This is a genomic window from Pseudomonas sp. MPR-R2A5 (assembly GCF_058793055.1).
In genome coordinates, this window is the sequence record NZ_JBXAFK010000007.1 from 1 (window position 1) to 199,549 (window position 199,549).

Annotated in this window: 168 protein-coding genes, 1 tRNA gene, 3 pseudogenes and 1 riboswitch; of the genes and pseudogenes, 70 read left to right on the top strand and 102 right to left on the bottom strand. The window is 61.6% G+C overall.

The annotated features are described in order from the left end of the window. Positions 1–113: 113 nt before the first annotated feature. Entirely contained in the window at positions 114–1,019 is a 906-nt protein-coding gene (locus AC1Q6I_RS07435) for a LysR family transcriptional regulator (RefSeq protein ID WP_102625726.1), read from the bottom strand. Between the two features lie 227 nt (positions 1,020–1,246). Between AC1Q6I_RS07435 and AC1Q6I_RS07440 the strand changes: the two genes are divergently transcribed. The 6 genes from AC1Q6I_RS07440 (at position 1,247) to AC1Q6I_RS07465 (ending at position 8,162) form a co-directional block, all read left to right on the top strand. Continuing rightward, positions 1,247–1,858: a cysteine dioxygenase family protein gene (locus AC1Q6I_RS07440; protein ID WP_102625725.1), complete on the top strand. Its 612-nt coding sequence runs from the start codon at positions 1,247–1,249 to the stop codon at positions 1,856–1,858. Then, on the top strand, positions 1,855–3,438 hold the full coding sequence (locus AC1Q6I_RS07445; protein ID WP_102625724.1) for a rhodanese-related sulfurtransferase: 1,584 nt from the start codon (positions 1,855–1,857) through the stop codon (positions 3,436–3,438). Before AC1Q6I_RS07440 ends, AC1Q6I_RS07445 begins: the two co-directional genes overlap by 4 nt. Before the next feature lie 272 nt (positions 3,439–3,710). Further along, complete coding sequence (locus AC1Q6I_RS07450) at positions 3,711–4,685, top strand: ABC transporter substrate-binding protein (protein ID WP_102625723.1); 975 nt, start codon at positions 3,711–3,713, stop codon at positions 4,683–4,685. Positions 4,686–4,697: 12 nt separating this feature from the next. Further along, complete coding sequence (locus AC1Q6I_RS07455) at positions 4,698–6,038, top strand: LLM class flavin-dependent oxidoreductase (protein ID WP_024074884.1); 1,341 nt, start codon at positions 4,698–4,700, stop codon at positions 6,036–6,038. A gap of 10 nt (positions 6,039–6,048) precedes the next feature. Continuing rightward, positions 6,049–7,218: an acyl-CoA dehydrogenase family protein gene (locus AC1Q6I_RS07460; RefSeq protein WP_102625722.1), complete on the top strand. Its 1,170-nt coding sequence runs from the start codon at positions 6,049–6,051 to the stop codon at positions 7,216–7,218. Then, complete coding sequence (locus AC1Q6I_RS07465; protein WP_069076430.1) at positions 7,215–8,162, top strand: D-isomer specific 2-hydroxyacid dehydrogenase family protein; 948 nt, start codon at positions 7,215–7,217, stop codon at positions 8,160–8,162. The genes AC1Q6I_RS07460 and AC1Q6I_RS07465 overlap by 4 nt, the downstream gene beginning before the upstream one ends. A 304-nt stretch (positions 8,163–8,466) precedes the next feature. On the opposite strand, the gene AC1Q6I_RS07470 is transcribed toward AC1Q6I_RS07465, so the two are convergent. The 3 genes from AC1Q6I_RS07470 to AC1Q6I_RS07480 form a co-directional block, all read right to left on the bottom strand. Continuing rightward, positions 8,467–9,480 carry an AI-2E family transporter gene (locus AC1Q6I_RS07470; protein WP_024073128.1) on the bottom strand — a complete coding sequence of 338 codons (1,014 nt, stop codon included), beginning with the start codon at positions 9,478–9,480 and terminating at the stop codon, positions 8,467–8,469. A gap of 176 nt (positions 9,481–9,656) precedes the next feature. Beyond that, a complete protein-coding gene (locus AC1Q6I_RS07475; RefSeq protein ID WP_024073127.1) occupies positions 9,657–9,956 on the bottom strand; it encodes a PsiF family protein in 300 nt (99 codons plus the stop codon). 71 nt (positions 9,957–10,027) lie between these two features. After that, the gene (locus AC1Q6I_RS07480; RefSeq protein WP_024073126.1) at positions 10,028–10,816 is read right to left on the bottom strand and encodes an AraC family transcriptional regulator; all 789 of its coding nucleotides are present in this window, start codon (positions 10,814–10,816) and stop codon (positions 10,028–10,030) included. Between the two features lie 97 nt (positions 10,817–10,913). Between AC1Q6I_RS07480 and AC1Q6I_RS07485 the strand changes: the two genes are divergently transcribed. After that, positions 10,914–11,801, top strand: a complete 888-nt coding sequence (locus tag AC1Q6I_RS07485) for a DMT family transporter (RefSeq protein ID WP_102625707.1) — start codon at positions 10,914–10,916, stop codon at positions 11,799–11,801. A 24-nt stretch (positions 11,802–11,825) separates the two neighbouring features. On the opposite strand, the gene AC1Q6I_RS07490 is transcribed toward AC1Q6I_RS07485, so the two are convergent. After that, positions 11,826–12,716, bottom strand: a complete 891-nt coding sequence (locus AC1Q6I_RS07490; protein WP_024073124.1) for an esterase/lipase family protein — start codon at positions 12,714–12,716, stop codon at positions 11,826–11,828. 176 nt (positions 12,717–12,892) lie between these two features. Between AC1Q6I_RS07490 and AC1Q6I_RS07495 the strand changes: the two genes are divergently transcribed. Then, entirely contained in the window at positions 12,893–13,423 is a 531-nt protein-coding gene (locus AC1Q6I_RS07495) for a ferritin-like domain-containing protein (protein WP_024073123.1), read from the top strand. Between the two features lie 227 nt (positions 13,424–13,650). On the opposite strand, the gene AC1Q6I_RS07500 is transcribed toward AC1Q6I_RS07495, so the two are convergent. Next, positions 13,651–15,720, bottom strand: a complete 2,070-nt coding sequence (locus AC1Q6I_RS07500; protein WP_102625706.1) for an AsmA family protein — start codon at positions 15,718–15,720, stop codon at positions 13,651–13,653. A gap of 358 nt (positions 15,721–16,078) precedes the next feature. On the opposite strand from AC1Q6I_RS07500, the gene AC1Q6I_RS07505 reads away from it, so the two are divergent. Beyond that, positions 16,079–16,522, top strand: coding sequence for a hypothetical protein (locus AC1Q6I_RS07505; RefSeq protein ID WP_024073121.1), 444 nt, complete (start codon positions 16,079–16,081; stop codon positions 16,520–16,522). Positions 16,523–16,684: 162 nt separating this feature from the next. After that, positions 16,685–17,317: a TetR family transcriptional regulator gene (locus AC1Q6I_RS07510; RefSeq protein ID WP_024073120.1), complete on the top strand. Its 633-nt coding sequence runs from the start codon at positions 16,685–16,687 to the stop codon at positions 17,315–17,317. A 5-nt stretch (positions 17,318–17,322) separates the two neighbouring features. On the opposite strand, the gene AC1Q6I_RS07515 is transcribed toward AC1Q6I_RS07510, so the two are convergent. After that, positions 17,323–17,844 carry a C40 family peptidase gene (locus AC1Q6I_RS07515; protein ID WP_024073119.1) on the bottom strand — a complete coding sequence of 174 codons (522 nt, stop codon included), beginning with the start codon at positions 17,842–17,844 and terminating at the stop codon, positions 17,323–17,325. Between the two features lie 337 nt (positions 17,845–18,181). Between AC1Q6I_RS07515 and ureE the strand changes: the two genes are divergently transcribed. From ureE to AC1Q6I_RS07540, 5 genes are all read left to right on the top strand, one after another. Next, positions 18,182–18,682: an urease accessory protein UreE gene (gene ureE, locus AC1Q6I_RS07520; RefSeq protein ID WP_024073118.1), complete on the top strand. Its 501-nt coding sequence runs from the start codon at positions 18,182–18,184 to the stop codon at positions 18,680–18,682. After that, positions 18,679–19,353 (top strand): urease accessory protein UreF, encoded by a 675-nt coding sequence (locus AC1Q6I_RS07525; RefSeq protein ID WP_069075156.1) that lies wholly within the window; start codon positions 18,679–18,681, stop codon positions 19,351–19,353. Before ureE ends, AC1Q6I_RS07525 begins: the two co-directional genes overlap by 4 nt. Before the next feature lie 39 nt (positions 19,354–19,392). Then, positions 19,393–20,007, top strand: coding sequence for an urease accessory protein UreG (gene ureG / locus AC1Q6I_RS07530; RefSeq protein ID WP_012721947.1), 615 nt, complete (start codon positions 19,393–19,395; stop codon positions 20,005–20,007). A 21-nt stretch (positions 20,008–20,028) separates the two neighbouring features. Continuing rightward, positions 20,029–20,601 (top strand): HupE/UreJ family protein, encoded by a 573-nt coding sequence (locus tag AC1Q6I_RS07535; protein ID WP_024073116.1) that lies wholly within the window; start codon positions 20,029–20,031, stop codon positions 20,599–20,601. A 171-nt stretch (positions 20,602–20,772) separates the two neighbouring features. After that, positions 20,773–21,894: an AGE family epimerase/isomerase gene (locus AC1Q6I_RS07540; RefSeq protein ID WP_024073115.1), complete on the top strand. Its 1,122-nt coding sequence runs from the start codon at positions 20,773–20,775 to the stop codon at positions 21,892–21,894. Between the two features lie 58 nt (positions 21,895–21,952). Here the strand turns inward: AC1Q6I_RS07540 and AC1Q6I_RS07545 are convergent, their stop codons facing one another. The 9 genes from AC1Q6I_RS07545 to amaB form a co-directional block, all read right to left on the bottom strand. After that, positions 21,953–22,858: a cation diffusion facilitator family transporter gene (locus tag AC1Q6I_RS07545; protein WP_102625422.1), complete on the bottom strand. Its 906-nt coding sequence runs from the start codon at positions 22,856–22,858 to the stop codon at positions 21,953–21,955. Between the two features lie 217 nt (positions 22,859–23,075). After that, entirely contained in the window at positions 23,076–23,843 is a 768-nt protein-coding gene (locus AC1Q6I_RS07550; protein ID WP_024073113.1) for an SDR family oxidoreductase, read from the bottom strand. An 804-nt stretch (positions 23,844–24,647) separates the two neighbouring features. Next, on the bottom strand, positions 24,648–25,364 hold the full coding sequence (locus tag AC1Q6I_RS07555; protein WP_024073112.1) for an ABC transporter ATP-binding protein: 717 nt from the start codon (positions 25,362–25,364) through the stop codon (positions 24,648–24,650). Further along, positions 25,361–26,236, bottom strand: coding sequence for an ABC transporter ATP-binding protein (locus AC1Q6I_RS07560; RefSeq protein WP_024073111.1), 876 nt, complete (start codon positions 26,234–26,236; stop codon positions 25,361–25,363). The genes AC1Q6I_RS07555 and AC1Q6I_RS07560 overlap by 4 nt, the downstream gene beginning before the upstream one ends. Further along, positions 26,233–27,510: a high-affinity branched-chain amino acid ABC transporter permease LivM gene (gene livM, locus AC1Q6I_RS07565; RefSeq protein ID WP_024073110.1), complete on the bottom strand. Its 1,278-nt coding sequence runs from the start codon at positions 27,508–27,510 to the stop codon at positions 26,233–26,235. Before livM ends, AC1Q6I_RS07560 begins: the two co-directional genes overlap by 4 nt. A gap of 2 nt (positions 27,511–27,512) precedes the next feature. Beyond that, a complete protein-coding gene (locus tag AC1Q6I_RS07570) occupies positions 27,513–28,427 on the bottom strand; it encodes an ABC transporter permease subunit (RefSeq protein WP_024073109.1) in 915 nt (304 codons plus the stop codon). Between the two features lie 201 nt (positions 28,428–28,628). Continuing rightward, a complete protein-coding gene (locus AC1Q6I_RS07575) occupies positions 28,629–29,765 on the bottom strand; it encodes a branched-chain amino acid ABC transporter substrate-binding protein (protein WP_024073108.1) in 1,137 nt (378 codons plus the stop codon). 374 nt (positions 29,766–30,139) lie between these two features. Further along, positions 30,140–31,423, bottom strand: a complete 1,284-nt coding sequence (gene amaA, locus AC1Q6I_RS07580; RefSeq protein ID WP_102625423.1) for an L-pipecolate oxidase — start codon at positions 31,421–31,423, stop codon at positions 30,140–30,142. A 157-nt stretch (positions 31,424–31,580) separates the two neighbouring features. Beyond that, positions 31,581–33,071 carry an L-piperidine-6-carboxylate dehydrogenase gene (amaB, locus tag AC1Q6I_RS07585; RefSeq protein ID WP_102625425.1) on the bottom strand — a complete coding sequence of 497 codons (1,491 nt, stop codon included), beginning with the start codon at positions 33,069–33,071 and terminating at the stop codon, positions 31,581–31,583. 154 nt (positions 33,072–33,225) lie between these two features. Here amaB and AC1Q6I_RS07590 point away from each other — a divergent pair, with 154 nt between their 5' ends. The 3 genes from AC1Q6I_RS07590 to nadE all read left to right on the top strand — a co-directional run bounded on the left by AC1Q6I_RS07590 (position 33,226) and on the right by nadE (position 36,367). Beyond that, the gene (locus tag AC1Q6I_RS07590) at positions 33,226–34,116 is read left to right on the top strand and encodes a LysR family transcriptional regulator (RefSeq protein WP_024073105.1); all 891 of its coding nucleotides are present in this window, start codon (positions 33,226–33,228) and stop codon (positions 34,114–34,116) included. Positions 34,117–34,321: 205 nt separating this feature from the next. Beyond that, positions 34,322–35,536, top strand: a complete 1,215-nt coding sequence (gene pncB / locus AC1Q6I_RS07595; RefSeq protein ID WP_024073104.1) for a nicotinate phosphoribosyltransferase — start codon at positions 34,322–34,324, stop codon at positions 35,534–35,536. 3 nt (positions 35,537–35,539) lie between these two features. Beyond that, on the top strand, positions 35,540–36,367 hold the full coding sequence (gene nadE, locus AC1Q6I_RS07600) for an NAD(+) synthase (RefSeq protein ID WP_024073103.1): 828 nt from the start codon (positions 35,540–35,542) through the stop codon (positions 36,365–36,367). A gap of 124 nt (positions 36,368–36,491) precedes the next feature. Here the strand turns inward: nadE and azu are convergent, their stop codons facing one another. Then, on the bottom strand, positions 36,492–36,938 hold the full coding sequence (gene azu, locus AC1Q6I_RS07605; protein WP_069075154.1) for an azurin: 447 nt from the start codon (positions 36,936–36,938) through the stop codon (positions 36,492–36,494). Positions 36,939–37,272: 334 nt separating this feature from the next. On the opposite strand from azu, the gene AC1Q6I_RS07610 reads away from it, so the two are divergent. Further along, positions 37,273–37,455 carry a hypothetical protein gene (locus AC1Q6I_RS07610; RefSeq protein ID WP_024073099.1) on the top strand — a complete coding sequence of 61 codons (183 nt, stop codon included), beginning with the start codon at positions 37,273–37,275 and terminating at the stop codon, positions 37,453–37,455. 246 nt (positions 37,456–37,701) lie between these two features. On the opposite strand, the gene AC1Q6I_RS07615 is transcribed toward AC1Q6I_RS07610, so the two are convergent. The 14 genes from AC1Q6I_RS07615 to rnr form a co-directional block, all read right to left on the bottom strand. Next, positions 37,702–38,592 (bottom strand): transglutaminase family protein, encoded by an 891-nt coding sequence (locus tag AC1Q6I_RS07615; RefSeq protein ID WP_024073098.1) that lies wholly within the window; start codon positions 38,590–38,592, stop codon positions 37,702–37,704. Then, on the bottom strand, positions 38,592–41,078 hold the full coding sequence (locus tag AC1Q6I_RS07620; RefSeq protein WP_024073097.1) for a circularly permuted type 2 ATP-grasp protein: 2,487 nt from the start codon (positions 41,076–41,078) through the stop codon (positions 38,592–38,594). The genes AC1Q6I_RS07615 and AC1Q6I_RS07620 overlap by 1 nt, the downstream gene beginning before the upstream one ends. 159 nt (positions 41,079–41,237) lie before the next feature. Next, positions 41,238–44,528 (bottom strand): transglutaminase family protein, encoded by a 3,291-nt coding sequence (locus AC1Q6I_RS07625; RefSeq protein ID WP_024073096.1) that lies wholly within the window; start codon positions 44,526–44,528, stop codon positions 41,238–41,240. A gap of 187 nt (positions 44,529–44,715) precedes the next feature. Next, positions 44,716–45,012 carry a hypothetical protein gene (locus AC1Q6I_RS07630; protein ID WP_024073095.1) on the bottom strand — a complete coding sequence of 99 codons (297 nt, stop codon included), beginning with the start codon at positions 45,010–45,012 and terminating at the stop codon, positions 44,716–44,718. Beyond that, positions 45,009–45,467 (bottom strand): hypothetical protein, encoded by a 459-nt coding sequence (locus AC1Q6I_RS07635; RefSeq protein WP_024073094.1) that lies wholly within the window; start codon positions 45,465–45,467, stop codon positions 45,009–45,011. The genes AC1Q6I_RS07630 and AC1Q6I_RS07635 overlap by 4 nt, the downstream gene beginning before the upstream one ends. Further along, the gene (gene ssp4, locus AC1Q6I_RS07640) at positions 45,464–46,384 is read right to left on the bottom strand and encodes an Ssp4 family T6SS effector (protein WP_024073093.1); all 921 of its coding nucleotides are present in this window, start codon (positions 46,382–46,384) and stop codon (positions 45,464–45,466) included. The genes AC1Q6I_RS07635 and ssp4 overlap by 4 nt, the downstream gene beginning before the upstream one ends. 211 nt (positions 46,385–46,595) lie before the next feature. After that, the gene (locus AC1Q6I_RS07645) at positions 46,596–48,899 is read right to left on the bottom strand and encodes a YgiQ family radical SAM protein (RefSeq protein ID WP_024073092.1); all 2,304 of its coding nucleotides are present in this window, start codon (positions 48,897–48,899) and stop codon (positions 46,596–46,598) included. A gap of 96 nt (positions 48,900–48,995) precedes the next feature. Next, complete coding sequence (dnaB, locus tag AC1Q6I_RS07650) at positions 48,996–50,393, bottom strand: replicative DNA helicase (RefSeq protein WP_024073091.1); 1,398 nt, start codon at positions 50,391–50,393, stop codon at positions 48,996–48,998. A gap of 110 nt (positions 50,394–50,503) precedes the next feature. After that, positions 50,504–50,950, bottom strand: a complete 447-nt coding sequence (rplI, locus tag AC1Q6I_RS07655; protein ID WP_010563337.1) for a 50S ribosomal protein L9 — start codon at positions 50,948–50,950, stop codon at positions 50,504–50,506. 18 nt (positions 50,951–50,968) lie between these two features. After that, positions 50,969–51,862 carry a YybS family protein gene (locus AC1Q6I_RS07660; RefSeq protein ID WP_024073090.1) on the bottom strand — a complete coding sequence of 298 codons (894 nt, stop codon included), beginning with the start codon at positions 51,860–51,862 and terminating at the stop codon, positions 50,969–50,971. Between the two features lie 36 nt (positions 51,863–51,898). Continuing rightward, on the bottom strand, positions 51,899–52,129 hold the full coding sequence (rpsR, locus tag AC1Q6I_RS07665) for a 30S ribosomal protein S18 (RefSeq protein ID WP_002551829.1): 231 nt from the start codon (positions 52,127–52,129) through the stop codon (positions 51,899–51,901). Positions 52,130–52,157: 28 nt separating this feature from the next. Continuing rightward, entirely contained in the window at positions 52,158–52,574 is a 417-nt protein-coding gene (gene rpsF / locus AC1Q6I_RS07670; RefSeq protein WP_005784250.1) for a 30S ribosomal protein S6, read from the bottom strand. Positions 52,575–52,883: 309 nt separating this feature from the next. Further along, positions 52,884–53,639 carry a 23S rRNA (guanosine(2251)-2'-O)-methyltransferase RlmB gene (gene rlmB, locus AC1Q6I_RS07675; RefSeq protein ID WP_024073089.1) on the bottom strand — a complete coding sequence of 252 codons (756 nt, stop codon included), beginning with the start codon at positions 53,637–53,639 and terminating at the stop codon, positions 52,884–52,886. Then, complete coding sequence (gene rnr / locus AC1Q6I_RS07680) at positions 53,636–56,272, bottom strand: ribonuclease R (RefSeq protein WP_024073088.1); 2,637 nt, start codon at positions 56,270–56,272, stop codon at positions 53,636–53,638. The genes rlmB and rnr overlap by 4 nt, the downstream gene beginning before the upstream one ends. Before the next feature lie 225 nt (positions 56,273–56,497). On the opposite strand from rnr, the gene AC1Q6I_RS07685 reads away from it, so the two are divergent. From AC1Q6I_RS07685 to AC1Q6I_RS07695, 3 genes are all read left to right on the top strand, one after another. Next, a tRNA-Leu gene (locus AC1Q6I_RS07685) sits at positions 56,498–56,584 on the top strand. 144 nt (positions 56,585–56,728) lie between these two features. Then, a complete protein-coding gene (locus tag AC1Q6I_RS07690) occupies positions 56,729–57,754 on the top strand; it encodes an iron ABC transporter substrate-binding protein (protein WP_102624983.1) in 1,026 nt (341 codons plus the stop codon). Beyond that, a complete protein-coding gene (locus AC1Q6I_RS07695) occupies positions 57,754–59,319 on the top strand; it encodes an ABC transporter permease (protein WP_102624984.1) in 1,566 nt (521 codons plus the stop codon). The genes AC1Q6I_RS07690 and AC1Q6I_RS07695 overlap by 1 nt, the downstream gene beginning before the upstream one ends. 75 nt (positions 59,320–59,394) lie before the next feature. Here the strand turns inward: AC1Q6I_RS07695 and AC1Q6I_RS07700 are convergent, their stop codons facing one another. From AC1Q6I_RS07700 to AC1Q6I_RS07755, 12 genes are all read right to left on the bottom strand, one after another. Continuing rightward, complete coding sequence (locus AC1Q6I_RS07700) at positions 59,395–61,329, bottom strand: methyl-accepting chemotaxis protein (RefSeq protein WP_024073085.1); 1,935 nt, start codon at positions 61,327–61,329, stop codon at positions 59,395–59,397. A gap of 139 nt (positions 61,330–61,468) precedes the next feature. Continuing rightward, positions 61,469–62,758, bottom strand: a complete 1,290-nt coding sequence (locus AC1Q6I_RS07705; RefSeq protein WP_024073084.1) for an adenylosuccinate synthase — start codon at positions 62,756–62,758, stop codon at positions 61,469–61,471. A 54-nt stretch (positions 62,759–62,812) separates the two neighbouring features. After that, positions 62,813–64,000, bottom strand: a complete 1,188-nt coding sequence (locus AC1Q6I_RS07710) for an ATP phosphoribosyltransferase regulatory subunit (RefSeq protein WP_024073083.1) — start codon at positions 63,998–64,000, stop codon at positions 62,813–62,815. 294 nt (positions 64,001–64,294) lie between these two features. Beyond that, positions 64,295–65,161, bottom strand: a complete 867-nt coding sequence (hflC, locus tag AC1Q6I_RS07715; protein ID WP_010213607.1) for a protease modulator HflC — start codon at positions 65,159–65,161, stop codon at positions 64,295–64,297. Continuing rightward, positions 65,161–66,333: an FtsH protease activity modulator HflK gene (gene hflK / locus AC1Q6I_RS07720; RefSeq protein ID WP_102624985.1), complete on the bottom strand. Its 1,173-nt coding sequence runs from the start codon at positions 66,331–66,333 to the stop codon at positions 65,161–65,163. The genes hflC and hflK overlap by 1 nt, the downstream gene beginning before the upstream one ends. 96 nt (positions 66,334–66,429) lie before the next feature. Then, complete coding sequence (hflX, locus tag AC1Q6I_RS07725; protein ID WP_024073081.1) at positions 66,430–67,731, bottom strand: ribosome rescue GTPase HflX; 1,302 nt, start codon at positions 67,729–67,731, stop codon at positions 66,430–66,432. Between the two features lie 12 nt (positions 67,732–67,743). After that, positions 67,744–68,004, bottom strand: coding sequence for an RNA chaperone Hfq (gene hfq / locus AC1Q6I_RS07730; protein ID WP_003171355.1), 261 nt, complete (start codon positions 68,002–68,004; stop codon positions 67,744–67,746). Between the two features lie 94 nt (positions 68,005–68,098). Beyond that, positions 68,099–69,070 (bottom strand): tRNA (adenosine(37)-N6)-dimethylallyltransferase MiaA, encoded by a 972-nt coding sequence (gene miaA, locus AC1Q6I_RS07735; protein WP_069075151.1) that lies wholly within the window; start codon positions 69,068–69,070, stop codon positions 68,099–68,101. Then, entirely contained in the window at positions 69,070–70,983 is a 1,914-nt protein-coding gene (mutL, locus tag AC1Q6I_RS07740) for a DNA mismatch repair endonuclease MutL (RefSeq protein WP_024073079.1), read from the bottom strand. The genes miaA and mutL overlap by 1 nt, the downstream gene beginning before the upstream one ends. Further along, entirely contained in the window at positions 70,983–72,404 is a 1,422-nt protein-coding gene (locus AC1Q6I_RS07745; protein ID WP_034105712.1) for an N-acetylmuramoyl-L-alanine amidase, read from the bottom strand. The genes mutL and AC1Q6I_RS07745 overlap by 1 nt, the downstream gene beginning before the upstream one ends. A 15-nt stretch (positions 72,405–72,419) precedes the next feature. Beyond that, positions 72,420–72,890 carry a tRNA (adenosine(37)-N6)-threonylcarbamoyltransferase complex ATPase subunit type 1 TsaE gene (tsaE, locus tag AC1Q6I_RS07750; RefSeq protein WP_102624986.1) on the bottom strand — a complete coding sequence of 157 codons (471 nt, stop codon included), beginning with the start codon at positions 72,888–72,890 and terminating at the stop codon, positions 72,420–72,422. Further along, on the bottom strand, positions 72,878–73,738 hold the full coding sequence (locus AC1Q6I_RS07755) for an NAD(P)H-hydrate dehydratase (RefSeq protein WP_024073076.1): 861 nt from the start codon (positions 73,736–73,738) through the stop codon (positions 72,878–72,880). The genes tsaE and AC1Q6I_RS07755 overlap by 13 nt, the downstream gene beginning before the upstream one ends. Before the next feature lie 63 nt (positions 73,739–73,801). On the opposite strand from AC1Q6I_RS07755, the gene queG reads away from it, so the two are divergent. Then, positions 73,802–74,884 carry a tRNA epoxyqueuosine(34) reductase QueG gene (queG, locus tag AC1Q6I_RS07760; protein ID WP_024073075.1) on the top strand — a complete coding sequence of 361 codons (1,083 nt, stop codon included), beginning with the start codon at positions 73,802–73,804 and terminating at the stop codon, positions 74,882–74,884. Here the strand turns inward: queG and AC1Q6I_RS07765 are convergent. After that, positions 74,863–75,477: a trimeric intracellular cation channel family protein gene (locus AC1Q6I_RS07765; protein ID WP_012721908.1), complete on the bottom strand. Its 615-nt coding sequence runs from the start codon at positions 75,475–75,477 to the stop codon at positions 74,863–74,865. The two genes, queG and AC1Q6I_RS07765, sit on opposite strands and share 22 nt — an antisense overlap. Before the next feature lie 183 nt (positions 75,478–75,660). After that, a complete protein-coding gene (orn, locus tag AC1Q6I_RS07770) occupies positions 75,661–76,203 on the bottom strand; it encodes an oligoribonuclease (protein WP_024073074.1) in 543 nt (180 codons plus the stop codon). 108 nt (positions 76,204–76,311) lie between these two features. Between orn and rsgA the strand changes: the two genes are divergently transcribed. Beyond that, positions 76,312–77,343 (top strand): small ribosomal subunit biogenesis GTPase RsgA, encoded by a 1,032-nt coding sequence (gene rsgA, locus AC1Q6I_RS07775; RefSeq protein WP_024073073.1) that lies wholly within the window; start codon positions 76,312–76,314, stop codon positions 77,341–77,343. 277 nt (positions 77,344–77,620) lie between these two features. Here rsgA and motB read toward each other — a convergent pair whose 3' ends face one another. After that, positions 77,621–78,637, bottom strand: coding sequence for a flagellar motor protein MotB (gene motB / locus AC1Q6I_RS07780; RefSeq protein ID WP_024073072.1), 1,017 nt, complete (start codon positions 78,635–78,637; stop codon positions 77,621–77,623). Between the two features lie 3 nt (positions 78,638–78,640). Next, a complete protein-coding gene (motA, locus tag AC1Q6I_RS07785) occupies positions 78,641–79,492 on the bottom strand; it encodes a flagellar motor stator protein MotA (protein ID WP_024073071.1) in 852 nt (283 codons plus the stop codon). A gap of 167 nt (positions 79,493–79,659) precedes the next feature. On the opposite strand from motA, the gene AC1Q6I_RS07790 reads away from it, so the two are divergent. The 3 genes from AC1Q6I_RS07790 to asd are packed head-to-tail and all read left to right on the top strand — an operon-like array spanning position 79,660 to position 82,945. Then, entirely contained in the window at positions 79,660–81,195 is a 1,536-nt protein-coding gene (locus tag AC1Q6I_RS07790) for an HDOD domain-containing protein (protein WP_024073070.1), read from the top strand. Positions 81,196–81,252: 57 nt separating this feature from the next. Continuing rightward, positions 81,253–82,068 (top strand): rhodanese-like domain-containing protein, encoded by an 816-nt coding sequence (locus tag AC1Q6I_RS07795; protein ID WP_024073069.1) that lies wholly within the window; start codon positions 81,253–81,255, stop codon positions 82,066–82,068. Positions 82,069–82,084: 16 nt separating this feature from the next. After that, complete coding sequence (gene asd / locus AC1Q6I_RS07800) at positions 82,085–82,945, top strand: archaetidylserine decarboxylase (RefSeq protein WP_102623807.1); 861 nt, start codon at positions 82,085–82,087, stop codon at positions 82,943–82,945. Between the two features lie 141 nt (positions 82,946–83,086). Here asd and serB read toward each other — a convergent pair whose 3' ends face one another. Further along, on the bottom strand, positions 83,087–84,301 hold the full coding sequence (gene serB, locus AC1Q6I_RS07805; protein WP_069075145.1) for a phosphoserine phosphatase SerB: 1,215 nt from the start codon (positions 84,299–84,301) through the stop codon (positions 83,087–83,089). Positions 84,302–84,434: 133 nt separating this feature from the next. Here serB and AC1Q6I_RS07810 point away from each other — a divergent pair, with 133 nt between their 5' ends. Beyond that, entirely contained in the window at positions 84,435–85,931 is a 1,497-nt protein-coding gene (locus tag AC1Q6I_RS07810) for an AhpA/YtjB family protein (protein ID WP_102623808.1), read from the top strand. A 371-nt stretch (positions 85,932–86,302) separates the two neighbouring features. Here the strand turns inward: AC1Q6I_RS07810 and AC1Q6I_RS07815 are convergent, their stop codons facing one another. The 8 genes from AC1Q6I_RS07815 to AC1Q6I_RS07850 form a co-directional block, all read right to left on the bottom strand. Then, a complete protein-coding gene (locus AC1Q6I_RS07815) occupies positions 86,303–87,010 on the bottom strand; it encodes a PqiC family protein (protein WP_024073065.1) in 708 nt (235 codons plus the stop codon). Positions 87,011–87,315: 305 nt separating this feature from the next. Further along, positions 87,316–89,580, bottom strand: a complete 2,265-nt coding sequence (gene parC, locus AC1Q6I_RS07820; RefSeq protein ID WP_024073064.1) for a DNA topoisomerase IV subunit A — start codon at positions 89,578–89,580, stop codon at positions 87,316–87,318. A gap of 73 nt (positions 89,581–89,653) precedes the next feature. Next, a complete protein-coding gene (locus AC1Q6I_RS07825) occupies positions 89,654–90,649 on the bottom strand; it encodes an esterase-like activity of phytase family protein (protein WP_024073063.1) in 996 nt (331 codons plus the stop codon). Beyond that, on the bottom strand, positions 90,649–92,553 hold the full coding sequence (parE, locus tag AC1Q6I_RS07830) for a DNA topoisomerase IV subunit B (RefSeq protein WP_024073062.1): 1,905 nt from the start codon (positions 92,551–92,553) through the stop codon (positions 90,649–90,651). Before parE ends, AC1Q6I_RS07825 begins: the two co-directional genes overlap by 1 nt. A gap of 54 nt (positions 92,554–92,607) precedes the next feature. After that, a complete protein-coding gene (locus AC1Q6I_RS07835) occupies positions 92,608–93,216 on the bottom strand; it encodes a YqiA/YcfP family alpha/beta fold hydrolase (protein WP_024073061.1) in 609 nt (202 codons plus the stop codon). A 111-nt stretch (positions 93,217–93,327) separates the two neighbouring features. Then, positions 93,328–94,143: a 3',5'-cyclic-AMP phosphodiesterase gene (gene cpdA, locus AC1Q6I_RS07840; protein ID WP_069075142.1), complete on the bottom strand. Its 816-nt coding sequence runs from the start codon at positions 94,141–94,143 to the stop codon at positions 93,328–93,330. Positions 94,144–94,241: 98 nt separating this feature from the next. Next, entirely contained in the window at positions 94,242–94,691 is a 450-nt protein-coding gene (locus AC1Q6I_RS07845) for a DUF1249 domain-containing protein (RefSeq protein WP_024073059.1), read from the bottom strand. Continuing rightward, positions 94,682–95,299: an NUDIX domain-containing protein gene (locus tag AC1Q6I_RS07850; RefSeq protein WP_024073058.1), complete on the bottom strand. Its 618-nt coding sequence runs from the start codon at positions 95,297–95,299 to the stop codon at positions 94,682–94,684. Before AC1Q6I_RS07850 ends, AC1Q6I_RS07845 begins: the two co-directional genes overlap by 10 nt. Positions 95,300–95,492: 193 nt before the next feature. On the opposite strand from AC1Q6I_RS07850, the gene AC1Q6I_RS07855 reads away from it, so the two are divergent. Further along, complete coding sequence (locus AC1Q6I_RS07855; protein WP_102623809.1) at positions 95,493–96,239, top strand: RsiV family protein; 747 nt, start codon at positions 95,493–95,495, stop codon at positions 96,237–96,239. Here the strand turns inward: AC1Q6I_RS07855 and cytX are convergent. Continuing rightward, positions 96,208–97,497 carry a putative hydroxymethylpyrimidine transporter CytX gene (gene cytX, locus AC1Q6I_RS07860; protein WP_069075141.1) on the bottom strand — a complete coding sequence of 430 codons (1,290 nt, stop codon included), beginning with the start codon at positions 97,495–97,497 and terminating at the stop codon, positions 96,208–96,210. The two genes, AC1Q6I_RS07855 and cytX, sit on opposite strands and share 32 nt — an antisense overlap. Positions 97,498–97,677: 180 nt before the next feature. Then, positions 97,678–99,582 (bottom strand): phosphomethylpyrimidine synthase ThiC, encoded by a 1,905-nt coding sequence (gene thiC / locus AC1Q6I_RS07865; protein ID WP_024073055.1) that lies wholly within the window; start codon positions 99,580–99,582, stop codon positions 97,678–97,680. Between the two features lie 148 nt (positions 99,583–99,730). Beyond that, positions 99,731–99,836: riboswitch (TPP riboswitch) on the bottom strand. Between the two features lie 196 nt (positions 99,837–100,032). On the opposite strand from thiC, the gene AC1Q6I_RS07870 reads away from it, so the two are divergent. Next, entirely contained in the window at positions 100,033–101,472 is a 1,440-nt protein-coding gene (locus tag AC1Q6I_RS07870; protein ID WP_024073054.1) for a TolC family outer membrane protein, read from the top strand. Positions 101,473–101,599: 127 nt separating this feature from the next. On the opposite strand, the gene waaA is transcribed toward AC1Q6I_RS07870, so the two are convergent. Together waaA and AC1Q6I_RS07880 are read right to left on the bottom strand one after the other, a co-directional pair. Then, positions 101,600–102,877, bottom strand: a complete 1,278-nt coding sequence (gene waaA / locus AC1Q6I_RS07875) for a lipid IV(A) 3-deoxy-D-manno-octulosonic acid transferase (protein ID WP_102623810.1) — start codon at positions 102,875–102,877, stop codon at positions 101,600–101,602. 23 nt (positions 102,878–102,900) lie between these two features. Continuing rightward, positions 102,901–103,791, bottom strand: a complete 891-nt coding sequence (locus AC1Q6I_RS07880) for a LysR family transcriptional regulator (protein WP_024073052.1) — start codon at positions 103,789–103,791, stop codon at positions 102,901–102,903. A 103-nt stretch (positions 103,792–103,894) separates the two neighbouring features. Between AC1Q6I_RS07880 and AC1Q6I_RS07885 the strand changes: the two genes are divergently transcribed. From AC1Q6I_RS07885 to AC1Q6I_RS07900, 4 genes are all read left to right on the top strand, one after another. Then, positions 103,895–104,230: a DMT family transporter gene (locus tag AC1Q6I_RS07885; protein ID WP_024073051.1), complete on the top strand. Its 336-nt coding sequence runs from the start codon at positions 103,895–103,897 to the stop codon at positions 104,228–104,230. A gap of 86 nt (positions 104,231–104,316) precedes the next feature. After that, entirely contained in the window at positions 104,317–105,492 is a 1,176-nt protein-coding gene (locus tag AC1Q6I_RS07890; RefSeq protein ID WP_069075138.1) for an NAD(P)/FAD-dependent oxidoreductase, read from the top strand. Next, positions 105,489–106,301 carry an aldo/keto reductase gene (locus AC1Q6I_RS07895; RefSeq protein WP_024073049.1) on the top strand — a complete coding sequence of 271 codons (813 nt, stop codon included), beginning with the start codon at positions 105,489–105,491 and terminating at the stop codon, positions 106,299–106,301. The genes AC1Q6I_RS07890 and AC1Q6I_RS07895 overlap by 4 nt, the downstream gene beginning before the upstream one ends. A gap of 41 nt (positions 106,302–106,342) precedes the next feature. Next, a complete protein-coding gene (locus tag AC1Q6I_RS07900) occupies positions 106,343–107,311 on the top strand; it encodes a hypothetical protein (protein ID WP_024073048.1) in 969 nt (322 codons plus the stop codon). A 73-nt stretch (positions 107,312–107,384) separates the two neighbouring features. Here AC1Q6I_RS07900 and AC1Q6I_RS07905 read toward each other — a convergent pair whose 3' ends face one another. The 3 genes from AC1Q6I_RS07905 to msbA form a co-directional block, all read right to left on the bottom strand. Continuing rightward, positions 107,385–108,320, bottom strand: a complete 936-nt coding sequence (locus AC1Q6I_RS07905; protein ID WP_069075137.1) for an NAD-dependent epimerase/dehydratase family protein — start codon at positions 108,318–108,320, stop codon at positions 107,385–107,387. Beyond that, entirely contained in the window at positions 108,313–109,737 is a 1,425-nt protein-coding gene (gene hldE, locus AC1Q6I_RS07910; RefSeq protein ID WP_024073046.1) for a bifunctional D-glycero-beta-D-manno-heptose-7-phosphate kinase/D-glycero-beta-D-manno-heptose 1-phosphate adenylyltransferase HldE, read from the bottom strand. The genes AC1Q6I_RS07905 and hldE overlap by 8 nt, the downstream gene beginning before the upstream one ends. A gap of 117 nt (positions 109,738–109,854) precedes the next feature. Further along, positions 109,855–111,660 carry a lipid A export permease/ATP-binding protein MsbA gene (msbA, locus tag AC1Q6I_RS07915; RefSeq protein WP_102623812.1) on the bottom strand — a complete coding sequence of 602 codons (1,806 nt, stop codon included), beginning with the start codon at positions 111,658–111,660 and terminating at the stop codon, positions 109,855–109,857. Between the two features lie 157 nt (positions 111,661–111,817). On the opposite strand from msbA, the gene AC1Q6I_RS07920 reads away from it, so the two are divergent. Continuing rightward, positions 111,818–113,674 (top strand): bifunctional O-antigen ligase/aminoglycoside phosphotransferase family protein, encoded by a 1,857-nt coding sequence (locus AC1Q6I_RS07920; RefSeq protein WP_069075135.1) that lies wholly within the window; start codon positions 111,818–111,820, stop codon positions 113,672–113,674. Positions 113,675–113,729: 55 nt separating this feature from the next. Here the strand turns inward: AC1Q6I_RS07920 and AC1Q6I_RS07925 are convergent, their stop codons facing one another. The 14 genes from AC1Q6I_RS07925 to glnE form a co-directional block, all read right to left on the bottom strand. After that, positions 113,730–114,611: a glycosyltransferase gene (locus AC1Q6I_RS07925; RefSeq protein ID WP_069075134.1), complete on the bottom strand. Its 882-nt coding sequence runs from the start codon at positions 114,609–114,611 to the stop codon at positions 113,730–113,732. After that, positions 114,608–115,756 carry a glycosyltransferase gene (locus tag AC1Q6I_RS07930; RefSeq protein WP_069075133.1) on the bottom strand — a complete coding sequence of 383 codons (1,149 nt, stop codon included), beginning with the start codon at positions 115,754–115,756 and terminating at the stop codon, positions 114,608–114,610. The genes AC1Q6I_RS07925 and AC1Q6I_RS07930 overlap by 4 nt, the downstream gene beginning before the upstream one ends. 54 nt (positions 115,757–115,810) lie before the next feature. Next, on the bottom strand, positions 115,811–117,217 hold the full coding sequence (locus tag AC1Q6I_RS07935) for a PIG-L deacetylase family protein (protein ID WP_024073041.1): 1,407 nt from the start codon (positions 117,215–117,217) through the stop codon (positions 115,811–115,813). Then, positions 117,214–118,110, bottom strand: coding sequence for an antimicrobial resistance protein Mig-14 (locus tag AC1Q6I_RS07940; protein ID WP_069075132.1), 897 nt, complete (start codon positions 118,108–118,110; stop codon positions 117,214–117,216). The genes AC1Q6I_RS07935 and AC1Q6I_RS07940 overlap by 4 nt, the downstream gene beginning before the upstream one ends. Beyond that, positions 118,111–119,868 carry a carbamoyltransferase family protein gene (locus tag AC1Q6I_RS07945; protein WP_024073039.1) on the bottom strand — a complete coding sequence of 586 codons (1,758 nt, stop codon included), beginning with the start codon at positions 119,866–119,868 and terminating at the stop codon, positions 118,111–118,113. It lies immediately after the preceding gene. A 153-nt stretch (positions 119,869–120,021) separates the two neighbouring features. Further along, positions 120,022–120,378 carry a YceK/YidQ family lipoprotein gene (locus AC1Q6I_RS07950; protein ID WP_173903811.1) on the bottom strand — a complete coding sequence of 119 codons (357 nt, stop codon included), beginning with the start codon at positions 120,376–120,378 and terminating at the stop codon, positions 120,022–120,024. A gap of 1,097 nt (positions 120,379–121,475) precedes the next feature. Further along, entirely contained in the window at positions 121,476–122,933 is a 1,458-nt protein-coding gene (locus tag AC1Q6I_RS07955; RefSeq protein WP_102623813.1) for a lipopolysaccharide kinase InaA family protein, read from the bottom strand. Continuing rightward, positions 122,933–123,685 carry a lipopolysaccharide kinase InaA family protein gene (locus tag AC1Q6I_RS07960; RefSeq protein WP_102623814.1) on the bottom strand — a complete coding sequence of 251 codons (753 nt, stop codon included), beginning with the start codon at positions 123,683–123,685 and terminating at the stop codon, positions 122,933–122,935. The genes AC1Q6I_RS07955 and AC1Q6I_RS07960 overlap by 1 nt, the downstream gene beginning before the upstream one ends. Then, complete coding sequence (locus AC1Q6I_RS07965; RefSeq protein ID WP_024073033.1) at positions 123,682–124,416, bottom strand: lipopolysaccharide kinase InaA family protein; 735 nt, start codon at positions 124,414–124,416, stop codon at positions 123,682–123,684. Before AC1Q6I_RS07965 ends, AC1Q6I_RS07960 begins: the two co-directional genes overlap by 4 nt. Beyond that, a complete protein-coding gene (gene rfaP / locus AC1Q6I_RS07970) occupies positions 124,416–125,222 on the bottom strand; it encodes a lipopolysaccharide core heptose(I) kinase RfaP (protein ID WP_024073032.1) in 807 nt (268 codons plus the stop codon). The genes AC1Q6I_RS07965 and rfaP overlap by 1 nt, the downstream gene beginning before the upstream one ends. Continuing rightward, positions 125,219–126,343, bottom strand: a complete 1,125-nt coding sequence (locus tag AC1Q6I_RS07975) for a glycosyltransferase family 4 protein (protein WP_102623815.1) — start codon at positions 126,341–126,343, stop codon at positions 125,219–125,221. Before AC1Q6I_RS07975 ends, rfaP begins: the two co-directional genes overlap by 4 nt. Then, positions 126,343–127,404, bottom strand: coding sequence for a lipopolysaccharide heptosyltransferase I (gene waaC / locus AC1Q6I_RS07980; RefSeq protein ID WP_024073030.1), 1,062 nt, complete (start codon positions 127,402–127,404; stop codon positions 126,343–126,345). The genes AC1Q6I_RS07975 and waaC overlap by 1 nt, the downstream gene beginning before the upstream one ends. A gap of 1 nt (position 127,405) precedes the next feature. Beyond that, the gene (gene waaF, locus AC1Q6I_RS07985) at positions 127,406–128,440 is read right to left on the bottom strand and encodes a lipopolysaccharide heptosyltransferase II (RefSeq protein ID WP_102623816.1); all 1,035 of its coding nucleotides are present in this window, start codon (positions 128,438–128,440) and stop codon (positions 127,406–127,408) included. Between the two features lie 54 nt (positions 128,441–128,494). Continuing rightward, on the bottom strand, positions 128,495–131,434 hold the full coding sequence (gene glnE, locus AC1Q6I_RS07990) for a bifunctional [glutamate--ammonia ligase]-adenylyl-L-tyrosine phosphorylase/[glutamate--ammonia-ligase] adenylyltransferase (protein WP_102623817.1): 2,940 nt from the start codon (positions 131,432–131,434) through the stop codon (positions 128,495–128,497). A gap of 383 nt (positions 131,435–131,817) precedes the next feature. Between glnE and aceE the strand changes: the two genes are divergently transcribed. The 4 genes from aceE (at position 131,818) to msrA (ending at position 139,860) form a co-directional block, all read left to right on the top strand. Then, positions 131,818–134,463: a pyruvate dehydrogenase (acetyl-transferring), homodimeric type gene (gene aceE / locus AC1Q6I_RS07995; RefSeq protein WP_024073027.1), complete on the top strand. Its 2,646-nt coding sequence runs from the start codon at positions 131,818–131,820 to the stop codon at positions 134,461–134,463. Between the two features lie 11 nt (positions 134,464–134,474). After that, entirely contained in the window at positions 134,475–136,139 is a 1,665-nt protein-coding gene (gene aceF, locus AC1Q6I_RS08000; protein WP_102623818.1) for a dihydrolipoyllysine-residue acetyltransferase, read from the top strand. 307 nt (positions 136,140–136,446) lie between these two features. Next, a complete protein-coding gene (locus AC1Q6I_RS08005) occupies positions 136,447–139,140 on the top strand; it encodes a putative bifunctional diguanylate cyclase/phosphodiesterase (protein ID WP_024073025.1) in 2,694 nt (897 codons plus the stop codon). A gap of 72 nt (positions 139,141–139,212) precedes the next feature. Continuing rightward, positions 139,213–139,860, top strand: a complete 648-nt coding sequence (gene msrA / locus AC1Q6I_RS08010; protein ID WP_024073024.1) for a peptide-methionine (S)-S-oxide reductase MsrA — start codon at positions 139,213–139,215, stop codon at positions 139,858–139,860. A gap of 128 nt (positions 139,861–139,988) precedes the next feature. Here msrA and AC1Q6I_RS08015 read toward each other — a convergent pair whose 3' ends face one another. Further along, positions 139,989–140,825 carry a 23S rRNA (adenine(2030)-N(6))-methyltransferase RlmJ gene (locus AC1Q6I_RS08015; protein ID WP_024073023.1) on the bottom strand — a complete coding sequence of 279 codons (837 nt, stop codon included), beginning with the start codon at positions 140,823–140,825 and terminating at the stop codon, positions 139,989–139,991. Positions 140,826–141,055: 230 nt separating this feature from the next. Here AC1Q6I_RS08015 and AC1Q6I_RS08020 point away from each other — a divergent pair, with 230 nt between their 5' ends. Next, entirely contained in the window at positions 141,056–142,333 is a 1,278-nt protein-coding gene (locus AC1Q6I_RS08020; protein ID WP_024073022.1) for an O-acetylhomoserine aminocarboxypropyltransferase/cysteine synthase family protein, read from the top strand. Here AC1Q6I_RS08020 and AC1Q6I_RS08025 read toward each other — a convergent pair. The 3 genes from AC1Q6I_RS08025 to putP form a co-directional block, all read right to left on the bottom strand. Continuing rightward, complete coding sequence (locus AC1Q6I_RS08025) at positions 142,319–143,032, bottom strand: DUF4123 domain-containing protein (protein ID WP_256581195.1); 714 nt, start codon at positions 143,030–143,032, stop codon at positions 142,319–142,321. The two genes, AC1Q6I_RS08020 and AC1Q6I_RS08025, sit on opposite strands and share 15 nt — an antisense overlap. Continuing rightward, entirely contained in the window at positions 143,029–144,861 is a 1,833-nt protein-coding gene (locus AC1Q6I_RS08030; protein WP_024073020.1) for a type VI secretion system Vgr family protein, read from the bottom strand. The genes AC1Q6I_RS08025 and AC1Q6I_RS08030 overlap by 4 nt, the downstream gene beginning before the upstream one ends. A 202-nt stretch (positions 144,862–145,063) precedes the next feature. After that, positions 145,064–146,548 (bottom strand): sodium/proline symporter PutP, encoded by a 1,485-nt coding sequence (gene putP, locus AC1Q6I_RS08035; protein WP_024073019.1) that lies wholly within the window; start codon positions 146,546–146,548, stop codon positions 145,064–145,066. 461 nt (positions 146,549–147,009) lie between these two features. On the opposite strand from putP, the gene putA reads away from it, so the two are divergent. The 3 genes from putA (at position 147,010) to AC1Q6I_RS08050 (ending at position 153,558) form a co-directional block, all read left to right on the top strand. Next, the gene (gene putA / locus AC1Q6I_RS08040) at positions 147,010–150,963 is read left to right on the top strand and encodes a trifunctional transcriptional regulator/proline dehydrogenase/L-glutamate gamma-semialdehyde dehydrogenase (protein ID WP_102623820.1); all 3,954 of its coding nucleotides are present in this window, start codon (positions 147,010–147,012) and stop codon (positions 150,961–150,963) included. A 229-nt stretch (positions 150,964–151,192) separates the two neighbouring features. Continuing rightward, positions 151,193–152,995 (top strand): acyl-CoA dehydrogenase, encoded by a 1,803-nt coding sequence (locus AC1Q6I_RS08045; RefSeq protein ID WP_102623821.1) that lies wholly within the window; start codon positions 151,193–151,195, stop codon positions 152,993–152,995. A 131-nt stretch (positions 152,996–153,126) separates the two neighbouring features. Beyond that, positions 153,127–153,558 carry a hypothetical protein gene (locus tag AC1Q6I_RS08050; RefSeq protein ID WP_024073016.1) on the top strand — a complete coding sequence of 144 codons (432 nt, stop codon included), beginning with the start codon at positions 153,127–153,129 and terminating at the stop codon, positions 153,556–153,558. 123 nt (positions 153,559–153,681) lie between these two features. Here AC1Q6I_RS08050 and AC1Q6I_RS08055 read toward each other — a convergent pair whose 3' ends face one another. Both AC1Q6I_RS08055 and AC1Q6I_RS08060 read right to left on the bottom strand, forming a co-directional pair. Then, the gene (locus AC1Q6I_RS08055) at positions 153,682–153,975 is read right to left on the bottom strand and encodes a cell division protein ZapA (protein WP_024073015.1); all 294 of its coding nucleotides are present in this window, start codon (positions 153,973–153,975) and stop codon (positions 153,682–153,684) included. Further along, positions 153,972–154,202, bottom strand: a complete 231-nt coding sequence (locus tag AC1Q6I_RS08060) for a hypothetical protein (RefSeq protein ID WP_024073014.1) — start codon at positions 154,200–154,202, stop codon at positions 153,972–153,974. The genes AC1Q6I_RS08055 and AC1Q6I_RS08060 overlap by 4 nt, the downstream gene beginning before the upstream one ends. 292 nt (positions 154,203–154,494) lie before the next feature. On the opposite strand from AC1Q6I_RS08060, the pseudogene AC1Q6I_RS08065 reads away from it, so the two are divergent. The 5 genes and pseudogenes from AC1Q6I_RS08065 to selO form a co-directional block, all read left to right on the top strand. Continuing rightward, a pseudogene (locus tag AC1Q6I_RS08065) lies at positions 154,495–155,250 on the top strand (MCP four helix bundle domain-containing protein); the annotation flags it as partial. Further along, positions 155,242–156,105: a methyl-accepting chemotaxis protein gene (locus tag AC1Q6I_RS08070; protein ID WP_404940809.1), complete on the top strand. Its 864-nt coding sequence runs from the start codon at positions 155,242–155,244 to the stop codon at positions 156,103–156,105. The pseudogene AC1Q6I_RS08065 and the gene AC1Q6I_RS08070, both read left to right, overlap by 9 nt. A gap of 232 nt (positions 156,106–156,337) precedes the next feature. Further along, positions 156,338–158,080 (top strand): potassium/proton antiporter, encoded by a 1,743-nt coding sequence (locus AC1Q6I_RS08075; RefSeq protein WP_024073011.1) that lies wholly within the window; start codon positions 156,338–156,340, stop codon positions 158,078–158,080. A 50-nt stretch (positions 158,081–158,130) separates the two neighbouring features. Then, complete coding sequence (gene mscK / locus AC1Q6I_RS08080; protein ID WP_024073010.1) at positions 158,131–161,514, top strand: mechanosensitive channel MscK; 3,384 nt, start codon at positions 158,131–158,133, stop codon at positions 161,512–161,514. A gap of 48 nt (positions 161,515–161,562) precedes the next feature. Beyond that, positions 161,563–163,026 (top strand): protein adenylyltransferase SelO, encoded by a 1,464-nt coding sequence (gene selO / locus AC1Q6I_RS08085; protein ID WP_069075112.1) that lies wholly within the window; start codon positions 161,563–161,565, stop codon positions 163,024–163,026. 18 nt (positions 163,027–163,044) lie between these two features. On the opposite strand, the gene AC1Q6I_RS08090 is transcribed toward selO, so the two are convergent. Together AC1Q6I_RS08090 and AC1Q6I_RS08095 are read right to left on the bottom strand one after the other, a co-directional pair. Then, a complete protein-coding gene (locus AC1Q6I_RS08090; protein ID WP_024073008.1) occupies positions 163,045–163,446 on the bottom strand; it encodes a helix-turn-helix domain-containing protein in 402 nt (133 codons plus the stop codon). Between the two features lie 6 nt (positions 163,447–163,452). Continuing rightward, positions 163,453–163,739 (bottom strand): annotated as a pseudogene (locus AC1Q6I_RS08095) (type II toxin-antitoxin system HigB family toxin). 236 nt (positions 163,740–163,975) lie between these two features. Between AC1Q6I_RS08095 and trxC the strand changes: the two are divergent. Beyond that, positions 163,976–164,410 (top strand): thioredoxin TrxC, encoded by a 435-nt coding sequence (trxC, locus tag AC1Q6I_RS08100; RefSeq protein ID WP_024073006.1) that lies wholly within the window; start codon positions 163,976–163,978, stop codon positions 164,408–164,410. Between the two features lie 230 nt (positions 164,411–164,640). Here trxC and AC1Q6I_RS08105 read toward each other — a convergent pair whose 3' ends face one another. After that, positions 164,641–165,411: a ParA family protein gene (locus AC1Q6I_RS08105; protein WP_024073005.1), complete on the bottom strand. Its 771-nt coding sequence runs from the start codon at positions 165,409–165,411 to the stop codon at positions 164,641–164,643. 337 nt (positions 165,412–165,748) lie between these two features. Here AC1Q6I_RS08105 and AC1Q6I_RS08110 point away from each other — a divergent pair, with 337 nt between their 5' ends. The 20 genes from AC1Q6I_RS08110 to AC1Q6I_RS08205 all read left to right on the top strand — a co-directional run bounded on the left by AC1Q6I_RS08110 (position 165,749) and on the right by AC1Q6I_RS08205 (position 183,277). Continuing rightward, positions 165,749–166,468, top strand: a complete 720-nt coding sequence (locus AC1Q6I_RS08110) for a beta-ketoacyl synthase chain length factor (RefSeq protein ID WP_024073004.1) — start codon at positions 165,749–165,751, stop codon at positions 166,466–166,468. Further along, positions 166,444–167,256: a lysophospholipid acyltransferase family protein gene (locus tag AC1Q6I_RS08115; RefSeq protein WP_024073003.1), complete on the top strand. Its 813-nt coding sequence runs from the start codon at positions 166,444–166,446 to the stop codon at positions 167,254–167,256. Before AC1Q6I_RS08110 ends, AC1Q6I_RS08115 begins: the two co-directional genes overlap by 25 nt. Further along, complete coding sequence (locus AC1Q6I_RS08120) at positions 167,234–167,503, top strand: phosphopantetheine-binding protein (RefSeq protein ID WP_024073002.1); 270 nt, start codon at positions 167,234–167,236, stop codon at positions 167,501–167,503. Before AC1Q6I_RS08115 ends, AC1Q6I_RS08120 begins: the two co-directional genes overlap by 23 nt. 9 nt (positions 167,504–167,512) lie before the next feature. After that, positions 167,513–167,767 carry an acyl carrier protein gene (locus tag AC1Q6I_RS08125; RefSeq protein WP_003187949.1) on the top strand — a complete coding sequence of 85 codons (255 nt, stop codon included), beginning with the start codon at positions 167,513–167,515 and terminating at the stop codon, positions 167,765–167,767. After that, the gene (locus tag AC1Q6I_RS08130; RefSeq protein WP_024073001.1) at positions 167,764–168,309 is read left to right on the top strand and encodes a COG4648 family protein; all 546 of its coding nucleotides are present in this window, start codon (positions 167,764–167,766) and stop codon (positions 168,307–168,309) included. The genes AC1Q6I_RS08125 and AC1Q6I_RS08130 overlap by 4 nt, the downstream gene beginning before the upstream one ends. Next, positions 168,306–169,976 (top strand): ApeI family dehydratase, encoded by a 1,671-nt coding sequence (locus tag AC1Q6I_RS08135; RefSeq protein ID WP_024073000.1) that lies wholly within the window; start codon positions 168,306–168,308, stop codon positions 169,974–169,976. Before AC1Q6I_RS08130 ends, AC1Q6I_RS08135 begins: the two co-directional genes overlap by 4 nt. Before the next feature lie 203 nt (positions 169,977–170,179). Next, entirely contained in the window at positions 170,180–170,914 is a 735-nt protein-coding gene (locus AC1Q6I_RS08140; protein ID WP_102623822.1) for a glycosyltransferase family 2 protein, read from the top strand. Then, the gene (locus tag AC1Q6I_RS08145; protein ID WP_024072998.1) at positions 170,911–171,846 is read left to right on the top strand and encodes a lysophospholipid acyltransferase family protein; all 936 of its coding nucleotides are present in this window, start codon (positions 170,911–170,913) and stop codon (positions 171,844–171,846) included. Before AC1Q6I_RS08140 ends, AC1Q6I_RS08145 begins: the two co-directional genes overlap by 4 nt. Continuing rightward, on the top strand, positions 171,830–173,371 hold the full coding sequence (locus tag AC1Q6I_RS08150; RefSeq protein ID WP_024072997.1) for an HAL/PAL/TAL family ammonia-lyase: 1,542 nt from the start codon (positions 171,830–171,832) through the stop codon (positions 173,369–173,371). The genes AC1Q6I_RS08145 and AC1Q6I_RS08150 overlap by 17 nt, the downstream gene beginning before the upstream one ends. Then, complete coding sequence (locus AC1Q6I_RS08155) at positions 173,364–173,789, top strand: acyl-CoA thioesterase (RefSeq protein WP_024072996.1); 426 nt, start codon at positions 173,364–173,366, stop codon at positions 173,787–173,789. Before AC1Q6I_RS08150 ends, AC1Q6I_RS08155 begins: the two co-directional genes overlap by 8 nt. Then, entirely contained in the window at positions 173,786–174,469 is a 684-nt protein-coding gene (locus AC1Q6I_RS08160; protein WP_371858341.1) for an outer membrane lipoprotein carrier protein LolA, read from the top strand. Before AC1Q6I_RS08155 ends, AC1Q6I_RS08160 begins: the two co-directional genes overlap by 4 nt. Next, positions 174,459–176,771 (top strand): MMPL family transporter, encoded by a 2,313-nt coding sequence (locus AC1Q6I_RS08165; protein ID WP_102623824.1) that lies wholly within the window; start codon positions 174,459–174,461, stop codon positions 176,769–176,771. Before AC1Q6I_RS08160 ends, AC1Q6I_RS08165 begins: the two co-directional genes overlap by 11 nt. 33 nt (positions 176,772–176,804) lie before the next feature. Continuing rightward, complete coding sequence (locus tag AC1Q6I_RS08170) at positions 176,805–178,052, top strand: NAD(P)/FAD-dependent oxidoreductase (RefSeq protein WP_024072993.1); 1,248 nt, start codon at positions 176,805–176,807, stop codon at positions 178,050–178,052. Next, positions 178,049–178,783, top strand: a complete 735-nt coding sequence (locus AC1Q6I_RS08175) for a class I SAM-dependent methyltransferase (protein ID WP_024072992.1) — start codon at positions 178,049–178,051, stop codon at positions 178,781–178,783. The genes AC1Q6I_RS08170 and AC1Q6I_RS08175 overlap by 4 nt, the downstream gene beginning before the upstream one ends. After that, positions 178,780–179,262: a DUF3261 domain-containing protein gene (locus AC1Q6I_RS08180; protein WP_102623825.1), complete on the top strand. Its 483-nt coding sequence runs from the start codon at positions 178,780–178,782 to the stop codon at positions 179,260–179,262. The genes AC1Q6I_RS08175 and AC1Q6I_RS08180 overlap by 4 nt, the downstream gene beginning before the upstream one ends. Continuing rightward, complete coding sequence (locus tag AC1Q6I_RS08185; RefSeq protein ID WP_069075106.1) at positions 179,259–180,425, top strand: beta-ketoacyl-[acyl-carrier-protein] synthase family protein; 1,167 nt, start codon at positions 179,259–179,261, stop codon at positions 180,423–180,425. The genes AC1Q6I_RS08180 and AC1Q6I_RS08185 overlap by 4 nt, the downstream gene beginning before the upstream one ends. Further along, positions 180,422–180,883: a hotdog family protein gene (locus AC1Q6I_RS08190; RefSeq protein WP_024072989.1), complete on the top strand. Its 462-nt coding sequence runs from the start codon at positions 180,422–180,424 to the stop codon at positions 180,881–180,883. The genes AC1Q6I_RS08185 and AC1Q6I_RS08190 overlap by 4 nt, the downstream gene beginning before the upstream one ends. Then, positions 180,880–181,608, top strand: coding sequence for a 3-oxoacyl-ACP reductase FabG (gene fabG / locus AC1Q6I_RS08195; protein ID WP_024072988.1), 729 nt, complete (start codon positions 180,880–180,882; stop codon positions 181,606–181,608). The genes AC1Q6I_RS08190 and fabG overlap by 4 nt, the downstream gene beginning before the upstream one ends. Further along, positions 181,608–182,834 carry a beta-ketoacyl-ACP synthase gene (locus tag AC1Q6I_RS08200; RefSeq protein ID WP_024072987.1) on the top strand — a complete coding sequence of 409 codons (1,227 nt, stop codon included), beginning with the start codon at positions 181,608–181,610 and terminating at the stop codon, positions 182,832–182,834. Before fabG ends, AC1Q6I_RS08200 begins: the two co-directional genes overlap by 1 nt. A 26-nt stretch (positions 182,835–182,860) precedes the next feature. Then, on the top strand, positions 182,861–183,277 hold the full coding sequence (locus AC1Q6I_RS08205; protein WP_102623826.1) for a hypothetical protein: 417 nt from the start codon (positions 182,861–182,863) through the stop codon (positions 183,275–183,277). A 247-nt stretch (positions 183,278–183,524) separates the two neighbouring features. Here AC1Q6I_RS08205 and AC1Q6I_RS08210 read toward each other — a convergent pair whose 3' ends face one another. Continuing rightward, positions 183,525–184,418 (bottom strand): LysR family transcriptional regulator, encoded by an 894-nt coding sequence (locus AC1Q6I_RS08210; protein WP_102624880.1) that lies wholly within the window; start codon positions 184,416–184,418, stop codon positions 183,525–183,527. 172 nt (positions 184,419–184,590) lie between these two features. Between AC1Q6I_RS08210 and AC1Q6I_RS08215 the strand changes: the two genes are divergently transcribed. Continuing rightward, positions 184,591–185,811 carry an MFS transporter gene (locus tag AC1Q6I_RS08215; RefSeq protein ID WP_411741563.1) on the top strand — a complete coding sequence of 407 codons (1,221 nt, stop codon included), beginning with the start codon at positions 184,591–184,593 and terminating at the stop codon, positions 185,809–185,811. 32 nt (positions 185,812–185,843) lie between these two features. Here AC1Q6I_RS08215 and AC1Q6I_RS08220 read toward each other — a convergent pair. From AC1Q6I_RS08220 to hemE, 15 genes and pseudogenes are all read right to left on the bottom strand, one after another. Beyond that, positions 185,844–186,332 (bottom strand): annotated as a pseudogene (locus tag AC1Q6I_RS08220) (cytochrome b/b6 domain-containing protein); the annotation flags it as partial. A gap of 192 nt (positions 186,333–186,524) precedes the next feature. Then, positions 186,525–186,956 (bottom strand): type II secretion system protein M, encoded by a 432-nt coding sequence (locus AC1Q6I_RS08225; protein ID WP_102624881.1) that lies wholly within the window; start codon positions 186,954–186,956, stop codon positions 186,525–186,527. Next, positions 186,953–188,053 (bottom strand): type II secretion system protein GspL, encoded by a 1,101-nt coding sequence (gene gspL / locus AC1Q6I_RS08230; protein ID WP_102624882.1) that lies wholly within the window; start codon positions 188,051–188,053, stop codon positions 186,953–186,955. Before gspL ends, AC1Q6I_RS08225 begins: the two co-directional genes overlap by 4 nt. Positions 188,054–188,055: 2 nt before the next feature. Then, positions 188,056–188,910, bottom strand: a complete 855-nt coding sequence (locus AC1Q6I_RS08235) for a type II secretion system minor pseudopilin (RefSeq protein ID WP_024072980.1) — start codon at positions 188,908–188,910, stop codon at positions 188,056–188,058. Further along, a complete protein-coding gene (locus tag AC1Q6I_RS08240) occupies positions 188,907–189,455 on the bottom strand; it encodes a type II secretion system protein GspJ (RefSeq protein ID WP_024072979.1) in 549 nt (182 codons plus the stop codon). Before AC1Q6I_RS08240 ends, AC1Q6I_RS08235 begins: the two co-directional genes overlap by 4 nt. Next, the gene (gene gspI, locus AC1Q6I_RS08245) at positions 189,448–189,849 is read right to left on the bottom strand and encodes a type II secretion system minor pseudopilin GspI (protein ID WP_024072978.1); all 402 of its coding nucleotides are present in this window, start codon (positions 189,847–189,849) and stop codon (positions 189,448–189,450) included. Before gspI ends, AC1Q6I_RS08240 begins: the two co-directional genes overlap by 8 nt. Next, on the bottom strand, positions 189,839–190,300 hold the full coding sequence (gene gspH, locus AC1Q6I_RS08250) for a type II secretion system minor pseudopilin GspH (protein WP_024072977.1): 462 nt from the start codon (positions 190,298–190,300) through the stop codon (positions 189,839–189,841). Before gspH ends, gspI begins: the two co-directional genes overlap by 11 nt. Before the next feature lie 4 nt (positions 190,301–190,304). Continuing rightward, the gene (gene gspG, locus AC1Q6I_RS08255; RefSeq protein ID WP_024072976.1) at positions 190,305–190,748 is read right to left on the bottom strand and encodes a type II secretion system major pseudopilin GspG; all 444 of its coding nucleotides are present in this window, start codon (positions 190,746–190,748) and stop codon (positions 190,305–190,307) included. After that, entirely contained in the window at positions 190,749–191,954 is a 1,206-nt protein-coding gene (gene gspF, locus AC1Q6I_RS08260; protein ID WP_102624883.1) for a type II secretion system inner membrane protein GspF, read from the bottom strand. A gap of 2 nt (positions 191,955–191,956) precedes the next feature. Beyond that, a complete protein-coding gene (gene gspE / locus AC1Q6I_RS08265) occupies positions 191,957–193,405 on the bottom strand; it encodes a type II secretion system ATPase GspE (protein ID WP_102624884.1) in 1,449 nt (482 codons plus the stop codon). After that, positions 193,402–195,303, bottom strand: a complete 1,902-nt coding sequence (gene gspD, locus AC1Q6I_RS08270; RefSeq protein WP_102624885.1) for a type II secretion system secretin GspD — start codon at positions 195,301–195,303, stop codon at positions 193,402–193,404. The genes gspE and gspD overlap by 4 nt, the downstream gene beginning before the upstream one ends. A gap of 4 nt (positions 195,304–195,307) precedes the next feature. Continuing rightward, positions 195,308–195,781: a type II secretion system protein N gene (locus AC1Q6I_RS08275; protein ID WP_256581035.1), complete on the bottom strand. Its 474-nt coding sequence runs from the start codon at positions 195,779–195,781 to the stop codon at positions 195,308–195,310. Positions 195,782–195,821: 40 nt separating this feature from the next. Next, positions 195,822–196,346: a cytochrome b gene (locus AC1Q6I_RS08280; protein ID WP_069075055.1), complete on the bottom strand. Its 525-nt coding sequence runs from the start codon at positions 196,344–196,346 to the stop codon at positions 195,822–195,824. A 103-nt stretch (positions 196,347–196,449) separates the two neighbouring features. After that, positions 196,450–197,910: an N-acetylglucosamine-binding protein GbpA gene (gene gbpA / locus AC1Q6I_RS08285; RefSeq protein ID WP_102624886.1), complete on the bottom strand. Its 1,461-nt coding sequence runs from the start codon at positions 197,908–197,910 to the stop codon at positions 196,450–196,452. Positions 197,911–198,222: 312 nt separating this feature from the next. Continuing rightward, on the bottom strand, positions 198,223–199,290 hold the full coding sequence (gene hemE / locus AC1Q6I_RS08290; protein ID WP_069075057.1) for a uroporphyrinogen decarboxylase: 1,068 nt from the start codon (positions 199,288–199,290) through the stop codon (positions 198,223–198,225). Between the last annotated feature and the right edge of the window lie 259 nt (positions 199,291–199,549).

Sequence of the window (199,549 nt, forward strand, 5' to 3'; positions counted from 1 at the left end):
GACTGAGCCCTGTAGCGTACAGGACCCGGTCCGCTGTAGCCTAACCAACAGCTGTCCAGCTTTTGGGGCGCACTTCAACACCGCAATCAGGGGCAAGCCCCCTCCCACATGGATCAGGCTGCGTTGCGGATCTTATGCAGGGACGCCGCCACCAGTTTGCCAAATGCGTCCACCGGCCCCTGCAAGTTACCGAGGAAGTGCGGGTAGATCAGCCACAAATCCATCACCGGCTTGAAATCCTTGAGCGGCATCACCGCCAGTTGCTCGCGGTGGGCACTGCGCTCCAGCAAAGGCCGCGGCACCAGGCCCAGGCCCAAGCCGTCGGCCACCAGGCCCAGTTGCAGCTCGGTGCCGAACGTCTCCAGGTTGACCCGCAGGGCCAGGCCTTGATCGGACAAGGTGCGCTGCAAACCGGCGCGGAAACCGCAGCCATCCGGGTTGAGGATCCAACCGTTCTGGTACACGTCCGCCAGCTTGCAGGGCTTCTTCGGCGGTTGGGCCTTGGCGCAGACCACCACCAGTTCCATCTTGCCGATGGACTCGCCGACCACGTTGTCGGGGAAAACCTTGCCCGCCGGAAACAGGGCCGCCGCCGCGTCCAACTCACCGCGCTCGATCTTGCCCACCAGTTGGCTGCCCCAGCCAGTGGCGACCTGGGCGCGCAAGTCGGGGTATTCGCTGCGCAGGTGCTTGAGTGCATCGAGCAGCACCACGTCACCAATGGTCTGCGGCACGCCCAGGCGTAACAGGCCGGTGGGCGGTGCGTCGGTGGCGACCAATTCGCGCAGGGCGTCCATCTCGCGCAGGATCAACCGGCACTGTTCATAGACGCGGGTGCCGATCAACGTAGGCTTGAGCGGCTTGGTGTTGCGGTCGAACAACTCCACGCCCAGCGCCTGCTCGAAGTTCTGCACGCGGCGGGTGATGGCCGGCTGGGTCAGTTGCAACGACTCGGCGGCATGGCTGATGGACTGGCAACGAATCACTTCGACAAAGGCATCGATATCGTCAATTTTCATTTGGGCCGCACATAGAGAACAGTCATTAAGATGTGTGCAAAGCATAGTTGCAGGACGATTATCTGGATAGCCCAGCGTGTGATCGATAACGTCTAACGCTATTCAGACCGGTTCTAAATTACCTGCAGCTATAAGCTAATCATTAAAAAATAGCATATTAACTATAAACATTATGCTTATATAAACCCATCAACCCATTCCTATCAAACGTATCCGATGGAATTGTCATGACCCAAGCCAAGCACCCCGAGAGACTCAGAGCCTTCATAGGCGCCCTGGCGGAATTGATCGACGGCAATCCACGTGAAGGCGACCTGTTGCACCGTGGCGGCAAGCTGCTGGCGCAACTGGTCAGCCATGACGACTGGCTCCCCGATGAGTTCGCCCAACCCGACCCCGAGCGCTATCAGCAATTTTTGCTGCACGCCGATTCGCGCCAGCGGTTCAGCATCGTCAGTTTTGTGTGGGGGCCGGGGCAAAGCACGCCGATTCATGACCATCGGGTGTGGGGGCTGATCGGCATGTTGCGCGGTGCGGAGTTTTCCCAGGGCTTCGAGCGCGCGCCCGACGGGCGCCTGGTCGCCGAAGGCAAGCCGGTCCAGTTGGTGCCGGGCCAGGTCGAGGCGGTATCGCCCAAGATCGGCGACATCCATCAAGTCAGCAATGCCCACAGCGACCAAGTGTCGATCAGCATTCATGTGTACGGCGCCAATATCGGTGCCGTGCGCCGCGCGGTGTACCAGCCCGACGGCAGCGAGAAACTGTTTATCTCCGGCTATTCCAATGCCTTCCTCCCGAATATCTGGGATTTGTCCAAAGAAAAGAGCCCCGCCCTATGAGCACCGTATCCACCCGCAGCTACGCCCAGATTCGCCAGGCCCTGTTGGACCGTGAAGAAGTCGCCCTGGTAGACGTGCGCGAAGAAGCACCGTTTGCCGAATCCCACCCCCTGTTCGCCGCGAATATCCCGCTGTCGAAGCTGGAGCTTGAGGTGTACTCGCGCATTCCGCGCCGGGATACCCAGGTCACCGTCTACGACAACGGTGAAGGGCTGGCCGCCCGCGCGGCCGAACGTTTGCTCGCGCTGGGCTATACCCAGGTCAGCCTGCTCGAGGGTGGGCTCGACGGCTGGCGCAAGGCCGGTGGCGAGCTGTTTATCGACGTCAACGTGCCGAGCAAGGCGTTTGGCGAACTGGTCGAAAGTGAGCGTCACACGCCGTCCCTGGCCGCTGAAGACGTGCAGGCGCTGCTCGACAGCCAAGCCGATGTGGTGGTGCTCGACGCGCGCCGTTTTGATGAATACCAGACCATGAGCATCCCCACCGGCATCAGCGTGCCGGGTGCCGAACTGGTGTTGCGCGTCCGTGAGCTGGCGCCGGACCCGGCCACCCGCATCATCGTCAACTGCGCCGGACGCACCCGCAGCATTATCGGCACGCAGTCACTGATCAACGCCGGCGTGGCCAACCCGGTCTCGGCCCTGCGCAACGGCACCATCGGCTGGACGTTGGCCGGGCAGAAGCTCGCCTATGGTCAGTCGCGACGCTTTGCCCCGACCTCGGAAGCCCACCGCCAGGTCGCCGCCGCGGATGCGCGGCGTGTCGCTGATAAGGCCCGCGTCGGCCGCGCCACCCTCGCCGACCTGCAGCGCTGGCAACAGCAGGCGTCCCGTACCACCTACCTGTTCGATGTGCGCACCCCGGAGGAATTCGAAGCCGGCCACCTGCGCGGCGCGCGCTCGACCCCGGGTGGGCAGTTGGTGCAGGAAACCGATCACGTTGCCAGCGTGCGCGGTGCACGCCTGGTACTGGTCGATGATGACGGTGTGCGCGCCAATATGTCGGCTTCATGGCTGGCCCAACTGGGCTGGGAAGTGCATGTGCTGGACGGCCTGCAAGCCGCAGATTTCAGCGAGCATGGCGCCTGGGTCGCGCCGGTGCCCGCACCGCCCCAGGCCGAACTGATCAGCCCGCACACCCTCGCCGAGTGGCTGGCCCATGGCGACACAGCGGTACTGGATTTCACCGCCAGCGCCAACTACGTCAAACGCCATATCCCTGGTGCCTGGTGGGCCTTGCGCGCGCAACTGCCCCAGGCGCTGGCCAAGGTGCCGGCCGCCCAGCGCTACGTGCTGACCTGCGGCAGCAGCCAACTGGCGCGCCTGGCCGTGGCCGAAGTCGAAGCCATCACCGGCAAGCAAGTGTTCCTGCTGCAAGACGGCACCGCTGGCTGGATCAACGCGCAACTGCCGCTGGAAGAAGGTGAAACCCACCTGGCCTCACCGCGTATCGACCGCTACCGCCGCCCTTACGAAGGCACGGACAACCCCAAGGAAGCCATGCAGGCCTACCTGGACTGGGAGTTCGGTTTAGTCGACCAACTGGCCCGCGACGGCACCCATGGGTTCTATGTGATCTGATCACTTTTCCATACCCGGCACAGATCCCTGTGGGAGGAAGCAAGTCGAATCGTCGCACCGCCTCTCCCACATGGACCGCATCCACCTCAGGGCTAATCCATGCAATTTTAGAATAATCAATAAACACATAATCAGTTATTTTAATAATTAACATATAACCAAAAAGAACTTCACAGTATGTTTTTATGAGCATAACGTGAACTCCTCACCGACCCCTTCTCCAGGCGGAGGTAGCCAAACCTTTTTTCTGATCTGCCTGGAGCCTGCATCCCATGGTCTTTACTACCCCATTCAAGCGCCTGCTCCTGAGCACCGCCCTGGCCCTTGGCCTGGCCACCAGCGCCCACGCCGCCGACCTGCAACCGCTGCGGGTGGCCAACCAGAAATCGACGATCAAGACGCTGCTGGAAGTCTCGGGCGAGGCGAAAAACGTGCCTTATGAAATCCAGTGGTCGGAGTTCCCGTCCGCTTCGCCCCTGGGCGAAGCCTTGAATGCCGGGGCCGTGGATATCGGCGCCTTGGGTGACGCACCCTACGTGTTTGCCTTGGGGGCCGGAGCGTCGCTCAAGGTGGTCAGCATCATCCACGCCGAAGGGCGTAACACCACCGCCCTGCTGGTGCCCAAGGATTCGCCGATCAAGACGGTGGCCGACCTCAAGGGCAAGAAAATCGTGACCGGACGCGGGTCCATCGGCCACTACCTGGTGATCAAGGCCCTGGCCACGGCCGGCCTGACCACCAAGGATGTGCAGTTCATTTTCCTGTTGCCCAGCGAGTCGCGCCTGGTGCTGGATAACGGCACCGTCGACGCCTGGTCGACCTGGGACCCTTACACCACGGTGGTCACCTCACAAAGCCAGGCGCGGATCGTGGCCAGCGGCAACACGCTGTTGAGCAACCACCTGTACCTTGCCGCCACCAGCCAGGCCATCGCCGACAAGCGCACGCAGTTGGACGACTTTGTCGCCCGCGTCGACCGCGCCTACGCCTGGGCCAATACCCACCCCAACGAGTACGCCGCCGCCCAGGCCAAAATCACCGGGCTGCCGCTGGCCGTGCATGTGGCCGTGGCCAAGGAGACCCGCCTGAGCCCGGTGCTGATTGACGACAGCGTGATCAGTGGCCTGCAAGCCACCGCCGACACCTACCAACAAGAAGGCCTGCTGACCAGGCACATCGACGTGTCCCAGGGCTTCGACAAGAGCTTTAACGCCACGCGTGCCCCCAACAATCAAGCCTCACGCTAAGGAGCAGAAAACATGAGCAAGCCACGTCAATTGAAATTGGGGGCCATGGTCCACGGTGTCGGCCACGGTTGGGGCGAATGGCGCCACCCGCAGGCGCAACCCAACGCCAGCACGAATTTCGGCTTCTACAAGCAGCAGACCGAGCTCGCCGAAGCGGCCAAGTTCGACTTCGTGTTCATCGCCGACAGCCTTCACATCCACGCCAAGTCCAGCCCGCATTACCTCAACCGTTTCGAGCCGCTGACCATCCTCTCGGCCCTCGCGGCACTGACCACGCACATCGGCCTGGTCGCCACCGTGACCGTCAGCTACACCGAGCCCTATCAGGTCGCGCGCCAGTTCGCGTCGCTGGACCATATCAGCGGCGGTCGTGCCGGTTGGAACGTGGTCACCTCGTGGCTCAGCGGCACCGCCGACAACTTCGGCAAGGTCGAGCACCCGCCGCACGCCGTGCGCTATCGCATCGCCAAGGAACACCTCAACGTGGTCAAGGGCCTGTGGGATTCCTGGGAAGACGACGCCTTTGCCTACAACAAGCAAAGCGGCGAATTCTTTACGCCGAGCAAGCTGCATGCGCTGAACCACAAGGGCGAGTTTTTCTCGGTAAAAGGCCCGCTGAACATTGCGCGCTCGCGCCAGGGCCAACCGGTGATTTTCCAGGCGGGCACGTCCGAAGATGGGCGTAACTTTGCGGCGCAGAACGCCGACGCCATCTTTGTGCACGTGGAGAGCATCGAAGAAGGCCTGGCCTACACCCAGGACCTCAAACGCCGCGCCAAAGGCTTTGGCCGCGACGCCGACAGCCTGTCTATCCTGCCGGGCATCCGCCCGATTGTCGGCCGCGACGAGGCCGAAGTGGAAAGCCGCTATCAGCAGGCCGTGGACCTGGTCACCGTGGAAGATGCGATCGTCGCCCTGGGCCGCCCGTTCAATGACCATGACTTCAGCCAGTACCCCCTGGACGCCCCCTTCCCGGAACTCGGCGACCTGGGCTCCAACAGCCAGAAAGGCGGCTCGGACCGCATCAAGCAACTGGCCAGGGACGAAGGGTTGACCCTGCGCGAAGTGGCCCTGCGGTTCTCACGGCCCAAGCGTGATTTCGTCGGCACCCCGGAGCAGGTCGCCGATGCGATCCAGACCTGGTTCGAGACTGGCGCCAGCGATGGTTTTATCGTCAATTCGGTACTGCCGGATGGCTTGCAGTACTTCACCGAGCTGGTGGTGCCGGTGCTCCAACAGCGCGGCCTGTTCCGCACCGAGTACAGCGGCCAGACCCTGCGCGACAATCTCGGCCTGGACGTACCGGCCAACCGCTACAGCGTGATCGACGCCCCCGAAAAGGCCCTGGCCTGAGTACATTCTTATGACCCAACCGTCTCTACGCTCCGTGGAAGTCGCCCACTTCGATGCCCTGCTCGAACGCCTCGGCGCCGAGCTGGCCAGCACCGCGCACCTGTACGACGAAAGCGGTGCCTTCCCCCACGACAATTTCACGTTGCTGCATGAACACGGCCTGCTCGCCCTCACCGTGCCCAAGGCCCTCGGTGGCGGCGGAGCCAGCCTGCCCCAGGCGCGCAAGGCGATCAGCGCGATTGCCAAGGGTGAACCGTCCACTGCACTGATCCTCGTCATGCAGTACCTGCAACACACCCGCCTGCAAGACAGCAAGACCTGGCCCCGGCACCTGCGCGTGCGAGTCGCCGAAGAGGCGGTACGCAACGGCGCGCTGATCAATGCCCTGCGCGTCGAACCCGACCTCGGCACCCCGGCCCGCGGGGGCCTGCCGGCGACCACCGCGGTGCGCACCGTTGATGGCTGGCGCATCAGCGGGCGCAAGATCTACTCCACCGGCAGCCATGGCCTGAGCTGGTTCAGCGTATGGGCACGCAGCGATGACCCAGACCCACTGGTGGGCATCTGGCTGGTGCCCAAGGACAGCCCCGGCGTGAGCATCATCGACACCTGGGACCACCTGGGCATGCGCGCCACTTGCAGCCATGAAGTGGTGCTCGACAACGTGCTGGTGCCGCTGGATCACGCCGTCAGCGTCAGCCCCTGGAGCGCGCCAAAGCCCGAGCTGGATAGCGAGGATTTCCTATGGATGTCGGTGTTGTTGTCCTCGGTGTATGACGCCGTGGCCCAGGCCGCGCGGGACTGGCTGGTGAATTGGCTGGAAGAACGCACGCCGTCCAACCTCGGCGCGGCGCTGTCCACCCTGCCGCGTTTCCAGGAAACCGTTGGGCATATCGACACCCTGTTGTTTGCCAACCGCAGCCTGTTGGACGCTGCCGCCGAAGGCCACACCCCGGCAGCCAATGCGGCTCAATTGAAGTACCTGGTGACCGGTAACGCCATCCGTGCGGTGGAACTGGCCATTGAGGCGTCCGGCAACCCCGGCCTGTCGCGACACAACCCACTGCAACGGCATTACCGCGACGTGCTGTGCAGCCGCGTGCATACCCCACAGAACGACGCCGTGCTGCAAGGCGTCGGCAAAGCCGTCTTCGCCCAACGCCAGAAGGAACGCACATGAGTCAGGTGATTATTGCCAGCCAACTGGGCGAAGACTACAACGACGTGATCCGCGCGCGCGTCACTGCGATCCACCCTCAAGCCCAGGTGATCGGCGTGCCGGTGGGCGTGCCAGGCGACCTGCCGCCCCAGGCGAATATCCTGCTGCTGCGCCCGATCAACGTGCACGGCTACACGGCCCCGGACACCCCACCGCCGGGCTGGCCCTATGGTGCGCAATGGGTGCACCTGGTCTCATCGGGTATCGACTTCTACCCGCAATGGCTGTTCAACGGCCCGCCGGTGACCACCTCCCGGGGCAGCGCCGCCGACAACCTGGCCGAGTTCGCCCTGGCGGCGATCTTTGCCGCCTCCAAGCATTTGCCGGACATCTGGGTGAAGGACTCGCAATGGAACTTCACCGCCCTGCGTCCGCTCAAGGGCACCACCCTGGGCATCCTCGGCTTCGGCGCAATTGGCCAAAGCCTGGCGCACAAAGCCCTGGGCCTGGGCATCAAGGTGGTCGCGTTGCGCCACCGTTCGACGCCGTTGGGTGTTGACGGTGTGCAGGCGGCGGCGGATATCCATGACCTGTTCGCCCGCGCCGACCACTTGGTGGTGGCAGCGCCGCTGACGGAGGCCACGCGGCATATCATCAACCGTGATGTGCTGGGCAGCGCCAAGCCGGGGCTGCACCTGATCAACATCGCACGCGGTGGGTTGCTGGATCAGGAGGCGTTGTTGGAGGCGTTGGATAACGGCCAGGTCGGCCTGGCATCGCTTGACGTGACCGAGCCGGAGCCGCTGCCGGATGGGCACCCGCTGTACAGCCACCCACGGGTGCGGTTATCGCCGCATACCTCGGCGATCTCGACCAATAGCCGCAACGAGATTGCCGATACGTTCCTGGCGAATCTGGAACGCTACGTTTCAGGTATCGAACTATCGAATCTAGCTAACGCCTGACGCCGTTCAACCATGTGGGAGAGGGCTTGCCGTGGCGAGCGGGCTTACTGTGGTGATCGGGCTTGTTGTGGCGAGCGGGCTTGCCCCGCGTTGGGGCGCGAAGCGGCCCCATCACAGGCGATGTGTTTTTAACTGACACACCGCGCTGCCTGGTTTTGGGGCCGCTTCGCAGCCCAACGCGGGGCAAGCCCGCTCGCCACAACAAGCCCGCTCACCACAACAAGCCCGCTCGCCACAGCAAGCCCGCGCGCCACAGGCCAGCCTGCTCGCAACAGTCACAGTGTTGCCCCTTCCCCTCCCACCTTCAAACCATCCCGCCGAGCTTCAATTCGCTCTTCAAATACGCGTAGTAAATCGGTCCTGCCACCACGCCCGGCAAACCGAACGCGGCTTCAAACACCAGCATCGCCAACAACAACTCCCACGACTTGGCACTGATCTGCCCGCCGACGATACGCGCGTTGAGGAAGTACTCGACCTTGTGGATCACGATCAAATACCCCAGCGCCGCTACCGCCACCCAGATCGACAGCGACAGCGCGACGATGGTGATCAGGGTGTTGGACATCAGGTTGCCGATCACCGGCAGCAGGCCGAGCAGGAAGGTCAGCACGATCAGGGTCTTGGTCAGCGGCAGGTGGATGCCACACAGGGGCAGCACCACGGCCAGGAACACCGCGGTGAACACGGTGTTCAGCGCGGCGATCTTGATCTGCGCGAAGACGATATTGCGAAACGCCTGGACCAACAGGTGCAGACGGTCGAACAGCACGGCGGCCAGGGGTTTGCGTTTGGTCACGTCGGGCACGCGCTGCAGCGCGATGATCGCGCCGAGCACCATGCCGATCAACAGGGTGACGAACATGTGGGCGGCGTCTTTGCCGACCAGTTGCAGTTCGCTCAGGTGCTTGCTCAACCAATCGCCAATCGCCACGCGGAATTCAGCCGCGCTGGCAGGCAGGTAGGCATCGAGAAACGGCGGCAACTGGCCGCGCGCGCGATCGACCACACCCATGAATTTATCGAGGGAGGCCCCAGGGTTTTCCGCCTCGTGGAGCAGGAAGCTGATAGCGCCGGCGAAAATCAGGGCCAGCACGCTGACAATCAGGGTGCCGAGCAACGCCACCGCCAGCCAGCGCGCGCGCCGGCCTTCGATCAGCCGTTGCAGTTGGGGGGTGAGCATATTGACCAGTTCAAAGACCAACAGGCCGGCCAGCAGGCTGGGCAACAACTTCAGCGGCAATACCAGCAACAACCCGCCGAAAATGATGATGTAGCTGGCCAGCAATAACACGTGACGCTGAGAAAACGTTGGCATACAGCCTCAAAACGAACTGCGTTAAAGGATGTTGTAGGAGCGAGCTTGCTCGCGAAGGTCGCCAACGATAACGCGTTTACTCTGAATAAACGCGGGGCCATTGCGTTCTTCGCGAGCAAGCTCGCTCCTACAGGGGGCTGTGTGCGAGTGTCGCAGCCTTCTATGGCCTGGGGCTATTATTTCTTCAGGCAGGTGCTCATAAAGGTTTTGCGCGCATCACCGGTCAAGGCTTTGGTCTTGGCGTCCGCATTGCAATCCTTCATCTTCTGCTGCTGCGGCGTAAGCGTCTTCGCGTCATTGGCCGCCGGCGCCGACAGGCAGGTTTTCATGAACGCCTTGCGCTCGTCGCCCTTGAGCGTCTTGGTGGTGGCTTCGGCATTGCAGGTGGTCATCTTGTTTTGCTGGGCGGTAGCAGCGAAGCCCTGGGAACACAGCAGCAGGCCCATCATCAACAACGGAATACGCAGCATCTTCATGGAGTTTTCTCCCTGTTACCGTGCCGGGAGGCACGGCCTACCCAGCAGTGTAGCCAAACCTTGTTACATCTTCATCGGCTGCGGATATTCGTCCGCCGGTACTGCTCTGGCGTGCAGCCGGCCTGGCGTTGGAACATCGCGATAAACGCCGAGGCGCTGCTGTAGCCCAGGTCAAACGCCACGTGTTGCACGCTGCGCTGGCTGTCGAGGGCTTCGATGGCGGCGAGGTAACGCAGGCGCTGGCGCCATTCGCCAAAGCTCATGCCCAACTCGCGCACGAACTGGCGCGCCAGGGTGCGTTCGCTCACATGCACCTGCTCGGCCCATTGCGCCAGGGGGCGGTTGTCGCCGGGTTCCGCCTGCATGCCTTCGAGCACGCCAAGCAGCCCTGGGTGGCGCGCGTAGGGCAGGAAGCAATCGTGGATCGGCGCCTGCTTGAGCTGGTCGACCAGCACCTGGGCCAGGCGGATATCCGCCTCGCTGCGGGGGATGTTGACGTCTCGCAGGGCGAAGTCACTGAGGATGGCCTTGAGTATCTCGCTGATCGCCAGGGTGCAAGGCTGCTTGGGCAGTTGCTCGCAGAGTTGTGGGGCCAGGCCCACCGAGCGATAGACAATCGCCTGGGCATTGTAGGAGCTGTGTTCGGTATTCGGTGGTATCCACACGGCGTATTGCGGCGGCGACATAAAGCGGTTGCCGGCCACCTCCATCCGCATCACCCCGCTGGCCGAGTAATCCAGCGAGCCCCAGGAATGCCGGTGCGGCGTGCATTCAGTATCGGGGGCGAAATCGGAGTAGCGGAAGTACACCGGGCTCGGCAGCCGGGGGAAATCCGCAAGGCGTACGGTATGTCTGGGCATATTGTCTGGATACAAAGGTCGGTTGTCTGGATCGCAGTATAGGCTTCGATCCAGACAGGGGATAATCCTGCCTCATCAACCCACCTGGTTTCTTTCGATGCAATACGCGTATCCCCTGCTGGCCATTTTTATCTGGGCCGGCAACACCGTGGTCAATAAATTGGCCGTGGGTTCGATCTTCCCGGCTGAAATCGGCTTTTACCGCTGGTTGCTGGCGGCCGTGCTCTTCACGCCGTTCATGCTCAAGCCGGTGCTTGCCCAGTGGCCGATCATCCGCCGCAACCTGGGCAAGGTCTTCATCCTCGGTGTGCTGGGCATGGCCGTGTACCAAAGCCTGGCCTATTACGCCGCCACCCTGACCTCGGCCACCAACATGGGCATCATCCTGTCCCTGATGCCGTTGATGGCGCTGACCGCCGCGATCATCAGCCTGGGCCAGCGCCTGACCTTCGGCGCACTCACCGGTGCGCTGCTGTCGTTCGCCGGCGTAGTGGTGGTGGTATCGGCCGGCAGCCTGGGGGCGCTGCTGCAACACGGGGTCAACCTGGGCGACGGCATGATGCTGGTGGCGACCCTGGCCTACGCGGTCTACAGCACCTTGCTGAAAAAGTGGCAACTGCGCCTGCCGCCGTTGGTGTTGCTGTACTTGCAGGTACTGGTGGCGGTGCTGGTGCTGTTTCCGCTGTTCCTGTTCTCGGCCAAAGCCGGCCTGGGCTGGGCGAATATTCCGCTGGTGCTGTATGCGTGTTTGCTGGCTTCGATGCTCGCGCCGCTGGCATGGATGCATTCGGTGAAGACCCTGGGGCCGAGCCGCACGACGCTGTTTTTCAACCTGCTGCCGTTGATCACCGCGCTGATCGCAGCGCTGGTGTTGAAAGAAGCGCTGGCGCTGTATCACCTGGTGGGCGGTTTGCTGACCCTGGGCGGGGTGATTTTGTCGGAGCGCTGGACCACGCCGGTCGGGCGTCAACGCGCTGCAGCCTGAGCGATGGTTCTCGCGGCGCACCTGCTACACCCCGGCCGCCTTGAGCCTCTGCGCATGCTCGACGAACAGCCGGATCGGCTCCGCCCCCTTGCCCACCAGCCCCAGGGACTGGTTGACGATATCGAAATGATCCAACGCATAGTCATCGCCGATCACCACGCCCAGGTGTGAGCTGTAGCGCCCGACCATGCCGTCGCACTGGCCCTTTTCGCGCACGAAGCTGCGGGCGAACAGGCGGCAGCTGCGATTCGTCCCGTCCAGCAGGTTGCGCCCGCGGTCGGTCTTGCCCGGCTGCAAGGTGCCGGACCACGAGTAATAGCGCACGCCATTGACCTCGGCAGCCCCCTGCCCGCCCCACGTTGCTGGCAAGCCCTGGGGGTACGCACGGTTGAACGCGGCCACGCCGACGCTGGTGAGCGAATGGTGCGAGGCGTGCAAGTCAGCCTTGAAGCGCGGCCCGCGATAGCCGGTTTCCAGCACACCCATCACCCAGGCGACCCAATGAAACAGGGCACTCATGATCCGACCCCTGACGCTCTCCGCCGGGTAATGGGTGTGGATATGGTCAGCCAGTTCCGAACCATGGTTGGGCCCGGCCACCGAGGTGACCGACGCCACCCACTCCGGCACCCTGGCCGCCGCGTAGCGCGCGGTCAGCGCCCCCTGGCTGTGGCCGATCAGGTTGACCTTATCGGCCCCGGTCTCGCGGCGAATCCGCTCGATGTGCGCCAGCAACTGCTCACCCCGCACCTCGCTGGAATCCAGCGGCGCGACCTGCACCGCAAACACCTGCGCCCCACCCGCCCGCAGCGCCGGGACGATGCCATACCAGTAGGGAAACCACCCCAGGCGCACGAACCCGAGCATGCCGGGCACCAACACCAAGGGGTAACGCGTGGCTAACGACTGCGGCATGGGGCGAACGTCCTTGATCGATACAGGATAGGCGCAGGCTAGCCCAATCCAGCGACGAGCAGATGACACCGCCCAGTAAATCCAATAAAACTTTTTGCGTTGCGCGGCACTCACAACTGGGAGCGATCACGCCAGCAGAGCGTGGAGCAAAACCGGATTAGCACCAGGAGATTGAGATGACTGAAGCAAACCTGACTGACGTTGCGACCCTGCGCAGCCGCGCCCGCCAGAACGTCGAAAACGGCGCCGTGACCGAGGGCTACGACGCCGACCGCGAAGAGATCATTCGCCTGCTCAATGCCTCGCTGGCCACTGAACTGGTCTGCGTGCTGCGCTACAAGCGCCACTACTTCATGGCCAGCGGCGTCAAGGCCCAGATCGCCGCCGAGGAGTTCCTCGAACACGCCACCCAGGAAGCCGAACACGCAGACAAACTCGCCGAGCGCATCGTGCAGTTGGGCGGCGAACCGGAGTTCAACCCGGACCTGCTGTCGAAAAACTCCCACGCGCAGTACGTGGCCGGCAATACGCTGAAGGAAATGGTCTACGAAGACCTGGTCGCCGAGCGGATTGCGGTGGACAGCTACCGCGAGATCATCCAGTACATCGGTGACAAAGACCCAACCACGCGCCGCCTGTTCGAAGAAATCCTGGCTCAGGAAGAAGAGCATGCCGATGACATGGCCGACATCCTGGAAAGCCTGTAACCCCTGTGGCGAGCCCTAATGCCATTTAGTTAATGGCTTTTTTGTAGGAGCGAGCTTGCTCGCGAAGAACTCTCAGGCGCCGCGTTCATTCAGGAGACACGCGTTATCGTTGACGTTCTTCGCGAGCAAGAACTAGGCGTCCCCCTCGCTCCTACAGAAGGCGATATACGCTTAACTGAACGGCATCAGGGGCCCCCCTCCCCCATTTTTGTTCGCGGTTTGGTCTGTCAGCCTTTCACCGTCTTTGGTGCCTTGCCTTCCCGCATCTGTTGCAGCAACGGCGCACACTGGTTCGGCGCATCGCCACTCGGCGCCACCAGCGCCAGCAAGCCGGCGGCCGGGCCGGCGATCACGCCCAGTGCGACCATGCCTGCGCCACGCAGGGCCAGGGGGATGGCTTTGACGCCGGCATTCGGCTTGATGAACGGGCCATTGACGTACAGCGGGGAACGCAACGAGAACAGGCGGAACCCTTTGGACTCCGGCGTGATGGTGAGGTCCAACTGCTCGGTGGCCATGTTCGCAGTGCCATCGACGTAGATAATGGCGTTCTCGGTATCGAACACAAACAACCGGGTCGTCGCCAGGCCGGTCTTGATGCCAAAGTCCGCCGCCGCGCAGTTGATCTTGACTTCCTTGTCGCCAAACAGGCGGCCCACCACGTAGTTACCGACGTTGAGCCCGGCTATTTCCATCAGGCCACGGCTGATGGCGCCGTCGTTGATCAACATTTTCAGGTCGCCGTTGGAAGTGCCCAACAGCGCCGCCACGGAGTTGCCGCGCCCGGAAATATCCGCATCACCGTTGAGTTCGCCGAAGCTGGTTTTCATCGGTTCGAAAGTCGGGAACAGTTGCTTGAGCTTGAAGTTACGCGCGGTCAGTTTGGCCCGGCCTTCCATGGGCACCGTGCGGCCGTTCAAGCGGATCTGCGCATCCAGCTTGCCACCGGCCACCCCGAAGCGCAGGGGTTCCATGCTCAGCTCGCCGTCGTTGAGGACCAGGTGGGTATAGAGGTCGGTGAACGGCAAGTCGGCGCTGTGCACAATGCGTTTGCCGGTGAATTCGACATCGGCATCCATCACACGCCAGCGCTCGGTGCGGAACTCTTCCACCGGCAGCACTTTGTTCGCCGGTTGCTTGCTCATCCCACCACGGGCCTTTTGCTTGGCGTTGGAGTCGGCGCCGATCAAGGGCGCGAGGTCCGTCATCAGCAGTTGGTTGGAGACCAACGTGCCGCTGAGCTTGGGGCGTGGCTGGCTGGCGACATAGGCCAGGTCGCCGTGGATGTCACTGTTGCCGATCTTGCCGTTGAAGTTTTCGTAGCGGAACGACGCGCCATTGGCCTCGTGCAGCTTGGCGATCAGATGTCCGTCTGTGGAGTAGGCCGGTGAATCCGGCAAGGTGACGCCGGTCAATGGGTACAGGTTGCCCAGGCTGCTGCCGGCAAGTTTCAGGCGCAGGTCGAGGGCGCCCAGGTTGAGTGGGTCGGTCAGGGTGCCGGCCAGGGCGATACGGGTGTCGGCGATGTCCACCTGGGCCTGTAGAGGGAACGGCTTGGCCGCGTCCTGCAAGGCAAGCAGGCCGCCGATCTTGCCGGTGCCGTCGAGTTTCTGGCCGTGGTACTGGCCTTTGACCTTGAGGCCAAACGCGTAGTCCTGGGGGGCCGCGCCTTTTTCCAGGGCCTTCCTGGCATCGGCGTCACCGACGATTTCAGCAAACGGAATGGGCTGGCCCAGCGGGTCGATGATCACATCGAGTTGGGTCTTGAGGGTTTGATCGTCAAGGGTCACATGGCCTTTGTCGAAACCGATAGTGCCGATGTCCACCACCCAGCTGGAAGGTTCGGCGCCGGGGTCCTTGGGGTCGAACGTGAAGGTCCAGTTGGCACGGCCATCGGCGAGGCGCTGCAACTCGGCGCTCGGCTCAGTGAGGTCGATGCGCGGGATCACCACACGCTGGGCCAGCAAGGCCAGGAGAGAGATACGCAGTTCAACGCGCTTGAGCGTGACCATCTGCGGTTTTTTCGACCAGTCAGGGTTACCCAGGGTCAGGTCTTCGGCAATCACATGGGGCCACGGCACCCAGGCACGCCAGCCGCCTTCGTCTGGCTCACGCTGCCACACCACCGCGAGGTTGCCATTGATGGCGAACGGACGATGCAGCTCTTCGGAGACCTTGGCATTGAGCGGGGGTTTGATGCGATTCCAGTCAAAGAACACCAGGACCAGAGCCACGATGGCAATTAATAGAACGAAGCTGGCGCAGCTCCAAGCGACGATTTTACGAGTGCGCGTCATTGCACAGGACTCCTGAATACGACTGGCTGAGCTACCCCTATAGAGCAGCCTATAAAACTACGACTGGTAAACCACACGGGGGTTTAACCCGATGCACGATTTAACCCGCGGACACCGGCTTTCCTGACCGACCAGGCAAATTTGATCTTCAACGGCGCACCATTGTTACCCAGGTTCGTGTCGAAAATACCCACACCGGTGCAAAACCGCGGGCTTGAGAGGCTCGTTCTAGAGCCTCCGCCGAGAACAATCAATTCTGTTGATTATTACCATTGTGTTTATGAACTTTTATATCGACTTATCGAGAGTAGCATTAGCCCCGTACCCACTTTATCGCCCTCCCAAGGAGCAACCCATCATGAAACGCCAAGTCCTTGCTACCGTCCTGATGTCTGTCCTGGCTTCCAGTGCCTTTGCCCTGCCAGCTGCGGAACAGGCCACCCCACAGAATAAAGCCCAAGCCGTTCAATCCAGCCAAACCCTGGCTCGCAGCGGTTCGCAAGAAGATGAAAACCGCGACTACGCCAAAGGCGCCGTTGCTGAGAATGGTCGTAATCGCCTGGAAGAGAAAGGCCTGGTAGAGGGCGGCGCTGAACAAGCCAACGACCGTGCCTACACCCAAGGCGTCGCTGAAAATGGCCGTAATCGCCTGGAAGAGAAAGGCCTGGTTGAAGGTGGTGCTGACCGTCTGCAGGAACGCAACACCGTAGCCGAAGGCGGCGCTGACCGTCTGCTAGAACGCAACACCGTTGCCGAAGGCGGTGCTGACCGTCTGCAAGAACTGCATCAAGCACAGAGCTAAGCCTGTGATGGCCCAGAAAAAAGCCCGATCAGCCGATCGGGCTTTTGACTTTATGTAGCCTGCGTAACATCTCCCCCTGCACACCTCGCCGTCAAGTTCGACGTCAACGAAGTTGTTTTGCTAGAGTGCGTCGCTGTACTTGCCGACAAAGCCCGCCCCAACATGCTGCCCCGCGCCGAACAGAAGCAACAGACCCGCCTCGCCTTGATGGACGCAGCCCGCCATCTGATGGAGTGTGGCCGTGGGTTTGGCAGCCTGAGCCTGCGCGAAGTGGCCAAGACGGCCGGAATTGTACCGACCGGGTTCTATCGACATTTTGCCGATATGGATCAGCTGGGCCTGGTGCTGGTCAGCGAAGTCGGCCAGACCTTCCGCGCCACCATTCGCCTGGTGCGCCATAACGAATTCGTGATGGGCGGCATCATCGATGCGTCCGTGCGGATCTTCCTCGATGTGGTCTCGGCCAACCGTTCGCAGTTTTTGTTCCTCGCCCGCGAACAGTATGGCGGCTGCCTGGCGGTGCGCCAGGCCATCGGTGCCCTGCGCGAAGACATCACCCGCGACCTCGCGGCGGACCTCACCCACATGCCCAAGCTCCAGCACCTGGATGCCGACGGTTTGCACGTGATGGCCGACCTGATCGTCAAGAGCGTGTTCGCCACCCTACCCGACATCATCGACCCTCCCGCCCAGGCCCTCCCGGCCCACCTCACGCCCCAGGCGAAAATCACCCAGCAACTGCGCTTTATCTTTATCGGCCTCAAGCATTGGCAGGGCCTGGGCAGCACGGAGTAAGTCCCTCAGCCCGCGGCGTGGAAACGCTTGGCGGTGGTGAAATTACGGTCCCAGTAACGGTTGCTCAGCGAGTCGATACGCACGGTTTTGCCCGCCCGTGGCGAATGGATAAATTTGCCCTCGCCTATGTAGAGGCCGACATGGCTCACCCGCCCGCGCCCGTTACCTTTGAAAAATACCGCGTCGCCAGGCTTCAAGGCGTTGCGCTTGATCGTGGCGGCCTTCGAACCATGCATCGCCGCCGTGGTACGCGGCAGGTGGATATTGGCCTGGGTCTTGAACAGGTACACCAGGAAGCTGCTGCAATCGAAGCCCTGCTCGACTGAATTCCCACCCCATTTATAGGGTGTACCGAGTAACTCATGAGCGCGATCGATCACATCGTCGATGGACGGTTTGCGTGACAGGGCTGGCAGGGCAGTGTCGACCTTGAGAGGGGCGACAGCGCGCTTCTGGATATTGGCCGATGAAGACGTGGTGACCAGGAAAAGGCCGAAAATGAATACACACACAATTGATTTGAACATGGTGGAACCCGTCGTGGATTGAGCACGGCGCAAATCCTAATCAACGATCAGGTAATCCGATGAACTCCTATTCCTGTGAGCACGTAGGACAAATCCGAAAAAAATTCAGCGATAAAAAAGATGAAAGAGATTTCCTGCAGCCCCCGTCCGCCCCAAGGAGAAGCGCACATATTTGGTGCCATAAACATGTTGACGCACCAATTTGAAACATTGGCGAAGTTTTCTGACGCCCTATTCGGCAGCACTGCCACGCACCTACAGGCAATTCCTACTCCACGGCATGATTGGCAAGGCCCTTGCTCTAGCTCTTGCATCGCTCATAGCCGGAAGTTTCCTGATGCTGGTGATCCACCGCCGAATCGCCCCGCAGGCCCTCTGGGCCGCTGAATTGCTGCTGAATTTCGAAGCGCGCAGCAAAAGCCGCCTGCGCTGTTTCAGTGCCGACGGCGAAGATGTCGGCCTGTTTCTGGAGCGTGGCCAACCGCCGCTGCACGATGGCGAATTCCTACAAGCTGAAGACGGACGTGTCGTACGCGTCTGCGCACGTCCTGAACAACTGCTGCATGTCACCTGTAGCAGCGCGTTTGAACTGACCCGTGCCGCCTATCACCTGGGCAATCGCCATGTCGCCCTGCAGGTCGGCGATGGCTGGTTGCGCTTGTTGGACGACTACGTGCTCAAGGCGATGCTCGATCAACTGGGTGCCACCACGCAAACCATCGAAGCGCCCTTCCAGCCGGAACATGGCGCCTATGGCGGCGGCCATCATCATTCGCGCCATGGCGACGAAGATTTCAACTACCCGCCCAAGCTGCACCAGTTCGGCGTACGGTTATGAACCCAGCCTGGGCGCTGTTGCGTCTGGCCAGTCCGCAACTGCCGATTGGCGGCTACAGCTATTCACAGGGGCTGGAAATGGCCGTGGAAAATGGCCGCGTGAGTGATGCCGACAGCGCCCGACGCTGGATCAGCGACCAGTTGCTGCTCAACCTTGCACGCTTCGAAGCCCCGCTGCTGCTTGCCCATTGCCGTGCTGCCGCGGACGAGGATTGGCCGCAGTTGGCGCAGTTGTGCGCAGAACACCGCGCCAGTCGTGAGACGCGCGAGCTGTATCAGGAAAGCCGGCAGATGGGCTACTCCCTGCAACAACTGCTCAACGGCTTGCCCGAGCTCGACGCTGACGCTCGCGAAGTGCTCGATCAACACACCGAACCCCACCTGGCCCTCGGTTGGGCCCTGGCCGCCCGCGCCTGGCGCATCAGCCCCGACGATGCCCTGGCTGCCTGGCTGTGGAGCTGGCTGGAAAACCAATTGGCGGTGTTGATGAAAACCCTGCCCCTCGGCCAGCAAGCCGCCCAGCGCCTGACCAGCGAACTGCTGCCGCTGCTGCAACAGGCCCAACAGGACGCCGGTCGCATCGACCCCAACCATTTTGGCAGTGCCGCCTTCGGCCTGTCCTTGGCATGCATGGCCCATGAGCGCCAGTACAGCCGCCTGTTCCGTTCATAGGTCCTTTTACGTCGGAGGCCTTTTATTTTGGAGAAGCACATGAACACACAACCTCTGCGCGTCGGCATCGGCGGTCCGGTGGGCTCCGGCAAGACCGCCCTGACCCTGGCCCTGTGCCTGGCGCTGCGTGATCGCTACAACCTGGCGGTGGTCACCAATGACATCTATACCCGCGAAGACGCCGACTTCCTGGTGCGCAACCAGGCCCTGGCGCCCGAGCGCATCATCGGCGTGGAAACCGGTGGCTGCCCGCACACGGCGATCCGCGAAGACGCCTCGATCAACCTGGAAGCGGTGGACCAGCTCAACCGCCGCTTCCCTGGCCTGGACCTGATTCTGGTGGAGTCTGGCGGCGACAACCTGTCGGCCACCTTCAGCCCGGAGCTGTCGGACCTGACCATCTACGTGATCGATGTGTCGGCCGGCGACAAGCTGCCCCGCAAGGGTGGGCCCGGTATTTGCAAATCCGACCTGCTGGTGATCAACAAGATCGACCTGGCACCGCTGGTCGGCGCCTCGCTGGAACTGATGAACAGCGACACCCAGCGCATGCGCAACGGCAAACCCTTCGTGTTCAGCAATCAGAAAACCGGTGTCGGCCTGGAAGAAATCGTCGCCTTTATCGAACGCCAAGGTCTGTTGACCGCGGCCTGATCAACCCTAAGGAACCTGTCCATGAGCCTGAAAAAACTCTTCGGCGCCGCCGCCCTGCTGCTCACCCCTGCCCTGGCCTTCGCTCACCCCGGCCATGGCGACAACGGCCTGGTGGCCGGTATCAGCCATCCATTGGGCGGTATCGACCACCTGCTGGCCATGGTGGCGGTAGGCCTGTGGGCCGCGCAGCAAAAAGGCGCGGCGCGTTGGGCCCTGCCTTGCACGTTTGTGGGCACCATGCTGATAGGCGGCGTGCTGGGTTTTGAGGGCCTGGGGTTGCCGGCACTGGAAAGCGGGATTGCCGCGTCGGTGCTGGCACTGGGCCTGGCGGTGGCGCTGGCAGTGCGTCCGCCGTTGTTCGTGGCGGTGGCGGCGACGGCGGTGTTTGCCTTGTTCCACGGGGTTGCCCATGGCCTTGAGCTGCCAGACATGTCGAGCCCTTGGGCGTATGCCGCAGGGTTTGTCGGCGCGACCGCTGCACTGCACGCCGCCGGGTATGCGCTGGTGCGCTGGCTGCCGGCTGCGGCGGCGCCGTTGGTGCGGGTTGCCGGGGCGGCTTCGGCGGCGACTGGGGTGTGGTTGCTGGCGGGCTGATTTGCGCCGTTTGTAAGGGCCTCATCGGGGGCAAGCCCCCTCCCACATTTGACTGTGTTCACAAATCCAAATGTGGGAGGGAGCTTGCTCCCGATAGCGGTGGCGCAGACACCACTGATCCCAAGCCTGCTACCATGCGCGCCTACACCCCTGCCGTGACGACGCCAGCCGATGCCCACCGTTCCAAGCTCCACCCCCCAGTCTTCCTTGAATGCCGTGCTCTCGCACTTCCATGACGTGATCGTGCCGCTCTGGCAGGGCCCGGGCTGGAATGCCGAGCTGACGTTACCCTATGAGGCGCTGGACGCCGATCACCGGCCCTTGCCCCCGCAACGCTACCGCGCCATGGCTTGCGCACGGCAGTTGTATCTGTTCGCCAGCCTGATCGGCGTACCCGGTGCAGCCTTTGCCGAAGAACGCGCAGCGGCGCTGTTCCGCTCCCTGCAACGGCATTTCCACGATGCCGAACATGGCGGCTGGTTCTACAGCATCGACCCTGCCGGCCAGCCACTGGACAAACGCAAGGACCTCTACACCCACGCCTTCATCATCTTTGCCTGCGCCCATTACTGGGCCAAGGTGCGTGAGCCGCTGGTGGAGTCGGTATTGAATGCCGCCCTGGAAGTGGTGGCCGAGCGCTTCGCCAACGGCGATGGCCTGTACGAGGCGGTGCTGGAGCGCAACTGGTCATCACTCAAGTCCGGCCCGCTGCAAAACCCGCTGATGCACCTGGCCGAAGGCTTCCTCGCCACCCTGGCGGTGCGTGAGGATACCGGCGTGCAAGCGGCCCTGCTGAGCCTGGCGACGGCCATGCAGCAGCGCTTTATCGAACGCCAGCATGGCGTGATGATGGAAAAACCGCTGGGCGCTGTGGATAACTGGTTTGAGCCGGGGCACCAGTTCGAGTGGTTCTTTTTGCTGGAATCGTCGCCCGTGCTGCGCGGCACTCCACTGCATGGGTCACTGACGCGGGCGTTTGCCTACGCAGAGCACAAGGGTGTGGATAGCGCGACCGGGGCGGTCAGCGGCATGCTGGCACTCGACGGTACGGTGCGCGACGGCACCCAGCGTATCTGGGCCCAGGCGGAATACCTGCGGGCACTGACCTTGCGGCCTGGCAGCGAGGCCGTGCTGCAGCGCCAATTACTCGCGCTGCAGCAGCATTTCCTGCATGAAAAAGGCTGGCATGAATGCCTGGATGCCAAGGGCGACGTGAGCCGGCGGGATATGCCGTCGACCACGCCTTATCATTTGGCAACCTGTTATCAGGGTTTGATCCAGCATCTCGGGTGACCTTCAGGGCCTCATCGGGGGCAAGCCCCCGATGCAGACGACTCGGTCTAACTGACCATCAAGCAATCCACTTGCGATCCCCGGTAAAGCTGATCGTCAACCAGCGCGCCGCATCCGGTGTGCCCAGCCCTGTGGATATCTCTTCGCGCAGCCCGTCGAGGGTCGCGACGCTATCCACCGGGTAGTCCGCCGGCAACACCACATGAATCTCGATAAACCGCGCCCGCCCGTGCTTTTGCACGTAGGACACGTAGTCTTCGAAACCATGCCTGGCCTGGGAGGCGTCCATCACTTCACGCACCTTGTCGTCCAAGTGGTCCGGGGCAATCCCCAACACCTCGCGCAAGGCCGGGCGCAGGATCTTGAAGGCCGGCGCCAGCATGCTCAGGGCCAGCAGGATCAGGATCAACGGGTCGACATACACCGCCCACTCGCCATAGCCCTGGGACTTAAGCAACAGCGCGGCGAGAAAGCTGACCAGCAAGCCCACCGAAAGCATCGCGTCCACCAGCCAACTGATGTTGTCGAACTGGATCAGCGATGACTTGAGCCTGCGGTTGCGGTAGCGCACATAGAAGAAATAGGCGAACTCGACGACGGTAAATACCGCGGCATAGATAATCACCAGGCCCAACTCGATCTCGCGCCCGCCATTGATAATGCCGAACACACCGTTAAGCAACGCATAGATGGCGATCAGCAGCAGGAAGCTGCCTTCGATCAGCAATACCATCGGCTCCAAGTGCCAGTAGCCGAACTGGAAACGCTCATTGCTTTTCTTGGCGATCAGCTTGGCCGTGATCAGCATCAACACCTTGATGGCGGTGGCGATCAGCGAGAAAAAGCCGTCGAATAAAATGGATTGGGCGCCAGAAACCACACCCGTGACAATCCCGGCGATCGCGACAGCGAACATCAGGATCGTCGATTGTTTGAGCAGCGACTGCTCACCTCGGTTACTCACAATTCCTCCCGTCAAAACCTTTGAACCGCTGGATGCGGTGGGGTTTTCAGGAGTGGAGTGTACCTTATGGCCTGTTTTGACCGATTTGCCGCCATTTATTGTAGGAGCGAGCTTGCTCGCGAAAAACCCGAGGGCGCCACGTGCAGTCAGAATGCACGCGTCATCGTTGACGTTTTTCGCGAGCAAGCTCGCTCCTACAGTGTATGGCGTAAGCGGCTTAGGCCTTAGCTCCACGCTCAATCGCAAACCCAGCCCAGGTCTGGCTCACCGGCATCAGCTCCAACCGGTTGATGTTGACGTGCGCAGGGGTGTTCAGCACCCAGAAGATGGTGTCGGCAATGTCCTGCGGCTGGATGGGCTCGGCGCCGGCGTAGGTGGCGTCGTAGCGCGCCTGGTCACCACCGAAGCGCACCAGGGAGAACTCACTCTCGCACAAGCCCGGCTCGATATTGGTCACGCGCACGCCTGTGCCTTGCAGGTCGCAACGCAGGTTCAGCGAGAACTGCTTCACGAACGCCTTGGAGCCGCCATACACGTGGCTGCCTGGATACGGGTAGCTGCCGGCAATGGAGCCCAGGTTGATGATCCCGGCACCACGACCATGGGCGATCAGGCGCGGCAGCAGCAGGCTGGTGGTGGTCAGCAGGCCCTTGATATTGGTGTCGACCATGGTTTCCCAGTCGTCGAGGTTGCACTTGGGTGCAGGGTCAGTGCCCACGGCCAGCCCGGCGTTGTTGATCAAGCCGCGCAGCGTGGCGAACGATGGTGGCAGGTTGGCGATGGCATCCTCCATGCCCTTGCGGTCACGGACGTCCACCACCAGGCCATGCACTTCGGTCTGCTTGGAAAGCTCTTCGACCAACGCGTTCAAACGCTCGGCACGACGACCGGTGAGCACCAGTTTCCAGCCGGCTTCGGCAAACCGACGGGCGCAGGCTTCGCCGAAACCTGAGGTGGCGCCAGTAATAAACAGCGTGTTGGACATGGTGTTCTCCTTGCGGGCATCGGGGAAAAAAATCAGCCAGCAGAATGCCTTTACGCCGCGGTTGCGGCAACCGCTATGCACATCACCTCACTCACGCCTGGTCATTTTTTAACCATAACGAGCAAAGCCTTATGAGCCGTGGCTTGCAGCCATATGCACGCAGGTTATCCACAGCTGCGCCCACAGTCTTTGGGGGCAAGTGCAAAACGCTTCAGGCCGCTGTGTACAAGGCTTTCAGGCGATTTTAGAAAGTTTTTTGCTTGACCTGAGCGCAGGCGTATGTAGCCCCATAGGCAGCGGGGAAAATCGAACGATGGCTCCAGGCCAGTCATTCCGGCCTCTGCGGCAGTCTTTCCAGAGTTTAATCACAGACTTATCCACAGGCTGGCGGGACATATTTCAGTCATATACCTGTGTCTTTAAACAGGTTGACAAACCCCTCGATCGGCCGCGAAAAAGCCACTGATCAAAAAACAACCACACAGCTGGAAGCCACGGTTTTAAAGGCGTTCAGCCAGCTACTCCCACGTTACCCACAGCCGGTTCCACAGTGAATGGGGACAAGTCAAAACTGTGACAAAACAGGGATTTGCGGCGGCTATATGTCGCGCTTTGGAGGGAGGCTGGATTTGTTTTCCACAATTTGGGATCGCCCTTGTGGGCACCATAAAACCAAATGTGGGAGGGGCGGTGCGACGATTCGACTTGCCCCCGATAGCGGTGGGTCAGTATCAGATGTGCCGACTGATACACCGCCATCGGGGGCAAGCCCCCTCCCACAGGGGGACTGCATTGTTATTTGGATCAGTGGCCGCCGAGGTAGGCGTTGCGCACTTCCTCGTTCACCAGCAGCTCCTTGCCGGTGCCTGTGAGGCGAATCTCGCCGTTCACCATCACATACGCCCGGTCCGACAAACGCAGTGCATGGTTGGCGTTCTGCTCCACCAGGAAGATGGTCATCCCGGTGGAGGCCAGTTCGCGCAGGGTGGAAAAGATCTGCTTCACCACAATCGGCGCCAGGCCCAGGCTCGGTTCATCCAGCAACAGCAACTTGGGACGGCTCATCAGCGCGCGGGCAATGGCGAGCATTTGCTGCTCGCCACCGGACATGGTCATGGCCCTCTGGTTACGCCGCTCCTTGAGCCGCGGGAACAGCTCGAACATGCGCTGCATGTCTTCCTGGGCGAACTTGTCACCGATAGGGATGGTACCCATCAGCAGGTTTTCCTCGACGGTCATGTCGGGGAACACCCGCCGCCCTTCCGGCGACTGCGCAATACCGTTGGAGGCGATGTAGTGGGACGACTTGTGGGTAATGTCGACACCGTTATAGAGAATCTGCCCCGACTCCGCCCGTGGCTGGCCGAAGATCGACATCAGCAGCGTGGATTTACCCGCGCCGTTGGAGCCGATCAGGCTGACGGTCTCGCCTTCGTTGATGTGCAGCGAGACTTTCTTCAGGGCCTGGATCGGGCCGTAGAACACATCCAGGTCCTTCATTTCGAGGATAGGCGCACTCATACCAGCTCCTCTTCGTCAGCACCCAGGTAGGCGGCAATCACTTTCGGGTCGTTGCGGATCGCTTCCGGCCCACCTTCGGCGATCACGTTGCCGTGGTCGAGCACCACGATGTGGTCGGAAATACTCATCACCATGCCCATGTCGTGTTCGATCAGCACCACCGTGAGGTCGTGTTCGTCGCGCAGCAGGCGAATCATCGCGCTGAGGGCTTCGGTTTCCTGGGGGTTGAGGCCCGCCGCGGGCTCGTCGAGGCAGATGATCTGCGGTCGCGTGCACATGGCGCGGGCGATTTCCAGACGGCGCTGCTGGCCATAGGAAAGTTCGCCGGCGAGGCGGTTGGCGCAGTCCACCAGGTCGACTACTTCGAGCCAGTAGAACGCGTGGTCGAGTGCATCGCTTTCGGCCTTGCGGTAGCCCTTGGTGTTGAGGATGCCCGCCAGCATGTTGCGGTTGACCCACATGTGCTGGGCCACCAGCAGGTTTTCCAGCACCGACATTTCCTTGAACAGGCGGATGTTCTGGAACGTGCGGGCCAGGCCGGCACGGTTGACCAGGTGAGTACCGCCGAACATCTTGTAGAACACCCGGCTGAAGAAGCTTTTCGGCGAGACGAAGTCAACGGCCTTGAAGCGCTCGCCGAGCAACTGGATCACGTTGGTCTGCTTGCCGCGTACGTTGAGCTCGATCTTGCCACCGCTGGCTTTGTAGAAGCCGGTGAGGCAGTTGAACACGGTGGTCTTGCCCGCGCCGTTGGGGCCGATCAGGGCGAAGATCGAGTTGCGTTCGACCTTGAGGCTCACATCGCTCAAGGCCTTGATGCCACCGAAGTGCATCATCAGGTGTTCCACGCTGAGGACGATTTCCTTGCTCATGGCGCCACTCCTTTACGTGGGGTCACGCCGGTACGGCTGATGCGGATCAGCCCACGCGGTCGCCAGATCATCATCACCACCATCAACACGCCAAACAGCAGCACGCGGTATTCGGAGAAGCTGCGCAGCAGTTCCGGGGCGACGGTCAATACAAATGCCGCAATCACCACGCCAACCGTCGAGCCCATGCCGCCCAGTACGACGATGGCCAGGATCAGCGCCGACTCGAAGAAGGTGAACGACGACGGGTTGACGAAGCCCTGGTAGCTGGCAAAGAACACCCCGGCCAGGCCGGCAGTGGAAGCGCCAATGGTGAACGCCGAGAGCTTGACCAATACATGGTTCAGGCCCATGGAACGGCAGGCGATCTCATCTTCGCGCAAGGCCTCCCAGGCACGGCCTACAGGCATGCGGGTCAGGCGGTGCTTGATGTACAGCACAGCCAGCACCACCAGGAACAGCACGATGTAGATGAACATGAACTTGATGTTGGGGTTGTAATCGATGCCGAAGAACTCATGGAACGGAATCCCGCCATCCTTCGCCTTGCGCCCGAACTCCAGGCCGAGGAAGGTTGGCGAAGGCACCGGCATACCGTTCGGGCCGCCGGTAAATGACAGCCAGTTGTTCAGCACCAACCGAATGATTTCACCAAAGCCCAGGGTCACAATGGCCAGGTAGTCACCGTGCATTCGCAACACCGGGAATCCGAGTATGCACCCCGCCAGCGCCGCACAGATGGCTGCCAGGGGCAGCACCGTCCAGAAGCCCAGGCCGAGGTACTGGTAGCCCAGCGCCAGGCCGTAGGCACCGATGGCGTAGAACGCCACGTAACCCAGGTCGAGCAAGCCGGCCAGGCCGACCACGATGTTCAGGCCCAGGCCCAGCAACACGTAGATCAACCCGAGGATCACCACGGTCAGCAGGTATTTGTTGGCGAAGATCGGGAACACGATGGCGATCACGATCAACACCGGGATGATCCAGCGCAGCCGCGACTTGTAGTCCGGTGGCAGTACGTGCACGCCGGAGCCACTGCTTTCGAAGCCTTGCAGAATCTTCAGGCCCTTGGGGGTTTGCAGGAACAGGCTGAGGGCAAAGCGGCCGGCCATCACGATGGCGACCAAGGTGGCCACGCGCGCAGGTTCCAGGTTGAAGCTGTAGCCGTCGAGGACCACGCCGACGATCGGACCGAATACGATCAGCGAAATAAGCCCGGCAAGGATCGTATCGACCACACTTTTCTTGATATCGATAGGTTTGGCAGCAGACATGTTTACACCTTCGCCACGAGTGGGCGACCAAGCAGGCCCTGAGGACGGAAAATCAGAATCACCACCAACAGGGAGAAACTGAACACGTCTTTGTAGTCAGAGTTGATCAACCCCGAGAACAACGACTCGGAAATACCCAGGATGATCCCGCCGAGCATGGCCCCAGGCAGGGAACCGATGCCGCCGAGTACCGCTGCGGTAAACGCCTTGATGCCGATGATGAAGCCGGCGTAGAAGTCGAACGTGCCGTAGTTGAGGGTGATCAGCACGCCGGCCAGGGCCGCCATGGCAGCACCGATGATAAACACGTAGGAGATCACGCGGTCGGTGTTGATCCCCAGGATCGAGGCCATCTTGCGGTCTTGCTGGGTGGCGCGGCACATGCGGCCGAGCTTGGTGTACTTGATGATGTAGGTGAGCAACGCCATGCCGGCAAACGCCGCCACGAGGATGAAGATCTTGGTGTACGTGAGCTGGACGAACCCACTGCCGATGTCGACGCGCCAGGCGCCGGCCAGCAGGGTTGGAATGCCTTGTTGTTTCGCACCCTGGGCGATCTGCGCGTAGTTCTGCAGGATCAGGGAGATCCCGATGGCGCTGATCAGCGGTGCCAGTCGGGTGGAGTTGCGCAGCGGTTTGTAGGCGACACGTTCAATGACCCAACCGTAAACGCCAGTGACGACCACGGTGAAGATCAGGGTGCCGAGAATGAGCAGTGGGAAGGATTCGATGCCGAAGTAAGCCAGCAGTGCCAGACTGATCGCCGCGAGGTAAGCGGAAATCATATAAACCTCGCCATGGGCGAAGTTGATCATGCCAATGATGCCATAGACCATTGTGTAGCCGATGGCGATCAGGCCATAGACCGACCCGAGGGTCAGGCCGTTGACCAGTTGCTGCAGGAAAATACCATCCATAACGCAATCTCACGCGGTGAGCACCTGCACACCAGTAGGTGTGCGGCGCTTCTGGAGGAAAAGACAGATCTCGATCAGAACACGGTCCCCCTGTGGGAGGGGGCTTGCCCCCGATTGCGGAGCGTCAGCTGTACATCGGGGGGCTGACACACCGTCATCGGGGGCAAGCCCCCTCCCACATTCGGACGTCGGAGCTATGCCTTACTTCTGCTTTTCCAGCTGGTGGTATTTGCCGTCTTTATCCCACTGGTAAACCACGTAGTCGGAGACTTTCAAGTCGCCCTTCGCGTCCCAGGTCTTCTCGCCCATCACGGTTTTGACCGGGTGCGCTTTCAGCCATTTGGCGGCGTCTTCGCCCTTGTTGGACTTGGCGCCGTTGAAACCGGCGGCCAGGGCCTGCAGCGAGGCGTAGGCGTACAGGGTGTAGCCTTCTGGCTCATAACCGGCCTTGCGGAACTCTTCCACGACGGCCTTGCTGTCTGGCAGCAGGCGCGGGTCGGCACCAAAGGTCATGTACACGCCATCGACGTATTGCGCGCCGCCAGCGGTGGCCACCAGTTCATCGGTCACCACGCCGTCATCGGACATGAACTTGACGTCTTTGAGGCCCGCTTCACGAATCTGGCGGACCAGCGGACCGGCTTCCGGGTGCAGGCCACCGAAGTACACGACGTCGGCGCCCAGGGAGCGGATTTTGGTGACCAGGGCGCTGAAGTCTTTCTCGCCACGGGTCAGGCCCTCTTCCAGCACCGGCTTGACGCCGCGCTTGGTCAACTGGGCGGAGGTGGCGTCGGCCAGGCCTTTGCCGTAGGTGTCCTTGTCGTTGATGACCGCGACTTTCTTGCCCTTGAGCACGTCGACGATGTAATCGCCGGCGACGATGCCTTGCTGGTCGTCACGGCCGCACATACGGAACATGGCGCCCAGGCCGCGTTCGGTCACTTGTGGGTTGGTAGAGCCAGGGGTGATCGCGATGATGCCCGCTTCGTCGTAAACCTCGGAGGCCGGGATGGTGTTCGACGAGCAGAAGTGCCCGACCACGCCAATCACTTTGTCCTGGTCCGCCAGGCGGTTGGCCACGGCCACAGCCTGCTTCGGCTCACACGCATCGTCACCGGCAACCAGCACGACCTTCTCGCCGTTGATACCGCCGGCCTTGTTGATCACCTCGGCTGCCGCCTGGGCACCTTTCATGTACTGCTCACCGAACGACGCGTTGGCGCCGGTCATGGGCCCCGCTACGCCGATCTTCACATCAGCTTGAACAAACGTAGAAACACCCAGTGCCGCTGCAACGGCGAGGGCCAGAAAACCTTTCTTGTAAAACGTCTGGGACATGAGTGGTGCTCCGATATTTTTGATTTTTGGCACGACAACTTGCGTTCAAACCTTTCACTGAAAGCCCTGAGCAAGCCTCGTGCCATTACGTTTTTATTCTTCAAAAAGACACGGTGTCATTGTTATTTCAGATGTTTCGACTCCGCTCGCCAGGACGTGCAACCCTCTAGTATCAAGAGGTGCAACCCTACAGCCAAAAAAGTACAACCCTGGCGGGTCGCACCTGCAACCAAAGCGATAAACGACAGTTCCTACAGCTGTAACCGACTGCGTAACGGAACTGCACATTTACAGTGCGCGACTGCTACGACTTGCACCAATACAGATTAGTAGCCTACTCAGAAAACGCAGGCTTCTGAGCGGTATCTCGCTGATCAGATCACGATCCTCAAGCATTGCCCTGCGTGATACAGCGAGAATCCGGCCTCATAAAGGCAGCTGCGCAGGCCCACCGCGGCCAGTGGTTGCATTGGCGTAAACGGAATCGGCAGGGCCTGGGGATTCTGGTGACACAAATAGTCGGCGAATGCCTTGCCCACCACGCTGCCGGTGGTCACGCCACGCCCGTTGTAGCCCGTTACCGCGACCAGGCCGGGGGCAGGTTCGAACAGGCGCATCAAGTGATCGGGCGTGAACGCGATGCAACCGGTCCAGGTGTATTCCCATTGCACCGATTTGAGGTACGGGAAGTAATGCTGCTGCACCCGATCGGCCCACGCCTTGAGGAACCACGTCGGTTTCTGGTTGCCGTTGCCCAGGCTGCCGAGCAACAGGCGGCCATCGGCATCGCGGCGAATGCTGCTCAAGACCTGGCGTGTGTCCCACGAACCTTGGCCACCGGGGAGGATTTGCTGGGCCGCGGCGTCGGTCAATGGGGCGGAAGCCACCTGATAGTAGTAACCGGGGAAGAAATTGCGCCGCAACTCGGTCCATTCGCCTTCGGTGTAGGCATTGGAGGCGATCACGACTTGTGCAGCCTGCACCGCACCGCTGGCCGTCTGCACCGACCAGTGCGAACCCTGGCGTTCCAGCTGGGTCACCGGGGAATGGTCGAACAATTGCCCGCCCAGCCCGACCGCCGCATTCGCCAAACCACTGGTGTAAGCCATCGGGTTCAAGGTGCCCGCGCGCCGGTCCAGCAAGGCTGCGGCGATTTTTTGGGTGCCGGTGGCCTGCTCGCAGGCCTGGCCGGTGAGCAGCTCGACCGGCGCGCCACGGCGCTTCCATTGTTCTTCACGACTGCGCAGATCCGCTTCGCCACGGGCGTTGTGCGCCATGTGCAAGGTGCCTTCGCGGCGTAATTGGCAATCGATGTTGTATTTGTCGACCAGGCTGAACACCAGGGACGGTGCCGCACCCAGCATGCGGTTGAGCTGGCTGCCCACCGCCTCGCCGAAACCGGCTTCGATCTCGTCCGGGGGAATCCACAGGCCGGCATTGACCAACCCGACGTTGCGCCCCGAACCGCCATGACCGGTGCGATGGGCTTCCAGCACGGCGACGCTTTTACCCTGTTCCAACAAGTGAATGGCCGCGGACAAACCGGTGATCCCGGCACCGATCACGCACACATCCACCTTGACCTCGCCCTTGAGCGCGGCGCGATCCGGCCGGCCGGGGGTGAGGTGTTCCCACAAACATGTTTCGCGCAGTGCCATTGCCAGACTCCGATGAGACCTAACAAACAATTTTTCTTGTTCAACACCATCACTGTAGGAGCGAGCTTGCTCGCGAAAAACGCAAGGACATCGCGCTCACTCAGGTTGCCCGCCTGATCGTTGACGATCTTCGCGAGCAAGCTCGCTCCTACAGAAATCAGTCGAAGGTAATGCCCTGGGCCAATGGCAACTCCAGCGAGTAGTTCACGGTGTTGGTCTGGCGACGCATGTAACCGCGCCACGCATCCGAGCCCGACTCGCGCCCGCCGCCGGTCTCTTTCTCACCGCCAAACGCGCCGCCGATTTCGGCGCCGCTCGGGCCGATGTTGACGTTGGCAATACCGCAGTCACTGCCCACTGCCGACATGAACTGCTCGGCTTCGCGCACATCGGTGGTGAAGATGCACGACGACAAGCCTTGCGGCACCGCGTTGTTCAGGCGCAGGGCTTCGGCAAAGTCGGTGTAGCCGACCACGTAGAGAATCGGTGCGAAGGTCTCGGTGCACACCACGTCGCTCTGCTCGGGCATTTCCACGATCGCTGGCGACACGTAGTAGGCATTCGGGAACTTGTCTTCCAACTGACGCTTACCGCCAAACACCTTGCCGCCTTCACTCAGGGCTTGCTCCAAGGCGTCCTGCATATTGTCGAAGCCGTGCTTGTCGATCAGCGGGCCAATCAGGTTGCCTTCCAGCGGGTGGCCGATGCGCACCTTGGAATAGGCCGCCTTGAGGCGGGTGACAATTTCTTCCTTGACCGACTCGTGGGCAATCAGGCGGCGCAGGGTGGTGCAACGCTGGCCGGCGGTGCCGACGGCGCTGAACAGGATCGCGCGCACGGCCATGTCCAGGTCGGCGCTCGGGCCGAGGATCATTGCGTTGTTACCGCCCAGTTCAAGGATGCTGCGGGCGAAACGCGCGGCGACTTTCGGCGCGACTTCGCGGCCCATGCACGTGCTGCCGGTGGCGCTGATCAGGGCGACACGCGGGTCATCCACCAGTGCGGCACCGGCGTCACGACCACCGATGACCACTTGGCTCAGGTACTGCGGGGCGTCCTTGAAGTTCTTCAGCACGCGCTCGAACAGCGCCTGGCAGGCCAGGGCAGTGAGCGGGGTCTTTTCCGAAGGCTTCCAGATGACGGCGTTGCCGCACACCAGGGCCAGGGTGGTGTTCCACGCCCATACGGCCACCGGGAAGTTGAAAGCACTGATCACGCCGACCACGCCCAACGGGTGCCAGGTTTCACGCATATGGTGGCCGGGGCGCTCAGAGGCGATGGTCAAACCGTACAGCTGGCGCGACAGGCCGACGGCGAAGTCGCAGATATCGATCATTTCCTGCACTTCACCCAAGCCTTCCTGGGTGATCTTGCCGGCTTCCCAGGACACCAGCTCGCCCAGGTCGGCCTTGTATTCACGCAACACGTCGCCGAATTGGCGTACCAGCTCACCACGGCGTGGCGCTGGCACTTTGCGCCAGGCCTCGAATGCATGCTCGGCGCGACTGACCTGTTGCTCCACCTCGGCGGCACCTTCCCAGTGCACGCTGCCGATACGGCTTCCATCAATCGGCGAATGCACGGGCTGTTTACCCGACTGGTACAGCGCCGGGTTTACCCCGAGACGATCAAGCAATGCGGCAACCATGGGTCACTCCTTCAATCTACCAACAAAAAAATTGCGCCGCGGCCCACACGGCGATCCGGACCTTATTTGTAGCTGGCCCAAGACTTGCCAACAAACGACGATTAGGCGAGATATCATTCCGTTTATTCATGCAAAGAATAAAAAGAGGCGTGCCGTGCTGAACAAAAGACATTTGCCCTCGATCACTGCCCTGCAGTGCTTCGAAGCCGCCACCCGCCACCTGAGCTTCACTCGCGCCGCCGAGGAGTTGAACCTCACGCAAAGCGCGGTGAGCAAACAGGTCGCGCAGCTGGAAGAATTACTGCAACACCTGTTGTTTCGCCGGGTGCGCCGTCGCCTGCAGATGACCCCGGCGGGCGACCTGTATCTGGTGGAAGTGCGCAAGATCCTCACCCAGGTGGAGATGTCCACCCATTACCTGCGCTCCTATGGCGGCGAGACCGAAGTGTTACGCGTGTCCACGCCCTACACGTTTGGCGCGCGCTGGCTGGTACCGCGCCTCAAGGGCTGGCGCCTGCGTCACCCACAGATTCACCTGGACCTGTGCAACGAACAGGCGCCGGATGAACTGCTGCAAGGCAAGGCCGACATGGCGTTCTACTTCGGCCAGGGCGCGCGCCCCGGCACGGAGAGCCTGAAGCTGTTCAGCGAAGAACTGATCCCGGTATGCGCCCCGGAGAGCCTGCCCGCGCAGCCGTTCACCGACCCCACGCAACTGAGCAACCTGGTGCTGCTGCAAAACGCCTCGCGGCCCCAAGGCTGGCATGACTGGTTTGCCGACCAGGGCTTCCACACCGAGCACAGCTACCATGGGCCGCGCTTCGATACCTTTTATATGTGCATTCGTGCGGCGCAGGTGGGGTGCGGCGTGGCGCTGCTGCCGCGGTTCCTGGTGGAGGAGGAACTGGCCGAGGGCAAGCTGGTGATCCCTTGGCAGCACGCGATGCCAAGCCAGGATGCGTATTACCTGGCCTACCCCGAGCATTCGGCAGAAGTGCCCAAGGTGCGCGAGTTTGTAAAGTGGATGATGGAGCAGGTTATTTAGTGCCTGAAATCGCGCTATCGGGGGCAAGCCCCCTCCCCACTTGGAGTGCGTTCCTGATGTGGGAGGGGGCTTGCCCCCGATGAGGCCAGTGGCCTGGCCGAAAAAATCACTGGCAAAACCCCACAGGTCTATGCGCCACTAGCCCCCTTCCTTAATTGTGCGTAAAGGTCGTCGCCCATCGCCGACCTGTCTGGAGATTCCCGTTATGAGCGAGAGTGTGTTTGCCGATCGCATCGTGCAGAACTTGCTCGACACCGACTTCTACAAGCTGACCATGATGCAGGCGGTGCTGCACAACTACCCCAATGTGGAAGTTGAATGGGAGTTTCGTTGCCGTAACAGCGAAGACCTGCGCCCGTACCTGGCGGAGATCCGCTACCAGATCGAGCGCCTCGCCGAGCTGAGCCTGAGCCCGGACCAACTGGGTTTCCTGGAACGCATCAGCTTTATGAAGCCGGATTTTTTGCGCTTCCTCGGGCTGTTTCGTTTCAACCTGCGTTATGTGCAGACCGGTATCGAGAACGGCGAGCTGTTTATCCGCCTGCGCGGGCCGTGGCTGCATGTGATCCTGTTTGAAGTGCCGATGCTGGCCATCGTCAGCGAAGTGCGCAACCGCTACCGTTACCAGACCGTGATCCTCGAACAGGCCCGCGAGCAGCTGTACCGCAAGTTCGACTGGTTGACCGCCAACGCCAGCAGCGACGAACTGTCCGAGCTGCAAGTGGCCGACTTCGGCACGCGCCGACGCTTCTCGTACCGCGTGCAGGAAGAAGTGGTCAGCGTGCTCAAGCATGACTTCCCCGGCCGTTTTGTCGGCACCAGCAACGTGCACCTGGCGCGCGAGTTCGATATGAAGCCACTGGGCACCATGGCCCACGAATGGATCATGGCCCACCAGCAACTCGGCCCGCGCCTGATCGACAGCCAGATTGCCGCCCTCGACTGCTGGGTCCGCGAATACCGTGGCCTGCTGGGTATCGCGCTGACCGACTGCATCACCACTGACGCTTTTCTCAGCGATTTCGACTTGTACTTCGCCAAGCTGTTCGACGGCCTGCGCCACGACTCCGGCGACCCGGTGCAATGGGCAGAGAAAGCCATCGCCCACTACCACAAGCTGGGCATCGAGCCGATGAGCAAGACCCTGGTGTTTTCCGACAGCCTGTCGCTGCCCAAGGCCTTGGAGATATTCCGTGCGCTGCGGGGGCGCATTAATGTCAGCTTCGGTATCGGCACCAACCTGACCTGCGATATTCCAGGTGTGGAACCGATGAGCATCGTGCTTAAAATGACCGCGTGCAATGGCCAGCCCGTCGCGAAGATCTCCGATGAAGCGGGCAAGACCCACTGCACCGACCCGAATTTCGTCGCCTATTTGCGTCACGTTTTCAAAGTACCTGCCCTTTCCAGCAAGGAGTGAATCATGCAAGCCGTACAGCGTGAGATTGCACAGCAGCTCAAGGTCCAAGCGCCGTTCAAAGACCAGGCCGCCCTTGAGGCCGAGGTCGCCCGACGCGTGGCCTTTATCCAGGACTGCCTGCGCAATGCCGGGCTCAAGACATTGGTGCTGGGCATCAGCGGTGGCGTCGACTCCCTGACCGCTGGCCTGTTGGCCCAGCGTGCGATGCAGGAACTGCGTTCCAGCACGGGTGACGAGGCCTACCGTTTTATCGCCGTGCGCCTGCCCTACGAAACCCAGTTCGATGAAATCGACGCCCAGGCGGCGGTGGACTTTATCGAACCGGACGAACGCCACACCGTGAACATCGGCCCGGCGGTGAAATCCCTGGCCAATGAAGTGGCGGCGTTTGAAGGCAAGGCGGCGGTGTCCCGCGATTTCGTGCTCGGCAACACCAAGGCGCGCATGCGCATGGTGGCGCAGTACACCATCGCCGGCGCGGCCGGTGGCCTGGTGATCGGCACCGACCATGCGGCGGAAGCGGTGATGGGCTTTTTCACCAAGTTCGGCGATGGCGCCTGCGACCTGGCACCGTTGAGCGGGTTGGTGAAAAACCAGGTACGCGCGATCGCACGGCACTTTGGGGCGCCGGAGTCGTTGGTGGAGAAGGTGCCGACGGCGGACCTGGAAGACCTGTCGCCAGGCAAGCCAGACGAAGCGTCACATGGCGTGACTTACGCCGAGATCGATGCGTTCCTGCACGGGGAGCCGGTGCGGGAAGAGGCGTTCAGGATTATCTGCGATACGTACCGCAAGACTGAGCACAAGCGGGTGATGCCGTTTGCGCCGTGAGGTGAGCCAGAGAGCGTTGTATTGAGGGTCAGGCAGCCATCGGGGGCAAGCCCCCTCCCACACTTGATTTGTGAACACATTCAAATGTGGGAGGGGCTTGCCCCCGATGAACGATAACGCGGTCTTACTTGACGACCACAGTGCCTTTCATCATCGAGATGTGGCCTGGGAACGAGCAGAAGAACGCATAGTCAGTGCCCGCTTTCAGCTTGGACACATCGAAGCTCACCGAATCTTTCTCGCCAGCACCAATGACTTTGGTGTGGGCGATGATGCGTTCGTCGCCTTCTTTCAGGTAGTTTTTGTCGAGGCCGGCGGCCATGCCATCGGTCGCGACCGGCTGCATGTCGGCGGCGCTGGTCAGCACCCAGTTATGGCCCATGACGTTTTTCGGCAAGCTGCCGGAGTGAGTCAACTCTACGGTGAACGTCTTGCAGCTCTTGTCGATCGTGATTTCCTTGGTGTCGTAGGACATCTGATCGGTGGAGTCGACGGTGACCTTGCACTCTGCAGCAAGCAACTGGCCACTGGCCAGAGTCAGCAGGGAAACAGCAACGAGTTTGGCAAACATGTGGATCTCCAAGGCAGGGTTTAAAAAACGCGTAGTGCGACAAGGGTGCCTGAACCAGGCATAAAGGCTTATGACCTGAATCAACAAATTGTATACAACTTTAGGCTATCAGACCTATCGACACAATCAACCAGCCAAAGTGTCACACGCGCCCTATGATCGCCCCATCCCCCTTATGGAGCGCCAGCCATGCATCTCAATCAACTGTTCAATGGCCTGTTGGCCGCGTACGCCTGCGGTAAGTGAGGGCCAAGCGCGCCGCTAAGCTGCTACCATAGCGACCCAAGGCAGCTGCGCGCCGCCCACCCTCACCTTCGACCTTAGAGGATCGCCCATGGCCAAACCTAATTACTCCTTCGCCAAACGTCAGAGAGACTTGGCCAAGGAACAGAAGAAAGAGGAAAAGCTGCAACGCAAGAAAGCCGCTGTCGATGAAGAAGCGGGCGCACTGAATCCGGACGCGGAAAGCGAAGTGGCAGCAGACGAGACTGAAACGCCGAAAGACCCGGCTGAATAATTTCCGTTGCTGTGCGGGCTTGTTGTGGCGAGCGGGCTTGCCCCGCGTTGGGCTGCGCAGCAGCCCCAGAACCAGCCGCCGAGGAGTGCCTGATACTCCGCATTCCGATTGATTGGGGCTGCTTCGCAGCCCAACGCGGGGCAAGCCCGCTAGCCACAACTCGCTACAACAAGCCCGCTAATACCACAGCAGGCCCGCTTGCCAGACACGCCTGTATCGGCAAGCCGCCCGACTGCTGCCAGCCCATCATTCCAGCGGCATCACCGTCACCCGCACTTCCGGGTCATGGCTCCCTCCCCCCAGAATCACCCCCCGCAACGGCGACACATCGGAAAAATCCCGGCCCCAGGCCAGGGTGATGTGCTCCAGTGCCGGCTGCACATTGTTGGTCGGGTCAAAATCCACCCAGCCCGAAACCGGGCAATACACCGAAACCCACGCGTGGGACGCATCGGCGCCGATCAGCCGTGGCTGGCCGGGTGGCGGCTGGGTCAGCAGGTAGCCGCTGATGTAGCGCGCCGCCAGGCCCCGTGAGCGTAGGCAGGCGAGCATCAGGTGGGCGAAGTCCTGGCACACGCCGCGTCGGCGCTCCAGCACTTCCACCAGCGGCGTGGCGACCTGGGTCGCTTCGGCATCGAAAGTGAATTCATCGAAGATCTTTTCCATCAGCGCCTGCACGCCCAGTAGCAATGGCTGGCCCGGCGGAAAGCAGCTTTCGGAAAACTCGACGAAGGTTTTTTTCAAATGCACGTAGGGCGATTCGAAGCGATAGCGGCAGGCTTCAATCAACTCCCCGGACAGCGGCTGGCTGCTGTAGGTCAAGCTGTCGCGGGTCTGGTCCCAGGCCGGCGACGCCTGGAAATCCAGCACCGGCCGTGCCAGCACTTCGACGGTCAGCGAGGCGTTCACCAGCAGTTCATCGTGGGGGCGCTCGAAGGCCAGGCGGGTGATCGGGTTGCCGAACACGTCCAACTCATCGCGCCGCGACGTCGGCTCCGGGCTGATGTCCAACTGCTGCGCGCTGCAACGCTGCCAGGCGCAGGGCCGGGGCCACAGGTGCGCCAGCTGCTGGGCCAGGGACACCGGGCTGTCGTAGTGGTAATGGGTATCGTGGAAAATCTGATAGCGCGCACTCATCACACCGACACCGTTTGCTGGCTGACATCATCTACATGGGCAAAATGGCGCAAGGCCATGCGATCCGACACTTGCCCACTCTCATCGGCCACCGCTTGCAGCAGGTCGGCCAGGCCATCCAGCGCGGCACGCACGCTGGGCTCGCCAAACAGCGGGTTCTCCAGGCAGCTCAGGTCGAACCGCGCGAGGCGCTCCACCAAGGGTGCCAGACCGGTTTCCCGGGGTACGCCGAAGTCGTCGTTGAGGCGACGCAAGGTGCGGCTGACCAGTTTCAGTTGGAACAGCACCGCATGGGGGTTCTGCTCGTCCAGCAGCAACAAGTCCAGCACCGGGATCAGCTGCGGCACCGCCAGGTAGCGCGAGCGATAGGTGATGCTGCTGTTGCCCAGTTCCAGCAACCATTCCAGCCCCGCCTGATCGAACACCGCCACGCCACGCAGGAACGCCGCCAGGCTGCTGCTGAGAAATTGCAGGCGCTCGATGCGCCGGCCCATCATCAAGAAACGCCAACCTTCGTCGCGGGTCATGTCGTCCAGGGCAAACCCGGACAGCGCCGCCAGGGACATCACCAGGCGGTTGAGGAAATCCAGCAACTCACCAAAGTCAGGGCTCTCGCTTTCCAGCTCCAGGGCTTCGCGCTGCAACTCCACCAGCGCCTGCCAGTTTTCCCGGGACAACTTGCCGCGCACCTGAGACGCCGCCCACTGCAAGCGTTGCAGGTTGGCGCGCAGGCTCGATGGCCAATCATCGCCGAGCAAGGCCGCCTGCAAACGCTCGGGCAGTTCGCCCTCCTCCGGCAGCAGGTGCAGGTTCTCACCCAACTCAACCGCCGCCCGCAGCGCCAGCGGATCGTCGCCGTCGACATAGCGCGCCAACACGATACGCAACCAGCGCGCGCTGTCATCGCAGCGCTCGCAATAGCGGCCGAACCAGAACAGGTTTTCCACCACACGCGAAGGCAGGTACGGATCGCGGCGAACCAGGTCATGGGCACCAATGGCGCGTTGGGCGCGCCAATGTTCGCCACCAGCAGCGCGCTCACCGAGCACCCAGGTGTCCTTGCTCGCGCCACCGCGCTGCATCGAGACCACTTCGGCATCGGCCTCGGCAGCCACGCGGGTCAGGCCACCCGGCAGCACGCGGTAGCCGTCTTCGCTGGCGACGGCATACACACGCATGCCGATGGCGCGGTGTTGCAGGTGGTCATCCACGGTGTGCCATACCGGCGCCTGGGACAATTGCGCCAGCTCCTGGGCGACATACGCATAAGGCCTCGCGCGCATGCGTTCGGCCAGGGCCTGGCGTTGTTCGTCGTCCAGGTCGCGACCGAAGACCGGGGCAAAACTCTGCGATGGAAACGCCGGCTTGATCAGCAGCTCGGGCAGCTTCTCCAAGGCTTCGGCCAGCACGGGCGCCTCCCCGCACCACCACGTGGCGATGGACGGCAGGATCAGTTCTTCACCGAACAGAAATTCATTAATCTTCGGCAGGAAGCCAAGCAGACCCGGCGACTCCAGCACACCACTGCCCAAGGCATTGGCCACCAGTACATTGCCCTGACGCACGGCGTCGAGCAGGCCGGGCACGCCAAGGGCAGAGTCGGTGCGCAGCTCCAGCGGGTCGCAGAAATCGTCATCGAGACGACGCATGATCGCGTGTACCCGGCGCAGGCCGCTGAGGGTTTTGAGGAACACCGTGCTGTCGCGCACCGTGAGGTCGCCGCCTTCCACCAATGGATAGCCCAGCTGGCGCGCCAGGTACAAGTGTTCAAAATAGCTTTCGTTGAACCGGCCTGGGGTGAGCAGCACGATCAGCGGCGGCTGGCTGTCACTCGGCGCCTGGCGCGCCAGGGTTTCCTGGAGCGTACGGAAGAAGCCCGTGAGGTGCTGCACCTGCAAGTCGCGGTACAGATCCGGGAAAGCGCGGGACACAATGGTGCGGTTTTCCAGCGCATAACCGGCACCCGAGGGTGCTTGCGTACGGTCGGCGGTGACCCACCAGCGGCCATCCGGGGTTCGCGCCAGGTCCACGGCATACAGGTGCAGGAACGCACCGTCGGGCGGCTGGATGCCCTGGCACGGCCACAGGAAGTTGTTATGCCCGAACACCAGCTCGGCCGGCAGCAGGCCTTCCTTGATCAGGCGTTGCGGGCCATACAGATCGGCCAGCACCGCATTGAGAAGGCGTGCACGCTGGGCGATACCGGCCGACAAGTGCTGCCATTCATCAGCCGCCAGTACATGGGGCAGCAGGTCCAGCTCCCACGGGCGATCGGCACCCTTGGGGTCGGCGTAGACGTTGTAGGTCACGCCGTTTTCCTGGATCTGCCGGGTCAGCAGCGCCTGGCGCTGGGCCAACTGCGCGGGCGTACTGCGTTGCAGGTGATCAAGCAGGCGCCGCCAATGGGCACGCACCGCGCCGCTGTCATCCAGGAGTTCGTGATAAGTGCCCGCAGTCAGCGGGTATTGGTCGAGCAAATCGGGCATGGAACGCTCGGCAGAGGCAAGGGGGCTCAGATTAACCTAACAAACACTGCAAATCCCTGTGGGAGGGGGCTTACTCCCGATCGCGGCGGGTCAGTCAACCTAGGTATCGGCTGACTCACCGCAATCGGGAGCACGCTCCCTCATACATTTGGATCGCATTCAGTCATTATTATTGGGGTGACGCCGCAGATCCAAGGTCATCGGGAATTCGTCATTGATCACAACACTCGGCACGGGGAGCTTTCCTGGTGTATGGCCGAGACGGAAGAACCGCGCCATGCGCCGGCTCTCCGCCTCATTGGCATTCACCGGCAAGCTGTCGTAGTTACGCCCGCCCGGATGCGCGACATGGTACTGGCAGCCGCCCAGCGAGCGCTGCATCCAGGTGTCGAGCAGGTCGAACACCAACGGCGCATGCACCGGGATGGTCGGTTGCAGGCAGTTGGCCGGTTGCCAGGCGCGGTAACGCACGCCGGCGACAAACTCACCCACCCGTCCGGTAGCTTGCAACGGCACCGGAATGCCATTGCAGGTCAGCAGGTAACGTTGCGGCGCCAGCCCGGTCAGTTTGACCTGCAGGCGCTCAAGGGACGAGTCCACATAACGCACCGTGCCGCCCGCCGCGCCCTCTTCGCCCAGCACATGCCAGGGTTCCAAGGCCTGGCGCAGTTCCAGTTCGATCCCGCTGACGGCGTAATCGCCGACCTTGGGGAAGCGGAACTCCAGGTGTGCGGCGAACCATTCGGCCCGCAACGGGTAACCGGCGGCGTTCAACTCGACGATTACGTCGGCAAAATCCTGCTCGATAAAGTGCGGCAACAGGAAACGGTCATGCAACTCAGTGCCCCAGCGCGCCAGTTTCGGCGGCGCATAGGGTTCACGCCAGAAACGCGCCACCAAGGCCCGCAGCAGCAATTGCTGGGTCAGGCTCATGCGTGCGTGGGGCGGCATTTCAAAGGCGCGCAATTCCAGCAGGCCCAGGCGGCCAGTGGCACCGTCCGGCGAGTAGAGCTTGTCGATACAGAATTCGGCGCGGTGGGTGTTGCCCGTCACGTCGATCAACAGGTTGCGCAGCAGGCGGTCCACCAACCACGGCGGGCATTCTTCACCGGGCTGGGGCATTTGGGCGAAGGCGATTTCCAGCTCATACAGCGCATCGTTGCGCGCTTCATCCACCCGCGGTGCCTGGGAAGTCGGACCGATAAACAGGCCGGAAAACAGGTACGACAGCGAGGGGTGGTTATGCCAGTAGCTGATCAGGCTGCGTAGCAGGTCGGGCCGGCGCAGGAACGGCGAATCCTTGGGCGTCGCGCCGCCCAGTACAAAATGGTTGCCACCGCCGGTGCCGGTGTGGCGGCCGTCGATCATGAACTTCTCGGTGGTCAGGCGGGTTTGCCGCGCCTCCTCGTAGAGGAATTCGGTACGTTCCACCAATTCGTCCCAAGTGGCGGACGGCTGCACGTTGACCTCAATCACACCCGGGTCCGGCGTGACGCGGAAGTTGCTCAGGCGCATATCGAACGGTGGCTCGTAGCCTTCCAGCAACACCGGGCAATGCAGCTCTTCGGCGGTGGCTTCAATGGCGGCGACCAACTCCAGGTAGTCCTCGACCCGCTCCAATGGCGGCATGAACAGGTACAGGCGCCCTTCCCGCGCTTCGGCGCACAGAGCGGTGCGGGTCAGCCAGTCGGCAGACTCATCGATCTTCGGCACGCGCTCGTCGCTCGGCGCCGGTTCGCCATGGCTTTGCAGTTGGGCGCTGGTCGGCAACTCCGGCTGATCCTGGTTCGGGTCAGTCGGGTGCACGAACGGATACTCCGCCGCCGTCACCCACGGCTGCGAGGCCAACGGCAGGCGATAGCCCAACGGCGAATCCCCCGGCACCAGGCGGCAATGGTTATCGCGCAGGTACCAGCGCCCGCTCTGCCAGCGGTCATTGGCCGCCGTGCGCGCCAGCGGCAGCACTTGGCCGATGACTTTATCCAGGCCCTGGCTGAACACCTTGCGCAGGCGTTCGCGCTCCAGGTCGTCGCTCAGGCGCGGGTCCTGGGCGGTGACGTTTTGCGGCAACGCACCTTCGCGCCACAGGTAGTAGAAATTGTCTTCATAGGCCGGGAACACAAAGCGTGCCGGCAGCTTGAGGCGTTCGGCGACACTGGCGAGGAAGCGCCCAGCCAATGCGCCATCGGCGCCGTAGTCCTGTTGTTCGTCGGCAATCAGCGCGCTGTTGTGCCAGATGGGCACGCCGTCACGGCGCCAATAGCAGTTAAGCGACCAGCGCGGCAATTGCTCGCCGGGGTACCACTTGCCCTGGCCGAAGTGCACCAGCCCCTTGGGTGCGTAGTGCTTGCGCATGCGCTGGAACAGCTCGGCGGACAAGCGACGCTTGTCCGGCCCGAGAGCCGCGGTGTTCCACTCGGCGCCATCAGGATCGTCGATGGAAACAAAGGTCGGCTCGCCGCCCATGGTCAGGCGCACATCATCCTTGAGCAGGTCGCCATCGATCTGCCGGCCCAGGGCCTGGATCGCCAGCCATTGCTCTTCGGTGTAGGGCTTGGTCACCCGCGGCGCTTCCCAGATGCGCTCCACCGACATTTCATGGGTGAATTCGCACTCGCAGGGTTCCACCAGCCCGCTGATCGGCGCAGCAGACGATGGATCAGGACTACAGGCCAATGGGATATGCCCTTCACCGGCGAACAACCCGGAGGTGGCATCCAGGCCGATCCAGCCGGCACCGGGCAAATACACTTCGCACCAAGCGTGCAGGTCGGTGAAGTCGACTTCGGTGCCGGAGGGGCCGTCGAGGGCTTTGACGTCGGCGGTCAGCTGGATCAGATAACCGGACACAAACCGCGCCGCCAAACCGAGGTTGCGCAACAGTTGCACCAGCAGCCAGGCCGAATCACGGCAGGAGCCGGAAGCATTTTCCAGGGTGAATTCCGGGGTTTGCACACCCGGTTCCATGCGGATCAGGTAGCCGATGTCGGCGGCCAGGCGCTGGTTGAGGCCCACCAGGAAATCAACGGCCGGCAGCGGCGTGCGGTCGATACCCGCCAAGTAGGCAGCAAACTTCGGCGTCAGCGGCAAGGTTTCCAGGTACGGCGCCAGCTCGCGCTGCTCATCGGCGGCGTAGCTGAAGGGGATTTTTTCGGCGTAGGGCTCAAGGAAAAAGTCGAACGGGTTGAACACCGCCATCTCGGCGACCAGGTCGACTTCGATGCGCAGTTCATCGGTTTTTTCCGGGAACACCAGGCGCGCCAGGTAATTGCCCTGGGGGTCCTGCTGCCAATTGATGAAATGCTGCTCGGGCAGCACTTTGAGAGCGTAGGACAAAATCCGCGTGCGGCTATGGGCAGCCGGGCGCAGACGCACGATCTGTGGGCCGAGTTCGACCGCGCGGTCGTAGCGGTAATGCGTAACATGGTGCAACGCGACATGAATCGACACGGCGGCCTCCTGCGAGCCAGGGCATGGACACAACGCGCGCAAGACTTATGCCAGAGCGGCGGTCATTGCGCTTTATCGTAAGACCCGGTGCAGTACAGCACCAAAACGGCGCCAACGTGTGCGCCCTGGTGCGAGGGTTGCACATATTTGTGGCGCCCGTGTGAGGAGGGGTGGTGAATCTACCCAGTCAGCGAGCCTTGTGCTTGGCGATCACGGCTTCTTTAAGGCGGCGAATTTCCAGCAGCTTTTGGCGCATTTCGCGGTGGCGCTTGCTGTTGAGCAACAGCAAGCCCAGCAACGGAAACAGCACTAGGATCGCGCCTACTGAATAGTTGGCCTTGAGCGCGGGATCAAGACCGCGCAAATAGGTCACGCCAGCCATGGAAAACGAGGCTGAGCCGGAGAAGATCGCCATGAAAATCGTCCCCATGAAGACCGGGAAATAGCGCGCGAGGAAACCGTTTATCGAAGGCGGCGCCTTCACATGCGACTACTCGATCTGACGGTTGATTTAACCGCCTGCCGAATGCGACGGATTCCCACGAGTTTCGTGCGCATCTCTCGTTGAACCTTGCTGTTAAGTGTCAATAATCCAAGCAATGGGAATAACAGCGCCAACCCATAAAGGACTTTGTGAGGCTGGAATTGAACCATCGGAACTACAAACAGTAGACAGGCGACATAGATCCCGACCATTACCCACACCCAGGAGGGTCGGCCCCGCAAAATCATAAAGTTGCTATGGACCGTCAACAGAATGAGCAGCGCCCCGGCAGACATGATCTTGAGCCCCACTTGAGCCATCGGCGCATCACGAAAATAGGTGATGAACGCCAGCGCCACAGCCAACGCCAAAGAAAAACACGCAGCAAATACGCCGCCCATAAACGTCAGAAAGTATTGTCTGAAAAAGTCGCGTAGCGTCATCAATTCGCTCATTCGCTTACCTCCTCGTACAGTCCAATCGCGATGGTGTTGACGTTTCCGGAGTAGGCACTCCCGCCAAACCCAACGCTTGCGCCCAGGACGTCTTTGATCTGGGTAGTGGTGCTGTGCTTGAGCTGCGTAGGGGTGAAACGCTTGGTGAGTTCGCCCGACGCCTGCCTCAATTTGATCATCTTCGCGGTCAAGCTGGGATGGTTGATGCTCAGCAGCTCTTTCGTCAGCTTGGCTCTTTCCTGGCGATTCAAACCGCGAAGCACATCACGCAGGCTCTTGCCCGTCGATGCTTTGGCGGCCCTGACCAGCTTGACCGTCGTCAGGGCCGAAGCGCCCACGCCTGCCAGTGATACGGCGTCCAGCACGATGGACGCATTCTGGTACCAGCCTTCACTGTCGAGCGAATCCTTGACCTCAGGTTTGGCGACTTCCAGCGCTGTTCGGGCAATGCCGTTGAAACACTGAAGCGTACTTGCGCCGGCAGCCGCATACCCCACTACAACGATGACGGAACTGGCTCCAGCGCTGAAAGGCACCAGAATTGTTCCACTGGCGATCGCAGCCCAACTGATGACCGCCCCCAAGCAGGAGATTCCGGTATTCACGGCTTCGCCAATCAGTCGCGATTCTCGAGGATTGCTCACGACATGTTGAGCAAACTGTGTTGGCGCAATGTACTTCTGCGCTTCACGCAAAATGATGCGCTTGGGCTTGATGCTGCAGATGGGCTTGAATTCGCGCAGGGTAATGACATTGAAGTCAGCGTCGACATACACCACCCCCGCGCCGACGATACCGGGGTCGGCGTCGATGGCGGCGAACAGGCGCTGCAGGTTGATCTGGCTTTCGATGCGCTGGCGCGCCATGAACTGGGAGCGGTTGGAGTCCATGCCGATGCCGAGCAGGGGGTTGCCCATGGGGGTGTTCTTCCTTGAAGAGGTGGTAACTGGAGTGACGCTATCGGGGGCAAGCCCCCTCCCACACTTGATGTGTGAATACATTCAAAATGTGGGAGGGAGCTTGCCCCCGATAGCGATTTAATGGCCGCCACCTTAACAAACAGACTCCCCACCGCCTAGAAAGCAAAACGCCAGCACGAGGCTGGCGTTTTGCATATTCACGCGGCGATCAACGCGGCACGACCGGCTTGCGGGCTGGCTTGCCGCCCTTGCCCTTGGCCGCATCAGCGCGCTCCTTGGCCGCCTGCTTGTTGCGCGCCATGGCCGCGGCCTTGGCTTGCTCGCGCTTGTCCCACGGGTTGCTGCCGTCACTGCCACGGGGTGGCAGGCCGGTGTGTTGGGTGAGGATCCGGGTGGTGGTTTCCTTGGCGACCTTATGGCTGCCGGCCGGCGTCGAGTTCTTGCGACGCGCGCTCTGGTAGCTGTCGGTGGCGGGCTGGTGCAAGGGGATCAATTGATCCTTGCCCGGCCCGATCAAGTCGGCGCGGCCCATGCGGGTCAGCGCTTCACGCAGCATCGGCCAACCTTTCGGGTCGTGGTAACGCAGGAACGCCTTGTGCAGGCGGCGCTGTTCTTCGCTCTTGACGATGGTCACCGCGTCACTCTTGTAGGTGACCTTGCGCAGCGGGTTCTTGCCCGAGTGATACATCGCGGTGGCGGTGGCCATCGGCGACGGATAGAACGCCTGCACCTGGTCGGCGCGGAAGCCGTTGCCCTTGAGCCACAGGGCGAGGTTCATCATGTCTTCATCGGTGGTGCCGGGGTGGGCCGCGATAAAGTACGGAATCAGGTACTGCTCCTTGCCCGCTTCCTTGGTGTACTTCTCGAACATGCGCTTGAACTTGTCATAGCTGCCAATGCCCGGCTTCATCATCTGGTTGAGCGGACCTTCCTCGGTGTGTTCCGGGGCGATCTTCAGGTAGCCACCGACGTGGTGGGTGACCAGCTCTTTGACGTATTCCGGCGACTCGACCGCGAGGTCGTAGCGCAGGCCGGAAGCGATCAGGATCTTCTTCACACCCGGCAATGCCCGGGCGCTGCGATACAGCTGGATCAGCGACGAGTGGTCGGTGTTCAGGTTCGGGCAGATGCCGGGGAACACGCACGACGGCTTGCGGCACGCGGATTCGATTTCCGGGCTCTTGCAGGCAATGCGGTACATGTTGGCGGTCGGGCCGCCGAGGTCGGAGATCACCCCGGTGAAACCCGGGACCTTGTCACGGATCTCCTCGATCTCGCGAATAATCGACTCTTCGGAACGGTTCTGGATGATCCGGCCTTCGTGCTCGGTGATCGAGCAGAAGGTGCAGCCGCCGAAGCAGCCACGCATGATGTTCACCGAGAAACGGATCATGTCGTAGGCCGGGATTTTTTCCTTGCCATACGCCGGGTGCGGGACACGCGCGTATGGCATGCCAAACACGTAGTCCATTTCTTCGGTGGTCATCGGGATGGGCGGCGGGTTGAACCACACGTCCACTTCACCGTGCTTCTGCACCAGGGCGCGGGCGTTGCCTGGGTTGGTTTCCAGGTGCAGCACGCGGTTGGCGTGGGCATAGAGCACGGCGTCGCCACGGACCTTTTCCACCGATGGCAGGCGGATCACGGTCTTGTCGCGGGTCATGCGCGGGCTGGCCAGGATCTGCACGACCTTGGCTTCCTGCGGATCATCAACGGGCCCCTTTTCCTGCTCGATGGCGCAGGCCTGGGTGTCCTGGGTATTCACGTACGGGTTGATGATCTTGTCGACCTTGCCCGGACGGTCGATACGGGTGGAGTCCACTTCGTACCAGCCGGCTGGCGTGTCGCGACGGATGAACGCGGTGCCGCGCACGTCGGTGATGTCTTCGATCTTGTGGCCCCACGACAGGCGCTGGGCAACCTCGACGATGGCCCGCTCGGCGTTGCCGTACAGCAGGATGTCGGCGGTGGCGTCGATCAGGATCGAGTTGCGCACCCGGTCCTGCCAGTAGTCGTAGTGGGCAATGCGGCGCAAGGAGGCTTCGATGCCGCCAAGTACGATCGGCACGTTCTTGTAGGCTTCCTTGCAACGCTGGCTGTACACCAGGCTGGCGCGATCCGGGCGTTTGCCGGCCATGCCGCCAGGGGTGTAGGCGTCGTCGGAGCGGATTTTCTTGTCGGCGGTGTAGCGGTTGATCATCGAGTCCATGTTGCCGGCCGCGACGCCGAAGAACAGGTTCGGCTCGCCGAGCTTCATGAAGTCGTCTTTGGACTGCCAGTTCGGCTGCGCGATGATCCCGACGCGGAAGCCCTGGGACTCCAGCAGCCGGCCGATGATGGCCATGCCAAACGACGGGTGGTCCACGTACGCATCACCGGTGACGATGATGATGTCACACGAATCCCAGCCAAGCTGATCCATCTCCTCCCTGCTCATCGGCAGGAATGGCGCAGGACCGAAACATTCGGCCCAGTACTTGGGATAGTCAAATAACGGCTTGGCTGTTTGCATGACGGTGACCGGTGTTGAGATGAAAAATCGCGGGCGCGGAATATAGCACAAATTTTGACCAATTCCGACGGTAATGGTCGGAATTGAACACGAGGGTTATTCGTCGTCGTCGAAGTTGTAGCTACCCGGCGCAAGGTTCTCGAAACGGGTGTACTTACCGATGAATGCCAGGCGGATAAAGCCAATCGGCCCGTTCCGCTGCTTGCCGATAATGATCTCGGCAATCCCCTTGTGCTCGGTCTCGGGGTGATACACCTCGTCGCGGTATACGAACATGATCACGTCAGCATCCTGCTCGATCGCTCCGGATTCCCGCAAGTCGGAGTTGACCGGGCGCTTGTTGGGACGTTGTTCCAAGGAACGGTTGAGCTGGGACAACGCCACCACCGGGCAGTTGAATTCCTTGGCCAGGGCTTTCAAGGACCGGGAGATTTCGGAAATCTCGTTGGTCCGGTTGTCACCGCTGGAGCCCGGGATCTGCATCAGTTGCAGGTAGTCGATCATGATCAGGGCGATATCGCCATGTTCACGCACCAGGCGACGGGTCCGTGCACGCATCTCGGACGGGCTGATACCCGCGGTGTCATCGATGAACAGCTTGCGATCGTTGAGCAGGTTGACCGCGGAGGTCAACCTTGGCCAATCGTCATCTTCCAGGCGACCGGCACGCACCTTGGTCTGGTCAATACGGCCCAAGGACGAGAGCATCCGCATGATCAGCGATTCACCTGGCATCTCCAGGGAATACACCAGCACCGTCTTGTCACTGCGCAACACGGCGTTTTCCACCAGGTTCATCGCAAAGGTGGTCTTACCCATGGATGGACGCCCGGCGACGATGATCAAGTCGGCCGGTTGCAGACCGCTGGTCTTCTCATCGAGGTCGGTGTAGCCGGTGGAAATACCCGTGATGGAGTTGTCGGTGTTGAACAGCGTATCGATACGATCGATCGCTTTGGTCAGCAGGTCGTTGACGCTGACCGGCCCGCCGGTTTTAGGGCGGGCTTCGGCGATCTGGAAGATCTGTCGTTCGGCTTCGTCGAGGATCTCGGCGGCGGTGCGGCCTTCAGGGTTGAAGGCGCTGTCGGCGATTTCAGTACTGATGCCGATCAACTGGCGCAGGGTGGCGCGCTCACGGACGATCTGGGCATAGGCCTTGATGTTGGCGACGGATGGCGTGTTTTTCGCCAGCTCACCGAGGTAACCGAGGCCGCCGACCTGGGAGGTCTGGCCTTCCTTGTCCAGTTGCTCGGCCAGGGTCACCACGTCGATCGGCGAGTTCTGGTCGGCCAGCTTGGCAATGGCGCGGAAGATCAGGCGGTGGTCATGACGATAGAAATCACCGTCCGAGACTTGATCCAGCACGCGCTCCCAGGCGTTGTTATCCAGCATCAAGCCACCGAGCACGGCCTGTTCGGCCTCGATGGAATGCGGCGGCACCTTCAGGGCAGCGGTTTGCAGATCGTATTGCTCAGGAGCTGAAATATCGTTCATGGCCACTTGGAATTAGGGGTGTGTAGAAAAACAAAAGGCACGACCTGTAAACAGGATCGTGCCCGATGTTAACTGGCTGACACGCGAGGTGCCAGTCAGTTAGGTACTGCTTAAGCTGCTACCACGACAACGCGTACGGTGGCTTCAACTTCGGCGTGCAGGTGCACGGCTACGTCGAATTCACCTACGTTACGGATAGTGCCGTTCGGCAGACGAACTTCGCTTTTCGCAACTTCAACGCCGGAGGCGGTCAGTGCATCAGCGATGTCGTGGGTGCCGATCGAACCGAACAGCTTGCCTTCGTCACCGGCGGTGGCAGTGATAGTCACTTCCAGCTCAGCCAGTTGGGCAGCGCGAGTTTCGGCCGAAGCTTTTTTGTCTGCTGCTGCTTTTTCCAGCTCAGCACGACGCTCTTCAAACGCAGCCAGGTTGGCAGCGGTTGCAGCGGTGGCTTTGCCGTATGGCAGCAGGTAGTTACGACCGTAGCCGGCCTTAACGTTCACTTTGTCGCCCAGGTTGCCCAGGTTGGCGACTTTTTCCAGAAGGATCAGTTGCATGTGAAAATCCTCTAACTTTTAACCTTCACCGTTCGCGTTATCGGCGTCTTTCGGCGCCAGACGACCGCGAAAATCAATCAGGCCGTCGACAATGGCCAAAACCACGAGTAACGGATAGATCAGTTGCATGAACAGCATCAGCGTGACGTACAACCCCACCAGCCAGAACCTGGCCAGGCGCTTCTGCGCCACCAGCCCATGAATCAGGGCCAGCCCGGAAAACACCAGCGGTACGCTGCAAAACAGCAATAACAAGGCAGCTTGTGGACCGAAGTTCGGCCCCACCACCATGCCTGCCAGCAACAACATCGCCGGGCCCGCGGGAATCCTGATACTGCGAAATTCGCGACCAAAACCACCCGGGTTGTACAACAACGCCTGCCAGTAACGCCCAAGCATCAGGCTCAGCACACTGACAATCTGCAACACTACCGCCATCAGGCCGATCAGGGCCGGTGCTATCAGCGCCGCAAGGCGCGCTCGCTCATCTACCGATAACTGCTGGTAGAGATCCCCGAGAGCCAGCGGCAGGACCTTGACGATCTCTTGCGCCAGCGCCTCGATTTGCGGGTGGAAAGCCGCGCCGAGCAACACTGAAAACACCAACCCCAATGCCACGCTGACCAGCAGCGTGCGGACCCAGGACTCACTTGCGCGTAAAACCAACGCAAGGCTCGACGACCCCAACAGCACCATAAGCACCTTGGGTTCGCCCAATTGCAGCCACCAGATCAAGGCGGCCAGCAATCCCAGGGCCAGGACACCCACGGCGTCCTGCAAACCGCGCCGCAGGAGCACAAGGCATCCCGCGGCAGCACCCAACCAATACAACAACGGCAATGCTGCACATCCAGCCACTACCAGAGTGGCCTGCACACGACCGCGCATGATGAACTCAGCTAAGGCGCGCATGCATTCAATCCCTTACTACTTGTCGACTGCCCGGTCTCAGCGGCCGTGGCTGTCGGTGTAGGCCAGCAGGGCCAGGAAGCGGGCGCGCTTGATAGCGGTGGCCAGCTGACGCTGATAACGTGCTTTGGTACCGGTGATACGGCTTGGAACGATTTTGCCGGTCTCGGATACGTAGGCTTTCAGAGTGTTGAGATCTTTGTAATCGATCTCTTTCACGTCTTCAGCGGTGAAACGGCAGAATTTACGACGACGGAAGAAACGTGCCATTTGATAGGCTCCTTAAAAGGTCCGTGGATTACTCGTCAGCGTTATCGCTGTTGTCACTGTCATCAGCGCTATCATCAGCGCCTTCTTCAGGACGGTCGCGACGCTCACGGCGCTCACTGCGGTTTTCTTCAGCCTTGAGCATCTCGGATTGGCCGGTAACGGCTTCTTCGCGACGGATGACCAGGTTACGGATCACTGCATCGTTGTAGCGGAAGTTGTCTTCCAGCTCGGCCAGGGCCTTGCCAGTGCACTCAACGTTCAGCATCACGTAGTGAGCCTTGTGAACATTGTTGATTGCGTAGGCCAGTTGACGACGACCCCAATCTTCCAGACGGTGGATTTTGCCGCCGTCTTCTTCGATCAGCTTGGTGTAACGCTCAACCATGCCGCCGACTTGCTCGCTTTGATCCGGGTGGACCAAAAAGATGATTTCGTAATGACGCATGAATGCTCCTTACGGGTTGTAGCCTGCCGCTCAAAAACGGTCAGACAAGGAGTGAATGACACTTATGGATCTTGCCGCAGGGAGGCACATCGGTGCCTGCCAGGAAGGCAAGGGGCGCAATTGTAGAGAAGGGGGAGAATGGGCGCAAGGCAATTGGTGATTATTTGAACAACCTTCCAAACACCACACAGCAAATGTGGGAGAGGGCTTGCCCCCGATTGCGGTGGGCCAGCCACATCATCTGTAACTGATCTACCGCTATCGGGGGCAAGCCCCCTCCCACATTTTGCATCTATGCCAGGCTCAGAATTACTTCTTGGCCTTGACCTTGGCACCGCGCTGACGCTGAGCCTCGAACAGGCACACGCCCGTCGCCACCGACACATTGAGACTGCTGACGCTACCGGCCATCGGCAGGTGCACCAGGTAGTCACAATGCTCACGAGTCAGGCGGCGCATGCCTTTGCCTTCGGCCCCCATGATCAGGATGGTTGGGCCGGTGAGGTCCTGGTCATAGATACTGACCTCGGCCTCCCCTGCCGTGCCCACGACCCAAAGGCCGCGCTGCTGGAGCTTCTCCAGGGTTCGCGCAAGGTTGGTCACGGCCACCAGCGGAATCACTTCCGCAGCGCCACAGGCGACTTTACGCACGACCGGGGTCAAGGTTGCCGACTTGTCCTTGGGCACGATCACCGCCAGCGCACCGGCCGCATCCGCTGAACGCAGGCAGGCACCGAGGTTGTGCGGATCGGTTACGCCGTCCAGCACCAGCAACAACGGAGCGCCTTCAGTACGGTCGAGCAGCTCGTCGAGCATCGCCTCGCCCCAGACCTGGCTTGGACTTACATCCGCAACCACGCCCTGGTGAACGCCTTCGACCCACACGTCCATCTCACGACGCTCGGCCTGGCCGATGGCAACTTTATTCTGGTTGGCCAACTCGACCAGCGCCTGTACGCGCGGCTCGCTGCGACCTTCCGCCAGCCAAACCTGCTTGACGCGCTTGGGATGGTGACGCAGCAGTGCTTCTACGGCGTGCACGCCGTAGATTTTTTCCAGACTCATGGCTTGGCCTTAGGTTTGCGCGACCCGCCGCTTTTCGAGGGGGCCGAACCCGCTTTAGGCGGGCCTTTACGGTGTTTACTGGGTTTGCTCGACGGTTTTTCCGCCCCTTGGGACTTTCCCCCAGACGCCGCTTTACCACCGCTTTTGGCTTCATTGAGCAACTGCTGCTTCAATTCACGGCTTTTGCGCAGTTCAGCGTTTTTCGCCGCAGCATCGCTTGGGCGGTAAGCCTCGGGCACTTTGTCCTTGGCTGCAGGACGGCGCCCGGCCTTGGCTGGAGCGGGCTCTGCAACTGCCGCTTTCGCGGGAGCGCCTTTGCCTTTGCTGGCAGGCGCAGTCGTCTCGTTGCCACGCTTTTTACGGCCAGTTGGCGATTCGGCGGGCTTGTCAGGCATGCCAAAGTCGATCTTGCGCTCGTCGAGATCGACGCGCATGACCTGCACTTCCACGGTATCGCCCAAACGGAAGCTGCGACCGGTACGCTCACCCGCCAGGCGGTGATGCACAGGATCGAAGTGGTAGTAGTCACCCGGCAAGGCGGTGACGTGCACCAGGCCTTCGACATAGATGTCGGTCAGTTCGACAAACAGACCAAAGCCGGTCACGGCCGTGATCACACCTGGGAACGACTCGCCCACGCGATCCTTCATGAACTCGCACTTGAGCCAGTTCACCACGTCGCGCGTGGCTTCGTCGGCGCGGCGTTCGCTCATGGAGCACTGCTCGCCCAACTGTTCCAGGGCCGCTTCGTCGTACGGATAGATCCGTGCCTTCGGAATGGTCATGGCACCGGCACGCTTGACGTGCGGGGTGTTCTGCTTGGAATGGATCACGCTGCGGATTGCACGGTGCGTGAGCAAGTCCGGATAACGGCGAATCGGCGAGGTGAAGTGGGTGTACGCCTCGTAATTCAGGCCGAAGTGACCCTGGTTGTCGGCGCTGTACACCGCCTGGCTCAGGGAGCGCAGCATCACGGTCTGGATCACATGGTAATCGGGACGGTCCTTGATGCTGGCCAGCAGCGCCTGGTAGTCCTTCGGCGTCGGGCCGTCCTTGCCTTTATGCAGGGACAGGCCCAGCTCGCCGAGGAAAGCGCGCAGTTTTTCCAGACGCTCCGGCGGCGGGCCGTCGTGCACGCGGTACAGCGCAGGGATCTCGTGCTTCTTCAGGAATTCAGCCGTGGCCACGTTGGCCGCCAGCATGCATTCCTCGATCAGCTTGTGCGCATCGTTACGGGTAGTCGGGGTGATTGCGGCGATCTTGCGCTCGGAACCGAAGACAATTCGGGTTTCCTGCGTTTCAAAATCGATCGCGCCACGCACATGACGGGCCCCCAGCAGCACCTTGTAAAGTGCATAGAGCTGTTTGAGATGCGGCACGACATGGCCGTACTCACCACGCAAGGCCTTGGCCTCGCTGGTTTTCGGCTGTTCCAGGATAGTGCTGACCTTGTTGTAGGTCAGGCGGGCCTGGGAGTGGATCACCGCCTCGTAGAACTGATAGTCGGTCATTTCGCCGGTTTTCGAGATAGTCATCTCGCACACCATGGCCAAACGGTCGACTAGAGGGTTCAGGGAGCACAGGCCGTTGGACAGCTGCTCAGGCAGCATCGGGATCACGCGCTCAGGGAAGTACACGGAGTTGCCGCGCACCTGGGCTTCGTTATCCAGGGCCGAACCGATCTTCACGTAGCTGGACACGTCGGCAATCGCGACGAACAACTTCCAGCCGCCGGAGAACAGGCGCAGTTTTCCAGGCCGGGCTTCGCAATAGACCGCATCGTCGAAGTCGCGGGCGTCTTCACCATCGATGGTGACGAACGGTAGATGGCGCAGGTCGATGCGCTTTTCTTTGTCTTTCTCTTCGACTTCCGGCTTGAGCTTGGCGGCTTCCTTGAGCACAGCTTCAGGCCAGACGTGAGGAATATCGTAGGTGCGCAGCGCAACGTCGATTTCCATGCCCGGCGCCATGTAGTTGCCGACCACTTCAACGATATCGCCTTGCGGCTGGAAGCGCGCAGTGGGCCAGTGGGTGATTTTCACCTCGACGAACTGACCGACCTTGGCGGCACCATTGCGCCCCGGGGTAATCAGCACTTCCTGCTGGACCTTAGGGTTATCCGGCACAACGAAGCCGATACCGCCCTCTTCGAAGTAGCGGCCGACGATGGACTCGTGGGCACGGGACACCACTTCGACGATCACCCCTTCACGGCGACCGCGACGGTCCAGGCCGGAAACACGCGCCAAGGCACGGTCGCCATCGAACACCAGGCGCATTTGCGCAGGGCTCATAAACAGGTCGTCGCTACCGTCATCCGGGATCAGGAAGCCGAAGCCGTCACGATGACCGGCAATGCGGCCGAGGATCAGGTCGAGCTTGTCCACAGGCGCGTAGGTGCCACGACGGGTGTAGATCAGTTGAGCATCGCGCTCCATGGCACGCAAACGGCGGCGCAGGGCTTCGAGCTGGTCTTCGGTGGTCAGACCGAATTCTTCGACCAACTGCTCACGGCTAGCAGGCGAACCCCGATCGGCGAGATGCGCCAGGATCAGTTCGCGGCTAGGGATAGGGTTTTCATATTTTTCCGCTTCACGAGCGGCCTCGGGATCGAGGGACTGCCAATCGGCCATTAGAGAGTTTTCACCTTGTCTATATGCGGGTTAGTTTGGCATACGCGTATTGAAACGGGAAATTTCAGGCATCAACAAGCGTTTAAAAGCCCTTTGCGCCCCTCGGAAAGCACCTTGCACGACCACTGGTGACATTTTCCAGGTTTTTTTTGATAGCGGGGGTTTACAGCCAAAAATCCTCTCCGTATAGTGCGCGCCATCGACGACGGCAACGTTGTTGATGCTGCCCAGGTGGTGAAATTGGTAGACACGCCAGCTTCAGGTGCTGGTGATCGCAAGGTCGTGGAAGTTCGAGTCTTCTCCTGGGCACCAAATTCAGATCAAACCCGCGAAAGCGGGTTTTTTCGTTTCCGGGGTTTGAAAACTTCCCCAGCTATTTGCCCCTCATCCGCACTTGAGAAGTTTTATCGTTTATCCTTGCAATGATTTGTTGCACACAAGCGAGGAAAACCCTGGATGATGATCCGCGATACCCGTCTCAAAACATCCCTTCTGCGTGGCATGACCCTCACTCTACTCGGACTGGCCCTGCTTTCGCCTGCCGCCTATTGCGCCGATAAAGTCTCCCTGACCTTGTACAACGGCCAACACAAAGAGGTCGGCGATGAACTCGCCAAGGCCTTCGAAGCCAAGACCGGCATTCACGTCAACGTACGCAAAGGCAGCAGCAACCAGCTGGCCAGCCAGGTCGTGGAAGAAGGTGACCGCTCCCCTGCCGACGTGATTTACACCGAAGAATCGCCGCCACTGAACAAACTCGGCGAACAAGGCCTGCTGTCCAAGATCGATGCCAGCACCCTGAATGTATTGCCCAAGGACTATGTCGGCAGCAACGGCGACTGGATGGGCGTGACCGCACGCACCCGCGTCGTGGCCTTCAACCCAAAACTGATCGCCGAAAAAGACCTGCCCAAATCGGTTCTGGATTTCGCCGGCCCCGAGTGGCAAGGCAAGGTCGGCTTTGTACCAACCAGCGGCGCCTTCCAGGAACAAGCCGTGGCAATCATCAAGCTGCACGGTCGCGAAGCCGCCGAAGAATGGCTGACCGGCCTGCGCGCGTTCGGCAAGGTGTACAGCAACAACATGGTTGCCCTCAAAGCCGTGGAAAATGGCGAAGTCGCCACCGTACTGGTCAACAACTACTACTGGTTTGCCCTGAAGAAGGAAAAAACCAACCTGGACTCCCAGCTGCACTACTTCACCGATGGCGATGCCGGCGGCCTGATCACGGTCTCCTCGGCGGCGGCACTGAAATCCAGCAAGCATCCCAAAGAGGCCCAGCAACTGCTGGCATTCATGGCCAGCGAAGAAGGCCAGCGTGTAATCACCAACACCTCGGCCGAATACCCGCTGCGCAAGGGCATGCAATCCAATCGTGGCCTCAAGCCTTTCAGCGAACTGCAACCGCCGAAAGTCACCCCGGCTGACTTGGGTAACGCCGAAGAAGCCCTCGAGCTGGAACGTGACGTTGGCCTGAACTGATGAACCCATCGCCACCCGCCCCCGCGCTACGCGGGGGGTTCAGCCCACGGCGCAAGCGCCCGTCGATCTGGCTGTTGCTGCCCGTACTGCTCCTGGTGGGCTTGAGCCTGTTGCCGCTGGCCTACGTCGGGCTCAAAGCCTGGCAAGCGGGCTGGGCGCAGGCGCTGCATCTGCTATGGCGGCCCTACGTCTTTGGCTTATTGCGCAATACCCTCGCCTTGATGGTCGGGGTAACGCTGGCGTGTGGTGTGATCGGCTTGTCCCTGGCCTGGCTGCTGGAGCGCAGCAACTTGCCAGGGCGACGCATCTGGGGCGTGATTCTGTGCCTGCCGTTTGCGGTACCGGCGTTTGTCAGCAGCTTCACCTGGGTGTCGCTGAGCGCCAACTTCGAAGGACTCGGCGGGGCGATCCTGGTCATGACCCTGTCCAAGTACCCGCTGGTGTTCCTACCGGTGGCGGCGACCCTGCGCAATCTGGACCCGTCCCTGGAGGAATCAGCCCGCACCCTGGGGCTCAATCGCTGGGGAGTATTCTTTCGCATTACCCTGCCCCTGCTGTGGCCGTCCCTGCTGGCCGGGGCGCTGTTGATCGCGTTGCATATGCTGGTGGAATTCGGCGCACTGTCGATCATCGGCCTGCAGACCTTTACCACGGCGATCTACCAGCAGTTCGAACTGGAGTTCAGCAATGCCAACGCCGCGATGTTATCGGCGGTGCTGCTGGTGATGTGCCTCACCCTGCTGTGGCTGGAGCTGCGCGTGCGCGGCAAGGGCCGACACGTACGCATCGGCCAAGGGGCTGCGCGGCATGCCGAACAGGTTCGCCTGGGCAGGTGGGCGCTCTTGAGCCAAGTCTATTGCCTTGCGCTGGCAATCATCGGCAGCGGCATTCCCCTGGGCATGCTGGGTTACTGGCTGGCGGTGGGCTCGTCGGCGGCGTTCCCGGTGGCCGAGATCAGTGAGGCGCTGCTATCGTCCCTGGCGTTGTCGCTGGGTGGCGCGGCGCTGTGCCTGGTGCTGGCGGTGCCGGTGGGGTTGCTGGTGGTGCGCTACAAGGGCCAACTGGCGATCTGGGCCGAACGCCTGCCGTACTTGCTGCACGCCCTGCCCGGCCTGGTGATTGCGCTGACCCTGGTGTATTTCGCCCTGCATTACGTGCCAGTGCTGTACCAGACATCAGCGCTGTTGCTGATTGCCTATGCGCTACTGTTTTTGCCGCTGGCCCAGGCGCCGGTTCGTACCGCCTTGAACAAAGCCGCGCCACAACTGGAAGAAGCCGCGCGCACCCTGGGCGCGTCATCGTTCAGCGCGTTTTGCCGGGTAACCTTGCCGATTATCTTCCCGGCATTGGGCGCGGCGTTTGCGCTGGTGTTCCTGGACGCAATGAAGGAATTGACGGCGACGTTGCTGCTCAGCCCAACCGGGCTGAATACCTTGGCGACGGCGGTGTGGGCGCATACCTCGAATGTGGAATTCGCGGCGGCGGCGCCTTATGCGGCGCTGTTGATATTGGTGTCGGGGTTGCCGGTGTATTTGCTGACGACACGGATGTATCTGAGTCGCTAAAACCGCTATCTGGGCAAGCCCCCTCCCACATTTGAATGCATTTCAACCCGTGGGAGGGGGCCAGTCCAGGCGAGGCTAAGCCCGAAACTGCCCCAGGCTCGCCTTCAACTGCGCCGCCAAACCATCCAGCACCTTACCACTGGCCGTCGTCTCCACCACCGCCTGCGCCGCACGTTCGGCCTGGGCATGGATCACCTCGACCCGCCCCCGCACTGCATGGGCACCCTGGGCCTGATGCTCGGCTGCGCGCGTGGCCAGGCCGATCGCGGCATGCACCTGCTCCACCGAAGCCTGCACGGTCTGCTGCAAGCGCACGCTGTCGCGCAGCACCAGCAACCCTTCGCTGGCCTGGCGCCCGGCCTTGCCGATAGTTTCCACCGCCTCACGCGCGCCCTGCTGCAGCGCCACGATATGCGCCTGGATATCGCCGGTAGAGCTTTGGGTCTTGCTGGCCAGCGCCCGCACCTCATCCGCCACCACGGCGAAGCCACGGCCCGTCTCACCGGCGCGTGCCGCTTCGATCGCGGCGTTCAGGGCAAGCAGGTTGGTTTGCTCGGCAATGCCGTGAATCACGGTCAGCACCACCTCGATCTGCTCACTTTGCTGCGCCAATCGCTCGATCACCTTGGACCCCGCCTCGACCTGCCCCGCCAGCGCTTCAATCAGGCTCCCCACTTCAGCCGAGGTACGCGCGTTCTCATCGGTGGCCTGACGAATATCCACCACCTGCTGCAACGCTGCCTGCATCGCATGGCTCTCGGCCTGGGCTTCATCAGCCATTTGCGAGAGTGCGCGCAAGCTCTCGGCCACCTCATCACGCTGCAGGCCGGCGGCCGCATCGGCACCGGCATTGCGCAAGGTCATGGCACCGATCTCCACACCGGTCCGCTGAGCCACATCACCCGCCTCACGCACGATGGGCTGCAACTTATCCACAAAGCGATTGACCGCCGAGGCCATGTCGCCGATTTCGTCCTGGCTATTGATCTGCACGCGCTTGGTCAGGTCGCCCTCGCCCGCCGCCAGGTCATCCATGGCCGCAATCAGCAACTTCAGGCGATTGACCACACGGCGCCCAAGCACCACGGCGATCAGCAGCAACACGCCAAAGCCAACCCCTGCGAGCCCCATGCCGATGCGCCAGCGCAAGGTGCCGGCGGCTTCCTGCACAGCGCTGGTGGTATTGGCGGTCATTTGGGTGGCGGTGGTTTGCGCCGATTGCAGGCGCGCGCCCATGGCAGTCGCGCTGTCTGCTGCCGCCCCTTTGAGGCTATCGCCGACCAACTGATCACCGCTGGCAATCAAGGCGGCAAAACGCTTGTCCAACGCCTGCAGGTCGGCTTCTACCGATGCCGTCGAAACCCCCATGCGCACTTTGCCAATCTCGACACCATTAGGACTGATGGACGCTTCGACGTAGTACACAGAAGGGTCGGTCTTGGCCGCATCCAGCACTTTATCCAGCGCGCGATCACCCGCGCCCTTTGCCAGCAACACCTGGTTGATCGGGTTTTCGCGGTTCAGGTAGCGAGTCAAATGCTCACCGGCGGCGTCGTCGTAGACCACGAACAACACGTTGGGATTGCGCTGGGCACGCCGGGCAAACTCAGACAACGTGGGCACATCACTGTCCCACATGGCGCGGGGCGCCACCGAGGCCAGCAGTTGCGCCATATCATTAGCGGAGTCTTGCAGGTCTTTTTCCAGGGTCGCCCGCAATTGCTTCTGTTCTGCCTGCAGGCGCTCGGAAAGCCCGGCGGTCAGACGCTGACGGGTACTGCTGGACAAGCTGTCCAGGCTGGATGTGACTTCCTTGCCGGCCTGCGCCAGTTCGCCAGAGAGCTTCTGACTATCGACGCCCAGGCGACTGCCCAAATCAGCTTCAAGTGCCGTGACCGTGCTCCGGGTCAGAGCGACCGCCACCAGCACTTGCACCAAAAGAGCGATACCTAGGGTAACGAACACCGGCCGCAACAGACGGCTTTGTAACAATGAGAGAACGGCAGACATCGGGAATCCCTCCACCACGGGTGCCATTAATTTGATAGCACCGCGAAAGAAAGAAACACAGCAAGGGTCGTGCCGCTTGGCGAACTGAAACGACAAAGGGCTCCCGAAGGAGCCCTTTGCTTTTTACATCAATAACTTATTAAGCGAACGGATGACGCAAAACGATGGTTTCGTTGCGGTCCGGGCCCGTCGAAATAATGTCGATCGGTGCGCCGATCAGCTCTTCAACGCGCTTGATGTAGGCTCGAGCATTGGCTGGCAGCTCTTCCAGGGTCTTGGCACCCACGGTCGATTCGGCCCAGCCTGGCACCTCTTCGTACACAGGCTGCAGGCCCACGTAGCTGTCAGCATCAGTCGGAGCAACGTCCTGACCCTCTGCATCTTTGTAGCCGACGCAGATGTTGATGGTTTCCAGGCCGTCGAGCACGTCCAGCTTGGTCAGGCAGATGCCCGAGATGCTGTTCACATCGATAGCACGACGCAGGATAACGGCGTCGAACCAACCACAACGACGGGCACGGCCGGTGGTCGCACCGAACTCGTGACCTTGCTTCGCCAGGTGCGCCCCTACTGCGTCGAACAGTTCAGTCGGGAATGGACCCGAACCTACGCGAGTGGTGTAAGCCTTGGTGATGCCCAGGATGTAGTCCAGGAACATAGGGCCAACACCCGAACCGGTGGCAACGCCGCCAGCGGTGGTGTTGGAGCTGGTCACGTACGGGTAGGTACCATGGTCGATGTCCAGCAGCGAACCTTGGGCACCTTCGAACATGATGTCTTTGCCCGCGCGGCGCAGGTCATGCAACTCGGCAGTCACGTCCAGCATCAGCGGCTTGAGCAGCTCCGCGTATTCCTTGCATTCGGCCAGGGTCTTGTCGAATTCGATGGCCGGCTCTTTGTAGTAACCCACCAGCATGAAGTTGTGGTAATCCACCAGTTCACGCAGCTTGTCTTCAAAACGAGGCATGTTGAGCAGGTCGCCCACACGCAGGCCACGACGTGCAACTTTGTCTTCGTAGGCCGGGCCGATGCCGCGACCGGTAGTACCGATCTTCAGCTCGCCACGGGCCTTTTCACGAGCCTGGTCCAGCGCTACGTGGAAAGACAGGATCAGCGGGCAAGACGGGCTGATACGCAGGCGCTCGCGCACTGGCACGCCTTTCTCTTCCAGCTTGGTGATCTCGCGCAGCAAGGCATCCGGTGCAACCACCACGCCATTGCCAATCAGGCACTGCACGCCTTCGCGCAGTACGCCCGATGGGATCAGGTGCAAGACGGTTTTTTCGCCATCGATGACCAGGGTGTGGCCAGCATTGTGGCCGCCTTGGTAGCGCACTACGGCGGCAGCATGTTCGGTCAGCAGATCAACGATCTTGCCTTTGCCCTCATCACCCCATTGGGTGCCCAGGACTACGACATTCTTACCCATAACACTTGTCCTCATTCGCGCAAACTTGGTGCCGGCGATGGCCGGCAGGAAAACTCAAGAAGCCAGTGGCGATACTTGCCAAAGCCCGTTCTGCAGAATCAATTGCCGGTCGCAGTCCGCTTCACGGGCGGCGGCCAATGGCTGCCCAGGCAAGGCCTGAACGACACGCTGACCCTCACTGCGCAACTGGCAAACCTGCTGCCAGAGTGCTGCGTCCGTACTGTCGGGCATCCAAATGCCACCAGACGGCAGCTCGACCTCAGCACGCCCCAGGGTCACCAGGGTTTTCAAATCAGTGGAAAAGCCAGTGGCCGGACGCGCACGACCGAAGTCGGCGCCGATGTCGTCGTAGCGACCACCCTGGGCGATGGCCTGGCCAACACCCGGCACAAACACCGCGAACACCACGCCGGTGTGGTAGTGATAGCCACGCAACTCGCCCAGATCAAAGTACAACGGCACCTGCGGGAACCGCGCCGACAGCTGGTCGGCAATGGCGACCACATCATCCAGCGCAGCCAATACCGGCGCTGGCGCATGGGCCAGGCGTTCACGCGCAGCCGCCAGTACTTCACGGCCGCCGCACAGGCCAACCAGCGCACGCAGCATGCCGGCCAGATCGGCAGGCACACCCTCGGTGAGGGCGATGACTTCATCGATGGCCTTGCGCTGCAGGGCATCGAACAACTGTTGCTCGACTTCGCCGGACAAACCGGCCGCACGGGCCAGGCCACGATAGATGCCGACGTGACCCAGGTCCATGTGGACATCCGGCACGTCAGCCAGTTGCAACATGGCCAGCATCAAGCTGATCACTTCCACGTCACTACTCGGGCTGGCGTCGCCATACAACTCGGCGCCCAACTGGATCGGGCTACGGGAAGACGACAAGGCACGCGGTTGAGCATGCAGCACGCTGCCGGCGTAGCACAGGCGGCTCGGGCCTTCGCGGCGCAGGGTGTGCGCATCGATGCGCGCCACTTGCGGCGTGATGTCGGCACGAAAGCCCATCTGCCGGCCCGATTGCGGATCGATAACCTTGAAGGTGCGCAGATCCAAGTCCTGGCCCGCGCCGGTCAGCAGGGATTCCAGGTACTCGATATGGGGGGTCACGACAAACTCGTAACCCCAGCTCTGGAACAGATCCAACACCTGGCGACGCGCTACTTCAATGCGCGCAGCTTCTGGTGGCAGTACTTCTTCGATGCCATCTGGCAGCAGCCAGCGGTCTACCGTTGCCATTACGCCATTCCCCTATGATCCGGGCGGCCAGCCCTCGGCCGAGCCTTGAGTGAAGCAGAAAATACCCGCCCCCTGCATAAACCACGCGCAAGAGCGACGTGACGAACGACCTGCAAGCGGCCTCGTCGGGCACTTTCCTCGAAAAACCTGTCACGCCTGCCGAATCAAACATGCAGACGCAAAAAAGCCGGGAATTTCCCGGCTGCCGCATCATACACCCGTTTTCTGAAAGGATCACCCCGCCAGGCGTTTTAGCCGCCCGACGGAAGTGAGCCCTGCAGAATCACAGGCTGGTTACTTGGACTTTTCCAGGTAGCGGAAGAAGTCGCTGCTTGGGTCCAGCACCATGACGTCGGTTTTGTTCGCGAAGCTTTCACGGTAGGCACGCAGGCTGCGGTAGAACGCGTAGAACTCCTGGTCCTGGCCATAAGCCTTGGCGTAGATCGCCGCCGCTTGAGCATCACCATCACCACGGGCCTCTTCAGACTCACGATAGGCCTCTGCCAATAGTACGCGACGCTGACGGTCGGCATCCGCACGGATACCTTCAGCCAACTCGTTACCCTTGGCACGGTGCTCACGAGCCTCACGCTCACGCTCTGTGCTCATCCGCTCGAACACGCTGCGGTTGACTTCCTTCGGCAGGTCGATGGCCTTGACCCGAACATCGACAACTTCAATGCCCAGCTCTTTTTCTGCCATCGTGTTCAGCGAACGGGTGATATCCGCCATCAGCGCATCACGTTCACCGGATACCACCTCGTGCAGGGTGCGCTTACCAAACTGGTCACGCAGGCCCGATTCCAGGCGGCGCGACAAACGCTCGTCGGCAATCTGCTTGAGGCCGGAGGTTGCGGTGTAGAAGCGCTCGGCATCCTTGACACGCCACTTGGCGTAGGCGTCTACCATCACGGCTTTCTTTTCCAGGGTCAGGAAGCGCTGTGTGGGAGCATCCAGGGTCATCAGGCGCGCGTCGAACTTGCGCACCTGATTGACGTAGGGGACTTTCACATGCAGGCCCGGCTGGACATCCGCCTGAACCACGCGACCGAATTGCAGCAGCACCGCACGCTCGGTCTGAGCCACGATGTAGAAGCAGTTCCAGGCAGCGATGACCACGACGACGCCCACAATCAGGGCGGTCAGCGATTTATTGCTCATCAACGACTCTCCCTGGTACGTGTTTGCTGTTGCAGCAAGTCAGCGGCACGGGCGCTCGCTTCGTTGGCAGCGGCATTGGAACCGGTGGACGGCGCGCTGGTGCTACTACGACCACCTTCGATCATCTTGTCCAGCGGCAGGTACAGCAGGTTGTTCTGCCCACCCTTGCTGCCGGTCACGAGAACCTTGCTGGTGTTGCTGAAGACTTCCTGCATGGTGTCCAGGTACAGACGTTCACGCGTGACTTCCGGGGCCTTGCGGTACTCGGCGACCAGCTTGGTAAAGCGATCCGCCTCACCCTTGGCACGGGAGACCACTTCGTCGCGGTAACCGTTCGCATCCTCGAGGATGCGCTGGGCCTGACCGCGAGCTTCCGGCACGACGCCGTTGGCGTAGGTTTCAGCCTGGTTGCGCGAACGCTGCTCGTCTTCACGGGCGCGGATCACGTCATCAAAGGCTTCCTGCACTTCGCGCGGTGCCGCTGCGCTCTGTACGTTCACCTGGGTCACGGTGATACCGGTGCGATAGGTGTCGAGGAACCGTTGCAGGCGCTCCTTGATCTCGCTGGCCATCAATTCACGACCTTCGGTCAGTACCTGGTCCATGGCGGTCGAACCCACCACGTGGCGCAGCGCGCTTTCGGTCGCGTGTTGCAGGCTGATTTCCGGCTGATCAACGTTCAGCACGAAGTCCTGCAGGTTGCTGATCTTGTACTGCACGGTCAGCGGCACTTCGACGATGTTCTCGTCTTCGGTCAGCATCTGGCCCTGCTTGGTGTAGGCACGCTCACGCGTGACGTTCTCCATGTACTTCTTGTCGATCGGCGGGAAGTAGATGTTCAGGCCAGGGCCGACTGTCTCGTAGTACTTGCCGAAACGCAGCACCACGGCCTGTTCCTGCTCGTCCACCACGTAGACCGCGCTGTACAGCCATACGGCCGCCAGCACGACAAGACCCAGGCCCAGCAGGCCGTAGCCGCCACCCTTGCTTGGGCGACCGCCTTCGTCACCACCACGTTTTTTCCCACCACCGAACAACCCATTCAGGCTTTCCTGCAGCTTTCGGAAGGCCTCGTCGAGATCCGGTGGCCCCTTGCGGTCGCCATTATTGCGGCGCTTTCCACCCCAAGGATCCTGATTATTCGAGTTGCCACCCGGCTCATTCCAAGCCATAGCGCTCTCCATCTGATAAAGCAAAGACGCACCCACGGCGCGCCGACCAATGCTACAGAATGCCTGCTACCGCGGCACAACCGCTTTCTCAGGCTTTTATTGCAAAGTGTGTTGTTCGATGAACTCGGTCGGTACGACACCCTCGCGGCTGACCAGCCGATTGAGTTCCGAGCGCGGCAATCGAACGGCCAGCAAGCTGACCCCTTCTTCGTCGTGTTCTTCTTTCTGTACCGCGCCCAATTCGAAAAACTGTGCACGCAGTCGAGCAAAACGTTGCGGCAAGCGCAAGGTGCCGACAAACAAATCGTTGCCCAGCAACTCGGCAATGGCTTGTTCAAGCAATTCCAGGCCACTGCCATCACGTGCCGACAGCCAGACCCGCTGGGGCTTGCCATCTTCATCGCGTTGGATTTGTGGCTCAACGCCTTCAAGCAAATCGAGTTTGTTATAGACCTCGAGGATCGGCAAGTCCTGGGCGCCAATCTCGCCCAGCACTACCATCACCTGTTCAATCTGCAGCATGCGATCCGGTTCGGCCGCATCGATCACGTGCAACAACAGGTCGGAATTGCTCGATTCCTCGAGCGTAGACCGAAATGCCTCGACCAGCTTGTGGGGCAGGTGACGAATGAAACCCACGGTATCGGCCAGGACAATCGGCCCCAGGTCAGCCAATTCCAGGCGACGCAGGGTCGGATCGAGGGTCGCGAACAGTTGGTCGGCCGCGTACACGTCCGATTTCGTCACGTTGTTGAACAGCGTGGATTTACCGGCGTTGGTATAGCCCACCAGGGAAACGGTAGGGATATCGGCCCGAGAACGGCCACGTCGCGACTGTTCGCGCTGACTGCGGACTTTTTCCAGCCGGCCCTTGATCTGGCGCAGGCGAACCCGCAACAGACGCCGGTCGGTTTCGAGCTGGGTCTCACCCGGGCCACGCATGCCGATACCGCCACCCTGGCGCTCAAGGTGAGTCCAGCCACGCACCAGTCGGGTACTCATGTGATCAAGCTGGGCCAGTTCAACCTGGAGCTTGCCTTCATGGGTACGGGCGCGTTGGGCGAAAATATCGAGGATCAGGCCGGTGCGGTCGATCACGCGACACTCGAAGACACGTTCGAGGTTACGTTCCTGACTGGGCGTGAGGATGTGATTGAAGATCACCAGATCGGCTTCTTGAGCATGGACCAGGTCGCGCAGTTCCTCGACCTTGCCGCTGCCAATCAGGAATTTGGCGGTTGGCCGATGACGCGGCACGTTAAAAAACGCAACGGTCTCGGCGCCGGCCGAATTTGCCAACTCCTGAAACTCCTGCGGATCTTCGCGCGCCTCAGGGTCCTGTCCATCCAAGTGAACGAGGATCACTCGTTCACCACCACCGTGGCGCTCAAAGAACAAAGGAGACTCCTATCAGGCGTTACCTGGCTCAGCGTCAGCTGCATCATCACCCGCTGCGCTAGGCAGACGGATTGGACGAACTGGAACCACTGTCGAGATAGCGTGCTTGTAAACCATCTGGCTGACGGTGTTTTTCAGCAGGATCACGAACTGGTCAAACGACTCGATCGTGCCTTGCAGCTTGATACCGTTGACCAGATAGATGGAAACCCCCACTTTCTCTTTACGTAAAGTATTCAAGTAAGGGTCTTGTAGCGAATGCCCTTTTGACATGTGCCGCACTCCTTTAAGGATCAATAATAAAAAATCGGAAAATAGATAGCTTATGGCCGTCACACCCCCAAGGATAGACGGCAATTGCAAGGACTCAGCTCAATATGGAGACCGTTCCCAGGTATTTCAAGGCGCGTGACAGATTGTCGCTGTCCAGGCTGTCCAACCAGTGCAAATCGCTCCAGCTGCGCAGCCAGGTGAACTGGCGCTTCGCCAATTGGCGCGTGGCAATGATGCCGCGCTCCTGCATCTCAGCTGACGTCAGCTTGCCATCCAGATGATCCCAGACTTGGCGGTAGCCTACAGCACGTATCGAAGGCAACCCTGGATGCAGGTCACCTCTTGAACGCAGTGCTACGACCTCCTCCACAAACCCCTGTTCCAACATAATTGTGAATCTTTGTGCAATTCGTTCATGCAGCACCTGGCGATTTGCCGGAGCGATGGCCAGATTCGCCACAGTATAGGGCAATTGTGACTGCCCCGATGCGCCTGCGTCAGCACTTTGCGCAGATTGTCGCTGCCGATGCTCGGTCATGGTCTGGCCGCTCACACGCCAGACTTCCAGGGCCCGACTGAGCCGCTGAGGGTCATTGGGGTGAATGCGCGCGGCGGACACCGGATCGACAGCCGCCAACTGATCATGCAGGGCTTGCCAGCCAAGGCGTGCAGCCTGCTCCTCAAGCTCCGCGCGCACCTGGGCGTCGGCGGGCGGCATATCGGCCAACCCTTCCTGCAATGCCTTGTAGTAGAGCATCGTGCCGCCCACCAGCAGTGGGATATTGCCGCGCGCAGTGATATCGGCCATCGCCGCCAGCGCATCAGCGCGAAAATCCGCGGCGGAATAGCTCTCGGCCGGGTCGATGATGTCGATCAATCGGTGCGGATATTGCGCCAGCATCTGCTTGGAAGGCTTGGCGGTGCCGATGTCCATGCCCCGATAAACCAGCGCAGAGTCAACACTGATCAGCTCGCAGGGCAGCACCTTGGTCAGCTCGATGGCCAGGTCGGTCTTGCCTGCGGCCGTCGGGCCCATCAGGAAGATCGCGGGGGGCAAGGCACTCATCAACGACCGCGCAAGAACAGTTTGTCCAGGTCGTCCAGGCCCATCTGGGTCCAGGTCGGTCGGCCATGATTGCACTGGCCACTGCGCTCGGTATTTTCCATGTCGCGCAGCAGGCCGTTCATTTCCGGCAAGGCCAGGCGGCGATTGGCGCGGATAGCGCCGTGGCAGGCCATGGTGCCGAGCAGTTCGTTGATGTGTGCCTGGATACGATCACTGGTGCCGTACTCCATCAGGTCTGCCAGTACATCGGCTACCAGCCGGTTGGCCTCGGCCTGCTTGAGCAGCGCGGGAATCTGGCGGATCGCCAGGGTTTCCGGGCCCAGGCGCTGCAATTCGAAGCCCAGTTTCTGGAACACGCCGTGGTGTTCTTCGGCGCAATCGGCCTCGCGCTGGCTGACTGCCAAAGACTCCGGCACCAACAGCGGCTGGCCACTGAGGCCTTCGCTGGCCATGGCGATCTTCAAGCGTTCGTACATGATCCGCTCATGGGCGGCGTGCATGTCGACCAGCACCAGGCCATGGGCATTTTCCGCGAGGATGTAGATGCCTTTGAGCTGTGCCAATGCGTAGCCCAGCGGAGGAATATCCCCTCCGCCTTCCGGCAAGGCGACCGCACCAGGCTCAGCCCCCGGCAGCGGCGCAAAGAACTCACGGTAGGCCGCCTGGGCCTCGGCCACCGGCACGGCCGATTGCGGACGTGGGGTGTATTGATACTGGTATCCCGCCCCGGAACCGGAACCCGGTGCCGAATAAGTCGGCTGCGGTTGCGGCGATTGCAACAGGTTACCCGCCAGGCTCATTTCCTCCTGGGGGCCGAACTCACCGGCTTGCGGGCCGCTGGGCCGGACCACCGCCGTGACAATCGGTGCCGACAACTGGTCATCCGGGCGCACATCGCCCAGGGCGCGGTGCAAGGTGCCGTAGAGGAAGTCATGCACCATGCGGCCGTCACGGAAACGCACTTCGTGTTTAGTCGGATGCACATTGACGTCGACCACCGCAGGGTCGACCTCGAAAAACAGCACAAAGGTCGGGTGCCGCCCATTGAACAGCACATCGCGATAGGCCTGGCGCACCGCGTGGGCCACCAGTTTGTCGCGTACGGCCCGACCGTTCACAAAGAAATACTGCAAGTCCGCCTGGCTGCGGGAGAAGGTCGGCAACCCCACCCAACCCCACAGGCGCAGGCCATTGCGTTCGATTTCAATCGGCAACGCCTGCTCCAGGAACCCCGCGCCGCACACCGCCGCTACCCGGCGAGCACGTGCAGCGTCGTCATTGGCTTCGTGCAGGCTGAGGATGGTCTTGCCGTTGTGACGCAAATGAAACGCCACGTCGAAACGCGCTAGGGCCAGGCGCTTGATGACTTCTTGCAGGTGATCGAATTCGGTTTTTTCAGCCTTGAGGAATTTGCGCCGCGCCGGAGTGTTGAAGAACAGGTCGCGCACCTCTACCGAAGTGCCCACCGGGTGCGCCGCCGGCTGGACCCGAGGCGCCATGTCGCGGCCTTCGGTTTCCACCTGCCAGGCCTGGTCGGCGCTGCGGGTGCGGGAAGTCAGGGTCAGGCGGGCCACGGAGCTGATGGAGGCCAGGGCCTCACCGCGAAAGCCCAGGCTCATCACCCGTTCAAGGTCTTCCAGGTCACGAATCTTGCTGGTGGCGTGACGGGCCAGGGCCAGCGGCAGGTCGTCCGCGGAGATACCGCTGCCATCGTCGCGAACCCGCAGCAGCTTGACACCGCCCTGCTCCACGTCGACATCGATGCGCTTGGCGCCGGAATCGATGCTGTTTTCCAGCAGTTCCTTGATAACCGAGGCGGGCCGCTCGACCACCTCACCCGCGGCAATCTGGTTGGCAAGGCGCGGGCTGAGCAGCTCGATGCGCGATCCGCTGTGCAAGATTGATTCACTCATTACTGTGCCGCCAATTCAGTGCCAGGGATGGTCAACACCTGGCCGACTTTCAACTCATCGGTCTTCAGGTTGTTGGCGCTGCGCAAGGTCGCGGCCGACACCTGGAAGCGGACAGCCAGCATGGCCAGGGTGTCGCCAGGCTGCACGCGATGGTCACGCGGGCCCTGGGCGATTTTCCCGGAGTCGCGCAGCCAGGCGATGTAGGTGCCCGGTGGCGGGTTCTGCTGGAAGAACTGACGCACGCCGGCACTGATGGAGCGTGCCAACGCCTGCTGGTGGCTGGCGCTGGCCAGCTTGGAGGCTTCGTTGGAGTTGGAGATGAACCCGGTTTCCACCAGGATCGATGGAATATCCGGCGACTTCAGCACCATGAACCCGGCTTGCTCCACACGCTGCTTGTGCAGCGAGGTCACGCGGCCGATGTTGCTCAGGACTTTCTGGCCGACGTTCAGGCTGGAAGTCAATGAAGCGGTCATCGACAGGTCGAGCAGCACACCGGCGAGCATCTTGTCCTTGTCATCGAGGGACACGTTGCCGGCCCCACCGATCAAGTCGGAGCGGTTCTCACTATCGGCCAGCCAGCGGGCGGTCTCGGAGGTGGCGCCGCGATCCGACAGGGCAAACACCGAGGCGCCGAAGGCGGCAGCCGAAGGTGCGGCATCGGCGTGGATCGACACGAACAGGTCGGCGCCTTTCTTGCGGGCGATTTCGGTACGACCGCGCAGCGGGATGAAGTAGTCGCCGGTACGGGTCAGCTCGGCGCGATAGCCTTTCATGCCGTTGACCTGGCGCTGCAACTCGCGGGCGATAGCCAGTACCACGTCTTTTTCATGCTGGCCGCGTGAACCGGAGGCGCCCGGGTCTTCACCGCCATGGCCGGCATCGATCACGACAATAATGTCGCGCTTGCCCGCCGGGGCAGGAGGTGGCGGTGGCAATTTAACCTGTGGTTGCGACGGATTGACCGGCACCGCCGGCACGGTCGCCACGCTCGGCGTCGGCGCAGGCGGCGGTGCAGCATCGGCGGCATTGTCGAACAGGTCGACCACCAGCCGGTTGCCGTACTGGGCGTTGGGTGCCAGGGAGAAGCTTTTCGGGGTCACGACCTTTTTCAGGTCGATCACTACACGCAGGTCGGTCGGCGTACGCTGGGCCGAGCGCATGGCGGTAATCGGCGTATTGGCGGTGGAGACTTTCAACGGCGCGGCCAGGGTCGCACCGTTGATATCGATCACCAGGCGATCAGGCGCCGTCAGGGTAAAGACGCTGTGCTGGACAGGGCCAGACAGGTCGAACACCAGTCGCGTGTTATCCGGCGCTCGCCACAGGCGAACACTCTTCACCTGTGAAGCAGCCAGAGCATTGACAGTCATTGCCGCAAGCAACACCCCTACGACAGCAACCAACGCGCGAAAGCGCATACCTAACCCCACCAATTATTTGAATTCCAATGCCAGAGCGGCGCACCACGACTCACCGCGCGCGCTCTGGGGCAACAACTTCAGCAGACGTCCATGCTCATGCGGCGTAATGGTAATGGTCAGGTCCGGCTTTGGCAAAAAGCCTGTGCCTTTATCTGGCCACTCGATCAGGCACAACGCATCTTCGTCGAAGTAGTCACGGATGCCCATGTACTCCAGCTCTTCAGGGTCCACCAGGCGATAGAGATCGAAGTGGAAGGCTCTTATCGCCCCGATCTCATAAGGTTCGACCAGGGTAAAGGTCGGACTTTTCACCGCCCCCTGGTGGCCCAACCCGCGAATAATCCCCCGGGACAGCGTGGTCTTGCCCGCCCCCAGGTCACCTTCGAGAAAGATCAGCCCCGCGCCTTTCGTGACCCGTGCTAGGCAATGGCCGAACTGCACCATGGCCTCTTCATCGGCCAGGAAACGGTTTACTTCAGGCACGGCGACTGCTCCTCCAACAATTGACGAATGGCAGGTATCAGGTCACTGGCAGCCAACCCGCGACCCAAGGTGCCCTGGCGATCTCCCGCCGTCGCGTGCAACCACACGGCCAGGCAACTGGCGTCAAAGGCTGGCATCCCCTGGGCAAGCAGTGCGCCCACCAGGCCGGCCAACACATCGCCGAGCCCGGCCGTCGCCATGGCCGGGTGGCCCTGGTCACACCGGGAAACGCGCCCATCCGGGCTGGCGATCAAACTGCCAGCCCCCTTGAGGATAGCCACTGCATTGAATTTCTGACTCAACGCGCGCGCCACCTTAAGACGATCCGCCTGAACCTCGGCTGTCGATATCCCCAACAAACGCGCCGCTTCGCCGGGATGCGGGGTGATCACGCAGTCAGCCGGAAGCGCTACGCGGCCGGTCGCCAGCTGATTCAAGGCATCGGCATCCCAGACTTGTGGCTGTTTGGCGTTGGCGGCGACCGATAACAGGCTTTTGCCCCAGGCGGCACCGCCCAGGCCCGGACCAATGACGATGACCGAGATTTTTTCCAGCAAGCCCATCAGTTGGTTGGCCGAACTCACCCCAACGGTCATGACTTCCGGCAAGCGCGCCAAGGCAGCCGGCACATGCTCGACGCGAGTCGCCAGGGAAACCATGCCGGCACCGCTGCGCAAGGCGCTTTCGCTGCTCAGCAACGCGGCGCCGCCAAAGCCGTGGTCGCCACCGATGACCAGCAGGTGGCCGAACTGGCCCTTATGGGCGTCCGGAGAACGTGCAGCCAGTTGCGGCAAATGGCCGGGCAACAGGGGCTGAACGTCGGTTATTGCGTGTTTTGTCTGCGGCATGCGTCTTCAAGCTCCGATGTCTGGCAGAATTATACCCATCTAACCCGTGGTTTCCCGTGTCTCATGCCTGCTATTACCTACGACCTGCCCGCCCTCGCCCAATCGATCAAAGACTGGGGCCGCGAGCTGGGCTTCCAACAAGTCGGCATCAGCGGCCTCGACCTGGCCGAGCATGAACAACACCTGCAACGCTGGCTCGACGCGGGTTACCACGGCGAGATGGAGTACATGGGCGCCCATGGCAGCAAGCGATCCCACCCGGACGAACTGGTGCCCGGCACCTTGCGCGTGGTCTCGCTACGCATGGATTACCTGCCCGGCGATACCCAGATGGCACAACTGCTGGCCAAACCGGAAAAAGCCTACATCTCGCGCTACGCCCTCGGCCGCGACTACCACAAGCTGATCCGCAAACGCGTCCAACAATTGGCTGACCGTATTCAGGCACAGATCGGCCCATTTGGCTTTCGCGCCTTTGTCGACAGCGCACCGGTGCTGGAAAAAGCCATCGCCGAACAGGCTGGCCTGGGCTGGATCGGCAAAAATACCCTGGTACTCAATCGCAAGGCCGGCAGTTATTTCTTCCTGAGCGAACTGTTTGTCGACCTGCCATTGCCGGTTGATCCGCCGCACAGCACCGAACACTGCGGCCGCTGCACCGCGTGCCTGGACATCTGCCCCACCAACGCCTTCGTCGGCCCTTACGTGCTGGATGCCCGGCGCTGCATTTCCTACCTGACCATCGAACTCAAGAGCGCCATCCCAGAAGACTTGCGCCCACTGATCGGCAACCGGGTATTCGGCTGCGATGATTGTCAGATCGTTTGCCCGTGGAATCGTTTCGCGCGCCCCACCACGGAAGGCGATTTCAAGCCACGGCACAATCTGGACAACGCAGAGCTGGCCGAACTGTTTATGTGGGACGAGGACACATTCCTGAGCAGCACCGAAGGTTCACCGTTGCGCCGCGCCGGCTATGAGCGCTGGCTGCGCAACCTGGCGGTGGGCCTGGGTAATGCGCCGTCGAGCATTCCGGTGCTGGAAGCCTTGAAGGCGCGCCGCGATTACCCCTCGGAGCTGGTGCGTGAACATGTGGAGTGGGCACTCAAGCAGCACGCCGAGCGTCAATGCACGTCATCGTTATAGACGAACTTGGGCATTTCCCAGTGAAAACGGATGGCCAGCAACCGCAGCAGAAAGCCGCTGAACAACGTCAGCAGAATCGCTTGTTCACTGGGCAGCTCCAGGTAGAGGCACAGCAGGTAGAACCAAGCGGCGAGGAACGACACACTGGCGTACAGCTCGCGACGAAAGATGAGCGGGATATCGTTGCAGAAGATATCCCGCAGAATGCCGCCAAAAACCCCGGTGATCACGCCGCTGACTGAAGCCACCAACATGCCATGGCCCATTTCCAGGGCGGTCATGCAGCCGATCAGGGTGAAGGCCACCAGCCCCACCGCATCCAGCGCCAGGAACAGCGACCGCAGGTGGCGCATCAGCGGCGCGATAAAGATCGTCACCAACGCGGCAACCGAGGTCAGCACCAGGTACTCCGGGTGCTTGACCCACGTCAGCGGGTAGTGACCGAGCAATACATCGCGCACCGAACCGCCACCCAGCGCCGTCACACAGGCGATCAGCACCACACCAAACCAATCCATGCCGCGCCGACCGGCAGACAAGGCGCCGGTCATGGCTTCGGCAGTAATGGCAATGAGGTAGAGCATCAGCAACATGAGGGCGATCCTTGCAAAGAGGCCGGCAGTCTAATCATTTGCTGATGGCACCAAAAGGGGGCACTTGGCGATAAATCGAGTTGCCTGCCATCGGGGGCAAGCCCCCTCCCGCTCTTGACCGAGTCGCCATGACGAACGCGGAACGAATGTGGAAGCAGGCGTGCCCGCGAAAGCGCCGGCTCTTCAAGCCTTGATGAAATGCTTGCGGTAATGCTGCAGCTCGGCGATCGACTCGCGAATATCATCCAGCGCCAGGTGGGTGCTGCCTTTATGGAAGCTGTCTTTGACTTCCGGCGCCCAGCGTGCCGCCAGCTCCTTGAGGGTCGACACATCCAGGTTGCGGTAGTGGAAGTAGCTTTCCAGCGCCTTCATATGGGTATAAAGGAAGCGACGGTCCTGGCAGATGCTATTGCCGCAGATCGGCGACTTGCCCTTCGGCACCCACTGCTCCAGGAAAGCGATGGTTTCGGCCTCAGCCTCCGCCATGCTGATGCGGCTGTCACGCACGCGCTGGGTCAGGCCCGAGTTGCCGTGGGTACGAGTATTCCACTCGTCCATGGTGGCGAGTACGGCATCGCTGTGGTGGATGGCGATCACCGGACCTTCGGCCAAGGTGTTGAGGTTGCTGTCGGTGACAATGGTCGCCATCTCGATGATGACGTCGGTGTCGGGGTTCAGACCGGTCATTTCCAGATCGATCCAAATCAGGTTTTGTGGGTTTTGCATGGCTTGATTCTCTTGGCACCTTGGCGTAGCTGCGCAGTTTAGCAGGCAGGGGCGTGCTAGACTCGCGACCGTTTTACCCAACCTTCGCATTATCGACACGGAACACCAATGGCCAAACGCCAGCTCAATCGTCGCCAAAACTGGCGCATCGAAAAGATTCAAGGTGAACGCGCCGCTCGCGCCGCCAAACGTGAATCCTCCGCCGTGGAAGCGCTCGAGGGCGGCGACCTGGGCCCCGAACAAACCGGCCTGGTGATCGCACACTTTGGTGTGCAGGTCGAAGTCGAGGCGCTGGAGGGCGAATTCGCAGGTTCGGTTTCCCGTTGCCACCTGCGCGCCAACCTGCCGGCACTGGTCACTGGCGACAAAGTGGTCTGGCGTGCCGGCAACCAGGGTATCGGCGTGATCGTCGCCCAGTTGCCACGTACCACCGAATTGCGTCGCCCCGACAGCCGTGGCCAGCTCAAGCCGGTAGCGGCCAACGTCGACATGATCGTGATAGTGTTCGCGCCGCTGCCCGAGCCTCATGCCAACCTGATCGACCGCTACCTGGTGGCGGCCGAACATGCCGGCATTCGTCCGTTGCTGCTGCTGAACAAATTCGACCTGATCGACGAGCAGAACGCTCCGGCGCTCAATGCGTTGCTGGCGGTCTACCGCACCCTGGGTTACCCGGTGCTGGAAGTCTCGGCGCATCACGGCAACGGCATGGAACAGCTGCAACAGCAGCTGAATGGGCGTATCAGCGTGTTTGTCGGCCAGTCCGGCGTGGGCAAGTCGTCGCTGGTCAACAGCCTGCTACCGGAAGTCGACACCCGTGTCGGCCCGCTGTCGGAACTGTCCGGCCAGGGCACCCACACCACCACCACCGCGCGATTGTTCCACTTCCCCGGCGGCGGTGAGCTGATCGACTCCCCAGGTATTCGAGAATTCGGCCTCGGCCACGTCAGCCGCAGCGATGTAGAAGCCGGCTTTATCGAATTCAACGACCTGATCGGCACTTGCCGCTTCCGCGATTGCAAACACGACCGCGAGCCCGGTTGCGCCTTGCTCAAGGCGCTGGAGGATGGCCGCGTGCAGCAGCAGCGGATGAACAGCTATCGGTCGATTATTGCGAGCTTGCCCGAAAGCAGTTACTAGACCACCCCACGCAATATCTGGCGAGCAAGCCTGTCGTGGCGAGCGGGCTTGCCCCGCGTTGGGTTGCGAAGCGGCCCCAATCAATCGGAATGCGGAGTATCAGGCACTCCTCTGCGGCGGGTTCTGGGGCTGCTTCGCAGCCCAACGCGGGGCAAGCCCGCTCGCCACAGTTACAGTGTTCCGCCTTAACTGACAGGCATCAGGGCACGCCCGCATCCCACAACAAGCCCGCACCCTCCCCCACAACAGGCTTGTTCACCACAAATATCCGGTGTGGCTACGAGCCCGTCGCAGGCACCGTAGGATCCTTCACCCCGCCGTCATCAAACAGGTTCAGCTTCTGCCGCAGCTCATGCGCCGGCAATGGCTCCTGCCCAGGCGCAATCGCATTCGGATCGGCGGGGGTTTCACCTGGCGCGCCTGCGCCGGATGTCGGCGGCGGCGGTGGCTGATCGCCTTCAATCGCTCGCTGGGCCTTTTTAGTCAGCACAACGATATCGATGCGACGGTTGATCGGGTTGAACGGGTCTTTCGGATCAAACAATTGGGAAGAGGCAAAGCCGACCACTCGTGCCACTTGCGCGTCCGGGTAGCTGCCGGCCACCAGTGCACGGCGAGCAGCGTTGGCACGGTTGGCCGAAAGCTCCCAGTTGCCGAAGTCGCCCTGCCCCGCATACGGCTTGGCATCGGTGTGGCCGCTGATACTGATCTTGTTCGGCACGGCCTTGATGGTGTCGGCCATGGCCAGCAGGATATCTTCGAAATACGGCTTCAAGCGCGCGCTGCCGGAGTCGAACATCGGCCGGTTCGCGGCGTCAGTGATCTGGATACGCAAGCCTTCCGGGGTAATCTCGAAGGAAATCTGATCCTTGAACTTCAGCAGTTGAGGGTTTTCCTCGACCTTGGTCTGCAATTCCTGCAGCAGCAATTCAAGGCGTTCCTGCTCGACCTGCTCAGCCATGCTCTCGACGGTATCGCGCTCGATCGGAATTTTTTCCTGGGGCGCCTCGGTCTTGACCTCCGGGTTGATGGTGCGCTCAGGCGCCAACTGCGGCGAACCGCCAAGGTCGATTACAAAGGGGGTGCCACTTTCCGAGAAGCCAATAGGGTCCTTGAAGTAACCGGCGATGGCGATCTTCTGCTCGGGCGTGGCCGTGGACATCAGCCACAGCACCAGAAAGAACGCCATCATCGCCGTCGCGAAGTCGGCGAAGGCGATTTTCCAGGCGCCACCATGGTGCCCCGCGGCGAAGCGCTTGACGCGCTTGATGATTATCGGCTGGTTGTTTTCCATGGCTTAGCGACCGCGAACCGCTTGTTCCAACTCGGCAAAACTCGGGCGATGTTTCGGGTACAGCACCTTGCGACCGAATTCCACCGCCAGCGAAGGCGGCATGCCCGATGCCGAAGCGACCAGGCTGGCCTTGATCGCTTCATACAGATTGATTTCTTCCTTGGCATCGTGGGCCAGGGAGGTGGCGAGCGGGCCGAAGAAACCATAGGCCGCAAGAATACCGAAGAAGGTACCCACGAGGGCCGCACCTACGTGCATACCGATAGCTTTCTGGTCGCCCTCGCCGAGGGACGCCATGGTCACCACGATACCCAGTACCGCCGCGACGATACCGAAACCAGGCATACCGTCGGCAACACCGGTCACCGCGTGGGAAGGATGCTCCAGCTCTTCCTTGAGGCTGAACAGCTCCATGTCGAACAGGCCTTCCAGCTCATGGGGCGCCATGTTGCCCGAGGACATGATGCGCAGGTAGTCACAGATATACGCGGTCATGCGCTCATCTTTGAGCACGGCCGGGTACTTGGCGAAAATCGGGCTGGCCGCGGCATCTTCGATGTCGCCTTCGATGGCCATCATGCCTTCACGGCGGCTCTTGTTGAGGATCTCGTAGATCAGCCCCAGCACTTCCAGGTAGAAGGTGTGGGAAAAGCGCGAGCTGAACATGCCCAGCGACTTCTTGATCACATGCATGGTCATGTAGCCGGGGTTGGCCTGCAAGAATGCGCCGAACGCCGCACCACCAATAATCAGCACTTCAAAGGGCTGGATCAACGCAGCGATCTTACCGTGGGACAGGACGTACCCACCGAGCACGCTTGCGATGACGACGATGATGCCGATTATTTTAGCCATAGGGGATGTGTACTTGCGCCGTGAGGTTCATGGACATATTTGGAGGAACTGCAAAACTCTTGTTCTACTTATCGGCAAAACTGCGCCAGACTATAGGCCGTTAAGGCGAAAAGCCAGTTCGGCCCGCTCTGGGCGTGTTGACCGCAAGTGATGATCGCGCCCCAATCATGGCTAATGAAACGACCGTACCCACTGTAAAACCCACCACCCTCGCTGCTTGGATCAAGCGTCTGGACGAAGTGCGGCTGCCCGTTCCCCAGGCGAACCACGAGCGCGTGTGCAAAGCCATCCGCGACAGCCGCAGTTCGTTGCGAGATATTGCCGAACTGATGCAAGACAGCCCCGCGCTGGTGCTCAGCGTGATGCGCGAAGCCAACAGCCACACCCATGGCAGCCTGGCGGAACCGGCGGAAAACCTCGAAGTGGCGCTCAACCGCCTCGGCCTCAAACGCGCCGAAGAGTTGCTCGCGCGCCTGCCTTCAGTGCCTGCCAATGAGATTCCCGTCGCCTTGCGCCAACTGCTGCTGGTGAGCCAACACGCTTCCCAGCAGGCCAACGGCCTGTTCGCCAGCCGCCTGGCGCGGCTGTGGCAAGACATTCACTGGGGCAGCTTGCTGTTTCTATCGCCGCTGTGGCCGATGGCGGTTGCCTACCCCAAGCTCTTGGAAGAGTGGGAACTGCGAGTTATCCACAAAAGCCAGTCGGCACGTCAGGTCGAACAGGAGTTATTTGGCGTCCGCCTGCTGGACCTGTGCCTCGGCCTGACTGAAACCTGGCACCTGCCCATCTGGGTGTCCCAGGGTTATAACCTGCTGCTGAAGGAACAACGCCTGCTGGTCAAGGCATTGCACATCGCCCGGGAAGATGACCCGCTGCGCCATCAGCAATTGCTCGATGCCGACCCCAGCCTGCGCCGCTGGTTGAACCAACCCGCCAATACCGTGCTGCTGGCCAACGGTCTGGCGATGTCGGCGCAAGAGTCATGGACCTGCCCGCACACCAAACGCTGGCAGTACCTCACGGCCCTGTACCTGCAACAGCCATTGAGCGAAGTACAGCAACAGTCCCACCAGCAAGCCGTCACCAGCGCCCGTACGACGTTGATGCCCGACCTTTGGCACCCGGCGCTGTCGCTGATCTGGCCATGGAATGTGCAGAAGATCCATCGCGGCCTGCTGCCCGCGCCGCCACCTACCGCAGAGTCCCTGGCCATCTGGCGCAAGCGTTGCACGGAGTTGCTGGTGGAGCCGAGCCGCTTTGCCAATGCCATGCACTTGACCACGTGCGCCAAGGAAGCGCTGGTCGCCAGTGGCATGCAACGAGTGTTGCTGTTTATGGCGGATCGCGCCCTGAGCACCTTGCGCGTGCATCAGGCCGATGGCCTGCCGAAGGACGCCGCGAACCTGAGCCTGGATGTGGTCCACAGCACGCTGCTGCAACGCATGCTGGAAAAATCCGCCCAGGTGCGCCTGACGCCCGACAACCACGCACAGTTCTCGGCCCTGTTGCCGCCGATCCTGCGTCGCCTGTTCACCGGGGAACACCTGTTGCTGCGTTCGCTGAGCTGCAATGGCCGCGTGGTGATGTTGATGGTGGCCGACCAGGGCGGCGGGCCATTTTCGGAAACCACCGTGCAGGCCTTCGGCAAAACCGCCCAGTGCATCGAGAAAGCCCTGCACAGCTTTACCAACCGCAGCGCCTGATGCTTGCGCTACAATCGCGGTCCTTTATCGCCAACATTTGTGCCCAGGAGACCTCACATGCCTGACTTCTCTGGCTTGCCGCTGGTGATCGAATCCAGCGACCTGCTCGGTCGCCTTGATGCCGAACACCTGATTCTGGTGGATCTCACCAGTGCCGCCCGCTACGCCGAAGGGCATATCCCCGGCGCGCATTTCGTTGACCCCAAGCGCACCCAACTGGGCCAGCCGCCGGCACCCGGCCTGCTGCCCAACAAAGCCGACCTGGAAAAACTGTTCGGCGAACTGGGCCACACCCCGGACGCAACCTACGTGGTCTACGACGACGAAGGCGGTGGCTGGGCTGGCCGTTTTATCTGGATGCTCGACGTGATCGGCCATCAGAAATACCACTACCTCGATGGCGGCCTGCTGGCCTGGCTGGCTGAGCAGCACCCAGTGTCCACCGACGTACCCGCCCCCGTCGGTGGCCCCGTCAGCCTCACGCTGCACGAGGGCCCCACCGCAACCCGCGAATACCTGCAAAGCCGCCTCGGCGCGGCGGACCTGGGTATCTGGGACGCACGCGGCCCGCTGGAGTATTCCGGCGAGAAAGTCCTCGCCGCCAAGGGGGGCCACATCCCCGGCGCTGTGAACTTCGAATGGACCGCCGGCATGGACAAGGCACGCAACCTGCGCATCCGCCGCGACATGCCGCAGATCCTCGAAAGCCTCGGGCTGACCCCCGATAAAGAAATCATCACCCACTGCCAGACTCACCACCGCTCTGGCTTCACCTACCTGGTGGCCAAGGCGCTCGGTTATCCGCGAGTCAAAGGTTATGCCGGTTCCTGGGGCGAATGGGGCAACCACCCCGACACCCCCGTTGAGATTTAAGGTTTAAGGACAGTTAATGAAAAAGCAGTTGTTTATCCTCAGCCAGTACTTGCTGCCGCATCACCTGCTGTCGCGGCTGGCCGGCTGCATTGCCGAGTGCCGCGTACGCTGGTTCAAGAATGCCTTCACCACGTGGTTTGCCAAGCGCTATCAAGTGGACATGTCCCAAGCCCTGGTGGAAGACGTGACCGCCTACGAGCACTTCAACGCCTTCTTCACCCGCGCCTTGAAAGACGGCGCGCGCCCACTGGACCCGACCCCTGGCGCCGTACTGAGCCCGGCTGACGGTGCGGTCAGCCAGCTCGGCCCGATCGAACATGGCCGGGTATTCCAGGCCAAGGGCCACAGCTTCAGCGTGCTGGAGTTGCTGGGCGGCGATGCTGCCGTGGCAGCGCCTTTCATGGGCGGTGATTTTGCCACCATCTACCTGTCGCCGAAGGACTACCACCGCGTGCATATGCCGCTGGCCGGTACCCTGCGCGAAATGGTCTACGTGCCTGGGCGGATTTTCTCGGTCAACCAGACCACCGCCGAAAACGTGCCGGAACTGTTTGCCCGTAACGAGCGTGTGGTCTGCCTGTTTGACACCGAACGCGGCCCGATGGCCGTGGTGTTGGTCGGCGCGATGATCGTCGCCTCGATTGAAACCGTGTGGGCCGGGCTGGTCACGCCGCCCAAGCGCGAGCTGAAAACCTTCCGCTATGACGAAGCGGCACGCGCGCCGATTCACCTGGAGAAGGGTGCGGAGCTGGGTCGCTTCAAGTTGGGCTCCACCGCGATCGTGCTGTTCGGGCCTGATCAGGTGAAGTGGGCTGAGGAACTGGTGGCCGGTTCGCCGGTGCAGATGGGCCAGGGCATCGCACTGCCGAAAGCCTGATTCAAAACCTGCAGAGATCCAATGTGGAAGGGGGCTTGCCCCCGATAGCGGTAGTCCAGCCACAGGTATATTGGCTGTTCCACCGTCATCGGGGGCAAGCCCCCTCCCACATGTTGACTGTATTCCTACAGTGACTTCGGATTAGAGCTGACCGTCGCGGTCGCGAAAGCCCAGCAGATACAGCACACCATCCAGCCCCAAGGTCGAAATCGCCTGCTTGGCCGATTGCTTGACCAAGGGTTTGGCACGGAACGCCACACCCAAACCGGCAATTGCCAGCATCGGCAGGTCATTCGCACCGTCGCCCACCGCAATGGTCTGCTCCAGACGCAAACCTTCCTTGTGGGCCAGCTCCTTCAGCAGGTCGGCCTTGCGCTGTGCGTCGACAATCGGCTCCACCGCCACGCCAGTCACCTTGCCGTCGACCACTTCCAGTTCGTTGGCGAACACATAGTCGATGCCCAACTTGGCCTGCAATTGCTTGGCGAAGTAGGTAAAGCCACCGGACAGGATCGCGGTCTTGTAACCCAGGCGCTTGAGCTCGGCGAACAGGGTTTCGGCACCTTCGGTCAGGCGCAGGGAAGCGCCGATGGAGTCCAGCACGCTCACATCCAGCCCCTTGAGCAACGCCAGGCGCTCCTTGAAGCTGGCGCGGAAGTCCAGCTCACCGGCCATCGCGCGTTCGGTGATTTCAGAAACTTGCTCACCCACACCGGCTGCCTTGGCCAGTTCGTCGATGACTTCGGCTTCGATCAGCGTCGAGTCCATGTCGAACACCGCCAGGCGGCGGTTGCGGCGGAACAGCGAGTCCTCCTGGAAGGCGATATCGACGTTCAGCTCCTGGGCCACGCTGAGGAATTCAGCGCGCAGGGCCTGCGGGTCTGCCGGTTCGCCGCGCACGGAAAACTCGATGCAGCCCTTGCCCTTGTCGGCCGGGGTGTCCAGTGGCATACGACCTGACAGACGGTCGATATGGTCGATGTTCAACCCAAACTGCGCGGTGATCGAGCTGACGCGCTGCAACTGCTCGGCGGTCACTTTGCGGGTCAACAAGGTGACGATATGGCGTTTCTTGCCCTGGCCGGCCACCCAGTGCTGGTAATCCTCTTCGGACACCGGGGTGAACCGTACCTGTTGATCCAGCTTGTATGCCGTAAACAGAATGTCCTTGAGCACGGAAGACGCCTGCTCGGTGCTCGGGATTTCCACCAGGATGCCGAACGACAGGGTGTCGTGGATCACCGCCTGGCCGATGTCGAGAATGTTTACACCACCCTGGGCCAGAACGCCGGTAATGGCCGCGGTGAGACCCGGTCGGTCTTCGCCGGTGATGTTGATCAGGACAATTTCGCGCAAAGCGCACCCCCAGGCTGGAAAAAAACCGCATTCTACCCACTTTCAGTGACCACCGGGCACAGCCAGCGCTTTGCCGGTCTTGGGCCTGTCGCTATACTGCGCGTCAACTTCACGGACTAAGAGCCGAGCTCAAGTGAACCGGCCCACGCCAGTAAAAACCGACAACTTCTTCCTGCTGATCTTCCGGGCACTGCGCCACCGCCGTGTACCGATCGCATTACGCATCGCCAGCCATAACGTGATCCTGGTCGCCCTGGCCCTGGTGATCTACGCCTGCGTGATGGGTTTGCAGTTCAAACAGGCCATGCATGAGCAAGCCGATGCGTTGGGCGAAAGCCTGACCACCCAGACCGCCACCTCGGCGACCGAGCTGCTGGTGTCCAACGACATCCTCAGCCTCAACGTGCTGCTCAACAACCTGACCAAGAACCCGTTGGTCGCCCACGCCGCCATCTACAGCGTGGACAACCGCATCATGGCCGAAGCCGGGCAACGCCCGAAAAACGGCCTGCTGGGCGAAGCCGAAGGCTTGTACCAGAGCAATATCACGTTCCAGGATGTGAAGGCGGGTCAATTGCGCATCAGCCTGGACATGCAGCAATTCCAGCAGCCGATGACCATCAGCCTGCAAAGCATGGGCATCCTCAGCGCGATCCTGCTGGCCCTGGCCCTGGCCTTGAGCCTGCGCCTGGGGCGGCATATCTCGACGCCACTGATGCAACTGCGCATCTGGCTGCGGGATATCGACGAACATACCCCGGCCACCGATCGCCAGGACGAAATCGGCGACCTTGCGCGCCAACTTCATGCCAGCTTCGCTCCGGAACCGGTGGTACGCGAGATTGAACCCGAGCCCGAGTTCGAAGTACACGACCTGCGCGACCCGGGCTTTGACGAGCGCCCTCCGGTAGCCGGCCTGAAACCAGCGCCACGCCATGTGATCCGGGCCGAAGAAGACGAGCTGGACGACGAAGACCCATTCGCCGACCTGCGCGACACCTCGGCCAGCACCGCCGTTGCGCCCAAGCCCGTGCCAGCGAAGAACGCCGAGCCCCAGCACAGCGCCGTACTGGCCGTGCAATTGGGCGCCCAGGACCAACTGCGCCGCCTGCCCCGCGCCCGCCTGACCGAATTACTGGAACGCTACCGCGATTGCCTCGACCAGGCCGCCTCGCTCTACCAGAGCGAGCTGCACACCCTGAACGACGGCAGCACGTTGATGCTGTTCCACAGCGAAGACAGCGGCGAAGACTACCTGACCAACGCCATCTGCTGCGGCGAGCTGCTGCGCGCCCTGGGCCATGAATTGCAGATCGAAGTGGCCGACAGCGGCATCACCTTGCAACTGCAACTGGGCCTGACGGTGGGTGACGACCTGTTTGGCATGAGCCAGATCGACCTGCTGCTGACCGAGATCGCCCAGGATGCGCTGGCCCTGTCCCAACACAGCCGCAATCTCCTGCTGGTGGAGCGCAAGATCAGCGAAGACACGCTGATTCGCCAACGCGCGCGTATTCGCCCCATTGCCAGCCCAGAAGGCGCCAGTTGTGTGGAGCGCTTGATGGAGCCGTATCCATCAATGCTGGAACGGCAGTTGGCGCGGATGCATGAGACCCGTACAAAGCCCTGAAGAACACCGCCGGACTCATGTGAGAGGGGGCTTGCCCTAATGCCGTTCAGTTAAGGCTTTTTTGTAGGAGCGAGCTTGCTCGCGAAAAACTCACAGGCGCCGCGTTCATTCAGGAGACACGCGTTATCGTTGACGTTTTTCGCGAGCAAGAACTAGGCGTCCCCCTCGCTCCTACAAAAGGCGATGTACGCTTAACTGAACGGCATTAGGGCTTGCCCCCGATTGCGGAGCATCAGTCAGCACATCATTGACTGAACCACCGTTATCGGGAGCAAGCCCCCTCCCACACTTGATCTGCGCCGTGACTTATCTCACCACAAACAAAAAGGCCCGCTGAGTCAGCGGGCCTTTTTGTTTGTCTGCGATTCAGATCAGAACCTGAACACTTCCATATCCGTGCGAATCGGTGTCGCCATCGGCATCTTCGGTTTCTGCGGCTCTGCGGGCTTGGCCTGTACCGGAGCCTGCTTGCGCGGTGCCTCGGCGATTGGCGGCTGGTTGGCCAATGGCTTGAGGGCCACCGACAACTGCTGCGCCAGGTGTTGCAACAATACGCCCTGGGCCTGGACCTGGGACGCGGTGGTGCCGGTGTGTTCTTCCTGCAGGTGCACGATTCGGTTATCGCGCACCTGGCCACGACGGTCGATCAAGCGCCATTGCGCATCGAGAATCGCCGGTTGCGATTTACCGGAATCAAGCCGGGTAATGGTCAGCAACACCTGAACATCCGGGGTAAAGCCAGTGGGTGCAGGCGCAAGGACCACACGCTGGCTGTCCAGTTGACCCGCCACCTGGCGCAGCATCAGCTGGTTGATGTCGGACGATAGGCTGCCGGCCCAACGACCATCAACGGAACCTTGCAGGCTGCCGTCGTTCTGACGCTGTAGCAGGGTTTCACGTTGCAGGTAGTCAGCGACGACTACCGGGCCCAGTAAAACTGCCATACCCGCAGTTTGTGCGGGCTGGGCCGGACTTCCGCTGTCCAGCTGATACAGCGACACAGGCTGGTGTGTGCTGCAACCCGCCAGCCCCAGAAGGCCAGCGAGCATCAAAATAAAAGGAAGGCGTGGAGCAGTCATCATCCCATCCAGGTGGCTGCCACAAGGCGAACCACAATGTAATACTTAAAAATAACCTAAACACGCTCGGCCACGCCGGCGCTGGAAAGGCCATATCATCCGTGAATATGCGCCATGACTCCAGCGCCAAAGCGTCGATCTACGCGTTAAATCGTAGATCAACGGCTCCAGAGGGCGTTCTCAGTGAGTTTCCCCACCGCGTTGTCACCTTAAAGCGGGTCAGGCAAGGCGCAGGCCGCTGGGAATGGTTTTTGCCTTTCCAAGGCCTGCTTCAAGGCGAAACCCGCCAAGCCCTCCTTGCCGCCTTAAACAGGCGTTTCCACCAGCAAGGCATCCACACGCTGGAAGCCCCGCGGCAATTTGTTACCACGCCGTCCACGCTCGCCCTTGTAATGTTCAAGGTCGTCAGGACGCAGCGACAATGTGCGTTTACCCGCCTGCAGCACCAGGGTAGAGCCTTCAGGGATCACCGCGATGTCGGTCACATACTCTTCACGACTGGCGACCCGCTCCCCTGGAATACCAATGATCTTGTTGCCCTTGCCTTTGCCCAACTGCGGCAAATCGCTGATCTTGAAGACCAGCAAGCGCCCTTCGGTGGTGACCGACGCCAGCCAATTGCTCTCGCGATCGTCCACCGGCCGCGGCAGGATCACCTTGGCGTTGTTCGGCAGGCTCAACAGCGCCTTGCCCGCCTTGTTCTTGGCCTGCAGGTCTTCACCCTTGACCACGAACCCGTACCCCGCGTCGGAAGCGATGACATACAACGAATCGTCGTCCGGCAGCAGCACGCACTCGAAATTCGCCCCCGGTGGCGGCGTCAGACGCCCGGTCAGCGGCTCGCCCTGCCCCCGTGCGGACGGCAAGGTATGGGCCGGCACCGAATAACTGCGCCCGGTGGAGTCGATAAACACCGCAAACTGGTTGGAACGCCCGGCGGCGGCAGTCTTGAAGCCATCACCGGCCTTGTACGACAAACCAGTGGCGTCAATATCATGCCCCTTGGCGGAACGAACCCAACCCTTTTCCGACAGAACGACGGTAATTTTCTCGTTTGGGAGCAACTCGGTTTCTGTCAGGGCCTTGGCTTCGGCGCGCTCGACGATCGGCGAACGACGGTCGTCGCCGTAGGTTTCGGCGTCTTTGATCAGTTCGCTACGCACCAATTTCTTCAACTTGGCTTCGCTGCCCAGCAGCGCTTGCAGCTTGGCCTGCTCCTTGAGCAACGCATCCTGTTCGTCGCGCAGCTTCATTTCTTCCAGTCGCGCCAACTGACGCAAACGGGTGTCGAGGATGTAGTCGGCCTGGATCTCACTCAGCTCGAAACGCGCGATCAGTTCGGCTTTCGGGTGCTCGGCGGTACGGATGATGTGGATCACTTCATCCAGGTTGAGGTAGGCAATCAGCAAGCCGTCCAACAGGTGCAGGCGGCGCTCGACCTTGTCGAGGCGGAATTGCAGGCGGCGACGCACGGTCTGCACCCGGAACTCCAGCCACTCCACCAGCAGGTTGCGCAGGTTTTTCAGCTGCGGCTTGCCGTCCAGGCCGATGATGTTGATGTTGACCCGGTAGCTGGACTCCAGGTCGGTGCTGGCAAACAAATGCTGCATCAGCACTTCGTGGTCGACCCGGCTATTGGTCGGGATGATCACGATTCGGCACGGGTTTTCGTGGTCGGACTCGTCGCGCAGGTCGGCAACCTGCGGCAGTTTCGACGGTTTGGCCTGCATGAGCGCCGCGATCTGCTCCAGCACCTTGGCACCGGACACCTGGTGCGGCAGCGCGGTGACGATAATGTCGCCGTCCTCGATGTGGTACACCGCACGCATGCGCACCGAGCCCTTGCCGGTCTCGTACATCTTCAGCAGGTCGGCGCGCGGCGTGATGATTTCTGCTTCGGTGGGGTAATCCGGCCCCTGGATATGCTCGCAGAGCTGCTCGACCGTGGCCTTGGGTTCATCCAGCAGGCGCACGCAGGCGGTCGCGACCTCGCGCAGGTTATGCGGCGGTACGTCCGTGGCCATGCCCACGGCAATACCCGTGGTGCCATTGAGCAGGATATTGGGCAAACGCGCCGGCAACACCAGGGGTTCGTCGAGGGTGCCGTCGAAGTTCGGGCCCCAATTCGCGGTGCCCTGGCCCAGCTCGCTGAGCAGCACTTCCGAATAACGCGACAGGCGTGCCTCGGTGTAACGCATGGCGGCGAAGGACTTGGGGTCATCCGGTGCGCCCCAGTTACCCTGGCCGTCCACCAATGTGTAGCGGTAGCTGAACGGCTGGGCCATCAGCACCATGGCTTCGTAGCATGCCGAGTCGCCGTGGGGGTGGAACTTACCGAGCACGTCACCGACCGTACGCGCCGACTTCTTGTGCTTGGAATCGGCATCCAGGCCCAACTCACTCATGGCGTAGATGATGCGCCGCTGTACAGGCTTCAGGCCGTCGCCGATATGCGGCAAGGCACGGTCCATGATCACGTACATGGAGTAGTTGAGGTAGGCATTTTCGGTGAAGTCAGCCAGCGACCGGCGTTCTACGCCATCTAAGCTGTCTGCGAGGATGTCACTCATGCGGGCCTCATCAATATTTGGTAAGGCGCAGCGGAAATGCCGCAGCGCCGGGTCAATTCAAAAAAGCGGGGGCTCATGGCTTGGCGCTCCAGCCGCCGGCAGGGGCGGCGAAACGATAGACCACGGGGCGTTTTTCACCATCGGCACGCGGGCCGAAATTATTGTCGATACCAATCCACGCACCGTCCGTATCCACCACCAGGGCTTCGGCCAGGCCGTAGGGCTGGGCATAGCGGCGCTCGGGCGTCAGAGTCTCGTCGGCAAATGACCAGCACAGCTCGACCTTGGCCGTGACCGCATCGCGCCGGCAAATCTGGAACGCATTACGCTCCAGAGTAAACAGCTTGCCGCCAAATAGCGCCAGGTCGGCAAAATCCTTGGACACCGCCTTGGCGTTGGGGAATTTGGCCGGTTGCATTTCCTGGCCAGCCTCGCTCAACAACACGCAGGGGCCGTCACAATCCCAAAGGCTTTGCGGCCGCTTGATGGAAATCAGGCCTCGCCGTTCACGCTCCGCAGCCAACCAGATCTGGCTGCCTTCCGGGTTGACCGCCAAGCCTTCAAACAGGGCATTGAAATGCAGCAACATGCCACTGGCGCGGGCTTCGCGCACCATGCCGGGGGCGATTTTCAACCATTGCGGCTCACCGGTTACCGGCACTTGCAACACCGCCGCATGGGCTTCGCTGACAATGTAGCGGTTGCCCGCGGCATCGCAGGTGATGCCTTCAAAGTCCAGGTCGCCGCCGCGAATGAATGAAGCGGCCTTGGTGCGCGAGCGCAAGCCCCAGGGCAAGCCGGACTCGGGCACTGGCGGCACGTCAATCTTCACGGTTTCGGCCTGCCAGGTCGACGCGCTGATATCGAGGCGGTAGATCCGGTCGTCATCACGGTCGGAAACCGTCCATAGCTCCTTGCCACACAGCGCCAGGCCTGACAGGTTACCGCCGCGCATGCCCTCTACCGGGTGTTCGGACACCAGCTTGAGCTCAGCCACGGGCGCGGCCACCACCGGGGTGGCCGCCAGCCCGCTCAACATCAGGATCGCCAGGGCGAAACCTGTGCGCATCAGCCCAACACCTCGGCCAGGTTGCCCTTGGACTCCAGCCAGGACTTGCGGTCTGGCGCGCGTTTCTTCGCCAGCAGCATGTCCATCATTTCCGATGTGGCGTCGAAGTCTTCCAGGGTCAACTGCACCAGGCGCCGGGTGTTCGGGTCCATGGTGGTTTCACGCAGTTGCGGCGGGTTCATTTCACCCAGGCCCTTGAATCGCGTGACCTGTGGCTTGCCGCGTTTCTTCTCGGCCACCAGGCGGTCGAGGATGCCATCGCGCTCGGCCTCGTCCAGGGCATAGAAAATCTCCTTGCCCTGGTCGATCCGGTACAGCGGCGGCATGGCGACGTAGACGTGACCGGCATCCACCAACGGGCGGAAGTGCTGCACAAACAACGCGCACAACAGGGTTGCGATGTGCAGACCGTCGGAGTCGGCGTCGGCGAGGATGCAGATCTTGCCGTAGCGCAGTTGGCTCATGTCCGCCGCGCCCGGATCGACGCCAATGGCCACGGCGATGTTGTGTACTTCCTGGCTGGCCAGGACTTCACTGCCATCGACTTCCCAGGTGTTGAGGATCTTGCCGCGCAACGGCAGGATCGCCTGGAATTCCTTATCCCGCGCTTGCTTGGCGGAACCGCCGGCGGAGTCACCCTCCACCAGGAACAGCTCTGAGCGCATCGGGTCCTGCCCGGCGCAATCAGCCAACTTGCCGGGCAGTGCCGGGCCTTGGGTGATGCGCTTGCGCTCGACTTTCTTGCTGGCTTTCAGACGGCGACCGGCGTTGTTGATTGCCAGCTCGGCCAGGGCCAGGCCCAATTCCGGGTGTTCGTTGAGCCACAGGCTGAAGGCATCCTTGACCACCCCGGAGACAAACGCTGCCGCTTCACGGGACGACAGGCGCTCTTTGGTCTGGCCGGAGAATTGCGGCTCCTGCATTTTCATCGACAGCACGAACGCGATGCGCTCCCACACGTCTTCCGGCGCCAGCTTCACGCCGCGCGGCAACAGGCTGCGGTATTCGCAGAATTCGCGCATGGCATCCAGCAAGCCTTGGCGCAAACCGTTGACGTGGGTGCCGCCCTGGGCGGTTGGGATCAGGTTGACGTAGCTTTCCTGCACGCTGTCACCGCCCTCGGGCAACCACAGCAGCGCCCAGTCGACGGCTTCTTTATTACCGGCCAGGCTGCCGCAGAACGGCTCGTTGGGCAGGCGTTCGAAATCGCTGACGGAATCTTCCAGGTAGGAACGCAGGCCGTCTTCGTAGTGCCACTCGACTTTCTCGCCAGTACCCTTGTCTTCAAAGGTGACCAGCAGGCCCGGGCACAACACGGCCTTGGCCTTGAGCACGTGCTTGAGGCGGCTGATGGAGAATTTTGGCGAATCGAAGTATTTCGGGTCCGGCGCGAAGTACACGCTGGTGCCGGTATTGCGCTTGCCAACGGTGCCGATCACCTGCAATTCGCTGGCTTTGTAGCCATCGGCGAAGGTCATCTCGTACTCGTTGCCGTCGCGCTTGACCTTGACCCGTACCAACGTGGACAAGGCGTTGACCACGGAAATACCCACGCCGTGCAAGCCACCGGAGAACTGGTAGTTCTTGTTGGAGAACTTACCCCCGGCGTGCAGCTTGGTGAGGATCAGTTCTACGCCCGACACACCCTCTTCCGGGTGAATGTCCACCGGCATGCCACGACCGTCGTCGGACACTTCCAGGGAGTGGTCAGCGTGGAGAATGACATGCACCGACTTGGCGTGCCCGGCCAAGGCTTCGTCGACGCTGTTGTCGATGACTTCCTGGGCAAGGTGGTTCGGCCGACTGGTGTCGGTGTACATGCCGGGGCGTTTGCGCACCGGGTCGAGGCCCGAGAGGACTTCGATGGCGTCGGCGTTATAAGAGCTAGCGCTGGGAGTGGCCATGGGGTCTCGTCGTGAGTCGTTCGATTAAAAAGTAACCTGGGATTTCCAAAGCAATTACAGTGCCGCGAAATCGAAGGATTGATACTGATCTGCGCCAATGCCGGCAAAGCTCAACAAGGCCGGCAATTGCTGGGCAAAGCCCTGGTAACCATGGTCGCCGCCGGCCTGGATGCGCAGGGCACACGCCCGGTAATACTGCTGGGCGAGGCGATAATCCAGGGTTTCATCCCCGGTCTGCAACCACACTTGATAACGCGCGGCATCCTGGGGCGCCGGGACCTCAAGCTCGGCCAGCGCCGTGACGTGGTCGTGGGTCAGCTCCCAGGTTTCATCGGTATAGAGGTTCTTCTGGGTGCCCAGGTAACCGTCGAACATCCGATGAGGGCTGACCGCCGGGTTGACCAGCAGCGCCTTGAGACCATGGCGTTCGGCAAGATGGGTTGCATAGTAGCCGCCGAGCGAGCTGCCGACCAGCAGTGGCCGCCCCAGTTCGCGGATGGCCGCCTCCAACTGCGGGATCGCCTGGCGGGGGTGGTGATGCAGGGCCGGCACGCGCAGTTGGCCGGCCAGGCCGAGGTTGTCCATCACGCGGATCAACTGGCAGGCCTTGTTGGACGCGGGCGCGCTGTTGAAGCCGTGGATATACAGGATCGAAGCGGACATGCCGGGCTCTCCGTGCTTGCGCGAAAAAGGCGCAGTTTACAGGGATCGGGGTGGTGTGAGCAGCCGATCATCCAGCCCTCTCCCCACATGTCTGATCAGTGTTCGCCGCCTTTAATAGCCGTTGCTGCCGTAATCCACGGTAAAGGCAAAATTTTTCACCCGCTCCACCCCGGTTTCCAACCGCCCATCGGCGTGCAGGCGCAGCCAGCGATAGCCTGGGGCCTCTTCGCTGACATTGAAATCCTCGCTGCCCGGCGCGAACTGGATGCAAGTGGACGGTGACGCCAACAGGCGCACACCATTGCGCTCACGGTCGATTTCCTGGTGCACATGGCCCCAGAGCACCGCCTTGACCTGCGGGAAGCGGTCGAGCACGGCAAACAGAGCCTCGGGGTTGCGCAAGCCGATGGGCTCCATCCACGCACAACCGATGGGTACCGGGTGATGGTGGAAACACACCAGGTGATGGCGGTTCGGCGCTTCACTCAAGGCTTGGGCCAATAGTTGCAGTTGCTGGTCCTGCAAGTACCCAGGCACCGAGCCCGGCACGGCGGAGTCCAGCAGGGTGATGCGCCAATGGCCGATATCCACCACCGGTTCCAGTAAATCACTGTGCACCGCCGCGTGGGCCATGACTTGCGGCTCATCGTGGTTGCCGGGAATCCAGCGTGCCGGAACCCCAAAAGGCGCCGTCATCTCGCGAAATTGCTGATAGGACGCCAGCGTACCGTCCTGGGACAGGTCCCCGGTGGCCAACAGCAAATCGATCCGGGGCTGTTGCTCACGCACCAAGTCGATCACCCGTTGCAAGCTGTCGCGGGTGTTCATGCCCAGCAACACAGCGTCGGCCTCGGCAAACAGGTGGCTGTCGGACAACTGCACCAGCAACGTCGGCGCATCGGGGTTCAAGGTGGATACGCTCGGCAAGGCGCTCTCCCAAGGCAATCACAGGAATGGATAGTTGGGGCGATTATGCTGGGGCAGGACGCAAAGAGGAAACCTAAGGAAGCAGACGCAGTTCACATCTATCGCACGACTTCGAACTCATGGCCCAAGGCCAGGCAGTGGCTCAACCATTCACCGAGGAACACATTGAGCTGTGCTTTCTCATCGGGCTGGTGCATGAACACATTGGGGTAAGGGTAGATGCTGCGAAAGCGCCGCGCATGTTCGGCGCTGATCACTTCGGCCATCCGGGCATCGTGGTACACCTGCACTTCCAGCTGCGGCACCGGCAGCCAGGGCAGGCTGTGCTCCTGGCGCACGCGCAGGGTGGTGGTGTACGGGCAGTTGACGATGACTTCCAGGGCCAGCACGCCGAGCATCTGGTCGCCATGGGTCACGCCGATTCGCCGCGCCTCGGGGGAATGACGCATATCGGGGAGCAAGCGCATCAGCCGCGCATAGTTGGCCTCGCAAGCTGCTTGCAGCCCGATCAGGTCAACTCGATAACGTTCCCGTGCCTTTACTGCCATAACCCCCTCACTTCCGCGCGATTGAGCGCTAACCATTGCAGGGCAATAATGCTGGGCGCATTGGATATCCTGCCATCACGCACCGCTTGCAAGGCGTCCTCGAAAGCCCAGGTGGTGACACGAATATCTTCTGCCTCTTCTTCCAATCCATGCACGCCACCCGCCCCCGCACTGTCGCAACGGCCCAGGTACAAGTGGACAAATTCGGTACTGCCACCCGGCGACGGGAAATATTTGGTGATCGGCCACAACGAGGAGAATGTCAGCCCAGCTTCCTCCTCGGCTTCGCGGTGTGCAACCTCCTCCGGCTGTTCATCCTTGTCGATCAGGCCAGCGACCATTTCCACCAGCCACGGGTTGTCGGTACGGCCCATGGCGCCGACGCGAAACTGCTCGATCAAGACCACCTCATCGCGCTGCGGGTCGTAAGGCAGCACGCACACGGCGTCATGGCGCACGAAAACTTCGCGATTGATCACCCGGCTCATGCCACCGTCGAACTTTTCGTGGCGCAACTGCACCCGATCGAGTTTGTAGAAGCCCTGGTAAGCATTGTCGCGCTGAACAATTTCGATTTTGCTCGGCGTCGATTTCGCGATGTCCGTCATATCCTTCCTCGTTATGCCCGTGCAATTCGCGCCATCCTAACGCGGTCCTGCCCGTAGGTGCAGCCCCTTTCCAGTTGCCGGGATAGACGGCGGGCGTCAAACTCACTCTAATAATCTTAGTGGCGAACTGACTGGCCTGCCGGTAGTCGAAGGTCCACGAATTTCGCTCTTAATCGACGGACGAAGAACATACATGTCGCTTTTAAAAATCGCCTCCGTGGCCTGTATCGCCTTGACCCTCGGCGCCTGCCAGAGCCTGTTTCAACCCAGCTATCGGACCCCGCTGGAAGCCACCCGTGACGCCAGCGAACAAAGCAAGCAGGGCTGCGCCAGCGCCGATTGCCCACTGGTGAACATCGACACCGTGCACTTCGCCAAAGAACCCAAGCTGGATGCGCTGATCGAACAGCGCCTGCTGGAGATGACCCGTACCAAGCCCAGCGACCCGCTGCCGACGAGCCTGGCGACGTACAGCGAGCAATTCCTGCAGACGGCCGCCCCCGGCAACAACATGTACTTGCAGGCCAAGGTACGCGAGCAGCATGACGGCTTGGTGATCATCGAGTTGTCCAGCTACCTGGACCAGGGCGTCACCCACGGCGAACCGGGCCGCGCGTTCATCAACTATTCGCGTCCGCAGCAAAAGGCCCTGACGTTGACCGACATGCTGCTGCCAGGCAAGGAAGACGCATTCTGGAAAGCCGCTCAGGTGGCCCACAACAGCTGGCTGATCAGTACGCGCCTGAGCCTGGAGCCGGAGTTCGTCAAAAGCTATCCCTTCCAGAAAACCCCGAACGTGGCGCTGACCTACGGCGGCGTGACCCTCAAGTACCCTACCACCACCATCGCGCCGTACGCCCTGGGCCACGTCGAGTTGCAGATTCCCTACTCGCGCCTGGACGGCATCCTCAAGCCTGAGCTGGTGCCCGTACGCCGCTGAAGGCCCGGCCCAGGATGAACTGCAACAGCCCTGCCAGCACCAGCGCCGGCAGGGTCGCGCCGACATCCGGATACAGGTTGGCGAGCAGATGGTAAGTCGCAATGCCCCCCAGCCACGCCAACAACGCCGGCCAACGCAGCGAAGCCACAGCGCCCTGGCCGCGGCGGCGCAGGATGAAATGATCGACCAGTACCACGCCAAAGAGCGGCGCGAATACCGAGCCGATCAACAGCAGGAAGTTCTGGTACTGCGCCAACGGTGCAAAGCAGGCGATCAGGGTGCAGAGCACGCCGATCGCCAGCGCCAGGTGTTCGACTTTCAAGCGCAATAGAATCCCGCTGGACACTGCCGCCGAATGAATATCGGCAAAGGCGTTTTCCGACTCATCCAATAGGATCAGTAGCAGCGGAATGCCCAGGCCCGCTCCGGCCAAAGCCAGCAGCAGTGCGTTGACCTCCCCGCTTGGCGCAAAGGCCAGGGTGTAGGCCACACCGAGGCTCATCAGCCAGAAGTTGCCAATGAAGAAGCCCAGCGCCGTACCGCCGAACACGCTCTTGGCGCGTTTGCCGAAGCGCGAATAATCGGCAATCAGCGGCAGCCACGACAACGGCATGGCGATCGCAATATCAAAGCCCACGGCAAACGGCATCGATCCGTCACCGGCCTGGGCCCAGAGGGCGGCAAGGTCGGCTTTGGCGAAGAGGTTCCAGGTCAGCCACAGGCACGCGCCGAGCAACAGCCAGATCCCCCACTTGCGCAAGATCTGCCGCACGAAGGTCAACGGGCCGCTGACGGCCAGCAGGGTCGCCAGGCCACCGAAAAACAGCGTCCACAGCAACGGGCTCGCCAGCAGGCTGGCGTCGCTGAAAGCCCGCACACCCAACAAGCTCGCGGCATCGCGCATGACGATGATTTCAAACGAACCCCAGCCAATCAGTTGCAGCAGGTTCAACAGCGCCGGCAGGCTGGCGCCCTTGGCTCCGAGGCTGAGCTTGAGGGCGGCCATGGCGGACAGCCCGGTGTCGCTGCCGATCACGCCGACGGCGGCCAGCAACAGCACGCCGGCCAGCGTGCCGAGAAAAATCGCCAGCAATGCGCCGGACAACCCCAGGCCCGGCGCGAGCAACGCGCCGGTTTGCAGGACCATCAGGCCGATGCCGAGGGAGAACCACAAGGAGAACAGGTCGCGGGCGCCGAACACGCGCTTGTCAGCGGGGACCGCGATGTCCGGGGAATAGGTACTCGGTTGAATGCTCAAGGGTGTTATCTCTGAGGGGCACTTGTTGTCAGGGAGATTGCAATCGGGGGCAAGCCCCCTCCCACATTGGATCGGCTGTGAACACAAAAACTGTGTATGGCTCAGTCAATATGTGGGAGGGGGCTTGTCGAGTCGTCGCACCGCCCCGATGACGGCGGTACAGGCACCGCCGTCTCTGGATCAGACCTTCTTATAAAGCTGGCTGCCTTCCTGCTTGAACCGCTCCGCCTGCTCGGCCAGGCCTTTGGCCACGTCCACATCCACCGCATCAATGCGCTGGTTGGCCGCGTACTCACGCACTTCCTGGGTGATTTTCATCGAGCAGAACTTCGGCCCGCACATCGAGCAGAAATGCGCGACCTTGGCCGAGTCCTTCGGCAGGGTTTCATCGTGATAGGACCGTGCGGTGTCCGGATCGAGGCCGAGGTTGAACTGGTCTTCCCAGCGGAACTCGAAGCGCGCCTTGCTCAAGGCGTTATCGCGGATTTGCGCACCCGGATGACCTTTCGCGAGATCGGCTGCATGGGCGGCGATCTTGTAGGTGATGATCCCGGTCTTCACATCATCCTTGTTCGGCAGGCCCAGGTGTTCCTTGGGCGTGACGTAACAGAGCATGGCGCAACCGAACCAGCCGATCATTGCCGCACCGATGCCCGATGTAATGTGGTCGTAGCCGGGTGCGATGTCGGTGGTCAGCGGGCCGAGGGTATAGAACGGCGCCTCGTCGCAGCACTCGAGTTGCTTGTCCATGTTCTCCTTGATCAATTGCATCGGCACGTGGCCGGGGCCTTCGATCATGGTTTGCACATCGTGCTTCCAGGCGATCTTGGTCAGTTCGCCAAGGGTCTCCAGCTCGCCGAATTGCGCGGCGTCGTTGGCGTCGGCAATCGAACCCGGACGCAAGCCATCGCCCAGGGAGAAGCTGACGTCATAGGCCTTCATGATTTCGCAGATTTCGTCGAAATGCGTATAGGTGAAGTTCTCTTTGTGGTGCGCCAGGCACCACTTGGCCATGATCGAACCGCCACGGGAGACGATGCCGGTGACACGCTTGGCGGTCAGTGGTACGTAGCGCAGCAACACCCCGGCGTGGATGGTGAAGTAGTCGACGCCTTGCTCGGCCTGTTCGATCAGGGTGTCGCGGAACAGCTCCCAGGTCAGGTCTTCAGCGGCGCCACCGACTTTTTCCAGGGCCTGGTAGATCGGCACGGTACCGATCGGCACCGGCGAGTTGCGAATGATCCATTCGCGGGTTTCGTGGATGTGCTTGCCGGTGGACAAGTCCATCACCGTGTCCGAGCCCCAGCGAATGCCCCAGGTCAGTTTCGCCACTTCTTCTTCGATGGACGAACCCAAGGCGCTGTTGCCGATGTTGCCGTTGATCTTCACCAGGAAGTTACGGCCGATGATCATTGGTTCCAGTTCGGTGTGGTTGATGTTGGCTGGAATGATTGCGCGACCACGGGCGATTTCTTCGCGCACGAACTCCGGAGTGATGATTTTCGGCACGCTGGCGCCGAAGCTGTGGCCGGCGTGCTGCTGGTCGAGCAGGCCACTGGCGCGGGCTTCTTCAAGCTTCATGTTTTCGCGGATGGCGACGTATTCCATCTCGGCGGTGATGATGCCTTTGCGCGCGTAATGCATCTGGGTGACGTTGGCGCCGGCCTTGGCGCGGCGCGGGTTCTTCACGTGGGCAAAGCGCAGGGCGGTCAGCTCGGCATCGTTCAGGCGCTGCTGGCCGAAGTGCGAGCTCAGGCCGGACAGGCGCTCGGTATCGCCCCGGGACTCGATCCACGGCGAGCGCACATCGCCCAGGCCTTTGCGCACGTCGATGATGACGTTGGGGTCGGTGTAGGGGCCGGAGGTGTCGTAGACCACCACGGGCGCATTGATTTCACCGCCGAAATCGGTGGGTGTGACGTCCAGGCTGATTTCGCGCATCGGTACGCGAATGTCCGGGCGAGTGCCTGGCACGTAGATTTTTTGCGAGCGGGTAAACGGCTGCACGGACCCGGAATCGACTTTGGCCGACTCACTCAAGTGCACGGTATTTTTTGATTTTTGGCTTTTTAATTCGGTGCTCATCACGGGCTCTCCAACTATCCAGGCGGTGGATTTTTGTCGGAGCGAACCTGTGACGGATGGACGCACTGAAAACAGTGCTGTGCTTGGTGCACGAAGGCTGTTCGATTGTCGAACAACATCCCGGACGAAGCACAAGAGGACTCGCCGGGTGACGAGAAATCTTGTTCCCTACGCAGGCGCTAACCTGATCAGGTTCAACGGGATCCGGTATTTACCGATCTCAGCCTTCTAACAAGGCACCCCGACAAGAACGTGGCCAGTCTAGACCAGGGTGGGGGCAAATTGCCAATAGCCGTGCATTCAGCGTGATGAATGGCGCATTTGCGGGATTGTTGTGCCGTGGTTGCGCCACTACACTCGGATGCTGCCTCAACGCTTGACGCCAGGAATGGCCAGCTTTAGCCTTGGGCGCTAAATTATCGCCGTAATATTCACACTAGGGATCGCCTCATGCTGCGCAAACTCTCACTGGCTCTTGCCGTGTCTTGTGCGACCAATGGAATGGTCTGGGCAGCTGAAGCGCCCTTGTCCGCCAGAACCGACCTGGTCAGCGTCTATCAGGAGGCGGTAGACAACAACGCCGACCTCGCCGCTGCCCGCGCCCAATATGGCGCACAGAAAGAAGTGGTGCCCCAGGCCCGCGCCGGCCTGCTACCGAATTTGTCGGCCGGTGCCGATATCAATAATGTGCGCACCCAGATCGACACCCCGGCCGCCACCGCCAACCGCGATGCCCACTCCTGGCGCGCGACCTTGAGCCAGCCCTTGTTCCGTGCCGACCGCTGGTTCCAGTTGCAAGCCGCCGAAGCCGTCAACGAACAGGCGGCGCTGCAACTCTCGGCCACCGAACAGAACCTGATTCTGCAAAGCGCCGAGAACTACTTCGCCGTGCTGCGTGCCCAGGACAACCTGGCCTCGACCAAGGCCGAAGAAAATGCGTTCAAGCGCCAACTGGACCAGTCCAACGAACGCTTCGACGTGGGCCTGTCGGACAAAACCGATGTGCTGCAATCCCAGGCCAGCTACGACACCGCGCGAGCCAACCGGATCGTCGCGCAACGCCAGGTAGATGACGCCTTCGAAGCGCTGATCACCCTGACCAACCGTCAATACAATTCGATCCAGGGCATTGTGCATACGCTGCCGGTGTTGCCGCCGCTGCCGAACGACGCCAAGGCCTGGGTCGAGACCGCCGGCCGCCAGAACCTCAACCTGCTTGCCAGCAACTATGCGGTGACCGCCGCCGAGGAAACGCTCAAGCAGCGCAAGGCCGGGCACGCCCCCACCCTGGACGCCGTGGCGCAGTATGAAAAGGGCGATAACGACGCGCTGGGCTTCAGTAACCCGAATGCCTTCGGCACGCCTTATGGTGGCGATGTCTCGCAACGTACCATTGGCCTGCGCCTGAACATCCCGCTCTACAGCGGCGGCTTGACCAGCTCGCAAGTGCGCGAATCCTATTCGCGCCTCGGCCAGACCGAGCAACAACGTGAGGGCCTGCGCCGCCAGGTGGTGGAAAATACGCGCAACCTGCACCGCGCAGTGAACACCGATGTGGAACAGGTCCAGGCACGCCGGCAGTCGATCATCTCCAACCAGAGCGCGGTGGAAGCCACGGAAATCGGTTACCAGGTGGGTACGCGCAATATCGTCGACGTGCTCGACGCCCAGCGCCAGCTCTACGCGTCGGTGCGCAACTACAACAACAGCCGCTATGACTACATCCTCGACAACCTGCGCCTGAAACAGGCGGCGGGCACGTTGAACCCAGGGGACCTGCAGGACCTGGCGCGCTACCTCAAGGCCGACTACAACCCGGACAAGGACTTCCTGCCGCCGGACCTGGCCAAGGCGGCTGCCGAGCAGTTGAAAGCCCGCCCAGGCAATTGAACACACCGTAAAAACCCTGTGGGAGGGGGCTTGCCCCCGATAGCGGTGTACCAGGTGAACTCATGTTGACTGACACTCCGTCATCGGGGGCAAGCCCCCTCCCACATTTGGCTCGCTCGCCAGTGCGTCAGTGAGTTATCAGGCGATCAAGACCATCCAACAATCGCTTCAAAGCGCCCTGGTTGGCCTGCATCACCTTAAGCCCCGCCTGCGCCATCCGCTGGGCGTCCTGCGGCAGCTCGAACAGTTGCCGCACGGCCTCGGCCAACCCTTCGGCGTCATCCACCTCCCGCAATGCACCCGCTTCGCGCATCATCGCGGTAATTTCGAGGAAGTTGAACACGTGGGGCCCCATGATCACCGGCTTGGCCAGCGCCGCCGGTTCCAGCGGATTATGCCCACCGGTCGCCACCAGGCTGCCACCGACGAAAGCGCTGTCGGCCAAGGCATACAGAAACAGCAATTCGCCCATGGTGTCACCGAGCAGCACCGAGGTCTGCGCGGTGACCGGCTCACCGCTGGAGCGCCGCACCGTGGCAAACCCCTGTTGCCCACACAGCTCGAACATCGGGCCGAAGCGTTCCTGGTGACGCGGCACCAGAATCAGCAACGCGTTGGGGTAGCTTTCGAGCAGTTGGCGATGGGCGGCGAGCACCACTTCATCTTCGCCTTCGTGGGTACTGGCGGCGATCCACACCGGGCGCTCAGTGGCGCCCCACTGCTCGCGCAGGGCAGCGGCACGCACCGGCAATAGGGGGTCGACGGTCAGGTCGAACTTGATCGAGCCAGTCACCGTTACGGTTTCGGGGCGCGCACCCAGGCTGAGAAACCGCTGGGCCTCGGTGTGCGTCTGCACGGCGAACAGGCTCATCTGCGCCAGCATCGGTGCCGTCAGCTTGGCGAAACGCGCATACCCCTTGGCCGAACGGGCCGATAACCGCGCATTGGCCAGCGCCACCGGAATACCGCGTTGGGCGCAGGCATGGATATGGTTGGGCCACAGCTCGGTTTCCATGATCACGGCCAGCTTCGGCTGCACGCGATCAAGAAAACGCTTGGCCGCACAGGGCAAATCGTAAGGCAGGTAGCAATGCTGGATGCGCGGCTCGTTGGCGAACAACGCCTGGATGCGCTCGGACCCGGTGGGCGTCATGCAGGTGACGGTGATGGGCAGTTGTGGATAACGCGCCAACAGCCCGCGAATCATCGGCGCGGCGGCGATGCTTTCCCCCACCGACACGGCATGCACCCAGATCCCGCCGGGTTGCATCACCGGCAAGCCGTAGGAAAACCGCTCGGCCACGCGTTGGGCATAGGCCGGCGCCTTGCGCGCACGCAACCACAGACGTAAGGCCACCAACGGCAGCGCCAGGTAAAACAGACAGCTGTAGAGAGTTCTATTCATGGCGGCGGAGTTTATCGGCTTTTTCAGTCGATCGCCTGCAAGCACTCGGCAAAACGTTCGGCGAGAAAGCGCGCGGCGGGGCCGAGGGGCTCATCGCGGCGCCACACCAGCTCGACCACCAACGCCGGTGGCGTCCATTCACTGTCCAGTTCGACCATCAGGTTCTGGTACGACGGGTACTGCACCACATGCCGGGGCAACCACGCCCAGCCCAGGCCACGGGTCAGCCACTCGGCCAGCACGTAGAAGCTGTCGGCACGCCACACCTGCGGGCTGGCGGCCTCGCTGCCGGGGTAGACGCTGGTCTGGGTCGACATCAGCAACTGGCGAAATTGCGCCAGGCGCTGGCAGTCCACGGTTGCCTGCGCCGCCAGGGGATGGTTGCGACCGCACACCGTGACCATCTCCACACTGCCCACCACCCGCCGCTCCAACGCTTCCGGGATCTGGTCGTGATAAAACAGCATGCCCAGGTCGGCCTTGCGCTCCACCAGCTTGCGGGCGACATCCCCCTGGGCCGCGCTGGACAATTGCACCTCCAGGTTGGGAAAGCGTCCAGCCAAGGCATCGAGACTATCCAGAACCGGCTGATAGAGCATCGCCTCATCCTGGGCCAGGCGCAGACAAGCTTCCTCGCCACGCATCAACGACATCGCGCGGCCATTGAGGCGTTCGCACTGGCGCAAGACCTCCTTCGCTTCTTCGAGCAACACCGTGCCGGCTTCGGTCAGGCGCGGCTGGCGGCCACTGCTGCGCTCGAACAGGCTCACGCCCAAGTCCGCCTCCAGCAGGGCGATCCCATTGCTGACCGCCGACTGCGCCTTGCGCTGCTCCCGCGCCACCGCCGAAAACGAGCGCTGCTCGGCCACCCTGACAAACAAGCGCATCTGCTCCAGATTCCACTGCACGCCCATGGCTCAACCTATCTTCATTCCAGATAGGTAATGACTTTACCCCATCTAGCGAAGCCCTAAAATACCGACATCATCAAGTGCGCTCTACACCGAGGATCTACCCATGAACCCTGCCTACTACTACCTGGCCATTGCCATCTGCTCGGAAGTGATCGCCACCGTGTCGATGAAAGCCATCAAGGGCTGGAGCACCCCTATCCCGCTGTTGCTGGTGATCGTGGGCTACGGCGTGGCCTTCTGGATGCTGACCCTGGTGGTGCGTACCGTCCCCGTGGGTGTGGCCTACGCGGTTTGGGCCGGGATGGGCATTGTGATGGTCAGCATTGCCGCGCTGTTCATCTATGGCCAGAAGCTCGATCTGCCGGCAATGCTCGGGATGGGCTTGATCGTGTTGGGAGTAGTGGTGATTCAGCTCTTCTCGAAAACCGCCGGCCACTGAGATCCCCTGCCAATATTGATCCCGGGCAAAGATCGATCCGTTGAGTCTGTATACTTGGCAACTTGATTTGAACACTGAGGTTGCCCATGCCATCCGTTATTTCCACCGACGTTCTGATTGTCGGCGCCGGGGTTGCCGGCCTCTGGCTCAATGCGCGCCTGCGCCGCCAGGGTTTTTCCACGGTGGTGGTGGAAAGCGCCACCCTCGGTGGCGGGCAGAGCGTGAAGTCTCAGGGGATCATTCACGGCGGCGCCAAGTACGCCCTGCACGGCGCCCTCACCGGCGCCTCCGAGGCGATTTCCGATATGCCGCGCCGCTGGCGCGAAGCGCTCGCGGGCAACGGCGAGCTGGACTTGTCCGGCGTACGCCTGCTGTCTGAAGCCCATTACCTCTGGTCCCCTGGCACACTCGCCGGCAACCTCACCAGCTTTTTCGCCAGCAAGGCCGTGCGCGGCCGTGTCGACCAGGTCAAGGGCGACGATCTGCCGCTGGCCCTGCAAGACCGCCGTTTCAAGGGCAAGGTCTATCGCCTGGCGGAATTGGTCATCGATGTTCCCAGCCTGATCGAACGCCTGGCGCAACTGGCCGGTGATGGCTTGCTCGCCGGGCAACACATCGAACCGCTGCGCGATGGCGACACATTGATCGGCTTGAAAGTCGATGGCCGCGAGATCCGCGCCCAGCGCATCGTATTGAGTGCCGGCGGCGGCACTGCAGAGTTGCTGGCGGCCCTGGGCCTGAGCCAGCCGGCCATGCAGACACGCCCGTTGCACATGATCATCGCCAAAGGCCCAGGGTTGAAGCCGCTGTACGCCCACTGCCTGGGCGGCGGTACCAAGCCGCGCGTTACCGTCACCACCCACCCGGCCGCCGATGGCAATTGGGTCTGGTACCTGGGCGGCGAAATTGCCGAGGCCGATGGCGTGGCGCGCACGCCTGAAGAGCAAATCGCCACGGCCCAGAAAGAGCTGGCGCATTTGCTGCCGTGGATCGACATGAGCCAGACCCAGTGGGCCACCCTGCGCGTCGACCGCGCCGAGCCGCTGCAATCGGGCCTGAGCCGCCCCGACAACGCCTTCCTCGCCGAAGAAGGCCACCTGCTGGTGGGCTGGCCGACCAAACTGGCCCTGGCGCCGGACTTCGCCGATCGAGTGATCCACGCCCTGGAGCGCGACGGTATCCACCCAGGCCCGGCCACCCCGCTTCCCTACCTGCCCAAGCCCGCCATCGGCCAACCCGCCTGGGAGCAACTGCTGCCATGACCTTGCCCACCCTGCACGACCTGCATCGCCCCCTGGGCAGCACCGGCCTGCTGGTGTCGCCGCTGGGCCTGGGCACCGTCAAGCTGGGCCGCGACCAAGGGGTGAAATACCCCAGCGGCTTCCAGATTCCCGATGATGACGAAGCGCGGATGCTGCTACGCCAAGCCCGCCAACTGGGCATCAACCTGATCGACACCGCTCCCGCCTACGGCCGCAGTGAAGAACGCCTGGGCCCGCTGTTACGCGGCCAGCGCCAGGACTGGGTGATTGTCAGCAAGGTCGGCGAAGAGTTCGAGGAAGGCGTGTCCCGGCACGATTTCAGCGCGGCCCATACCCGAATGTCGGTCGAGCGCAGCCTGAAACGACTGGAAACGGACTTCATCGACCTGGTGCTGGTGCATTCCGACGGCAATGACCTGCATATCCTCAACGACTGCGAGGTCTACCAGACCCTGGCCGAGCTGAAACGCGAAGGCAAGATCCGTGGTTTCGGCTTCTCCGGCAAAACTGTCGAGGGCGGTGTGAAGGCCCTGGAACAGGGTGATTGTGCGATGGTCACCTACAATCTGAACGAACAGGCCGAGAAAGCCGTCATTGATTATGCAGCGGTCCATGGCAAGGGCATCCTGGTGAAAAAAGCCTTGGCCAGCGGCCACGTGTGCCTGGAGCCTGGAATGGATCCAGTTCGCGCCAGTTTCATGTTGTTGTTTGCGCAAACGGGCGTCGCCAGTGCTATTGTCGGGACCATTAATCCGCTGCACCTGGCTCATAACGTGGCGACCGCTGCCCAGGTCATTCGTCAACTCTGATGCCGCCGACGCGGCCGACCCCGTCGCAGGAAGGAGCCGACATGCCGCGAACCCTCATAAGAAAAAACCCCAGCAACTTCAAGACACTGCCGCTGCACGTCGAAGCGACCCCCGAAGGCTTGAGTTACCAGAGCGTCGGCATGCCGCTCAACTTCGCCCAGACCCTGCAACGACGCAAGCCGGTCGAGGTGGCAGACCCCGAGCGTTTTGTCCTGGAACTGGCGAACCTCGGGGTATCAGTGCGCCTGACCCTGCATTGGCAAAACAAGGATTACTGGGTACTGGTGCGCCAGCGCCGCCAGGATCGGGGCGATGTGGTGCTCAAGCTGATCTCCGGCTATGTCCCCGCCCATGAACTGAACCTGCCGCTGCACACCGCCATCCAGGAAATTGCCGAAGAATGCCTGCTGGAAACCCCCGAAGGCTGGCTGAGCGGACGTTTCAACGATACCTGGCTACCGGCCCCCTACTCCTCAGCCCTGCACTACCGCGAAGCCCTGCCGTTTCGCCTCAGCCCACTGTCCGGCGCGGCACGCCCGGTGCGCTGTGCGACAACCCAATTGATCGAACGCCCACGAGCCTACGTGCACCTGCCCACGGCGTCGCTGCAACTGATCTATGACTTGCGCCTGGAAGTGCCGAAGGAAGCCAAGTCCCTGAGCCTGTTCCATGTGGATGAACGACTGGAAGGCGACCAACTGGTCGCACGCCTGGATCGCCAACGTCCGGACCTGTACCTCATGCCGCTTAAGGACGGCCAGCCGCTGCCCGAGCTGTACACGGTCAAGAAAGACCAACTGTACCCGGCGAGCACTCGGGGTTTGTACCTGGCCGAAAGCTTCGCTCAGCAGGAGGGCTGGGTGGTGCGTGACGAGCGCATTCGCTGGAAGGATTGGCTCAGGCAGCAAGGCCTGTCACAACCTGAAAAAGAATCGAAATTGAAAGCCCTGACCGGCAAGGCGCGGCAGATGCTGCGCAAGATCGTGCCGAAGAAAAAGGCCAGTCGCTAGCGCCCAAGGAACGCAGAACGCTTCATGGAGCAGGACGAATATGGGAGCCCTCGAGCCCCCACATTCGATCAGATCAGCCGTTAAGCAGCCGCTCGAGTCCTACCTTCAATGGGGTGGGCTCTGGCAGTTTGAAGTTGGCCAACAACCTCTGGTTATTCGCCCGCGAATGCCGGATATCCCCCGAGCGCGCCGGCCCGTAAGTGATAACCGGCAGCGCGCCAACCACCTCTTCCAGCGCCTGCAACACCTGCTTGAGCGTGGTGGTGCGGTTCCAGCCCACGTTGATCGCCCCCAGCGGTGCATCCTCGACCTCGATAGCCTGCACCAGCACGTCCACCAGGTCTTCCACGTACATGAAATCGCGGGTTTGCTCTCCGTCGCCGAACACGGCAATCGGCACGCCCTGTTGCACACGCTCACTGAAGATACTGATCACCCCGGAATACGGCGAGGACGGATCCTGGCGTGGCCCGAAGATATTGAAGAAACGGAAGATCACCGGCTCCAGGCCATGCTGGCGGCGGTAGAAGTCGAAATAGTGCTCACCGGCCAGCTTGTCCGAGGCATAGGGTGTCAGCGGTGCTTTGGTGGTCTCTTCGTCAATCGAAGCGCCCTCACCGTTGTTGCCATACACCGCGGCACTGGAGGCAAACACCACACGCTTCACACCGGCCTTGCGCATGGCTTCGCACACATTCAAGGTGCCGACGAAATTACTCTGGTGCGTACTGACCGGATCATCCACCGATGCCTGGACCGAGGCCACGGCAGCCAGGTGGACCACTGCACAGACGCCGACCGCCGCACGCGCCACCAGCGCTGCGTCAGCAACATCGCCCTCAACCAGTTCGACGCGAGGATTGTCCAGCGCCAGGTTGCTGCGCTTGCCGGTGGACAGGTCATCCAGCACCCGCACGGCATAACCCTTGGCGAGCAAGGCATCGACCAGGTGCGAGCCAATAAAGCCCGCCCCCCCGGTAATCAGGACCCGCTTATCAGCGTTACTCATTGTTGCGGATCTTCTCGACGATGGCGGTGGTCGAGCTGTTCTCGACCAAACCCAGCACTTTGACCTTACCGCCGTAGGCACTGACGATATCGGCCCCCACGACCTGGTCGACGGAATAATCACCGCCCTTGACCAACACGTCCGGCTTGACCTGGGCCAGCAGGTTCTCAGGCGTGGCTTCCGGGAAGCTGATGACCCAATCTACCGCGCCCAGGCCAGCGAGCACCGCCATGCGCCGGTCAACACTGTTGATCGGACGACCAGGGCCTTTGAGACGGCTGACCGAAGCGTCGTCGTTGACCGCGACGATCAGGCGATCGCCTTGGGCGCGCGCCTGCTCCAGGTAGGTCACGTGGCCGGCGTGCAGGATGTCGAAGCAACCGTTGGTGAACACAATGCTTTCGTTGTGGGCTCGCGCATCGTCGATCGCCAGCAGCAATTGCTCGATCGTCAGCACGCCACGCTCCGAACCTTCGGAACGCTGGATCGCCCGGCGCAATTCAGGCGCGCTGATGGCCGCGGTCCCCAGCTTGCCGACCACGATGCCCGCCGCCAGGTTGGCCAGGGCTACCGCGTGGGGCAGTTCCTCGCCGGCCGCAATGGACGCGGCCAGGGTGGAAATCACGGTGTCACCGGCGCCGGTGACGTCGAACACTTCACGGGCCCGTGCCGGCAGGTGCATCGCCGGGTGGTCGGGGCGCAGCAAGGTCATGCCGTGCTCGCCACGGGTCACCAGCAAGGCGCCCAAATCAAGCTCGGCCATCAGCGTTGCGCCCTTGCTCACCAGCTCATGTTCGTCGGCGCAACCGCCAACGATGGCTTCGAACTCGCTGAGGTTCGGGGTGATCAGGCTGGCGCCCCGATAGATCGAGAAGTCCTTGCCCTTCGGATCGGCCAATACCGGAATGTTGCGGGCCTTGGCGGCCTGGATCAGTACCTGGTGGTTCCTCAAGGCGCCTTTGCCGTAGTCGGACAACACCAGCACCTTGATGCCTTCGAGCAACGCGTCGACCTGGCTGCTGAGGGCCTGGGCGTCGGTGGCGAAGGGTTCTTCAAAATCGATACGCAGCAATTGCTGGTGACGACTCATCACCCGCAACTTGACGATCGTCGGCTGATGGGCGATGCGTTGGAACACCGCGCGCACACCGGCGCCACGCAGGCTGTTGGCCAGGCTGTCGGCGGCTTCGTCGTCGCCGGTCACGCCCACCAGGGAAGCTGGGGCGCCGAGGGCGGCAATATTAAGGGCAACGTTGGCAGCGCCGCCTGGACGGTCTTCGATTTGCTCGACCTTGACTACCGGTACCGGCGCCTCAGGGGAAATCCGTGAGGTACCGCCATGCCAGTAACGGTCGAGCATGACATCGCCGACTACCAAGACAGGGGCTTGATCGAATCGCGGCATGGACAACTTCATGGAGCAACCCACATACAAAATGAACAGGGGCGCGATATTAGCACAGGGTTGCGGGAGGTTTGCGGGAGGGTTGCAATGTGGGCGCCGGCTTGTCGAGGCAAGCCGGCTCCCACAGGATCAGGTGATATCAGCAGTAACCGGCGCATCCAGGCCCATGGCATGCAAGCGGGCGTAGTAGCCATTCTGCGCGAGCAGTTCGGCGTGGGTGCCACGTTCGACAATGCGACCGTCGTCCATCACCAGGATCAGGTCGGCCTTCTCGATGGTGGACAAGCGGTGCGCGATCACCAGAGTGGTGCGGCCTTGCATGACCTTGTCCAAGGCGGCCTGGATATGCCGCTCGGACTCGGTGTCGAGGGCCGAGGTGGCCTCGTCGAGAATCAGCAGCGGCGCGTTCTTCAGCAAGGCACGGGCAATGGCCAGGCGCTGGCGTTGGCCACCGGACAGCAGCACGCCATTTTCGCCGACCTGGGTATCGAAACCCTTGGGCAACTGGTCGATGAAGTCCTTGGCATTGGCATCCGCCGCCGCCGCTTCAACGTCGGCCCGGGGCGCGCCGGCCAGGTCGCCGTAGGCGATGTTGTTGTTCACGGTGTCGCTGAACAGCGTCACATGCTGGGTCACCTGGGCAATATGCTTGCGCAGGTTGAGCAGCTTGTAGTCTTCGATCTCGACGCCATCCAGCAGGATTTCCCCGCTTTCATGGTGGTAGAAACGCGGGATCAGGCTGGCCAGGGTCGACTTGCCGCTGCCCGAGCGCCCGACCAGAGCGATCATCTGCCCAGGTTCGGCGGTAAAGCTGATGTCCTTGAGGACATGGCGCTCGGTACCGGGGTAGGTGAAGTTCAGGTTGCGCACTTCCAGGCGCCCATTGACATGGTCACGCTCGATGGTGCCGCGGTCGACTTCAACTTCTTCGTCCAACTGCTCGAAAATGCTTTCGGCGCCGGCCACGCCCTTCTGGATGGTCGAGCTGACTTCCGAAAGCTGGCGGATCGGCTTGGGCAGCAAACCGGCCAAGGTGATGTAGGCCACCATGTCACCGGCCGACGCGTCACCGCGAAGATAAAGAACCAGGAACATCAGCACCGCCATGGCGGTGTAGATCACCAGTTGCAGGGCCGGGGTGTAGATCGCCCCGGTGCGGGTCATGCTCAACTGTTTGTTGGTGTTGCTCTGGCTGGCCTTGAGGAAGCGCTTTTCCTCGTAGACTTCGCCGCCGAAGCTGCGCACCACGCGGTAGCCCTGGATGGTTTCCGAGGCCACGTGGGTGACGTCGCCCATGGCGACCTGGATCTTCTTGCTCTGCTTGCGGAATTTCTTGCTGGCCGTGCTGACCATCACCGCGATCAGCGGCAGGATGGCGATCATCACCAGCGTCAGGCGCCAGTTCATGAACAGCAGCGAGGCAAACAGGAAGATCACCGTCATGCCTTCGCGTATCACCACCTTGATCGCATCGGTCGCCGCCCCCGTGACCATGGTCACGTTGAAGGTGATGCGCGAAATCAGGTGCCCTGAGTTGTGATTGTCGAAATAGCGGTTGGGCAGGGTCAGCAGGTTATTGAACAACTGCACGCGCAGGTCATGGACCAGGCCCAGTGACACCTTGGCCAGCAGGTAGTTGCCCAGGAACGAACCCAGGCCCTGCCAGGCCGCGATCAGGATAATCAGCAGCGGCACGGCTTGCAGCAACTGCAGGTCACGCAGGAACGGCACGCTGGGGAACAGCACAGCTTCCGGATTGGAAAGGCCGTCGACAAAGTACTTGAGGATGTAACCCAGCATGGGCTGGGTCGACGCGAAAATCAGAAATCCGACGATACTCAGCGCGAACAAGCCCGCGTAGGGCCTGACGTAACTGAGCAGGCGGAAGTATATTTTCAAGCTCGAAGGGCTTGCGCTCGGACTGGAGTCGGTCATATCACGCGGCGTTTTGAAAAAGGAGGCTGACTTTAGCACAGCTTCTCTGTTGTACTTGCACCCGGCATGACCCACAACCCGGTTGGATCCAACCGGCGACATTATATAGCCACTACTTTAAGATGGTCGGCTTTCTCAATCTGGAATGGCTTTGCGTATGCACTCCAAGCGCCTGATGTATGGCTCAAATCGCGTTTTCGACTTTCTGGTTCTCTGGATTTTGCCCATTGGCTTGTTGTTGTTGCTGAGCTCGTTGTTCTTCGTCACCAATCGCAATGTGCTGCACAAGTTCTACTACGCCCTGTTCAGTGCGCCGACCTTGCTGCTGCTGTGCCTGCGCCCGCGGGAATTCAAGGAACTGTTGCGCGAGCCGCTGGCGATAGCATTCCTGGTGTTTTCCGCCTGGGCCCTGATCAGCCTGTTCTGGAGCCCGGAGCAACACCCGGACACGGACCTGTTCAAGCGTCCCCTGCACACGTTCATGCTGTTTGCCGGCTGCGGGCTGTTGCTGCATTACCGCAATGAACTGTTCAAGCCGATTTTCTTCAGTGCGGCGGTGATCGCACTGGTGGTCTGCCTGTGCAACCTCGTGGCATTCGTCAAGGGTTTCGAGCCGGGCATGCGCATGATCGGCGGCCGCGGCGCCCTCGATAACCCCCTGCTCAGTTCCCACGTATTCGGCTTCTTCTGCGTTTACTGGCTGTATGTCTGCATGACCACCCAGCGCCTGAGCGTGCTGTGGTTCAGCGTACCCGCCCTGGCTATCATGACCGCGACGGTCCTGGCCACCGGTTCGCGCACGCCACTGGTGGCACTGACGCTGGCCATCCTCTGGATGACCTTTATCAGCCGTAATCGCCGCTCGGCACTGCTGATCGCGGGCATGGTCGTGGGCGCCGCCGGGCTCCTGCTGTTCTACCCGGAACTGATCACCAACAGGGGCAGTTCGTTCCGCTTTGAACTGTGGGGCATGTCGCTGCAACGCATCGCCGCACACCCGTGGATTGGCCACAGCTACGATTCGGAGCTGTACCTGACCCTGGCCGATGGCTTCCAACTGCGCGAGCCCCACAGCTTCGCCCTGGGCGTGTTGTATTACGTCGGTATCATCGGGTTTATCCCGTGGATCTTCATGCTCGGCTGGGGCCTGTACAAAGGCTTCAAGGAACGTGCGCAGCCGCTGTTTATCCTGGCATCTTCCCTGCTGATGTACGGCATCGGCGCCGGCCTGACCGAAGGCGGCGGCATCCTGTCGCGACCCAAGGAGCACTGGTTTGTCTTGTGGATCCCACTGGCTCTCATCGCCGGCCTGAGCATCGCCCAGCGTCGTCGCAGCGTGCTGCGCATGCCGGTACAAGCCCTCAAGCCAGCCGCCTTCGAGCAACTGTGCAGCCATGCACACGTCATCGAAGCCGACGGCCTGGGCCCGAAAGTCCTGCGCCTGGCTGACGGCCGTTTCCTCAAGGTCTTCCGCCCGCGGCGCTGGTACACCTCGGGCAGCTTCAACCCCTACTCCGAGCGGTTTGCCAGTAACGCCGAGCAATTGCGTACCCTGGGTATCCCCACGCCGCAGATTCTTGGCCTGTATGGGCTGCACGACGGCAGCAGCGCCGTGATCTACTCGCCGCTGCCCGGCCTGACCCTGCGCCAGGCCCTGCAAAGCCTGGACAGCAGCCTGCGCGAGTCGCTGATCGAGCGCTTCGGCCAGTTCATGGCCCAGTTGCATGAGCGCGGCGTGTACTTCCGTTCGTTGCACCTGGGGAACGTGCTGCTGATGGATGACGGTGAGTTCGGCCTGATCGATATCGCCGACCTGCGCATCTTCCCTTCGCCGCTGCGCAACGCCCTGCGCCAGCGCAACCTGCGTCATATGCAACGCTACCCGCAGGACCGCGCCTGGTTGTTCGAGACTCACTTCGAACAGCTGGCCAAAGGTTATGCGGCCGTTGCCAGCCAAGGCGCCACTGCGAAGATTCGGGCACAGGTGCAGGCTTTGGCGATTCCCAGCGTCTGATAAAAAAGGCGACTATCACCGCTGATAGTCGCCTTTTTTTACCCCCCTCGCCGCCTCAGTTCCTGAGGGGCATCAGGTACAGACGCACCAGGCCACGCAAGGTCTTGCGCCCCCAGAACTTCAATGGGATCTGCTTGAGGATCTCCCGCGCCAGCGGCCGGTCCCGGTCGGCGGTCTTGAGGAACATCGAGTTCAGGAATTTGTAGCGCACCGCGTCATAAGCCGGGTGCTCGCTGAACTTGGCGTAGGTCTTGAGGATGTTCTGGATCATGTAGCGGTGGTTCTTGTAGGTGTTGCTCGCGTGCTGGCGATAGCGCGCCATCACCACGTCGAGGGCGTCGATGGTGTAGCCCGCGGCAGTGATCTTCAACTGGATCAGCAAATCTTCCAGGGGAATCAGCGGATCGAAGCCGCCCACTTGCTCCAGCGCTTCGCGACGAATCAGCATGGTCGGCGCCGGCGGGAAGGGTTTGCGATCCATGAACAGATCATCGAAATCCAGGCTGCGAAACGGTACGTCGCGGCGCTGTTTCTTCTCCGGGTGCAGGTGACCGTCGCCATCGATCAGCTCGATGTTGCCGGCGCAGATGCCCACTTTCGGCTTGTCCTGCATGTACGCCACCTGAATGGCAATACGATCAGGCAGCATGATGTCATCGGAGCCGAACGGTGCGATCAGGCTGCCCTTGGCGCGGGCGATGGCGCCGTTGAGCGTGGCGGTCAGCCCCTGGTTCTGTTGTACCTGGAAATCAAAGCCGTGCTCGGCCTGCAGGCGCTGGATACGTTCGACACTGTCATCCTTGGAGCCGTCGTCCACCACCAGCAGTTCGATATTCGGGTACGTCTGGGCGAGCACGCTGAGGATGCTCTCTTCGATGTACCGGCCATGGTTGTAGGACGCGATAATCACCGAGACCAGGGGTTGCTGCTGAGTCATGCTCTTCCTACTTCCTTTAAACCGCTTTCGATCAAGTCCAGGTATTTCTGTTGGAATTCGGCCAGGGCGTGGTTTTCTTCCAGGTAGCGGAACACCTGTTCACCTTTGGCACGCAATTGTTCGTCACTCATCGCCAGGTAGGTATCCAAGGCGGCTGTCAGTTGCTCGACATTGCCGGGTTCGTGGGACAAACCACCCGCCCCCTCCACCAATGGCAACATGGCCGGGCCATTGGAGGCAATCACTGGCAGGCGCCCGCTCATGCCTTCCAGCAGCGCCAGCCCCAGCCCTTCCAGCAACGAAGGCATGGTCCAGATATCGAAGGCACGCACGTATTTGAGGCCATCTTCACGAAAGCCCAGCAAGTGCGCGCGGCCGGTGAGGCCGAGGCGCTCGATGTCCGCGCGCAAGTCCGCTTCGGCACGGCCAGAGCCGATGATGCCGACCTGGGCGTTGGGGTATTTGTCCTTGAGCCGGGCAAACGCCTGCAACAGGTGCGTGTGGCCCTTGATCGGCACCAGGCGCCCCAGGGCGCCGATGATTCGTGCATCGAGGGGCAGGCCAAGTTCCTGGCGCGCCTGGTCGCGGGGCAGTTGCAAGGCTTCGGCCTGGGGAATGTCGATGGCATTGGTGACGAAGGTGGTGTTCTCGCGGGTAAAGCCGCAATTGAGGCCGACCAGGTAGTCACGGACCGCTGCCGACACGCCGACGAAGCGCCAGGCCGGGCTCACCAGACGGCGCGTCTGGCGCCGACGATAAGCCCGCTCGTACTCGCCAAACCCATGGGAGATGCCGATGCACAGCGGGATCTTCAACCAGCGGTTGAGCGACAGCATCATGTTCACCGACTTGAAACGGTTACAGATGACCACGTCGAACTTCTGCTCGCGGCAGTACTTGTAGATTTGCCACATGGCGCCCAGGCGAATGCCCTTGAGGGCCTTTTCGGGAAACTCGAAATACTTGGAGTGCGCGGCCACGCTCAACGGTTGGCCCGGCCGCGGGCGCCCGCTGAGGAAGGCCGACGTGACCTCGAAACGCTCGACCGGCAACGACTTGACGATCTGCTCGCCGAGGTCGGCGAAATCATTGAGCTTGACGTTGTAGTCCGGCTGCAACTGCAAAACCTTGAAACGAGGCTTCATATCACTCCATGGGGCAATCAGGCCGCTACGCGCGAGCGGCCCAACGAAAAATAGTCAATCCCGGTCCGGCTTCAATACCCAAAGCAGCTCGTGACGGCGCACGGCCTTGCGGAAGAATTCATTCTCACCATAAGGCGATGGACCACGACCGGCCAGCCATTGCTGCAACAGGCGGCGCACCCGACGCTTGAACGGCGCGCGGGGTTGCAGGTCATGCATCATGCCCAGCGCCATCGCCTTGTCCCGCTGTTGGCCGAGGGTCAGCACCCGGCAATAAGGCTCAAGCACCTGGGTCGCATCGAACTGCGGCGGCAACGCCACGCCGGCACCGGAATCGCCCATGGGCCAGCGGTCATTATCATGCAGGTGGTTGGCATAACCGAGCAGCGTGGTCGGCTGCCATTCAAGCCCTTCCAATGCCTGCACCACCGCGGCGTGGGCACAGATATGGTCCGGGTGAGGATCAAGCACCGGGGTCGGTACCACGATGACCTCGGGGCGCGCCTTGAGCAACACCGCGCGCAGGTCGGCAATCAGGTTGTTCCAGGTCGGCGCGCCGTCCGCATCACTGGGCAGCGCCAGGGCATTGAACTGGCGGAACAGCCGCGTATCGTCCAGTTGCGCTTCGCGGGACGCCTGGGGCTGATCGGGAGCGTCACGCATGGCCGGCAGTTGCAGGCAGAAGTAACCCAGTTGCACGCACCGCGCCTCGGGCACGCCGGCCCAGCGCGGTACGGCAATGCTGTCCCAGGCACGCAGGCGTCCTTTGATCCGCGCGGCGTCGGCCTTGGGCAGGCCCATCTGCTGATAGTGCTCGGCCTCGATTTCGCCGGCGGTCAGGGTCACGATCCAGCTTTCGTCCGCCTGGCCATACAGGCCGAATGCAGCCAGTTCAGCGTCGTCGGCATGGGGCGCGATCACCATCACTCGCTGGCGGGCCAGGTCCGGTTGCCGGAAGACCCACAGCACCGGCTGACCGATCACGCGGCAATAGCGACCGCGCAGGTGCAGCTCACCGCCGGCCAGTGCCGTCGCGGAACCGGTGAGGTTGAGGTAACGCTTGCCGGCCACACCACGCTCGAACGCCTGGCGATCCCCGGACAATTCAACCGCTGGATCCAAGAAGCGCCCCAACCAACTGCTCTTGAGCTGCACTTCGACGATCAGTGTTTCATCGCCCGCCAGTTCCAAAGGCGCTTGTGGCACCAGTCGCCCGGCGTCCAGGCGCACACCGACCGACTGGCCACCGGGAGCAAAGCGGTACTGGTAGTCATCCTTGGGCGAATAGAACAAATGGTCGGCGAACCAGGCTTCGTGGGCCACCCACAGCAGCACCGCCAGGATCAACGGCAGCCACCAGGCCACCAGCACACCGGCCACGACCAACACCAGCAAGCCCATCAGCAGCGCAATGCGCTTGTTGCGTCGGTGGCGCTTGAGCAGTTGCTGTTTGCGGCTCATAGGCTGAACACCGGCACTGGCGTGCACCAGCGCTCCTTGTATTCACGGTCGGCACGCCCAAAAGAAAAACGCAGCGGTTTATCCACGGCCCGGGCCTGCTCCCAGGCACTTTGCGTATTGAGGAAACTCAACACACTGCCAGGGCTGAACGCGCGGGTTTCAGGGTCGACCCCGCCGTTGACGTATTCAATGCTGATCCATTCAGGTGATTCGACGCGATACACCAATTGCACGGCAATAGGGGCATCGTTGAGAAACAACACCGAACCGATCAGGAACTCCTTGAGCAATGCCAGCACCTCGGCGAGGCGCTCGGCCCCAGTCGCCGGGAACCCCCAACGACGCTGGAACAGATCGCAGTAGATCGCCGCCAGCTCACTGCTGGAGAACTCACTGACCGCGCGCACCACACCGCCCGCCTCTTCCAGCAGACGCAGCTCGCGGCGCTGGTTGTAGCGAAATTTCTTCGACAGGTCTTCGGGGGTACGGGCCATGGCCAGTTGCTCGGCCTGGGGCTTGAGGGTGCTGACGCGGCCTTCATTCAGCGCCGACAGGTAGCGCCCACGATGGCGCACCGGCACCTGCGCATCGGCAGCAATGGGCAGGATGATCTCGGCATTGCCCAGGTCAAACAGGCCTTTCTTGCCACTGCGCTTGAGCACGTCCTTGGACAGGGCCAGGTCGCGGCCCCAGGTGGCAATCGCCCCCTTGAGCTCGCCGTCCTGCTCCCAGCCCAGGTAGCGCACCGGAATCTGCGCCAGCGTCGCCAAGCGCTCGACGACCTGCGGATGGGTCGCCACGCTGCCACCAAACCGCAGCCAGGCCTGGGCGTAAACCTCGGCCTCGACAGGCGCCCAGCCACGTTCACGCCAAGCCTGGAAGCGGTTCAGCATTTAAACCACAGCGTCATAAGGGTCCACGCCATCCTTGACGACCAGAATATCTTCCATGATCAGGTACTGCAGGTCCGAGCCGAAGAACATGTTCAGTGCGTCGGTCGGCGAGCAGATCATCGCTTCGCCACGACGGTTGAGCGAAGTGTTCAGGGACACGCCGTTACCGGTCAGCACTTCCAGCTCTTTCATCATGTCGTAGTAGCGAGGGTTGTATTCGCGCTTGAGCACCTGGGCGCGGGACGTGCCATCTTCATGCACCACTTCCGGTACGCGGGTCTTCCACTCTTCCGACACTTCAAAGGTGAAGGTCATGAACGGCGCCGGGTGATCGACCTTGATCATCTGCGGGGCCACGGTGTCGAGCATCGACGGGCAGAAAGGCCTCCAGCGCTCGCGGAACTTGATCTGGTGGTTGATGCGGTCAGCCACGCCCGTGGCGCTTGGGCAACCGATGATCGAACGACCGCCCAGGGCGCGCGGGCCAAATTCCATGCGGCCCTGGAACCAGGCCACCGGGTTGCCGTCGACCATGATCCTGGCGATGCGCTTGGGCATGTTTTCGATCCTGCGCCAGTTCGGCTTGCTCTCGTGCTTGGCACAGGCTGCGATCACGTCTTCGTTGCTGTAGGACGGGCCGAGATAGACGTGTTCCATCTTCTCCACCGGTACACCACGGGCGTGGGACACGTAAGCGGCGGCGCCGACAGCGGTGCCGGCATCGCCGGACGCCGGCTGCACGAACAGCTCCTTGACGTCGTCACGGGCAATGATCTTCTGGTTCAGCTTGACGTTCAGCGCACAGCCGCCGGCGAAGGCCAGCTTGCCGGTGTCCTTGAGGATGTCGCCCAGGTAATGGTCGATCATCTGCAAGGCCAGCTTTTCAAACAGCGCCTGCATGCTGGCGGCGTAGTGGATGTACGGCTCGTCGGCGATGTCGCCTTCGCGCTTGGGGCCCAGCCACTCGATCAGTTTTGGCGAGAAGTAGAAGCCCTTGCCCTTTTCTTTGTAACGGCGCAGGCCGATAACGTTGGCGTAGTCGGTGTTGATCACCAGCTCGCCGTTTTCAAACGAGGCCAGTCGCGAGAAATCGTATTTGCTGGCGTCGCCGTACGGCGCCATGCCCATGACCTTGAACTCACCGTCGAGCATCTCGAAACCGAGGAACTCGGTGATCGCGCCGTACAGGCCACCGAGGGAGTCCGGATCGTAGAATTCCTTGATCTTGTGGATCTTGCCGTTCTCGCCGTAGCCGAAGAACGTCGTGGCGTACTCACCCTTGCCGTCGATCCCGAGGATCGCGGTCTTCTCCTGGAAGCCGGAGCAGTGGTAGGCGCTGGAAGCGTGGGCCAGGTGGTGTTCAACCGGCTCGATCTTGATTTTCTTCGGATCGAAGCCCAGTTGCTCCAGGCACCAGACGATCTTGTTGCGGTAGCGCTTGTAGCGACGGTTGCCCATCAGGATCGCGTCGAGGGCGCGATCCGGGGCGTACCAGTAACGCTTGGCGTAGTGCCAGCGCGCCTCGCCGAACAGGCTGATCGGGGCGAACGGGATCGCCACCACGTCAACGTCGGAAGGCTTGATGCCGGCCTGCTCCAGGCAGAACTTCGCCGACTCGTAGGGCATGCGGTTCTTTGCATGTTTGTCGCGTACGAAGCGCTCTTCTTCGGCGGCCGCGATCAGCTTGCCGTCGATATACAGGGCTGCGGAAGGATCATGGCTAAGGGCGCCGGACAGGCCAAGAATCGTCAATGCCACAGGGGTCTAGCCTCTTTTAGTCTGCATGCAGGCGGGTTGCGCCTGAAAAAAGTGTGCTTCCCGCCTGGGCAGGAAACAGCTAAAGGGCGGGATTATAGCGTAAACATGCGGCGGGATGATCTAGGGAATGTGGCGACCGGTTGTCACTGCGCGCTAACGGAAGATCTCGATGCTGCCGTCCTTGGACTGGCGGTAGATCGTGTAGGGCAGCAGCAGCGTGTCCAGCACCCCGGAGGCCACGAATTCGATGGCGATGACAGGGACGGCGCCGGGCCCGTGGTCGATCAGGCTGATGTCGTTCAGGCTTTTTTCAGGCTTGGGTTCGCCATTGAGGGTACAAAACCCGTACATCACCCCACTGTAGATACGCGGCACGTTTTCGCAGTGGCTGCGCGAGTCCTTGAGGTTCTGGCTGGTCACGACATCCGGGCGGAAAACGGTATTGATGGTTCCGCAACCGGCCAGCGCCACCCCGGCGGCCAGCCACAAGACTTTCGATGCAATCCTCACGAACCACTCCTTTTAAGCCATCGGCCGTTGTCATTTGGCGAAGCGGGTCACGCTAACATCGACGAACCTGGAGCCCCAGCGTAGTAACACCGATTTGCAACGTAGGCTGATTCCTAAATGATAAAAATCGCCCGACTCACTGAACTCGCGACCTTTTGCGCGTTTACACACTAAGCGCCACGGATTCCGGCCGACTCATGAACCACCCCACCCGCGAGCCCCCAATTTTCAAAACTATGACACGCCTCGCTCCGCCCTCCACGGCAATAAAACTTGCGCTTGAGCGCGTCAAAGGCACGATTTTCCTGACCTGGTCGTAAAACGCTCATGCCGATGGGGCGCGCTACTGATGTTTCTCAGGGAGAAACTCGTGAAGGGTTTCAAGACAGAAGCCCAAAGCCAGATGCGACGTTGTCGGAGGTGGTGTTGAGGCTGTATGCGACGGTGCATCAATGGTGAACAGCAGGATACCGGCCTTGCTGATGTGCTTGCCGGCCACGGACGGCACGGCATCATCGCCTTCGGCGGCCTGGGCACTGGCAGCGCAACAGCGCTTACTATTGAGCGCATCAGTAGACTCGGCACGACCACGGCCTATCGGCTACTCAGGTGGTGCGCGCTGACACTCTAAAATCGCGGGCATAGAATCTGCCGCAAATGGACTGGGGGATCCCGGTCGGCGTTATAGCCTCGGTGAGTTTCACCGGGGCTTTTCGCTTTCTGCAGTAGAAAAAATTTTCAGCCCCCAATTTTCAAAACCCTCACCTACCTTGCTCCGCCCTCCACTGCAATAAAACTTGCGTTTGAGCACGTCAAAGGCACGATTTTCCTGGCCCGGTCGTAAAACGCTCATGCCGATGGGGCGCGCTGCTGATGTTTCTCATGGAGACACTCATGAAGGGTTTCAACACAGAAGCCCAAAGCCAGATGGTAGGTTTGGCGGTTTCGCTGCCACACCTTCTGCAACACGCTTCGCCTCACTGTCAAAGAGCAGAAACTGCGGAGGGATTAGTTTTTCATCTGCCATGGGATATTCAATCCTAGGTTTCAGGCTCTTCCGGGTTGCCCATCTACGTTCATATTGCCCTCGCGCCCTGCTACAGGGAGCCACCAATCTCGATCCCTTTGGGCAAACGCTGATCGATCAACTGATACAACGCACTGCTCTCGGGCCAATTGCGCATAAACCGCGCACGGTCCTTGGCATACGCCGGGGCGAAGCTGGCGGCAGAGCTGTGCTGACACATCGCATCCAGGTCGATCAGCGACCAGCGATCGTTATCCCAGAACAGGTTGTGGCCTTTGAAATCGCCATGGCTGATGCGCTCGCGAATCAGCTCGGCGAACAGATGGTCCAGCGCCAGCAGTTCGTTTTCAGGCGCGTCGCCGTGCTCAACATAGGGTGCGAAACGCTCGATGATGTCCGGCCCCGGCAGGTACTCGGTGACCAGATAAGCCCGGCTGCGCAGCCAGAAAAAACGCTTTTCCAATACAGCCAGCGGCGTGGGCGTGGCAATGCCGAGGAACGCCAGGCGATTGCCTTCGCGCCAGGAATGCCAGGCGCGGCTCGGGCGCCAGAAGCGCTTGAGCCAATGGGTGAAGCCTTTGATGTTGTAGCGTTTGATCACCAGCGGTCGGCCGGCCACCTCGACCTTGGCCACACTGGCCGCCCCCCCGGTCTTGTACAGGTGGCCTTGATCCAGCAACGCGTCAGCCTGTGCCAGCACCGGCAGCATGGCCGGCTCTTCCTCGCGCCGAATCGCACGCAGGCCAAAGGCACCGCGCACCACGCTGAACAGCGTGCATTCACGGCCGACCTTGTTCAAATAGTCCTTCAGGCGCCAGGCGCGGACCTTGCGCACCTGCTTCTCCAGGGCCTCGAGCGGCAACGCGTGCTCACCATTGCCCAGCAGGTAATACACCAGCAGTTCCTCGGTAAACGGCTCGAGGTTTTTCGGCAACTGGGCGAAAAACACCCCGAGGTTCTCCAGCACCCGGTTGCGCGACAGCGGCTTGCCTGCCTCTTCGGCACGAATCCCGGCACCGTCAATCAGATACAGCTTTTCGCCCTGGCGCAGCAGGTTGTCCAGGTGCAGGTCTTCCTGCCACAGTCCTTTGGCGTGCATCCGGGCAATCGCACCCAACGCTTCGGCCAGCACGGCGGTTTGCTCATCCGCCAGCGGCGGCAAGCCTTCGACCGCGTGCCAGGCATCCGCCAGGCTCTCAGCGCCTTCGATAAACTCGAACAACAGCCAGCCGCCCTCGCCTTCCTGCAACCCATCGGCCAGCAGCAGCGGTGTGGTCAAGCCGTGTTCGGCGAGCAGGCGCACGCCGCCGAGTTCACGCTGAAAATGTCGCGCGGCCTTACTGCCTACCAGCAACTTGGCCAGTACCGGACGCCCGCGCCAGACCGCTGCGCCGACGTAGCGCTCGCCCGGCAACACACGCAACAGGCTCAGCAGTTGCAACCGCCCAGGGCCAGCAGCGTCCGCCAGGTCAAGGGTCATTGGCAGGCCAGGGGTACGCCCGGCTTTTTTCAACTCGGACAAACGCATCAGCGGTTCTCCTTGTGGCTACGCCGCGCGGTCAAGCGCTGGTGCCAGGTGGCGAGCAGCGCGCTGTCCTCAGGCTGTTCGAGGTACGCCGCCAGGAGTTGGCGCACCTGCTCATCCGACCACTGCGGTGCACGGCGCAACAGCGGCTCCAGGTCCTTGACCCGATCCCGCCAGCCGAACAACAGCGGACGGGTTTTTTCCAGGTCGATCAGCTGCGCGGCGTAACCGTCGCCCGTCGCCTGCAGGAAAATATGCTTGGGATAAAAACAGCCGTGCACCTGGCCAACGCCGTGCAGCCGCCGAGCCAACTGGCCGCTGGCTTGCAGGATGGCGCGGTGCTGGGCATCGCTCAGTGAAGGCCACTGCTCCAGCAATGACTCCAGGTCATTCCAGCCGTCCAGGGCACGGGTCAGCAACATCGCGCGATGCTCGCCATTGACCTTGCGCTGGCCGAAAAACGCTGCCTGCAGGGCCGGGATCCCCAACTGGCGATAGCGGCTGATATTGCGAAATTCGCGGGCAAAACTTGGCTCGCCAAACGGGCGATGCAGGGTGCGCGTCAGGTAGTCGCTCTGGCGCTTGAGGTAATACCCCTGGCCATCGAGCTCCAGGCGAAACACGCTGCTCCAGCCGCCCCGGCTGGTGTTCGGCTCATCCACCGCGTCCAATTGCTTGGCCCACAGGGCGTCGAAAGTCGCGAGGCCGTTGCGCTCAAGTAAAGCGCGGTCGTCGGCCGCCAGGAAATCACTCATTCGCGTCCCTCGAAAAACTTCACCACATGGCGAATTCGCTGTTTATCCGACGCCGTCAGATGCGAGCGTTGGCGGTATTGCATGTAGAAGCGAAGGCGCTGGGTGGCCGACAGGTGATATTTGGCCACCTTATCCAGGCAGGCCAGGTCCTTGGTGATGCGGTACTTGAGCCAGAAACCGCGCCAGAAATCACCGTTGGGACAGTCGATCAAATACAGCGTCTGCTGGTCGTCGATCAGCAGGTTGCGCCACTTCAAGTCGTTATGGGTGAAGCGATGATCATGCATGGTGCGCGTGTATTCGGCGAGCTGGCGACTCACGGCATCGACCCACTTGGGGTCCTTGAGGCGCGCATCGTTGCGCTCGGCCAGCGCTGACAAATCTTCGGTCTTGGGCAACTCGCGGGTGATCATCGCCCCCCGGGCGTAGGCCAGGCCCTTGCGTTCCAGGCCCCAGGCCACCACGTCGGCGGTGGGAATGCCCCACTTGGCGAAGCGCTTGAGGTTCTGCCACTCGGACTTCACCCGTGGCTTGCCCAGGTAGCGCCGCAGGCCCTTGCCGGCCCCGACATAGCGCTTCACGTAATAATTGACCCCACCGCGCTCCACGCGGATCACCTCCGAGAGGGGGTCGCGGGTCAGGCGCTCGCCTTGCAAGGCGAACACTGCTGCAAGGCTTCCGAAATCATCCGCCAGGGCGACGTAAGCAGGTTCCAGGTTCCAACCCGCCATCAGAGCGCATCCCCGTAGCGTTGTTTGCGTGCATACAGCTTGTCGGCCTTGCGCTGTATCAGGCTCAGGGACGCCGATTGCTCAGCCAGGATCTGGCGCAGCGGCTGGCGGAAGTAACCCTTGAGAAAACGCAGCTTGTCGCGCCGCGTCAGGCCAATCTCCAGCGCCGAGTAATACAACGCCGACAGGTCCTTGTCGCGCCAGCGCATCGGCAGATGGGCACGCAGTTGGGCACGGTGCAGGTCGATGACGGAAAGCTTGATGTTGCGCGCGTCAATCGGCTGCGCGGTGTCCAGCAGGAAATGGCAGAGGTAGCAGTCGCGATGGTTCACGCCGCCACGGTGCATGTCGCCGACCATCCGCGCCAGTTCGGCGGTGAGGGCATGACGCAGTGCAGGTGCCGGGGGTTCGGCGACCCAGTTGACGGTCAGGTCTTCGAGGCTGAGGGTCGGTGCCAGTTCTTCGGTGATGATGAACGAATGCTGGTCCGCCGGGTTGCTGCCTTTTTCGCCGAAGGCTACGCCGGTCATGGTCGGTACGCCGAGGGCCTGCAGGCGATGGATGGCGGCCCATTCAAGGCCCGCCCCCAGTACCGGCAACTTGGCGGTGATCAGGTTCTTGAAGATCTCCCCCCAGCCAATGCCACGGTGGATTTTCACGAAATACGGACGGCCGTCGACCTCGGTGCGCAACGTGCGACGGGCCGCCAGCTCGCGAAATACCTGGCCTTGCAGTTTCTCGACTTCGGCGAAGGCGTCACGCCCAGCCCAGAGGGTCTTGAACGGTTCGGCAAGTATCAACTTCATCGTTTTGGCTCCGCCAGAATCACATCCGCCGCGTGCTGCGGCATGCTGTAGAGGTCGGCCGTCTCGGCGAACGCCAACCCGTTGCGACCCCAGGCCATGCGCTGTGCAGAATCGCTGAGCATCTGCGCCAGGTACTGGTTGAGTTGGGCTTGTTCAAACGGCTCATCCAGCACCAGGCCACTGTAGGCTTCGGCGATGTAATGGGCATAACCACACACCGCCGAGACCAGCACCGGCAGCCCGGCCACCAGGGCTTCGAGCAGCACGGTCCCGGTATTTTCGTTGTACGCCGGGTGGATCAACAGGTCGGCGCCCAACAGGAAACGCGGAATATCACTGCGCCCCTTGAGGAATTGCACGTTGTCGCCCAAGCCCAGGGTGGCGCTCTGCAATTGGAATACTTTGGGGTCGTCCTGGCCGATTACAAACAGGCGCGTGCGTTTTTTCAGCTCTGCCGGCAGTGCGGCCAGGGCCTTGAGGCTGCGGTCGACCCCCTTGGTCTTGAAGCCGGAGCCAATTTGCACCAGCAGCAGTTCGTCATCGGCCAGGTTGAATTCCTTGCGGAACCCTGCGCGGATCTCGGCGGCATTCGGCGGTGCGCGGCGGTCCTGGGCAATGCCCGGTGGCAACAGGTGGAAGCGCTGCAGCGGCGTGTCGTAATGCTTGATGAACAAGGGTTGCTGCACTTCGGAGATCATCAGGATCTCGGTCTTGGCATCCTTGGCAAACACCGCGCGTTCGTACTCGGCAAAGTGGCGGTAGCGACCGAAGCTGCGGTACAGCGAATGGCGCAGGTTTTGTGCCTTGTCTTCAAAGCAGCCATCGGCGGCGTAATACACATCCAGGCCGGGCATCTTGTTGAAACCGATCAGGCGGTCTACCGGGCGCTTGGCCAGGTCGGCTTCCATCCAGGCGCTGAGCTTTTCGTTGCGCCGATGATTGAAGAACGCCTTGACCGGCGCCACCAGCACCTCGAAGCCCGGTGGGATGTCGCCTTCCCAGATCAGCGTGTAGACACGGATCTGGTGGCCGCGCTGCTGGCATTCCAGGGCGATGCGCATGAAATCCCGTTGCAGGCCGCCGAAGGGGAAATATTTGTACAGAACAAAAGCCAGTTGCATCAGTGCAGCTCCTCAGCCAATAACAACGTGCTTAGCCGGGTTGCCACACGCTCAGGGTTCAGGCGCGTGAAGCACAGGGGCGACTCGCGCTTGATGTCGAACCGACGCAGGTCGTCGGCCGTGGGTTGATAGGTGCATTGTTTTTGCAGGCACGGCGCGCACGGGAAGTCACTGGCCAGGTGAATCTGGCCTTTGCCATAGGCGCCGGTCAGGCCGGGATTAGTCGGCCCGAACAGGGAAATGGTCGGCACATCCAGCGCGGCCGCCAGGTGACCGAGGCCGGTGTCGACCGCCACACAGGCACGGGCACTGGCCAACACACGGGCGACGCCGGCCAGGTTCAACCTGGGCAGCACTTCGGCGTGTTGCAGGCCCTGGGCCAGGCGTTCGGCCCGCGCCTTTTCGATGGCGTTGCCCCAGGGTAACTTCACGTCCACCCCCAGGCGCCCCATGCGCTCGGCCAGCTCACGCCAGTAGGCTTCGGGCCAGTGCTTGGTGTCCCAGGTGGTGCCGTGCAGCAGCAATACGAAGGGTTTTTTCGGCGGCAGGCCGAGCAGTTTGTCGACGCTCAGGCCGTAGTCGCCCAAGCCCTTGGGCAGGTCGTAACCGAGTGCCACGGCAAACAGCTGGCGCAGGCGTTCCACCGCGTGCTGCCCGCGGGCCACGGCCAGGCGCCGGGAATAGAAGCGCGCCGCAATCGGTTCACGGGCGGAGTTTTTGTCGAAACCGGCCACTGGCGCGCGCACGTAACGGGTCAGCCAGGCGCTTTTGAGCAGGCCCTGGGCATCGATCACCAGGTCGTATTTGGTCGACTGGATGCGCTGTTTGAAGCGTCGCCATTCACCACTCTTGAGGGTCTGCCAGATATTTTTGCGCCAGCGGCGGATCGCCACCGGGATCACTTTGTCGACGGCCGGATGCCAGGTGGGGATTTCGGCGAAGCCTTCTTCCACCACCCAGTCGAATTGAATACCGGGGATCGCCCGCGCAGCGTCGGTCAATGCCGGCAAGGCGTGGATCACGTCGCCCAGGGATGAGGTCTTGATTACCAGTACCCGCAACTCAGTGAACCTCGACCACAGAGCCCTGCAACCGCTGCAAGGCATCGCTCACCGGCTGCGGCAGCAACTGGCGCAGGCAGTTGTAGTGACCGAAACGGCAGGTGCGCTCAAAGCACGGGCTGCAATCCAGACCCAGGCGTACCACTTCGACCTGGTCGGCCAACGGTGGGGTAAAGCCTGGGGACGTAGAACCATACACCGCCACCAGCGGGCGATTCAGCGCCGCCGCCACGTGCATCAACCCGGAGTCGTTGGACACCACGGCATCCGCGCAGGAGAGCAGATCGATGGCCTCGGCCAACGACGTGTCGCCACTGAGGTTCACCGCTTCCTCGCGCAGGCCGGGGATCAGGCGCTGGCGAATATCTTCGCCCACCCCATGGTCGTTTTTCGAACCGAACAGCCACACCTGCCAGCCTTCGCGAATTTTCATCTCGGCGACCTTGGCGTAGTGCTCCGACGGCCAGCGCTTGGACTCGCCAAACTCGGCGCCAGGGCACAGCGCCAGCACCGGACGGTCAAGGGCCAGGCCGAACTTGACCAGGGCTGCGTCGCGGGTCACTGGGTCGATCCGCAGGCGCGGGCGCGGGTACGGCGTCGGCAACTCGGCGCCGGGCGCGTAGGCCAGTGCCATGAAACGCTCGATCATCAGGGGGTAGCGCGCCTTGTCGAGCTTGCGCACGTCGTTAAGCAGGCCGTAGCGAAACTCGCCGCGCCAGCCGGTACGTTTCGGGATGCCGGCAAAAAACGGCACCAGGGCCGACTTCATCGAATTGGGCAACAGGATCGCCTGGTCATACTGGCCGGCCAGGGATTTGCCGATACGACGGCGAGTCGCCAACTCGAGGGCACCGTGGCCGAGCGGGAAGCTCAGGGCCTTGCGCACCTCGGGCATGCGCTCGAGGATCGGCCGGCTCCACTCAGGGGCGAGCACATCGATTTGGCAGTCGGGATGACGTTGTTTCAGGCACTGGAACAGTGTCTGTGCCATCACCATGTCACCGACCCAACTGGGCCCAACGATCAGAATATTCATGTAGTTTCCACAAACGATGCGGGGAGGCTTATGCCTCCCCGCCCTAATAGTGTTTCAGCTCAACCCCAGCTCCTGCCAGACTCGCATCACCTGGCGCCGTTCGTCGGCGAACTGATCCCCGGTCACCGTGCCGGCCTCGTTCTGCAAGGCCTGGCGGTGCGCGGCGGAACGGTAGGCTTTATACACCTCGCGCAGCAAATGGGCATCGGCGGCAGGCATCAACCCTACCTGCTCCAAGCCCTCCAGAATGCGGATATTGTCGGTGTAGCGCAGCAACGATGGATGTTGCGCAGACCACGCCAAAGCGGCGTATTGCACCATAAATTCAATATCCACGATACCTCCAGCGTCCTGCTTGAGGTCGAACACCACCGTGGGTTCGAAGGCATTGGCGCCGGTACCGGCCACCGTCGACTTGGTCCCCAGGTTGTCACGCATCTTGGCGCGCATCTCGCTGACCTCCTGGCGCAGCTTCACCAGGTCCCGTTCACGCCCCAGCACCTTGGCCCGCACTTGCTCGAAGGCCTGGCCGACATCCGGGCTGCCCACCAGCACCCGCGCACGTATCAGCGCCTGATGTTCCCAGGTCCAGGCTTCGTTTTCCTGATAGCGCGCGAACGCCCCAAGCGAACTCACCAGCAGGCCGGATGCGCCGGACGGTCGCAGGCGCATGTCTACTTCATATAGTTGGCCGGAGTTGGTCTGGGTGGTCAGCAGGTGGATGATCCGCTGGCCCAGGCGCGTAAAGAACTGCGCCCCGTCGATCGGCTTGGCACCGTCGGTTTCGGCCTGCGGGTCGCCGTCGTGGATAAACACCAGGTCCAGGTCCGAACCATGCCCCAGTTCGATACCGCCGACTTTCCCATAACCGACAATGATGAACCCAGGATCGCACAGGGTGCCGTCCAGCCGTTGCGGCGAGCCGTGGCGCGCGACGGTCTGGCGCCAGGCCAGGGCCAGCACCTGTTCGAGGATGGCCTCGGCGAGCCAGGTCAGGTAGTCGCTGACTTTCATCAAGGGCAGGCTGCCGGCAATTTCCGAGGCGGCGACGCGCAAGCGGTGGGCCAACTTGAAGTGGCGCAAGGCTTCCATCTGCTGCTCCAAGTCATCCTCGGGAATGCGCGTGAGGCGCTCGCGCAGTTCGGCGGCGAGTTCGGGCGCCAAGGGCGGCTTGAACAGGCGACCTTCATTGAGCAACTCATCCAATAGCAGCGGAAAGCGCGTGATCTGCTCGGCGATCCACGGGCTGGCGGCGCACAGGGTCAGCAGGCGGCGCAAGGCGTCGGGGTTTTCCGTGAGCAAGACCAGGTAAGCCGAACGCCGCGCGACGGCCTCCACCAGCGGCAGCACACGCTCCAGCACCAGGTCGGGGTTGGCGTGCTCGACAGCCTGGGCCAGCAGGCGCGGGATAAACGCATCCAGGCGCTCGCGACCCAGGCGCTGCATGGCACGCAGTTGCGGACTGCCGCGCAGGCCGGCCAAGGCTTTGAGGGCCTTGGGGGCGTCGCTGAAACCGCCTTCGGCGAGCTGGCGGCAGGCGGCATCTTCATCCTGGGACTCTTCCCACAGCGGCAGCCATTCTCCGCCGACGACCAATTCGCTCTCTTCGCCTTCTTCTTCATCCGGGTCGGCAATCACCTGGCGGAAATGCCAATCCACGCGACCACGCCAATACATCAAGCGCGCATGGAAGGTGGCCCAATCGGAAAACCCGAGCATAAAGGCAATGCGCGCCTGGTCTTCGGGGCTGTCCGGGAGCATTTGCGTCTGACGGTCGGCAATCGCCTGGATCGCGTGTTCGGTGTAACGCAGGAATTCATAGCCATTGCGTAACTCGGCGATCACCGCCGGTGGCAGGTAGCCCTGGCCTTCCAGGGTGCCGAGGACCTTGAGCAACGGCCGCTGCTGCAGGCTGAGGTCGCGACCACCGTGAATCAACTGGAACGCCTGGGCAATAAACTCCACTTCACGGATGCCGCCCGAGCCCAGCTTGATGTTTTCGGCCATGCCCTTGCGCCGTACCTCCTGCTGGATCAACTGCTTCATGGTGCGCAGCGCTTCGATGGCGGAAAAGTCCAGGTAACGGCGATAGACGAACGGACGCAGCATATCCAGCAGTTGCGCGCCGGCCACCTGGTCGCCAGCCACCACCCGCGCCTTGATCATGGCGTAGCGTTCCCAGTCGCGGCCCTGGTCCTGGTAGTACTGCTCCAGCGCATTGAAGCTGAGCACCAAGGCGCCGGCCGAACCGTAGGGGCGCAGGCGCATATCGACGCGAAAGACAAAACCGTCGACGGTCATCGGGTCGAGAGCCTTGATCAATTTTTGACCAAGCCGGATAAAAAATTCCTGGTTATCCAGGGCGCGCTTGACGCCCACCGTCTCACCGCCTTCGGGGTAGGCGAAGATCAGGTCGATATCCGATGACAGGTTCAGCTCCACCGCACCGAGCTTGCCCATGCCGAGGATCACCATTTGCTGGGCCTCACCACTGCGCCGGCCGGTCGGCGTGCCGAACTGCACGCAGTGACGCTGGTACAGCCATTGGTAGGCCTGGTCGATGCTGGCGTCGGCCATGTCGGAAAGGTCGCGGCAGGTTTGCACCAGGTCGGCCTGGCGAGTCAGGTCGCGCCAGATGATGCGCACTTGCTGGCGGGTACGCTGGCGACGCAAGACGCGGCCCAGTTCATCTTCTGTTTCAGCTTGTTGCACCGCACCGGCAATCTGCCCGCACAGCTCGCCCGGCGCAAAGCCGCGGTCCAGTTCGCCCCATGCCACCAGTTCCAGCAACATCAAAGGGTCACGAACACTCTGTTCAATCACAAAGTCACTGGCGGCGCACACCCGGGCGAAATCGGCCCACCGTTGCGGCGTCCACGCAGAAAGGCCATGATCGTCATCCAGCGCGGCCACTGCGTCACGAAATGACTGCTCGGCCCGGCTGGCAAATGGCAAGAGAATGGCCGGCAGTTCGGCCAGCATTGGAAGGCTCATGGTCTATCCTTGATCGGCGCGTAAACGGCTTGTTGCTGTGAACGCAGGCAGCGCGCTCGATGGAGGACTGTCGAACAAAAGTTAGAAATAGCTGAAAAAACATTAATTTTGGCAGGCAACATTAAACTTCTACCTTTTCTTGTTCGCAAAAGATCAACAATAACGATTATGCTCACCGATCAGACCGAGCAATCCGCTCAGTCTTGTGTAGTTTTACTACTCGTATATACATTCGAAAGGCTGAAATGGCCGACGATTTGTAGTAAAACTACAGGACGCCGAAGCAACCTTCGGCCATCCAAGAATTTATGTCGTCTGCCCACAAGGCCAGTCGCAAACTTCAGGCAACCGATTCTGGTAGCCTTTCCGCCCTGGAGCAAGCCATGCAAGACCTCGATCCCGTCGAAACCCAGGAATGGCTGGACGCCCTGGAATCGGTTCTCGACAAAGAAGGCGAAGACCGTGCTCACTACCTGATGACCCGTATGGGCGAACTCGCGACCCGCAGCGGCTCGCAACTGCCCTACGCCATCACCACGCCGTACCGCAACACCATCCCCGTTACCCACGAAGCACGCATGCCTGGCGACCTGTTCATGGAACGCCGCATTCGCTCGCTGGTACGTTGGAACGCCATGGCGATGGTAATGCGCACGAACTTGAAAGATTCTGACCTGGGCGGTCACATCTCCAGCTTCGCTTCCAGCGCCACCCTGTATGACATCGGCTTCAACTACTTCTTCCAGGCCCCGACCGAAGAACACGGCGGCGACCTGATCTACTTCCAGGGCCACACCTCGCCAGGCGTCTACGCCCGTGCGTTCATGGAAGGCCGCATCACCGAAGAACACATGAACAACTTCCGCCAGGAAGTAGACGGTAACGGCCTGTCGTCGTACCCGCACCCGTGGCTGATGCCAGATTTCTGGCAGTTCCCGACTGTATCCATGGGCCTGGGCCCGATCCAGGCGATCTACCAGGCACGTTTCATGAAGTACCTGGAAGCCCGTGGCTTCATCCCGGCAGGCAAGCAGAAAGTCTGGTGCTTCCTGGGCGACGGCGAGTGTGACGAGCCGGAATCCCTGGGTGCCATCTCCCTGGCCGGCCGCGAGAAGCTGGACAACCTGATCTTCGTCATCAACTGCAACCTGCAGCGCCTCGACGGCCCGGTTCGCGGCAACGGCAAGATCATCCAGGAACTCGAAGGCGTGTTCCGTGGTGCCCAATGGAACGTGACCAAAGTCATCTGGGGCCGTTTCTGGGACCCACTGCTGGCCAAGGACGTCGACGGCATCCTGCAACGTCGCATGGACGAAGTCATCGACGGCGAGTACCAGAACTACAAGGCCAAAGACGGCGCATTCGTGCGTGAGCACTTCTTCAACACGCCTGAACTCAAGGCGATGGTTGAAGACCTGTCCGACGACGAGATCTGGAAACTCAACCGTGGCGGCCACGACCCGTACAAGGTCTACGCGGCGTACCACGAAGCGGTCAACCACAAGGAACAACCCACCGTCATCCTGGCCAAGACCATCAAGGGTTATGGCACCGGTGCCGGCGAAGCGAAAAACACTGCGCACAACACCAAGAAAGTCGATGTCGACAGCCTGAAGTTGTTCCGCGACCGCTTCGACATTCCCGTCAAAGACGAAGAGCTGGAAAACCTGCCGTTCTTCAAGCCGGAGCCGAACAGCGCCGAAGCCCGCTACCTGAGCGAGCGTCGTGCCGCACTCGGTGGCTTCGTGCCACAGCGCCGCGCCAAGAGCTTCACCATCCCGACACCGCCACTGGATACCCTCAAGGCAATCCTGGACGGCTCGGGCGACCGTGAAATCTCCACCACCATGGCCTTCGTGCGGATCCTCGCGCAGCTGGTCAAGGACAAGGAAATCGGCTCGCGTATCGTGCCGATCATCCCGGACGAAGCCCGTACCTTCGGTATGGAAGGCATGTTCCGTCAGTTGGGCATCTACTCCTCCGTCGGCCAGCTCTACGAGCCAGTCGATAAAGACCAGGTGATGTTCTACAAGGAAGACAAGAAGGGCCAGATCCTCGAAGAAGGCATCAACGAAGCGGGCGCCATGAGCTCCTTCATCGCTGCCGGTACTTCGTACTCCAGCCACAACCAGCCAATGCTGCCGTTCTACATCTTCTACTCGATGTTCGGCTTCCAGCGTATCGGCGACCTGGCCTGGGCTGCCGGCGACAGCCGTACCCGTGGTTTCCTGATCGGCGGTACCGCCGGCCGTACCACGCTGAACGGCGAAGGCCTGCAACACGAAGACGGTCACAGCCACATCCTGGCTGCCACCATCCCGAACTGCCGCACCTTTGATCCAACCTACGGCTATGAGCTGGCGGTGATCATCCAGGACGGCATGAAGAAGATGACCGAAGAGCAGCAGGACGTTTTCTACTACATCACCGTGATGAACGAATCCTACCAGCAACCAGCCATGCCGGCCGGCGTGGAGGAAGGCATCATCAAGGGCATGTACTTGCTCGAAGAAGACACCAAGGAAGCGGCACACCACGTGCAACTGATGGGCTCCGGCACCATCCTGCGCGAAGTGCGTGAAGCGGCGAAGATCCTGCGTGACGAGTTCAACGTCGGCGCCGACGTATGGAGCGTGACCAGCTTCAACGAACTGCGTCGCGATGGCCTGGCCGTCGAGCGCAACAACCGCCTGCACCCAGGCCAGAAGCCTGCGCAGAGCTATGTCGAAGAGTGCCTGACCGGCCGTAAGGGCCCTGTCATTGCCTCCACCGACTACATGAAGCTGTTTGCTGAACAAATTCGCCAGTGGGTCCCGTCCAAGGAATTCAAAGTCCTGGGCACCGACGGTTTCGGCCGCAGTGACAGCCGCAAGAAGCTGCGTCACTTCTTCGAAGTCGACCGTCATTTCGTGGTGTTGGCAGCCCTGGAAGCCTTGGCTGACCGTGGTGAGATCGAACCTAAGGTGGTGGCTGACGCTATCGTCAAGTTCGGGATCAACCCGGAAAAACGCAACCCACTGGACTGCTGAGGAGACTTTTTGTGAGCGAACTCATTCGCGTACCTGACATCGGCAGCGGTGAAGGTGAAGTAATCGAGCTGTTTGTGAAGGTCGGCGACACCGTCGAAGCCGACCAGAGCATCCTGACCCTGGAATCGGACAAGGCGAGCATGGAAATCCCTGCTCCCAAGGCCGGCGTGGTCAAGAGCCTGAAAGTGAAGCTGGGCGACCGCCTTAAAGAAGGCGACGAACTGCTGGAGCTGGAAATCGAAGGCGCCGCCGATGCGGCCCCTGCGGCAGCGGCTCCTGCTGCCGCTGCTGCACCGGCCCCCGCTGAAAAACCGGCGGCTGCCGAGGCTCCTGCAGCCCCGGCGGCTGCGGCTGCACCTGCCGCCGCCACTGTCCAGGACATTCATGTTCCAGACATCGGCTCGTCGGGCAAGGCCAAGATCATCGAGCTGCTGGTCAAGGTCGGCGACACCGTCGAAGCCGACCAGTCGCTGATCACCCTGGAGTCCGACAAGGCCTCGATGGAAATCCCATCGCCGGCTGCCGGCGTGGTGGAAAGCATCGCGGTCAAGCTGGAAGACGAAGTCGGCACTGGCGACTTCATCCTTAAGCTGAAAGTCCAAGGCGCTGCACCGGCTGCGGCTCCAGCACCCGCTGCCGCCCCGGCCGCCAAGGCTGAAGCCGCTCCGGCCGCCGCCGCCCCTGCACCTGCACCTGCACCTGCTGCAAAAGCCGAGGCCGCTCCGGCCCCGGCGGCTGCCGCACCTGCGCCAAGCGGTGCCAAGGTCCACGCAGGCCCGGCGGTTCGCCAACTGGCGCGTGAATTCGGCGTCGAGCTGAGCGCCGTATCGGCCACCGGCCCACACGGTCGGGTGCTGAAGGAAGACGTGCAGGTCTACGTCAAGGCCATGATGCAGAAAGCCAAGGAAGCTCCGGCTGCCGGCACTGCTACTGGCGGCGCGGGCATTCCACCGATCCCGGTCGTGGACTTCAGCCGCTTCGGCGAGACCGAAGAAGTGCCGATGACCCGCCTGATGCAGATCGGCGCGTCGAGCCTGCACCGCAGCTGGCTGAACATCCCGCACGTGACCCAGTTCGACCAGGCTGACATCACCGACCTCGAAGCTTTCCGCGTTGCGCAGAAAGCCGTGGCCGAGAAGGCTGGTGTAAAACTGACCGTGCTGCCACTGCTGCTCAAGGCCTGCGCGCACCTGCTCAAGGAGCTGCCGGACTTCAACAGTTCGCTGGCCCCAAGCGGCAAGGCGATCATTCGCAAGAAGTACGTGCATATCGGCTTTGCGGTCGACACCCCGGATGGCCTGCTGGTACCGGTCATCAAGAACGTCGACCAGAAGAGCCTGCTGCAACTTGCGGCCGAGGCTGCTGCGCTGGCGGCCAAGGCCCGCGACAAAAAGCTCACCGCCGACGACATGCAAGGCGCTTGCTTCACCATCTCCAGCCTCGGTCACATTGGCGGCACTGGCTTCACGCCAATCGTCAACGCGCCGGAAGTGGCGATCCTGGGCGTGTCCAAGGCCACTATCCAGCCTGTCTGGGATGGTAAAGCGTTCCAGCCGAAGCTGATGCTGCCACTGTCGTTGTCCTACGATCACCGTGTGATCAACGGCGCGGCCGCTGCGCGCTTCACCCAGCGCCTGAGCCAGCTGTTGAACGACATCCGTACCATCTTGCTGTAAGCCTCCACAGGCCTCCCGTTCACCCCGGGAGGCCTGGTTGCACCGTTTTCCGAGCGCCACGCTCGTACCTCAACCCCGCCACTTGGCGGGGCTTTTTTTTGGGCAATTGTTGGACGGGGGAAACAGGGTTGTACACCACCCATCCCCCCGATTGCAGAAATCCTCCACGCAGCCGATAACACACATATAGCACTTAGCCTTCATCCTCTCTTGTCAGCCTGTGCTGCATGATGCAACCTTGCCGCAGGCAACAGTAAAGAGGGCGCGAGCCCGGCGCCGAGTGCGTTTTTTCAAGTGAGCTTCCCCCATGAAAAGCCAACCCGATGTCGCCCGTACGGCGGCCGAGGTAGTGACGCAATTACCGGTGCCTTCGCGCCTCGGTATGCTGCGTTTCGAGCGGCTTAATGAGGCAAGCTGGGCCCTGCTGTACCTGGACCCCAATTGCGAGCGCCAATTCGGCCTGCCGGCGGTGGAGCTGTGCGCCCTGATCGGTTCTCCGTACGCCAGCCTGATGGAGCCACAGGCGCGCTATCAGCTGCATGACGCCATCCAGCAGCAACTGGCCCAGAGCCCCCACTATCTGGTGCGCTACACCTTGCACACCAGCAATGGCCCGCTGAGCGTGCTGGAAATGGGAGAAGCCTACAAACAGCACAATCGTCACCTGCTGCGTGGCTACCTGATGGTGGTCGACGGCCTCTTCAACGCCCCGCCTTCCGATGCCCCGACAACGGACCTGGAAAGCCAGAACAGCCGCCTGCAGATTGCGCTGGAACTCAACCAGCGTGCGCAACAGGAGCAATTGCAACACCTGGAGCGGGTGCGCGCCCAGCAGGAGCTGATCCTGCTGCTGGCCCGCCAGCGCTACACCACGAATAATTCGCTGCAGGAAGCCGCCGAGCTGATCACCCGTAGCGCCTGCGATATCTACCAGATCGGTTGCGCCAGTATCTGGAACCTCGAAGGCCAGCGCCTGGTACCGATCTCGGCGTACCGCCACGCTGATCAGCAGTACCATTTGCCCGAGCCGATCGATGCCAGTGGCTTTCCGGACTACCTGGAAGCCCTGCAAACCAGCCGGGCCATCGATGCCACCAATGCCATGCGCGACCCGCGGACCCGGGAGATGGCCGAATCCCTGCGGGCCAAGGATGTGTACGCCATGCTCGACGCGAGCATCCGGGTGGATGGCCAGGTGGTTGGCGTGTTGTGCCTGGAGCAGACCGGCAGCCCGCGGGCCTGGCAGTCCGACGAGATCGCCTTTGCCGGCGAGCTGGCCGACCAGTTCGCCCAGGTCATCAACAACCACAACCGCCGCACCGCCACCAGCGCCTTGCACCTGTTCCAGCGCGCGGTGGAACAAAGCGCCAACGCCTTCCTGCTGGTCAATTGCGATGGCGTGGTGGAGTACGTCAACCCCAGCTTTACCGCGATCACCCAGTACAGCACCGAAGAAGTCCACGGCCACCGCCTGGCACAATTGCCGGCGCTGGAGAACCTCAGCGAGCTGCTGTTCGACGCCCCTTCCAGCCTGGCCCAGAGCAACAGCTGGCAGGGCGAGTTCAAGAGCCGACGCAAGAACCTGGAACCCTACTGGGGCCAGTTGTCGATCTCCAAGGTCTACGGCGACAACCGTGAACTGACCCACTACATCGGCATCTACGAAGACATCACCCAGACCAAGCTTGCCCAGCAGCGTATCGAGCGCCTGGCCTATACCGACAACCTGACTAACCTGGGTAACCGTCCAGCGTTTATCCGCAACCTCGACGAGCGCTTTGCCCGCGACAGCGACAGCCCGATCAGCCTGCTGCTGGTGGACATCGACAACTTCAAGCGGATCAACGACAGCCTCGGCCACCAGACTGGCGACAAACTGTTGATCAGCCTGGCCCGCCGCCTGCGTAACAGCCTCAGCGCCGGCGGCAGCCTGGCACGCTTCGCCAGCAACGAATTTGCGGTACTGCTCGACGACACTGACCTGGAGAGTGGCCAGCAGGTCGCCAGCCAGTTGTTGGCGACCCTCGACAAACCGATGTTCGTCGACAACCAATTAATCAGCGTCACCGGCTCCGTAGGCCTGGCCTGTGCGCCGCTACATGGGCGCGACCCGCAAACCCTGATGCGTAACGCCGGCCTGGCGCTGCACAAGGCCAAGGCCAACGGCAAACACCAGGTGCAGGTGTTTACCGAGGCGCTGAATGCCGAGGCCAGCTACAAGCTGTTCGTGGAAAACAACCTGCGCCGCGCCCTGACCCAGAACGAGCTGGATGTGTTCTACCAGCCCAAGCTGTGCCTGCGCAGCGGTCGCTTGCTGGGTATGGAAGCGTTGTTGCGCTGGAACCACCCGGAAAAGGGCATGATCCGCCCCGACCAGTTCATCAGCGTGGCAGAAGAGACCGGGCTGATCATCCCCATCGGCAAATGGATCGCGCGCCAGGCATGCCGCATGAGCAAACGACTCAGCGCCGCCGGCATGGGCAACTTGCAGGTGGCGATCAACCTGTCGCCCAAACAGTTTTCCGACCCGGACCTGGTAGCCTCGATTGCCGCGATCCTCAAGGAAGAAGAGCTGCCAGCCAACCTGCTGGAACTGGAACTGACCGAAGGCTTGCTGCTGGAAGCCACCGAGGACACGCGCCTGCAACTGGACCAACTGAAAAGCTTCGGCCTGACCCTGGCGATGGACGATTTCGGCACCGGCTACTCGTCGCTCAGCTACTTGAAAAAATTCCCCATCGACATCATTAAGATCGATCGCAGCTTTATCCACGAGATCCCGGACAACCAGGACGACATGGAAATCACCTCGGCCGTGATCGCCATGGCCCACAACCTCAAGCTCAAGGTCGTGGCCGAGGGCATTGAGACCTCCGAACAATTGGCATTCCTGCGTCGGCATCGTTGCGACGTCGGCCAAGGCTACCTGTTCGACCGGCCCATCCCCGGCTCAGAACTGCTCGAGAAGCTTAAACGCTACCCGCGCGGGCCAATCGCCTGACAGCGCGGTAACACTCGGGCACACTGGCGGTCTGAATTTTTACCTAACTCAATCTGACTGAGAGGACTGATCATGGTCTTGCGCTCGGAAATTCTGGTGAACAAAAACGTGCTTCCTACTCAAGAACAAGCTTTGCCTGGCCGTGAAACCCCGATGGCGCTGCCAGAGACGCACTTCGTCAACGGCAACCCACTGCTGGGCCCATTCCTCGACGACGTCGGTTTCGCAATCTTCGGCCTGGGTTGTTTCTGGGGCGCGGAACGCAAGTTCTGGCAGCGCGACGGCGTGGTCAGTACCGTGGTCGGCTACGCCGGCGGCTTCACACCGAACCCGACCTACGAAGAAGTCTGCTCGGGCCTGACCGGCCACAGCGAAGTGGTGCTGGTGGTATACGACCAGGCCAAGGTCAAATACGAAGACCTGCTGAAGATGTTCTGGGAACTGCATAACCCGACCCAGGGCATGCGCCAGGGCAATGACATCGGCAGCCAATACCGCTCGGTGATCTATGCCACTACGCCTGAACAGCTGGCGGCAGCGAAGGCCAGTGCCGAGGCCTATCAGGCCGAACTGACCAAAGCGGGCCTGGGCACTATCACCACGGAAATCGACGAAGCACCGACGGTGTACTTCGCCGAGGCCTATCACCAACAGTATCTGGCGAAGAACCCGCAGGGCTACTGCGGGATTGGCGGTACCGGCGTGACCTGCCCGATCTAAGATCAACATGAATCAAAATGTGGGAGGGGGCTTGCCCCCGATAGCGGAGCGTCAGTCGGTACATCTGTAACTGACATACCACAATCGGGGGCAAGCCCCCTCCCACATTGGTTTAGCGCCAGACGTGGTTACTCGGCAATAAGCCAATCCATCTGCCACCCACCCTGGGTCTGGCCCAGCTTCTTGGACAGCCACGGCAGCAGCTCACGCAACTCCTCCTCCAGGCCCCACGGCGGGTTGGCGATCGCCAGGCCCGAGCCGGTCAGGGTGTTGGGGGTGTCCAGCGGATGCACGAGCAACTCCACACGCAGTAACTTCGGTGCACCGGTGCCGGCCAGGTCCTGGTAGAAGCGGCGCAACATGCGCTGGTCCTTTACCGGATACCAGATCGCCGCGACCGTCTGGCGCATGCGGCCCACCGCTTCCTTGAGGGACGCCGCGCAGCGCTGCATCTCATCGAGTTGTTCGAACGGCGGGTCGATCAGCATCAACGCGCGTTTCTCCGGCACCGGCAACAGGGCTCGCGGCACGTGCCAGCCCTCGCCCAAGTGCACCTTGACCCGACGATCACCCTTCATGTTGTCCTTGAGTAACACGCCGTCTTCCGGGTGCTTTTCATTGAGCAGCACACGGTCCTGGGGCCGTGTCAGGCGGCGGGCCAGCTCGGGCGAGCCGGGGTAGTAGCGCAACTGGCCGTCCGGGTTCATCTCGTGCAGTACGCGCATGTAATCGGCGGTCAGCGGCGGCAGGTCGCTCTCGCCCCACAGCCGGGCGATGCCTTCCAGGTACTCACCCGTGCGGTTGGCCTGGTCGCCCTGCAAGTCGTACAGGCCAATGCCGGCATGGGTGTCGAGATAGGCGAACGGCTGCTCCTTGCGCGACATCAGGGCGATGAGGCGGGTCAAGGTCAGGTGTTTGAAGACATCGGCATGGTTGCCGGCGTGAAAGGCGTGACGATAATTCATGGTTGCTCCTGCGCAGGGGGCGAAGTTTACCTTCTACCGGGGCAAAGGTGCAGGGCCGCATGCCAGGCGGTGCTTATGCCGCAAATACAGGACGACCGCTGAAAACAATCTAATCCCTACAGGCTGTGCGGGCTTGCCCATGATGTAAGCGACGCGGTATTACCTGCACTGCGCGATGGGGCCATCACCGGCAAGCCAGCGCCCACTCTCCAAGGAGGTCAATAACAATTATGAAAGACGCCACCCTCGCACTGCACCACGGTTTCAAATCGGACCCGACCACCAAGGCCGTTGCCGTACCGATCTACCAGAACGTCGCCTTTGAATTCGATAACGCCCAGCATGGCGCCGACCTGTTCAACCTGGATGTGCCCGGCAACATCTACACGCGGATCATGAACCCGACCAACGATGTACTGGAGCAGCGCATGGCCGCACTGGAAGGCGGCATCGCCGCCCTGGCGGTCTCCGCCGGCAGCGCGGCAATCCACTATGCGATCCAGACCCTGACCCGTGCCGGCGACAATATCGTCACCACCCCGCAACTCTATGGCGGCACCTACACCCTGTTCGCCCACCTGCTACCGAGCTTTGGCGTCGACGTGCGCTTCGCACGCAACGACTCTGCCGAAGCCATCGCCGAGCTGATCGATGACAATACCAAGCTGGTGTACTGCGAAAGCATCGGCAACCCGGCGGGTAATATCATCGACCTCGAAGCCCTGGCCAACGTCGCCCACGCCCGCGGCGTGCCGCTGATGGTGGACAACACCGTGGCCACGCCGATCCTGTGCAAGCCGATCCAGTTCGGCGCCGATATCGTCGTGCACTCAGTGACCAAGTATGTCGGCGGGCATGGCAATTCCCTCGGCGGCGTGATCGTCGACAGTGGCACGTTCCCGTGGACGAAATACCCGGAAAAATTCCCCGGCCTCAACCAGCCCGAGCCGGCTTACCACGGTGTGGTCTACACCGAGAAATTCGGCCCTGCCGCCTTTATCGCCCGCGCGCGCACCGTGCCCCTGCGCAATACCGGCGCGGCGCTCGCCCCCATGAATGCCTTTCTGTTGCTGCAAGGCCTGGAGACCCTCGCCCTGCGTATGGAACGCCACACCGAGAACGCCCTGAAGATCGCACAGTTCCTGCAACACCACGTCGAGGTCGAATGGGTCAGCTATGCCGGGCTGCCGGACCACCCGCACTACGCCCTGGCGCAGAAATACATGCAGGGCAAGCCGTCGGCGATCCTGTCCTTCGGCTTGAAGGGCGGCTACGACGCCGGCGTGCGCTTCTACGATGCGCTGCAAATCTTCAAGCGTCTGGTCAATATCGGCGATGCCAAGTCCCTGGCCTGCCATCCGGCCTCCACCACCCATCGACAGATGAACGAACAGGAACAGGCCAAGGCCGGCGTGAAGCCAGAAATGATTCGGTTGTCAGTGGGCATCGAGGCGATCGAAGACCTGATCGATGATTTGCAACAGGCGCTGGCGTCAGCCCGACTCTAAGGCCAGGTAATCGGCCAGTGCCGCCGGGGTTGCGTGCGGCATACGCACGAAATAGGCGACCTTGTGCCTCAAGGTCGCAGCCGCAAAGGCCCCATGCAAATCGGGCCGCTCCTCCTCCAGCCATTGCAGCAGGTTTTCCACCTGGGTGACGCTGGAGTGATCGGCCAGGGCCTGGAGTACTGCCTCCGACATCGCCCACCACGGGCTGCTTTTGGCCGGCCCTGCTCCGCTGCTTGCCAGCGCATGCAGCTCACCGTTGATCCAGTAACGATGAAACACCGGCAACATCGCCTTCGCCTCCGAACCCATCGCTTGCAGCATCGGCAGCAGGTAAGTCCCGTCCCAAAAGCGGAAGAACACTGCTTGCCCATCCGGCATCAGCACTTTGGTCAGGCTGCGCAAATGCGCCACGACGGTGGGTAACGGACAGGTGGACACCGCCAACCAGCCCCAATCGCGGCCCTCGCACTCAGCCGCCCAATCCAGAAATGCGCTGTCCACGGCAACCACTGCGGCATGGGGCATCACCGGTTCCCATTGAGCGTATTCGGTTCCAGCCCAGATCGCCTCTGGGGGTTGCTCTCCCGACTCGCGCCAGGCTGCAACGGGGCAATAATCGCTGGCGCTGCCCAACACGGCAAACAATTGCTCCCCTGGCTGCAGGGGGTCACGCTTCAGCCATTCGCGGGGGGCAATCACAGGGCACCGCCATGGGTCGTGGTGCAGACGCCGTTCTTGCATCGCTCACACTCCGCGCAAAATGGTGCGCTGCGCTTGAAATTGAGTACCTGCGCCATGCCCAGCAACACCGGGGGAACCGCGGGCACACTCGCCGGCGCGGCACTGAGTTGAATCGGCGCACTGCTGAAAATCCCCGCCGCCGATACCGTGATCGAATGCCCTCCCGCCTGCAGCGTGATACTTCCCGCTGCGTCCACCGTAACCCGCTGCCCCGCGTTGAACGCCATGTCCTGGCCGGCCTGCAGACGGAAGTCGTGCAGCACCTGCTGGCGCCAGTCACGCTCGGCGCGCAGGTAGATTTCCTCGGCACCTTTGCGGTCCTCGATGCACAGCTCGTTGTACCCACCCCCACCGGGGCTGCTCTGGCTGCGGAAGATGCTGCGGGTCTTGTCAGCCGGCAACGTCAGCGGCACGGGCGTCACCGCATTGGGCACGCAGCCCATCACCATCGGCATGTCGACGTCACCATTGACGAACCCGACCAACACCTCCATGCCGACCCGCGGGATCAACATCGAACCATAGCGCTGATGGGCCCAACCACTGGCCACCCGCAGCCAGCAACTGGAGTGTTCGTCGTGCTGCCCGGCGCGGTCCCACGCCATTTGCACCTTGACCCGCCCCAAGGCGTCACAATGGACCTCGCTGCCACCGGGGCCGGTCACCACGGCATTCTGGTAACCGGCGACCAACGTACGAGCCTGCGGCAAAGGTGGACGAAACGTGACATCCCAGGGGGCGGCGACAAAGTCGTTGCGATAGCCCTGGCGAAACTCAGCGCCCGGCACTTGCGTCACCGAGTCCTCCAGCACCTGGGGCTGCAACCCCTCGTGGGTAACGGCCGTCACCAGCCACAAATCATTCCACTCCTCACGGGGGTGACCGGCGAGCCGTAGAAACTGACCACAGAGCATGGCCGACTGATCGCTGCTGCCATGAGCCAGGCGATGATCACAGCGGTGACGTTCCAAGGCGCGCTGCGCGAGGTACTTGCCATGGGAACGGTCGCTGAAGCGGCCCGGATAGCGCTGCTCTTCAAGGCGTGGGAACTGCTCCCCGGCCACCGCACTTTCCAATGTCACATTCGGCTTGGAAAAGTCGTAGTCGCGCAGGCTGACCGCCGTGGTGCGCGCCTGGACTCTTACGGTAAAGCGCTTGATCGCCGGCGTATCCGCCACCATTCCCGAACCGGGGTGATAGGGCGTGGCCTGCTCGGCCTGGGCAAATACCGTCTGGTCGTCACCAAACACCAGCAAGTGCCTGTCCGGCGAATGCTGGAAGTGATAGTGAATACCCACCTCGGCGCACAAGCGTTGTACGAACGCCAGATCGGTTTCATCAAACTGCACGCAATACTCCCGCTCAGGGTATTTGCCACTCAGGCGAAACTCGAAGGTATCGCCCTGGCACCCCTGCCCTTCCAGCACCAGCGAAATGATCTGCGGCACCGTCTTACCCTGGAAAATACGTTGATGACTGCTGTGTTGCAGGTAAGCCAGCTGCGGCACCAGGCGCAACTGATAGCGGGTCAGGCGCCGGCCGGCGTCGCCTTGGGCGGCGAGATAAACCAGGCCATGGATACCGTGGCCCTGGGGGGCGAACCCCAGAAACGCCTCGCGATGCATCAGGCTTTCCAAGTCAAGGTCCGGCTGCTCGCCCACCACTTCAAGATCAAAGCAATAGGGCTGGCTCAGGGTTTCCTGGCCTTTGAAGCTGTAGACCTTGAGATCACTGGCAACCCCATCCAGGGTCAGGGTGAAGGCACTTTGATTGGCAGGAGCGAACATCCGGTGTTTCTCTGCAAAGGGTGGGCGAGCGATTTTGCACCAGCCCCACACCCCACTGGGCATGCTTCAGGCAAATCAGTAAATCCCTACAACTGAGCGTCTGGGTTTTCTTAGAGCCGAACGAATCGCAGGCCAAAAAAAGGCCCGCCATCCGAAGGAGGCGGGCCTTTCTCAACTCAACGAGTGCTCAGCACTCGGCGAATTACTTGTTGAGGTTGTAGTCTTTTTCCGCTGCATCAAAACGCTCGACCATACCGGCAGTCGGTGCGCCCAGCTTGCTGACGATGTAGATCGCCAGGCTGGCAAAGATGAAGCCTGGAATGATTTCGTACAGGCCCAGTAACGCGAAATGCTTCCACACGATCACCGTAATCGCGCCGACCAGGATACCGGCCAGTGCGCCGTTACGGGTCATGTGTTTCCAGATCACCGAGATCAGCACCACAGGGCCGAATGCCGCACCGAAACCGGCCCAGGCATAACTGACCAGGCCGAGGACACGGTTGTTCGGGTTGGCGGCCATGGCGATGGCGATCAAGGCCACCAGCAGCACCATGGCGCGACCGACCCACACCAGTTCAACCTGGGAGGCGTTCTTGCGCAGGAAAGTCTTGTAGAAGTCTTCGGTCAGGGCGCTGGAGCACACCAGCAACTGGCAGCTCAGGGTACTCATCACCGCCGCCAGGATGGCTGACAGCAGCACACCCGCGATCCAGGGGTTGAACAGCAGCTTGGCCAGCTCGATGAACACACGCTCGTGGTTCTCATTGACCGGGCCGGCCACTTCCGGGTGCGCCGAGAAGTAAGCAATACCGAAGAAGCCTACGGCGACGGTGCCGCCCAGGCACAGGATCATCCAGGTCATGGAGATGCGTCGTGCGTTGGCGATCGACTTCACCGAGTCCGCCGCCATGAAACGCGCGAGGATATGCGGCTGGCCGAAATAACCCAGGCCCCAGCCCATCAGCGAAATGACGCCGATGAAGGTGGTGTTTTTCAGCATGTTGAAGTTGTCGGGGTTCTTCGCTTCGATCGCCAGGAAGGTGGTATCGACGCCACCGGTGGCCAACAGCACGATGATCGGCGTCAGGATCAGCGCGAAGATCATCAGGGTGGCTTGTACGGTGTCGGTCCAGCTCACCGCCAGGAAACCACCGACGAAGGTGTAGGCAATCGTCGCCGCAGCACCCGCCCACAAGGCCGTCTCGTAGGACATCCCAAAGGTGCTTTCGAACAGACGGGCACCGGCCACGATGCCGGAGGCGCAATAGATGGTGAAGAACACCAGGATCACCACCGCGGAGATGATCCGCAGCAGGCCACTCTTGTCTTCGAAACGGCTGGAGAAGTAGTCCGGCAGGGTCAAGGCGTCGCCGTTATGTTCGGTCTGTACCCGCAGGCGACCGGCCACGAACAGCCAGTTGAGGTAGGCACCGACGATCAGGCCGATGGCGATCCAGCTTTCCGACAGGCCGGACATGTAGATTGCGCCCGGCAAGCCCATCAACAACCAGCCACTCATGTCGGAAGCTCCGGCCGACAAGGCCGTCACCACGCTACCGAGGCTGCGGCCGCCCAGGATGTAATCGGAAAGGTTGTTGGTGGAGCGATAGGCCATGAGGCCGATCAGTACCATTGCTGCGATGTAGATCACAAACGTGATCAGGGTGGGATTGCTAACGCTCATTAGAGTGACGCCCTGGCTTTGTTTTTATGTAGCGACGGTCTGTCGGACGGCCACCCGTGGATAGTGGGGTAGACGAACCGGCGTGCCGTGCATTTATGACTGGCGTTTCCCCAGGAAAGCCGCCAGCCGATGAACCGAACCCTGAAGGCGGTTGCACCTTGGGCGCGAATGCTATTCAACAAAGCAAATAAGGTGCAACCAGTTTCTGGGGAATAAGTTGCACCCAGGTGTAAATTCGAGAAAACAGCGTGTTTTTGCTCCTTTTCGGAGCAAGAACAGCCGATCTCAGAAGCAAATGCACCAATACCAAGCCGATTCCGTCGAAGGCCGGTTTTTTTCCGATGAAGCATCGAAAATTTCCTGAACAAAAAGGGTTGCACCCGGTTGCACCTCTTCATGCGCAAAGCTAATCTTGCCGCCAGCTGATGCCACTCGGTAGTGGCACCCATGAGGATAAGAAAATGGCTACGACCACCCTTGGGGTCAAACTCGACGACCCGACCCGCGAGCGCCTGAAGGCCGCCGCGACCTCCATTGATCGCACGCCGCACTGGCTGATCAAGCAGGCGATTTTCAATTACCTGGAGAAACTCGAGGGTGGTGCAACCCTGACCGAGCTCAATGGCTTGAGCAGCAAGGATGCCGATGATGCCGGTGAGGTTCAGGCCGACCACGCCCACCAATGCTTCCTGGAGTTCGCCGAGAGCATCCTGCCGCAATCGGTACTGCGCGCCTCGATCACCGCCGCTTACCGTCGCCCCGAACCAGAAGTGGTGCCGATGCTCATCGAGCAGGCTCGCCTGCCAGTGCAGATGGCCGAAGCCACCAACAAGCTGGCCGCTTCGATTGCCGAAAAACTGCGCAACCAGAAGAGCGCCGGCGGCCGTGCCGGCATTGTCCAGGGTCTGTTGCAGGAATTTTCCCTGTCATCCCAGGAAGGCGTGGCACTGATGTGCCTGGCCGAAGCGCTGCTGCGTATCCCGGACAAAGGCACGCGTGACGCGCTGATCCGCGACAAGATCAGCACCGGCAACTGGCAGCCGCACCTGGGCAACAGCCCGTCGCTGTTCGTCAATGCCGCCACCTGGGGCTTGCTGCTGACCGGGAAACTGGTCGCCACCCACAACGAAGCCGGCCTCACCTCGTCCCTGAGCCGCATCATCGGCAAGAGCGGCGAGCCGATGATCCGCAAGGGCGTCGACATGGCCATGCGCCTGATGGGCGAACAATTCGTCACCGGCGAAACCATCGCCGAAGCCCTGGCCAATGCGAGCAAGTTCGAAGCCAAGGGTTTCCGCTATTCCTATGACATGCTCGGTGAAGCCGCACTGACCGAACACGATGCGCAGAAATACCTCGCGTCGTACGAACAAGCCATTCATTCCATCGGCAAAGCGTCCCATGGTCGCGGGATTTATGAAGGCCCGGGCATCTCCATCAAGTTGTCGGCACTGCACCCGCGCTACAGCCGCGCGCAGTACGAACGCGTGATGGACGAGCTGTACCCGCGCCTGCTGTCCCTGACCCTGCTGGCCAAGCAATACGATATCGGCCTGAACATCGACGCCGAGGAAGCCGACCGCCTGGAGCTGTCCCTGGACCTGCTCGAACGCCTGTGCTTCGAGCCGCAACTGACCGGCTGGAACGGCATCGGTTTCGTGATCCAGGCGTACCAGAAGCGCTGCCCGTATGTGATCGACTACGTCATCGACCTGGCGCGCCGCAGCCGCCATCGCCTGATGATCCGCCTGGTGAAAGGCGCTTACTGGGACAGCGAAATCAAGCGAGCCCAGGTCGAAGGCCTGGAAGGCTACCCGGTATACACACGCAAGGTGTACACCGACGTTTCCTACATTGCCTGCGCACGCAAACTGCTGTCGGTGCCGGAAGCCATCTACCCTCAGTTCGCCACACACAACGCCCATACGCTGTCGGCCATCTACCATATCGCCGGTCAGAACTATTACCCCGGCCAGTACGAGTTCCAATGCCTGCATGGCATGGGTGAACCCCTGTACGAACAGGTCGTGGGCAAGGTGTCGGAAGGCAAGCTGAACCGTCCGTGCCGCGTCTATGCACCGGTCGGCACCCACGAAACACTGCTGGCCTACCTGGTACGCCGCCTGCTGGAAAACGGCGCCAACACCTCGTTCGTCAACCGTATCGCCGACCAATCGATCTCGATTCAGGAGCTGGTGGCCGACCCAGTGGCCAGCATCGAGCAGATGGCGACGCTGGAAGGCGGCTTCGGCCTGCCGCACCCGCGTATCCCGCTGCCGCGTGACCTGTACGGCAGCGACCGCGCCAACTCGGCCGGTATCGACCTGGCCAACGAACACCGCTTGGCGTCGCTCTCCTGCGCCCTGCTGGCCACTGCGCACAACGACTGGAAAGCCGCGCCGATGCTCGGATGCGCCGCCAGCAATCAAGCAGCGGCAGCGGTATTGAACCCGTCCGACCTGCGCGATGTGGTCGGCCACGTACAGGAAGCCACCGTCGAAGACGTCGATAACGCGATCCAGTGTGCCATCAACGCCGGCCCGATCTGGCAGGCCACCCCGCCCGCCGAGCGCGCCGCGATCCTGGAACGGGCCGCCGACCTGATGGAAGGCGAGATCCAGCCACTGATGGGCCTGCTGGCACGCGAAGCCGGCAAGACCTTCGCCAACGCCATCGCCGAAGTGCGTGAAGCCGTGGACTTCCTGCGCTACTACGCGGTACAGGCGCGCAACGACTTCACCAACGATGCCCACCGCCCGTTGGGCCCGGTGGTCTGCATCAGCCCATGGAACTTCCCATTGGCGATCTTCAGCGGCCAAGTCGCCGCGGCACTGGCCGCCGGTAACCCGGTGCTGGCCAAGCCTGCCGAACAGACCCCACTGGTTGCCGCCCAAGCCGTGCGCATCCTGCTCGAAGCCGGTATCCCGGAAGGCGTGCTGCAACTGCTGCCAGGCCAGGGTGAAAGTGTGGGGGCACGCCTGGTCGGTGATGATCGCGTCAAAGGCGTGATGTTCACCGGTTCCACCGAAGTCGCGCGCCTGCTGCAACGCAGCGTCGCCGGGCGCCTGGATGCCCAGGGTCGTCCGATCCCGCTGATCGCCGAAACCGGCGGCCAGAACGCAATGATCGTCGACTCCTCGGCGCTGACCGAACAAGTGGTCATCGATGTGGTGTCGTCCGCGTTTGATAGCGCCGGCCAGCGTTGCTCGGCCCTGCGCGTCCTGTGCCTGCAGGAAGATTCGGCAGACCGCGTGATCGAAATGCTCAAGGGCGCCATGGCGGAATGCCGCCTGGGCAACCCGGAGCGCCTGTCGGTGGATATCGGCCCGGTGATCGACGCCGAAGCCAAGGCCGGCATCGAGAAACATATCCAGGCCATGCGCGACAAAGGCCGCAATGTGTACCAAGTGGCGATTGCCGATGGCGAAGAGATCAAGCGTGGCACCTTCGTGATGCCGACCCTGATCGAGCTGGAAAGCTTCGACGAGCTGCAACGGGAAATCTTCGGCCCGGTACTGCACGTGGTGCGCTACAAGCGCAAAGAAATCGACCAGCTCATCGGCCAGATCAACGCCTCCGGCTACGGTCTGACCCTGGGTGTGCATACCCGCATCGACGAGACCATCGCCAAGGTGATCGACAACGTCAATGCCGGTAACGTCTATGTGAACCGCAACATCGTCGGGGCCGTGGTCGGCGTACAGCCATTCGGCGGCGAAGGCCTGTCGGGGACCGGCCCGAAAGCCGGTGGCCCGTTGTACCTGTATCGCCTGCTGTCGACCCGTCCTACGGACGCCATCGAGCAATCCTTCGTACGCGGCGACAAGCTGACTGCACCCGATGTGCGCCTGCGCGACGCCATGAGCCAACCGCTGAACGCCCTGAAAACCTGGGCCGACAGCAATAAGTTCAGCGAACTGAGCGCCCTGTGCACGCAGTTCGCCGCGCAATCGCAAAGCGGTATCACTCGCCAACTGGCCGGCCCGACCGGCGAGCGCAACAGCTACGCCATCCTGCCTCGCGAGCACGTGTTGTGCCTGGCGGAAGTCGAAGGCGACCTGCTGACCCAGTTCGCGGCGGTCTTGGCCGTTGGCGGTTCAGCGGTATGGCCGGAAACTGACCTGACCAAAGCCGTGTTCACACGCCTGCCGAAGGAGATTCAGGCGAAGATCAAACGCGTGGCGGACTGGACCAAAGACGAAGTGGTGTTCGACGCGGTCCTGCACCACGGCGATTCCGACCAACTGCGTGCGGTGTGCCAGCAAGTGGCCCAGCGTGGCGGGGCGATTGTCGGCGTGCATGGTCTGTCCCAAGGGGAAACGGCGATTGCCCTGGAGCGCCTGGTGATCGAGCGAGCGTTGAGCGTCAACACCGCTGCGGCGGGCGGCAACGCCAGCCTGATGACCATCGGCTAACCCTGACGAAACACGGTCAACATGTGAGAGGGGGCTTGCCCCCGATAGCGGAGTATCAGTCAGTCCATCGGATACTGACACACTGCTATCGGGGCAAGCCCCCTCCCACATTTGATCGCCTTTCAATTCCCCTCCCCGCGTTCTGCCTCTTCATCACCCAAATCAATCTTGCTATCCAGCCTCTATTCGCGCACTTAGACTCCGACCTACTCCATATAGGTAAGCCGCCATGTCCGAGACGCTCCTCAGTTCCCGCAATCTGGCTTTCGAGCTGTACGAAGTCCTCGACGCCGAGGGCCTGACCCAGCGCGAGCGGTTTGCCGAACACAACCGCGAAACCTTCGACGCCGCGATCAGCACCGCGCGCAGCATCGCGGAAAAGTACTTCGCGCCGCATAACCGCAAAAACGACGAAAACGAACCGCGCTACGAAGACGGCAAGGCAATTCTGATTCCAGAAGTGAAACCCGCCGTGGATGCCTTTCTGGAAGCCGGTTTCCTCAATGCTGCGCGCAGTTTCGAAGCCGGTGGCATGCAGTTGCCCACCCTGCTGTCCCAGGCCTGTTTCGCCCACTTCCAAGCCGCCAACGCCGCCTCTACTTCCTACCCGTTCCTGACCATGGGCGCAGCCAACCTGATCGAAAGCTTCGGCACCGAGGAGCAGAAACAACGCTTCCTGCAGCCGATGATCGAGGGCCGCTTCTTCGGCACCATGGCGCTGACCGAACCCCATGCCGGCTCCTCCCTATCAGATATCCGAACCCGCGCGGAGCCTGCGGCCGACGGCAGCTATCGCCTCAAGGGCAACAAGATCTTCATCTCCGGCGGCGACCATCCGCTGTCGGAAAACATTGTGCACATGGTGTTGGCCAAGTTGCCGGACGCACCAGCCGGGGTGAAGGGCATTTCGCTGTTTATCGTGCCCAAATTCCTCGTCAACGACGACGGCAGCCTGGGGGCGCGCAACGATGTGTTGCTGGCCGGGCTGTTCCACAAGATGGGTTGGCGCGGCACCACGTCCACAGCGCTGAATTTCGGCGATAACGGCCACTGCGTCGGCTACCTGGTGGGCAAACCCCACCAGGGCCTGAGCTGCATGTTCCAGATGATGAACGAAGCACGTATCGGCGTGGGCATGGGCGCGGTGATGCTTGGCTACGCCGGTTACCTCTACTCGTTGGAGTACGCCCGCGAACGCCCCCAAGGCCGCCTGCCGGACAGCAAGGACCCGACCACTGCACCGGTGTCCATCATCCAGCACGCCGATATCAAGCGCATGTTGCTGACCCAGAAAGCCTACGTCGAAGGCGCCTTCGACCTGGGCCTATATGCCGCGCGGCTGTTCGATGACACCACCACCCTGGCCACCGACATCGAACGCCGGCAAGCCCACGAACTGCTGGACCTGCTCACCCCCATCGTCAAATCCTGGCCTTCGGAGTTCTGCCTGAAGGCCAACGAGCTGGCGATCCAGATCCTCGGCGGCCACGGTTACACCCGTGAATACCCGGTGGAACAGTACTACCGCGACAACCGCCTGAACCCGATCCACGAAGGCACCCACGGCATCCAGTCCCTGGATTTGCTCGGGCGCAAGCTCGCACAGAACGGCGGCGCTGGTCTAAAACAGTTGATTCGGTTGATCGCCGAGACCGGCGCACGCGCGCAGAAATACCCTTCGCTGACCGCCCTGAGGGAACCGCTGGAACACCTGGTGGCCCGCCTGCAAAGCGTCACGATTGGCCTGCTGACCGATCTCGCCCAAGGCAAGGTCAACAGCAGCCTGGCGAACTCGGCGCTGTACCTGAAGATATTCGGGCACACGGTGATCGGTTGGCGCTGGCTGGAACAGGCGATTCGCGCCGAGGAAGGGTTGGCCAAGGGCAATGCAGCGGATGTCGACTTCTATAAAGGCAAGCTCCAGGCTGCGCGGTATTTCCTGACGTGGGAGGTGCCGGGTTGTCATCACGAATTGCGCCTGCTGGAGAACAGGGATGACACCTGCCTGAACATGCAGGACAAATGGTACTAAGCACCTGTCAAGGTTGACAGGTGTTGATCACACGAGAGGCAGATAGAATCGTATGCCCTGAACGTTGTCTTGCCGTATTCGGGATAAGTGCAGTTTTTTCTGCAGCGCGACTACGCATAGGATCAACATCAATGAAAACGAAAATCATGCTTCAACAAGAAAACATCGGCACATCCAGCTATGTCGGTGATGCGCCGGAAGATGTTTTGATCAGAATCGGTGAGGAGTGGATCGTAGACAAGACCTACGTTTGCACCAACAAAACATACAAGCTGCTGCCTGACGTGGGCGAGGAGAAAAACCGCTACACCGTCGAAGCCGTATTTTCAGAAAAAGCGACAACAGAGCCCGCCTCGGCGCGCAAAGTCGAAGTGGTCTTTACTGTTAAAAATGATCGCGCGTTCCCGGAAGTACCAGGGACGGAACACAACCCCGAATACGTGTTCTCCATCACCATTGGCGATCGCTTGACCGACAGATCAAACCAAACAGCGTCGGTACTTCGAAAATACTATCGCCCTATGTCAGGGGGCCGACTGACGATCGGCTATTACCTGGGTTAAGGCTGAACATTCAAAAGCGACGCGCCCATGTTCAGCAGGCATACGCTCCCGGTAGATGGGAGCGTATCGCCGAGTTTGCGGTTAGATACCGCCTGGCATGCAGCCATCGGTTCAACGGCAGTATCAAGGCTGCCCGATCGCCTTCGAAATCACCTCGACCGTGGCGCTGACTTGCTCTTGGTAACGGTCGAGTTCCTGCTGGTGACGCTGCTGCATTTCGATCTGCTCGGCGCACAGGTTCAGCGCGGCCAGCACCAGTAATTTGTCACCGATGAGGGTCGGGTACTTTTTCTTGGTGGTGGCCAGGGAGGCCTTGAGCATCGTCACGGCGTGCATCAGGGTTTGATCTTCCCCGGCCGGTGCCTTGATCGAGTAATCCTCTCCGAGAATCGAAACGACCTTTATCCCTTGGTTCATGCGCTGACAGGCCCTGCGCTCACGCGTTCAACCAGTGCTTGAATGCGCGCGGCGGTGGCACCGTGCTTTTCTTCCTGCTCCATCAGGTTCAGTTGCAGGCTGTCGTTCTCATCCTTGGCGCGGGCCAGTTCGGCCTTGAGGGCCTCGTTGCTGCCCAGCAGGTCTTGATTCTGCTGTACCAGGTCGCTGACCAGTTGTTCCAGTTGGCTGAGGGATGCTTCTAACATTTTGATTTCTCTGGCTTTTTAAAAGGGCGGTGACGATAAAGAAAATTCACCTCGGATGCCAGGGTTATCCCCGGCGCGCAGCCCGATAGTTAAGGGCCGGGCCGCACTTTCGAGCCTTAGTGACTGCATTTACCCCATCTGGTTCCGGAATCGGTGCAACCCCTCGTCAGATGCGACAAAAGCGCACGCCCCTTTAGACTTTAGTCGTACGGCCGATACGCGATGCACACCCCGTCTCATGGCCGCATGGATCGCGCTCCTCCCCCAGGACTCCAGCATGTCTCTTCGTAATATGAATATCGCGCCGCGCGCCTTCCTAGGCTTCGCGTTGATTGGTGCACTTATGTTGTTTCTCGGTGTATTCGCCCTGAACCAGATGAGCAAGATCCGTGGCGCCGCGGAAGACATCACCCTGTCCAGCGTGCCGAGCATTCGCGCCCTTGATGAATTCACCCAACTGACCCTGCGCCTGCGGGTGCTGTCATACCGCTTGCTGACCAACCGCGAACCGGATGTGCAGCAAAAAACCCTGGAAGCCTTTGACCTGCGCAACCAGCAGATTCGCACAGCACAGGGTGTCTACGAAAAACTGATCGACAGCAGCGAGGAACGCTCGACCTACGACGAGTACGTGCGTTTGCTCAGCCAATACCATCAGATCGAAGAGCGCATGAAGAGCTTGTCGCGCGCCAACCAGATGGAGGAATTGCGCAGCCTGCTCAACACCGAATTGCTGAGCAACTCCGAGCAGGTCAACGCCGTACTCACGCGCCTGCTGGAGATTAATAACAAGATGGCCCTGGCCACCAACCAACAAGCCGAAGACCAGTACAACCTGGCCTTTGACCTGGTGGTGGGCCTGCTGGTGATCGCCACCGCGCTGACGTTGTTGTTCGCCTGGCTGTTGACCCGCAGCATCACCGTGCCGATTTCCCAGGCCCTGGATGCCGCGGAAGAGATCGCCGAAGGCAACCTCACGCGGCCGATCAAGGTCGACGGCAACGACGAGGCCGGTCGCCTGCTGGCGGCGATGACGAAGATGCAGGACAAACTGCGCGACACCTTGCAACGCATCGCCGGCTCGGCCACCCAGTTGGCTTCCGCCGCGGAAGAACTGAACGCGGTCACGGATGAAAGCGCTCGCGGCCTGACCCAGCAAAACAACGAAATCGAACAAGCCGCCACCGCCGTCAACGAGATGACCAGCGCCGTCGAGGAAGTCGCGCGCAATGCGGTGAGCACCTCCGAGGCCTCGCGCAACGCCACCACCTCTGCCGGTGACGGCCGCGACCTGGTACAGGAAACCGTCAGCGCCATCGAGCGCATGAGTGGCGACGTGCAAGCCACTGCCACGCTGATTGGCGAGCTGGCCAATGAGTCCCGTGATATCGGCAAGGTACTCGACGTGATTCGCGGCCTGGCCGACCAGACCAACCTGCTGGCCCTGAACGCGGCGATTGAAGCGGCGCGGGCGGGCGAAGCCGGCCGCGGTTTTGCCGTGGTGGCCGATGAAGTGCGGGCCCTGGCCCATCGCACCCAACAATCCACCAGCGAAATCGAGCGCATGATCGGCAGCATCCAGGCCGGCACCGAGCACGCCGTGGACTCGATGCGTAACAGCACCGAGCGCGCGGAATCGACGCTGAACATCGCCAAAGGCGCAGGTATGTCGTTGGACACCATCAACACGGCGATCATCGAGATCAACGAGCGCAACCTGGTCATCGCCAGCGCGGCGGAAGAACAGGCCCAGGTGGCGCGGGAAGTGGACCGCAACCTGGTGAATATCCGCGACTTGTCGGTGCAATCGGCAACCGGCGCCAGCCAGACCAGTGCGGCGAGCGGTGAGCTGTCGCGCCTGGCGGTGGATTTGAACGGGATGGTCGGGCGCTTCCGCCTCTAACTGATACAACTGGGTCAAGAAGGTGGGAGGGGCTTGCCCCCGATAGCAGTGTGTCAATCAGCACATCTGATTCTGATACAGCGTAATCGGGGGCAAGCCCCCTCCCACATTTGGATCTATATGAATCAGAAAAAGCTTTTTGACAGCGCGGCAATTCAACAGGTTAGAATCGCTGGCACGTAGACTGCATGGTCAGTTTGCGCCCGTCTTATATGCTCATGGAGTACTGCCTTTGAATGCGACGACCATCAACAGCCTGTTCTTGATCGGCGCGTTGCTGGTGGGTGCAAGCATTCTGGTGAGTTCCCTGTCGTCCCGCCTGGGCATCCCGATCCTGGTGATCATCCTGGCCGTGGGCATGGTCGCCGGCGTCGACGGCGGCGGTATCATCTTCGATAACTACCCGACCGCCTACCTGGTGGGCAACCTCGCGTTGGCCGTGATCCTGCTCGACGGCGGCTTGCGCACGCGGGTGGCGAGTTTTCGCGTGGCGCTCTGGCCGGCACTATCGCTGGCCACGGTGGGGGTGTTGATTACCACCGGCCTCACCGGCATGGCCGCCGCCTGGCTGTTCAACCTCAATATCATCCAGGGCCTGCTGATCGGCGCCATCGTCGGCTCCACCGACGCCGCCGCGGTGTTCTCGCTGCTCGGCGGCAAGGGCCTCAACGAACGGGTCACCGCCAGCCTGGAAATCGAATCCGGCAGCAACGACCCGATGGCAGTGTTCCTCACCGTCACCCTGATCGACATGCTTGCCAGCGGCCAGACCGGCCTGCACTGGAGCCTGCTGACCCACCTGATCCGCGAATTCGGCATCGGCGGCCTCATCGGCCTCGGCGGCGGCTGGCTGATGCTGCAAATGGTCAACCGCATCAACCTGGCCACCGGCCTCTATCCGATCCTGGTGATCGCCGGCGGCCTGGTGGTATTCGCCCTGACCAACGCCCTGCACGGCAGCGGCTTCCTCGCGGTGTACCTGTGCGGCCTGGTGATCGGCAACCGCCCGGTGCGCAGCCGCCATGGCATTTTGCATATGCTCGACGGCATGGCCTGGCTGGCCCAGATCGGCATGTTCCTGGTGCTGGGGTTGCTGGTCACGCCCCATGACCTGCTGCCCATCGCCCTGCCGGCCCTGGGCCTGGCACTGTGGATGATCCTGTTTGCGCGGCCATTGTCGGTGATGGTCGGCCTGCTGCCGTTCAAGGCGTTCCACGGCCGCGAAAAAGCCTTTATCGCCTGGGTCGGTCTGCGCGGCGCGGTGCCGATCATCCTGGCGGTGTTCCCGCTGATGGCCGGCCTGCCCCATGCGCAGCTGTACTTCAACCTGGCGTTCTTTATCGTGCTGGTCTCGCTGCTGGTACAGGGCACCAGCCTGCCGTGGGTGGCCAAGCTGCTGAAAGTGACCGTACCGCCGGAGCCCGCACCGATTTCCCGGGCGGCCCTGGAAGTCCACGTCACCAGCGAGTGGGAGCTGTTCGTCTACCGCCTCGGCGCAGAGAAATGGTGCATTGGCGCCGCCCTGCGCGAACTGAAAATGCCCGAAGGCACACGGATCGCCGCGCTGTTCCGTGGCCAGCAACTGCTCCACCCGTCGGGTAGTACGGTGTTGGAAGTCGGCGATCTGCTCTGCGTGATCGGCCACGAACACAACCTGCCGGCCCTGGGCAAACTGTTCAGCCAGGCGCCGCAACGCGGCTTGGATCTGCGCTTTTTCGGCGACTTCGTCCTCGAGGGCGACGCCCAGCTGGGCGCGGTTTCCGCCCTGTACGGCCTCAAGCTGGAAGGTATCGACCCGGACATGCCACTGAGCCGCTTCATCACCCAGAAAGTCGGCGGTGCGCCCGTGGTCGGCGACCAGGTGGAGTGGAACAACACCATCTGGACCGTCGCGGTCATGGACGGGAACAAGATTGGCAAAGTCGGCGTCAGATTCCCCGAAGGAAGTCGCCCGGGCCCCGGACTCTTCCTCTAAACTGCGGGGCGACAACGCCCCTGATTCTTCACCTTGCTCGACCGGCCTCTATGCTAACCCTGCGCACTTTTCTCGCCACTGCCCTGCTGGGCCTGACTCTTTGTGTCGGCAGCGTATATGCCGCCGACCCACCCAGCGCCGACGCCATCCAGCAAACCCTGGACAAGCTGCCTGATCGCAAGCTGCCCGACGCCGACATGAAGGCGCTGCAGTCGATCCTGCAACAGACCCTGACCTACCTGGGTAACAAACAGGATTACGAACAGCGCCTGGCGGACCTCAAGCGCCAGCTGGAAGACGCGCCGCGCCAGACCAGCGAGAACCAGCGCGAACTGACCCGGCTCAAGGCCACCAAGGTCATTCCGGTAGCCCAGCGCTACGCCTCGCTGCCGGTGCCGCAACTGGAGCAATTGCTGGTGCAGCGCACCACCCAGCAAGGCGACCTGCAAAAAGACCTGGCCGAAGCCAACAGCCTGACCATTGCCGCCCAGACCCGCCCCGAGCGCGCCCAGACCGAAATCAGCAACAGCCAGACGCGCATCCAGCAGATCAATTCGACCCTCAAGGCCGGCAAGGACAATGGCAAGACCCTCAGCAGCGACCAGCGCAACCAGTTGAACGCCGAACTCGCCGCCCTGAACGCGTTGATCCCCCTGCGCCGCCAGGAACTGGCCGGCAACAGCCAACTGCAAGACCTGGGCAACAGCCAGCACGACCTGGTAGTCGAAAAGACCGCGCGCCTGGAACAAGAGATCCAGGACCTGCAAACCCTGATCAACCAGAAACGCCTGGCCCAGTCCCAACAGACCGTTACCCAACAATCGATCGAAGCGCAGAAAGCCGGTGGCAGCAGCCTGCTGGCCACGGAAAGCGCGGCCAACCTGAAGCTGTCCGATTACCTGCTCAAAAGCACCGACCGCCTCAACGACCTGACCCAGAAAAACCTGCAGACCAAGCAGCAACTGGACACCGTGACCCAGAGCGACTCGGCGCTGGATGAACAGATCAACGTCCTCAAGGGCAGCCTGCTGCTCTCCAAGATCCTCTACAAGCAAAAACAGGCACTGCCACGCCTCACGGTAGACCGCGACCTGGCGGACGATATCGCCAACATTCGCCTGTATCAGTTCGAGGTCAACCAGCAGCGCGAGCTGATCAGTTCCCCCAGCACCTACGTAGACAACCTGCTGGCCAACCAGCCGCCGGACGATATCACCCCGCAACTGCGCCGCACCCTGCTGGAACTGGCGATCACCCGCAGCGACCTGCTGGAGCGCCTGAGCCGCGAACTGAGCGCACTGCTTAACGAATCGATCACCCTGCAACTGAACCAGAAACAACTGCTCAGCACCGCCACCACCCTGCGTGCGACGTTGGACGAGCAGATGTTCTGGATCCCCAGCAACAAGCCGCTGGACACCGAATGGCTGGAAACCGTACCGGCGCACCTGAGCAAGCAAGTCACCAGCCTGCCTTGGGCCTCCAGCGTCAGCGAACTGTACGATGGCCTGACCCAGCGCCCCCTGCTGTTCCTGCCGCTCCTGCTGTTGATCGGCGCCCTGCTGTGGCGACGTAACGCCCTGTACGCCCGCCTGAAAAAGGTCCACCTGGATATCGGCCACTTCAAGCGCGACAGCCAGTGGCACACACCACAGGCGATCCTGGTGAACATCCTGCTGGCGATGCCGGTGGCCCTGGGCCTGGCGCTGTGCGGCTATGCACTGCAGATCGACGCCCGTGGGCAAAACGCCAACCTTGGCGCGGCACTGTTGCAGATCGCCCAGGCGTGGCTGGTGTTCTACACCGCCTACCGCATCCTGGCGCCGGGCGGCGTGGCCGAGTTGCACTTCCGCTGGGAAAAACCCCAGGTCGAATTCCTGCAAGGCTGGGTGCGCAAGCTCGGGCTGGTGGTTCTGGCCCTGGTGGCCGTGGTGGCGATTGCCGAACATCAACCGGCAGCGCTGGCCGACGATGTGCTGGGCATTGGTGTGGTGCTGCTGTGCTATGCGCTGATGGCCTGGCTACTGGGGCGCCTGCTGTTACACAGCCCGACCCACGAAAAAGCCTCGCTGTTTCGCAAAGCCATGGGCCTGGTGTTTACCGCGCTGCCCATCGCCCTGTTTATCGCCGTGTGCTTCGGCTACTACTACACCGCGCTCAAGCTCAGTGACCGGTTGATCAATACCCTGTACCTGCTGATGCTCTGGCTGGTCATCGAAGCCACCTTCGTACGCGGCCTGGGCGTTGCCGCACGGCGCCTGGCCTACTCCCGCGCCCTGGCCAAGCGCCAAGCAGCCAAGGAAGCCGGCGACGGCGAGGCGGTGATCGAAGAACCGACCCTGGACATCGAACAGGTCAACGAACAATCGATGCGCCTGATCCGCCTGGCCTTGCTCGGCGGCTTCATCGCGGCGCTGTACTGGGTGTGGTCAGACCTGATCTCGGTGTTCTCCTACCTGGACAACGTCACCCTCTACGAATACACCAGCGGCACCGGCGCCAATATCAGCATGGTGCCAATCAGCATCGGCGACCTGCTCGGCGCGCTGATCATCATCGGCATCACCTTCGCCCTGGCGCGCAACCTGCCCGGCCTGCTGGAAGTGCTGGTGCTGTCCAAGCTGGACCTGGCCCAGGGCAGCGCCTACGCCACCACCACGTTGCTGTCGTATGTGATTGCCGGCGTCGGCTTTGTCTCGACCCTGTCCACCCTCGGTGTGAGCTGGGACAAGTTGCAATGGCTGGTCGCCGCGCTGTCGGTGGGCCTGGGCTTCGGCATGCAGGAGATCTTCGCCAACTTTATCTCCGGCATCATGATCCTGTTCGAACGCCCGGTACGGATCGGCGACACCATCACCATCGGTAACCTGTCGGGCACCGTGAGCAAGATCCGCATCCGCGCGACCACCATCACCGACTTCGACCGCAAGGACATCATTGTCCCGAACAAGACCTTCATCACCGGGCAATTGATCAACTGGTCGCTGACCGACACCATCACCCGAGTCACCCTCAAACTGGGGGTGGACTACGGCTCCGACCTGGACCTGGTGAAGGAATTGCTGCTCAAGGCTGCGCGAGAAAACCCACGGGTGCTGAAGGAACCGGAACCCCATGTTTACTTCCTCAACTTCGGTGAAAGCACCCTCGACCACGAATTGCGCATGCACGTGCGCGACCTGGGCGACCGCAACCCGGTGATCGACGAGGTGAACCGCTTTATCAACCGCGAGTTCAAGAACCACCACATCAACATCTCGTTCCGGCAGATGGAGGTCTACCTGAAAAACCTCCACGGCCAGGAGTACAAGCTGGTGCCGGTAGAAGACGAAAACAGGACCATCGTCGGTCCGGTCGAATCCCCGGATACCCCGGAGCCACCACCGGGCAAAGTGGCGGATGCCCCCGAGCCGCCACCCTCCAAGCTCGACTAAACCGCCTATCCCCAGCAGAATGCTCGGACATTCTGCTGGAGATGGCCTGTGAAAGCCCTCGACGAACTGACCTTCGACAACCGCTTCGCACGCCTGGGCGACGCGTTCTCGACCCACGTATTGCCTGAACCCCTCGACGAACCACGCCTGGTCGTGGCGAGCGATGCCGCCATGGCCCTGCTCGACCTCGACCCGACGGTGGCCGAAACCCCGGTATTCGCCGAGCTGTTTGGCGGGCACAAGCTATGGGCCGAGGCGGAACCGCGGGCGATGGTCTACTCCGGGCACCAGTTCGGCTCCTACAACCCACAATTGGGCGATGGCCGTGGGTTGCTGCTGGGCGAGGTGTACAACGCCGCCGGCGAGCATTGGGACCTGCACCTCAAGGGCGCCGGGCAGACGCCTTACTCGCGCATGGGCGACGGCCGCGCCGTGCTGCGCTCTTCGATTCGTGAGTTTCTCGCCTCTGAAGCGCTGCACGCGCTGGGCATTCCCAGCAGCCGCGCACTGTGCGTGATCGGCTCCAGCACCCCGGTGTGGCGTGAGAAGCAGGAACGCGGGGCCATGGTCCTGCGCCTGGCCCGCAGCCATATCCGTTTTGGTCATTTCGAATATTTTTATTACACCAAGAAGCCCGAACAGCAGGCTGAACTGGCCGAACACGTGTTGAACCTGCACTACCCCGACTGCCGCGAACAGCCCGAACCGTATCTGGCGATGTTCCGCGAAATCGTCGAACGCAATGCAGAACTGATCGCCAAATGGCAGGCGTATGGTTTTTGCCATGGGGTGATGAACACCGACAACATGTCGATCCTCGGCATCACCTTCGACTTCGGGCCGTTTGCGTTTCTGGATGATTTCGACGCGCACTTCATCTGCAACCACTCCGATCACGAAGGACGCTACTCCTTCAGCAACCAGGTGCCGATTGGCCAGTGGAACCTCAGCGCGCTGGCCCAGGCACTCACGCCGTTTATCAGCGTCGATGCCTTGAAGGAAGCCCTGGGCCTGTACCTGCCGTTGTACCAGGCGCACTACCTGGATTTGATGCGTCGTCGTTTGGGGCTGACCACTGCTGAAGACGATGATCAGAAATTGGTGGAGCGCTTGCTCAAGCTGATGCAGAACAGCGGCGTGGACTACACGCTGTTCTTCCGACGGCTGGGGGATGAATCGGCAGCGTTGGCCGTGACGCGGTTGCGCGATGATTTCGTCGATAGAGCCGGGTTTGATGCCTGGGCCGAGCTGTACAAGGCCCGTGTCGAACGGGATGGGGACGGCACCGAAGAACAGCGCCGTGCGCGAATGCATGCGGTGAACCCGCTGTACATCCTGCGCAACTACCTCGCACAAAACGCCATTACCGCTGCCGAGTCAGGCGATTACAGCGAAGTGCGGCGCTTGCACGAGGTGCTTTCCAAGCCATTCGAGGAACAGGCGGGGATGGAACAGTACGCGCAGCGGCCGCCGGATTGGGGCAAGCATCTGGAGATCAGCTGTTCGTCGTGATACGCGCCATGCTCGCGATTAGATGAACATATCGACCGGCACCTTGAAATAATCCGCCAGCCAACGAATCTGCCGAACGTTGAGCTGGCGTTTTCCACTGAGGATTTCCGAGACAACCGATTGAGCGCCAACACCTGGCAAATCACTCTGCGTCAAACCATGCTCCTGCATCAGGGATCGCAATACGTCGACACCGCTGGCCTCTGGCACTGGCCAATGCTCCAAGTCATAAGCCTCGACCCAGTCACCGATGATATCGACCACGCCCATCAACGGGTGAGCTTCGTCTTCCCCTACGATATCCAGCAATTCGTCGAGCGCCTCCACCAGCACATCGTAGTCAGCCTCGGTTTTGGGCTTGCGCAACAGGGGCGACACGAATTGCCAATGCTCGGCCACCTGCTCGATCAGCACACTCATTTCCACTCACTCCTTCCAGTTACCCTTGTCGTATTCCCGATGGTCCAGCACATGTCGAATATAGAGCCGCTGCATTCGGTAGCGCACAATCGCAATGAGGCGCAGCTTGTTACCACCTATGTTGAAGACGTGTAACGCCCCCACCTTATCCACGGCCGGAAAAATCGATTTCAACGCCGCGAAGTCTTCTGGATTGAGGACTTTGACCTTCCGATACCACGCATCCAAAGCACAGGCTGAATGAGGCCCTTCACTTTGGCATTGCGGATTTGTTTCGCACTGATTACGCGCATGCAACATCCCTATCGCATATTGCTATGGAGGTTAAACCCGAACTGCGACTATCGCAATTTGCTATGGCGCCGAACGGACCAATGGTGCTGTTTCGAACAAGCACTCCCAGCCTAGATAGGCATGCGCCAATCGACATTTGCGAATCTGTTAGCGCATGCGTCGTCGCCCTCGAGCTTGATAAAACGGCTACCTGACTCCAGATAGGGAGCATTGGCCACATCCACGGAGCGCCACCATGTCCGAACCTCTCGTTATCCCCTGCCCCCATTGCAACGGCCTCAACCGCATCCCCGGAGAGCGCCTGGGGGATACGCCCAAATGTGGGCGCTGCAAGCAGCCGGTTCTACTGAGCAAGCCTTTCGAGCTGAAGCAAGGCGACTACGCCAGCCAGATCAAGGGCGATTTGCCGTTGCTGGTGGACGTGTGGGCCGATTGGTGTGGGCCGTGTAAATCCTTCGCGCCGGTATTCGAACAGGCGGCCGCGCAGCTGGCGGGCAAGTGCCGGCTGGCCAAGCTGGACAGTGAGGCTAATCAGCAGCTGTCGGCGCAGTTGGGGATTCGTTCGATCCCCAGTTTGATTCTGTTCAAGAACGGCCGCGAAGTGGCGCGCCAGAGCGGCGCCTTTCCGTTGCCGCAGTTGATGAGTTGGTTGCGTAGCCAGGGGGTGTAACCCGAATGCCAGTCAGTTAAGTTTTTTTTGTAGGAGCGAGGGGGACGCCTAGTTCTTGCTCGCGAAAAACGTCAACGATAACGCGTGTTTCCTGAGTGAATGCGGCGTCTGTGAGTTTTTCGCGAGCAAGAACTAGGCGCCCCCCTCGCTCCTACAGAAGGCGATGTACGCTTAACTGACTGGCATTCGGGCTTGCCCGCTCCCACATTGGGTCCGGGTAGCGCTTGAGGTCAGGCATTTTCCAGCAGGTTGTGCAGCTCCACGAATTGCAGAGTGAGCTTATGCCGTGGGTCCAGGTGGATCAGCGGCTTGTTCTGCTGGTGCGACTCACGCATGCGCACTGAGCTGGCCAGGTACACCGGCAATACCGGCAAGCCTTCGGCCATCAACTCATCGAGCATCTGCTGCGGCAGGCTCGCCCGGGCCTGGAACTGGTTGACGACGATGCCTTCCACTTCCAGACCCTCGTTGTGGTCCTCCTTCAACTCTTCGATTTCCGCCAGCAGGCCATACAACGCCTGGCGCGAGAAACTGTCGCAATCGAAGGGGATCAATACACGATCAGCGGCAATCAGCGCCGAAACCGCATAAAAATTCAATGCCGGCGGGGTATCCAGGTAAATCCGGTCGTAATCCTCGCTCAATTCATCCAGCAGCTTTCGCAGCTTGTTGATCTTGTGCTTGGCCTCGAGCTTGGGCTGCAAATCCGCCAACTCTGCGGTGGCCGTGATCACATGCAGGTTGTCGAACGGTGTCTCGTAGATATCCACGCGGTTTTTCTTGGAAAAAGGCCCGGAAGACAGGGTTTGCTTGAAGAATTCGGCAATGCCCATCGGGATATCATCGCCGGTCAGCCCGGTAAGGTACTGGGTGGAGTTGGCTTGTGCATCGAGGTCCACCAACAGGGTTCGATAGCCTTCACTGGCGCTGACTGCCGCCAGGTTGCAGGCGATACTGGACTTGCCAACGCCGCCTTTCTGATTGAACACCACGCGCCGCATGGAAAAACCTCCGTGTATCAATGAATGTCCGAGTGTAGAGGGCAAAAGCGCCTGTTCGCTACCTCGTTCATCCATGCACGGCTGCATTAACCGCGAGCCATGGCTCATCGCGTACAAACGAATAGGAAGGGTCCGACAATCCAATTCGTCCTGCGGTAAAGGACAATCTGTAAATCTCTCCGCAAATTTTGTAATCAGCCGTGAACAATTCTTTACCAAAGTTTGCTAGAACCCCACGGCACCCGGATAATGCGCGCCATTCGGCTCTTGCTCACCGTCCCGGTAAACTCGGCCAATGGCCGCACATGGAAGCCCGCAGGGGCGGGATAACTTCTCAGTGATCAACTTCAACATCGCCCAATGGCGTGCCTGGGCTCCTGGCCTGGACAGCGCGGACGACTGGTACGCCTGGTGCCGGGCCCCGGTGTTGCTGCCCGCCAGCGAAGCCAGCCCCGACGTATCGTTCTTGCCCGCCATGCAGCGCCGCCGCCTCAGCCGCCTGGCACGCATGGCGTTCAGCGTGGGTTGGCCGCTGGCCGAGGGCCGGCAAGACCTGCCCCTGGTGTTTATTTCGCGTCACGGCGAAACCCCGCGCACCCTCGACATCCTCAGCGACCTGGCCAATGACCAGCCGCTGTCGCCGACCCAGTTCAGCCTGTCGGTACATAACGCAGTGATTGGCCTGTGGTCGATCCTACGCAATGAAACCAGCGAGATGACGGCCCTTGCTGCCGCTGGCGACGGCCTGGAACACGGCCTGCTCGAAGCCGCCGCCCTGCTCAATGAAGGCGCCCCGGCCGTGTTGCTGGTGATTACCGAAGAACAGCCGCCTGAAGCCTATGCCGACTGGATCGCCGACGTGCCGTTCCCCTATGCCCTCGGCCTGCTGCTGACCCCAGGCGACGAGTGGCAACTGGAACTTACCCGCGGCACTGTCCAACCCACTCAAACCCAGTGGCCCCATGCCCTGAACCTGCTGCGCACCCTGCTCACTGAACAGGTCGCCTGCCAACATGCCTGGAAGAACCGCGTATGGAACTGGCAACGCAAGCCCTGACCGACAAACCACGGGACGCCTACTACTGGCGCCTGCTCGCCACCGCCGCCAGCTTCGCGCTGTTCGGAGCAGGCGGCCTGTGCCTGCGTTTGCTGGTGTTCCCGTTGCTCGCGTGCCTGCCAGGAAGCGCCGAAAAACACCAACGCCGCGCCCGCCATACCATCAGCAAGCTGTTCTGGTTCTTTATCCGCCTGATGCAACGCGCCGGCGTGCTGACCTACAGCGTCGAAGGTGCGGAAAACCTCGGGCGCCCAGGCCAGATGATCATCGCCAACCACCCGTCGCTGATCGACGTGGTGTTTTTGATCGGCCTGGTGCGCCAGGCCAACTGCGTGGTCAAGCAAAGCCTGTGGCAGAACCCCTTCACCCGTGGGCCGGTGCGCGATGCGGGCTATATCAGCAACGACGGCAGCAGCGAAATGCTCGATGCCGCCGCCGATGCCCTGCGCGGCGGCCAGACCCTGATCATTTTTCCCGAAGGCACCCGCACCACCCCTGGCTCGGCGCCTGCCTTTCATCGCGGCGCCGCCGCCATTGCGCTGCGCGGTGCGACAATCATCACCCCCGTGGTGATCAAGGTCAGCCCCACCACCCTGACCAAGGCCGAACCCTGGTATCGCATCCCAAAACGCCGCGTGCACTTCAGTTTGCGGGTAGGGGCCGATATAGAACCACAGGCGTTTGCCGCACTCGGGCCCGCGCCCCAGGCTTCACGCAAGCTCAACGATTACCTGCATCACTATTTTATTAAGGAGCTCGCCGAAGATGAGCGACCAACACAGCCTTGAGCACGACATAAAGGTGCTGATCATCGAGGCCCTGGGCCTGGAAGACATCAGCGCCGACGACATCGGAAACGATCAAACCCTGTTCGGCGAAGGCCTCGGCCTGGATTCGGTAGACGCCCTGGAATTGGGCCTGGCGATCCAGAAAAAGTACGGCATAAAAATCGATGCCGACGCCAAGGACACCCGCAATCACTTCACCAACGTGGCCAGCCTTGCGGCGTTCGTCACGGCCAGACAGGCAGCTTGAGACCGGACCATGCAAACTCGTGACGATATTTTCAACACCCTGCGCGACGCCTTGGTGGAACTGTTTGAACTGCCCCCGGAACGCGTCACCCTCGACGCCAACCTGTACCAGGACCTGGAAATCGACAGCATCGACGCCGTGGACCTGATCGACCATATCAAGCGCCAGACCGGCAAGAAGATCGCCGCTGAGGAATTCAAGGCAGTACGCACCGTGAACGATGTGGTTGAGGCGGTGTACCGTCTGGTCCAGCCAGCCGCATGAGCCGGTTGATTAGCCTTGGCCTGTTGTTGGCGGGGCTGCTGTACCCTTTTGCCGTGTATTACGGCACCGAGCACTTTGCGCCGTGGCAATTTGGCTTGCTGCTGGGCAGCCTGTGGCTGTTGCGCGCGCTGACCGCTGCACGGCGCCCCGGTAGCCGCTGGATGGCCGTGGCGGTCATCGTGTTTTGCCTGCTGCTGGCCTGGTTCGACAACCCTCGCCTGTTGCGCTGGTACCCGAGCCTGGTCAGTGCATTCATGCTCACGCTGTTCGGCCTGAGCCTGAAATACGGCCCGCCGATGGTCGAGCGCCTGGCCCGCATGAGCGACCCTCAGTTGCCAACCCACGCCGTCGTGTATACGCGCCAGGTCACCGTGGTGTGGAGTGTGTTTTTTCTATGTAATGGCCTGCTCGCCGCCGCCCTCACCCTGTGGGCGCCGCTGAGCTGGTGGACGTTGTACAACGGCCTGATCGCCTACGGGCTGATGGGGCTGTTGTTTGCCGTGGAATGGCTGGTACGACAAAGGGTTCGAGGCCGCGTATGAATGGGTTGAAACTTGAGCAGTTGCTGCTTGAGCCGCTGCAACAGCGTTTGGTCACCACCGAACCTGCAATGAATCACGCCCAGCTGTGGGAACAATCCCTGCGTCTGGCGGCGGGTTTGCAGGCACATGGCATCAAGCGCGTGGCTGTCCATCTGGAAGATGCCGGCTTATTGGCCGTCGCCTTGCTGGCTGCCTGGCGCGCCGGGGCCAGTGTGCTGCTGCCCGCCGACCTGCAACCGCAAACCCGCCTACGCTGGGCCGATGCCGTCGACGCCTGGTTGATCGCCGCCGATGACCTCGCCGCGCTCGACCAAGCGCCGCTGGACCCGGCGGCACTGGATCTGGACACTTGCCAACTGAGCCTGTGTACCTCCGGTTCCAGCGGCGAACCCAAGCGCATCGACAAGACCCTGCGCCAGCTGGCCAACGAAGTTGAGGCCCTGGAAGCCCTATGGGGTCCAGACCTCGAAGACGCGTGCATCATCGGCAGCGTCGCCACCCAACATATCTACGGTTTGCTGTTCCGGGTGCTATGGCCGTTGTGCGCCGGCCGTCCCTTTGTGCGCCACCAACTGGCCTTCCCCGAGGATTTACAGCGCGCCAGCCGCGAACACGCGCATTTTGCCTGGGTCGCCAGCCCGGCGCTGCTCAAGCGCATGGGCGATAACCTCGACTGGACGGCGCTGAGCCAAGTGTCGCGGGTGTTCTCTTCCGGTGGCGCGCTGCCCATCGAGGCCGCCGGCAGCCTTTACGATCGCCTGCAGCAATGGCCGACAGAAATCCTCGGCAGCTCGGAAACCGGTGGTATTGCCTGGCGCCAAGGCGCACAGCCGTGGCAGCCGTTTGCCGGTGTCGAGCTGAGCCAGGACGCCGACGGCGCCCTGCGCATCGCCTCGCCGTACTTGCCCGCCGGGCATATCGAGCAGACCGCCGACGCCGCCCGCATCCACGCCGATGGCCGCTTCGAACTGCTCGGTCGCCTGGACCGCATCGTCAAGCTGGAAGAAAAACGCATCTCCCTGCCCATGCTTGAACACGCGCTGATGGCCCACCCGTGGGTCACCGAAACCCGCCTGGGCGTGGTCCAGGAAAACCGTGCGTCACTCGGCGCGCTGGTGGTGTTGAGCGCCGAGGGCCTGCATGCCCTGCGCAACCAGGGCCGACGCACCGTGACCCAAACCCTGCGCCAGCACCTGAGCCAACACTGCGAAGCCCTGGCCCTGCCCCGGCGCTGGCGCTTGCTGCGCCAGTTGCCACTGAACAGCCAAGGCAAGCTGCCCCAGGCGGATGTCGAAGCACTGCTGCTGGCCCCCCGGCCAAAAGCGCCGGAGGTGCTGGAACACGTCGAAGTCGATGGCGAATGGACCTTGCAACTGAGCGTCCCGCCGGACCTGGCCTATTTCAGCGGCCACTTCCCGGTCACCCCGGTGCTGCCGGGCGTGGTGCAAGTGGAGTGGGCATTCAACCTCGGCCAGCAGTGCCTGGACCTGCCGCCGACCTTCGCCGGCATGGAAGTGCTCAAGTTCCAGCAACTGGTGCGTCCGGGCGACTGTATCGAACTGCACCTGCGCTTCGACCAGGAACGCGGCAAGCTGTATTTCGCCTACCGCAACGGCGTCGCCACCTGCTCCAGCGGCCGGATCCAATTGGAAGCCGCCCATGCATAAGCTTTTGTGGCAAATCGGCTTCCTGTGGCGAGCGGGCTTGCCCCGCGTTGGGCTGCGAAGCAGCCCCAAAACCTGCAACGGCGTTCTGCCTGACACACCTTGGTTTTCTGACTGGGGCAGCTTCGCTGCCCAACGCGGGGCAAGCCCGCTCGCCACAACAGGCCCGCTCGCCACAGGGTGTTTTCCTATCAATGAGGGACACCATGCATAACCCCTGCGCCCTGATCCCGGTCTACAACCACGAAGCCGCCGTGCCGGCCGTGGTCCATAGCCTGCTGAACAGCGGCCTGCCCTGTGTGCTGGTGGACGATGGCAGCAGCCCGGCGTGCGCGGCGGTATTGGCGCAACTGGCGAACCTCGATAACGTCACCCTGCTGACCCTGCCCAACAACCAGGGCAAAGGCAGTGCGGTCATGGCCGGTTTTCGCGAAGCCGCGCGCCTGGGCTTCACCCACGCCCTGCAAGTGGACGCCGACGGCCAACATGACCTGCGCGAAGTCGAAAGCTTTATCGACACCTCACGCCGGCACCCCACGGCCGTGATCTGTGGCTACCCCGAATACGATGACAGCGTGCCCAAGGCTCGTTTGTATGCGCGCTACCTGACCCATGTGTGGGTATGGATCAATACCCTGTCGCTACAGATTCGCGACTCGATGTGCGGCTTTCGCGTATACCCGCTGGCGCCCACGCTGGCCCTGATGGACTCGGCCTACATCGGCACACACATGGATTTCGACTCCGACATCCTGGTGCGCCTGGCCTGGCGCAACCAGCCGATGCGCTGGCTGCCGACCCAGGTGCATTACCCCGCCGACGGGCTGTCACACTTCCGCCTGTTCCGTGACAACGTGCGCATTTCGGCCATGCACACCCGGTTGTTCTTCGGCATGCTGGTGCGCGCGCCGATGATCCTGTGGCGACGGTGGCAGGCATGAGCGACAGCAGCAAACACTGGGCCGATCGCGAGGAGCGCGGCAGCTACTGGCTGATGAAATTCACCGCCGTCGCCGCCAAGGTGCTTGGCCGACGCCTGCTGAGCCCGCTGTTGTACGGCATCGTGTTGTACTTCTTCCTGTTCGGCCGCACGGCGCGCCAGAGCGCCTGGCAGTACCAGCAGCGCCTGGCTGAGTGGAGCGGTCGGGATGAGCTGCGCCCGAGCCAGCGCAAAGTCTTCGGCCAGTTCATGGCCTTTGCCGACGCCTTGCTCGACAAGCTCGACGTCTGGAACGGCAAGCTGCGCCTGGAGCAGATCGAGATCCACGACCCGGCGCAATTGCGCGGGCAACTGCGTGGCGAACGCGGACAGATGCTGGTGGGTGCGCACCTGGGCAACCTCGAAGTGTGCCGTGCGCTGGCGGAAATCGGCGAACGCGTCACCATGAACGTGCTGGTGCACACCAAGCATGCCGAGCGTTTCAACCGCCTGCTGGGCGAAGCCGGCGCGACCCATTTACGCCTGATCCAGGTCAGCGAGCTGGACCCGGCCACCATGCTGCTGCTCAGCCAGCGCCTGGACGAAGGCGAATGGCTGGCAATTGCCGGCGACCGCGTACCGCTGCATGGCGGGCGCACGGTGCGCGTGGACTTCCTCGGCCATGACGCCGCCTTCCCCCAGGGCCCGTGGCTGCTGGCCGGCCTGCTCAAATGCCCGGTAAACCTGCTGATGTGCCTCAAACACCAGGGCCGCTATCGCCTGACCATCGAGCCCTTCGCGCAATCGATCGAATGGAAGCGCAGCACCCGCGAGCAGGTCATCGCGCAGTGGACCGCGCGCTACGCCGCACGCCTGGGCCAGTTCTGCCTGGAAGCGCCCCAACAATGGTTCAACTTTTATCCCTTCTGGAAGACCGATGACGACGCATCTTGAGCCGGTAACCTTTGGCGAACGCCCTCTGCGCATTGAAGACGTATTGGCCCTGGCCAACCGTCAGGTGCCCACGCACTTGCAGGATGACGCCGCCTATCGCCAGCGCATCGCCAAAGGCGCGCAGTTCCTCGACTCGCTGCTCGACAAGGAAGGCGTGATCTACGGCGTGACCACCGGCTACGGTGACTCCTGCGTGGTGGCGGTGCCATTGCAGCACGTCGAAGCGCTGCCGCGTCACCTGTACACCTTCCACGGTTGCGGCCTGGGCAAGTTGCTCGACGCACAAGCCACCCGTGCCGTGCTGGCGGCGCGTTTGCAGTCGCTGTGCCACGGCGTGTCCGGCGTGCGTGTGGAGCTGCTCGAGCGCCTGCATGCATTCCTGGAACACGATGTACTGCCGCTGATCCCGGAAGAAGGCTCGGTGGGGGCCAGCGGTGATTTGACGCCGCTGTCCTATGTGGCTGCGACCCTGTCCGGCGAACGTGACGTGCTGTTCCGTGGCGAACGCCGCCAGGCCATCGACGTACACCGCGAATTGGGGTGGCAGCCGCTGGTGCTACGCCCCAAGGAAGCCCTGGCGCTGATGAACGGCACTGCGGTGATGACTGGCCTCGCCTGCCTGGCGTTCGCCCGCGCCGATTACCTGCTGCAACTGGCCACGCGCATTACCGCGCTGAACGTGGTGGCGCTGCAAGGCAACCCGGAGCACTTCGACGAGCGCCTGTTCGCCGCCAAGCCGCACCCTGGGCAGATGCAAGTTGCGGCCTGGCTGCGCAAGGACCTGGCGATTGATGCGCCGACAGCCCCTTTGCACCGCTTGCAGGATCGTTATTCACTGCGTTGCGCGCCCCATGTGCTCGGCGTGCTGGCCGACAGCCTGAACTGGCTGCGTTCGTTTATCGAGATTGAGCTCAACAGCGCCAACGACAACCCGATCATCGACGCCGAAGAAGAGCGCGTGCTGCACGGCGGGCATTTCTACGGCGGGCATATCGCGTTCGCCATGGACAGCCTCAAGACCCTGGTGGCCAACGTCGCTGATCTGTTGGACCGGCAACTCGCGCTGCTGGTGGACGTGCGTTACAACCATGGCCTGCCGAGCAACCTGTCCGGCGCGCCGGCGGACCGCGCGATGATCAACCACGGGTTCAAGGCCGTGCAGATCGGAACCAGCGCCTGGACCGCCGAAGCGCTGAAAAATACCATGCCGGCCAGCGTGTTCTCGCGCTCCACCGAATGCCATAACCAGGACAAGGTGAGCATGGGCACCATTGCCGCCCGCGACGCGATCCGCGTGCTGGAGCTGACCGAACAGGTGGCCGCCGCCACCTTGCTCGCGGCCAACCAGGGTGTGTGGCTGCGCGCCCAGGCCGAGGATGCACGCCCACTGCCACCGGCATTGGCCGCCATGCACGAAGAACTGGCCAAGGACTTCCCGCCGGTCATCGAAGACCGTGCCCTGGAAGGCGAACTGCGCCTGTGCCTGCAACGCATCGCCGAGCAACACTGGGGGCTGCATGCGTAGCCCTGGCGTACTGCACAGCGACACCGAAATCCTCGTGCCGTTTTTCGACGTCGACACCATGAACGTGGTGTGGCACGGGCATTACGTGAAGTACCTGGAAGTGGCGCGCTGCGCGTTGCTGGACAAGATCGGCCATAACTACGCGGCGATGCTCGAAGCCGGCTACGCCTGGCCGGTGATCGACATGCAACTGCGCTATGTGCGCGGTGCGGTGTTCGGCCAGACGATCAACGTGCGCGCCAGCCTGGTGGAGTGGGAGAACCGTTTGAAGGTCAATTACCTGATCACCGATCTGGCCAGCGGCGAGCGTTTGACCCGCGCCAGTACCGTGCAAGTGGCGGTGGAAATTGCCACTCGCGAAATGCAACTGGCCTCGCCCAAAGTCTTTACCGACGCCGTAGAGAGAGCCTTGAAATGAGATCCCCTGTGGGAGCGGGCTTGCCCCCGATGGACGTCAACGATAACGCGACCCGCCTGACACTGCGCAGCGCCCTGCGGTTTTTCGCGAGCAAGCTCGCTCCCACCCTGACCGGGTTGTTGCTGAGCTTCAGCGCTCACGCTTTCGATTTGCAGCAACTGAGCGATCAACTGGCCAAACCGTCTGTGATCCACGGCAGTTTCATCCAGGAAAAACACCTGCGTGCACTGCCGCAACCGTTGGTCAGCAAAGGCACCTTTGTGCTGGCCAAGGACCACGGCCTGCTCTGGCTGCTGAAAACCCCGTTGCAGCAGGATTACCGCATCAGCCCCCAGGGCATTGCCCGCCGCGACGCCAATGGCTGGCAAACCCTGCCGAACAAGAGCGCCGGGGCCGAGCAGAACCGTCTGTTCCTCGCCGTGCTCCAGGGTGACAGCAGCGGTTTGCAACGCGATTTCGAACTGCAACTGCAAGGTGAGGCCACGCAGTGGAAGCTGACGCTGATCCCGCGTTCGCTGCTGCTCAAACAAGTGTTCACCCTGATCAATATCGACGGCGGCGAGCTGGTGCATACCATCGAACTGCTGGAAACCCAGGGCGACAGCACCGTATTGCGCATGCAAGACAGCACGGCGAGCCAACCCTTGAGCGACGCGGAGCAACACGACTTTGCCCAGTGAGCGCCAGTTACCGCGCCTGTTCCTGATCCTGCTGGTGGCCGTGCTGGCCCTGGCCGGCTGGCAGTGGCGCCACGGTGCACCGCTGTCGGCCAACCTGATGGAACTGGTGCCGGGCGGCGCGCCGGACGCCCTGGAGCAGCAAGCCGAACAGCGCATGCAGGAGCCGTTGAATCGCGAGATGCTGGTGTTGGTCGGGCATGCCGATCGCCAGCAGGCGGTGGCCGTGGCCCAACAATTGGGCGAGCGCTGGCAGGCCAGCGGGTTGTTCGAGAAGGTGCAATGGAACCTGCAAGCCGACTTGCCGGCACTGCGTGAGCAATTGCTGCGCGGGCGCTTGGCGATGCTGTCGGGCAAAGACCGCGAGCAACTGATCGACCATCCCGACGCGTTCATCCAGCAGCGTGTGCAATCACTGTTCGACCCCTTCACCGGGTTCAGCCTGGTGCCGAGCCAGGATGACTGGCTGGGCCTCACCGGGCGCATCCAGAACAGCCAGCCGCAACAAGGCGCGGTGCAGCTGGATATCGGCAGCGGTGCGCTGATCGCCGAGGCCGACGGCAAGAGTTGGGTGCTGCTGCGCGCGCGTACCACCGGCAATGCCTTCGATATGAAACTGCCGTTGCAAGTGGCGGATTTGCTCCAGGCCAGCCGCACGCAGGCCAGTGAACAAGGCGCGCAGTTGCTCGCCGCCAGCGGCCTGCTCTACGCCGCCAACGGGCAGCAGCAGGCCAGCCGGGAAATCACCTGGGTCGGCGGCGGCGCGACCGTTGGCATCCTGTTGCTGCTGTTGCTTGCGTTCCGCCGCTGGCGCGCGTTGCTGGCGTTTGTGCCGGTGCTGGTGGGCATGCTGTTTGGCGCGGTGGCCTGTGTGGCGCTGTTTGGCCATATGCACGTGATGACCCTGGTACTCGGCTCCAGCTTGATCGGCGTGGCCGTGGATTACCCGCTGCACTACCTGTCCAAAAGCTGGAGCATGCAGCCGTGGCGCAGCTGGCCGGCATTACGCCTGACCCTGCCGGGGCTGACCCTGAGCCTGGCCACCAGTTGCATCGGTTACCTGGCGCTGGCCTGGACCCCCTTTCCGGCCTTGACGCAAATCGCGGTGTTCTCCGCGGCGGGGCTGGTCGGCGCCTATCTGTCGGCCGTCTGCCTGTTGCCGGCGTTACTCAAGGGCGTGGAACTGCGCCCGGCGCAATGGCCGCTGCGCATCGCCGAGGGCCTGTGGCGCATGCGCGCCTCGCTGGTCAAGCGCGTGCCGAGCGCGGTGCTGCTGGTGTGGGTACTGCTGTTCTGCGCCGCTGGCCTGTGGCAGTTGAACAGCAAAAACGATATTCGCCAGTGGATCGGCGCACCGCCGCAATTGCTGCAAGAGGCCCAGGCCGTGGCGCGTATTACCGGGTTCCAGCCCACCAGCCAGTTCTTCCTGGTGCGCGCGGACAATCAGCAGCAGTTACTGGAACGCCAAGCCGCCCTGGGCCAGCGCCTGGAACAGTTGGTGAATATGGACAAGCTCCAGGGCTACCTGGCGCTGAACCAGTTGGTCAACCTGCCGGCCGAGCAACAACGGCTGCGCGAGGCATTGAATAAACTGCCGGAACATTGGCAACCGCTGCTGGACCTCGGTGTGCCGGCCAGCGCGCTGCAAGCCGAAGTCGCGCAGTTGCAGGCGCTGCCCACCGAAGACATCGACGCTGCGCTGGTCGGGCCCCTGGCTGAACCCTGGCGCACGCTGTGGCTGGGCCCGGTGGACGGCGGCGTGGCGGCCATGGTCAGCCTGCAAGGCTTGAACAACCCGGCACTGCTGCAGGTGCAGGCCGTGGATTTGCCCGGCGTGCAACTGGTCGATCGCCTGGGTGACTTGAATCGCGTTTTCGCCGCGACCCAGATCAGCGCGGCTGAATTGAAGTTGATGTCGTGCGGGCTGATCGTGCTACTGCTGGTCCTGCCGTTCGGCTTGGGCGGTGCGTTGCGTATCGTTGCCCTGCCGTTGCTGGCGGCGCTGTGCAGCCTGGCCAGCCTGGGTTGGCTGGGCCAGCCACTGACGCTGTTCAGCCTGTTCGGCCTGCTGCTGGTCACGGCCATCAGTGTCGACTACGCGATCCTGATGCGTGAACAGATCGGCGGGCCCGCGGTCAGCCTTTTAGGAACACTGCTGGCGGCACTGACAACCTGGTTGTCGTTCGGCCTGCTGGCGGTGTCGAGCACGCCGGCAGTGAGTAATTTCGGTCTGTCGGTCAGCCTGGGCCTGGCGTTCAGCTTTATGCTGGCGCCCTGGGCCGGCCAACAGAAGCACGCCTTATGAATGTGATTATCGCCAATGTGGCAAGGAGCCCTCGTGCCCATAGTTGAAATGGAACGTCGCCAGGTGGTGGTGATCGGTGCCGGCCCATCCGGTGCCATCGCCGCGACGCTGCTAAAGCGCCAGGGGCATGATGTCTTGATTATCGAGCGCCAGCATTTCCCGCGCTTCTCGATTGGCGAAAGCCTGTTGTCCCACTGCATCGACTTTATCGAAGAAGCGGGCATGCTCGACGCTGTGCAGGCGGCGGGTTTCCAGGTGAAAACCGGTGCCGCGTTTGCCTGGGGCGAGCGCTACAGCGCGTTCGATTTTGGCGATACCTTCAGCCAAGGCAAGCCGACCACCTTCCAGGTGCAGCGCGGCGAGTTCGATAAGCTGCTGGCAGACCAGGCGGCGTTGCAAGGGGTGGACATCCGCTACGGCCAAACCATCGTCGGCGTGGATTTTTCCGGCGAGTGTCGCTACCTGCATGTGCGCCGCGAGAATGGCAGCGAGTACCACGTCAAAGCCAAGTTCGTGCTCGATGCCAGCGGCTACGGCCGCGTGCTGCCGCGCCTGCTGGACCTGGAAGCGCCGTCGAACTTCCCACTGCGCCAGGCGGTGTTCACCCATGTCGAAGACCGCATCGAACACCCAGGCTTTGACCGCACCAAGATCCTCGTGACCACCCACCCGACCCAGCGCGATATCTGGTTCTGGACCATCCCGTTCAGCAACGGCCGCTGCTCGGTGGGCGTGGTCGCGGCCAAGGCGCATTTCGACGGCCGCGACAGTGACCTCGATGCCTGCCTGCGCGGTTTTATCGACGAGACGCCAAGCCTGTCCGGCGTGCTGCAAAATGCGGTATGGGATACACCTGCACGGACCATCGGCGGTTATTCAGCCAACGTCAAAACCCTGCATGGCCCGGGCTTTGCGCTGCTGGGCAACGCTGCGGAATTCCTCGACCCGGTGTTCTCGTCCGGCGTGACCATCGCCATGCGTTCGGCGAGCATGGCGGCCGGTGTGCTGCACCGCCAGCTCAAGGGCGAGACGGTGGATTGGCAAACCGAATTTGCCGAGCCGCTCAAGCGCGGTGTCGACACCTTCCGTTGCTACGTCGAAGGTTGGTACGCCGGGACCTTCCAGGATGTGATTTTCCATGCGGGCAGCTCGCCAGAGATTCGCCGGATGATCAGCTCGATCCTCGCCGGTTATGCCTGGGATGAGCGCAACCCATTCGTCAGCGAACCCAAGCGGCGGCTGCGGATGTTGTCGGAGATTTGTGCGGGGGATGCCGCGTGAGCAGTCAGTACTTAAGTAAGCACTACGTCGAAGAAACCAGGTTCGGCTTCTGGTTCCTGCGCAGCCACACCTGGCAGCATCATGTGTTGCGCGTGGCCATCAACGACCTGCGCAGCCTGTTCAGCGAGCCGTTGCCCGTCGCGCCGGTATTGCTCGACGCCGGTTGCGGCCAGGGGAAATCCTTCAAGCTGTTGCAGCAGGTGTTCGCGCCCTCGCGCCTGATCGGCCTGGACGCCGACCCCCATAGCCTGGAACGGAGCCGTGAAGAAGCCACGCGCCAGGGCCTGGCCGTCGAGTTGATCGGCAGCGACTGCGCCACCCTCGATGTGGCGGATGCCAGCGTCGACATCCTGTTCTGCCACCAGACCTTCCATCATCTGGTCGAGCAGCATCGCGCGCTGAACGAGTTCTACCGGGTCCTCAAGCCCGGTGGCTACCTGCTGTTTGCCGAGTCCACCGAAGCCTATATCGACACCTGGGTCATTCGCTGGCTGTTCCGCCACCCGATGCACGTGCAAAAAAGCGCCGAGCAGTACCTGGAGATGCTCCGCGAGCAGGGCTTTGAATTCGACGCACGGAATGTCTCTTACCCGTACTTGTGGTGGAGCCGTGCCCGCGATTTCGGCCTGCTGGAGCGCTGGGGCCTGCGCAAGGCGCCCCCGGTGGGCCAGCGGGAAGAAACCCTGGTCAACTGCGTGGCGCGCAAACCCTTGGCGAGCGTCGCGGCATGATGCGCCTGTTGTTGATCGGTTGCCTGTTGCTGCTGAGCGCCTGCGCCAGCCAGCCACCGCTGCCGGAGAAAACCCCGACCCTGGCGTTGCCGCTGCAATTGCATGTGCAGCGCATGGAACGTGGCCAGAGCCAGGATTGGCTGTTGGTGATCCAACGCGAGGGCAACGCCATCCGCTGGTCGATGATGGACCCGCTGGGCATCCCCCTGGCCCGGCAGAAACTCATCGATGGCCAGTGGCAGGCCGACGGCTTGCTGCCGCCCAACCCCCAGGCGCGCGAGCTGTTTGCCGCGTTGCTGTTTGCCCTGGCTTCGGCGGATGACGTGCGCAGCCTTTACCCCAACGCCCAGGCGATGGACCTGACACGCACGCTTCCGGGCCATTGGCAAATCGTCTATCAGTCTTCAGAAGTGTTCAGCGTGAACATCAGCGGGCAGCCGTTGAGTTATCGCATCACACCGCTTCGGGCCGCCCGATGACCGCCTACCTCAATGCCCTCGGCGTGATCTGCGCCCTGGGGCGCGGCCAGGACGCAGTCAGCCGCAGCCTGTTTGCCGGCGACTGCGCAGGGATGCGCGCCGAAAGCGGCTGGGTGCCGGAACGAGTGTTGCCGGTGGGCAGCGTACCCGGCGAATTGGCGAGCATCCCTGCGCAACTGGGCCGGCAGAACAGCCGCAATAACCAACTGTTGCTGGAAGCCGCGTTGCAGATCGAAGCGGATATCCGCCAGGCGATCCTGACCTACGGCGCCTCACGGGTCGGCATCGTGCTGGGCACCAGCACCTCGGGCATTGACGAGGCCAGCCGCAGCATCGCCCATTACCTGCGCGACAAGCACTTCCCCAGGGACTACGACTACCAGCAACAGGAACTCAGCGCCCCGGCGAACTTCCTCGCCGACTGGCTGCAACTGAGCGGCCCGGCCTACGTGATCTCCACCGCCTGCACCTCCAGCGCACGCGCGCTGATGAGTGCCCGGCGCCTGTTGGATCTGGGCGTGTGCGACGCGGTGATCTGCGGCGGCGTCGACAGCCTGTGCAAGTTGACGCTTAACGGCTTTACGGCGCTGGAGGCGGTATCCAACGAACGTTGCAACCCCTTTTCAGTGAACCGCAACGGCATCAATATCGGCGAAGCGGCGGTGCTGTTCCTGATGAGTCGCGAGACCGCCCCGATCGCCCTGTTGGGCAGCGGCGCCAGTTGCGATGCGCACCATATTTCTGCGCCGGAGCCGACGGGCAAAGGCGCGTTGCAGGCGATGCGCAAGGCGCTGGCCAGTGCCGGGTTGCAGCCCGAGCAGATCGGTTACCTGAACCTGCACGGCACCGCCACCCAACACAACGACGCCATGGAAAGCCTGGCCGTCGCCAGCCTGTTCCCTGCCGGGGTGGCCTGCTCCTCGACCAAACCCATGAGCGGCCACACCCTGGGCGCCGCCGGCGCACTGGAAGCGGCGTTCTGCTGGCTGAGCCTGGCCCATGGCCGGGTGCCGCCGCACGTGTGGGACGGCCAGGCCGACCCGACGCTGCCGGCCTTGCACTGGGCGCAGGCCGGTGACGCCTTGGAAAAACGCTGCCTGATGAGCAACTCGTTTGCTTTCGGCGGTAATAACGTCAGCCTGATTATCGCAGAGGCCCCATGATCGATTGGCCACTCGCCGAACTGCTGCCCCATGCGGGCGACATGATCCTGATCGACCAGGTGCTGTCGTTCGATGAAGAGCAGATACACACCCGCGCCACCGTCAAGCCCGGCGGCCTGTTCAATCGCCCCGACGGCAGCCTGCCGGCCTGGGTCGGCATCGAATTGATGGCGCAGAGCGTCGCCGCCTATGCCGGCTGTCGTGCCCGCCAAAAAGGCCAGGCCGTGGAACTGGGTTTCCTGTTGGGCACACGCAAGTTCGAGTGCAACGTGGCGCATTTCCCGGCAGGCGCCGAGTTACGCATCCACGGCCTGCGCTCCCTGGAAGACGACAACGGCATGGGTGTGTTCGAATGCCACCTCACCGGTGACGGTATCCAGGCCACCGCGCGCCTGAACGTATTTCGACCGCCCCAGGCGGCCAACTATTTAGAAGAATCGAAGGACGAAACGCCATGACTGAATCCGTACTGGTCACCGGCTCCAGCCGTGGTATCGGCCGCGCCATTGCCCTGCGCCTGGCCCAGGCCGGCCATGACATCGTGCTGCATTGCCGCAGTGGTCGCGCTGAAGCCGACGCGGTGCAGGTCGAGATCGAAGCCCTGGGCCGCAAGGCGCGGGTGCTGCAATTCGACGTGGCGGACCGCGCGGCGTGCAAGGCCATCCTTGAGGCAGATGTGGAGCAACAGGGTGCCTACTACGGCGTGGTGCTCAACGCCGGCCTGACCCGTGACGGTGCATTCCCGGCCTTGTCCGAAGAGGACTGGGACGTGGTGATGCGTACCAACCTCGATGGTTTCTACAACGTACTGCACCCGGTGATGATGCCGATGATTCGGCGGCGCGCGGCCGGGCGTATCGTGTGCATCACCTCGGTATCGGGCCTGATCGGCAATCGCGGGCAGGTCAACTACAGTGCCTCGAAAGCCGGCCTGATCGGCGCGGCCAAGGCATTGGCCATCGAATTGGGCAAGCGCAAGATCACCGTCAACTGCGTCGCCCCCGGCTTGATCGACACCGCCATGCTCGATGAGAACGTACCGGTCGAAGAATTGATGAAAATGATCCCGGCGCAGCGCATGGGGACCCCGGAAGAGGTGGCCAGCGCGGTGAATTTCCTGATGTCGGCCGAAGCCGGCTATATCACGCGCCAGGTCCTGGCCGTGAATGGGGGCCTGTGCTGATGAAGCGCGTCGTAGTCACCGGCATGGCCGGCATGACCTCCCTGGGCAGCGATTGGGAGACCATCGCCGCCAACTTTCGCGCCAACCGCAGCGGCATCCGTCGCATGGACGAGTGGAACCGCTTCACCGAACTGAACACGCGCCTGGCCGGGCCGATCGATGATTTCGTCGTGCCTGCCCATTGGACCCGCAAGCAGTTGCGCAGCATGGGCCGCGTGTCGCGCCTGGCCGTGTGGGCGGCGGAGCAGGCCTTGAAGGACGCGGGCCTGCTCGGCGATGAGTCGATCAAGGACGGGCGCATGGGTGTGGCCTGCGGTTCGTCCACCGGCAGCACCGACGAGATCAAGGCGTTCGGCAATATGCTGCTCAACTCGGTGGCCGAAGGGCTCAACGCCAACTCCTACGTGCGAATGATGCCCCACACCACGGCGGCGAATATCAGCATCTTCTTTGGCCTCACCGGGCGCTTGATCCCCACGTCCAGCGCCTGCACCAGCGGCAGCCAGGGCATTGGGTATGCCTACGAGGCGATCAAATTCGGGCGCCTGCCGTTGATGCTGGCCGGCGGCGCTGAAGAACTGTGCCCCACCGAAGCCATGGTGTTCGATGCGCTGTACGCCACGAGCCTGAAGAACGACGCACCGCAGACCAGCCCGCGCCCGTATGACAGTGCCCGCGACGGCCTGGTGATCGGCGAAGGCGGCGGCATGCTGGTGCTCGAAGAGCTGGAACACGCCCTGGCGCGGGGTGCACATATCCACGCCGAGATTGTCGGCTTTGGCAGCAACGCCGACGGCCAGCACACCACCCGCCCGGAACAGAAAACCATGCGCCGCGCCATGGAGCTGGCCCTGGAAGACGCCGGGCTTGAGCCCGCGGCCATCGGTTACGTGAATGGCCACGGCACCGCCACCGACCAGGGCGACATCGCCGAGACCCTGGCCACCAGCAGCCTGTTTGGCAGCCGCATGCCCATCAGCTCGCAGAAAAGCTTCCTCGGCCACACCCTGGGCGCCTGTGGCGCGCTGGAATCGTGGTTCAGCATCGAGATGATGAATCGCGACCAGTACGTGCACACCTTCAACCTCGACCATGTCGACCCACAGTGCGGCGAGCTGGACTACCTGCAAGGTGGATTCCGCGAGATGCACCACGACTACGTGATGAACAACAACTTTGCCTTTGGCGGCGTCAACACCTCGTTGATCTTCCGCCGCTGGTCCTGACTTTTTAATCGACTGGAGAAAACGGAATGTCTTCTTTGCTACGCGCGACCCTGATCACCCTGGCCCTGCTGACCACGGCCGCTTGCACCAGCAAACCGGTGCTCAACACCCAGCACGACCTGCCGGCGAATGCCCAGGTCAGCGAAGAAAAAATCAAGCAGGTGATCGTTACCGCCCTGCAAAAACGCGAATGGAGCGTACAACGCTTGAGCCCGCAACTGGTACAGGCGGAGATCACCGTGCGTAACCAGTTCTATGCCGCCATCGACATCCGCTACACCCGCAACAGCTACGCCATCACCTACCGCGACAGCCGCGACCTGGGCTACAAGGACGGCAAGATCCACCGCAACTACAACCGTTGGGTGAGCATGCTGGACCGCGATATCCTGGCGGGGTTGCGGGTGTATGGCGTAAATGAAGCGAATACGACCGGACAGTAGTTAAGAGATAGAACGGGCAACAGTAACCTGTGGCGAGCGGGCTTACTGTGGCGAGCGGGCTTGTTGTGGCGAGCGGGCTTGCCCCGCGTTGGGGCGCGAAGCGGCCCCATTACAGGCGATGTGTTTTTAACTGACACACCGCAGTGCCTGGTTTTGGGGCTGCTGCGCAGCCCAACGCGGGGCAAGCCCGCTCGCCACAACAAGCCCGCTCGCCACAGTTACAGTGTTCCTCCTGAACTGACTGGCATCAGGGCAAGCCGCTCGCCACCAACAACTCCACAAACGCCTTCGCCATCGGTGTTTGCGCGCCCTTGCGCTGCACCAGCCACACCGCTGTCACCGCTTCCTGATCAAGCAAGGTGCGATAGACCACGCCATCGATACGTATGCGCTGGTACGACGCCGGTAGCACCGACACCCCCAGCCCCGCCGCCACCAAGCCGATGATGGTCATCGCCTCCCCCGCCTCCTGGGCGAAGTGCGGGCTGAAACCGGCGTCGCGGGCCAGGTTGAGCAGTTGCGCATACAGACCGCTGCCGTAGGTGCGCGGGAAAAACACAAACGGTTCCTGCGCCAGTTGCGCCAGGTGCAGGCCGCGCTCGCTGCCGTCCACCAATGGGTGCCCGGCGTTGAGTACCGCGACCAGGGGCTCACGCATCAGCTCGATGACACTCAACGAATCGGGCAAAGGCAGCGGTCGCATCAAACCCACCTGGATCGACTCGTCCACCAGCGACTCCGCCACCTCGGTGCTACTCATTTCCTGCAGATTCAAGTGCACGGCCGGGAATGCCTGGCGAAAGGCAAAGATGGCCTGGGGGATGCTGGAGTTGAAGGGGGCCGACGAGGTAAAGCCGATCTTCAACTCCCCCAGCTCACCCAACTGCGCCCGTCGCGCCACATCCGCCGCCTTGTCGACCTGGGCCAGCACCAACCGCGCCTCGTGCAGGAACAGGCGCCCCGCCTCACTCAGTTCGACCCGACGATTGGTCCGCTCAAACAACCGCGCCCCCACCTCCTGCTCCAGCGCCTGGATCTGCTGGCTCAGCGGCGGCTGCGAGATGCCCAGCGCCTGCGCCGCACGGCCAAAATGCAGTTCCTCGGCGACGGCGATGAAGTACCGCAAGTGACGTAATTCCATGCAAACCTCATTAGGTCGTAAAAGCTATCAAACAGGTCGAATAATATATTGGAAAGAATCATTAGGCAGCTATATGCTTTTTTGCATTGCCGGTCCTGGCAAGCTCTTGCTCCCCGAGGTCCCCGTGAAATCTGCTGTCGCTCCACTCCCTCAAGAAGCCCCGCCGACCGCCCTGGATGAGGTCGTAGCCCAGCTCAACGATGCGTACATCGAAAAAGGCACACCGATGTTCATGCGCACGGTGCTGGCGCTGTTCTCCGGCGGCTTCGCCACCTTTGCCCTGTTGTATTGCGTGCAGCCCATGATGCCGGCGCTGTCCCAGGAATTTTCCATCAACGCAGCCCAGAGCAGCCTGATCCTGTCGGTGTCCACCGCCATGTTGGCCCTGGGCCTGCTGATTACCGGGCCGATCTCCGACACCCTGGGGCGCAAGCCGGTGATGGTCGCGGCGTTGTTCTGCGCAGCCCTGGCCACCATCGCCAGCGGCTTGATGCCGACCTGGCAAGGGATCCTGTTGATGCGCGCGCTGGTGGGGCTGTCCTTGAGCGGCCTGGCCGCCGTGGCCATGACTTACCTGAGTGAAGAGATCCACCCCCAACACATCGGCCTGGCCATGGGCCTGTATATCGGCGGCAACGCGATTGGCGGCATGAGCGGGCGCCTGATCATCGGCGTGCTGATCGACTTCGTCAGCTGGCACACCGCAATGCTGATCATCGGCGGCCTGGCCCTGATCGCCGCGACCGTGTTCTGGAAGATCCTCCCCGAATCGCGCAACTTCCGCGCCAGCAGCCTCAAGCCGCGCAGCCTGGTGAACGGCTTTGTCATGCACTTCAAGGACGCGGGCCTGCCGTGGTTATTCCTTGAAGCCTTCCTGCTGATGGGTGCATTCGTGACGATGTTCAACTACATCGGCTACCGCCTGCTGGCCGACCCGTATGACCTGAGCCAGGCCGTGGTCGGCCTGCTGTCGCTGGTGTACCTGTCGGGCATCTACAGCTCGGCCAAGATCGGCTCCCTGGCCGACCGCCTCGGCCGCCGCCGTGTGCTGTGGGGCACCATTGTACTGATGCTCGCCGGCATGGCCCTGACCCTGTTCACCCCACTCTGGCTGGTGGTGCCCGGCATGCTGATCTTCACCTTCGGCTTCTTCGGCGCCCACTCGGTGGCCAGCAGCTGGATCGGGCGCCGCGCGGTGAAGGCCAAGGGGCAGGCGTCGTCGTTGTACCTGTTCTGCTACTACGTAGGGTCGAGTATCGCCGGTACGGCGGGCGGGTTCTTTTGGCACTTTGCCGGGTGGAACGGCATCGGTGCCTTCATCGTGGCGCTGTTGGTCGGCGCGCTGCTGGTGGCGTTGAAGCTGGCGAAGCTGCCGCCACTGGCCTCGGCTTGAGGGGCCGCCACCTTGAACGACATTCGCGCCAGCACCCGCTTACCCCGGCGCTCGTGCATGACTACGGCGCCGATATGCAGGACCAGCATCAGCAACAACCCTACGCAGGACAGCACATGCGTACGGGTATACAAGGCGATGCGGGCCGGATCGCTCTCAAACGGGCCGAAGGAGACCAAGTTAAAAACATTGATCGGACGATCCATCATCAGCACGCCCGTCGCCAACACCAAGGCAAGCACCAGGTACATGGCTTTGTGGACCAGCAACGCCATGTATTCCTGCGGTGTTCGCTTGATGGAAAAGTCCAGGCCGTGGGCAAAGGAACAATAGACCCGCAAGACAAACACCGGGATATAGAGGGTGGTCAACGATACATTGAAGAACGCCACCCACGCCTTGACCGACGCAGGCACGCTGAATACGGCCACAAAAAAGCCTGAGAGTAACGCCCACACAATAATGACAGCCGAAACCCAATGCAGCAGTTTCTGGCTCGTTGAATACGCTGAAGTGTTCATCCTGATATCACCTGACAATGAACGCCATGCACTGGCGAGAGGAAGAGTCGGGTAGGATTTTTACCGAGGCGAGTTACCGAAGGCTGTAGGAGAAATCCCAAGGCGCCCAAACTACCAAGGCAGGACTTAACGAACGCTGAAGCGCAGCAAATCCCCCGCAGCCTGGGCGAAGCTGCCGCCGTTGGCCCATGCTTAAAGCACCAAGCGTGCCTCCAGGTGGCTGCCGCGCTTTTCCAGCGTCAGCGTCTGGAAAGCGCCCGCATCGCGCTCCAGTTCCGCAAGCCATTTGAGCAAAGCGTGTGCATCGCCGCTGAGGGTCAGGCGCAACTGCTCGTTTTGCACCTCGATCTGCTGCACCTTCAGCCCCGCCGCCTCGGCACTGTCGTTGATGGTCGAGGCTAGCGGTTGCCCTGCCACCGGCAAGGCGCGTTGGGGTTGAGTGCTGTTGACCTGCTGCGCCAACGCCAGTTGCTGCTGGTAATGGCGATCGACGCTGGTCACACGTTGTCGGCTGGGCTGCCACAGCATTTGGAAGGCCAGCACACCGATCACGAATACCGTCAGTCCTTTCAACAAAAACCGATCACGTGGCGACAGCGCTTTCCAGGTCTGGAGCCCCTTCATGATGGGTCCTCCAGCATCAGCACGGCATGCACTCGATGACCTTCCTTGCTGGCGTGACCGATACGCACTGGCATACCGCTGCGCTGCCCCTGCTCCCGCAACCGCTCCAATGCGGTGAAACCGTTGGCGGCCAATTGGATCGTCCACCCTTCACCACGGCGAAACTCCATGCGCTGTACCTCCACATCGGCACCACCGATCACCTGCTCGCTGAGGCTGACCAATCGTGTCAGCGGCGTCGCGAGCTGGTTTGCATTTTGCCCCTGTAGCGCCTTGAGCTGCGCGGCCAGATCGACAATGCGAGTCTGCTCGGGATACATCGCCTGGAAGCGCTCCACACTCTGCGCATACTGCCGATGGGCTTGCCCTTCGACGTACTGGCTACGTAGCTGCATAAACCCCACCTCAAGCAGGAATAACACCGCGGTGGCCAGGACCAGCGTTGACCAGGGCCAGCGTTGCCGGACACGGCCCAATTCCCCATGCAGCAGGTTGATCGGTTGACCTTGAGCCCCCCATAACGCCTGTTCGACCTGTGCCCTGCTCGCCTCTTCATCCAGCCACTGCAACGGCTCGCTCAACACCCCTTCAAGCGTCTTGAGGGCCACTGCGGACATGGCCAGGGGCGCGGGACAGCGGACAACCCGGCGACCGTACCAGTGGACTGCAACGGCGCAGTCGCCAGGCAGCATATCGGCATCGACATGCACGGCACGCACCTCAATGGCCAGCGTCGCCAGCAGGTGCAACAACGCCTTGAAACGCGCCTTGTGCGTTACCAGCACGGGGTAGCAGCCCGCCCCGTCACGAGGTCCGACACACACATGCAAGGCTTCAAGGTCCTCGCCCACCTGTTCTTCAATGGCGAAGGCGATGGCCTGGGCGCTGGGTCGTCGCTTTGAAGGCCACACGTCGGTGCGCAAACCGCTGCACATCTCCATTGGCAGCAGCAGGTGCACCGGCTGCCCTGCCAGGTAAACCGCCGCTTCATCCAGGGTCATCTGCCGATTGTCCCCTGCTGCGCGCCAGACACAACACGGCCATTGCTTCGAGGGTGAGGTCAAGCCTTCGGCACTCAAATGAAGCCAGGTTTTCATCATCAGATCTCGTTCAGATTCGCAGGGAGGAAGCGTCGCTGCACCACACGCCAACGCCCGGATTTAAGCTCGCGCTCGACGTCGCTGGCCATACGCAGTCGGCTGCTGCCGAAGCTCACGTCGATGTTGATGCGAAACCAGCGGCTGCTGACGCCCAGCCCATGGCTGGTCACCCCCTGCCCGGCGATCAACGGATCATGGGTAAATGCCGCCACCCGCGCATAACCGCCGACGGGTCGCTGGCGGACCAGGGCTGCAGCAGTCGACAGCGAGACCCCATCGAGTATTGCCAGCATCTGTGGCGCAGCCGTGTTGATATTCAAGCCGGCATCCCTGGGCAACAGCGCGACCCAGGGTTCCAGTTGTCGCAAGATCGCGCCGTCCACACCTGGGAGCTCACGCAGTTGGCTCAGTTCCTGACGTTGCAAAACCTGGCCGGCGGCCCGCAAGTCCAATGGCTGCAACCCCAGGCTGGCGAGCAGGTTTGACCAACGCTGGCGCGCGACTTCATCGACTTGCCCGGTGCCGAGCAACGCGTTGACGTTGAAGCGTGCAGACAGGTCTTCGATTTCCAGCGCGACCTGCGCGCCTGGCGTCTCAAAAGGCCAGGTGACCCGAGCCCACGCCTGACCCAGGTGCACCACTGACTGTTCGGCGTCATCCGTGCGCGCCAATGCCGCCATCGCCCAGGCTTCGACCGAAAACCCCAACTGACGCAATTGCACCTGATGCACCTGGCGCGCGCTGCTCTGCACCATCAGTTGATGACTGCGCAACATGCCGGCCGTCAGCAACAACGCCAGGCTCATGACCAATAAGACACTGAGCAGCGCGACACCTTGCTGGCGAGTTTTCATGGGTGTCCCTGGGGCAATGGCAAGACGCGTCGCACCTGTTCGAAGCGCCCAGCCGACAGCACCATTTCAAGCGCCTGCGGGGGCGTCGCCGCCGCGCCTTTGCCCACTGGCCAGACGTGGCTCCAACCCACATCGCGGTCAAACAGGCGCCAGTTCAACATGCGCACATCGTCGAGCAATCGTTGCCGCTCGACGGTTGATGACTCCAGGCCGCGGCTTTCGCGCCATAGCATTTGGTTGTCCAGCCGATAAATCACCTGCTGGCGCTCACTGCGCGGCAAGTCTTGCGGATTGCGCCAGTTGCCGCGCTGCAATTGCAACGTGGTGGGCCCCAGGACAATGACGGCCGACGCCAATTGCAGCACGTCACGCTCAATCACCCCGACCGCTCGTTGCAGGCGCCGCAGATCCTGTTCATGGCTGGTCGTTGCCTGCTGCGCGCGCACCACGGTGTCGAACAAGCGCCCACTGGCGAGCCCCAGCAAGGCGAAGATGGCCAGCGCAATAACCAGCTCCAACAACGTGAAGCCAGACTGCTTATTCATGCCCAGCGGGTATCCAACCCCGGGTGCGGTAGACCGGCTGATCGTCGTCGGCCGGGCTGACATCGATATCGACCCTCAGCAGGCGCGGGTCCGTTTCGGGGGTGATGGTTTGGTCCACCTTCCAGTCGCGCCCATCGAAGCGTCGTAACAGTTGCTGGTGCCCCGGCGACGCCGTTTGCAAACGCAGCTCGCTCAATTGGTTGTCCGCTACCCAGGCGCACTGCACCTGCTGTTGCAAGCGAGCATTCTGGCGCAATGAATAGTGCCCGGCGGCAATCACCGCTCCCGCCAGGGCGGCAAAAACCGCCAATGCAATCATCACTTCCAACAGGGTGAAACCACGGGTGTTCGCCGGACGCTGTCGACGTCGACGTCGACGGTGATTAGCTTTCAACGGACAGCTCTCCAATCCCATCGCTGACAATGTGCGCCAGCACCTGTTCTTCGGCGACGAAGGACAACACAAACGCACTGATTTCATCGCTGCTGAGCATCAGCAATTGCGGGGCCAGGCTATCGAGACTCAGACGCTGCCCCTCCTGTTCAAGGTGCATTTGCACACCTTGTCCCAACCGATGAACCGCGCCCGCCGGCTGCCACCCCGGAGGTTCAAGGCGCCACACCTGGTACTCGGTACGCCGCACGCGCACACCGTATTCACGCCCTTCAATCACCGCCTGCTCGCGCAATTGCTGGATCAGTTGCAACACCTGGCCGGCCTCCTGTCGGGCCTGACGCGCCGGCGTATTACCCGCTGCCAGGCCAGCCACACCGAGCACGATGCCGACTAATGCGATCACCACCATCAGCTCCAGCAGGGTAAAACCGCGGCTACGCCTGGGCACTCGGTCAACCCTCCCAGTTACCTATATCGGCCGCTGAACCTTCGCCACCGGGGGCACCATCGGCCCCGAGGGAATAGAGGTCATAGCCACCGTTAGCGGAGCGCACGCCAGGGTTCAGATACTGGTAAGGCGTCCCCCACGGATCCACCGGCTGGCTTTTCAGGTAGCCCTGGGCGTTCCAGTTCCTGACGGCCGGTGTGCCGGTCGGACGCTTGCTCAGGGCCTCCAGCCCTTGCAGGGTCGAGGGGTAAACAGCGTTGTCGAGACGGTACATTTCCAGGCTGGTCGCGATCGCCTGAATATCGGTCTTGGCGGCGGTGACCTTGGCCTGGTCGGGTCGGCTCATGAACTGCGGCACCACGATGGCCCCCAGCACGCCGATAATGACCACCACCACCATAATCTCGATCAGGGTAAACCCGCGTTGTTGCTTGAGTATTTTCACCATTCAGTTCACCAATTGGTTAAGGCTGAGAATCGGCAACAGAATGGCCATGACGATCAGCAGCACGACCCCGCCCATCACCACCAGCATCGCCGGTTCAAACAAACTCACCACCAGCGCGATGCGGGCAGCGAGATTTTTTTCCTGTTGCTCGGCCGCGCGCGCCAGCATCGCGTCGAGTTCACCGGCACGTTCGCCACTGGCAATCATGTGCAACATCAACGGTGGTATATCGCCCCCGGCCTCGAGGCCACGGGTCAGGGTGCCGCCCTCACGGACCGAGCGGGCTACATCGCTCATGCGCGCACGGATGGTCACGTTGCCAATCACGGCGGCGGCAATTTCCAGCGCATCGACCAGGGGGACGGCACTTTTGCCGAGTATCGCCAGGGTGCTGGCGAACCGCGCGGCTTCCACGGCTCGAAAGACACTGCCCAGCAAAGGCAGGTGCAGCGCCAGACAATGCCAGCGCCAGCGTCCGCGTGGCTGGCGCAGGCTCCAGCGCAGCGCCATTGCGATGCTCGCCAATACCCCCAACAGCACCAGGCCATAGGTACGCAGACCATTGCTCACGACGATCATGGCTTGGGTGAGCCAGGGCAGCGGCTGGCCACTGTCGACAAAAATGTTCACCACATCGGGCACCACATAGCCGAGCAGAAAGCCAACGATGGCCATGCAGGCGAACATCAGCAGTGCCGGGTACACCAGCGCCAGCTGGATCTTCTGCCGGGACGCCTGGCGCGCCTCGGTGTAGGTTGCCAATTGCTCCAGCACATGGCCCAGGTGACCCGAGCGTTCGCCTGCGGCAACCGTGGCGCGAAACACATCGGGAAACGCCCGAGGAAACGCACCGAGAGCGGCCGCCAGCGAGTGCCCTTCCATGACCCGCTCACGAATCTGCGCCAGCAAGTTGCTGACCCGCCGCTTCTGGCTTTGCTGGGCAACGGCTTGCAACGCCAGCTCCAATGGCAAACCGGCCTGGACCAGAGTCGACAGTTGTAAGGTCAGCAAAGCCAGATCACCCGCACTCAGCCTTGCCACACCCACCGGCCCCCTGCCACCGTGTGCGCTAGCAACCTGCACCTGGCTCGGCAACAGCCCCCGTTCGCGCAGCAACTGTCGGGCATGACGTGGGCTGTCAGCCTCCTGCCGGCCCTTGCACGGACGTCCCTCGCGGTCCTGGGCCCGGTAGTCATAAGTGGGCACAGCTAGTCCTCCTGGGTAACCCGCAACAGCTCATCCATGCTGGTGAGCCCTTCGAGCACCCGACGGCGCCCATCCTCGAACAGGCTGGGCGAGGCACGCCGCGCTTCAGCCAGCAGTTGCTGTTCACTGGCGCCCTGATGAATCAGCGCGCAGAGCGTGGGCGTGAGGCTGACCAATTCGTAGATACCGATCCGCCCGCGATAACCTTGGCGACACTGTTCGCAACCGGTGGCCTTGAACACCCGAGGCACTTGGTCGAGGTCTAACCCCAACCGCCGGCATACGTCGGCGTCCGCCGCTGCGGGGGCCTTGCAGGCGGGGCAAAGCTTGCGCACCAAACGCTGCGCCAGCACGCCCACCAACGACGATGCGAGCAGATAGGCATCGACCCCCATGTCCACCAACCGGGTAACGGCACCGATGGCACTGTTGGTGTGCAGTGTCGACAACACCAAATGCCCGGTGAGTGACGCCTGAACGGCGATCTCGGCGGTTTCACTGTCACGAATCTCGCCGACCATCACCACGTCCGGGTCCTGGCGAAGGATCGCGCGCAGCCCACGGGCAAATGTCATCTCGACCTTGGGGTTGACCGGTGTCTGGCCGATGCCCGGCAGGTGATATTCGATCGGGTCTTCGACCGTGAGAATATTGCGGGTCTGGTCATTGAGGTGGGTCAGCGCCGCATACAAACTGGTGGTCTTGCCGGAGCCGGTGGGGCCGGTCACCAGTAAAATGCCATGGGGCCTGCCCAGTAATTGCAGCAGGCCGTCCAGGGTTTTTTCAGCCATGCCCAATCGCACCAATTGCAGGCGCCCGGCATGCTTGTCGAGCAGGCGCAACACGACCCGCTCGCCATGGGCCGAGGGCAGCGTGGAGACCCGTACGTCCACTTCGTGGCCCGCCAGGCGCAACGCCATGCGGCCATCCTGGGGGACGCGTTTTTCAGCGATGTCCAGCTGCGCCATGACCTTGATTCGCGACACCAGCAGCGTTGCCAGCTCACGCCGTGGCCGCAGCATTTCGCGCAGTTGACCATCCACCCGCATGCGAACGGTCAGTGTGTGTTCGAAGGTTTCAAGGTGCACATCCGAGGCCTTTTCCCGCACCGCTTCACTGAGCAGTGCGTTGATCAGACGTATGATCGGCGCATCGCCTTGCTGCTCCAACAGGTCGGCGGTCTGCGGCACCTGGTCCACCAGGCTGAGCAGATCCAACTCATCATCCAAGCCTTGGGCAACCTGTTCGGCGGCGCTTTGGCCTTCGCTGTAGACCACCGCCAGGCGTGTGGCGAAGTCCTCGACTGTCAGCATCCGCAGCGGCAGCTCGTGATCGGTCAGGCGCCGCGCTTCGGCAATGGCGCTCAACGACGTATCACAGCGAACGATCAGGTGCCCATCGTCGAGCAGTACACCAAAACGTCGGGCGAAACCGAACGGCAGGGGTTTCATGGAACCTCCCGCGCAGGCTGACCCAGGTCGAACAGCTGCGACGCACTATCGGGCAGTTGCAGCGAGTGCTCCGGGCGGGCGTTCGGCAGGCTGTGCTGGCGCAGGTCCTGGTAACGCTGCCGGCTGATCCCGGAGAGATCCTGACCGCTACGCACAATGGTCGGGCGCAGGAACACCATCAGGTTGCTCTTGGTCTGGGTGTCGCGGCTCCAGCGAAAAAGCGCCCCAAGGTAGGGAATATCACGCAACAGTGGCACGCCGCTTTTCTGGGTGCGCACGCTGTCTTTGATCAGGCCGCCGATCACGATGATCTCGCCATCGTCGGCCAGGATCGTACTTTTCAATGCACGCTTATTGGTGATCAGGTCCGACGAGTCGACACCGGACACCGCCGGCGCAATGTCGGAGACCTCCTGTTCGACCTCCAGCCGCAGGGTCGAACCTTCGTTGATATAGGGCTTGATCTTGAGGCTGATCCCGACGTCCTTGCGCTCCACCGTGGTGAACGGGTTATCCGCGCCACTGCCGTTGGTAGCGTAGGAGCCAGTCTTGAACGGCACGTTCTGACCCACAATGATTTCGGCTTCCTGGTTGTCCAGCGTCAGCAGGCTTGGCGTCGATAGCAGGTTGCTGCGCGAGTTGCCGGCCAGGGCGGACACCAATGCACCGAAACGATCACCGCCCAGCTTAAGCACGCCGCCCTCCGGGGCAACCGTGTTTTCATCGAACTTAAGGGCACCGAGGATCGGAATGCCTGTGCCGGGGAAGTTGATAAGCCCCTTGGCATCACTGCTGTTCAGCGCCCATTGCACACCCAGGGCCTCGCTGATATCACCGGTGACCTCAACGATGGCGGCATGAATCAGTACTTGAGCCCGCGGCCGATCCAACTCACGCACAATGCCTTCGAGGGTCGCGAGCTGGGCCGTCTGCGCCACGATCACCAGGGCGTTCTGGCTTTCATCGGCCCGTACCATGAACGCTGCGGCAGCGGCCGTTTCTTTCAGGCCCGAGCTCGCCAGTGGCGTTTTCATGCTCTGGCCCATGGTGTCTAGCACTTCGGCCAATTGCTTGGCATCGCTGTAGCGCAGGCGTATGACGCGGGCATTGTCCAGCCGCGCAGGGGTGACCGTGTCCAGGCTACGGGCCAGTTGCACGAGGCGCTGACGAACCTGCGCCGTACCGACAATGACCAACCGGTTGCTGCGCGAGTCGGCCAAGACCTGAATGGCACCGTCGGCACTCTGCTTACCGAGGGACGCTTCCATCAACCGGGCGATATCCACCGCCACCCCATGGCGCAAGTCCACCAGCTCATAGGCATTTTTCGCTCCGGAATCCAGTTGCCTGACGACCTCGCCGATGCGACGGACGTTGCTCGCGGTGTCGGTAATCACCAAGGCATTGGCCGATACCGAAGGGCCGACATAGCCATTGGGCGAAATCAACGGTCGCACCAGCCCAGCCAGATCCGCCGCATTGCTGGCGCCTAACGCAATGACCTGAGTGACAAACTGCTGCGGGGGCGATGAGTGCGGGTCCGCCGTACCGGCCAGCGATTTAGCCTGGGCCACCGGTACGATGAGGATCTGGTCGCCTTGATCGATCACGCTGAAGTCATGGGCATCCAGCACGCTATAAAACAGCTGGCGCACGCCTTCACGGTTCAGGGCCTGCCTGGACATGACGGTGATGCGTCCTTGTACCTTGGGGTCGAGGATGACGGTGGTGTCGAGGATGGTCGACATTTCCTCAACAACATCACGCAACTCAGCGTTATTCATCGTCACCTGCCAACGCTGCTCAGCCGCCGACGACGGCCCAACGTGTAACAACGCGCCCAACACGAACGTGCCAAATACGCCGGTCAGAGCGCGCTGCCCGATGATGCGGTTCATGGGACTACTCACTCCTCGGTTGTTCGACCATGGGCCGTAGATGAAGGGCCGCCGTCGCTTTACGTTGCGCGTGGGCGGGCTGCAGAAAGCCCCCGCTCGCCGGATGGAGCCTGAGCAACTCCTCGCGCCCCTGACGCCACAACACCACCTGTGCAGGCTCGATGCGACGCAGCAGGCTACCTCCCGGCAAGCGCTCGCCGGCGCGGTAAAACCGCTCACTGTCGGGCCCGGCCAGCAAGGCACGTGACTCGCTGTCGCTGGCAACCACAGTGGCTCGTAATGTCAGTGGTTCAGCGCTGCTCAAGGCACCGCCCTGCGCGCTCAAGCCGAGCACCGACGCGACGGCCAGGGTATCGAGAGCGACGGTCGGCTGGGGCATGGCCGACGGAACAGGCAGCGCCTGCGCTGCCGGCATCCGCGCCTGACGAAACTGCCACTCCTGCCACGCCAACATCAGCCCATAACCCAAGGGCAGCATCAAGACGAGCACCCGCCAGCCAGCCGTCTTCATGGCGCGTTCACTGGCGGATCGTTTCTTGGGAAAAAGACATATTCTTCAGAACCGGGCGACCGCTCATCTCATGCTTGAAAACAGCTCCCACATGCAGGGCAACCAGCACCGCGAGCACCACACAGGCTTGAATATGGATCTGCGTGAACCACTCAATGGCCGTCGGATCAGTCAGCAGTTGTGCAATCAACAGGACGTTAAATATGTTGATCGGGCGGTCCATCATCAGGACTCCCGTCACGAGCACAATGCCCAACACCAGATAAATGGCTTTATGAACAACTAACGCCACATACTCGGCTGCGCAGCGCTTTCTGCCATACGCTAAAAAACCATGAAAAAAAGAAAAATAGACTCTGAGAATAAAGATTGGAATATATAGAGCAGTCAACGAAACGTTTATAAACCCCACCCAATTCTTGGTTTCCATCGCCACATCAATAAACGCGACATAAAAGCCTGAGAATAAGGTCCACAAAATAACCACGGCCGAAATCCAATGAAGCCAAATCTGGCCGACCGAATAGCGCATATACGTCGTCAATTGAAAATCCACATTCAGAAAAGAATAACTGCACGATAGAAATGCCCAGGCAGGCTCGAACGCGCCTGCCTGGGACTTCGTCAACGAACGATCAGAGCTGGTCCCAGGCGGTCTGCCAATGATGGCCTACACCCGGCTCAAAGCCATTGGCGGTTGGCAGGTACTGTTTGCAGTAGCCCGAACTCGGAAACGGCTTGCACTCATACACTTCGCCGGTTTGCGGATGCAACACGCGAGTGCCTGCTTCGTAACTGGCCAGACTTTCAGGGAACACGAAGTGATAGTCCTTCGCGCCCCCTTCACCCGTCAGGTTGACGGCCTGGGTATCCTGGCGAGTGGTACGACCATCTGTGGTGGTGCCCAGCAAGGTCATGTGGTGAAGCCCTGGCTCGCTGCGAACATCCATTTCAAGCCAGTTACTGGTGCCTTGCGCAAGCGCTTTGACGGTACCCACCGGCTTGTTGCTGGCATTGAACAGCGTCGCTTCGACATTCATATCGCGGTTGGCGATCATGGCGAAGCGAACCTTCGCGCGGCCCTTATCCAAAACGTACTCTTCGGCGAACGCCGACAGCGCCATGCGTGCCTCGGTATCTTCCTTGACGTCCATCGCCAGCTCATAACGAATCACGCCGCTGTCTTTCTGAGCGAACAGATTGTTCTTGCCTTTGACCGGCGCTATACCGCCCTGCTCATCGCGAATGCCCGCTTGAATCAGGGTCTGGGTCTGGTTGATCTTTTCAGCCAGTTTGAACGCCCAATTCTGCGGTTGGCCCTCTTCGGCGTTGTCTATCGAGATTTCGACGGTGTACGCCGCGCTTTCGCCCATGGCGGTGAAGGCACGAGCCTTGACCTTGTCGCCCACCAGCAACGTGGCGGATGGCGTGATGCTACCGACGGCGCTCCAACCGCCCGGTAATTCGGGTTCGGCCAGGATATCCACGTCGACGACGTTGTAGAACGCCGCATCGGTATCACCGACGGTCCAGATACCGAGGAGCACATGAGAGCCCGTCTTGTCTTGAGGGATCACACACGCATGTTTTTCGCCGCTGACCGGCAGTACATTGCCACCCTCCAGGACACAGAACGGCGTACCGTCAAACGATGCACGCTTGAGCGGCTCATTGGGGTTCCATCCGTTGCGGGTGATGAAGTACTCGTGCTTGGTGGCCGGGTGAGCCGCCGTGTACTTCCAGTCGAACGTGATATTTCGGTCTTTGATTTCAGTCTTGTGCCAGCGAGTGGCCGACTGCGCATCCATAGCCGAGAACAGGCCGATGCCACCACTGGCGATCTTACCGTCTACCGGCCCCTGCATCGGTTTACCGCCGACGCCAGCAGGAAACCCCTTGAAGGTTTCACCGACACTTTGAGGCTCGTACTGTGCACCACCACAGTCTTTATTCAGACCTTTCTGACATTGAAAGGCGCGTGACGGTGGATCATTCAAATAACCATGCGCCTGTGCACTTTGGGAGGGTAATAACAAGGCACTTAACAATGCCAACGACGAAACACCGCCCCAACGGGAAATATCTTTTTTAATCATACAATCCAGCCCTAACACACAACCCAATAAAAACCCATACTTTGCAATATGGAAGACGTTTTTCTACGGCTACTGCAAAACGAGCGAGATGGATTTTACGGGCGTTAAAAAAAATTAATGTAGGACAAGTTGAATTATCACGATTAAAAAAACAAGCTTCGACTAATGACCACCGCCCAAAAAGAATACTCCTACAAAAGCACTGAAGTATCCCTACGATAAAAAGTCGCAACAGGAAATTTCTTATTATTTACTTAAACGACAAGCATCACCCTCTTCGAGAAAGAGGGTGATGAAGTTCTGACGGGAGTATTACTGATGGTATTGCGCGGACAACTCGTGCACGGCTTGCAGGAACGCGCCGGCATGGTCCGGGTTCACTTCCGGGGTGATGCCATGGCCGAGGTTGAACACATGCCCGGTGCCTTTGCCGTAGCTGGCCAGGATGCGGCCGACTTCGCTGCGGATCGCTTCCGGCTTGGCGTAGAGCACGGTCGGGTCCATGTTGCCTTGCAGCGCGACCTTACCACCGACACGACGGCGGGCTTCGCCGATGTCGCAGGTCCAGTCCAGGCCCAGTGCATCGGCGCCGGCGTCGGCGATGCTTTCCAGCCACAGGCCGCCGCCCTTGGTGAACAGGATCACCGGCACTTTACGGCCTTCGTGTTCACGGATCAGGCCGCTGACGATCTTGCGCATGTAGGCCAGGGAAAACTCCTGGTACGCCGCCGCCGACAGGTTGCCACCCCAGGTATCGAAGATCTGTACCGCTTGGGCGCCGGCCATGATCTGGCCATTGAGGTAAGAAGTGACCGACTGCGCCAGCTTGTCCAGCAGCAGGTGCATGGCCTGCGGGTTGTCGTAGAGCATGGCCTTGGTCTTGCGGAAGTCTTTCGACGAGCCGCCTTCGACCATGTAGGTAGCCAGGGTCCAGGGGCTGCCGGAGAAGCCGATCAGCGGCACGCGGCCATTGAGCTCACGGCGGATGGTGCTGACGGCGTCCATCACATAGCCGAGGTCTTTATGGGGATCGGGAATCGGCAGGGCTTCGATATCGGCCAGGGTACTGATGACTTTCTTGAAACGCGGGCCTTCGCCGGTTTCAAAGTACAGGCCTTGGCCCATGGCGTCGGGGATGGTGAGGATATCGGAGAACAGGATGGCCGCGTCCAGTTGCGGGTAGCGGTCCAGCGGCTGCATCGTGACTTCGCAGGCGAACTCCGGGTTCATGCACAGGCTCATGAAGTCACCGGCGTGGGCGCGGCTGGCGCGGTATTCCGGCAGGTAGCGACCGGCTTGACGCATCATCCACACAGGGGTCACGTCTACAGGTTGCTTGAGCAGGGCACGAAGGAAACGGTCGTTCTTGAGGGCAGTCATGTCGGCATCCGCAAAAAAAGTGCGGGCATTTTCTCAGAGCGCGACGCAAAAGGCACGGGATGAGGCGTGCCTTTTATCTATCGGGTTGATTTACGACAATCTCTTGAACTTGCGCAAATCAAATGTGGGAGGGGGCTTGCCCCGATTGCAGTGTGTCAGTCTCAGTATCTGTAACTGAACCATGAAGTGCGCCCCAGAAGTTGGACACCCATCCAATTTCTGGGGCGTTTTCATGAGCAAGTACACCACGCAGTTCAAG

Bases quoted from the DNA above. Each gene is read 5' to 3' on its own strand.
- AC1Q6I_RS08235 (WP_024072980.1), bottom strand. From the start codon at position 188,910: ATGAAAACTCGCCAGCAAGGTGTCGCGCTGCTCAGTGTCTTATTGGTC.
- gspL (WP_102624882.1), bottom strand. From the start codon at position 188,053: ATGAAAACCTGGCTTCATTTGAGTGCCGAAGGCTTGACCTCACCCTCG.
- AC1Q6I_RS07435 (WP_102625726.1), bottom strand. From the start codon at position 1,019: ATGAAAATTGACGATATCGATGCCTTTGTCGAAGTGATTCGTTGCCAG.
- AC1Q6I_RS07615 (WP_024073098.1), bottom strand. From the start codon at position 38,592: ATGAGTGCGCGCTATCAGATTTTCCACGATACCCATTACCACTACGAC.
- AC1Q6I_RS07935 (WP_024073041.1), bottom strand. From the start codon at position 117,217: ATGAGCCGCAAACAGCAACTGCTCAAGCGCCACCGACGCAACAAGCGC.
- AC1Q6I_RS07450 (WP_102625723.1), top strand. From the start codon at position 3,711: ATGGTCTTTACTACCCCATTCAAGCGCCTGCTCCTGAGCACCGCCCTG.
- AC1Q6I_RS07465 (WP_069076430.1), top strand. From the start codon at position 7,215: ATGAGTCAGGTGATTATTGCCAGCCAACTGGGCGAAGACTACAACGAC.
- miaA (WP_069075151.1), bottom strand. From the start codon at position 69,070: ATGAGTGCCTTGCCCCCCGCGATCTTCCTGATGGGCCCGACGGCCGCA.
- AC1Q6I_RS08145 (WP_024072998.1), top strand. From the start codon at position 170,911: ATGAGCGACAGCAGCAAACACTGGGCCGATCGCGAGGAGCGCGGCAGC.
- AC1Q6I_RS07660 (WP_024073090.1), bottom strand. From the start codon at position 51,862: ATGCGCGCCTTAGCTGAGTTCATCATGCGCGGTCGTGTGCAGGCCACT.
- glnE (WP_102623817.1), bottom strand. From the start codon at position 131,434: ATGAGCCTTCCAATGCTGGCCGAACTGCCGGCCATTCTCTTGCCATTT.
- AC1Q6I_RS08055 (WP_024073015.1), bottom strand. From the start codon at position 153,975: ATGAACCAAGGGATAAAGGTCGTTTCGATTCTCGGAGAGGATTACTCG.
- rpsR (WP_002551829.1), bottom strand. From the start codon at position 52,129: ATGGCACGTTTCTTCCGTCGTCGTAAATTCTGCCGTTTCACCGCTGAA.
- motB (WP_024073072.1), bottom strand. From the start codon at position 78,637: ATGGAAAACAACCAGCCGATAATCATCAAGCGCGTCAAGCGCTTCGCC.
- AC1Q6I_RS07755 (WP_024073076.1), bottom strand. From the start codon at position 73,738: ATGCCGCAGACAAAACACGCAATAACCGACGTTCAGCCCCTGTTGCCC.
- AC1Q6I_RS08125 (WP_003187949.1), top strand. From the start codon at position 167,513: ATGCAAACTCGTGACGATATTTTCAACACCCTGCGCGACGCCTTGGTG.
- mutL (WP_024073079.1), bottom strand. From the start codon at position 70,983: ATGAGTGAATCAATCTTGCACAGCGGATCGCGCATCGAGCTGCTCAGC.
- AC1Q6I_RS08205 (WP_102623826.1), top strand. From the start codon at position 182,861: ATGTCTTCTTTGCTACGCGCGACCCTGATCACCCTGGCCCTGCTGACC.
- AC1Q6I_RS08140 (WP_102623822.1), top strand. From the start codon at position 170,180: ATGCATAACCCCTGCGCCCTGATCCCGGTCTACAACCACGAAGCCGCC.
- AC1Q6I_RS08120 (WP_024073002.1), top strand. From the start codon at position 167,234: ATGAGCGACCAACACAGCCTTGAGCACGACATAAAGGTGCTGATCATC.
- AC1Q6I_RS07795 (WP_024073069.1), top strand. From the start codon at position 81,253: ATGCCTGACTTCTCTGGCTTGCCGCTGGTGATCGAATCCAGCGACCTG.
- AC1Q6I_RS07555 (WP_024073112.1), bottom strand. From the start codon at position 25,364: ATGAGTGCGCCTATCCTCGAAATGAAGGACCTGGATGTGTTCTACGGC.
- AC1Q6I_RS08200 (WP_024072987.1), top strand. From the start codon at position 181,608: ATGAAGCGCGTCGTAGTCACCGGCATGGCCGGCATGACCTCCCTGGGC.
- AC1Q6I_RS07535 (WP_024073116.1), top strand. From the start codon at position 20,029: ATGAGCCTGAAAAAACTCTTCGGCGCCGCCGCCCTGCTGCTCACCCCT.
- AC1Q6I_RS07825 (WP_024073063.1), bottom strand. From the start codon at position 90,649: ATGCGCACAGGTTTCGCCCTGGCGATCCTGATGTTGAGCGGGCTGGCG.
- AC1Q6I_RS07455 (WP_024074884.1), top strand. From the start codon at position 4,698: ATGAGCAAGCCACGTCAATTGAAATTGGGGGCCATGGTCCACGGTGTC.
- AC1Q6I_RS07930 (WP_069075133.1), bottom strand. From the start codon at position 115,756: ATGAAGCCTCGTTTCAAGGTTTTGCAGTTGCAGCCGGACTACAACGTC.
- AC1Q6I_RS07470 (WP_024073128.1), bottom strand. From the start codon at position 9,480: ATGCCAACGTTTTCTCAGCGTCACGTGTTATTGCTGGCCAGCTACATC.
- gspG (WP_024072976.1), bottom strand. From the start codon at position 190,748: ATGGTGAAAATACTCAAGCAACAACGCGGGTTTACCCTGATCGAGATT.
- rsgA (WP_024073073.1), top strand. From the start codon at position 76,312: ATGGCCAAACGCCAGCTCAATCGTCGCCAAAACTGGCGCATCGAAAAG.
- hflC (WP_010213607.1), bottom strand. From the start codon at position 65,161: ATGAGCAATAAATCGCTGACCGCCCTGATTGTGGGCGTCGTCGTGGTC.
- orn (WP_024073074.1), bottom strand. From the start codon at position 76,203: ATGCAAAACCCACAAAACCTGATTTGGATCGATCTGGAAATGACCGGT.
- ureG (WP_012721947.1), top strand. From the start codon at position 19,393: ATGAACACACAACCTCTGCGCGTCGGCATCGGCGGTCCGGTGGGCTCC.
- mscK (WP_024073010.1), top strand. From the start codon at position 158,131: ATGCTAACCCTGCGCACTTTTCTCGCCACTGCCCTGCTGGGCCTGACT.
- AC1Q6I_RS07745 (WP_034105712.1), bottom strand. From the start codon at position 72,404: ATGCGCTTTCGCGCGTTGGTTGCTGTCGTAGGGGTGTTGCTTGCGGCA.
- AC1Q6I_RS08280 (WP_069075055.1), bottom strand. From the start codon at position 196,346: ATGCGCTATTCGGTCGGCCAGATTTGGCTTCATTGGATTTCGGCCGTG.
- AC1Q6I_RS08185 (WP_069075106.1), top strand. From the start codon at position 179,259: ATGACCGCCTACCTCAATGCCCTCGGCGTGATCTGCGCCCTGGGGCGC.
- AC1Q6I_RS07900 (WP_024073048.1), top strand. From the start codon at position 106,343: ATGCCGCGAACCCTCATAAGAAAAAACCCCAGCAACTTCAAGACACTG.
- AC1Q6I_RS08105 (WP_024073005.1), bottom strand. From the start codon at position 165,411: ATGCGGCGCGTGGTGTTCAATCAGAAAGGCGGCGTTGGCAAGTCCAGT.
- ureE (WP_024073118.1), top strand. From the start codon at position 18,182: ATGCTGGTGATCCACCGCCGAATCGCCCCGCAGGCCCTCTGGGCCGCT.
- rnr (WP_024073088.1), bottom strand. From the start codon at position 56,272: ATGGCCGATTGGCAGTCCCTCGATCCCGAGGCCGCTCGTGAAGCGGAA.
- AC1Q6I_RS07610 (WP_024073099.1), top strand. From the start codon at position 37,273: ATGGCCAAACCTAATTACTCCTTCGCCAAACGTCAGAGAGACTTGGCC.
- AC1Q6I_RS08050 (WP_024073016.1), top strand. From the start codon at position 153,127: ATGAAAACGAAAATCATGCTTCAACAAGAAAACATCGGCACATCCAGC.
- AC1Q6I_RS07500 (WP_102625706.1), bottom strand. From the start codon at position 15,720: ATGACGCGCACTCGTAAAATCGTCGCTTGGAGCTGCGCCAGCTTCGTT.
- AC1Q6I_RS07700 (WP_024073085.1), bottom strand. From the start codon at position 61,329: ATGTCTGCCGTTCTCTCATTGTTACAAAGCCGTCTGTTGCGGCCGGTG.
- rplI (WP_010563337.1), bottom strand. From the start codon at position 50,950: ATGCAACTGATCCTTCTGGAAAAAGTCGCCAACCTGGGCAACCTGGGC.
- AC1Q6I_RS07925 (WP_069075134.1), bottom strand. From the start codon at position 114,611: ATGACTCAGCAGCAACCCCTGGTCTCGGTGATTATCGCGTCCTACAAC.
- AC1Q6I_RS08060 (WP_024073014.1), bottom strand. From the start codon at position 154,202: ATGTTAGAAGCATCCCTCAGCCAACTGGAACAACTGGTCAGCGACCTG.
- AC1Q6I_RS07550 (WP_024073113.1), bottom strand. From the start codon at position 23,843: ATGTCCAACACGCTGTTTATTACTGGCGCCACCTCAGGTTTCGGCGAA.
- AC1Q6I_RS07855 (WP_102623809.1), top strand. From the start codon at position 95,493: ATGTCGCTTTTAAAAATCGCCTCCGTGGCCTGTATCGCCTTGACCCTC.
- msrA (WP_024073024.1), top strand. From the start codon at position 139,213: ATGGTCTTGCGCTCGGAAATTCTGGTGAACAAAAACGTGCTTCCTACT.
- dnaB (WP_024073091.1), bottom strand. From the start codon at position 50,393: ATGAACGATATTTCAGCTCCTGAGCAATACGATCTGCAAACCGCTGCC.
- AC1Q6I_RS07460 (WP_102625722.1), top strand. From the start codon at position 6,049: ATGACCCAACCGTCTCTACGCTCCGTGGAAGTCGCCCACTTCGATGCC.
- AC1Q6I_RS07975 (WP_102623815.1), bottom strand. From the start codon at position 126,343: ATGCAACTGGCTTTTGTTCTGTACAAATATTTCCCCTTCGGCGGCCTG.
- AC1Q6I_RS07905 (WP_069075137.1), bottom strand. From the start codon at position 108,320: ATGAGTAACGCTGATAAGCGGGTCCTGATTACCGGGGGGGCGGGCTTT.
- AC1Q6I_RS08275 (WP_256581035.1), bottom strand. From the start codon at position 195,781: ATGCTGCCCTTGGGTTATGGGCTGATGTTGGCGTGGCAGGAGTGGCAG.
- AC1Q6I_RS07815 (WP_024073065.1), bottom strand. From the start codon at position 87,010: ATGACTGCTCCACGCCTTCCTTTTATTTTGATGCTCGCTGGCCTTCTG.
- AC1Q6I_RS08240 (WP_024072979.1), bottom strand. From the start codon at position 189,455: ATGAATAAGCAGTCTGGCTTCACGTTGTTGGAGCTGGTTATTGCGCTG.
- AC1Q6I_RS07490 (WP_024073124.1), bottom strand. From the start codon at position 12,716: ATGCCGCAGTCGTTAGCCACGCGTTACCCCTTGGTGTTGGTGCCCGGC.
- AC1Q6I_RS08020 (WP_024073022.1), top strand. From the start codon at position 141,056: ATGAAAGACGCCACCCTCGCACTGCACCACGGTTTCAAATCGGACCCG.
- AC1Q6I_RS07880 (WP_024073052.1), bottom strand. From the start codon at position 103,791: ATGGGCGTGCAGTGGAATCTGGAGCAGATGCGCTTGTTTGTCAGGGTG.
- AC1Q6I_RS08115 (WP_024073003.1), top strand. From the start codon at position 166,444: ATGGAACTGGCAACGCAAGCCCTGACCGACAAACCACGGGACGCCTAC.
- AC1Q6I_RS07560 (WP_024073111.1), bottom strand. From the start codon at position 26,236: ATGAGCAAGGAAATCGTCCTCAGCGTGGAACACCTGATGATGCACTTC.
- AC1Q6I_RS07790 (WP_024073070.1), top strand. From the start codon at position 79,660: ATGGCTAATGAAACGACCGTACCCACTGTAAAACCCACCACCCTCGCT.
- AC1Q6I_RS07475 (WP_024073127.1), bottom strand. From the start codon at position 9,956: ATGAAGATGCTGCGTATTCCGTTGTTGATGATGGGCCTGCTGCTGTGT.
- queG (WP_024073075.1), top strand. From the start codon at position 73,802: ATGCCTGCTATTACCTACGACCTGCCCGCCCTCGCCCAATCGATCAAA.
- msbA (WP_102623812.1), bottom strand. From the start codon at position 111,660: ATGACCGACTCCAGTCCGAGCGCAAGCCCTTCGAGCTTGAAAATATAC.
- AC1Q6I_RS07845 (WP_024073059.1), bottom strand. From the start codon at position 94,691: ATGGCAGTAAAGGCACGGGAACGTTATCGAGTTGACCTGATCGGGCTG.
- AC1Q6I_RS07695 (WP_102624984.1), top strand. From the start codon at position 57,754: ATGAACCCATCGCCACCCGCCCCCGCGCTACGCGGGGGGTTCAGCCCA.
- AC1Q6I_RS07575 (WP_024073108.1), bottom strand. From the start codon at position 29,765: ATGTCCCAGACGTTTTACAAGAAAGGTTTTCTGGCCCTCGCCGTTGCA.
- hfq (WP_003171355.1), bottom strand. From the start codon at position 68,004: ATGTCAAAAGGGCATTCGCTACAAGACCCTTACTTGAATACTTTACGT.
- AC1Q6I_RS07480 (WP_024073126.1), bottom strand. From the start codon at position 10,816: ATGCCCAGACATACCGTACGCCTTGCGGATTTCCCCCGGCTGCCGAGC.
- hflK (WP_102624985.1), bottom strand. From the start codon at position 66,333: ATGGCTTGGAATGAGCCGGGTGGCAACTCGAATAATCAGGATCCTTGG.
- AC1Q6I_RS08155 (WP_024072996.1), top strand. From the start codon at position 173,364: ATGCGTAGCCCTGGCGTACTGCACAGCGACACCGAAATCCTCGTGCCG.
- gbpA (WP_102624886.1), bottom strand. From the start codon at position 197,910: ATGATTAAAAAAGATATTTCCCGTTGGGGCGGTGTTTCGTCGTTGGCA.
- AC1Q6I_RS08090 (WP_024073008.1), bottom strand. From the start codon at position 163,446: ATGAGTGTGCTGATCGAGCAGGTGGCCGAGCATTGGCAATTCGTGTCG.
- parC (WP_024073064.1), bottom strand. From the start codon at position 89,580: ATGAGTGACATCCTCGCAGACAGCTTAGATGGCGTAGAACGCCGGTCG.
- thiC (WP_024073055.1), bottom strand. From the start codon at position 99,582: ATGAGCACCGAATTAAAAAGCCAAAAATCAAAAAATACCGTGCACTTG.
- AC1Q6I_RS08135 (WP_024073000.1), top strand. From the start codon at position 168,306: ATGAATGGGTTGAAACTTGAGCAGTTGCTGCTTGAGCCGCTGCAACAG.
- AC1Q6I_RS07885 (WP_024073051.1), top strand. From the start codon at position 103,895: ATGAACCCTGCCTACTACTACCTGGCCATTGCCATCTGCTCGGAAGTG.
- motA (WP_024073071.1), bottom strand. From the start codon at position 79,492: ATGGCTAAAATAATCGGCATCATCGTCGTCATCGCAAGCGTGCTCGGT.
- aceE (WP_024073027.1), top strand. From the start codon at position 131,818: ATGCAAGACCTCGATCCCGTCGAAACCCAGGAATGGCTGGACGCCCTG.
- AC1Q6I_RS07765 (WP_012721908.1), bottom strand. From the start codon at position 75,477: ATGTTGCTGATGCTCTACCTCATTGCCATTACTGCCGAAGCCATGACC.
- AC1Q6I_RS08160 (WP_371858341.1), top strand. From the start codon at position 173,786: ATGAGATCCCCTGTGGGAGCGGGCTTGCCCCCGATGGACGTCAACGAT.
- AC1Q6I_RS08030 (WP_024073020.1), bottom strand. From the start codon at position 144,861: ATGTTCGCTCCTGCCAATCAAAGTGCCTTCACCCTGACCCTGGATGGG.
- AC1Q6I_RS07850 (WP_024073058.1), bottom strand. From the start codon at position 95,299: ATGACGGACATCGCGAAATCGACGCCGAGCAAAATCGAAATTGTTCAG.
- AC1Q6I_RS08015 (WP_024073023.1), bottom strand. From the start codon at position 140,825: ATGAATTATCGTCACGCCTTTCACGCCGGCAACCATGCCGATGTCTTC.
- nadE (WP_024073103.1), top strand. From the start codon at position 35,540: ATGCAAGCCGTACAGCGTGAGATTGCACAGCAGCTCAAGGTCCAAGCG.
- waaF (WP_102623816.1), bottom strand. From the start codon at position 128,440: ATGAATATTCTGATCGTTGGGCCCAGTTGGGTCGGTGACATGGTGATG.
- AC1Q6I_RS08180 (WP_102623825.1), top strand. From the start codon at position 178,780: ATGATGCGCCTGTTGTTGATCGGTTGCCTGTTGCTGCTGAGCGCCTGC.
- waaA (WP_102623810.1), bottom strand. From the start codon at position 102,877: ATGAATAGAACTCTCTACAGCTGTCTGTTTTACCTGGCGCTGCCGTTG.
- AC1Q6I_RS07445 (WP_102625724.1), top strand. From the start codon at position 1,855: ATGAGCACCGTATCCACCCGCAGCTACGCCCAGATTCGCCAGGCCCTG.
- AC1Q6I_RS07635 (WP_024073094.1), bottom strand. From the start codon at position 45,467: ATGAGCGAATTGATGACGCTACGCGACTTTTTCAGACAATACTTTCTG.
- putA (WP_102623820.1), top strand. From the start codon at position 147,010: ATGGCTACGACCACCCTTGGGGTCAAACTCGACGACCCGACCCGCGAG.
- rlmB (WP_024073089.1), bottom strand. From the start codon at position 53,639: ATGAGTCTGGAAAAAATCTACGGCGTGCACGCCGTAGAAGCACTGCTG.
- AC1Q6I_RS07870 (WP_024073054.1), top strand. From the start codon at position 100,033: ATGCTGCGCAAACTCTCACTGGCTCTTGCCGTGTCTTGTGCGACCAAT.
- AC1Q6I_RS07705 (WP_024073084.1), bottom strand. From the start codon at position 62,758: ATGGGTAAGAATGTCGTAGTCCTGGGCACCCAATGGGGTGATGAGGGC.
- trxC (WP_024073006.1), top strand. From the start codon at position 163,976: ATGTCCGAACCTCTCGTTATCCCCTGCCCCCATTGCAACGGCCTCAAC.
- AC1Q6I_RS07440 (WP_102625725.1), top strand. From the start codon at position 1,247: ATGACCCAAGCCAAGCACCCCGAGAGACTCAGAGCCTTCATAGGCGCC.
- amaA (WP_102625423.1), bottom strand. From the start codon at position 31,423: ATGGCACTGCGCGAAACATGTTTGTGGGAACACCTCACCCCCGGCCGG.
- AC1Q6I_RS07690 (WP_102624983.1), top strand. From the start codon at position 56,729: ATGATGATCCGCGATACCCGTCTCAAAACATCCCTTCTGCGTGGCATG.
- gspE (WP_102624884.1), bottom strand. From the start codon at position 193,405: ATGAAACCCCTGCCGTTCGGTTTCGCCCGACGTTTTGGTGTACTGCTC.
- AC1Q6I_RS08190 (WP_024072989.1), top strand. From the start codon at position 180,422: ATGATCGATTGGCCACTCGCCGAACTGCTGCCCCATGCGGGCGACATG.
- hemE (WP_069075057.1), bottom strand. From the start codon at position 199,290: ATGACTGCCCTCAAGAACGACCGTTTCCTTCGTGCCCTGCTCAAGCAA.
- AC1Q6I_RS07510 (WP_024073120.1), top strand. From the start codon at position 16,685: ATGCTGCCCCGCGCCGAACAGAAGCAACAGACCCGCCTCGCCTTGATG.
- rfaP (WP_024073032.1), bottom strand. From the start codon at position 125,222: ATGAAGTTGATACTTGCCGAACCGTTCAAGACCCTCTGGGCTGGGCGT.
- AC1Q6I_RS08150 (WP_024072997.1), top strand. From the start codon at position 171,830: ATGACGACGCATCTTGAGCCGGTAACCTTTGGCGAACGCCCTCTGCGC.
- AC1Q6I_RS07570 (WP_024073109.1), bottom strand. From the start codon at position 28,427: ATGGATGGTATTTTCCTGCAGCAACTGGTCAACGGCCTGACCCTCGGG.
- rpsF (WP_005784250.1), bottom strand. From the start codon at position 52,574: ATGCGTCATTACGAAATCATCTTTTTGGTCCACCCGGATCAAAGCGAG.
- asd (WP_102623807.1), top strand. From the start codon at position 82,085: ATGAAAAAGCAGTTGTTTATCCTCAGCCAGTACTTGCTGCCGCATCAC.
- AC1Q6I_RS08130 (WP_024073001.1), top strand. From the start codon at position 167,764: ATGAGCCGGTTGATTAGCCTTGGCCTGTTGTTGGCGGGGCTGCTGTAC.
- livM (WP_024073110.1), bottom strand. From the start codon at position 27,510: ATGTCTGCTGCCAAACCTATCGATATCAAGAAAAGTGTGGTCGATACG.
- AC1Q6I_RS07965 (WP_024073033.1), bottom strand. From the start codon at position 124,416: ATGGCGGGTTGGAACCTGGAACCTGCTTACGTCGCCCTGGCGGATGAT.
- azu (WP_069075154.1), bottom strand. From the start codon at position 36,938: ATGTTTGCCAAACTCGTTGCTGTTTCCCTGCTGACTCTGGCCAGTGGC.
- AC1Q6I_RS08005 (WP_024073025.1), top strand. From the start codon at position 136,447: ATGAAAAGCCAACCCGATGTCGCCCGTACGGCGGCCGAGGTAGTGACG.
- AC1Q6I_RS07540 (WP_024073115.1), top strand. From the start codon at position 20,773: ATGCCCACCGTTCCAAGCTCCACCCCCCAGTCTTCCTTGAATGCCGTG.
- AC1Q6I_RS07895 (WP_024073049.1), top strand. From the start codon at position 105,489: ATGACCTTGCCCACCCTGCACGACCTGCATCGCCCCCTGGGCAGCACC.
- hldE (WP_024073046.1), bottom strand. From the start codon at position 109,737: ATGAAGTTGTCCATGCCGCGATTCGATCAAGCCCCTGTCTTGGTAGTC.
- pncB (WP_024073104.1), top strand. From the start codon at position 34,322: ATGAGCGAGAGTGTGTTTGCCGATCGCATCGTGCAGAACTTGCTCGAC.
- AC1Q6I_RS07960 (WP_102623814.1), bottom strand. From the start codon at position 123,685: ATGAGTGATTTCCTGGCGGCCGACGACCGCGCTTTACTTGAGCGCAAC.
- AC1Q6I_RS07835 (WP_024073061.1), bottom strand. From the start codon at position 93,216: ATGTCCGCTTCGATCCTGTATATCCACGGCTTCAACAGCGCGCCCGCG.
- AC1Q6I_RS07505 (WP_024073121.1), top strand. From the start codon at position 16,079: ATGAAACGCCAAGTCCTTGCTACCGTCCTGATGTCTGTCCTGGCTTCC.
- AC1Q6I_RS07955 (WP_102623813.1), bottom strand. From the start codon at position 122,933: ATGCGTTTGTCCGAGTTGAAAAAAGCCGGGCGTACCCCTGGCCTGCCA.
- AC1Q6I_RS08070 (WP_404940809.1), top strand. From the start codon at position 155,242: ATGCAGGACAAACTGCGCGACACCTTGCAACGCATCGCCGGCTCGGCC.
- gspD (WP_102624885.1), bottom strand. From the start codon at position 195,303: ATGAACCGCATCATCGGGCAGCGCGCTCTGACCGGCGTATTTGGCACG.
- AC1Q6I_RS08210 (WP_102624880.1), bottom strand. From the start codon at position 184,418: ATGGAATTACGTCACTTGCGGTACTTCATCGCCGTCGCCGAGGAACTG.
- AC1Q6I_RS07515 (WP_024073119.1), bottom strand. From the start codon at position 17,844: ATGTTCAAATCAATTGTGTGTGTATTCATTTTCGGCCTTTTCCTGGTC.
- AC1Q6I_RS07525 (WP_069075156.1), top strand. From the start codon at position 18,679: ATGAACCCAGCCTGGGCGCTGTTGCGTCTGGCCAGTCCGCAACTGCCG.
- ssp4 (WP_024073093.1), bottom strand. From the start codon at position 46,384: ATGGGCAACCCCCTGCTCGGCATCGGCATGGACTCCAACCGCTCCCAG.
- amaB (WP_102625425.1), bottom strand. From the start codon at position 33,071: ATGGTTGCCGCATTGCTTGATCGTCTCGGGGTAAACCCGGCGCTGTAC.
- AC1Q6I_RS07920 (WP_069075135.1), top strand. From the start codon at position 111,818: ATGCACTCCAAGCGCCTGATGTATGGCTCAAATCGCGTTTTCGACTTT.
- AC1Q6I_RS07495 (WP_024073123.1), top strand. From the start codon at position 12,893: ATGACTGAAGCAAACCTGACTGACGTTGCGACCCTGCGCAGCCGCGCC.
- AC1Q6I_RS07620 (WP_024073097.1), bottom strand. From the start codon at position 41,078: ATGCCCGATTTGCTCGACCAATACCCGCTGACTGCGGGCACTTATCAC.
- AC1Q6I_RS07940 (WP_069075132.1), bottom strand. From the start codon at position 118,110: ATGCTGAACCGCTTCCAGGCTTGGCGTGAACGTGGCTGGGCGCCTGTC.
- AC1Q6I_RS07710 (WP_024073083.1), bottom strand. From the start codon at position 64,000: ATGGCAACGGTAGACCGCTGGCTGCTGCCAGATGGCATCGAAGAAGTA.
- AC1Q6I_RS07890 (WP_069075138.1), top strand. From the start codon at position 104,317: ATGCCATCCGTTATTTCCACCGACGTTCTGATTGTCGGCGCCGGGGTT.
- AC1Q6I_RS07485 (WP_102625707.1), top strand. From the start codon at position 10,914: ATGCAATACGCGTATCCCCTGCTGGCCATTTTTATCTGGGCCGGCAAC.
- putP (WP_024073019.1), bottom strand. From the start codon at position 146,548: ATGAGCGTTAGCAATCCCACCCTGATCACGTTTGTGATCTACATCGCA.
- AC1Q6I_RS08225 (WP_102624881.1), bottom strand. From the start codon at position 186,956: ATGAAGGGGCTCCAGACCTGGAAAGCGCTGTCGCCACGTGATCGGTTT.
- fabG (WP_024072988.1), top strand. From the start codon at position 180,880: ATGACTGAATCCGTACTGGTCACCGGCTCCAGCCGTGGTATCGGCCGC.
- parE (WP_024073062.1), bottom strand. From the start codon at position 92,553: ATGGCCACTCCCAGCGCTAGCTCTTATAACGCCGACGCCATCGAAGTC.
- AC1Q6I_RS07645 (WP_024073092.1), bottom strand. From the start codon at position 48,899: ATGCAAACAGCCAAGCCGTTATTTGACTATCCCAAGTACTGGGCCGAA.
- AC1Q6I_RS08045 (WP_102623821.1), top strand. From the start codon at position 151,193: ATGTCCGAGACGCTCCTCAGTTCCCGCAATCTGGCTTTCGAGCTGTAC.